203 protein-coding genes, 2 tRNA genes and 1 riboswitch (1 of these 206 running past the window's edge) are annotated in these 225155 nt (G+C 67.2%); of the genes, 105 read left to right on the forward strand and 100 right to left on the reverse strand.

The window, feature by feature from the left end:
* The first annotated feature begins 87 nt into the window (after window positions 1-87).
* From G0D83_RS07675 to G0D83_RS07705, 7 genes are all read left to right on the forward strand, one after another.
* The gene (locus G0D83_RS07675) at window positions 88-771 is read left to right on the forward strand and encodes an adenylate kinase (protein ID WP_164191558.1); all 684 of its coding nucleotides are present in this window, start codon (window positions 88-90) and stop codon (window positions 769-771) included.
* Between the two features lie 56 nt (window positions 772-827).
* Window positions 828-1115, forward strand: a complete 288-nt coding sequence (locus G0D83_RS07680) for a DUF4212 domain-containing protein (protein ID WP_108965129.1) — start codon at window positions 828-830, stop codon at window positions 1113-1115.
* A gap of 6 nt (window positions 1116-1121) precedes the next feature.
* Window positions 1122-2903: a sodium:solute symporter family protein gene (locus tag G0D83_RS07685; RefSeq protein ID WP_108965128.1), complete on the forward strand. Its 1782-nt coding sequence runs from the start codon at window positions 1122-1124 to the stop codon at window positions 2901-2903.
* A gap of 123 nt (window positions 2904-3026) precedes the next feature.
* Window positions 3027-4850 (forward strand): DUF294 nucleotidyltransferase-like domain-containing protein, encoded by a 1824-nt coding sequence (locus G0D83_RS07690; protein WP_108965127.1) that lies wholly within the window; start codon window positions 3027-3029, stop codon window positions 4848-4850.
* A 19-nt stretch (window positions 4851-4869) separates the two neighbouring features.
* Entirely contained in the window at window positions 4870-5376 is a 507-nt protein-coding gene (locus G0D83_RS07695; RefSeq protein ID WP_164191561.1) for a hypothetical protein, read from the forward strand.
* On the forward strand, window positions 5373-6779 hold the full coding sequence (locus tag G0D83_RS07700; RefSeq protein ID WP_164191566.1) for a 3'-5' exonuclease: 1407 nt from the start codon (window positions 5373-5375) through the stop codon (window positions 6777-6779). The genes G0D83_RS07695 and G0D83_RS07700 overlap by 4 nt, the downstream gene beginning before the upstream one ends.
* A 247-nt stretch (window positions 6780-7026) precedes the next feature.
* Complete coding sequence (locus G0D83_RS07705) at window positions 7027-8853, forward strand: ABC-F family ATP-binding cassette domain-containing protein (RefSeq protein ID WP_164191569.1); 1827 nt, start codon at window positions 7027-7029, stop codon at window positions 8851-8853.
* 72 nt (window positions 8854-8925) lie between these two features.
* Here the strand turns inward: G0D83_RS07705 and G0D83_RS07710 are convergent, their stop codons facing one another.
* The 5 genes from G0D83_RS07710 to G0D83_RS07730 form a co-directional block, all read right to left on the reverse strand.
* Window positions 8926-10011 (reverse strand): AbrB family transcriptional regulator, encoded by a 1086-nt coding sequence (locus G0D83_RS07710; RefSeq protein ID WP_164191574.1) that lies wholly within the window; start codon window positions 10009-10011, stop codon window positions 8926-8928.
* Between the two features lie 179 nt (window positions 10012-10190).
* Window positions 10191-10754 (reverse strand): membrane integrity-associated transporter subunit PqiC, encoded by a 564-nt coding sequence (locus G0D83_RS07715; protein WP_164191577.1) that lies wholly within the window; start codon window positions 10752-10754, stop codon window positions 10191-10193.
* 13 nt (window positions 10755-10767) lie between these two features.
* Window positions 10768-12873: an MlaD family protein gene (locus G0D83_RS07720; protein ID WP_164191581.1), complete on the reverse strand. Its 2106-nt coding sequence runs from the start codon at window positions 12871-12873 to the stop codon at window positions 10768-10770.
* On the reverse strand, window positions 12870-13508 hold the full coding sequence (locus G0D83_RS07725; RefSeq protein WP_108965120.1) for a paraquat-inducible protein A: 639 nt from the start codon (window positions 13506-13508) through the stop codon (window positions 12870-12872). The genes G0D83_RS07720 and G0D83_RS07725 overlap by 4 nt, the downstream gene beginning before the upstream one ends.
* Window positions 13505-14197: a paraquat-inducible protein A gene (locus tag G0D83_RS07730; protein WP_164191584.1), complete on the reverse strand. Its 693-nt coding sequence runs from the start codon at window positions 14195-14197 to the stop codon at window positions 13505-13507. The genes G0D83_RS07725 and G0D83_RS07730 overlap by 4 nt, the downstream gene beginning before the upstream one ends.
* A gap of 183 nt (window positions 14198-14380) precedes the next feature.
* Here G0D83_RS07730 and G0D83_RS07735 point away from each other — a divergent pair, with 183 nt between their 5' ends.
* The 3 genes from G0D83_RS07735 to G0D83_RS07745 all read left to right on the forward strand — a co-directional run bounded on the left by G0D83_RS07735 (window position 14381) and on the right by G0D83_RS07745 (window position 18102).
* Window positions 14381-15418 carry a histone deacetylase family protein gene (locus tag G0D83_RS07735; RefSeq protein ID WP_164191587.1) on the forward strand — a complete coding sequence of 346 codons (1038 nt, stop codon included), beginning with the start codon at window positions 14381-14383 and terminating at the stop codon, window positions 15416-15418.
* A 31-nt stretch (window positions 15419-15449) separates the two neighbouring features.
* Window positions 15450-16832, forward strand: a complete 1383-nt coding sequence (locus tag G0D83_RS07740) for an aspartate aminotransferase family protein (protein WP_164191592.1) — start codon at window positions 15450-15452, stop codon at window positions 16830-16832.
* 268 nt (window positions 16833-17100) lie between these two features.
* Complete coding sequence (locus G0D83_RS07745; protein WP_108965116.1) at window positions 17101-18102, forward strand: GntR family transcriptional regulator; 1002 nt, start codon at window positions 17101-17103, stop codon at window positions 18100-18102.
* Window positions 18103-18227: 125 nt separating this feature from the next.
* Here G0D83_RS07745 and G0D83_RS07750 read toward each other — a convergent pair whose 3' ends face one another.
* Together G0D83_RS07750 and G0D83_RS07755 are read right to left on the reverse strand one after the other, a co-directional pair.
* Window positions 18228-19610, reverse strand: coding sequence for a PQQ-like beta-propeller repeat protein (locus tag G0D83_RS07750; RefSeq protein WP_203595570.1), 1383 nt, complete (start codon window positions 19608-19610; stop codon window positions 18228-18230).
* Window positions 19600-20256, reverse strand: a complete 657-nt coding sequence (locus tag G0D83_RS07755; protein ID WP_164191595.1) for a hypothetical protein — start codon at window positions 20254-20256, stop codon at window positions 19600-19602. The genes G0D83_RS07750 and G0D83_RS07755 overlap by 11 nt, the downstream gene beginning before the upstream one ends.
* Before the next feature lie 306 nt (window positions 20257-20562).
* Here G0D83_RS07755 and G0D83_RS07760 point away from each other — a divergent pair, with 306 nt between their 5' ends.
* From G0D83_RS07760 to G0D83_RS07770, 3 genes are all read left to right on the forward strand, one after another.
* Entirely contained in the window at window positions 20563-21870 is a 1308-nt protein-coding gene (locus G0D83_RS07760) for an efflux RND transporter periplasmic adaptor subunit (RefSeq protein ID WP_164191598.1), read from the forward strand.
* Window positions 21867-25562 carry an efflux RND transporter permease subunit gene (locus G0D83_RS07765; protein ID WP_164191601.1) on the forward strand — a complete coding sequence of 1232 codons (3696 nt, stop codon included), beginning with the start codon at window positions 21867-21869 and terminating at the stop codon, window positions 25560-25562. Before G0D83_RS07760 ends, G0D83_RS07765 begins: the two co-directional genes overlap by 4 nt.
* A gap of 100 nt (window positions 25563-25662) precedes the next feature.
* Complete coding sequence (locus G0D83_RS07770) at window positions 25663-26019, forward strand: hypothetical protein (protein ID WP_164191605.1); 357 nt, start codon at window positions 25663-25665, stop codon at window positions 26017-26019.
* 14 nt (window positions 26020-26033) lie between these two features.
* On the opposite strand, the gene G0D83_RS07775 is transcribed toward G0D83_RS07770, so the two are convergent.
* Window positions 26034-26237 (reverse strand): hypothetical protein, encoded by a 204-nt coding sequence (locus tag G0D83_RS07775; RefSeq protein WP_164191552.1) that lies wholly within the window; start codon window positions 26235-26237, stop codon window positions 26034-26036.
* 196 nt (window positions 26238-26433) lie between these two features.
* On the opposite strand from G0D83_RS07775, the gene pepN reads away from it, so the two are divergent.
* Window positions 26434-28983: an aminopeptidase N gene (gene pepN, locus G0D83_RS07780; protein WP_164191608.1), complete on the forward strand. Its 2550-nt coding sequence runs from the start codon at window positions 26434-26436 to the stop codon at window positions 28981-28983.
* On the forward strand, window positions 28980-29720 hold the full coding sequence (locus G0D83_RS07785; RefSeq protein ID WP_164191612.1) for an SDR family oxidoreductase: 741 nt from the start codon (window positions 28980-28982) through the stop codon (window positions 29718-29720). Before pepN ends, G0D83_RS07785 begins: the two co-directional genes overlap by 4 nt.
* Window positions 29721-29801: 81 nt before the next feature.
* Here G0D83_RS07785 and G0D83_RS07790 read toward each other — a convergent pair whose 3' ends face one another.
* Complete coding sequence (locus G0D83_RS07790; protein WP_235940267.1) at window positions 29802-30629, reverse strand: transglycosylase SLT domain-containing protein; 828 nt, start codon at window positions 30627-30629, stop codon at window positions 29802-29804.
* A 459-nt stretch (window positions 30630-31088) separates the two neighbouring features.
* On the opposite strand from G0D83_RS07790, the gene G0D83_RS07795 reads away from it, so the two are divergent.
* Together G0D83_RS07795 and gatB are read left to right on the forward strand one after the other, a co-directional pair.
* Window positions 31089-32291 (forward strand): hypothetical protein, encoded by a 1203-nt coding sequence (locus tag G0D83_RS07795; RefSeq protein WP_164191616.1) that lies wholly within the window; start codon window positions 31089-31091, stop codon window positions 32289-32291.
* Window positions 32279-33793, forward strand: coding sequence for an Asp-tRNA(Asn)/Glu-tRNA(Gln) amidotransferase subunit GatB (gene gatB, locus G0D83_RS07800; RefSeq protein WP_164191618.1), 1515 nt, complete (start codon window positions 32279-32281; stop codon window positions 33791-33793). Before G0D83_RS07795 ends, gatB begins: the two co-directional genes overlap by 13 nt.
* A gap of 91 nt (window positions 33794-33884) precedes the next feature.
* Here gatB and G0D83_RS07805 read toward each other — a convergent pair whose 3' ends face one another.
* Entirely contained in the window at window positions 33885-35498 is a 1614-nt protein-coding gene (locus G0D83_RS07805) for a glucan biosynthesis protein (RefSeq protein WP_164191621.1), read from the reverse strand.
* Between the two features lie 140 nt (window positions 35499-35638).
* A complete protein-coding gene (locus tag G0D83_RS07810; RefSeq protein ID WP_164191624.1) occupies window positions 35639-36232 on the reverse strand; it encodes a TetR/AcrR family transcriptional regulator in 594 nt (197 codons plus the stop codon).
* 164 nt (window positions 36233-36396) lie between these two features.
* Between G0D83_RS07810 and G0D83_RS07815 the strand changes: the two genes are divergently transcribed.
* A complete protein-coding gene (locus G0D83_RS07815; RefSeq protein ID WP_164191627.1) occupies window positions 36397-36966 on the forward strand; it encodes a carboxymuconolactone decarboxylase family protein in 570 nt (189 codons plus the stop codon).
* Between the two features lie 18 nt (window positions 36967-36984).
* Here G0D83_RS07815 and G0D83_RS07820 read toward each other — a convergent pair whose 3' ends face one another.
* Together G0D83_RS07820 and G0D83_RS07825 are read right to left on the reverse strand one after the other, a co-directional pair.
* Window positions 36985-37248, reverse strand: coding sequence for a DUF6525 family protein (locus tag G0D83_RS07820; protein WP_164191630.1), 264 nt, complete (start codon window positions 37246-37248; stop codon window positions 36985-36987).
* Window positions 37245-38465 (reverse strand): GTP-binding protein, encoded by a 1221-nt coding sequence (locus G0D83_RS07825; RefSeq protein ID WP_164191633.1) that lies wholly within the window; start codon window positions 38463-38465, stop codon window positions 37245-37247. The genes G0D83_RS07820 and G0D83_RS07825 overlap by 4 nt, the downstream gene beginning before the upstream one ends.
* A 136-nt stretch (window positions 38466-38601) precedes the next feature.
* Here G0D83_RS07825 and G0D83_RS07830 point away from each other — a divergent pair, with 136 nt between their 5' ends.
* The gene (locus G0D83_RS07830) at window positions 38602-39777 is read left to right on the forward strand and encodes a benzoate/H(+) symporter BenE family transporter (RefSeq protein ID WP_164191646.1); all 1176 of its coding nucleotides are present in this window, start codon (window positions 38602-38604) and stop codon (window positions 39775-39777) included.
* 301 nt (window positions 39778-40078) lie between these two features.
* Window positions 40079-40495, forward strand: coding sequence for a DUF4177 domain-containing protein (locus G0D83_RS07835; protein ID WP_164191648.1), 417 nt, complete (start codon window positions 40079-40081; stop codon window positions 40493-40495).
* A gap of 30 nt (window positions 40496-40525) precedes the next feature.
* On the opposite strand, the gene G0D83_RS07840 is transcribed toward G0D83_RS07835, so the two are convergent.
* The gene (locus tag G0D83_RS07840) at window positions 40526-40783 is read right to left on the reverse strand and encodes a BolA family transcriptional regulator (protein ID WP_164191651.1); all 258 of its coding nucleotides are present in this window, start codon (window positions 40781-40783) and stop codon (window positions 40526-40528) included.
* Window positions 40784-40855: 72 nt separating this feature from the next.
* Between G0D83_RS07840 and G0D83_RS07845 the strand changes: the two genes are divergently transcribed.
* Window positions 40856-41482, forward strand: coding sequence for a DnaJ domain-containing protein (locus tag G0D83_RS07845; RefSeq protein WP_164191653.1), 627 nt, complete (start codon window positions 40856-40858; stop codon window positions 41480-41482).
* 385 nt (window positions 41483-41867) lie between these two features.
* Here G0D83_RS07845 and msrB read toward each other — a convergent pair whose 3' ends face one another.
* The 3 genes from msrB to G0D83_RS07860 all read right to left on the reverse strand — a co-directional run bounded on the left by msrB (window position 41868) and on the right by G0D83_RS07860 (window position 43649).
* Window positions 41868-42365 carry a peptide-methionine (R)-S-oxide reductase MsrB gene (gene msrB, locus G0D83_RS07850; RefSeq protein ID WP_164191672.1) on the reverse strand — a complete coding sequence of 166 codons (498 nt, stop codon included), beginning with the start codon at window positions 42363-42365 and terminating at the stop codon, window positions 41868-41870.
* Between the two features lie 91 nt (window positions 42366-42456).
* Window positions 42457-43149 (reverse strand): anti-sigma factor domain-containing protein, encoded by a 693-nt coding sequence (locus tag G0D83_RS07855; protein WP_164191675.1) that lies wholly within the window; start codon window positions 43147-43149, stop codon window positions 42457-42459.
* On the reverse strand, window positions 43146-43649 hold the full coding sequence (locus G0D83_RS07860) for a sigma-70 family RNA polymerase sigma factor (protein WP_235940283.1): 504 nt from the start codon (window positions 43647-43649) through the stop codon (window positions 43146-43148). The genes G0D83_RS07855 and G0D83_RS07860 overlap by 4 nt, the downstream gene beginning before the upstream one ends.
* A 267-nt stretch (window positions 43650-43916) precedes the next feature.
* Here G0D83_RS07860 and cobS point away from each other — a divergent pair, with 267 nt between their 5' ends.
* From cobS to G0D83_RS07890, 6 genes are all read left to right on the forward strand, one after another.
* Window positions 43917-44903: a cobaltochelatase subunit CobS gene (cobS, locus tag G0D83_RS07865; protein ID WP_108965094.1), complete on the forward strand. Its 987-nt coding sequence runs from the start codon at window positions 43917-43919 to the stop codon at window positions 44901-44903.
* 197 nt (window positions 44904-45100) lie between these two features.
* Window positions 45101-45796, forward strand: a complete 696-nt coding sequence (locus G0D83_RS07870) for an aspartate/glutamate racemase family protein (RefSeq protein ID WP_235940270.1) — start codon at window positions 45101-45103, stop codon at window positions 45794-45796.
* Window positions 45793-46134 carry a hypothetical protein gene (locus G0D83_RS07875; protein WP_164191683.1) on the forward strand — a complete coding sequence of 114 codons (342 nt, stop codon included), beginning with the start codon at window positions 45793-45795 and terminating at the stop codon, window positions 46132-46134. The genes G0D83_RS07870 and G0D83_RS07875 overlap by 4 nt, the downstream gene beginning before the upstream one ends.
* Before the next feature lie 93 nt (window positions 46135-46227).
* Window positions 46228-48105 carry a cobaltochelatase subunit CobT gene (gene cobT / locus G0D83_RS07880; protein WP_164191705.1) on the forward strand — a complete coding sequence of 626 codons (1878 nt, stop codon included), beginning with the start codon at window positions 46228-46230 and terminating at the stop codon, window positions 48103-48105.
* A gap of 187 nt (window positions 48106-48292) precedes the next feature.
* Entirely contained in the window at window positions 48293-50071 is a 1779-nt protein-coding gene (locus G0D83_RS07885; RefSeq protein ID WP_164191708.1) for an aminopeptidase P family protein, read from the forward strand.
* A 56-nt stretch (window positions 50072-50127) separates the two neighbouring features.
* Window positions 50128-50472, forward strand: coding sequence for a DUF427 domain-containing protein (locus G0D83_RS07890; protein WP_108965090.1), 345 nt, complete (start codon window positions 50128-50130; stop codon window positions 50470-50472).
* A 73-nt stretch (window positions 50473-50545) separates the two neighbouring features.
* On the opposite strand, the gene G0D83_RS07895 is transcribed toward G0D83_RS07890, so the two are convergent.
* Window positions 50546-51034, reverse strand: coding sequence for a MarR family winged helix-turn-helix transcriptional regulator (locus G0D83_RS07895; protein ID WP_235940273.1), 489 nt, complete (start codon window positions 51032-51034; stop codon window positions 50546-50548).
* Between the two features lie 103 nt (window positions 51035-51137).
* On the opposite strand from G0D83_RS07895, the gene G0D83_RS07900 reads away from it, so the two are divergent.
* A complete protein-coding gene (locus tag G0D83_RS07900; protein WP_164191719.1) occupies window positions 51138-51575 on the forward strand; it encodes an organic hydroperoxide resistance protein in 438 nt (145 codons plus the stop codon).
* Window positions 51576-51628: 53 nt separating this feature from the next.
* Here G0D83_RS07900 and G0D83_RS07905 read toward each other — a convergent pair whose 3' ends face one another.
* Window positions 51629-53305, reverse strand: coding sequence for a chloride channel protein (locus tag G0D83_RS07905; protein ID WP_164191723.1), 1677 nt, complete (start codon window positions 53303-53305; stop codon window positions 51629-51631).
* Window positions 53306-53378: 73 nt separating this feature from the next.
* Here G0D83_RS07905 and G0D83_RS07910 point away from each other — a divergent pair, with 73 nt between their 5' ends.
* On the forward strand, window positions 53379-54752 hold the full coding sequence (locus G0D83_RS07910) for an FAD-binding oxidoreductase (RefSeq protein WP_164191727.1): 1374 nt from the start codon (window positions 53379-53381) through the stop codon (window positions 54750-54752).
* A gap of 55 nt (window positions 54753-54807) precedes the next feature.
* Here G0D83_RS07910 and G0D83_RS07915 read toward each other — a convergent pair whose 3' ends face one another.
* The 4 genes from G0D83_RS07915 to metZ form a co-directional block, all read right to left on the reverse strand.
* Complete coding sequence (locus tag G0D83_RS07915) at window positions 54808-56256, reverse strand: TrkH family potassium uptake protein (protein WP_164191730.1); 1449 nt, start codon at window positions 56254-56256, stop codon at window positions 54808-54810.
* Window positions 56257-56312: 56 nt separating this feature from the next.
* A complete protein-coding gene (locus G0D83_RS07920; RefSeq protein ID WP_164191733.1) occupies window positions 56313-56552 on the reverse strand; it encodes a hypothetical protein in 240 nt (79 codons plus the stop codon).
* A gap of 177 nt (window positions 56553-56729) precedes the next feature.
* Window positions 56730-57830, reverse strand: coding sequence for a GTP cyclohydrolase FolE2 (gene folE2 / locus G0D83_RS07925; RefSeq protein ID WP_164191737.1), 1101 nt, complete (start codon window positions 57828-57830; stop codon window positions 56730-56732).
* 162 nt (window positions 57831-57992) lie between these two features.
* On the reverse strand, window positions 57993-59177 hold the full coding sequence (metZ, locus tag G0D83_RS07930; protein WP_164191740.1) for an O-succinylhomoserine sulfhydrylase: 1185 nt from the start codon (window positions 59175-59177) through the stop codon (window positions 57993-57995).
* A 76-nt stretch (window positions 59178-59253) separates the two neighbouring features.
* A riboswitch (SAM riboswitch) is annotated at window positions 59254-59330 on the reverse strand.
* A gap of 159 nt (window positions 59331-59489) precedes the next feature.
* Here metZ and G0D83_RS07935 point away from each other — a divergent pair.
* Together G0D83_RS07935 and G0D83_RS07940 are read left to right on the forward strand one after the other, a co-directional pair.
* A complete protein-coding gene (locus G0D83_RS07935) occupies window positions 59490-61358 on the forward strand; it encodes a monovalent cation:proton antiporter-2 (CPA2) family protein (RefSeq protein ID WP_164191743.1) in 1869 nt (622 codons plus the stop codon).
* Between the two features lie 253 nt (window positions 61359-61611).
* The gene (locus tag G0D83_RS07940) at window positions 61612-62925 is read left to right on the forward strand and encodes an NAD(P)/FAD-dependent oxidoreductase (RefSeq protein ID WP_164191747.1); all 1314 of its coding nucleotides are present in this window, start codon (window positions 61612-61614) and stop codon (window positions 62923-62925) included.
* Between the two features lie 79 nt (window positions 62926-63004).
* Here the strand turns inward: G0D83_RS07940 and G0D83_RS07945 are convergent, their stop codons facing one another.
* From G0D83_RS07945 to G0D83_RS07965, 5 genes are all read right to left on the reverse strand, one after another.
* Window positions 63005-63514 (reverse strand): CarD family transcriptional regulator, encoded by a 510-nt coding sequence (locus G0D83_RS07945; protein WP_066105780.1) that lies wholly within the window; start codon window positions 63512-63514, stop codon window positions 63005-63007.
* A 316-nt stretch (window positions 63515-63830) separates the two neighbouring features.
* Entirely contained in the window at window positions 63831-64169 is a 339-nt protein-coding gene (gene fdxA / locus G0D83_RS07950) for a ferredoxin FdxA (RefSeq protein ID WP_092430094.1), read from the reverse strand.
* Window positions 64170-64218: 49 nt separating this feature from the next.
* Entirely contained in the window at window positions 64219-64602 is a 384-nt protein-coding gene (locus G0D83_RS07955) for an RNA-binding S4 domain-containing protein (RefSeq protein ID WP_108965080.1), read from the reverse strand.
* Between the two features lie 12 nt (window positions 64603-64614).
* A complete protein-coding gene (locus tag G0D83_RS07960) occupies window positions 64615-67605 on the reverse strand; it encodes a helicase-related protein (protein ID WP_164191751.1) in 2991 nt (996 codons plus the stop codon).
* Window positions 67606-67682: 77 nt separating this feature from the next.
* The gene (locus G0D83_RS07965) at window positions 67683-68246 is read right to left on the reverse strand and encodes a hypothetical protein (protein WP_164191755.1); all 564 of its coding nucleotides are present in this window, start codon (window positions 68244-68246) and stop codon (window positions 67683-67685) included.
* A gap of 65 nt (window positions 68247-68311) precedes the next feature.
* Between G0D83_RS07965 and G0D83_RS07970 the strand changes: the two genes are divergently transcribed.
* The 7 genes from G0D83_RS07970 to G0D83_RS32105 all read left to right on the forward strand — a co-directional run bounded on the left by G0D83_RS07970 (window position 68312) and on the right by G0D83_RS32105 (window position 77073).
* Window positions 68312-68602 (forward strand): SCP2 sterol-binding domain-containing protein, encoded by a 291-nt coding sequence (locus G0D83_RS07970; protein ID WP_108965077.1) that lies wholly within the window; start codon window positions 68312-68314, stop codon window positions 68600-68602.
* The gene (locus G0D83_RS07975; protein WP_164191758.1) at window positions 68602-69570 is read left to right on the forward strand and encodes an alpha/beta fold hydrolase; all 969 of its coding nucleotides are present in this window, start codon (window positions 68602-68604) and stop codon (window positions 69568-69570) included. Before G0D83_RS07970 ends, G0D83_RS07975 begins: the two co-directional genes overlap by 1 nt.
* 38 nt (window positions 69571-69608) lie before the next feature.
* Window positions 69609-70625 (forward strand): ligase-associated DNA damage response exonuclease, encoded by a 1017-nt coding sequence (locus G0D83_RS07980; protein ID WP_164191761.1) that lies wholly within the window; start codon window positions 69609-69611, stop codon window positions 70623-70625.
* On the forward strand, window positions 70622-72214 hold the full coding sequence (locus G0D83_RS07985; protein ID WP_164191766.1) for an ATP-dependent DNA ligase: 1593 nt from the start codon (window positions 70622-70624) through the stop codon (window positions 72212-72214). Before G0D83_RS07980 ends, G0D83_RS07985 begins: the two co-directional genes overlap by 4 nt.
* Before the next feature lie 180 nt (window positions 72215-72394).
* A complete protein-coding gene (locus G0D83_RS07990) occupies window positions 72395-74689 on the forward strand; it encodes an arginine/lysine/ornithine decarboxylase (RefSeq protein ID WP_164191771.1) in 2295 nt (764 codons plus the stop codon).
* 152 nt (window positions 74690-74841) lie between these two features.
* Complete coding sequence (locus tag G0D83_RS07995) at window positions 74842-76656, forward strand: M3 family oligoendopeptidase (RefSeq protein WP_164191774.1); 1815 nt, start codon at window positions 74842-74844, stop codon at window positions 76654-76656.
* Between the two features lie 99 nt (window positions 76657-76755).
* Complete coding sequence (locus tag G0D83_RS32105; protein ID WP_164191555.1) at window positions 76756-77073, forward strand: hypothetical protein; 318 nt, start codon at window positions 76756-76758, stop codon at window positions 77071-77073.
* Here the strand turns inward: G0D83_RS32105 and G0D83_RS08005 are convergent.
* The gene (locus tag G0D83_RS08005) at window positions 77066-77335 is read right to left on the reverse strand and encodes a DksA/TraR family C4-type zinc finger protein (RefSeq protein ID WP_164191778.1); all 270 of its coding nucleotides are present in this window, start codon (window positions 77333-77335) and stop codon (window positions 77066-77068) included. The two genes, G0D83_RS32105 and G0D83_RS08005, sit on opposite strands and share 8 nt — an antisense overlap.
* Window positions 77336-77497: 162 nt before the next feature.
* On the opposite strand from G0D83_RS08005, the gene G0D83_RS08010 reads away from it, so the two are divergent.
* Entirely contained in the window at window positions 77498-78031 is a 534-nt protein-coding gene (locus G0D83_RS08010; protein WP_164191781.1) for a glutathione peroxidase, read from the forward strand.
* Here G0D83_RS08010 and G0D83_RS08015 read toward each other — a convergent pair.
* From G0D83_RS08015 to G0D83_RS08035, 5 genes are all read right to left on the reverse strand, one after another.
* Window positions 78028-78285 carry a YdcH family protein gene (locus G0D83_RS08015; RefSeq protein ID WP_108965068.1) on the reverse strand — a complete coding sequence of 86 codons (258 nt, stop codon included), beginning with the start codon at window positions 78283-78285 and terminating at the stop codon, window positions 78028-78030. The two genes, G0D83_RS08010 and G0D83_RS08015, sit on opposite strands and share 4 nt — an antisense overlap.
* Window positions 78286-78384: 99 nt before the next feature.
* Entirely contained in the window at window positions 78385-79101 is a 717-nt protein-coding gene (locus G0D83_RS08020) for a thermonuclease family protein (RefSeq protein ID WP_164191785.1), read from the reverse strand.
* Window positions 79102-79192: 91 nt separating this feature from the next.
* Window positions 79193-79390, reverse strand: coding sequence for a hypothetical protein (locus tag G0D83_RS08025; protein ID WP_164191788.1), 198 nt, complete (start codon window positions 79388-79390; stop codon window positions 79193-79195).
* 134 nt (window positions 79391-79524) lie between these two features.
* On the reverse strand, window positions 79525-80424 hold the full coding sequence (locus G0D83_RS08030) for a DMT family transporter (RefSeq protein ID WP_235940274.1): 900 nt from the start codon (window positions 80422-80424) through the stop codon (window positions 79525-79527).
* A gap of 45 nt (window positions 80425-80469) precedes the next feature.
* On the reverse strand, window positions 80470-81069 hold the full coding sequence (locus tag G0D83_RS08035) for a LysE/ArgO family amino acid transporter (protein ID WP_164191791.1): 600 nt from the start codon (window positions 81067-81069) through the stop codon (window positions 80470-80472).
* A gap of 95 nt (window positions 81070-81164) precedes the next feature.
* Between G0D83_RS08035 and G0D83_RS08040 the strand changes: the two genes are divergently transcribed.
* Entirely contained in the window at window positions 81165-82040 is an 876-nt protein-coding gene (locus G0D83_RS08040) for a LysR family transcriptional regulator ArgP (RefSeq protein ID WP_164191794.1), read from the forward strand.
* On the opposite strand, the gene G0D83_RS08045 is transcribed toward G0D83_RS08040, so the two are convergent.
* Window positions 82019-83290, reverse strand: a complete 1272-nt coding sequence (locus G0D83_RS08045) for an MFS transporter (RefSeq protein ID WP_164191797.1) — start codon at window positions 83288-83290, stop codon at window positions 82019-82021. The genes G0D83_RS08040 and G0D83_RS08045 overlap by 22 nt on opposite strands.
* A 414-nt stretch (window positions 83291-83704) precedes the next feature.
* On the opposite strand from G0D83_RS08045, the gene G0D83_RS08050 reads away from it, so the two are divergent.
* Window positions 83705-84928 (forward strand): amidohydrolase family protein, encoded by a 1224-nt coding sequence (locus G0D83_RS08050; RefSeq protein WP_164191800.1) that lies wholly within the window; start codon window positions 83705-83707, stop codon window positions 84926-84928.
* A gap of 187 nt (window positions 84929-85115) precedes the next feature.
* The gene (thrS, locus tag G0D83_RS08055) at window positions 85116-87062 is read left to right on the forward strand and encodes a threonine--tRNA ligase (protein ID WP_164191803.1); all 1947 of its coding nucleotides are present in this window, start codon (window positions 85116-85118) and stop codon (window positions 87060-87062) included.
* Between the two features lie 75 nt (window positions 87063-87137).
* On the opposite strand, the gene G0D83_RS08060 is transcribed toward thrS, so the two are convergent.
* On the reverse strand, window positions 87138-87452 hold the full coding sequence (locus G0D83_RS08060) for an arsenate reductase family protein (RefSeq protein WP_164191806.1): 315 nt from the start codon (window positions 87450-87452) through the stop codon (window positions 87138-87140).
* 242 nt (window positions 87453-87694) lie between these two features.
* On the opposite strand from G0D83_RS08060, the gene G0D83_RS08065 reads away from it, so the two are divergent.
* Window positions 87695-87901 (forward strand): cold-shock protein, encoded by a 207-nt coding sequence (locus G0D83_RS08065; RefSeq protein WP_008885598.1) that lies wholly within the window; start codon window positions 87695-87697, stop codon window positions 87899-87901.
* Between the two features lie 121 nt (window positions 87902-88022).
* Here the strand turns inward: G0D83_RS08065 and G0D83_RS08070 are convergent, their stop codons facing one another.
* Complete coding sequence (locus tag G0D83_RS08070; RefSeq protein ID WP_164191809.1) at window positions 88023-88928, reverse strand: LysR family transcriptional regulator; 906 nt, start codon at window positions 88926-88928, stop codon at window positions 88023-88025.
* Between the two features lie 98 nt (window positions 88929-89026).
* Here G0D83_RS08070 and metF point away from each other — a divergent pair, with 98 nt between their 5' ends.
* The 4 genes from metF (at window position 89027) to G0D83_RS08090 (ending at window position 93686) form a co-directional block, all read left to right on the forward strand.
* Window positions 89027-89893: a methylenetetrahydrofolate reductase [NAD(P)H] gene (gene metF, locus G0D83_RS08075; RefSeq protein ID WP_164191813.1), complete on the forward strand. Its 867-nt coding sequence runs from the start codon at window positions 89027-89029 to the stop codon at window positions 89891-89893.
* Window positions 89894-90123: 230 nt separating this feature from the next.
* Window positions 90124-90888 carry an HAD-IIB family hydrolase gene (locus G0D83_RS08080; RefSeq protein WP_370457187.1) on the forward strand — a complete coding sequence of 255 codons (765 nt, stop codon included), beginning with the start codon at window positions 90124-90126 and terminating at the stop codon, window positions 90886-90888.
* Window positions 90889-90900: 12 nt separating this feature from the next.
* Window positions 90901-92121, forward strand: a complete 1221-nt coding sequence (locus tag G0D83_RS08085) for a glycosyl transferase (RefSeq protein ID WP_164191819.1) — start codon at window positions 90901-90903, stop codon at window positions 92119-92121.
* Between the two features lie 179 nt (window positions 92122-92300).
* Window positions 92301-93686, forward strand: a complete 1386-nt coding sequence (locus G0D83_RS08090) for a GntP family permease (protein ID WP_164191822.1) — start codon at window positions 92301-92303, stop codon at window positions 93684-93686.
* 62 nt (window positions 93687-93748) lie between these two features.
* Here the strand turns inward: G0D83_RS08090 and G0D83_RS08095 are convergent, their stop codons facing one another.
* The gene (locus G0D83_RS08095; protein ID WP_164191825.1) at window positions 93749-94369 is read right to left on the reverse strand and encodes a DedA family protein; all 621 of its coding nucleotides are present in this window, start codon (window positions 94367-94369) and stop codon (window positions 93749-93751) included.
* A 170-nt stretch (window positions 94370-94539) separates the two neighbouring features.
* Window positions 94540-96273 carry a sugar phosphorylase gene (locus G0D83_RS08100; protein ID WP_164191828.1) on the reverse strand — a complete coding sequence of 578 codons (1734 nt, stop codon included), beginning with the start codon at window positions 96271-96273 and terminating at the stop codon, window positions 94540-94542.
* 337 nt (window positions 96274-96610) lie between these two features.
* On the opposite strand from G0D83_RS08100, the gene purU reads away from it, so the two are divergent.
* Together purU and G0D83_RS32715 are read left to right on the forward strand one after the other, a co-directional pair.
* On the forward strand, window positions 96611-97498 hold the full coding sequence (gene purU, locus G0D83_RS08105; RefSeq protein ID WP_164191831.1) for a formyltetrahydrofolate deformylase: 888 nt from the start codon (window positions 96611-96613) through the stop codon (window positions 97496-97498).
* A 175-nt stretch (window positions 97499-97673) separates the two neighbouring features.
* On the forward strand, window positions 97674-97949 hold the full coding sequence (locus tag G0D83_RS32715) for a helix-turn-helix domain-containing protein (RefSeq protein ID WP_370457188.1): 276 nt from the start codon (window positions 97674-97676) through the stop codon (window positions 97947-97949).
* A gap of 47 nt (window positions 97950-97996) precedes the next feature.
* Here the strand turns inward: G0D83_RS32715 and G0D83_RS08115 are convergent.
* Both G0D83_RS08115 and G0D83_RS08120 read right to left on the reverse strand, forming a co-directional pair.
* A tRNA-Thr gene (locus G0D83_RS08115) sits at window positions 97997-98072 on the reverse strand.
* Between the two features lie 49 nt (window positions 98073-98121).
* The gene (locus G0D83_RS08120; RefSeq protein WP_164191836.1) at window positions 98122-99789 is read right to left on the reverse strand and encodes an iron ABC transporter permease; all 1668 of its coding nucleotides are present in this window, start codon (window positions 99787-99789) and stop codon (window positions 98122-98124) included.
* A 95-nt stretch (window positions 99790-99884) separates the two neighbouring features.
* Between G0D83_RS08120 and G0D83_RS08125 the strand changes: the two genes are divergently transcribed.
* Window positions 99885-100766 carry a hypothetical protein gene (locus tag G0D83_RS08125; RefSeq protein ID WP_164191839.1) on the forward strand — a complete coding sequence of 294 codons (882 nt, stop codon included), beginning with the start codon at window positions 99885-99887 and terminating at the stop codon, window positions 100764-100766.
* A gap of 159 nt (window positions 100767-100925) precedes the next feature.
* Here the strand turns inward: G0D83_RS08125 and G0D83_RS08130 are convergent, their stop codons facing one another.
* Entirely contained in the window at window positions 100926-101183 is a 258-nt protein-coding gene (locus G0D83_RS08130) for a DUF2312 domain-containing protein (protein ID WP_108965049.1), read from the reverse strand.
* A 179-nt stretch (window positions 101184-101362) separates the two neighbouring features.
* Here G0D83_RS08130 and G0D83_RS08135 point away from each other — a divergent pair, with 179 nt between their 5' ends.
* Window positions 101363-101578 carry a hypothetical protein gene (locus G0D83_RS08135; RefSeq protein ID WP_164191842.1) on the forward strand — a complete coding sequence of 72 codons (216 nt, stop codon included), beginning with the start codon at window positions 101363-101365 and terminating at the stop codon, window positions 101576-101578.
* Between the two features lie 10 nt (window positions 101579-101588).
* Here G0D83_RS08135 and G0D83_RS08140 read toward each other — a convergent pair whose 3' ends face one another.
* The gene (locus G0D83_RS08140) at window positions 101589-103637 is read right to left on the reverse strand and encodes an enoyl-CoA hydratase-related protein (RefSeq protein WP_164191845.1); all 2049 of its coding nucleotides are present in this window, start codon (window positions 103635-103637) and stop codon (window positions 101589-101591) included.
* A gap of 124 nt (window positions 103638-103761) precedes the next feature.
* On the reverse strand, window positions 103762-103974 hold the full coding sequence (locus G0D83_RS08145; RefSeq protein WP_164191848.1) for a hypothetical protein: 213 nt from the start codon (window positions 103972-103974) through the stop codon (window positions 103762-103764).
* A 374-nt stretch (window positions 103975-104348) separates the two neighbouring features.
* Here G0D83_RS08145 and G0D83_RS08150 point away from each other — a divergent pair, with 374 nt between their 5' ends.
* The 6 genes from G0D83_RS08150 (at window position 104349) to G0D83_RS08175 (ending at window position 108428) form a co-directional block, all read left to right on the forward strand.
* Entirely contained in the window at window positions 104349-105212 is an 864-nt protein-coding gene (locus G0D83_RS08150) for an MBL fold metallo-hydrolase (protein WP_164192348.1), read from the forward strand.
* A 114-nt stretch (window positions 105213-105326) separates the two neighbouring features.
* The gene (locus tag G0D83_RS08155) at window positions 105327-105755 is read left to right on the forward strand and encodes a YeeE/YedE family protein (protein WP_164191851.1); all 429 of its coding nucleotides are present in this window, start codon (window positions 105327-105329) and stop codon (window positions 105753-105755) included.
* 1 nt (window position 105756) lies between these two features.
* Complete coding sequence (locus G0D83_RS08160) at window positions 105757-106209, forward strand: DUF6691 family protein (RefSeq protein ID WP_164191854.1); 453 nt, start codon at window positions 105757-105759, stop codon at window positions 106207-106209.
* A gap of 10 nt (window positions 106210-106219) precedes the next feature.
* Window positions 106220-106648, forward strand: a complete 429-nt coding sequence (locus tag G0D83_RS08165; protein WP_164191872.1) for a TIGR01244 family sulfur transferase — start codon at window positions 106220-106222, stop codon at window positions 106646-106648.
* 123 nt (window positions 106649-106771) lie between these two features.
* The gene (locus G0D83_RS08170) at window positions 106772-107110 is read left to right on the forward strand and encodes a YciI family protein (protein WP_164191875.1); all 339 of its coding nucleotides are present in this window, start codon (window positions 106772-106774) and stop codon (window positions 107108-107110) included.
* Between the two features lie 136 nt (window positions 107111-107246).
* Window positions 107247-108428, forward strand: a complete 1182-nt coding sequence (locus G0D83_RS08175; protein WP_164191878.1) for a GAK system CofD-like protein — start codon at window positions 107247-107249, stop codon at window positions 108426-108428.
* A gap of 12 nt (window positions 108429-108440) precedes the next feature.
* Here the strand turns inward: G0D83_RS08175 and G0D83_RS08180 are convergent, their stop codons facing one another.
* Complete coding sequence (locus G0D83_RS08180) at window positions 108441-109898, reverse strand: DUF2252 domain-containing protein (RefSeq protein ID WP_108965040.1); 1458 nt, start codon at window positions 109896-109898, stop codon at window positions 108441-108443.
* 513 nt (window positions 109899-110411) lie between these two features.
* On the opposite strand from G0D83_RS08180, the gene G0D83_RS08185 reads away from it, so the two are divergent.
* The 5 genes from G0D83_RS08185 to G0D83_RS08205 all read left to right on the forward strand — a co-directional run bounded on the left by G0D83_RS08185 (window position 110412) and on the right by G0D83_RS08205 (window position 115134).
* Window positions 110412-110777, forward strand: coding sequence for a GlsB/YeaQ/YmgE family stress response membrane protein (locus G0D83_RS08185; RefSeq protein ID WP_235940276.1), 366 nt, complete (start codon window positions 110412-110414; stop codon window positions 110775-110777).
* 106 nt (window positions 110778-110883) lie between these two features.
* Window positions 110884-111195, forward strand: a complete 312-nt coding sequence (locus G0D83_RS08190) for a hypothetical protein (protein ID WP_164191881.1) — start codon at window positions 110884-110886, stop codon at window positions 111193-111195.
* Between the two features lie 210 nt (window positions 111196-111405).
* On the forward strand, window positions 111406-112431 hold the full coding sequence (locus G0D83_RS08195; RefSeq protein ID WP_164191884.1) for a L,D-transpeptidase: 1026 nt from the start codon (window positions 111406-111408) through the stop codon (window positions 112429-112431).
* Window positions 112428-113048, forward strand: a complete 621-nt coding sequence (locus G0D83_RS08200; RefSeq protein WP_164191887.1) for an SH3 domain-containing protein — start codon at window positions 112428-112430, stop codon at window positions 113046-113048. The genes G0D83_RS08195 and G0D83_RS08200 overlap by 4 nt, the downstream gene beginning before the upstream one ends.
* 127 nt (window positions 113049-113175) lie before the next feature.
* Window positions 113176-115134 (forward strand): multiheme c-type cytochrome, encoded by a 1959-nt coding sequence (locus tag G0D83_RS08205; protein WP_235940277.1) that lies wholly within the window; start codon window positions 113176-113178, stop codon window positions 115132-115134.
* 162 nt (window positions 115135-115296) lie between these two features.
* On the opposite strand, the gene kduD is transcribed toward G0D83_RS08205, so the two are convergent.
* Window positions 115297-116040 carry a 2-dehydro-3-deoxy-D-gluconate 5-dehydrogenase KduD gene (kduD, locus tag G0D83_RS08210; RefSeq protein ID WP_164191889.1) on the reverse strand — a complete coding sequence of 248 codons (744 nt, stop codon included), beginning with the start codon at window positions 116038-116040 and terminating at the stop codon, window positions 115297-115299.
* Window positions 116040-116864, reverse strand: coding sequence for a 5-dehydro-4-deoxy-D-glucuronate isomerase (kduI, locus tag G0D83_RS08215; RefSeq protein ID WP_164191891.1), 825 nt, complete (start codon window positions 116862-116864; stop codon window positions 116040-116042). The genes kduD and kduI overlap by 1 nt, the downstream gene beginning before the upstream one ends.
* A 292-nt stretch (window positions 116865-117156) precedes the next feature.
* On the opposite strand from kduI, the gene G0D83_RS08220 reads away from it, so the two are divergent.
* Complete coding sequence (locus tag G0D83_RS08220; protein ID WP_108965033.1) at window positions 117157-117933, forward strand: FadR/GntR family transcriptional regulator; 777 nt, start codon at window positions 117157-117159, stop codon at window positions 117931-117933.
* Between the two features lie 18 nt (window positions 117934-117951).
* Window positions 117952-118260 carry a cupin domain-containing protein gene (locus tag G0D83_RS08225; protein WP_095880583.1) on the forward strand — a complete coding sequence of 103 codons (309 nt, stop codon included), beginning with the start codon at window positions 117952-117954 and terminating at the stop codon, window positions 118258-118260.
* Between the two features lie 9 nt (window positions 118261-118269).
* On the opposite strand, the gene G0D83_RS08230 is transcribed toward G0D83_RS08225, so the two are convergent.
* Complete coding sequence (locus G0D83_RS08230; protein ID WP_164191893.1) at window positions 118270-119178, reverse strand: AraC family transcriptional regulator; 909 nt, start codon at window positions 119176-119178, stop codon at window positions 118270-118272.
* Window positions 119179-119390: 212 nt separating this feature from the next.
* Between G0D83_RS08230 and G0D83_RS08235 the strand changes: the two genes are divergently transcribed.
* From G0D83_RS08235 to G0D83_RS08260, 6 genes are all read left to right on the forward strand, one after another.
* Window positions 119391-120272, forward strand: coding sequence for a carbohydrate ABC transporter permease (locus tag G0D83_RS08235; protein WP_164191895.1), 882 nt, complete (start codon window positions 119391-119393; stop codon window positions 120270-120272).
* A gap of 2 nt (window positions 120273-120274) precedes the next feature.
* Window positions 120275-121198, forward strand: coding sequence for a carbohydrate ABC transporter permease (locus G0D83_RS08240; protein ID WP_164191897.1), 924 nt, complete (start codon window positions 120275-120277; stop codon window positions 121196-121198).
* Between the two features lie 5 nt (window positions 121199-121203).
* Window positions 121204-122310, forward strand: coding sequence for an ABC transporter ATP-binding protein (locus G0D83_RS08245; protein WP_164191900.1), 1107 nt, complete (start codon window positions 121204-121206; stop codon window positions 122308-122310).
* Between the two features lie 29 nt (window positions 122311-122339).
* The gene (locus G0D83_RS08250) at window positions 122340-123617 is read left to right on the forward strand and encodes an ABC transporter substrate-binding protein (protein WP_164191903.1); all 1278 of its coding nucleotides are present in this window, start codon (window positions 122340-122342) and stop codon (window positions 123615-123617) included.
* Window positions 123618-123694: 77 nt separating this feature from the next.
* Window positions 123695-125251 (forward strand): glycoside hydrolase family 28 protein, encoded by a 1557-nt coding sequence (locus G0D83_RS08255; protein ID WP_164191905.1) that lies wholly within the window; start codon window positions 123695-123697, stop codon window positions 125249-125251.
* On the forward strand, window positions 125248-126327 hold the full coding sequence (locus G0D83_RS08260; RefSeq protein ID WP_164191908.1) for a glycoside hydrolase family 105 protein: 1080 nt from the start codon (window positions 125248-125250) through the stop codon (window positions 126325-126327). Before G0D83_RS08255 ends, G0D83_RS08260 begins: the two co-directional genes overlap by 4 nt.
* Window positions 126328-126331: 4 nt before the next feature.
* On the opposite strand, the gene G0D83_RS08265 is transcribed toward G0D83_RS08260, so the two are convergent.
* Genes G0D83_RS08265 through G0D83_RS08300 form a run of 8 tightly spaced genes read right to left on the reverse strand, consistent with a single transcriptional unit; the run spans window position 126332 to window position 133627 of the window.
* Window positions 126332-126964, reverse strand: coding sequence for an SGNH/GDSL hydrolase family protein (locus tag G0D83_RS08265; protein WP_164191911.1), 633 nt, complete (start codon window positions 126962-126964; stop codon window positions 126332-126334).
* A 9-nt stretch (window positions 126965-126973) separates the two neighbouring features.
* Window positions 126974-127834, reverse strand: a complete 861-nt coding sequence (locus tag G0D83_RS08270; RefSeq protein ID WP_164191914.1) for an amidohydrolase family protein — start codon at window positions 127832-127834, stop codon at window positions 126974-126976.
* 52 nt (window positions 127835-127886) lie between these two features.
* Window positions 127887-129020: a mandelate racemase/muconate lactonizing enzyme family protein gene (locus tag G0D83_RS08275; protein ID WP_164191917.1), complete on the reverse strand. Its 1134-nt coding sequence runs from the start codon at window positions 129018-129020 to the stop codon at window positions 127887-127889.
* 15 nt (window positions 129021-129035) lie between these two features.
* Window positions 129036-129938, reverse strand: a complete 903-nt coding sequence (kdgD, locus tag G0D83_RS08280; protein ID WP_164191920.1) for a 5-dehydro-4-deoxyglucarate dehydratase — start codon at window positions 129936-129938, stop codon at window positions 129036-129038.
* A 58-nt stretch (window positions 129939-129996) separates the two neighbouring features.
* Window positions 129997-130797 (reverse strand): NAD(P)-dependent oxidoreductase, encoded by an 801-nt coding sequence (locus G0D83_RS08285; RefSeq protein ID WP_235940278.1) that lies wholly within the window; start codon window positions 130795-130797, stop codon window positions 129997-129999.
* A 5-nt stretch (window positions 130798-130802) separates the two neighbouring features.
* The gene (locus tag G0D83_RS08290; RefSeq protein ID WP_164191923.1) at window positions 130803-132080 is read right to left on the reverse strand and encodes a TRAP transporter large permease; all 1278 of its coding nucleotides are present in this window, start codon (window positions 132078-132080) and stop codon (window positions 130803-130805) included.
* Window position 132081: 1 nt separating this feature from the next.
* Window positions 132082-132585, reverse strand: coding sequence for a TRAP transporter small permease (locus tag G0D83_RS08295; protein WP_164191926.1), 504 nt, complete (start codon window positions 132583-132585; stop codon window positions 132082-132084).
* Between the two features lie 55 nt (window positions 132586-132640).
* Window positions 132641-133627, reverse strand: a complete 987-nt coding sequence (locus G0D83_RS08300; protein ID WP_164191929.1) for a TRAP transporter substrate-binding protein — start codon at window positions 133625-133627, stop codon at window positions 132641-132643.
* A 262-nt stretch (window positions 133628-133889) separates the two neighbouring features.
* Between G0D83_RS08300 and G0D83_RS08305 the strand changes: the two genes are divergently transcribed.
* Window positions 133890-135041 carry an efflux RND transporter periplasmic adaptor subunit gene (locus G0D83_RS08305; protein ID WP_164191932.1) on the forward strand — a complete coding sequence of 384 codons (1152 nt, stop codon included), beginning with the start codon at window positions 133890-133892 and terminating at the stop codon, window positions 135039-135041.
* A 21-nt stretch (window positions 135042-135062) separates the two neighbouring features.
* A complete protein-coding gene (locus G0D83_RS08310; protein ID WP_164191936.1) occupies window positions 135063-138197 on the forward strand; it encodes an efflux RND transporter permease subunit in 3135 nt (1044 codons plus the stop codon).
* A gap of 105 nt (window positions 138198-138302) precedes the next feature.
* On the opposite strand, the gene arsJ is transcribed toward G0D83_RS08310, so the two are convergent.
* Genes arsJ through G0D83_RS08325 form a run of 3 tightly spaced genes read right to left on the reverse strand, consistent with a single transcriptional unit; the run spans window position 138303 to window position 141444 of the window.
* Window positions 138303-139580: an organoarsenical effux MFS transporter ArsJ gene (gene arsJ / locus G0D83_RS08315; protein ID WP_370457190.1), complete on the reverse strand. Its 1278-nt coding sequence runs from the start codon at window positions 139578-139580 to the stop codon at window positions 138303-138305.
* Window positions 139577-140575 (reverse strand): ArsJ-associated glyceraldehyde-3-phosphate dehydrogenase, encoded by a 999-nt coding sequence (locus G0D83_RS08320; RefSeq protein ID WP_164191939.1) that lies wholly within the window; start codon window positions 140573-140575, stop codon window positions 139577-139579. The genes arsJ and G0D83_RS08320 overlap by 4 nt, the downstream gene beginning before the upstream one ends.
* On the reverse strand, window positions 140572-141444 hold the full coding sequence (locus G0D83_RS08325; protein WP_164191943.1) for a helix-turn-helix domain-containing protein: 873 nt from the start codon (window positions 141442-141444) through the stop codon (window positions 140572-140574). Before G0D83_RS08325 ends, G0D83_RS08320 begins: the two co-directional genes overlap by 4 nt.
* Window positions 141445-141624: 180 nt before the next feature.
* On the opposite strand from G0D83_RS08325, the gene G0D83_RS08330 reads away from it, so the two are divergent.
* Together G0D83_RS08330 and G0D83_RS08335 are read left to right on the forward strand one after the other, a co-directional pair.
* Window positions 141625-142146: a PadR family transcriptional regulator gene (locus G0D83_RS08330; RefSeq protein WP_235940280.1), complete on the forward strand. Its 522-nt coding sequence runs from the start codon at window positions 141625-141627 to the stop codon at window positions 142144-142146.
* A 15-nt stretch (window positions 142147-142161) separates the two neighbouring features.
* On the forward strand, window positions 142162-142911 hold the full coding sequence (locus G0D83_RS08335; protein ID WP_164191949.1) for a siderophore-interacting protein: 750 nt from the start codon (window positions 142162-142164) through the stop codon (window positions 142909-142911).
* A 98-nt stretch (window positions 142912-143009) separates the two neighbouring features.
* On the opposite strand, the gene G0D83_RS08340 is transcribed toward G0D83_RS08335, so the two are convergent.
* The 4 genes from G0D83_RS08340 to G0D83_RS08355 form a co-directional block, all read right to left on the reverse strand.
* Window positions 143010-143186 (reverse strand): hypothetical protein, encoded by a 177-nt coding sequence (locus G0D83_RS08340; RefSeq protein ID WP_159099563.1) that lies wholly within the window; start codon window positions 143184-143186, stop codon window positions 143010-143012.
* Between the two features lie 202 nt (window positions 143187-143388).
* On the reverse strand, window positions 143389-144927 hold the full coding sequence (locus tag G0D83_RS08345; protein ID WP_108965013.1) for a tripartite tricarboxylate transporter permease: 1539 nt from the start codon (window positions 144925-144927) through the stop codon (window positions 143389-143391).
* A 13-nt stretch (window positions 144928-144940) separates the two neighbouring features.
* Window positions 144941-145372 carry a tripartite tricarboxylate transporter TctB family protein gene (locus G0D83_RS08350; RefSeq protein WP_164191952.1) on the reverse strand — a complete coding sequence of 144 codons (432 nt, stop codon included), beginning with the start codon at window positions 145370-145372 and terminating at the stop codon, window positions 144941-144943.
* A gap of 89 nt (window positions 145373-145461) precedes the next feature.
* The gene (locus G0D83_RS08355; protein ID WP_164191955.1) at window positions 145462-146451 is read right to left on the reverse strand and encodes a tripartite tricarboxylate transporter substrate binding protein; all 990 of its coding nucleotides are present in this window, start codon (window positions 146449-146451) and stop codon (window positions 145462-145464) included.
* Between the two features lie 205 nt (window positions 146452-146656).
* Here G0D83_RS08355 and G0D83_RS08360 point away from each other — a divergent pair, with 205 nt between their 5' ends.
* The 4 genes from G0D83_RS08360 to G0D83_RS08375 all read left to right on the forward strand — a co-directional run bounded on the left by G0D83_RS08360 (window position 146657) and on the right by G0D83_RS08375 (window position 150059).
* On the forward strand, window positions 146657-147328 hold the full coding sequence (locus tag G0D83_RS08360; protein ID WP_164191958.1) for a response regulator transcription factor: 672 nt from the start codon (window positions 146657-146659) through the stop codon (window positions 147326-147328).
* The gene (locus G0D83_RS08365; RefSeq protein WP_164191960.1) at window positions 147321-148790 is read left to right on the forward strand and encodes a sensor histidine kinase; all 1470 of its coding nucleotides are present in this window, start codon (window positions 147321-147323) and stop codon (window positions 148788-148790) included. The genes G0D83_RS08360 and G0D83_RS08365 overlap by 8 nt, the downstream gene beginning before the upstream one ends.
* Window positions 148787-149830: an ABC transporter substrate-binding protein gene (locus G0D83_RS08370; RefSeq protein ID WP_164191978.1), complete on the forward strand. Its 1044-nt coding sequence runs from the start codon at window positions 148787-148789 to the stop codon at window positions 149828-149830. The genes G0D83_RS08365 and G0D83_RS08370 overlap by 4 nt, the downstream gene beginning before the upstream one ends.
* A gap of 64 nt (window positions 149831-149894) precedes the next feature.
* The gene (locus G0D83_RS08375) at window positions 149895-150059 is read left to right on the forward strand and encodes a hypothetical protein (protein WP_159099562.1); all 165 of its coding nucleotides are present in this window, start codon (window positions 149895-149897) and stop codon (window positions 150057-150059) included.
* Between the two features lie 150 nt (window positions 150060-150209).
* Here G0D83_RS08375 and G0D83_RS08380 read toward each other — a convergent pair whose 3' ends face one another.
* The 8 genes from G0D83_RS08380 to G0D83_RS08415 all read right to left on the reverse strand — a co-directional run bounded on the left by G0D83_RS08380 (window position 150210) and on the right by G0D83_RS08415 (window position 159556).
* Window positions 150210-151373: a M20 aminoacylase family protein gene (locus G0D83_RS08380; RefSeq protein WP_164191982.1), complete on the reverse strand. Its 1164-nt coding sequence runs from the start codon at window positions 151371-151373 to the stop codon at window positions 150210-150212.
* A gap of 136 nt (window positions 151374-151509) precedes the next feature.
* Window positions 151510-152859 (reverse strand): FAD-binding oxidoreductase, encoded by a 1350-nt coding sequence (locus G0D83_RS08385; protein ID WP_164191986.1) that lies wholly within the window; start codon window positions 152857-152859, stop codon window positions 151510-151512.
* The gene (gene argE, locus G0D83_RS08390) at window positions 152856-154022 is read right to left on the reverse strand and encodes an acetylornithine deacetylase (protein ID WP_164191989.1); all 1167 of its coding nucleotides are present in this window, start codon (window positions 154020-154022) and stop codon (window positions 152856-152858) included. The genes G0D83_RS08385 and argE overlap by 4 nt, the downstream gene beginning before the upstream one ends.
* Before the next feature lie 117 nt (window positions 154023-154139).
* Window positions 154140-155414 carry an Hsp70 family protein gene (locus G0D83_RS08395; protein ID WP_164191993.1) on the reverse strand — a complete coding sequence of 425 codons (1275 nt, stop codon included), beginning with the start codon at window positions 155412-155414 and terminating at the stop codon, window positions 154140-154142.
* Window positions 155415-155619: 205 nt separating this feature from the next.
* A complete protein-coding gene (gene minE / locus G0D83_RS08400; RefSeq protein ID WP_108965003.1) occupies window positions 155620-155919 on the reverse strand; it encodes a cell division topological specificity factor MinE in 300 nt (99 codons plus the stop codon).
* Window positions 155916-156734 (reverse strand): septum site-determining protein MinD, encoded by an 819-nt coding sequence (gene minD / locus G0D83_RS08405; protein ID WP_095882785.1) that lies wholly within the window; start codon window positions 156732-156734, stop codon window positions 155916-155918. The genes minE and minD overlap by 4 nt, the downstream gene beginning before the upstream one ends.
* Window positions 156735-156759: 25 nt before the next feature.
* A complete protein-coding gene (gene minC / locus G0D83_RS08410) occupies window positions 156760-157584 on the reverse strand; it encodes a septum site-determining protein MinC (RefSeq protein WP_164191996.1) in 825 nt (274 codons plus the stop codon).
* Window positions 157585-157735: 151 nt separating this feature from the next.
* Window positions 157736-159556: an ABC transporter ATP-binding protein gene (locus tag G0D83_RS08415; protein WP_108965001.1), complete on the reverse strand. Its 1821-nt coding sequence runs from the start codon at window positions 159554-159556 to the stop codon at window positions 157736-157738.
* A 238-nt stretch (window positions 159557-159794) separates the two neighbouring features.
* On the opposite strand from G0D83_RS08415, the gene G0D83_RS08420 reads away from it, so the two are divergent.
* The 3 genes from G0D83_RS08420 to G0D83_RS08430 all read left to right on the forward strand — a co-directional run bounded on the left by G0D83_RS08420 (window position 159795) and on the right by G0D83_RS08430 (window position 163796).
* Window positions 159795-161504, forward strand: a complete 1710-nt coding sequence (locus G0D83_RS08420) for a peptide ABC transporter substrate-binding protein (protein WP_164191999.1) — start codon at window positions 159795-159797, stop codon at window positions 161502-161504.
* Window positions 161505-161785: 281 nt separating this feature from the next.
* Entirely contained in the window at window positions 161786-162823 is a 1038-nt protein-coding gene (locus G0D83_RS08425; protein ID WP_164192002.1) for an ABC transporter permease, read from the forward strand.
* The gene (locus tag G0D83_RS08430; RefSeq protein WP_108964998.1) at window positions 162816-163796 is read left to right on the forward strand and encodes an ABC transporter permease; all 981 of its coding nucleotides are present in this window, start codon (window positions 162816-162818) and stop codon (window positions 163794-163796) included. Before G0D83_RS08425 ends, G0D83_RS08430 begins: the two co-directional genes overlap by 8 nt.
* A 223-nt stretch (window positions 163797-164019) precedes the next feature.
* On the opposite strand, the gene G0D83_RS08435 is transcribed toward G0D83_RS08430, so the two are convergent.
* A complete protein-coding gene (locus tag G0D83_RS08435; protein WP_108967557.1) occupies window positions 164020-166557 on the reverse strand; it encodes a penicillin-binding protein 1A in 2538 nt (845 codons plus the stop codon).
* Between the two features lie 654 nt (window positions 166558-167211).
* Between G0D83_RS08435 and G0D83_RS08440 the strand changes: the two genes are divergently transcribed.
* The 7 genes from G0D83_RS08440 (at window position 167212) to G0D83_RS08470 (ending at window position 175529) form a co-directional block, all read left to right on the forward strand.
* A complete protein-coding gene (locus tag G0D83_RS08440; protein ID WP_159099561.1) occupies window positions 167212-167904 on the forward strand; it encodes a hypothetical protein in 693 nt (230 codons plus the stop codon).
* 373 nt (window positions 167905-168277) lie between these two features.
* Complete coding sequence (locus tag G0D83_RS08445; protein WP_164192005.1) at window positions 168278-168736, forward strand: hypothetical protein; 459 nt, start codon at window positions 168278-168280, stop codon at window positions 168734-168736.
* A 223-nt stretch (window positions 168737-168959) separates the two neighbouring features.
* Window positions 168960-169250, forward strand: coding sequence for a hypothetical protein (locus G0D83_RS08450; protein ID WP_164192008.1), 291 nt, complete (start codon window positions 168960-168962; stop codon window positions 169248-169250).
* A gap of 209 nt (window positions 169251-169459) precedes the next feature.
* On the forward strand, window positions 169460-171187 hold the full coding sequence (locus G0D83_RS08455) for a calcium-binding protein (RefSeq protein WP_164192011.1): 1728 nt from the start codon (window positions 169460-169462) through the stop codon (window positions 171185-171187).
* 21 nt (window positions 171188-171208) lie between these two features.
* The gene (locus G0D83_RS08460; RefSeq protein WP_164192014.1) at window positions 171209-172996 is read left to right on the forward strand and encodes a type I secretion system permease/ATPase; all 1788 of its coding nucleotides are present in this window, start codon (window positions 171209-171211) and stop codon (window positions 172994-172996) included.
* 3 nt (window positions 172997-172999) lie between these two features.
* Window positions 173000-174412 (forward strand): HlyD family type I secretion periplasmic adaptor subunit, encoded by a 1413-nt coding sequence (locus G0D83_RS08465; RefSeq protein ID WP_164192018.1) that lies wholly within the window; start codon window positions 173000-173002, stop codon window positions 174410-174412.
* Window positions 174413-174545: 133 nt separating this feature from the next.
* Window positions 174546-175529, forward strand: coding sequence for a response regulator transcription factor (locus G0D83_RS08470; RefSeq protein WP_164192021.1), 984 nt, complete (start codon window positions 174546-174548; stop codon window positions 175527-175529).
* Between the two features lie 154 nt (window positions 175530-175683).
* On the opposite strand, the gene G0D83_RS08475 is transcribed toward G0D83_RS08470, so the two are convergent.
* A tRNA-Ser gene (locus G0D83_RS08475) sits at window positions 175684-175773 on the reverse strand.
* A gap of 352 nt (window positions 175774-176125) precedes the next feature.
* Between G0D83_RS08475 and G0D83_RS08480 the strand changes: the two genes are divergently transcribed.
* From G0D83_RS08480 to G0D83_RS08495, 4 genes are read left to right on the forward strand one after another with little or no spacing between them, the layout of a single operon-like run.
* Entirely contained in the window at window positions 176126-177049 is a 924-nt protein-coding gene (locus G0D83_RS08480) for an SPOR domain-containing protein (protein ID WP_164192024.1), read from the forward strand.
* 25 nt (window positions 177050-177074) lie between these two features.
* A complete protein-coding gene (locus tag G0D83_RS08485) occupies window positions 177075-178274 on the forward strand; it encodes a D-alanyl-D-alanine carboxypeptidase family protein (protein WP_164192028.1) in 1200 nt (399 codons plus the stop codon).
* The gene (gene tmk / locus G0D83_RS08490) at window positions 178271-178921 is read left to right on the forward strand and encodes a dTMP kinase (RefSeq protein WP_164192031.1); all 651 of its coding nucleotides are present in this window, start codon (window positions 178271-178273) and stop codon (window positions 178919-178921) included. The genes G0D83_RS08485 and tmk overlap by 4 nt, the downstream gene beginning before the upstream one ends.
* The gene (locus G0D83_RS08495) at window positions 178918-180036 is read left to right on the forward strand and encodes a DNA polymerase III subunit delta' (protein ID WP_164192034.1); all 1119 of its coding nucleotides are present in this window, start codon (window positions 178918-178920) and stop codon (window positions 180034-180036) included. Before tmk ends, G0D83_RS08495 begins: the two co-directional genes overlap by 4 nt.
* A 132-nt stretch (window positions 180037-180168) precedes the next feature.
* Here G0D83_RS08495 and G0D83_RS08500 read toward each other — a convergent pair whose 3' ends face one another.
* Window positions 180169-181233 carry an Mrp/NBP35 family ATP-binding protein gene (locus tag G0D83_RS08500; RefSeq protein ID WP_164192038.1) on the reverse strand — a complete coding sequence of 355 codons (1065 nt, stop codon included), beginning with the start codon at window positions 181231-181233 and terminating at the stop codon, window positions 180169-180171.
* 247 nt (window positions 181234-181480) lie between these two features.
* On the opposite strand from G0D83_RS08500, the gene G0D83_RS08505 reads away from it, so the two are divergent.
* Both G0D83_RS08505 and G0D83_RS08510 read left to right on the forward strand, forming a co-directional pair.
* Window positions 181481-181684 (forward strand): DUF1127 domain-containing protein, encoded by a 204-nt coding sequence (locus G0D83_RS08505; RefSeq protein ID WP_108964985.1) that lies wholly within the window; start codon window positions 181481-181483, stop codon window positions 181682-181684.
* 788 nt (window positions 181685-182472) lie between these two features.
* Window positions 182473-185553, forward strand: a complete 3081-nt coding sequence (locus tag G0D83_RS08510; protein ID WP_164192057.1) for a valine--tRNA ligase — start codon at window positions 182473-182475, stop codon at window positions 185551-185553.
* Between the two features lie 216 nt (window positions 185554-185769).
* On the opposite strand, the gene recN is transcribed toward G0D83_RS08510, so the two are convergent.
* The 13 genes from recN to G0D83_RS08575 form a co-directional block, all read right to left on the reverse strand.
* The gene (gene recN, locus G0D83_RS08515; protein WP_164192060.1) at window positions 185770-187422 is read right to left on the reverse strand and encodes a DNA repair protein RecN; all 1653 of its coding nucleotides are present in this window, start codon (window positions 187420-187422) and stop codon (window positions 185770-185772) included.
* Between the two features lie 27 nt (window positions 187423-187449).
* Complete coding sequence (locus G0D83_RS08520; protein ID WP_164192063.1) at window positions 187450-188304, reverse strand: outer membrane protein assembly factor BamD; 855 nt, start codon at window positions 188302-188304, stop codon at window positions 187450-187452.
* A gap of 113 nt (window positions 188305-188417) precedes the next feature.
* Window positions 188418-189338 carry a UDP-3-O-acyl-N-acetylglucosamine deacetylase gene (lpxC, locus tag G0D83_RS08525; RefSeq protein WP_164192067.1) on the reverse strand — a complete coding sequence of 307 codons (921 nt, stop codon included), beginning with the start codon at window positions 189336-189338 and terminating at the stop codon, window positions 188418-188420.
* Window positions 189339-189605: 267 nt separating this feature from the next.
* Complete coding sequence (gene ftsZ / locus G0D83_RS08530) at window positions 189606-191261, reverse strand: cell division protein FtsZ (protein WP_108964980.1); 1656 nt, start codon at window positions 191259-191261, stop codon at window positions 189606-189608.
* Window positions 191262-191643: 382 nt separating this feature from the next.
* Window positions 191644-192975 (reverse strand): cell division protein FtsA, encoded by a 1332-nt coding sequence (gene ftsA / locus G0D83_RS08535; RefSeq protein WP_108964979.1) that lies wholly within the window; start codon window positions 192973-192975, stop codon window positions 191644-191646.
* On the reverse strand, window positions 192975-193895 hold the full coding sequence (locus G0D83_RS08540; RefSeq protein WP_164192070.1) for a cell division protein FtsQ/DivIB: 921 nt from the start codon (window positions 193893-193895) through the stop codon (window positions 192975-192977). Before G0D83_RS08540 ends, ftsA begins: the two co-directional genes overlap by 1 nt.
* A complete protein-coding gene (locus tag G0D83_RS08545; RefSeq protein ID WP_370457191.1) occupies window positions 193883-194797 on the reverse strand; it encodes a D-alanine--D-alanine ligase in 915 nt (304 codons plus the stop codon). Before G0D83_RS08545 ends, G0D83_RS08540 begins: the two co-directional genes overlap by 13 nt.
* Window positions 194798-195004: 207 nt before the next feature.
* Window positions 195005-195934 (reverse strand): UDP-N-acetylmuramate dehydrogenase, encoded by a 930-nt coding sequence (gene murB / locus G0D83_RS08550; protein ID WP_164192076.1) that lies wholly within the window; start codon window positions 195932-195934, stop codon window positions 195005-195007.
* 51 nt (window positions 195935-195985) lie between these two features.
* Window positions 195986-196231 (reverse strand): DUF2484 family protein, encoded by a 246-nt coding sequence (locus tag G0D83_RS08555; RefSeq protein WP_164192079.1) that lies wholly within the window; start codon window positions 196229-196231, stop codon window positions 195986-195988.
* A 58-nt stretch (window positions 196232-196289) separates the two neighbouring features.
* Complete coding sequence (locus G0D83_RS08560) at window positions 196290-196517, reverse strand: hypothetical protein (RefSeq protein WP_164192082.1); 228 nt, start codon at window positions 196515-196517, stop codon at window positions 196290-196292.
* Between the two features lie 13 nt (window positions 196518-196530).
* Window positions 196531-197928, reverse strand: coding sequence for a UDP-N-acetylmuramate--L-alanine ligase (gene murC, locus G0D83_RS08565; RefSeq protein ID WP_164192360.1), 1398 nt, complete (start codon window positions 197926-197928; stop codon window positions 196531-196533).
* Between the two features lie 32 nt (window positions 197929-197960).
* Window positions 197961-199163 (reverse strand): UDP-N-acetylglucosamine--N-acetylmuramyl-(pentapeptide) pyrophosphoryl-undecaprenol N-acetylglucosamine transferase, encoded by a 1203-nt coding sequence (locus tag G0D83_RS08570; protein ID WP_164192085.1) that lies wholly within the window; start codon window positions 199161-199163, stop codon window positions 197961-197963.
* Window positions 199164-199319: 156 nt separating this feature from the next.
* A complete protein-coding gene (locus G0D83_RS08575) occupies window positions 199320-200486 on the reverse strand; it encodes a putative peptidoglycan glycosyltransferase FtsW (protein ID WP_108964972.1) in 1167 nt (388 codons plus the stop codon).
* 165 nt (window positions 200487-200651) lie between these two features.
* On the opposite strand from G0D83_RS08575, the gene G0D83_RS08580 reads away from it, so the two are divergent.
* Both G0D83_RS08580 and G0D83_RS08585 read left to right on the forward strand, forming a co-directional pair.
* Entirely contained in the window at window positions 200652-201830 is a 1179-nt protein-coding gene (locus G0D83_RS08580; protein WP_164192364.1) for an NAD(P)/FAD-dependent oxidoreductase, read from the forward strand.
* Window positions 201831-201898: 68 nt separating this feature from the next.
* Window positions 201899-202567 (forward strand): hypothetical protein, encoded by a 669-nt coding sequence (locus G0D83_RS08585; RefSeq protein ID WP_164192088.1) that lies wholly within the window; start codon window positions 201899-201901, stop codon window positions 202565-202567.
* Between the two features lie 21 nt (window positions 202568-202588).
* Here the strand turns inward: G0D83_RS08585 and murD are convergent, their stop codons facing one another.
* The 8 genes from murD to mraZ form a co-directional block, all read right to left on the reverse strand.
* The gene (murD, locus tag G0D83_RS08590) at window positions 202589-203992 is read right to left on the reverse strand and encodes a UDP-N-acetylmuramoyl-L-alanine--D-glutamate ligase (RefSeq protein WP_164192091.1); all 1404 of its coding nucleotides are present in this window, start codon (window positions 203990-203992) and stop codon (window positions 202589-202591) included.
* A 125-nt stretch (window positions 203993-204117) separates the two neighbouring features.
* A complete protein-coding gene (gene mraY, locus G0D83_RS08595) occupies window positions 204118-205200 on the reverse strand; it encodes a phospho-N-acetylmuramoyl-pentapeptide-transferase (RefSeq protein ID WP_108964969.1) in 1083 nt (360 codons plus the stop codon).
* An 18-nt stretch (window positions 205201-205218) separates the two neighbouring features.
* Window positions 205219-206649, reverse strand: a complete 1431-nt coding sequence (gene murF, locus G0D83_RS08600; RefSeq protein WP_164192094.1) for a UDP-N-acetylmuramoyl-tripeptide--D-alanyl-D-alanine ligase — start codon at window positions 206647-206649, stop codon at window positions 205219-205221.
* Window positions 206646-208139 (reverse strand): UDP-N-acetylmuramoyl-L-alanyl-D-glutamate--2,6-diaminopimelate ligase, encoded by a 1494-nt coding sequence (locus G0D83_RS08605; protein WP_164192097.1) that lies wholly within the window; start codon window positions 208137-208139, stop codon window positions 206646-206648. The genes murF and G0D83_RS08605 overlap by 4 nt, the downstream gene beginning before the upstream one ends.
* A gap of 69 nt (window positions 208140-208208) precedes the next feature.
* Entirely contained in the window at window positions 208209-210002 is a 1794-nt protein-coding gene (locus G0D83_RS08610; RefSeq protein ID WP_164192099.1) for a penicillin-binding protein 2, read from the reverse strand.
* Window positions 209999-210355, reverse strand: coding sequence for a cell division protein FtsL (locus G0D83_RS08615; protein ID WP_164192102.1), 357 nt, complete (start codon window positions 210353-210355; stop codon window positions 209999-210001). Before G0D83_RS08615 ends, G0D83_RS08610 begins: the two co-directional genes overlap by 4 nt.
* Window positions 210355-211344, reverse strand: a complete 990-nt coding sequence (gene rsmH / locus G0D83_RS08620) for a 16S rRNA (cytosine(1402)-N(4))-methyltransferase RsmH (RefSeq protein WP_108964964.1) — start codon at window positions 211342-211344, stop codon at window positions 210355-210357. Before rsmH ends, G0D83_RS08615 begins: the two co-directional genes overlap by 1 nt.
* A gap of 3 nt (window positions 211345-211347) precedes the next feature.
* Window positions 211348-211866 (reverse strand): division/cell wall cluster transcriptional repressor MraZ, encoded by a 519-nt coding sequence (gene mraZ, locus G0D83_RS08625; RefSeq protein ID WP_095880995.1) that lies wholly within the window; start codon window positions 211864-211866, stop codon window positions 211348-211350.
* A 761-nt stretch (window positions 211867-212627) separates the two neighbouring features.
* On the opposite strand from mraZ, the gene G0D83_RS08630 reads away from it, so the two are divergent.
* Entirely contained in the window at window positions 212628-212990 is a 363-nt protein-coding gene (locus tag G0D83_RS08630; protein ID WP_108964920.1) for a teicoplanin resistance protein VanZ, read from the forward strand.
* A gap of 14 nt (window positions 212991-213004) precedes the next feature.
* Here G0D83_RS08630 and G0D83_RS08635 read toward each other — a convergent pair whose 3' ends face one another.
* Window positions 213005-213781: a hypothetical protein gene (locus G0D83_RS08635; RefSeq protein ID WP_164192105.1), complete on the reverse strand. Its 777-nt coding sequence runs from the start codon at window positions 213779-213781 to the stop codon at window positions 213005-213007.
* A gap of 192 nt (window positions 213782-213973) precedes the next feature.
* Here G0D83_RS08635 and G0D83_RS08640 point away from each other — a divergent pair, with 192 nt between their 5' ends.
* From G0D83_RS08640 to G0D83_RS08660, 5 genes are all read left to right on the forward strand, one after another.
* Window positions 213974-214789, forward strand: a complete 816-nt coding sequence (locus G0D83_RS08640) for a TatD family hydrolase (RefSeq protein WP_164192108.1) — start codon at window positions 213974-213976, stop codon at window positions 214787-214789.
* Entirely contained in the window at window positions 214786-215586 is an 801-nt protein-coding gene (locus G0D83_RS08645) for an MBL fold metallo-hydrolase (RefSeq protein ID WP_164192111.1), read from the forward strand. The genes G0D83_RS08640 and G0D83_RS08645 overlap by 4 nt, the downstream gene beginning before the upstream one ends.
* A gap of 116 nt (window positions 215587-215702) precedes the next feature.
* Window positions 215703-216632 carry an AEC family transporter gene (locus tag G0D83_RS08650; protein WP_164192114.1) on the forward strand — a complete coding sequence of 310 codons (930 nt, stop codon included), beginning with the start codon at window positions 215703-215705 and terminating at the stop codon, window positions 216630-216632.
* Window positions 216633-216816: 184 nt separating this feature from the next.
* On the forward strand, window positions 216817-218112 hold the full coding sequence (locus G0D83_RS08655; protein ID WP_108964915.1) for an adenylosuccinate synthase: 1296 nt from the start codon (window positions 216817-216819) through the stop codon (window positions 218110-218112).
* 6 nt (window positions 218113-218118) lie between these two features.
* Window positions 218119-218352, forward strand: a complete 234-nt coding sequence (locus G0D83_RS08660) for a DUF2842 domain-containing protein (protein ID WP_164192117.1) — start codon at window positions 218119-218121, stop codon at window positions 218350-218352.
* A gap of 148 nt (window positions 218353-218500) precedes the next feature.
* Here G0D83_RS08660 and G0D83_RS08665 read toward each other — a convergent pair whose 3' ends face one another.
* Together G0D83_RS08665 and G0D83_RS08670 are read right to left on the reverse strand one after the other, a co-directional pair.
* The gene (locus G0D83_RS08665) at window positions 218501-219802 is read right to left on the reverse strand and encodes an MFS transporter (protein WP_164192120.1); all 1302 of its coding nucleotides are present in this window, start codon (window positions 219800-219802) and stop codon (window positions 218501-218503) included.
* 197 nt (window positions 219803-219999) lie between these two features.
* Window positions 220000-220602 (reverse strand): inner membrane-spanning protein YciB, encoded by a 603-nt coding sequence (locus G0D83_RS08670; protein WP_164192124.1) that lies wholly within the window; start codon window positions 220600-220602, stop codon window positions 220000-220002.
* Window positions 220603-220710: 108 nt separating this feature from the next.
* Between G0D83_RS08670 and G0D83_RS08675 the strand changes: the two genes are divergently transcribed.
* Complete coding sequence (locus G0D83_RS08675; RefSeq protein ID WP_164192127.1) at window positions 220711-221199, forward strand: MgtC/SapB family protein; 489 nt, start codon at window positions 220711-220713, stop codon at window positions 221197-221199.
* A gap of 27 nt (window positions 221200-221226) precedes the next feature.
* Here G0D83_RS08675 and ftsY read toward each other — a convergent pair whose 3' ends face one another.
* The gene (gene ftsY, locus G0D83_RS08680) at window positions 221227-222621 is read right to left on the reverse strand and encodes a signal recognition particle-docking protein FtsY (protein ID WP_164192130.1); all 1395 of its coding nucleotides are present in this window, start codon (window positions 222619-222621) and stop codon (window positions 221227-221229) included.
* Between the two features lie 110 nt (window positions 222622-222731).
* On the opposite strand from ftsY, the gene G0D83_RS08685 reads away from it, so the two are divergent.
* Both G0D83_RS08685 and G0D83_RS08690 read left to right on the forward strand, forming a co-directional pair.
* Window positions 222732-223634: a lytic transglycosylase domain-containing protein gene (locus tag G0D83_RS08685; protein ID WP_370457194.1), complete on the forward strand. Its 903-nt coding sequence runs from the start codon at window positions 222732-222734 to the stop codon at window positions 223632-223634.
* Between the two features lie 65 nt (window positions 223635-223699).
* Window positions 223700-224092, forward strand: a complete 393-nt coding sequence (locus G0D83_RS08690; protein WP_164192136.1) for a hypothetical protein — start codon at window positions 223700-223702, stop codon at window positions 224090-224092.
* A 97-nt stretch (window positions 224093-224189) separates the two neighbouring features.
* Here the strand turns inward: G0D83_RS08690 and xseA are convergent, their stop codons facing one another.
* A protein-coding gene (gene xseA, locus G0D83_RS08695) for an exodeoxyribonuclease VII large subunit (protein ID WP_164192139.1) crosses the window boundary here: on the reverse strand, window positions 224190-225155 show its 3' portion. Its footprint extends 525 nt past the window's final position; 966 of the gene's 1491 nt are visible here — the last part of the coding sequence; the start codon falls outside the window, past its right edge — the gene reads right to left on this strand; its stop codon occupies window positions 224190-224192.

Here is a 225155-nt window from a genome sequence, read left to right on the forward strand (position 1 = left end):
CGGCGCCCTCGGCGACACCTCCACCCTCGCCGACCCCTCGGTCGTCGACGACCTCATCGAGAACCGCGCGAACAAGGGGTGACACAGATGGATGCGACAACCGTGACCCGCGCCCCCGTGCTCATCCTTCTCGGCCCTCCGGGGGCCGGGAAAGGCACCCAGGCGCGCAAGCTCGAGGACAAATACGGGCTGGTACAACTCTCGACCGGCGATCTGCTGCGCGCTGCCGTGGCGCAGGGCACCGAGGCCGGCAAGCAGGCCAAGGCGGTGATGGAAGCGGGCGAATTGGTGAGCGACGACATCGTCATCGCCATCCTGCGCGACCGCATCAAGGAGTCCGATTGCGCCGCTGGCGTGATCCTCGACGGCTTCCCGCGCACCACGGTGCAGGCCGAGGCGCTCGACGCGCTGCTGGCCGAGAGCGGGCAGAAGATCAATGCGGCGATCAGCCTCGAGGTGGATGATGCCGCCATGGTGGACCGGATCTCGGGCCGCTACACCTGCGCCGCCTGCGGCGAGGGCTATCACGACACGTTCAAGACGCCGAAGGAGAGCGGCGTCTGCGACACTTGCGGCGGGACCGAGATGAAGCGCCGTGCCGACGACAAGGCGGAGACGGTGGCCTCGCGGCTCGAGGCCTACCACGCCCAGACCGCCCCGCTCATCGGCTACTACGAAGGCAAAGGCGCCCTGAGCCGCATCGACGCGATGGGCAAGATCGAGGAGATCGCCGCCGGGCTCGGCGCGATCGTCGAAAAAGCGACGGGCTGACCCGTCGGGGGCCGCTCAAAGGAGGGGCGGCCGCATTTTCTGGAGGAGAAACCGCCATGGCGGATCAATCAACGCACCATGCGCATAGCGCCGAGGAGGCCGGCAAGGCCTACTGGTCGGCCAACCTGCGTCTCATCTTCATCAGCCTGATCATCTGGGCGCTCTGCAGCTTCGGTTTCGGCATCCTGCTGCGCCCGATGCTCTCGGGCATCTCGGTCGGCGGCTCGGACCTCGGGTTCTGGTTCGCCCAGCAAGGCAGCATCATCGTCTTCCTGGCGCTGATCTTCTTCTACGCCTGGCGGATGAACAAGCTCGACCGTGAATACGGCGTGGACGAGGAGTAAGGCGTCATGGATCAGTTCACCATCAACCTGCTGTTCGTGGGCGCGTCCTTTGCGCTCTACATCGGCATCGCGATCTGGGCCCGCGCGGGCTCCACGTCGGAATTCTATGCCGCCGGTCGCGGCGTGCACCCGGTCACCAACGGCATGGCCACGGCGGCGGACTGGATGTCCGCGGCCTCCTTCCTGTCGATGGCCGGCCTCATCGCCTTCACCGGCTATGACAATTCGGCCTACCTGATGGGCTGGACCGGCGGCTACGTGCTGCTGGCGCTGCTGCTCGCGCCCTACCTGCGCAAGTTCGGCAAGTTCACCGTGTCGGAGTTCATCGGCGACCGCTTCTACTCGCCGACCGCGCGCCTTGTCGCGGTGATCTGCCTGATCATCGCCTCGACCACCTACGTGATCGGCCAGATGACCGGCGTCGGCGTGGCCTTCGGCCGCTTCCTCGAAGTCTCGAGCACCACCGGCCTGCTGATCGGCGCTGTGATCGTCTTTGCCTACGCCGTGTTCGGCGGCATGAAGGGCGTGACCTACACGCAGGTGGCGCAGTACATCGTGCTGATCCTCGCCTACACCATCCCGGCGATCTTCATCTCGCTGCAGCTGACCGGCAACCCGATCCCGGGCCTCGGCCTCTTCGGCACCGACCAGGCCTCGGGCGAGCCGCTGCTGGCCAAGCTCGACCAGATCGTCCGCGAGCTGGGCTTTGGCGAGTACACCGCCCACAACGGCGACACGCTCAATATGGTGCTCTTCACCCTGTCGCTGATGATCGGCACCGCCGGTCTGCCGCACGTCATCATGCGGTTCTTCACCGTGCCCAAAGTCTCGGACGCACGCTGGTCCGCGGGCTGGGCGCTGGTCTTCATCGCCCTGCTCTACCTGACGGCCCCGGCCGTGGGCGCGATGGCACGTCTCAACATCACCCAGCAGTTCTGGCCCGAAGGCACTGCGGGCCAGGCCGTTTCGCTCGAGCAGATCGAGAACGATCCGGCCTATGACTGGATGGCCACCTGGCAGCAGACCGGCCTTCTGGGCTGGGAAGACCTGAACGGCGACGGCCGCATCCAGTACTACAACGACAAGAACGCCGCGATGCAGGAGAAGGCAACCGCGGAAGGCTGGACCGGCAACGAGCTGACCAACTTCAACAACGACATCCTCGTGCTCGCCAACCCCGAGATCGCCAACCTTCCGGGCTGGGTGATCGGCCTCGTGGCCGCCGGCGGTCTTGCCGCCGCGCTGTCGACCGCCGCCGGCCTGCTGCTCGCCATCTCTTCGGCGGTCAGCCACGACCTGATCAAGGGACAGATCAACCCCGCGATCAGCGAAAAGGGCGAGCTTCTGTCCGCCCGGATCGCCATGGCGGTGGCCATTGCCGTTGCCACCTGGCTGGGGCTCAACCCCCCGGGCTTCGCGGCGCAGACCGTGGCCCTGGCCTTCGGCCTTGCCGCAGCCTCGATCTTCCCGGCGCTGATGATGGGCATCTTCTCGAAGGTGAACAACAAGGGTGCCGTGGCGGGCATGCTGTCGGGCCTGATCGTCACGCTGATCTACATCTTCCTGCACAAGGGCTGGTTCTTCATCCCCGACACCGCGAGCTACTCGGACGCCGATCCGCTGCTCGGCACCATCAAGTCGACCTCGTTCGGCGCGGTCGGGGCTCTGGTGAACTTCGTGGTGGCCTTCACCGTCTCGGCGATGACCAAGCCGATCCCGCAGGAAATCTCGGAGCTGGTGGAAAGCGTGCGCATTCCGCGCGGCGCGGGCGCAGCCCAGGATCACTGACCGGTGATCGCGCGCGGGGGCGCCTCGGCGCCCCCGCCCTAGGCAAAACTCCCGTCCCGCGCTATGCCGGGGCGGGATTTTTTCTTCCGCGATTGCCCCTTATCGCACCACCGGAGCGCCACGATGCCGATTGAGCCAGACGACCTGCGCCGTTTCCTGACCTCGGTGCACCCCTATGACGCGCTGGAATCCGACGCGCTCGACGTGGTGGTGCCGCAGTTCCTGACCCGCAGCTACAAGCCGGGCGAAGAAATCTACGCCGTCGGCGCGCAGCTCGAGGGGCTCTATCTCGTCCACACCGGGCAGGTGGAGATTCGCGACGAGAACGGCGTCGCCGTCTCCTTGCTGGGGCCGCGCAACTCCTTTGGCGAGCGCGGGCTGATGCGCGAGGGGCTGGCCGCCACCACCGCCAGCGCGCTTGACGAAACAGTGCTGTTGCTGCTGCCCGCCTATGCCTTTCGCGAGCTGGTCGCCGAACATGCCGCCGCCCGCCGCTTCTTTGACCGCTCGCGCGCCGCGCGGCCGCGCAAATCCGACCTCGCGCACAGCCGGGTCGAGACGCTGATGGCCCGCGCCCCGCTCACCATCCCCCCCGAGACCCCGGCCCAGCAGGCCGCGCTGATGATGCGCGAAGAAGCTGTCTCCTCGCTCTGCGTCACCGAGGGGCGCGACCTCATTGGCATCGTCACCATCCGCGACATCTCGGCCAAGGTCGTCGCCGGGGGCATGGACACCAACATCCCCGTGTCCGAGATCATGACCCATGCGCCGGTGACCCTGCCGCCTTCGGCGATCGGCTCGGATGTGCTGCACACGATGGTCGAGCGCGGCATTGGCCATGTGCCGATCACCGATGCCGGGCAGCTTGTGGGGATCGTCACCCAGACAGACCTCACCCGCTTCCAGGCGATCAGCTCGGCCGAACTGGTTGCCGCCATCGCCCGCGCCCGCACCCCCGAGCAGATGGCCGAGACCACCGCCCGCATCCCGCAGCTTCTGGCGCAGCTCGTGGCCGGCGGCAACCGTCACGAGGTCACCACCCGGCTGATCACCGATGTCGCCGACACCGTCACCCGGCGCCTTCTGGCGCTGGCCGAGGAGGACCTCGGCTCGGCCCCGGTACCCTGGCTCTGGCTGGCCTGCGGCTCGCAGGGGCGGCAGGAGCAGACCGGCGTGTCGGACCAGGACAATTGCATGATCCTCGACGACAGCGCCACGGACCGGGACATGGAATACTTCACCGAGATGGCGAAGTTCGTCTGTGATGGACTTGATAAGGTTGGGTATTTCAATTGCCCCGGTGAGATGATGGCAACCAACCCGCGCTGGCTGCAGCCGCTGTCGAAGTGGCGCGGCTACTTCCGGAACTGGATCGACAAGCCGGTTCCCGAGGCGCAGATGCTGGCCTCGGTCATGTTCGACCTGCGGCCCATCGGGGGCACCAAGTCGCTCTTCGAAGAGCTGCAGCACGAAACGCTCGAAGCGGCCTCCAAGAACTCGATCTTCGTCGCCCACATGGTCTCCAATTCGCTCAAGCACACCCCGCCGCTGGGGCTTCTGCGAGGCTTTGCCACGATCCGCTCGGGCGAGCACAAGAACACCGTCGATCTCAAGCACAACGGGGTGGTGCCGGTGGTCGATCTCGCGCGGGTCTACGCCCTGCAAGGGCGCCTGCCCGAGGTCAGCACCCGCGCCCGGCTCGAGGCGGCCATCGCCGCCGGTGTCGTCTCGGGCACTGGTGGGCAGGATTTGCTCGATGCTTATGACCTGATTGCCGAAACCCGGCTTGAGCATCAGGCGGGTCTGGTCAAGCGCGGCGAAAAGCCCGACAACTATCTGGCGCCATCCGACCTGTCGGACTTCGAGCGCAGCCACCTGCGCGACGCCTTCGTGGTGATCAAGTCGATGCAATCGGCGATCGGCCACGGGCGCGGCATGCTGGGCTAAGGACAACGAGGGGGGAGAGATGTTCTACGAATTGATCGCCGTGCTGGTGGCCGGTCTTGCCGGGGCCGGCGTGGTGATGCTGCTGAGCAAGGCGACCGGCGGGCGCCTTCCGCGCTGGCTGATCCCGGTGGGCGCGGGCGCGGCAATGATCGCAACCTCGATCGCCAATGAATACGGCTGGTACGGCAGCGCCGCAGGATCCCTGCCCAACGGCGTCGAGGTGGTCGAAACCCACGCCTCCAAGGCGCTCTGGCGCCCCTGGACTTACGCCTGGCCGATGACCGACCGCTTCATCGCCGTCGATGCCGGGGGACGTCGCGAGAATGCGCAGACGCCCGGGCTCTATCTCGCCGATCTCTATTTCTTCACCCGCTGGCAGCCGACGCAGGTGGTCGAGGTCATGGTCGATTGCCCAGGCGGGCGCCGCGCCGATCCCATGGGAGGCGATGGCGGCGAGCCGCGCTGGCGCGAGGTCGGCCCCGAGGACAGCATCGTCGCCGCGGTCTGCTCGGAGGCGCGCATATGACCCAGCTGAGCCTGCGCCTGCGCGTGTTCCTCTTCTTCGTCCTGATTGCGGTCGGCGGCGCGGGGATCACGGCGCTGGCGCTTTGGCTCGGCTACGGGCGCGCGCTCGACACCACCCCGGCGAACGGCTTTTTCTTCGCCGGCGTCCTCGCTGTCTTCGGCATCGTGGCACTCAGCGCCGGGGTCTGGCTGCTCTTCGACGAGAACATCGCCAAGCCGGTGGAGCGCATCGCCGCCGAGATGCGGGTGCGCGCCCATGCGGGCGTGGCCAAGCAGGTCGATCTTCAGGGCGCACGTTACCTCGGTGATCTGGCGCATGCCGCCGAGGCGGTCTCGGCGAAGCTGTCGGACTCCGCTCTGGCCTCGGCGCAGCTTGTGGCCGAGGAAACCGCGCAACTGGCCGCCGACAAAGAGCGCCTGACCGCCCTGCTCACCGAGATCCCCGTGGCCACCATCATGGTCAGCCCCAAGGGTCGCATCGTGCTCTATGACGGTCAGGCAGCCGAGGTGCTGAGCCAGATCCACGTGCCGCGGCTCAATGCGCCGGTGACCGATTATTTCCTTGCCGCCGGGGTCGAGGCAGCGGTGCGCGAGCTGCACCGCACCGGCCGCGAGGTCACGCTCACCCTGCGCTCCGTCGACGAAGCGCAAAGCTACCACGGCCGGATGAAGCCGCTCGACGCGGGCGGCTACCTGCTGATCATCGAAGACGCCGAGACGCGGATTGCGCCGCAGGCCGAGCGCCCCATGGTCTTTGACTTTTCGCTGCTCACCGCGCCCGCGCCCGCCGCGATCGAGGAGACGCCGCTGCGCGCGCTGACCTATGTCGTCTTCGACACCGAGACGACCGGGCTTCTACCGCACAAGGACGAGGTGGTGCAGATCGGCGCGGTGCGGGTGGTGAGCGGCAAGATCGTGCCCGGCGAGCAGATGGATTTGCTGGTCGACCCCGGCATTCCGATCCCCCACTCCTCGACAAGGGTGCACCGGGTGACCGACGCCATGGTGCACGGCCAGCCGGGCATCGCCGAGGCCGGACGGCGCTTTCACCACTTCGCCCGCGGCGCGGTGATCGTGGCGCACAACGCGCCCTTCGACATGGCTTTCCTGCGGCGCCACCAGTCGCGCATGGGCGTCGAGTGGAGCAACCCGATCCTCGACACGGTGCTGCTCTCGGCGGTGCTCTTCGGGGCGAGCCAGACGCACACGCTCGACGCGCTCTGCGAAAGGCTCGGCGTGACCATCCCGCCCGCCCTGCGGCACACCGCGCTCGGCGACGCGCGGGCCACCGCCGAAGTGCTGGTCAGGATGCTGCCGATGCTCGAAGCGCAGGGGATGACCACTTTCGGCGAGGTTCTGGCGCAGACCCGGAAGCACGGGCAACTTCTGGAAGACCTGAACTGAGACTGTCGAGCGCCGCCTGAACCGCCTGAACCGCCTCCCGCGGAGCGGCGCCGACCGGTAGGCGCACCAGCAGCCGCACCCCCCGCAAGCGCAGCGGGTTGCCAAGCGGGGAGAAGCGCGCGAGGCAAAGCGGATCCATGCCCCCCCTAGCGCGGTGCCCTTGAAGACGGGGTTAACGATGCTCCGCCGCAGTCGCCCCCTACGCGCCCACTTGACCTTTCCCCGGCGCGGCCCTAGCGCTCTGCGCATGGCACAGGCACCCCTTCTCCAGCTCTCCGACATCTCGCTCACCTTCGGCGGCGAGCCGGTCTTTTCCGGCCTCTCGCTCAACGTCCAGCCCGGCGACCGCGTCGCGCTGGTCGGCCGCAACGGCTCGGGCAAATCCACCCTGATGAAGGTCATGGCGGGCCAGGTCGAGCCCGACACCGGCGACCGCATCGTGCCACCGGGCTTCTCGGTGGGCTACATGGAACAGGAGCCGGATCTGTCGGGCTTCGAGACGCTGGGCGACTATGCCGCCGAGGGGCTTGGCCCGGCGGAAATGTACAAGGTCGAGGCGGCGGGCGAAGGGCTCGGCTTCGATCCCGCCCGCCCCGTCGCCACCGCTTCGGGCGGCGAGCGCCGCCGCGCCGCGCTCGCGAAGCTGATGGCGCAGGATCCCGACGTCATGCTGCTCGACGAGCCGACCAACCACCTTGATATCAACGCCATCGGCTGGCTCGAGGACGAACTGAAGCGCACCCGCAAGGCCTTTGTCCTGATCTCCCACGACCGGCGCTTCCTCGAGAACCTCACGCGCGCGACGCTCTGGATCGACCGCGGCGCGGTGCGCCGGCAGGAACAGGGCTTTGCCGGCTTCGAGGCCTGGCGCGACAAGACCTGGGCCGAGGAGGACGAGGCGCGTCACAAGCTCGACCGCAAGATCAAGGCCGAGGCGAAATGGGCGGTCGAGGGCATCTCGGCCCGCCGCACCCGCAACCAGGGCCGGGTGCGCGCGCTTCAGGCGCTGCGCGCCGACCGCGCCTCGCAGATCCGCCGCCAGGGCACCGCGGCGATGGAGCTCTCCTCCGGCCCGACCTCGGGCAAGAAGGTGATCGAGGCCGTGGGGCTGACCAAGGGCTTCGGCGACAAGCAGATCGTCAAGGACTTCTCGCTGACCGTGATGCGCGGCGACCGCGTCGCCTTTGTCGGCCCGAACGGGGTCGGCAAGACCACCCTCATACGCATGCTGATGGGCGAGATCGCGCCCGACGCGGGCAGCGTCAAGCTTGGCACCAACCTCCTGCCCGCGATCTTCGACCAGACCCGCGCCCGGCTCGATCCCGAGATGACGCTCTGGGAAAGCCTCACCGGCGATCCCGAGATGCGCGTGTCCGGCAAGGCCGACCAGGTGCTGGTGCGTGGCCAGCCGAAACACGTGGTCGGCTACCTCAAAGAGTTCCTCTTCGACGAGCGCCAGGCGCGCGCGCCCGTGCGGTCCCTGTCGGGCGGCGAGAAGGCGCGGCTGCTGCTGGCCAAGATCATGGCCAGCGAAAGCAACATGCTGGTGCTCGACGAGCCGACCAACGATCTCGACGTGGAAACGCTCGATCTCTTGCAGGACCTGCTGGGCGAGTATGACGGCACGGTGCTGCTGATCAGCCACGACCGCGACTTCCTCGACCGGGTGGCCAGCACGACCATCGCCATGGAAGGCGACGGTCAGGCGATCGCCTATGCCGGCGGCTGGAGCGACTACCAGGCGCAGAAGGCCGAAGCCGAGGCGGAGGCAGCGCCCAAGGAAAAACCCGCCGCCAAGCCCGCCAAGGAGCCTGCCGGCGCGAAGCCCAAGGCCGCTGCCAAGGGCCTCAGCTTCAAGGACAAGCACCGTCTGGACGAGTTGCCCGGGCTGATCGACCGGCTCGGCGCAGAGATCGGCAAGCTCGAGGGGCTGCTGGCCGATCCCGCGCTCTTCACCCGCGAGCCGGTGAAGTTCAAGAAGGCGACCGAGGCACTCAGCGAGCGGCAAGAGAAGCTCGCCGCGGCCGAGGAGGAATGGCTGGAACTGGCGGAAAAGGCCGAAGCGGCGGGCTGACGTCCGTCGGTCCCGACCCGAGACCGGCTCTTTTCGAAGCGATGTTCCAGCGCCTTCCCAGGCGCTGGCGCCCTACTCCCCCGGCTGCCGCAGCGGCAGGCGTTTCTCGGCGATCACCATCACCCCAACGGTCAGCAGGATGCGCACCACGTGGTGCAGGCTGACCAGCGCCGGGTTGGCGGCGAGCGAGAGCGCGATGATCGACATCTCGGTCACGCCCCCGGGCGCGTAGGAAATCATCAGGTGCAGGAAGGGGATCTGCGTCGCCGCGGCCAGCCCCAGCGCGAAGGCCCCGCCAATCGCCAGCATCCAGCTCACCGACAGCACGCTGAGCCCCAGCGAGCGGCGCAGCATGGCGCCGGTCATCCCGGTGAAGCGCACGCCGAGCGAGCTGCCCACCACAACCTGCGCCGCGGCGATCAGCCAGAACGGCAGATGCATGTCCACAAGACCCGACAGGGTCAGCGCCGCCGACAGCAGCAGCGGCCCGGTGATCTGCCCTGCCGGCAGCTTGATCCGCGAGGCGAGAAAAAGCCCCGCGATGGCCGCCAGCACGACCAAGATCAGTTCGGCGACAGTGGCCGGCCCCGTGGGCATGACGCTCTGTCCCGCGGCGCTGCCCACCGGGTGGCCGATCCAGAGCGACAGCGCAGAGGGCAGGATCGAGATGACGAGGATGATGCGCAGGAACTGCTGCGCCGTCAGCAGCCGCAGATCCGCCCCCGCCTTCTCGCCGAGCACAAGGCTCTCCATCAGACCTCCCGGCGCGCCCGCGTAAAAGGCCGTGGCCCGGTCATAGCCGCCGATGCGGTGGAAGATCAGGAAGTTCCCGCCCTGCGCCAGCACCACGAAGACCACCAGCATCGACAGGGTCAGCGGCAGCTCGGGCAGCAGCGCAAAGATCTCGGGCGTCACCTGCGTGCCGATCATCACCCCGATGAGCCCGATGAAGAGCGTGCGGAACTTCATCGGGTAGGCATAGTCGGCGAGCGCGCGCTTCTGGAACAGGGCGACGGCGACGCCCGAGGTGAAGAGCGAGCCCAGCATGTAGGGCATTGGAAGATGGGCATGCTGCGCGAGCCATCCCCCGATCCCGCCGGCGATCAGCAGGCAGCCGGTGGTGAAGATCATGCGCAGAGAGAGCGTGGAGAGGGTCATCAGCGGACATAAATCCCATCGCGGGCGCCGGTGCAATGGCACGCGCGGGGACCCGGCGGATCAGGGGGCTCCATCCCCCACCCTGCGGGTGTCCGCCGGCGCATTTTCTAAATGAAGGAGGGTTTCGCGCTGCTTCTCCCTCCAAATACGCGACCGCGCGGCCGGCAGCGGCCGCTGGGTCAGCGCGACAGGTCTGCCGCGATGCGGTCGGCGAGCTGGGCCGTCGCGCTGCCCGCTGCGGCGGCGATGCCGCCCGGCGTGGCGGCCTGCAGCGGCACGGTGATTTCGAAACGGTTCACCCGCTCGCGGATCACCCGGTCGTAGGAGGAAAGCGCGTATTGCCCCTTGAGACGGAAATAGCCGGTCTCATTGGCCACCGCCTCGGAGATGCGCACGTGTACCGCCGCCTGCGCCGGCTCTTCCAGCGGCCAGGGCTCCGAGGCGACGGTGGCCCCGCTGATCGTGCCGAGACGCTCGGCGAGCGCTTGGGTCATGGCGCGGCGCGGGTCGTCAGCCCAGAGCGCGCCCTCGATCTGGGTCATCGCGCCGGTGTCGTCCTCGAGCAGGATTTCCGAGGCGTCGGCATAGGCCGGCAGCGAGACCTCGCGCACCTCCAGCGTGGAGACGGCAAGGCGCACCGAGGAGGCTGGGGGCATGCTGTCCATCCGGTAGCGCGGCTCGGAGCCGCAGGCGGCGGCGAAGAGCGGCAGCAGCAGGATCGGAAGGGTGGTCTTGAGGCGCATACGTGATCTCCTGTCAGCGGCCGAAGAGCAGCGAGTTGGGGTTGCGTTCGATCGAGCGGGCGAGCTTGTTCAGCGCCTCGGCGGCAGTCTGCACCTCGCGCAGCGCCGAGACGGTCTGGCGGTTGAAAGCGGAATTGCCATCATAGCCCGAGATCACGGATTCTGCCTCTGCCACCAGCCGCTGGATGCGCGTCGAAAGCTCGGGCAGCGTGGCCGCCGCCTCTTCCACAGCGGCAGCGGCATCACGCGCCGAGGCGAGCGTGGCATTGGTGTTCTCGATCACCCCGCCAGCGCGCAGCTCGGAGAGCGCACCCTGCGCCTCTTGCAGCATGGCCGACAGATCGGCGGGCAGCTGGCGGGTGCTGTCCTGGTCCACGAGCTTTCCCGCGCCATCGAGGAAGTCCCCCGCGTCGGCCAGGAAGCTCTCGAGGTCCAGCGCGGTGGCCTTCTGGGTGAGCGCGCGCAGATCGGCCAGCAGGTCTGGCACGCCGGCCATGCTCTCGTCGACCGAGCCTGCGACGTCCGTCACTTCCGCGGCCGCGGCCTCCGCCGCCTCGAGGGTCGAGACAAGCTGCTGCACCGCGCCGGCGGCGCGCATGTCCTCGATCACCCCGCGCAGCTCGGCAACGGTGCCGCGCAGCTCGCCGGGGATCGCCTTGATCTCGTCGCTGCCGATCAGCCCGCGGGCGTCCTCGAGCAGGCCGATGACCGCGTCAGGCGCGTCACGCAGCCGCGGGTTGGCGGTGAAGTTCTCGATCGAGGCGAGCGTGTCGATGGCCTGGTCGAGCAGGTCCTCGACCGGCAGGTCGTTGATCCTCTGGAAGAGGCCCTCGGCAGTGGCAGTGATGTCCGGCAGGTCCGACTCGACCGAAGGGATCAACGGCGCGTCCTGCGCGAAAATGCCGAAGGTGGCGGGCTCGGCGTCGGGGATCTCGGCCAGCTCGACCACCAGCGACTGGCTGAAGAGGTTCTGCGAGGCCAGCCGCGCGCGCAGCCCGTTCTTCACCGCGTTCGACAGGAAGGCGATGGTCTCGGACTGCGGCGCATCTTCCTCGAGACCCAGCGCGCGCGGGTCGATCGAGAGCGTGGTGCGCAGCCGGACGGTCTGGGCCTCGCCCTCGCCGTCGATGAAGGCGCCGATGGCGGTGACCCGGCCCACCCGCAGGCCGCGGTAGGTGACAGAGGAGCCGACCTCGAGCCCGCGCACGGATTCGTCGAATTCCGCGGTCAGCTCGACGGCGTTCGAGATGGTTTCGGAGAACAGGCTGTCGCGTGCCGAAGCCTCGTCGTCGTAAAGATCGAAGGCATAGCCCGCAGGCACAGCGTTGCCGCCCGAGACCACGGTGTCAAAGGCGATACCGCCGCGGATCAGCGCCGCGACCGAACCGACCGACAGGTTGACGCCCGAGGGGCCGATGTTGACCGAGAAACCCGAGGTGTCCCAGAAGCGCGTCGCCGTGGTGATGCGGCGGTCGTTGGGGGCCTCGATGAAGGCATCGACCACCACGCCGTTGCCGCGCTCGAGCAGCCGCGGCGTCTCGATCCGGCCGACCTCGATGCCCTGGTAGAAGATCGGCGCGCCCGCCGAAAGCTGCGTGCCGTCGTCGGCGCGGATGGTGATGCGGGTGCCCTTGACCCCGGGGCGCACCAACGGCGTCTGGTCCAGGCCGCGGAACTTGCGCGCCTCGGCGCCCTCTTGCGGGGCGAAGCCGGCTTCGATGTAGACGCCCGACAGCACCGTCGAGAGCCCGGTGATGCCCGAGGCGGAAACCTCGGGGCGCACCACCCAGAACTGTGCGTCAGCTGGCAGGGAGTCGGCGACATTGCGGTCGATCCGTGCGCTCACCCGCACCTCGGCCAGATCCTCCGAAAAGACCACCTCCTCGACGGTGCCGACGATCACGTCACGGTAGCGGATGGTGGTGTCATCTGCCGTGATTCCGGCGGCGTTCTCGAAGGTGATCTCGATCAGCGCGCCGCGTTCGGCAAGACTTTGCCAGGCGATGAAGACGGTGACCGCGATGGCGGCGAGTGGCACGAGCCAGACCAGTGAGAGGTTGCGCCAGACGGAGCGGCGCTTGGGCTCGATCTCCATCTTCGCGGGTTTGGGCTCACTCATTGCACGGGTTCCTCACTCGCATCCCAGATCAACCTCGGATCGAAGCTCTGTGCCGAAAGCATTGTGAATGCAACAGAAAGCGCAAAGCTGATTGCTGCAATCCCGGGATTGATTGCAGCAGCGAAATCCAATTGCACCAGAGACGCAAGAATGGCCACCACGAAGACGTCGATCATCGACCAGCGACCGACAAATTCGACCACCTCGTAGAGATGCTGGCGCTTGACCGGCGAGAGCTTCACCCGGTGCGTCACGCTCAGCGCGAGATAGGCGATGGCGATGAACTTGGCGACCGGGATCATGATCGAGGCGAAGAAGACAATCCCGGCGATGCCGTAGGATCCGTGGTGCATGAGGTCCACCACGCCGCCAAAGATCGTGCTGTTGGTGGTCTTGCCGAGCAGCGTCGTCTTCAGCATCGGGTAGACATTGGCCGGCACGTAGACGACCAGCCCCGCCCCCAGCCAGGCCCAGACCCGCTGCAGCGAAGTGTCGTCGCGGCTGGACAGGTGCGATCCGCAGCGCGTGCAGCGCTCGGGGCCGGGCACATGGACCTTGCCGCATTCGGTGCAGGCGATCATGCCTGCGCGCCGGGCCGTGAGCACCGGCTGCGCATTGTCTGTCGGGCGGCTCATTGGCGGCGCTCCTCCAGCGTCTTCCATACGGTCACCCTGCACATGAAGGTATCCTTGAGCACGTTGACGATCACCAGGGCAACGAAGGCCCAGAAGGCCGGGCCGATCGACAGATGCGCAAGGCCCGCAACCTTGACCAGCGCCACGGCGACGCCGACGATGAACACCTCGGCCATGGCCCAGGGGCGCAGGTGGTCGGCGAGGCGGAAAAAGAACTCGGCGTGGCGCGCCGGGCGGTGGCCGAAGGCCATGGGCGCCAGCACGTAGACCAGTGACAAGAAGCGGATCGACGGCAGAATGACGATCAACGAGGCCATGGCGATGGTCAACGGCGCCGTCATCCCGCTCGAGAAGGCGAGAATCGTGTCGAGCAGCGAACTGCGCTGCACCCGCCCCGCCACGGACAGCTCGAGGAACGGAAAAAACATCGCCGCCACCATCAGCACCAGCGCCGAGAGCGCGAGCATGATGATCCGGGTCATCGCCAGGCTGCGCGGGGATTCCAGCACTTCGTGGCAACGCGCGCAGCGGGCGGTGTCGCCGGTGGCGATCTCGCGTTCCTCGTGCAGGGCGTCGCAGAGCGGGCAGGCAAAGAGACCCTCGGCCTGCTCCGCGGTGAAGGCGGGCGGCGGGAGGGCCGGGGTGATCTGCGGCGGCAGCTCGGAGGCGACGATGTCGGCGAGGCTCATGCGCCCAATCTAGAGCGTGGCGGGTTCCAAGGAAAGGGCTGGCGGGCCAAAGCCTTCGCCCTGCCTTCCAAGCAGGCATCCGGCGCGCGTCCATTCCCTGTCCCGGGCCGCTCCATCGACAAGCGCGGGGCCAGCCGCTACCACTTTCGACAGAACGCCAAGGCAACATGGAGGTCGCGCCCGATGAAATGTTTCTACGCCCCCGAAAGCGAGGGGCACGACCCCCAGTTCCGCCTCACCCATGGCACCGTGGTGCGCAACGCCGAGCGGGCCGAGCGCGCGATGCTGCTGCTCGAGGGGCTCGGTCGGCTCGGTCTCGGCACCGAGAGCCCGCCCGAGGCACCCCGCACCGCGCTGGAGGCGGTGCATACGCCCGAGTTCCTGCACTTTCTCGAGACCGGCTGGGACGCGTGGCAGGAGCTGCCGAACGCCGGGCCAGAGGTGGTGGCCAACGTCTTTCCGCGCGGGCCGGTGACCACATACCCCGAGTCCATTGTCGCCCGCGCCGGTTGGCACATGTCCGACACCTCTGCCCCGATCGGTCCGAAGAGCTGGCTGGCGACCCGCCGCGCCGCCGATTGCGCCGTGGCCGCCGCCGAGGCGGTGATGGCCGGCGATCTCGCCGCCTATGCGCTCTGCCGCCCGCCGGGGCACCATACCACCGCCGATGTCGCGGGGGGGCATTGCCTGATGAATGTCACCGCCATTGCCGCGCAGCACCTGCTCGGGGCGCACAGCCACGTGGCGGTGCTCGACATCGACGTACACCATGGCAACGGCACGCAGGCAATCTTCTACGACCGTGCCGACGTGCTGATGGTCTCGGTTCATGCCGAGACCCACGACTACTACCCGTTCTATACCGGCTACGCCCATGAAACGGGCAACGGCGCTGGCCAAGGCTTCAATCTCAACCTGCCGCTGCCGCGCAGCACCACGACCCCCGGCTGGCTTGCCGCCCTCGATCACGGCATCGAGCGCATCAAAGCCTATGCACCGGGCGCGCTGGTGGTGAGCCTTGGGCTCGACGCCCATGAAAATGACCCCCTTGACGGCATGAAGGTGAGCTTCGATGGTTTCGCCGAAGCGGGCCGCCGGATTGCCGAGGCGGGGCTCCCCACAGTGATCGTGCAGGAAGGCGGCTATCTCTCGCCCGACCTCGCAACGTCGCTGGCCTCCTTCCTCGGAGGCTTTCTCGGCAAGGACCCGCGCGCAGCCTGATGGCGTGTAAGACAGGAACTCGGAGTACCAGATGAACAAGATCCCCAACTCGCTGCATGCCTCGGACATTGCACACAGTATGCACCCCTACACCAACATGCGCCTCCACGAGGAGCAGGGGCCGATGATCATCACCCGTGGCGAGGGTGTCCACGTCTACGATTCCGAGGGCAAGGAATACATCGAAGGGCTCGCGGGCCTGTGGTCGGTGGCCGTGGGCTTCTCGCAGCCGCGCCTCGTCGAGGCGGCGGCCAAGCAAATGGCCGAGCTGCCCTATTACCACAGCTTCGCGCACAAGGCGCATGAGCCGTCGATCCGCCTCGCCGAGAAGCTGGCCGAAATGACCCCCGAGGGTCTGGACCGCGTGTTCTTCACCAACTCCGGCTCCGAGGCGAACGACACCGTCATCAAGATGGTCTGGTTCTACAACAACGCGCTCGGCCGTCCGGAGAAGAAGAAGTTCCTCGCCCGCAACAAGGGCTATCACGGCATCACCATCGCGTCGGGCTCGCTCACCGGCCTGCCGGCGAACCACAAGGACTTCGACCTGCCGGCGATCCCGGTCACCCACCTGACCTGCCCGCACTACTGGAAGTGGGCGGAAGAGGGCGAGACCGAGGCCGAGTTCACCGCGCGCCTGCTGAAGGAGGCCGAGGACACCATCCTCGCCGAGGGCCCCGAGACCATCGCCGGCTTCATCGGCGAGCCGGTGATGGGTGCTGGCGGCGTGATGACCCCGCCCGAGGGCTACTGGCCGGGCATTCGCGCGCTGTGCGACAAGTACGACATCCTGCTGGTCTCGGACGAGGTCATCAACGGCTTCGGCCGCTGCGGCACCCCCTTCGGCTGCGAGAAGTACGGCTTCACCCCGGACATCATGGTGACCTCGAAGCAGCTCACTTCGTCCTACATGCCGCTCGCGGCGATCATCGTGAACGACAAGGTCTATAACACCATCGCCGACCACACCGCCAAGCTCGGCACCTTCGGCCACGGCTTCACCGGCTCGGGCCACCCCGTCGCCTGCGCCGTGGGTCTTGAAAACCTCAAGATCATCGAGGAACAGGACCTGATGGGCAACGCCGCCAGGCTCGAGGCGAAGTTCCAGGAGGGTCTGCGCAAGTTCGCCGATCATCCGCTGGTCGGCGAGGTGCGCGGCGTTGGTCTCATCGGCGGCGTCGAGCTGGCCAAGGACAAGGAAAAGCGGCTCAGCTTCGAGCCCGCGGGCAAGGTCGCGCCTCAGGTCGTGAAGTTCTGCGCCGAAGAGGGGCTGATCCTGCGCGCGGTCTACGAGACCGTTGCCCTCTGCCCGCCGCTGATCGTCACCGAGGACGACATCGACCAGATCCTTGCCCGCCTCGGCCGGGCGCTGGACCGCGGCTGGGAGTGGGTGCAGGACGAAGGTCTGGCCTGAGTCTCCCCTGTTCATGACGTACGAAGGGCGCCCCGCGGGGCGCCCTTTTTCTTGCTCGGCTGGCGGGTGCCCTGCGCCTGCCTTCCTGCCACGGCCCATCGCATCCCGGCCCCCGCTCGACCAATGCGCGGAGCCCTCGCCAAAGATCCCGCCTGCCGGTGCTGACCGCCGTGCTATGCTGTGTCAGGACAGCGTAATTTGTATTCAAATAGCCATATTCGTGTTTCAATATCTTGTAGCTCGCAGCGCTTTTCATCATTGACACGCCATGACATCCAGACAGGCACAACTCGACGAGGCACTGGCCCGCATTGCGGATGCAATCGACCCGTGCTCGAGCGTCGGCATCCCCCAGCAGCTGCGCGGCGCGCTGGAATTCGGCATCGCCTCCGGCGAGCTGCCGATCGGCGCCCGGTTGCCCTCGGTGCGGGCGCTGGCGCGGCAGCTCAACCTCTCGCCGGTCACGGTGAGCAATGTCTACGCCGCGCTGCAGTCCGCCGGACATGTCGAGGGGCGGGTCGGCTCCGGCACCTTCGTCAGCCCCAACGCCCAGGTCGCGGACCCCGAGAAGTTTCACACGCTGGAGCGGGCGATCACCAACCTCATCGCCCTCGCCCGTGACTGCGGCATCGACCGGGCCGACCTCGCCACGCGTATCGGCATGGACCGCCCCCGCAACACCCGCGCCGTGCGGGTGTTGATGCTGGGCAATTTCGCCGAGGCCACCCGCGCCTATGCCGCCGACGTGCGCCCGCATCTCGCGCCCGGCGACAGCATCGAGCCGATGCTGATCGACGAGGTCGCGGGTGCCCCGCCCCAGGATTTCGACATCGTGCTCTCGCCGCGGACGCTGCTGCCGCAGGCGCGCGCGCTGTTTCCGCAGGCCGAGGTGGTGGGGCTGACCGTCATCCCCAACGAGGCGACCCGCGTCGCCCTGGCGGCGATCCCGCCCGAAGCCTCGGTGGTCGGCTATTCCTACTTCCCTACTTACGTGTCGATGATGAAGGCCAACGTGATGCGCTATGCGCCGCATGTGAGCCGTCTGTCGATGGTGGTCCGCGGCGACGAGAGCGAGGCGGCCCGCACGCAGATCGCCGAGGCTGACGTGCTGATCTACGCCACCGGCGCGGATTACCTCGCGGCGCGGCTGGCGCCGGGTCAGAGCGCCTTCGAGTATCGCCACACACCCGACAGCCAGGAGCTTCGCAGCATCCTGCCGCAGCTGCTCGACCGCTGCCGCCGCCGCGAACGGCCCGGCGCGGAGGGGTAAACCGCGACCCCGGCGGGCCATGCGTGGCCCCCTAACGAGAAATGGGCGGACCGCTTGCGCGGTGCCGCCCGTTTCGTTGATGACTGGCTGGTTCCGGTCCGGATCGCTGCCGATCGGCGCCTGGCTCAGCGATAGGCGTGCAGCACGCCCTCCGAAGAGATCACGTAGAGCGTGCCATTGACCACGATCGGCCGGGTCGTCGCCCCGCCCGCAATCGCCGTGGTGCCGACCAGCTGGCCCGAGGCCGGGTCGAAGGCGCGGATCAGCCCGTCCGAGGAGGCAACGATCAGCCGCCCGCCCGCAAGGATCGGGCCATGGTTCACGAAGGCACTGTCGCGACGCTTCTGCGGCGTACGTACCGGCTTGTACCCCGGCAGGTCCACCGCCCAGATCTGCGCGCCGGTGCGGGCGTCGAGCCGCACCAGCTGGTTGAGGTCGGAGACGAGGAACACCGAGTCCCCCGCCGGCCAGACCGGATCCAGCGCGCCCATGCGCGCGGTCCACAGCCGCTCGCCGCCCGAGAGCGACAGCGCCACCACACGGCCCGAATGGTTGCCCGCGTAGACCACGCCGTTCGAAATCAGCGGATCGCCGGTGATGTCGGTGACCGTGGCCAGCGCCTTGCCGTTGCGGCTGCCCGCCACGTCGGCGGTCCAGCGGCGCAGACCGCCCTGCTTGAACGCCGCCTGCAGCGCACCGGAGCCAAAGGCGAAGACGACCATCTCGCCATCGGTGGCCGGGGCCGGAGCGCCGGCGACGTTGTTGTAATCCTCGGGGTAATCGATGCGCCAGCGGATGCGGCCCGTGGCGGTCTCGATTGCCCAGCCGGTGGAATCCGACGAGGTCACATAGGCCAGCCCGCCGCGCACCGTGGGCGCGCCGGTGGCGGTACCGTCGAGCTTCTGGCTCCAGACCTCGGCGCCGGTGGCGGCGTCAAGCGCGGTGAGCGTGCCGAAGCCCGAGGTGACATAGAGCCGCCCGCCCTCGACCGCGAGCCCGCCGCCCTGCGCCTGGCTCGCCTGATCGCGCGGGGCGACCATGCTCTTCCGCCAGATCACCTGGCCCGAGGTGCTGACCGCGCTCACCGTGTGCGCGGAATCCATCGTGTAGATGCGGCTGCCGTCCGAGACCGGATCGACGTTGAGCCGGTTCCGCCGCGTGTCGCCCTTGCCGATGTCGGTCGCGAAGACCGGCTGCAGCGGCAAGGAGAGCGCCGCGTGGTTGGTGCGGGCGAAGGGCGAGACCGGGCTCTGCGTGGCAGCGCCGTTCGCCGCCGCCCCGAGCGAGATCGCCTGCGCGCGGTTGGCCGGGGTGAACTCCTCTGCCCCGCCGTTCTCGAGAATTTCCCGGGCGCCGAGGCGCTCTCCGGTCAGCACCGCCTCGGGACGCTCGCAGGCGGCAAGCGCCGTCAGCCCCAGAAGCGCTGCGGAAATCGTGGTGATGCGCAAAACACTGCCCCCGTCGTTCTTGATCCTTGCCGCGGCCTCGGGCGTTTGGTCAGCCCGCATCGGGCGTGCCGCCGAGGGCCACAATCACTTGTGTCGCACGCTGGCGCAAGCCCGCGGTGATTTCTGCATCTTCAAGAATGCGTTGCAGCTTTTCCAGCGCGGCCTCGGTGTCGCCGGCCTTGATGTCGAGCAGCGCGAGTTGCTCCTCGGCGAGCAGCCGCAGCGGCTTGCCGGGCACCGCGAGGGCCTCGAGCCGGATACGCCGCTCGTCGTCCGAAAGGCCCGAGTCGGTGCGGCTCACCGCCTTGAAGGCGGCAATCTCGCGGTAGATCTCCGGCAGATCGCCGTTGGCGGCCGCATCGTCGAGCAGCTTGGTCGCGGCGGCGCCCTCCTCGGCGGAGGCCAGCTCGCTCGCCGCCAGCAGATCAGTCACCGCCCTCGCCTCGGCGCCGGGGGCATTCACGTCGGTGAGCGCCGCGGCACGGTCCGCCGGGGCATCTGCCTCGAGCGCGCCGCGCAGTGCATCGCCGAAGGCCTCGGCCTGCGCCTGACGCTGCACCGCGCTGTATTCGCGCCAGGCGGCGCCGCCGACGATGGCAAGCACCGCCACAACGCCGATCCAACCGTAGCGCTTGAGCAGTGCGAAGAGCTTGTCGCGGCGGACCTCCTCGGTCACCTCGTCGATGAAACTGTCGGTATTGCTCACGGGGCTGCCTCACCTTTCGATTGTTGCCCTCTCTTAACGCGGCAGGCGCAGGCTGCCAAGGCCAAGCCCGCGGCAGCATTGGCTGATCTCTTCTGCGCCGATCGGCCCATTTGAACGGGCATATGTCCGCTTGATCGGTTTCCCAAATCCTCTATTCTGAACTGAAGAGTTTAGTCACGTCTCCGCGCGCTCCCGGCTTTGCCCCTCTGTATCAGGACCGGCTTCGGTCTTGTCTCGGGCTGATCCGGCAGCGCGGGCTGTGCGTATTTATCGCCGGGCTTGGGCCAAGAACCTGGGAAGGCCAGCATGAAACTGATTTCGATCCTCACCGCCATCATCGTCGCGGCAGCCCTTTACGCGGTGGTGCTCGACCGCGAGCGGCTGATGGGCTGGGCCCGCGGCGGCGCGCAGGAGGAGCCGGAGGATATGGCGACCGAGACCGCCGCCGCACCCGCCGCGACCGAGGCCCCCGCCGCCGATAGCTCCCTCCCCGGGGCCGTCTCGGTCATGGCCCGCCATTCGCGGGCCCAGCAGATCGACGACGCCGTGCTGCTGCGCGGCGAGACCCAGCCCTCGCGCGAGGTCGAGGTGCTCTCGGAAGCCGCCGGCCGGGTGATCTCGGCGCCGCTGCGCAAGGGCACGCTGGTCGAGGAAGGCGAGGTGCTCTGCAAGCTCGACCCCGGCACCACCGGCGCCGCGCTGATCGAGGCCGAAGCCCGTCTGGCCGAGGCCCGGGCGCAGCGCCCGCAGGTCGAGGCCTCGCTGCCGGAAGCCGAGGCGCTGCTGGCGCAGGCCGAAGCCGATGTGGCCGAGGCCGAGATCAACCTCACCGCCGCCCGCGAGCTGTCGCAGGGCGGCTATTCCTCGCGCACCTCCGTCGCCTCTGCCGAGGCCAAGATGCGCGCCGCCGAGGCCAGCGTGCGCAGCGCCGAGGCCGGGCTGGAAGCCGCCCGCGCCGGAACCGACAGCCTCGAGGCCTCGATCCAGAGCGCCGAGGCCGCCGTCGCAAGCGCCCGCAAGGCGGTCGGGAACCTGACCATCACCGCGCCCTTCGGCGGCGTGCTGGAAAGCGACACCGCCGAGCTCGGCCTGCTGATGAACCCCTCCTCCAACGCCAGTTGCGCGCATATCCTGCAGCTCGACCCGATCCGGCTGGTGGGCTACGCGCCCGAGGCCGATGTCGCCCGCATCCACCTCGGCGCGCGTGCCGGGGCGCAGCTGACCGGCGGCGAGACACGGGTGGGCAAGGTCACCTTCGTCTCGCGGCAGGCTGACGAGACCACCCGCACCTTCCGCATCGAGGTCACGCTCGAGAACCCCGACCTGACGCTGCGCGCCGGGCAGACCGCGCGCATCCTCATCGAGGCCGACGGCGCGATGGCGCACCTGCTGCCGCAGAGCGCGCTCACGCTGAACGACGAGGGGCGCATGGGCCTGCGCACGGTGAGTGCCGAGCAGACCGCGCAATTCGTGCCGGTGAGCATCTTGCGCGACTCGCCCGAGGGGGTCTGGATCGCCGGGCTGCCGGACAGCGTCGACGTCATCACCCTTGGGCAGGAGTACGTCACCGACGGCGTGCCGGTCGCGCCGAGCTATCAGGAGATCCTCCAGTGACCGGCATCGTCGACTGGGCGGCAGAGCGCGCCCGCATGGTGCTGGCCTTCATCGTCCTGTCGATTGTCGCGGGGGCCTTCGCCTATCTCACCCTGCCCAAAGAGGGCGAGCCCGACATCGAGATCCCGGCGCTTTTCGTGTCGGTTCCCTTCCCCGGCATCTCGGCCGAGGACGCCGAGACACTGATGGTCAAGCCGATGGAGACCGAGCTTTCGGACATCGACGGGCTCGACAAGATCAGCGGCGTCGCCTCGGAAGGCTACGCCGGGGTCGCCATGGAGTTCGAATTCGGCTGGAATCGCACCGAGACCATGGCCGAGGTCCGCGACGCGATGACCAAGGCGCAGGCCAAGTTCCCCGAGGGCGCCGAGCAATACACCATCTCCGAGATCAACTTCTCGGAGTTCCCGATCATCATCGTCTCGCTCACCGGCCCCCTGCCCGAGCGCACCATGGCGCGGGTCGCCAAGGACCTGCAAGACCGTGTCGAGGCGCTGGATTCGGTGCTGGAAGCCGGGATCGCCGGCAACCGCGACGAGATGGTCGAAGTGGTGATCGACCCGCTGAAGCTGGAAAGCTACAATGTCACCGCCAGCGAGCTGATCCAGACCGTCCAGAACAACAACCAGCTCATCGCCGCGGGCGAGGTGCGCTCCGAGCGCGGCACCTTCTCGGTGAAGATCCCCTCGAGCTTCCGCGAACCGCAAGACATCTTCGACCTGCCGATCAAGGTGAATGGCGACCGGGTGGTCACGCTCGGCGATCTGGCGGACATCCGCCTCACCTTCGAGGACCGCACGGGCACCGCGCGTTTCAACGGCGACACCGCGGTGGCGCTGCAGGTGGTCAAGCGCAAGGGCTACAACCTCATCGACACCGCCAGCGCCGTGCGCGCAACCGTGGCCGAGGCCCAGCAGGGCTGGCCCGAGGAGCTGCAGGCAACGGTGGCGGTCGAGGAAAGCAACGACCAGTCGCGCATCGTCGATTCCATGGTCAGCCAGCTCGAGGGCGCGGTGCTGACCGCCATCGCGCTGGTGATGATCGTGGTGCTGGGCTCGCTCGGCACCCGCGCGGCGCTGCTGGTGGGCTTCGCCATCCCGACGTCGTTCCTTTTGTGCTTCGTGCTGCTGGCAATCATGGGCATCAGCGTCTCGAACATCGTCATGTTCGGTCTGATCCTTGCCGTCGGCATGCTGGTCGACGGCGCCATCGTGGTGGTCGAATACGCCGACAAGCGCATCTCGGACGGCGTCGGGCCGATGCACGCCTATGTCGAGGCGGCCAAGCGGATGTTCTGGCCCGTCGTCAGCTCGACCGCGACCACCCTTTGCGCCTTCCTGCCGATGCTGTTCTGGCCCGGGGTCGCGGGCGAGTTCATGGGCATGCTGCCGGTGACGCTGATCTTCGTGCTCTCGGCCTCGCTGATCGTGGCGCTGGTCTACCTGCCGGTGATGGGCGGCGTCTCGGGCCGGTTCTCGCGCGCGCTGCACAACGCCTCGCTGACGCTGCGCAAGCGCGTCGAGGGCTGGCCGGCCCGCGCGGCGCTGGTGCCGGTGGCGCTGGCCGGGATGCTGCTCGGCGCGCTGCTGGTGCTGAACCCCTCATTTCTCGGGGTCACGATGATCGAGGGGCGCGGCGCCCGGGTGCCGGGGATCGTGATCTTCCTGCTCTTTGCCGTGATGGCCTCGATCACCCTTGATGCGGCGCAGATCGAGCGCAAACGCAACAAGGTCCGCAAGACCTACCGCCGGACGTTCTTCGGGCGTTTGATCCAATTTGTCACCGGCAACCCGGTGATGCCGCTGGTGACAATCGGCGGGGTGATCTTCTTCGTGATCTCGGTCTTCGGCTACTACGGGCAGAACAACAACGGCACCGAGTTCTTCACCGAGAGTGAGCCCGAGCAGGCCATCGTCTACGTCCGCGCCCGTGGCAACCTGTCGCTGGCCGAGAAGGACTCCCTGGTCAAACGGGCGGAAACCATCGTCCTGCAGCACCCGGGCATCGAGACCGCCTTTGCCTTTGCCGGCGATGGCGGGCTTGAATCGAACACCGGCGGCGCGCAGCCGCCCACCGACACGATCGGGCAGATCCAGCTCGAGGTGGTGCCATGGGAGGACCGCCGCGACCGGCCCGAGCTCGACGGCGACATCGTACTGGCCGAGTTGAGCGAGCAACTCGCCACCATTCCCGGCATCCAGACCGAGATCCTCAACCTCGCCATGGGTCCCGCCTCGGCCAAGCCGGTGCATCTTCGGCTGAAAGGCGACAACTGGGACGACCTGCTGGCCGCGACCGAAACGGCGCGGGCCGAGTTCGACGCCATGGAAGGCCTGCGGCTGATCGAGGACACCCGCCCCCTGCCCGGCATCGACTGGCAGATCGACGTCGACGTGGAAGAGGCCGGGCGCTACGGCGCCGATGTCGCCACCGTCGGCGCAATGGTGCAGCTCGTTACCCGCGGCGTGACGCTCGACACCATGCCGGTGGACAGTTCGGACGAAGAAATCGATATCCGCGTACGCCTGCCCGAGCAGGACCGGGTGCTTTCGACCCTCGACACCCTGCGCGTCCGGACCAGCGACGGGCTGATCCCGCTGTCGCATTTCATCACCCGCACCCCGGTGCCCAAGCTCGCCGAGATCAACCGCGAGGGCCGCAAGCGCTACTTTGACGTCAAGGCAGGTGTGGCCGATGGGCTGGTGAAATTGACCTTGGGCGGCGAGACGCTCGGCTACGGGCGCGAGACCGGTGACGGCACGCTGACGCTGCATGGCACGGCCTATGAGATCACCCGCACCGAAGACGGCACCAGCGGCGATGCCATCCGCGAGGCCGCCGCAAGCGGCGCGCTTTCGACGGTGCCGGTCACGCCAAACGAGCGCATCGCCACCCTCTCGAGCCTTCTGGAAAGCACCGAGTTCCCCCCGGGCATCAGCTGGGAATGGACCGGCGACCAGGAGGAGGAGGCGGAAAGCCAGGCCTTCCTGACCCAGGCCTTCGCCGCCGCGCTGGGGCTGATGTTCATCATCCTGCTGGCGCAGTTCAACAGCTTCTACAATTCGGTGCTGGTGCTGCTTGCGGTGGTGCTTTCGACCGCCGGGGTGTTCCTCGGGATGATCGTGCTCGACCAGACCTTCTCGATCATCATGTCCGGCACGGGGGTCGTGGCGCTCGCCGGGATCGTCGTGAACAACAACATCGTGCTGATCGACACCTTCCAGGACTATTCGCGCTACATGCCGCGGCTCGAAGCCATCGTGCGCACCGCCGAGGACCGCATCCGCCCGGTGCTTTTGACCACGATCACCACCATCGCGGGTCTCTTCCCGATGATGATCGGGCTCAGCCTCGACTTCTTCGGCGGCGGCTATTCGATCAACGCGCCGACCTCGCTGTGGTGGAAGCCGCTGGCCTCGGCGGTGGTCTTCGGCCTGTCGGTGGCCACGGTGCTGACGCTGGTCTTCACCCCCGCCATGCTGGCGCTGCGGGTGTGGCTCTCGACCTATGCCCATTGGATCGCGCGGCTGCTGGCCATCGCCTCCTTCGGGCGCGGCAGCCGCGCGGCGCGGGATTGGGCCCTGCAGCGCGAAGCCCGCAAGGTGAAGGCACCGCTGATCCTCTGGGACGATCCCGACGCCGAGGGCAGTGGCAGGCCGGGCGCAAACACGACAATGCGCGCGGCCGAATAACGCGGCACGGTGCGGCGCCGGGAATTGGCGCTATAGTCATCGCTTCCTATATCAAGGGAGAGCACCCACGCCCGGTGCTTTCCCCAACGGGAGACCTGCCATGAAGTCCTCGCTCGCCGCCCTGGCCCTTGCCACCGCAACCGCCGCCCTGCCCGGCCCGCTCGCCGCGCAGCTCAAGGGCTGCGTGCCGGACCCGAACGGGATCACCCGCTGCCCCGGCCCTTCGACCTTTTCGACCGATCATCTGGGGATCACCCGCGAGCGTCGAAGCACGCCGCAGACCACTGACAGGAACGGCATCGTGCGTGACACCACCGATGGCGGCAGCTTCATCGCGCCGGGCGATCCGACGGCGGACCGCGGCGGCGCGCTCAGCGCGACGCGCCCGCCCGACACGACGCGGCGGGCGCAGCGCAATTGCGTGACGGACGAGGATGGCGTGGTGCGCTGCGACTGAGGCGCCGGGCCGCGTCAGTCGGCGGGCGTTGCCGCGCCCTCCTGCGCCTCTGGAGCCGGCGCGGCGGCCTGACCGGGCTCGGGCGCTTCGCCATTTGTCGCGTAGACCAGCCACCAGACCAGCAGCAGCGCCACGACGACCAGCGCGCCCCAGATCGCCATCAGGGGCCAGCGGTGTTCCTTCTTCTGCGTCTTCGTGTTGGTATCGGGTGCGGACATGTCTTTCCTCCCTTGCGCGGCATTGTTTACGAGAGGCATGCCGGAGCCTCTGCTCCCGCCGTCCTCGACGCCATGCCGCGCGCCACTGGCATTTCACCGGCGCAGCGGTTGCCGCGCGTCTCTCATGAGCATAACGTCCCGCTGGCGCGCCGGTTCCGGCAGGCGCCAGCCCTCCACTTCAGGCAAGGAGACGCCCATGAAGGACGCAAGCCCACAGACCATCTACCTCAAGGATTACACCCCCTTCGGCTGGACCGCCGAAGAGGTGCATCTGACCTTCGTGCTTGCGCCCTCGGCGACCCGCGTCCGCTCACGCATCCGCTTTGCACCCAACCCCGATGCGCCGAAGCAGGACTTCTTCCTGCACGGTGAGCAGATCAAGCCGATCTCCTTCGCCATCGACGGCGCCCCTGTCACCCCCGAGGTCACCGACACCGGCCTCACCTGCGCCGTACCCGAAGGCGCCTTCACCTGGGACTCCGAGGTCGAGATCGCGCCGGTCGAGAACTTTGCGCTGGAAGGTCTCTACATGTCGAACGGCATGTATTGCACGCAATGCGAGGCAGAGGGCTTTCGCAAGATCACCTTCTACCCCGACCGTCCCGACGTGATGTCGGTCTTCACCGTGCGCATCGAGGGCGACGAGAGGGTCAAATTGTCGAACGGCAATCCGCAGGGCTCCGGCGAGGGGTGGGCCGAGTGGCACGATCCGTGGCCGAAGCCCGCCTATCTTTTCGCGCTCGTGGCCGGCGATCTGGTCAACCACCCCGGCAGCTTCACCACCGTGTCGGGCCGCGAGGTCGAGCTGAACCTCTGGGTGCGCCCCGGCGACGAGGGCAAATGCGCCTTCGGCATGGAGGCGCTGAAAAAGTCGATGAAGTGGGATGAGGAGGTCTATGGCCGCGAGTATGACCTCGACATCTTCAACATCGTCGCCGTGGACGATTTCAACATGGGCGCGATGGAGAACAAGGGGCTGAACATCTTCAACTCCTCCGCCGTGCTCGCCTCGCCCGAGACCGCCACCGATGCCAACTTCGAGCGCATCGAGGCGATCATCGCGCATGAGTATTTCCACAACTGGACCGGCAACCGCATCACCTGCCGCGACTGGTTCCAGCTGTGTCTGAAAGAGGGTCTGACGGTGTTCCGCGACGCGCAGTTCACATCCGACATGCGCGGCGAGGAGGTCAAGCGCATCTCCGACGTGATCGACCTGCGCGGCCGCCAGTTCCCCGAGGACCAAGGGCCGCTCTCGCACCCGGTGCGCCCCGAGAGCTTCCAGGAGATCAACAACTTCTACACCGCCACCGTCTACGAGAAGGGTGCCGAGGTGATCGGCATGCTCAAGACGCTGGTCGGGGACGAGGCTTACGCCAAGGCGCTCGACCTTTACTTCGAACGCCACGACGGCGATGCCGCCACCATCGAGGACTGGCTGAAGGTCTTCGAGGATGCCACCGGGCGCGACCTGACCCAGTTCAAGCGCTGGTACTCGCAGGCGGGCACCCCGCATGTGGCGGTCTCCGAGGCCTTCGCGGACGGCACCTACACGCTGACCCTCAAGCAGCACACGCCCCCCACCCCCGGCCAACCCGACAAGGCGCCGCAGGTGATCCCGGTGGCTGTCGGCCTGCTCTCGCCCAACGGCGACGAGGTGCAGCCGACCACCGTGCTTGAGCTGACAGAGGCGGAGCAGAGCTTCACCTTCGACGGCCTCAGCGCCAAACCCGTGCCCTCGATCCTGCGCGGCTTCTCGGCCCCGGTGGTGCTGGACCGAGAGACGAGCCGCGAGGAACGCGCCTTCCTGCTCGCCCATGACACCGACAGCTTCAACCGCTGGGAAGCCAACCGCGATCTGGCGCGCGAGTGCCTCGTGGCGATGATCACCGAGGGCGCCGAACCCGACACCGCCTGGCTCGACGGGCTCGAAGCGGTGATCCGCGACAGCGCGCTCGATCCGGCCTATCGCGCGCTGATGCTGGGCACGCCGACGCAATCCGAGCTGGCGCAGGTGCTGCACCAGCGCGGCGTGACGCCGGATCCCGACGCGATCTGGACCGCCACCGAGGTGCTCAAGAAGACCCGCGCCGAGCGCTGGTCGCAGCTGCTGCCGCAGCTCGCCGAAGAAGCAAGGGTCACCGAGCCTTACCAGCCCGATGCCGAGCAATCCGGCAAGCGCGCCCTTGGCGGCGCGGTGCTGGCGCTGACCTCGCGTCTCGATGGCGGCGACGCGGCCAAGGCGCAGTTCGAGAGCGCCGACAACATGACCCTGCAGCTCTCGGCGCTGGCCTGCCTCGTGCAGGCGGGTGCGGGCGAGGACGCGCTCGCGAAGTTCCGCGCCCAGTGGAACGGCGACCGGCTGGTGATGGACAAGTGGTTCGCCCTGCAGGTCGCCGCCTCTGGCCCCTCCGAGACCGCAGACCGCGCCAAGGCTCTGACCGAGGACCCCGACTTCGACTGGAAGAACCCCAACCGCTTCCGCGCGGTGATGGGCGGTCTGGCGATGAACCACGCCGGATTCCACCGCATCGACGGCGCCGGCTACCGGCTGCTCGCCGACTGGCTCATCAGGCTGGACGAGAAGAACCCGCAGACCACCGCGCGCATGTGTTCGGCCTTCCAGACCTGGAAGCGCTACGACGAGACCCGCCGCGGCATGATGCAGGCAGAGCTCGAGAAGATCGCCGCCAAGCCCGGTCTCTCGCGCGACGTGACCGAGATGGTCACCCGTCTGCTGTCATGAGCCGGCTGCTGCTGGTCACCGGCGGCAGCGCCGGCATCGGGGCGGCAACCTGCCGCCTCGCCCCCGCCCGCGGCTGGGAGCGCGTCGTGGTCCACTACGGCCTTGACCGGGACGGCGCCGAAGCGGTGGCCGAGGAGGTCCGCGCCGAGGGCGCCGAGGCGCATGTCATCGGCGCGGATGTCTCCGATCCCGCGCAGGTGGCCGAGCTTTTTGCCGAGCTGACCGCGCTGGCGCCGGGGCCGCTCGACCTGGTCAACAACGCCGGCATCGTCGCGCCCACGGCATCGCTCGCCGATCTGACCCCCGAGCGGGTCCGGCGGGTGTTCGAGGTCAACGTCTTTGGCGCCATCGAGGTCGCCCGGCAGGCGGTGGCCTACATGCGCGCCCACGCGGGCGGCGGCGTGGTCAACGTCTCGTCGGTAGCGGCCCGGCTGGGATCGGCGCGGCAATACATGGATTACGCCGCCTCCAAGGGTGCGATCGACACCTTCACGCTGGGTCTCGCCGACGAGCTGGCCTCCGAGGGCATAAGGGTGAACGCGGTGCGACCCGGGCTGATCGAAACCGCCATCCATGCCAAGGGTGGCGAGCCCGACCGACTCGCCCGCATCGGCCACACGCCGCCGCTGGGCCGCGCTGGCACCGCCGAGGAAGTGGCCGAGAGCATCCTGTGGCTGCTGTCGGAGCGCGCGGGCTACGTGACCCGCAGCATCCTCGACGCCGGCGGCGGGCGTTGAGCCCCTAACCCTCTTGAATCGATAACGGGCGGAACCAACCTTGGTCCCGCCCGTTCATACATTGAAACGATCTTCAGCAGATCAGCCGTCGCTCTCCAGCAGTTGCCCCTTGGTGGAGATGAAGGTGTTGGCATAGCTCGCATCGAGCGCGCGCGAGCGGGCCAGCGGGCGAGTGCCCGCGCCGAGCTCGTTCGAGGCCATGATGCCGGGCAGAAGGCTCGCCGGACGCCCGACCGGGCGCAGCGAGCGGCCCATGCCAGTGCAATAGCCCTGCGCGCGGGTCCAGGCGATCATGTCCTCACGCTTCTTGCGCGAGTGGAACGGGCCCCAGTCGGCGGCCACGCCCCGCATGTTGGCGCTGACCACGCCATCGCGGGCGACGGTGCGCGCCATGATGCGCAGGCCGCAGGAGAGATTGGCCCGCGGGTCCTTGAGACCATCCACCGTGGTTGCCTGGCAGCCGTAGAGCCGCGCGGTCGAGGGCAGGATCTGCATGAGGCCGATCCACTTGCCGCCGCCGCCCACGGCGGTGGGCTTGAAGGTGCTCTCGTGCTTGACCAGCGCCGAGACGAGGCCCAGCCAGAAGGCCTCGCGCTGCTCGCGCGATCCACTCTCGTAGGCCGGGCACCATGTGTCGATGTCCGCCGGCACCACGTCTGGCAGTGCGTTGGCATGGCCACGCAGCGACGAGAGTACCGCGAGCGACCAGGTGCTGCGCCCTCCCGTGGTGCCCCAACGGGCCTTGGGGATGGACATGCGCCGGGCCAGCGGGCGGGGCGAGGCGGACACTGCCAGCAGCGACTCCGGGGTCCCCGACATCGCGTCGCGCGAGACCAGGGGCATCGTTGGGGCCGCAACCGCGAAGGCGGCCTGCGTGACGGGTGCAGGGCCGGTATTCGCTTGGGCCATCGGCGCTATCATGAGCGCCGCAAGGGCAGGAATGAAACGGTTCAGCATGGCGGGGAACTTGCCCACGAAGAACAATCCCGGCAAGCCTGACGCGGTATTATGCGCGGCGGATCGCCGACGGCAAACAGACATGACTGGAATCCTGCCGATTTTCGGTGGATTCTGATCTATAGCGTTTGAACAATTTGCCGCCGATGCGCCCATTGTGCGCCCCGGGCTGATCGTGCCTGCGCCCCGGTTCGGCCCGAATCCCCCTCCAGCCTGCGCCGCATGGCACAGCACGTTCTCCGATTTCGGCCCCGCCTGCCCGCCCTCACCCGGCGCCTTTTGGCGCGGCATGCCCCGGACTACGCTGCCGGGCAAAGGCAGGGCTGCGCACCAGAGGTCGGTGAAAACGGCTCTCGGGGCGCCGCAACCCGCGCCGAGACCCGATGTACGCCGGGGTTCGGCCCGCCAAGCGTGAAGATCCCTGTCCGCGAGACCACCGAGGCAGAGGAGGCCCGCGCCGAGATCACCCGCCGCGGGTTGCGCCTTGCCCGCCAGGAACGCTGGGGGGCGCTCGAGGAGGCGTTGGCCGAGGCGGACCATTCCGCCGCGCTCACGCCCGAGGGCACCCCCGTCACCCGGCTGCTCTGCGACGGCGCGGTGCAGGATGTGCTCCTTGGCGTCGCCGCGGCGGTGGCCCGCGGCGATGCCGAGGCGGTGCGCCGGGCGCTGCAGGGCCATTCGGAGGCGCTCGGCCCGACACCCGAAGCGCCCCTGCGCGCGCTGCTCGCCGCCTGGCCGCAGATAGGGGCCGCCCGGCTGTGGCGCGCGGGCACCGCGCCGCTCTCGGCGGCGGCGCGCGCGTCATTGGCGCGGCAACACCTAGAGACCGCGCATCTTTTGCTGCGCCCGCATGACCCACGTGCGCTTGGCTCGCCCGCGCTGCAATCGGCCTGCTGCGCCGTGCTCGAGGTGCTGCCGGCCCCTGCGGCGCATGTCGAGCGAAACCACGAGGCGCTGATCGCCATGCAGCCCGCCTGCCCCGATCATCTGCGCGCCTATGGGCGCGATCTGTCCCCGCAGAGGTTCGGCACCTGGCCCGAATTGGACCGGGCCGCGCGGCGCATGGCGATGCGCACAGCAAAGATCTGGGGCAGCGGCGGCTACTGCTGGGTCTGGCTCGACGTGCTGGCGACGCAGCCCGAGGGGCTGGACCATGTCGACGGAGAGCTTTTCACCGCCGGTCTGCACGATCTTCTGCAGCCGCATCCGCCGAAGGCCTGGCCGGATCAGCACATGGCCAACCTGCTCGCCGCCCATTGCGCCGCGCTGGCCCCCGGGCGGGACGGCGGGGCCGCACCCCGCATCTCCGGCTCTCTTAGCTGGATCGTCGAGGATCACCTCTGCGAGCTTCACCCCCTGCTATGGGCACCGCCTCTGCCGGATGGTCCTGCGCCGGACGAGGCGGCGCAGCGCGAGGCGGGGCATGCCCGCGCGCAGGAGATATTGAAGACGCTTTTCGACCATCAGCTCAGCCGCGGGCGCCAGGTGATTTTCACCGAGCAGGGACTCGCGCTGCAGCCTTCGGGCTGCGCGTCCTGCACCCTTGCCCCCTGTGCCGCTCTGGCGTATCCCCGTCACAACCTGAGAGACGAGGACCCCCCATGCTTGACCTGAGCTTCGAGCCCCCCAAACCCAAGGTCATCGCCGGCGCCAAATACGATTGGGAGCTGGTGATCGGGATGGAAATCCACGCCCAGATTTCCACCGAGGCAAAGCTGTTCTCCGGCGCCTCGACCAAGTTCGGCGCTGAGCCCAACTCGAACGTGGCCTTCGTGGACGCGGCAATGCCCGGGATGCTGCCTGTGATCAACGAGTACTGCATCGAGCAGGCCGTGCGCACCGGGCTTGGCCTGAAGGCAGAGATCAACCTGAAGTCCGCCTTCGACCGCAAGAACTACTTCTACCCCGACCTGCCGCAGGGCTACCAGATTTCCCAGCTTTACCATCCGCTTGTCGGCGAGGGTGAGGTGATCGTCGACATGGAGCCGGGCATCGCGCGCAAGGTGCGCATCGAGCGCATCCACGTCGAGCAGGACGCCGGCAAGTCGATCCACGACATGGACCCGTCGATGTCCTTCGTCGACCTCAACCGCACCGGCGTCGCGCTGATGGAGATCGTCTCGCGCCCCGACATCCGCGGCCCCGAGGAAGCGGCGGCCTATGTGGTCAAGCTTCGGCAGATCCTGCGCTATCTCGGAACCTGCGACGGAAACATGCAGAACGGCAACCTGCGGGCGGACGTGAACGTCTCGGTCTGCCGTCCCGGACAGTACGAGAAGTACCAGGAGACGCAGGACTTCAGCCACCTCGGCACGCGCTGCGAGATCAAGAACATGAACTCCATGCGCTTTATCCAGCAGGCCATCGACTACGAGGCGCGGCGCCAGATCGCCATTCTCGAGAACGGCGGCAAGGTGGATCAGGAGACGCGCCTCTACGATCCGGACAAGGGCGAGACCCGCTCGATGCGCTCGAAGGAAGAGGCGCATGACTACCGCTACTTCCCCGATCCAGACCTGCTGCCGCTCGAGATCGAGCAGGCTTGGGTGGATGACATCGCCGCCTCGCTGCCGGAGCTGCCCGACGAGAAGAAGGCGCGCTTCGTCAAGGAGTTCGGCCTGTCGGAATACGACGCCGGCGTGCTGACCGCGGAAGTGGTCAACTCGGCCTATTTCGAAGAGGTGCTGAAAGGCTGCGACGACGGCAAGCTGGCCGCAAACTGGGTGATCAACGAGCTTTTCGGTCGCCTCAAGAAGGAAGGCCATGACATCACCGAGAGCCCGGTCTCGCCGGCGCAGCTCGCGGGGATCGTCTCGCTCATCAAGAAGGGCGACATCTCGGGCAAGATCGGCAAGGACGTCTTCGAGATCGTCTACACCGAGGGTGGCGACCCGGCGAAGATCGTCGAGGAGAAGGGCCTCAAGCAGGTCACCGACACCGGTGCCATCGAGGCCGCCGTCGACGAGGTGATCGCGGCCAACCCGGCGCAGGTCGAAAAGGCCAAGCAGAACCCCAAGCTGGCGGGCTGGTTCGTCGGCCAGGTGATGAAGAGCACCGGCGGCAAGGCCAACCCCAAAGCGGTCAACGACATCGTCGCGGCCAAGCTCGGGCTCTGATCACGGTTATATTGAACATGAAAAGGCCGCCCGGTTGGGCGGCCTTTCTTGTTTGATCCGTATCCTCCCGATGCCCGGGCGGCCCTGCGCCCTACCCCCGCGCCGCGAGCAGCGCGCGCAACTGGCTCGGGAAGAGCTGCAGGATCAGCGTCTCCGACATCGCCTCGCCCTCGTAGGAAACATAGGTCCGCAGGTCGATCGGCTCATCGTCCTCTGCCGCGATGGCCGAGAAATCGAGATCGAACATCGCCCGCCAGTTCTTGGTGCTGACCACCGGGTAGGCGACCTCGCCCGAGATTTCCCCGCGCGAGGCGGTGACCACCGGGAGCGCGCCGGAGCTGCGGTCCAGCGCCTCCATGCCCAGCCCGTCGAAGTCGCAGACGATCTTGACCGTGTCCGCCGGACGCGGCTGGCCGGGGATGCCCCCCCTGCCCATGCGCACGGCGATGAAGCGCGCCGCCTGCGGCGGCACCGGGCAATCCTCGAGCCAGGTGAGCTGGTAGTTCAGGCTGTAGGAGCTGCCCGCCGCCGCCGGCTCGGCCGGTGTCCAGAAGGCGACGATATTGTCGTGGATCTCGTCATCCGTCGGCAGCTCGACAAGCGTCACGGCGCCCTCTCCCCAGCCCTCCTGCGGCTTGATCCAAGCCGAGGCACGGCGCTCGTAGAACACGCCGTCATCCTCGTATTCGCCGAAGTCGCGCTCGCGCTGCATCAGCCCGAAACCGGCCGGATCGGTGGCGCCAAAGGCGTTGGCCATAACCCGTGGCGGGTTGTTGAGCGGGCGCCAGATGCGCTCGCCGCTGCCGGTGTGGATCTCGAGCCCGTCGCTGTCATGCACCTCGGGGCGCCAGTCGGCGGCGACATGGCGGTTGTGCTTGCCGTACCAGAACATCGATGTGAGCGGCGCGATCCCCAGCCGTTCGACGTCACCCCGCAGGAAGATCTCGGCCGAGACGTCCTGGATGACCCCGTTGTCGCGCCGCGAGGCGATGCGGTAGGCGCCGGTGGCGCGCGGGCTTTCAAGCAGCGCGTAGGTGGTCATCTCGCCGCCCTCGCCCTGCTCGAGCCAGAAACGGGTGAAGCGCGGGAATTCCTCGGGGCCGTCGGGGATCGCCGTGTCCATGGCGAGCCCGCGCACCGACAGGCCGAACTGTCCCGAATACCCCGCCGTGCGCCAGTAGGACGCGCCAAGGAAGGCCATCCAGTCGAGCCTCGTCTGCGGATCCTGCACGGCAAAACCGGCGAAGCCCTCGGTCTTCTCCAGCCGGTTGGCCGGATTGCCCTGCGGGATGTCGAAGAGATCGCGCGAGAAGGGCACCTCGCGCGCGGTGCCTTCCTCGAGCGCGTAGACATGTACCGGCTCGGGGAAGTAGCGGCCCGGGAAGAAGAAGCGCACCGGCTGCGCCGTGCCCTGGTCGGCCCAGAGCGCGCGGTCTTCGCGGAAGCTGATCGCGCCGTGGGCGTCATAGTCGATCTGTTGCAGGATCTCGGCGTCGGGCACCGCCATCGGGGTGAACGCCTCCTTGGCGAGACTCGCCGCCAGCTCGCGGAGCGTGTCGAAGGAAAAGGGCTTGGGCGGGCCAAGCGGGATACCCGAGGCGATGGCGCCGCTCTGTGCACGGGCAAACTCGGGCAGCAGGCTGAAGGCGCCGCTGGCAAGGGCGGAGGCAAGGAAAGCGCGGCGGTCGAGCAGGTCAGCGGACATGCGGGTCTCCGAGAAACTGTCATTCCTGAGCAAATTTGGCACTTTTCCGCGTCGCAGCAATTGCATTTTGCCGGGATGGGCGAGGCTTTGCCGATTTGACGCCGTTACGTCAAATGCGCGTCACTCGCGGACCCTGCAGCTCACGCCAGCGCGCGCGCCTCGAGACCGCGGGCGATCTCCTCGGCAAGCTGCGCCACCCTCGCCCGCGAGTCGGTGCGCTGCGCATAGGCGCGCAGGCCAAAGATATCGACCTGCAGCCGGCTGGCGAGCTGCTGCGGGTCGGCTTCCGGCGCGATCTCGCCGCGCTCCTGCGCCTCGCCGAAGGCGCGGGCAAACATCGCCTCCATGCCCCGCATCAGCGTCTCGGTCTGGACCCGCAGCGTCGCATCGTCGTCGGGTGTCTCGAGCAGGGTCTTGACCAGCATGCAGGCGCGCGACGGGCCGGAGTCATCGGTGCAGCCAAGGCGCCGGACGTGGTTTGCGAGCCCCTGAAGGCGGCTCGGCGCGGCCGCGAGGGTCTCGAGGAACTGCGTGCGCGACAGCTCGGCATAAAGCGCCAAGGTCTCGGAAAACAACGCTTCTTTCGAGCCGAAAGCCGCATAGATGGAGCCCGGCCGCATGTCGAGCGCCACCTCGAGATCCTTGAGCGAGGTGGCGTGGTAGCCCTTGGCCCAAAAGAGCTCGAGCGCCTTGCCCAGCACGTCTTGCCTGTCGTGTCGTGCCTGTCTGGCCATGCGCGTATCCGTCTCCCGTTCCCGTCTCACCCGGCCGCTCGTCGCGGCCGGATCTCGCCGGGCTTTAACAAGCGACAAGATATAACTTGAGCAATCACTCAAGTAAAGCTACCCCTGCGCATGCAAATTGAGCATTCGCTCAAGAATCAGAGGGAGAGATCCAGATGACCGAGTTCACCCGCCACACGCTCGACACCGCCCCCGAGGCAAGCCGCCCGCTGCTGGAGCAGTCGCAGAAAGCCTTCGGCCGCCTGCCCGGCCTGCACGCGGTGATGGCCGAGGCGCCGGCACTGCTCGACGGCTACAAGCAGCTGCACCGGCTGTTTGCCGAGGAAACCAGCTTCGACAAGGACGAGATCACCGTGGTCTGGCAGACGATCAACGTCGAGCACGCATGCCATTACTGCGTGCCTGCCCACACCGGCATCGCCAAGATGATGCAGGTGGATGACGCCATCACAAACGCGCTGCGCGACGAGACCCCGCTGCCCAACGCCCGGCTCGAGGCGCTGCGCGACTTCACCCTGCAGGTGGTGCGCCAGCGCGGCGCGCTCGACGAGCCGCAGGTGCAGGCCTTCCTCGACGCGGGCTACACGCAGCGGCAAATCCTCGAGGTGATCCTCGCTGTCGCACAGAAGGTCATGTCGAATTACACAAACCACCTTGCGAACACCCCGGTCGACCAGGTGATGCAGAAGTTCGCCTGGGAGAAAAAGGGCGCCGCCGCGGCCTGAGGGCCTTGCGGGCCGGGGTCAGAGGCGCCCCGGCCCGCCTGCCAGCCGCTCGAGGTGCCGCGCCTCGATCGCGCTCAGCCGGGCCGCCGCGGCGTCCGCGCAGCCCGTCCGGGCAAGCGCCCCGCGCCAGGCGCGCAGGGCCGAGCGCGGCGACCAGGGCAGTGCCGCCTGCGCCAGCCAGGCACGCAGGTCGGGCGGCAGCCGGTCGTAGGCCGACATGACATCCCCTTCGCGGCGACGGGTCGGCGCGGCCCCAAGGTTGCGCTCTCCGCCCGCCTTCATGCCGCCTGCGCCTCGCGCCACAGCGGGAAGGGATCGGCCAGCCCTTCCCAGCGGAGGGGCTCAAAGCTCTTCTCGGGCACCAGCGCCGCATCGAGCGCCGCCGTGATCTTCTCCCGGTCCACCCCAGCGCCGATGAACACCAGCTCCTGCCGCCGGTCGCCGTAGGGCTCTTGCCAGTGCTGGCCGAGATAGTCGCGGAAGGCGGCATGCCCGGGCATCCGCTCCGGCGGGACACTGGCCCACCAGCGCCCCATCGGGCGCACCGAGCTGAGCGCGCCGGCGAGCGAGAATTCCGCCAGCCAGTCGGGCCGCGTGGCGATCCAGAAATGCCCCTTGGCCCGGATCACCCCCGGCAGCGGCCCTTTCAGCACCGCGTGGATCTTCTCGGGCACGAAGGGCCGCCGCGCCCTGTAGACGAAGGAGGACACGCCGTATTCCTCGGTCTCGGGCACGTGTTCGGCGAACCCGTAGAGTTCCTTGGCCCAGAGCGGGTGCGCATGCGCCGTCTCGAAATCGAAACGCCCGGTGCCCATGATGCGGCTGGGGTCAACGCGGCCATAGTCGGCCTCGACGATCTCGGCATCGGGGTTGAGCGCGGTGATGATGAGCCGTGCCGCAGCCCGCGCATCCTCGCCCGCGGTCGCGACCTTGTTGAGCACCACCACGTCGGCGAACTCGATCTGATCGACCAGCAGATCGACAAGCCTGCGCTCGTCCGCCTCGCCGAGGCTCTCACCGCGATCGGCAAGGAAGTCGTGGCTGGAATAATCGCGCAGCAGATTGGCGGCATCGACCACCGTCACCATCGTGTCGAGCCGGGCGATGTCCGACAGGCTTTCGCCCGCCTCGTCGCGGAACTCGAAGGTGGCGGCGACGGGCAGCGGTTCGGAAATCCCGGTGCTTTCGATCAAGAGGTAATCGAAGCGCTTCTCGGCGGCCAGTCGGCGGACCTCGGTCAGCAAGTCGTCGCGCAGGGTGCAGCAGATGCAGCCATTGGTCATCTCGACCAGCGTCTCTTCGGTCTGCGACAGGTCCGCCCCGCCCTCGCGCACGAGATCGGCGTCGATGTTCACCTCGGACATGTCGTTGACGATGACCGCGACGCGGCGGCCCTCGCGGTTGTTCAGCACCTGGTTGAGCAGCGTCGTCTTGCCCGCCCCCAGAAAGCCCGAGAGCACGGTGACGGGAAGGCGCGGATCGACGGCAGGGGTGAACATGGGCGGGCGCTCCTGATTCGTTACGTTATAACATTGCGAATACCTCACCCCCGGCGCCGGTTGCAACCCTGGCCCCGGCTTGCCAATCGGCGGCACCCTGCCTAAGGCAATAAAGACGCAACGTTAAGGACCGACCATGGCACGACCCTCCGGACGACCCGGGCCCGACCTGCAGAACGTGACGACCGGGGCCATGGTGGCGATCGTTGGTGTGTTCAGCTCATTCCCGATCGTGCTGCAGGGGCTGACGGCGGTCGGCGCGAGCCCCGAGCAGGCCGGGGCCGGGCTGGCGGCGGCGGCGATCTCGATGGCGATCGCGGGCATCGTGCTGGCCTGGTGGCGCCGCGAGCCCGTCTCCTGCGCCTGGTCGACCCCTGCCGTGGCGCTGCTCGCCGTTTCGCAGCCGCTCGCGGACGGTTTCGCCGGGGCGGTGGCAGCCTTCATCGTGGCGGGCGGGCTGATCACGCTGGCCGGGCTCTGGCCGGCGCTGGCGCGGCTGGTGACCTCGGTGCCGACGGCGCTGGCGCAGGCGATGCTCGCGGGCGTGCTGGCAGGGCTCTGCATGGCACCTTTCCGCGGGCTTGCCGAAGCGCCCGAGGTGGCGCTGCCAATCCTGCTGAGCTGGTTCGTCGTCGGGCGGGTAAAGCGCATCCTCGCAGTGCCCGCCGCGGTATTGGCGGCGTTTGGGGTGACGCTCTGGGCGCATGACTTCTCGTTGCCGATGACCGGAGGCTGGATGAGCCACCCGGTGTGGGTCGCCCCTGCCTTCTCGCTTGAGGCCGTCTTGAGCCTCGGCGTCCCGCTCTTTGTCGTTACCATGGCAACCCAGAACATCCCTGCCGTCGCGGTGCTGCGCAGCTTCGGCTACACGCCGCCCCCGGGCCCCCTGCTGGCGGGGGTCGGCGGGATCTCGCTGCTGACCGCGCCCTTCGGCAACCCGGCGACCTGCCTCGCCGCGATCACTGCCAGCATGTGCGCCAATGCCGACAGCCATCCCGATCCCTCCCGGCGCTATTGGTCGGCGGTGATGGCCGGGGTTTTCTACAGCCTTTTCGGGTTTTTCGCCGTGGCGGTGACCGCCGTCGCCGCGCTTGCCCCGCCAATGACGCTACAGGTGCTCGCGGGCGTGGCGCTGTTGCCGGTGTTTGCGAGTTCGGCAAGCGGCGCGCTGCAGGCCGAGCAGAGCCGCGAGGGCGCCGCGGTGACCTTCCTCGTAACCGCCTCGGGCATCACCCTCTGGGGGCTGGGCGCGGCGGTCTGGGGGCTGGTGCTGGGCGGTATCGTGCTTGCGGTACGGCATCGGAAAAGCTGAACATTCGCTGCGGGTTATCGCCTCGGTTGCAAAATGCGCGCCGCCCCTTTCAATGCCGCGGAAAGTGCTTAGCTCGAGTCGCTGTCGGGGCACCGTGAGGCCGCGATCCCGCCCCCAGCATTGTTCGGGGTCACGGGGAAAGTCATTTGTTTCGGGCTATTCTTCCCGATTTCATGACGCAACCGGGAGACGCGCTTCGGCGTGCTCCCGGTCTTTAACCCGGTCTTTACTTGCCGCCCCCTGCGCCTTACCCAATTGTTAACCAATGCGGTTCAGCGAAAAGGGAAAGGGGCGCGTCACGATGAAAACCCATGAGTACAAGGTGATCCCCGCCCCAACCAAGGGAGAGAAGGCCAAGGCCGCCAAGGGCCCCGAGGGCCGCTTCGCCGTGTCCATGTCGCGGCTGCTCAACGAGATGGCCGAGCAGGGTTGGGAGTACATCCGCGCCGACATCCTTCCCAGCGAAGAGCGCAGCGGGCTGACCTCGACCCAGACGGTCTGGCGCACGCTGCTGGTCTTCCGCCGCCCGGTGCCGCAGGCTGCGGCGGTCACGCCCTTCCGGCACGAGCCGGTGGTCGCCGCGGTCGCGCCGCCGCCGGCCGGGCCCCTGCCCGCCGGGCCCGAGGTGACGGCCCCCGAGCCGGTTGCGCCCGAGCCCCTCGCCGAGGAGGACGCTTCAGACAGCCCCGCGAAGAGCGACGCCGACAAGGTGAGCTGACACGACCCGGCCGGTCGCGCCGCGCGCGGCTCAGCCCTGCAGGTCCAGCGACAGCGCGTGGATCGCGCCCACGAGGTCGCTTCCCAGCGCCGCATGTACGGCGCGGTGTCTCTGGATGCGGCTCATATCGGCCAGTTCCGCCGCGCGCATGCGCACGTGAAAATGGCTCTCGCCGCCCTCCTGGTAGCCGGCGTGGCCCACATGCTTTTGACTTTCGTCGAGAACCTCCAGTTCCGATGGGTCAAAGGCCGCTCGCAGCCGGGTTTCGATCTCGTTCGCTCGCGACATTTTTGGCTCCTGCCTCTTCAAACTCGGTCAGGATTGTCTAAACTCCCTCGTCCGAGTCGAAAAGGTGAGACCATGAGCAGACCCGACCCCTTCGGTTTCGACATGTCGATTAAGTCGGCTAAGAAAAAGAATCCGCGTGGCCGGCGCGGCATGACCGGCGAACAGGAGACCTCCACCCGCGTGTGCGAGCACGACGGCTGCCAGGAGCCGGGCAAGTTCCGGGCGCCCAAGGCGCCGGACGTGCTCGATGAATTCAAGTGGTTCTGCAAGGATCACGTGCGCGAGTACAACAACCAGTGGAACTTCTTCCACGGCAAGACCGAGGCCGAGATGAACGCTCAGGCCACGTCGGACAAGGTGTGGGAGCGCAAGACCAAGGACTACCGCGACCCCGAGCAGCGGGCCTGGGCCCGCCTCGGCATCGAGGACGCGCATCAGGTGCTGGGCGACAATGCCACGCGCAACCCGGGCCGCAAGGCGCCGGGCGGCGGCCGGCGACTGCCGCCGACCGAGAAGCGCGCGCTCGAGATCCTCGAGGTCGAGAGCGCCGAGACCAAGGCCGACGTGCGCAAGGCGTACAAGAAGCTGATCAAGGTGCTGCACCCGGACATGAACGGCGGCGACCGCTCTCAGGAAGAGCAGTTGCAGGAAGTGGTCTGGGCCTGGGACCAGATCAAGGACAGCCGGAACTTCAAGTGATGTACGGGCCCCGCGGGGCCCGTTTTCGCGAGGGCTGCCCTGCAAGGTCGCGGACCCTGCGCTGCGCCGCTGATGGCGCTCCGGAGGAGCCCTCAAAGGCCGCCCCCAGATGCACAACCCAAAGGCACAACCTATTGGTGTGAATTTCTCGACACATGACCCAAGGTTGTGCTAGCCTCCTCGTGTCGGACGCTTTTTCGCGGCCGATTGAAGGCGACGCGAGCTCCCTGTCGTGTCCACTCACGGACCAAGTCGGCCTGCACACCGCTCCCCCTGGTTGTGCAGGCCCCTTGGGACGCGAGTCCCCGCAGCCTCCGCACCCGACCCGACCGGCGCACCCGGCCGGGTCGGGATCCTTCACGGAAACGCCGCCTGTTCGCCGTGTCTAGCCCTGCCCTTCCGCTGGCTTGCCTGGGGCTGTCTTGCCCGGCACGAAATGCAGCGCGATGCCGTTGATGCAGTGCCGCTTGCCCGTGGGCGGCGGACCATCGTCGAAGACATGCCCCATGTGCGAGCCGCAGCGGCGGCAATGGCACTCGGTACGGGTCATGAAGAACGAGCGGTCGGCCCTCAGCCCCACCGCGTCCGGCAGCGCCTCGTAGAAAGAGGGCCAGCCGGTGCCGCTGTCGAATTTCGCCTCCGAGCTGTAGAGCGGCAGATCGCAGCCCTTGCAGTGAAACAGCCCGGCGCGCTTTTCCTTGTCGAGCGGCGAGCTGAAAGCGCGCTCGGTGCCCGCCTCGCGCAGCACCTTGTACTCGGCGCGTGTCAGGCGGCTGCGCCATTCCTCGGGGCTACGGGTGATCTCGAAACGCGCTTCGGCGCGGGCCCGCCCGCGCCATGCCAACGTCGCCGCGAGACCCGCGAGGACTCCTCTGCGTCTCATGGTCTCCTCTCCTCTTCCTCCATCTCCAGAGATGCGCCTCCGACCCGACCGCGGTCAAGCCGCGGGCTGTCACACCGCCGTGACACCGCGCTCACCGGGGCGAGAGCTGCCCCAGCGCGATGACCGGCCCGGTGGGACGCCCCGTGGCAGACCCCCCCGGGGGCTCCTCGGAGAGCGCAATCGTGGCCCCGGGGAGCTGACTCCGAAGCGTCGGCGCCACCGAAAGCGACGTCACCGCCTCGGCCCCGAGCACCCCCAGAGAGACCGGCGCGCCTGCGCTGTCCGACAGAAGCCACAGTTCCAACGCCCGGTCCAATGGAGCCTCGCCGGTCTCGCGTGTCACCCTCAGGCTCTGGTCCCGAGGCGCGTAGTCGGCCCGCAACGCAATCCCCTGCGCCTCCGCGACCAGCCGGGCCTGCAGCTCGGGCCCGGCGCTGCCCGGCGTCAATACGCCCGAAACCAGCGCTGCCCAGGCGATCCCCGCCGCCGCCACGGCCCCGAGAAGGTAGGGCAGCACCTGCCGCCAGGGCGCCACCCGGGGCGGACCATGGGTCCGCGCTTCGATCTGCGGCCAGAGGTGTTCAGGCGGCGTGACCTCGGCGATATCGGCGGTGAGCGCGGCGAAGCAGGCCTGCCAACTGGCGACCTCCCGGCGGAGCCCGGCGTCGCGCGCCAGCAGTGCCTCGAAATCCCGAAGCTCGGGCTCGGGCAGCAGACCCAGCACGTATTCCGCCGCACTCGCCTCCACGCCCTCGGGCGGGTCCGGCTGCGGCGGGCCGCTCATCGGCTCAGGCAATCCCGCAGGGCCATCAGACTGCGCCGCAGCCAGGTCCTGACGGTGTTGAGCTTGACCCCGGAGGCCTCGGACAGCTCGGCATAGGTGGCCCCCTCGAGATAAGCGCGGCGGACCATCTCGGCGCGATCGGGCGGCAGCTCCTCCATGCAGAGCGCCAGCGCCGCCGCCTCGGCCCGCGCCTCGGCCTGCTCGGCGGGGCCCGGCTCCGGATTGGCAAGCCGCTCGTCAAGCTCGATCGGCTGCACCGCCCGCCCAACGTCGCTGCGGCGGCGGCGGTCGACGGCGGCGTTGCGCGCCATCGTGATCAGCCAGGTCATCGGCGAATAGCCGTTCACCCGGTAGCTGCCGGCATTATTCCAGAGCTTCACGTAGGTGTCCTGCAGCGCCTCCTCGGCCTGGGGCCGATCCTGCAGCACCCGCAGGCAGACGCCGAAGAGCTTCGCCGAGGTGCGCTCGTAGAGCCGCGCAAAGGCGGCACGGTCGGCCATGGCGACGCGCGCGATCAGATCCTCGAGATCGGAATGGGGGGAACTCGCCACGTACCGCGCCTGCCTTTTTTCCGTACTGTTCATAGAGTAGTGCCCGAGGTGGCGGCGGCGCAAACACAAACCGTGGCAATTTCACCTTCGCCCGCGCGGCGCCCGCGACGCCCTGCGGGGCCCGCGACAAAGCCCGCCGCCGCCCCCTTGCCCTTGCCCGCGATATGGGGCACGACGGTCCACGAGAATTTCTAACGACCGGACAGGGGCACGACCATGGCGGATGGCACGATCGACATCAATGCGAAACCCACCGAGGAAATCTCGGTCCGCGAGGTGTTCGGCATCGACACGGACATGGTGGTGCACGGCTTCCCCGACCGCACCGACCGCGTGCCGGATCTCGACAGCACCTACAAGTTCGACCCCGACACCACGCTGGCGATCCTCGCGGGCTTCCGCAACAACCGCCGGGTGATGATCCAGGGCTACCACGGCACCGGCAAGTCGACCCACATCGAGCAGGTCGCCTCGCGCCTCAACTGGCCCTGCGTGCGCGTCAACCTCGACAGCCACATCTCCCGGATCGACCTGATCGGCAAGGACGCCATCAAGCTGGTGGACGGCAAGCAAGTCACCCAGTTCCAGGAAGGCATCCTGCCCTGGGCGCTGCGCAACCCCACCGCCATCGTCTTCGACGAGTACGACGCGGGCCGCGCCGACGTGATGTTCGTGATCCAGCGCGTTCTGGAGACCGACGGCAAGCTGACCCTGCTCGACCAGAACCAGGTGATCACGCCGCACAAGTACTTCCGCATCTTCGCCACGGCGAACACCGTCGGCCTCGGCGACACCACGGGTCTCTATCATGGCACCCAGCAGATCAACCAAGGCCAGATGGACCGCTGGAGCCTGGTCGCGACGCTGAACTACCTCAGCATCGATGCCGAGGTGAACATCGTCCTGTCGAAGGCGCCGCATTACAACAACGAGAAGGGCCGCAAGACCATCCGCCAGATGGTCACCGTCGCGGACTTCACCCGCCGCGCCTTCATGAACGGTGAGCTCTCGACCGTGATGTCGCCCCGGACGGTGATCGCCTGGGCCGCCAACGCCGAGATCTTCCGCAATGTGGGCTATGCCTTCCGCCTGTCGTTCCTCAACAAGTGCGACGAGCTCGAGCGGCAGACCGTGGCCGAGTTCTACCAGCGTTGCTTCGACGAGGAACTGCCGGAAAGCGCCGCCTCGCTGTCGCTGGCCTGATCAAGCGCAGGAAGATCGACCGGGATGGGCCGCAGCCTGGCGCGGCACCATCGGCACGCCAGAGGGGCTCCGCGCCCGTCGACAGCGCCGCCGCCCCCGGGGTATCTACGAATAAATGACCAAGGGGGCGCGGTCCGCTACGGGCCGCGCCCCCTTGGGGTAGAGGGGTGGGGTAATAGGTTTCGGGAGGACCAAGTATGGCTAAGTCCCTGCATATCGGGCTGATCGGCGGCATCGGGGTCGCGGCGACGCTGGTCTACTACCAGCGGCTCTGCGCCGCCGTGAGCGCATTTGGCGCGCCGCTCGAGCTGACGATCGTACAGGCGGACGTGCAGGAGCTGATCCGCAACAACCTCGCCGACAATCGCGAGGCGCAGGCCGAGGTCTACGCCCGGCTGATCGACCGGCTGGCGGCGGCGGGCTGCGACTGCGCCGCGATTACCTCGCTCGGCGGGCATTTCTGTTTCGACGAGACCGAGGCGCGCGCCGCACTGCCGCTGGTCTCCGCAGTGGCCCCCCTCGATGGGTTTTTCGCCGCGGAGCGGCTGCGCCGCGTCGGCCTGCTCGGCACCCGCGTGGTGATGCGCACGCGTCTCTACGGCCAGCTCGCGCGCACCGAAGCGGTGGCGCTCGATGCCGAGACCGAGGCCCTGGGCCAGCGTTACCAGGAGATGGCGGTGGCCGGAACCTGCTCGGAGGCGGACCGCGCGGCCTTCTTCGATGCGGGGCGGAGAATGGTCGAGGATATGGGCGCCGAGGCCATCGTGCTTGCTGGCACCGATCTCAACCTCGCCTTCGACGGCGCCCATGATCCCGGCTACCGGGTGATCGACGCGCTCGACGTGCATGTCGATCTGCTGGCGCGGCTTGCCACCGGGAGGGCCTCGCTGTGACCCCGCTGATCACTGCCCTGATCCTCGCCACCGGCAGCGCGGCAGCCGACGGCGAAGCCGCCGCCGATTGCGCCGCACTCTGGCAGGGCGTCGCGCTCGAGGCCGCGGACAACCCCAGCCTCGGGGGCTCGCCGGACAGCGCCAGCCTGCTCGCCAGGCAGTTCAGCCTGGGCGCCGCCGCCGCGGGCCTCACCGGCCAGCCGCTGCGCAGCGCGATCCTGGAGGCCCTGCCCGATTACCGGCTGCTCTATCGTGGCGTCATCGCCGAGGATGAGCAGAGCCGCGCACTCTTCGAGCGCCGCGCCGCGGAATGCGCGAGCCTGCTGCGCGGAAGCTGACCCCGGCTGCCGCGGCGGCGGCGCGCAAGACTCTCGGTCCGGCACGCGCATCCCCTCTTGCCAATTCCCCGCCACGGCGCGAAACCTGTGGCCATGGCACGCGACACCGACAACCCCGCAGATCCGTTCAAGAAGGCTTTGGCCGAGGCCACCAAGGTCATGGCCGACGACTCCGAGCTCACGGTCAACTATTCCGTCGACCCCTCCGGCGTCTCCGGTGACATCATGCGCCTGCCGCAAGTGTCGCGCCGCATGACCCGCGACGAGGTGCTGCTGGCCCGCGGCACCGCCGACGCGCTGGCGCTCTACCGCCGCTACCACGACGGCGCCACCCACGCCCGCTATGCGCCGCAAGGCGAGATGGCGCGCGAACTCTACGAAGCCATGGAAACCGCCCGCTGCGAGGCGATGGGCGCGCGCGACATGCCCGGCACCGCCGGCAACATCGACGCCAAGATCGGCCACGAGGCGGCGCGCCGTGGTTATGGCCAGATCACCCAGGCCTCCGAGGCGCCGCTGCCGGTGGCCGCGGGCTACATGATCCGCCACCTCGCCACCGGGCGCGACCTGCCCAAGGACGCCGCCCACGTGATGGAACTCTGGCGCGGCTTCATCGAGGAGCAGGCCGGCGGCACGCTTGAGGATCTGCAGACGAAGCTGGCGGACCAGTCGGCCTTTGCCCGTTTCGCGCGGCAGATCATCACCGACCTCGGCTATGGCGACCAGCTGGGCGAGGATCCCGACCAGCTCGATGACGAGGCGCAGGACGAGGCAGAGCCCGGCACCGAGGACGAGCAGGAGCCCGATTCGACCGGCCAGGACGACCAGGACCAGGACGAGGCCGAAGCCTCGCCCGAACAGTCGCAGGAGCAGACCCAGGACCAGAGCCAGGCGCAGGTCTCGGCCGACGACATGGCCGACCAGGAGATGGGCGAGGAGGCCGAGCTGCCCGAGGGCGACGCGCCGATGGACCCGCCGCCCCCCGCCCCCGTCTCCGAGGCCGACCCAGGCTACAAGGTCTACGATTCCACCCACGACGAGGAAATCCTCGCCGAGGAGCTGGCCGAGCCGCAGGAGCTGGAGCGCCTGCGCGCCTATCTCGACCAGCAGCTCGAGCCGCTGAAGGGCGCGGTCTCGCGGCTTGCCAACAAGCTGCAGCGCCGCCTGCAGGCGCAGCAGAACCGCAGCTGGGAGTTCGACAAGGAAGAGGGCGTGCTGGATGCCGGCCGCCTCGCCCGGGTCGTCGCCAACCCCACCACGCCGCTCTCGTTCAAGGTCGAGAAGGACACCGAGTTCCGCGACACTGTGGTGACGCTGCTGATCGACAATTCGGGCTCGATGCGCGGCCGGCCGATCTCGATCGCGGCGATCTGCGCCGACGTGCTGGCCCGCACGTTGGAACGCTGCTCGGTGAAGGTCGAGATCCTCGGCTTCACCACCCGCGCCTGGAAGGGCGGGCTTGCGCGCGAGAAGTGGCTGGCCGAGGGCCGCGAGCAGCAGCCGGGGCGCCTCAACGATCTGCGCCACATCATCTACAAGAGCGCCGACTCGCCTTGGCGCCGGGTGCGCGACAACCTCGGCTTGATGATGAAAGAGGGCCTGCTGAAAGAGAACATCGACGGCGAGGCGCTGGAGTGGACGCACCGCCGCATGGCGCACCGCCCCGAGGCCCGCAAGATCCTCATGGTGATCTCCGACGGCGCGCCGGTGGACGATTCCACGCTCTCGGTGAACCCGGCCAACTACCTCGAGAAGCACCTGCGCGACGTCATCGCCATGGTCGAGCGCAAGAAGCAGGTCGAGCTGCTGGCGATCGGCATCGGCCACGACGTGACCCGCTACTACGAGCGCGCGGTGACGATCACCGACGTCGAGCAGCTGGCGGGCGCAATGACCGAGCAACTCGCAGCGCTTTTCGACTCCGACCCGCGGGCACGCGCCCGGGTCATGGGTATCCGCCGCAGCGGTTAAGACCACGGGGCCGAGGGCCAGCCCCTCGGGCTCCCCGGGTTGCTCCGGCCTGGAAGGAAGGCGCAGGTTGGCCTCGCTTCTTCCACGGGCAAACTTCCAGGGGCAAACACCCCGGGGCGCAGTGCCGCGACGCGGCAAGCGGGGCAACGCCCCTGCCCCCTTCGACACGATTTCAGGAGACCTCCGCATGTTCCAGACATTCGAGCAGAGCGCTTCCCCCGAACAGGGCCCGCCGCGGCTCGCGGCGCTGCGCGCCGAGCTTGCCGCCGAGGGGCTCGACGGCTTTGTCGTGCCGCGCGCCGACGCGCACCAGGGCGAATACGTCGCGCCGCATGACGACCGGCTGGCCTGGCTCACCGGCTTCACCGGCTCGGCGGGCTATTGCGTGGCGCTGATGGACAAGGCCGGGGTTTTCGTCGACGGGCGCTACCGCGTGCAGGTCAAGTCGCAGGTGGCCAAGGAGTTCACACCGGTGGACTGGCCCGAAGTCGGGCTTGCCGAGTGGATCGCCGAGGCGCTGCCCGACGGCGGCACCGTGGGGCTCGACCCCTGGCTCTTCTCGGTCGAGCAGATGCGCGGCCTCGAGCGCGGGCTCGGCGCGGTGGCGCTGCGGCTCTGCGATAACCTCGTGGACCGCGTTTGGGACGATCAGCCCGCCCCGCCGATGGGCGCGGTCTTTGCCCAGCCGGTGGAGCTCGCCGGCGAGGCGCATGGCGACAAGATCGCCCGGCTCGCGAAGGGGCTCGGCGCGGCGGATGCCTGCGTGATCACCCTGCCCGACAGCCTTGCCTGGCTGCTCAACATCCGCGGCTCGGACGTGGCGCGCAACCCGGTGCCGCACGGCTTTGCAATCCTGCACGGGACGGGCCGGGTATCGCTTTTCATGGCGGCGCAGAAGCTCGAAGGGCTGGGCGATCATCTCGGCCCGCAGGTTGAGGTGAAGACACCCGAGGACTTCGTGCCCGCGCTGGAAGCCCTGGGTGGCACGGTGCAGATTGATCCCGCGACCTGCCCGGTCGCGGTGCAGACCGCGCTCAGGGGCTGCGAGATCGTCGAGGCGACCGATCCCTGCCTGCTGCCCAAGGCCCGCAAGAATGCCGCCGAGCTTGCCGGCGCACGCGAGGCGCATCTGCGCGACGGCGCCGCCATGGTCCGTTTCCTGCATTGGCTCGACAGCCAGACGCCGGGCACCTTTACCGAGATCGACGCCGTGGTCGCCCTCGAAGAGGAGCGCCGCGCCACCAACGCGCTGCGCGACATTTCCTTCGAGACCATCTCGGGCGCCGGGCCGAACGGCGCCATCGTGCACTACCGGGTGACCGAGGCGACAAACCGCACAACCCAGCCGAACGAGCTGCTGCTGATCGACAGCGGCGGGCAATATGTCGACGGCACCACCGACATCACCCGCACCATGGTGCTGGGCGAGGCCGGCTCCGAGGAGAAGGACGCCTTTACCCGCGTGCTGAAGGGGATGATCGCGCTGTCGCGGCTGCGTTTTCCGGCGGGGCTTGCCGGACGCGACATCGACGTGCTCGCGCGTGCCGCGCTCTGGGAGGCGGGGCTCGACTATGGGCACGGCACCGGCCACGGCGTCGGCGCCTACCTGTCGGTGCACGAGGGGCCGCAGCGCATCGCCCGTACCGGCACCGTCCCGCTCGAGGCCGGGATGATCCTGTCGAACGAGCCGGGCTTCTATCGCGAGGGGTCTTATGGTATCCGCATCGAGAACCTCATCGCGGTGGAACCCGCGCCCCCCCTTCCCGGCCAGACCGTAGCCAAGATGCTGCGTTTCGAAACACTGACCTGGGTGCCGATCGACCGGCGCCTGATCGAGACGGGGCTGCTGACCGCTGCGGAACGTGACTGGCTGAACGCCTACCACGAAGGGGTTTTCGAACGCATCGCTCCGCTTGTCACGGGCGCCGTGCGGGACTGGCTCGAGACGGCCTGCGCGCCGCTTTGACACAGGACTGTCGCAAAGGCGTTGATATATGATGGGCGGATAAGGGGAGAGACATGATGTTGAAACAGATTGCCGTCCGCCCGGCTTCGGGCACTTGGGTCATCCGCGCCGGTGGCGCCGTGCTTGGCGAAAGCAGCCGCGCCCTCGAGTTGACCGAAGGCGACAAGCCTCTGACCATCTTCTTCCCGCGCGAGGACGTGGCCATGGCCTTCCTTGAGCCGAGCGCCTACCGCAGCACCAGCGCGGCGCTTGGCGACGCCGAGCATTACCATATCGCCTCGAAGAGCCGCACCTACGCCAACGCGGTGTTTTCGTACCTCGACCCCAAGCCGGACGCCGCAGGGATCAAGGGCTACCTGGCCTTCGACATGCAAGATGGCGTGGCTGTCGAACAGGTCTGAGCCGGAAACCCGCGCAGACACAAAGGCCGGCCCGAGAGGCCGGCCTTTTGCTTTCCAGATACGGGACCGCGCTTCAGCCCTTGCGCAGGTTGTCTCGCAGACGGCTGACCTGATCGCGCAGGGCCAGCAGGTCGTCGACGCTCATGCCGCTCTGCTCGGCGATGCAGCTCGCGATATGCGCGGTGCGGCCCCGGAGCGCCTGCCCTGCCTCGGTGAGCGCGATGCGCACCTGCCGCTCGTCCTCGGCATCGCGTCGGCGGGTCAGCAGGCCCGTGGTCTCGAGACGCTTCAACAGCGGCGTCAGCGTGCTCGACTCGAGCTGCAGCTGGCGCGAGAGCGTGCCCACGGTCGGCGCATCGGTGGCGGACCAGAGCGCGCTCATCACGAGGTATTGGGGATAGGTCAGCCCAAGAGCCTCGAGATGCGGGCGATAGGCTTGCGTCATCGCGTGCACTGCCGAGTAGAGCGAAAAGCAGACCATGTCCTGCGGCGAGAGCGCGGAGGTCTGCGGATCGCGCTGGCTTTCGGACTGCGGTTCGATGGGTTGGGCTGCGTCGGTCATCTGCCCCATATAAATCGCGCACGATCCATTCTCAAGCGATTGACTTCTCCTAGGTGCCGCATATCTATCGTGCACGATATAATCGACAACAAAGGAGTCACCCATGCCCCAGACCGATCTCGACGTGAAATACTGGACCGAAGCGCAGGCTTCCGGAAGCGGTCGCGATGGTGTGACCAAGCTCGCCTCGGGCATGCTCACGGTCACGATGAACAGCCCCAAGGAACTGGGCGGCTCGGGCAAGGGACACAACCCAGAAGAGCTCTTCGCCATGGGCTATGCCGCCTGCTTCCTCAGCGCCATGCGCTTCGTCGCGCAGGCCGAGAAACTGGGCAACGTCCCCGCCGATACCACGGTCGATGCGCATGTGGGGATCGGCGCCCTGCCCGCGGGCGGCTTTGGTCTCACCGTGAAGCTGGTCGCGAAGATGCCGGGGCTGGAAAGGGATGTGGCCGAGAGCATCCTCAAGCGCGCGCATGAGGTCTGCCCCTATTCGAACGCCACGCGCGGCAACATCGAGGTTGACCTCGAGCTGGCCTAGAGAAGCGGCTCCCCGGACAGCCGGCCCGAAGCGCATTGCTCCGGGCCGGCCTTTCAGCTGTGCTCTTCCTCCGCCGTCGCCGCCAGGGCGCGATTGTAGGCCTTGAGCGCATCGACGTGGAACAGCGCGCCCTGCAGCACCGGCGCCTCGTCGGGACCGCTGCGGGTCACCACCGGCAGGTAGGCCACGCCCGACTTGTCAAAGAGCGGTAGCGCTGCCTCCAGCGTCGCCTGCGCGGTCACGTAGAGTCCCTGCTCGATCATCCGCAGGCAGGCTTCCTCGTCCGCAGCCCCCTCGTCCGTGGGCTTGCGCATGACCCCCTGCACCCGGAACATCGCCAAGAGGTAGGCTTGCGGCCCGGCCGCAAGCTGGACGTTGCGCCGCGCCAGCTGCGACAGGAAGAAGCTGCGGTCGACGAGCCGAGAGGCCACCGCGGTGGACATCGAGACCGAGACCATCACCGCGAGCCCGGTCTGCCAGTCGCCGGTGAGTTCGAAGACGATGAGCGTGGTCGAGATCGGCGCGCCGAGCACCGCCGCCGCCACCGCGCCCATGCCCGCCAGCGCGTAGAGAGTGAACACCGAGCTCTGCTCGGGAAAGAGCCCGGTGGCGATATGGCCAAAGGTGAGCCCGGTCAGCGCGCCCACCATCAACGAAGGTGAAAACACCCCGCCGCCCATGCGCCCGGCCATGGTGATCGACACCGCCGCCACCTTCACCGCCGCGAAGACGAAGGCCTGACTTAGCGTCAGCTGCCCCGACAGCGCACGCGACGTCGTTTCATAGCCGACGCCGATGATATGCGGGAAGGCGATGGCGATGGCCCCGAGCAGCAGGCCCGCGACTGCCGGACGCAGCCAATGCGGCAGGCCGAGACGCTTCTGGATCGCCGTGCCCAGCCCGTCGGACCAGAACAGCGCCTTGATCATCAGCACCGCCACCAGCCCGCAGACCAGCCCCATGAGGAAAAACGCCGGCAGCTCGAGGTAGAACTCCACCGTGGTCGTGCCGGGCAGAACGAACTCGGTCACATCGCCGAAGTAGAGCCGGTTGATCACCGTGCCCGCGGCGCTGGCGACGACGATCGGGGCAAAGGCGTGAAGGGCGAAGTGGCGAAGGATCACCTCGAGTCCGAAGAGCGCCCCTGCGATAGGCGCGTTGAAGCTCGCCGAGACCGCCGCCGCCACGGCGCAGCCCAGCAGGTCGCGCCCGGTGATGCCGTCGACGCGCAAGAGGTTCGACACCGACGAGGCGATCATCGCCGCGATATGAACGACCGGACCCTCTCGGCCGGTGGAGCCGCCGGTCGAGAGCGTGATCCACGAGCAGAGCGCCGAGGCAATGCCCGCCTTCTTCTCGACTCGCCCATCGTTCAGCGCCGCGCCCTCGATCACGTCCGACACGCTGCGCACCCGCCCGTCGGGGGTGAACTTCTGCAAGATGAGTCCGACCGTCGCGCCGCCCGCCACCGGGATCAGCAGCACGTAGACCCAAGGCAGCGTCTCGGCGAAGCTGGCCAGCAGGTTCACGTCCTCGGTGCCGTAGACGAAGGCCTGCAGCCTTTGGATGGCCAGCCGGAAGAGCAGCGCGGCAAGGCCCGCGGCGGCCCCCACCAGAAGCGCGATCACCCAGAAGGTGACCTGCCCCGGCCCCTTGTGGCGCAGCGTGTCCCAGCCCCGGCTGCAAAGCGCGCGTGTCTCGCGCCACTGATCGGCAATCTGCTGCGGCATTCCTCGGTCCCATGGCTTTCGCAGGGCGCGCGCGGCGGCTAAGGTCGCCCCGATTTTCCACGGAGGTTTCTCAATGCCCGTCGCCGAAGCCCTGGAGGCTCTTGATGCCTTCCTAGGCGAACGATTCACCCGCTCCAAGTCCGAACTGGAGCAGCATGGCCGTTCCGAGTCCTATTTCCCCCTCACCCCGCCCGATGGTGTCGCCTACCCCGAAACCCCCGAGGAGGTGCAGCGCATCGTGCAGATCTGCGCCGAGCACGCCTGCCCGGTGATCGGCTGGGGTGCCGGCAGCTCGCTCGAGGGCCACGGCCAGGCGGTGAAAGGCGGCGTGGTTGTCGATTTCACCCGCATGAACAAGGTGCTGGAAATTCGCCCCGCCGACATGGACGTGACCATCCAGCCCGGCGTCACCCGCGAGGCGCTGAACGAGGAGCTGCGCGCCACGGGCCTCTTCTTCCCGGTCGATCCCGGCGCCAATGCGACGCTCGGCGGCATGGCGATGACCCGCGCCTCGGGCACCACCACGGTGCGCTACGGCTCCATGCGCGACAACGTTCTGGGTCTGAAGGCGGTGCTCGCCGACGGGCGCACCATCGAGACCGGCACCCGCGCCCGCAAGTCGGCGGCGGGCTATGACCTCACCGCGCTCTTCGTCGGCTCCGAGGGCACGCTCGGCCTCGTCACCGAGCTGACGCTGCGGCTGCACGGCATCCCCGAGGCGGTCTCGGCGGGCATCTGCGCCTTCCCCGACATGGGCAGCGCGGTCACCGCGGTGATGGAGACGATCCAGATGGGCATCCCCATGGCGCGGATAGAATTTGTCGACGCCGCCACCGCCTGTGCCTTTTCCAGCTATTCGGGCATGGCCATGGCCGAGAGCCCGCACCTGCTTGTGGAGTTCAACGGCTCGCCCGAGAGCGTCAAGCAGGACGCCGAGCGCTTCGCCGAGATCGTCGCCGACAACGGCGGCAGCCCCTTCGAGTGGTCCGCCCGCGAAGAGGAGCGGCGCGCGCTCTGGGCGCTGCGCCACAACGGCTATTACGCCATCCTCGCCTCGCGCAAGGGCGCGCGGGCCGTGGTCACCGACATCTGCGTGCCGATCTCGCGCCTCGCCGAGGCGGTGGAGGAGACGCAGGCCGACATCGCGCAAAGCGGCATCCCCGGCCCGATCCTCGGCCACGTCGGCGACGGCAACTTCCACGCCATCCTTCTGGTCGACCCCGACACGCCCGAGGAGCTCACCGAGGCCAAGCGCCTGTCGCACCGCATGGCAGAGCGTGCCCTGCGCATGGGCGGCACCTGCACCGGCGAGCACGGTGTGGGCCACGGCAAGCTGGCCTACATGCAAGAGGAGCACGGGGACGGCTGGCACGTGATGGGCGAGATCAAGCGCGCGCTCGATCCGCAGAACATCATGAACCCCGGAAAGCTGGTGCCTCAGAACTGAAATGCGAAAGGCCGGCTCCCCATGGACCCGGCCTTTTCGCTGCAGATGGGAGCGTTCAGCCGCGCCAGAACCGCACGGTGAACAGCACGAAGACCGCCATGATCTCGAGCCGACCGACCAGCATGGCGAAGGACAGCAGCCATTTCGCGGTGTCGTTGAGCGTCGCGAAGTTGCCCGCCGGGCCGATGATCTCGCCCAGCCCCGGCCCGACATTGGCCAGCGCCGTCGCCGCGCCCGAGACCGAGGTGACGAAGTCGAGCCCGGTGAAACCGAGCGCCACCGACAGCACCCCGAGCGAGACCACGAAGAAGACGAAATAGGCCATCACCGAGCTCAGCACGTCATCGGCCACCGGGCGGCCGTCGAAGCGGGGGGTGAAGACGCCATGCGGCGCGCGGATGCGTTTGAGCTGCACCCGGATCGAGGCAAAGAGCAGCTGGTAGCGGAAGATCTTCACCGAGCAGGCGGTCGATCCGGCGCAGCCGCCGATAAGGCCGATGAAGAAGAACAGGGTGATCAGGAATGGCCCCCAGCCCATGTAGTCCACCGAGGCATAGCCCGTGCCCGAGATGATCGAGCTGATGTTGAACAGCGACTCGCGGATCGCCTGCTCTGGGTGGTGCGGGAAGAGCGCGACAAGCGTGACGCTCATCACCGCCACCAGCGCGAGGATGGTTCCGAAGAAGGCGCGCACCTGGCTGTCGCGCCACAGCGCCGTGTGGTGACCGTTCAGCATCTGCACGTAGCGCACGAAGGGCAGCGCGGCGGCGAGCATGAAGAAGGCGGCGACATATTCCGCCGGCCCCTGGAAACCGCCGAAAGAGGAATCGTAGTTGGCGAACCCCCCGGTCGAGAGCGTGGTCAGCGCATGCACCGTGGCGTCGAAGGCATCCATCCCGCAGAACATGTAGGCGGCGGCACAGGCCAGCGTCATTCCAACGTAGATGGTGGAGATGGACGAGGCGATCTCGGTGGCGCGGGGCAGAATCTTGCCCATGGTCTCAAAGGCCTCGGACCGGAAGATCTGCATGCCGCCCACCCGCAGCTCCGGCAGGAAGACCATGGCGACAACGATGATCCCGATGCCCCCCAGCCATTGCAGGATTCCGCGCCACAGCAGGATTCCCTTGGGCAGCGCGTCGAGCCCGGTGAAGACCGTCGATCCAGTGGTGGTGATCCCCGACATGGCCTCGAAGAAGGCATCGACGATGCGCGCCTCGGTCGCCCCCAGCATGAAGGGAATGCCCCCGAAGAGCGGCAGCACCACCCAGGCCCCGACGGTCAGCAGGAAGGTCTGCTGCAGGGTCAGCCCCTGCCGCCCGGCATTAGCGCAGGCAAGGCTCACCAGCCCGCCGCAAAGCATGGTAATCAGCGCGCTTTCGAGAAAGACGGGCCAATGTTCGCGCCCCTCGACAACATCGACGAGGAACGGAACCAGCATGCAGCCGCCGAGCGTCGTGACGAGCAGACCGAGAACGTAGGCAACGGGGCGGACATCGAACATGCGCGAGCCTTCGCCCGGCCATGCGTGCCTGTCAAGCGCCGCGCTACGGCAGCCGGTCAGTCACCGAAAAGGTCGCGAAAGACGTGCGGCAGGATTTGCTCGCGCGTCAGCCCCATCTCGGCAAGGCGCTCATCGCTCTGGCTTTCCAGCACTAGGATCTCATGCATCCTTGCCCGGCGCAGCCCATAGGCGTTGATGCCCTGTCCGAGACCCGCGAAATAGGCATCTATCCTGGCACGCAGCGAACCGCGTCCCAGTCCGATGGTGACATTGTCTGCGCCGCTGCTCGTCGCCATGCCGAGACCTCCGGTGGGTTGCCTGCCCTCCCGCCAAGAGCTTGCCCCTTTTCGCCTTGGAAATTCATGACCGGTCGCGGGAAAATTGCCGCAACGCAGAAAAATGCCGCCGGAGTGACCGGCGGCATTGCGCGAGTGCCGAAACATGTGGCAGCGCGGCAAGCGCCGCGGGAAAGATCACCCCCGGTGGATGAGGCTCGGGAAGAGCGTCGGATCGAGGCTGGTCTGGGCAAAGGTCGGCCCCTGCGTCAGCAGCGCCACCGCGTCATGCGAGTGCAGGCTCTCCTGGTGACTGCACATAACGCGGAAATCGCCGATCCGGGCATCCCCGGCCATCGCCTCGGCGAAGAGCCGCGCCGCGTCCTCGACGAAGATCGGGTTGGCGGCGTTGAGCTCGGCGAAAGCCTGTTCGTCTTCGCGCTTGACCATGACCTGGGTCTCGGTCGGCACCGCGCCGCGGCACAGGCCCACGAGGTCCTCGAACCACAGGCAGTCGTCGCTGTCGTCCTCGAGCACCACCGACACGCGCGCCACCGAGCGCTGCGAGTGCGGCGTGGCCAGCTGGCCGCGGAACTGGCGGGCGTGCTCCGAGAGCTCCAGCGAGCAGGGGCAGGTCGAGCTGTAGACGTAATCGAGATGGGCGATGCGCTGGCGCACGCCGTTCTGCTCCACCAGTTCCAATGCAAGGTCGTAGTACTGGTAGCCCGACAGGCCCGAGCGCAGGCTCGTCACCGTCATCGGGAAGGAGAAGCGCATCTGGATGCGCGCGTCGAAACTCTCGAGATCCGACATGTAGTCATTCAGCGCCGCCTCGATCACGCCGAAGCTGAAGCTCTTTTCGGCATGGATGTAGAAGCTGCGCATGATGCGCGACATGTTGATGCCCTTCTTGTCGGCCTCGAGGCTGACCGTGCCGGTGACCGAGGTCTCGAGCATGAGCGACGAGCCATTCTTCAACCGGTAACTGATGGGCAGGCGGAAATTGGAAATGCCGACGTGCTGAATGCGCACATTTTCGCCACGAATGAGCGAGGCCGGACCGTTTTGCAGGTCAGGCAAGGACGTTTTGTATGCGTCGTCGACCGAGAACCCCTCGGGATACTGGCGCGAGAAGATCGGATAATCCTGCGCGGCACCGAGGAGTTTCAGAAGCGCGGGGTCGAGATCGGTAATTTCACTGTCGTCGGCTACTTGGGTCCACTGACGGAGAAGGGCCAGTGCGGCTTCTGCGTCGTCACGGCTTGGGTTGCGGTCTACTACCGGCGAATACACATTCATGTCCTGCCCTCCGAGGCGGGGGTTCGTTCCAACGTACTTAGGATGTTTTACCGAAATTTCCACTATTTACGACCCTTATACGGGCGCACCTATTCTTATGGATCATCTATTGCGGGCAAAAATGTGGCCGAGCAAATGTTAATTTCCTCGGCCGCACAATTCTTACGCAACATCCAGAGCTTGTTGAATATCTGCAACAAGATCGCCGGTATCCTCGATGCCGACCGAGAGCCGGATCAGCCCGTCAGCGATCCCAAGTCCTTGACGCTGCTCGGGGGACAGGCGCTGGTGGGTCGTCGTTGCGGGGTGCGTGGCGATGGACTTCGCGTCCCCCAGGTTGTTCGAAATCAGGATCACCTTGAGCGCATTGCAGAAGCGGAAGGCTGCCTCTTTTCCGCCTTTAATCTCAAAGGCGACCATCGTGCCCCCCGCCCCAAGCTGGCGCAGCGCCAGGGCGTTCTGCGGGTGGCTCTCCAGCCCAGGGTAGCTCACACGGGCCACCTTGGGGTGGGTGATGACCGCTCTGGCGATCGCATCGGCAGACGCCGTCTGGGAACGCACCCGCAGGTCGATCGTCTCGAGACCCTTGAGCATGATCCAGGCGGTGAAGGGGCTCATCGAACCGCCGGTGTGCTTCATGTAGGGCTCGATCACGCCACGGATGATCTCGCGCGAGCCGAGGATCACCCCGCCAAGCGCCCGGCCCTGGCCGTCGATATGCTTGGTGGCGGAATAGACCACCACATCGGCGCCCTGCTCGATGGCGCGGCTGTAGACCGGGGTCGAGAAGACGTTGTCGACCACCACCTTGGCGCCGGCCGCATGGGCCAGCTTGGCCACGGCCTCAATATCGACCAGTTCCAGCGTCGGGTTGGACATGCTTTCGAAGAAGACAAGATCGGCGCCCGGCTTCAGCGCCTTTTCCCATTGTTCCAGATCGGCCCCGTCGACAAAGACCACCTCGACGCCGAAACGGGTCAGGATCGTTTCGAGCACGTAAAGGCACGAGCCGAAGAGCGCGCGCGCCGCGACAACGCGGTCTCCGGCCTTCAACATCGCCGTCAGCGCGCCAGATACGGCAGCCATGCCCGAGGCGGTGGCAAAGGCATCCTCGGCGCCTTCCAAGAGCGCGATGCGCTCTTCGAACATGGCGACGGTGGGGTTGCCGTAGCGGGCGTAGATAAATTCGTCCGGCTCGGTCTTGATGAAGCGCGCCTCGGCCTGCTCGGCGCTGTCATAGGCAAAGCCCTGGGTGAGGAAGATGGCCTCGCTCAACTCTCCCCACTGGCTGCGCTTGGTGCCGCCATGGACCAGCTCGGTCCGCGATGCCTTCTTGAATTCTGCCATGATCTTCCACCTTTCTGTGCCCGGACGATCCCTTTGCGCCGGAAATGAAAAAGCCCCACTCGCGGTCAAGCGAAAGGGGCTCTCTCGTCCGACCTTTTAGCGGCATGTTTTACGTGGCCCGCAATCCGTCAACAAATCGCCACGGCGCCGAAATACGCCGCCGATGTCTTTCGGTCAAGCGCGACGAAGGCAAGCCGCGCTGCGATTGAATGTCACGGCCCGCGCGTCGCCGCGCAGGGGTGCTTGTCATTCCCCGTGCTCGCCCCGCATCATGCGGATGTCAGGGCAGTCACGAAGCAGGCACGGACAGACATGGAAAGCGCGCTCTTTCAGGCCTCCATCTATCTCGCGGCAGCGGTGATCGCCGTGCCGATCGCAACGCGGCTGGGGCTCGGCTCGGTGCTGGGCTACCTGCTGGCGGGGATCATCATCGGACCGGGCCTGCACCTCGTCTCGCATACCGACGACCTGCGCCATTTCGCAGAGTTCGGCGTGGTGATGATGCTTTTCATCATAGGGCTCGAGCTCGAGCCGCGCGCGCTCTGGGACATGCGGCACCGTCTGATCGGGCTCGGCGGGCTGCAGATCCTGCTGACCATGGCGGCGATCACGGCGGTGGTCATGGGGCTTGGCACGGCCTGGACCACCGCGCTCGCGGCGGGCATGGTCTTTGCCCTGTCGTCCACCGCCATCGTGCTGCAGACGCTCTCGGAAAAAGGGCTGATGCAGACCGCCGGCGGGCGCTCTGCCTTCTCGGTGCTGCTGACACAGGACATCGCGGTGATCCCGATGCTGATCCTGTTGCCGCTGCTTGGCGCGCCCATGGCGGCCTCGCTCGGCGCCGACGGCGCGATCCAGCTGCCCGAGGGCGATCATGGCGCGCATGGCATGTCGTTGGTCGCCGGCCTGCCCGGCTGGGCCGTGGCGCTTGTGACCCTCGGCGCGGTGGCGCTGATCATCCTCGCGGGCATCTACGGCGCGCGGCCGCTCTTCCGGCACATCAATGCGTCGCACCTGCCCGAGATGTTCACCGCCGTGGCACTGCTGATCGTGGTCGGCATCGCCTTCCTCATGGGGCTGGTCGGCCTCTCGCCGGCGCTCGGCACCTTCCTTGCCGGCGTGGTGCTGGCGAACTCGGAATTCCGCCACCAGCTGGAAAGCGATATCGAGCCCTTCAAGGGGCTGCTGCTGGGGCTCTTCTTCATCACCGTGGGCGCGGGGCTGAGCTTCGCCGACTTCCTGCGCGAGCCCTTCGTGCTGCTGGGCATCACGTTGGGGCTGATCCTCGTCAAGGGTGCAATCCTCTACGTGCTGGGCGGGCTCTTCCACCTGCGCGGGCGCGACCGCATGCTCTTCACCCTGTCGCTCGCGCAGGCGGGCGAGTTCGGTTTCGTGCTGATCTCCTTTGCGCTGCAACAGAGCGTGATGACCGAGGCCTTCGGCCAGCGCCTGCTGATGGTGGTGGCGCTGTCGATGCTGATCACCCCGGCGCTCTTCATCCTCTACGACAAGCTCTCGGCCAAGCTCGAGGACAAGTCAGACAGCCGCCCGGATGACAGGATCGACCGCGAAGGGCCGATCATCCTCGCCGGGATCGGGCGCTTCGGGCAGATCGTCAACCGGCTGGTGCAAAGCTCGGGCTACAAGACGGTGGTCATCGATCACGACATGCAGACCATCGAGCTGATGCGGCAATTCGGGGTCAAGGGTTTCTTCGGCGACCCCACCCGCCCCGAGCTGCTGCACGCGGCGGGCATCTCAAAGGCCAAGGTTCTGGTGGCCGCGCTCGACGATCCCAAGGCCACCACCAAGCTCGTGCGCTTCGCCAAGCGCATCCGGCCCGAGATCTTCATCATCGCCCGCGCCCGCGACCGCACCCATGTCTACGAGCTCTACCAGGCTGGGGCGGACAAGATCGTGCGCGAGATGTTCGACAGCTCGCTGCGCGCCGGGCGCTACGTGCTCGAGCAGGTGGGGCTGACCGAATACGAGGCCGCCATCGCCGAGGAAACCTTCTATCACCACGACCGCGAGACCATGCGCGAGCTGGCCACCCTCTGGGAGCCGGGCACGCCGCCATCGCAGAACCCGGCCTATGTGCGGCGCGCGCGCGAGTTGGAGAAGGATCTCGAAACGGCGCTGTTCAGCGCGCTCGAGGCCGAGCGGCACGACGCGGCCTGACTTGGCCAGAAGGTATTCCACGGCATACAGAGATCGGAAATTCCCCTTCCCTCACAAATGATTAGCTGAAATTTGAGGCAAATCGCCGCGTGCGACACGGTGCTCTCGGGATTGTCATTGCCTCCGGGCATTTCGGGGATGCTGCACCTGCAGCATTGGGCTATTCGGGCCGCGCCGGAGGTGGACCAAGACCCGCGCACGCGGCGCCGGCCACGTCCCGCCCTTCGGTATCTCAGATGCGAATAGCCTCGACATGCCCCAAGCCTCCAAGCCTCCCCAGATCGTCATCGTCGGTGCCGGCACCGCCGGCCTGAACCTCGCCACCCGCCTCAGCCGACGCCTCGGCCAGGCCGGCAAGGCCGAGATCACCCTCGTCGACGAGAACCTCTCGCACATGTGGAAGCCGTCTCTGCACGAGTTCGCCGCAGGGACCAAGGGGTTCGACGAGGAGATCAGCCTGCTCGAGCATTCCCACCGAAACGAGTACAACTTCCGCCTCGGCCGGTTCACCGGTATCGACCGCGAGAAGCGGCTGGTGGAGCTGCAGGCGGTGAACGACCCCAGCAACCGCCCGCTCGCCCCGAAGCGCGCCCTGCCCTATGACATCCTCGTGCTCGCCATCGGCAGCCGCTCAAACGACTTCGGCACGCCGGGCGTCGCCGAGAACTGCATGATGCTTGACACTCCGGCGCAAGCCAAGCGCCTGCAGGCCGAGCTGCTGAACCTCTTCCTGCGCTTCCAGACCGGCGCGCTCGGCACCGCCGAGAAGCTCGAGCTGACCATCATCGGCGCGGGGGCAACCGGCGTCGAGCTGGCCGCCGAACTGCGCGAGGCCGCCGGGCAGTTTGCCCGCAACGGCATCCACAAGGTGCGTCGCCCCGACGCGGTGACCATCCGCCTGATCGAGGCGGCACCGCGCGTGCTGAGCGCCCTGCCCGAGACCATCTCGGCCAAGGTCGCCCGCCACCTGCGCGAGTTGCACATCGACGTGCTGACCGGCGCCCGGGTGGCCCGGATCGAGCCCGGCTCGGTGGCGCTCGCCGACGGCACCACGCTCAGCTCCAACCTGACCGTCTGGGCAGCGGGGGTGCGCGCGCCCGAGGTGATCGGACAACTCGACGGTTTCGAGACCGGCAGCCTTGGCCGTCTCAAGGTGCGCCCCACCCTGCAGACCTTCGCTGACGAGCGCATTTACGCGCTCGGCGATTGCGCCGATTGCGCCTGGCCCGCCAAGGAGACCTCGCTGCCGCCACGTGCCCAGGTTGCCACCCAGCAGGCCGAGTTCATGGAGCGCCAGATCGTCGCGCAGGTCGCCGGCAAGCCGCTCAGGGACTTCTCTTACGCCGACCACGGCTCGCTGGTGGCGATCAGCAACGAGGGCGCGGTGGGCTCTCTGATGGGCAAGGCGATCGGCACGATCACCATCGAGGGGTGGCTGGCGCGGCGCGCCTACCGTTCGCTGCATTTCCTGCACCGCAAGTCGGTGCTGGGCCCCTGGCGCGCCACCATGGGCGCCCTGCTCGGCGGCGCCTCGAGCCGCATTCGCCCCAAGCTGAAGCTGCACTGAGCCGGCCCGGACAGCGCCAATGAAAAAGGGCTGTCCCCGCGGGGACAGCCCTTTCCTATTCGTCGGGAGGGAAGCGCGCTCAGGCGGCACGCAGACCGAGAACCTCGTCCACCTGGCGGGCTGCAGCCACTTCGTCGCCGCCCGAGACGGCGGCCACTTCGCGGGTCAGGCGCTCAAGCGCGGCTTCGTAAAGCTGACGCTCGGAGTAGCTCTGCTCGCGCTGGTCATCGGCACGGTGCAGGTCGCGCACCACTTCGGCAATCGCGATCAGGTCGCCCGAGTTGATCTTCTGTTCGTATTCCTGCGCACGGCGGGACCACATGGCGCGCTTGACCTTGGCCTTGCCCTTGAGCGTCTTCATCGCCTGGCTCACGACATCCGGCGAGGACAGCGAGCGCATGCCGATCTCGGTCGCCTTGTGGGTCGGGACCCGCAGCGTCATCTTGTCCTTCTCGAAGGAGATCACGAAAAGCTCCAGCTTGAGGCCGGCGATTTCCTGCTCCTCGATCGACATGATCTGACCCACGCCATGGGCCGGGTAGACCACGTAGTCATTCGGGCGGAATTCGTTCTTCTTGGTCTTGGTCATCCAACAGCGTCCTTAGCAGCGAAACTTGCGCACACGCGACACGAAGACGGACGGGATGCTAGGAGGTGCATTCCGTTCGTCTGGTTTTACGCGAAAAGCTTAACCCCCGGGGTGCAGATCGGCCCGGTCAAGTGTGCATGGTTTCAACATGAGTGGCGCAGAACATAGCACAAAATGAACGTCTTTCCTAGGAGCGCCCACCCTGGAAAGAAGTTGTTTTATCACAATGTGTTACGGGCGCGAACACGCCCCTGTGAGCGGCTCTCGGCGCGGCAGGCACGAATCGCGCCCCGCGCCGAGCGGAATTTGTCCCCTCTCAGTCGCCCTCGCCGGGTGCTTCCGAGAAGTACTTGGTCATCTTGTCGGCCTCGCCGTCGCGCTCTTCGGCTTCCGGCAGCGGGTCTTTCTTGGTGATGATCACCGGCCAGAGTTCCGCGTACTTGCGGTTGAACTCGACCCATTTCTCCATGTCCGGCTCGGTGTCCGGGCGGATCGCGTCAGCCGGGCACTCCGGCTCGCAGACGCCGCAGTCGATGCATTCGTCGGGATGGATCACCAGCGTGTTCTCGCCCTCGTAGAAACAGTCCACCGGGCAGACTTCCACGCAATCGGTGTATTTGCAGGCGATACAATTTTCGGTGACGACGTAGGTCATTGCTGTCTCTCAAAGGCTGATAGGCGCTTAGCTAGACCAGCAAACGCGATCATTCAAGCGCCCGGCCGCGATCAAGATCGAGTTTCCTGCGGTCGCGCTTGGTGGGACGAGAATTGCCTTCGAGGCGCTGGACCGGCGGAACGTCATCCTCGGATCTGGGCTGCGGAGGATCAAGATCCTCATAGAGCTGCTGCGCCTCGGGCGCCGGGCCGCGGCGCTCGCCGAGCGCCACGACCTTGATCACACGCACCTGACGCGCCTGGCTGAAGGTCAGAACGTCCCCCGGCCCCACGTTGAACGCCGGTTTCGACACGTTGAGCCCGTTGACCCGGACCCCAGCGGAGACCGCCTTGGCCGACAGGCCCCGCGTCTTGAAGAAGCGGGCCTGCCAGAGCCATTTGTCGATGCGGAGCTTCAGAGCCGGATCAGCCACGCGCGGTGCGCCTCAGGACTTGCCCTTGTTGAAGCCCATGAGCGCCGCCGCGAAGGGGTTGTCCGGATCGATCCGGTCCTTCTTCTCGGGGCGCGACTCGAAGGTCTTGGGCCCCTTCGGAGCGCCCTTCGGTCCACCTTTGGGGCCGCCCTTGCCGCGGGGCTTGCCGCCGCCCTTGGGGCCGCCCTTGCCGCGCGCCTGGCGACCGCCTTCGCGGCCTCCGTCACGACCACCCTCGCGAGTGCCCTCACGGGCATCGTCGCGGCCACCCTGACGGCCGACGCGTGCGCCGCGGTTGCCACCCCAGGTGAAGGTGTAGAACACCTCGGTCTCGGGACCGGCCAGCGCCGCGTCCGGGGCATCGCCCGGCAGCAGCTCGGTTTCAGAGGCCTCGGGAATGTGGTCGTCGACGTCCACCGGCTCCGGCGTCTCGGCGATCGGGGCCACGCCCTCGTCGTCGATCGACTCGCTACCGGCAACAAGATCGGCGGCCTCGGGCGCTTCGGCCGGATCGGCCATCGCGGCGGGTGTCGCCTCTTCTTCCTGCGCGGCGTCGAAGACCGGCGTGTCCTCGCCCGGGACGCCCGAAGGATCGGAGGTCTCGGTCACCACCTTGTCGGCCGCGCGCACCTTGGTGCGCTCGCCTTTTTCGGCGCGGTAGCCGAGACCTTGCATCAGGTCCGAGAACTGTTCGAGCGTCATGCCGGTGATCGACAGCATGTCGGCCTTGGCCTCGAAGCCACCGCGGCTGTCCTCGCTGCGCAGCATGTCGGCGAGACGCTCGAGCATGTCGATGCGGATCGCGCGCTCACCGGCGGGGCGGTAGCCCGACAGGGTGTAATGCGCCATCGGCACTTCGCGCATGTTGGGCACGGTCACCAGACCCGGCGGCGGCGCCTCGGGGAAGCTGTCGAGATCGTTGGCCAGCGACCACAGCACCAGACGCAGGCGCGTCGGTGCGGGCTTGAGCAGCAGCGGCATGAAGATCGTATACTGACCGAAGCGCACGCCGTGCTTGCGCAGGGCGCCGCGGGCGTCCTGATCGAGCTGCTTCACCTCGTCGGCCACCTGGCCGCGCGGGATGACGCCCATCGATTCGACCAGACGGAAGGCGAAGCCGCGGGCGAGCCCGGTCAGCGCCTCGTCGTTCTGCATGTTCACCAGCGGCTCGAAGAGCGCGGCGATCTTGCGATCAATGAAATGCTGCAGGCGGCGCTCGACCTTCTGCGCCACATCCGCACCGGCCTCGTCATCGACGAAGACCGCGACGCGCGGCTTCAGAGCGTCGTCACCCTTGACCAGCTTGCCCACGGCCTGGTCGCCCCACATGAGGCCACCCTGCTCGGTGAAGTCGATCTCGGTATCGGGCGCGTTATAGAAGCGATCCGCCCGCAGGTGGAAATGCGGCGCGAGCGCCTGCAGCGACGCCGTTTTCAGCGTCTTCGCCTCCTGTCCCGTCGCGCCGGCATCCTGCCGGAAGCGGAACCCTTCGAGCCGACCGACGAATTCGCCTTCGACGGTCACTTCTCCGTTCTCGTTCACCTCGGCCAAGAGGGCCTCCTTCTGCTTCAACCGCCGCATCAGCACTGACGTGCGCCGGTCAACAAATCTTTGCGTAAGACGCGCGTGGAGCGCGTCGGACAGGGCATCTTCTACCGCGCGGGTTGCCTCGCGCCAATGGCTTTCGTCATCGACCCAACCTTTGCGTTGCGCCACGTAAGTCCAAGTGCGGATAAATGCCAGACGTTTCGACAACGCATCAATGTCCCCATCGGTTCGATCTATGCGTTTCACCTGCCGCGCCATGAAGTCTCGCGGGATTTCTCCGCGCTCGTGCAGGTGCTGGTAAATCACCTGCAAAAGCGCCGCGTGTTCATTATGGCTGATCCCGCGGAAATCGGGAATACGGCAGACGTCCCAGAGCAACTTGACCGAAGCGGGATCGGACGCGCGCGCGCGGACCTCCGCCTGCGAGTTGAGCGACTTGAGCGACATCAGGTCGTCGGCTTCGCGCGCCTTGACCAGGCTGGGGTCGTCCGGCGCCTTCTCCAGCGAGGCGATCAGCGCCTCGGGCGAACCGAAATTCAGCTGGGGATTCCGCCAGTTGAGCTTCCTGAGCGGCGTGAAGCTGTGGCTGGTGATCGCCTCGACCCAGTCCTCGGGGATCTGCCCGGCTTCGCCGGTGGTGCCGAAGGTGCCGTCGCGCATGCCCCGCCCTGCGCGGCCGGCGATCTGCGCCAGCTCGTTCGGCTGAAGCTCGCGCATCCGCCGCCCGTCGAACTTCCACAGCGCGGAAAACGCCACGTGATCGACATCGAGGTTGAGCCCCATGCCGATGGCATCGGTGGCCACGAGGTAATCGACATCGCCGTTCTGGTAGAGATCGACCTGCGCGTTGCGGGTGCGCGGGCTGAGCGCGCCCATCACCACCGCCGCCCCGCCCTTGGTGCGTCGCAAGAGCTCGGCGATGGCATAGACGTTGTCCACCGAGAAGCCGACGATGGCGCTGCGCGGCTGCATGCGGCTGATCTTCTTCGAGCCCGAGTACATCAGCTGGCTCATCCGGTCGCGGCGCATGAACTCGACACCCTTGACCAGCTGCGAGATCGGCCCGCGCATAGTGTCCGCGCCGAGGAACAGCGTCTCGTGAAGGCCGCGCATGCGCAGCAGCCGGTCGGTGAAAACATGGCCGCGCTCGGGGTCGGCGCAGAGCTGGATCTCGTCGATGGCCACGAAGTCGCAGCCCATGCCCTCGGGCATCGCCTCGACGGTGCAGATCCAGTATTGCGCGCGCGGCGGCACGATCCGCTCTTCGCCGGTCACCAGCGCCGCCACCGAGGGGCCGCGGGCGGCCACGACCTTGTCGTAGACCTCGCGCGCCAGAAGCCGCAGCGGCAGGCCGATCATTCCGGTCCTGTGCGCGAGCATCCGTTCGATGGCGTAATGGGTCTTGCCTGTGTTGGTCGGGCCGAGGACGGCCGCGATCCGAGCGCGTTGGGCCATGGGAGGGGGGCCTTGTCTTTCCTCTTCCGTCGTCTGGTCTGTGGCGGATCACCCCGCCGGAGACCAGTTCCGGTACCTCAGAGAGAAACGCCGTTCACCCGCGTTTCGAGCCGTTCGATGGCCTCGGTAACATCGCTATCGAAGGGCCGAAGTTCAACTACCCGGGAATAGGCGCGATAGGCAAGGTCAAGATCGCCCAGCTCCTCGTGGATCGCCCCCACCCCCTGCAACGCACCGAAATGGTTGGGGTTGAGCGCCAGCGTATGCTCCAGCGCATCCATCGCCGGGCCGAGCGAGTCGGTGGCGTAATAGGCCAGCGCCAGCGTGCTCCAGCCCTCGGCGAAGTCCGGCGCATGGTCGGTGAGCGCGGTGAGATGCTCGATGGCGGTCTCGAAGTCGCTCACCTCCAGCGCATCGCGGCCGCGCGTGAGGAGCAGGTCCATCGCCGGCGAGCCGGATTTCGACCACTCGTTGAAGAGATCGCGCTCGGCACGGTCGGCGATCTCGGGGCTCGAGGCCGTCGCGAGCTCGGTCAGCAGTTCCTCCGCCCGGTCCGCCACAGCCGCGCCGGGTAGGCAAAACGTGATCAGGGCCAGTGCCAGAGCCGTTCTAGATTTGAATTCGCGGATCAGGATGCTCATAGAGGGAAGTGTAGCGCAGAGCTGGCGCTTTGCCAGCACAGGAATTCGCAAGGAGTGCCCGCAACATGAGCGAAACGGTCAAGGCGGCGGTGGCCGCGCTGAACAGCAAGCTGGACGGACGGGGATTCGCCGGCGTCGCCAAGTTCGTCATCGAGGGCAAAGGCAGCCTTGTCGTCGACGAGAACGGCGCGCGGGTCGGCGATGACGCCGCGGACGTGACGCTGACCGCCGACACCGAGACCTTCCGCGCCATCATCGACGGCGAGAAGAACCCCACCACCGCCTTCATGACAGGCAAGCTCAAGGTCGATGGCGACATGGGCGCGGCGATGCGCCTGGCGGGGGTGCTGAGCTGATGCTCGAGCCGGCCCCTTTCCATACCGCGCTCGCGGATGGTCCCGAGGGGGCACGCGCCTTCTGGCTTCGCGCCGAGGACGGGCTGCGCCTGCGCATCGCCCATTACCCCGGCCCCGAGGCGGCAGGCGGCACGGTGCTGCTCTTCCCCGGGCGCACCGAATACGTCGAGAAATACGGCCGCGTGGCCCGTGACTTCGCGGCGCAAGGGTTTCACGTGCTGACCATCGACTGGCGCGGGCAGGGGCTGGCGGATCGGATGCTTGAGGACGTGCAGACCGGCCATGTGCACCTCTTCGCCGACTACCAGAAGGACGTGGCCGCTCTGCTCGATGCGGTGGATGTGCTTGGCCTGCCCCGCCCGCTGCACCTGCTGGCCCATTCCATGGGCGGCGCCATCGGCCTGCGCGCCCTGAGCCGGGGCCTGCCGGTCGCCGGCGCCGGCTTCACCGCGCCGATGTGGGGCATCCGCATGTTCGGCCCCGTGCGCACGGCCGCCTGGGCGCTGAGCTGGTCCGGCGCGCGCATGGGCATGGGGCATGTCTACGCGCCCTCGACCGGGCCGGACAGCTACCTCGCGCGCACCGCCTTCGAAGGCAACCTGCTCACCACCGACCGCGACAGCTGGGATTACATGCTGCGGCAGGTCACCGAGGTGCCCGATCTGGCGCTTGGCGGCCCGTCGCTGCGCTGGCTGCACGAGGCACTGGCGGAATGCCGGTCGCTCTCACGCCTTCCGGCGCCCGGGGTGCCTTGCCTTACCTATCTCGGCAGCAACGAGCGCGTGGTCGATCCTGCCCGTGTCCGCGTCCGCATGGCCGACTGGCCCGGCGGTCGACTCGAGGTGATCCGCGGCGGCGAGCACGAGGTGCTCATGGAGAATGCGGCGACCCGCGCGCGCATCGTAGCGCAACTGGCGGCGCACTACCGGCAGGGCGCCGAGGCCGCCCGGGCGCAGGCCAGCGCCTGAACTGGCCGCGGCCACGCCGCGCCCTATCCTTCCGCTCCATGGCGGACCCGGTTCTCAGCTTCACCGAGCGCGGCATCTACTGCCCTGCGGCGGACATCTACATCGACCCGTGGCGCCCCGTGCCGCGGGCGCTGATCACCCATGCCCATTCCGACCACGCCCGCCCCGGCCATGGCAGCTACCTCGCCACCCCGCTCACCGCCGCGATGATCCGCCACCGGCTCGGGGTCGAGGTGCAGGAGCTGTCCTTTGGCGAGCCGCTGCGCATCGGCGGCGCCACGATCAGCTTCCATCCCGCCGGCCACGTGCCCGGCTCGGCGCAGGTGCGGGTCGAGGTCGGCGGCGAGGTTTGGGTGGTTTCGGGCGATTACAAGCTGGAAGCGGACGGGCTGAGCGAGCCCTTCGAGCCGGTGCGATGTCATGCGTTCATCACCGAATGCACCTTTGGCCTTCCGGTCTTCCGCTGGCAGGCGCAGGCCGAGATCGCCGCCGAGATCAACGCTTGGTGGCGCGCCAACCGCGACGCCGGTCGCGCCTCGCTTCTGGGTGCCTACAGTCTCGGCAAGGCCCAGCGGCTGATCTCCATGCTCGACCCCGGCATCGGTGAGATCCACACCCACGGTGCGGTGGAGGGCAGCAACGCCGTGCTGCGCGCCGTCGGGGCGTTTGATCGCGAGACGATCCCCGTGACCCCGGACTTCGACCGCAAGGCGCATCCCGCGCCGATGGTCATCGCACCACCCTCGGCCTTCGGCACCTCCTGGGCCCGCAAATTCGGCCCGGCGCAGACCGGTTTCGCCTCGGGCTGGATGCGGCTGCGCGGCGTGCGGCGGCGGCGCGGGGTACAGCGCGGCTTCGTCATCTCGGATCACGCCGACTGGCCCGCGCTGCTGCGGGCGATCAAGGAAACCGGCGCTGAAAAAATATATCCAACACATGGTTACGTGGATATCTTCGCGCAATACCTACGCAGCGAAGGCTACGACGCCACCCCGGTGCCCACAGAGTTCGGCGGAGACGAGGACGCCGCGACGGAAAGTGGAGACGCCGCATGAAAGACTTCGCGCGCCTCTTCACAAGGCTCGACCAAACAACGAGAACTTCAGAGAAAGTTGCCGCTCTGACCGAGTTTTTCCGCGAGGCGCCCGAGGCTGATCGTCTCTGGGCGGTGGCGCTCTTTTCGGGGCGCCGTCCGAAGCGGGCGGTGACCGCGACGCTGCTGCGAGAATGGGCGGCGGAACGGGCCGAGATTCCGCTCTGGCTGTTCGAGGAGAGCTATCCGATCGTCGGCGACCTCGCAGAGACCATCGCGCTGATCCTGCCCCCCGCCGCGGCGCCCGAAGACCGCGATCTGAACGATTGGATCGGCGTCGTCAAAGGGCTGGCCGGGATGGAGACCGAGGCGCGCAAGGCAGCGGTGCTCGACGCCTGGGATCGTCTGGATGCGACCGAGCGTTTCCTTTTCAATAAACTGATCACCGGCGGCTTCCGCATTGGCATCAGCCGCAAGCTGATGACCCGCGCGCTGGCCGAGGCGACCGGCGTCGACGAGCCCGCCATGGCGCTGCGCCTGATGGGGAACTGGCAACCCGAGGACAGCAGCTGGGACCAGCTCACCGCCGAGGAAGACGCGACCGAGGACGAGAGCCGCCCCTACCCGTTCTGCCTTGCCTCGCCGCTCGAGGCCGAGGCCGCGAGTCTGGGTGATCCCGGCGACTGGCTGGCCGAATGGAAGTGGGATGGCATCCGCGGCCAACTCATCCTGCGCGGCGGGGTGCACCACCTCTGGTCGCGCGGCGAAGAGCTGATCACCGACCGCTTCCCCGAATTCGCCCGCACGCCGGACTTCCTTCCGCCGGGCACGGTGCTCGACGGCGAGATCCTCGCGTGGAAGGACGGCGCGCCGCTGCCCTTCGCCCAGCTGCAACCGCGCATCGGGCGCAAGACCGTGCCGAAGAAACTGCTGACCGAGGCGCCGGTGCGGATGCTCGCCTACGATCTGCTCGAGCACGAGGGCACCGACATCCGCGCCCTGCCCCTGTCCGAGCGCCGCGCGCGGCTCGACGCGATGCTCTCGGGCCTGCCGGAGGATGCCGCCGTGATGCCCTCGCCGCTTCTGACAGAGGCGGACTGGCCGGCCCTTGCCTCCCGCCGCGAAAACGCCCGTGAACACCGCTCCGAGGGGCTGATGCTGAAGCACCGGGACTCGGCCTATCAGGGCGGGCGCAGGCGCGGTGACTGGTGGAAGTGGAAGCTTGATCCGCTGAGCGTCGATGCGGTGATGATTTACGCCCAGCAGGGCCATGGACGGCGGGCCAACCTGTTCACCGACTTCACCTTCGCGGTACGCGACGGCAATGGGCTCGTGCCTTTCACCAAGGCCTACTCGGGCCTGACCGATGCCGAGTTCGACGAGATCACCCGCTGGGTCAAACGCAACACCCAGCAGCGCTTCGGACCAGTGCGGCAAGTGACGCCCGAACTGGTTTTCGAGATCGCCTTCGAGGGCATACAGCAGAGCGCGCGTCACAAGTCGGGCATCGCGCTGCGCTTTCCGCGCATGGCGCGCTGGCGACGCGACAAGCCGGTGGATGAGATCGACACGCTGGAGGGGCTCAAGGCGCTGCTCGGCGCCTATGGTTGAGGCCCGCGATCCGCCGCCCGGTTCCGCATGCAGCCCCTTGACGGGGACGGGTTCAAAAGAAAGAAACATCCATTCATTATAGGGCTGATTTGCAGCCCCCCTCGACCCGCCCGGAACAGGGGCCAATGGCCTCGGCGACCGAACACCCACCCAACGAAAGACCCCCGGTTGGAGACAAGAATGAAGTTCCGCTTCCCCATCGTGATCATCGACGAAGACTTCCGCTCCGAGAACAGCTCGGGCCTCGGCATCCGCGCGCTCGCGGAAGCGATCGAAGCCGAGGGGTTCGAAGTGCTGGGCGCCACCAGTTACGGCGACCTGTCGCAATTCGCCCAGCAGCAATCGCGCGCCAGCGCCTTCGTGCTGTCGATCGACGACGAGGAATTCTCTCCCGGCCCCGAGCTCGACCCGGCGGTGCTCAACCTGCGCAACTTCATCGAGGAAGTCCGCTGGAAGAACGACGATGTGCCGATCTACATCTACGGCGAGACCAAGACCTCGCGGCACCTGCCGAACGACATCCTGCGCGAGCTGCACGGCTTCATCCACATGTTCGAGGACACGCCGGAGTTCGTCGCCAAGCACATCATCCGCGAGGCCAAGAGCTACCTCGAGGGCATCCAGCCGCCCTTCTTCAAGGCGCTGCTCGACTATGCCGAGGACGGGTCCTACTCGTGGCACTGCCCCGGGCATTCGGGCGGGGTCGCCTTCCTGAAATCGCCCATCGGCCAGATGTACCACCAGTTCTACGGCGAGAACATGCTGCGCGCCGACGTGTGCAACGCGGTCGAGGAACTGGGCCAGCTGCTGGACCACAACGGCGCCATCGGCGAATCCGAACGCAATGCCGCGCGCATCTTCAACGCCGATCACTGCTTCTTCGTGACCAACGGCACCTCGACGTCGAACAAGATGGTCTGGCACCACAGCGTGGCGCCCGGCGACGTGGTCGTGGTGGACCGCAACTGTCACAAGTCGATCCTGCACTCGATCATCATGACCGGGGCGATCCCGGTGTTCCTCAAGCCGACGCGCAACCATTGGGGCATCATCGGCCCGATCCAGCGCAGCGAGTTCGAGATCGAGAGCATCAAGGCGAAGATCCGCAACAACCCGCTGCTCAAGGACGTGGATGCCGAGACAGTGCAGCCGCGCATCATGACGCTGACACAGTCGACCTATGACGGGGTTCTCTACAATACCGAAGAGATCAAGGGACTGCTCGACGGCTACGTCGAGAACCTGCACTTCGACGAAGCCTGGCTGCCCCATGCCGCCTTCCACCCGTTCTACGGCGCCTATCACGCAATGGGCCGCAAACGCGGGCGCACCCGCAAGTCGCTGACCTATGCAACCCAATCGGTGCACAAGCTGCTGGCGGGCATTTCGCAGGCGAGCCACGTGCTTGTGCAGGACAGCGAAGAAACCAAGCTCGACCGGCATCTCTTCAACGAAGCTTACCTGATGCACACCTCCACCAGCCCGCAGTACAGCATCATCGCCAGCTGCGACGTGGCGGCGGCGATGATGGAGCCGCCGGGCGGCACCGCGCTGGTCGAGGAGAGCATCGTCGAGGCGCTGGAATTCCGCCGCGCCATGCGCAAGGTCGACGAGGAATACGGCGCCGACGACTGGTGGTTCCAGGTCTGGGGCCCCGAGGATTTCGACCACAACAGCGACGGCATGGGCCGGACCCGCGACTGGGTGCTGAAGAAGACCGACGCCGAGGGCGTCGAGAGCAGCGGCACCGACAGCTGGCACGGCTTTGGCGACATGGCGCCGGGCTTCAACATGCTCGACCCGATCAAAGCCACGATCATCACCCCGGGCCTCGACCTCGACGGGCGTTTCGACGACTGGGGCATCCCCGCGTCGATCGTGACCAAGTATCTCGCCGAGCACGGTGTGGTGGTGGAAAAGACCGGGCTCTACAGCTTCTTCATCATGTTCACCATCGGCATCACCAAGGGCCGCTGGAACACGCTGCTGACCGCGCTGCAGCAGTTCAAGGATGATTACGCCAAGAACCAGCCGATGTGGCGCTCGATGCCGGAGTTTTGCCAAAAGCACCGCCGGTACGAGCGCATGGGGCTGAAGGACCTGTGCCAGCACGTCCACTCGCAATACGCCAAGTACGACGTGGCGCGGCTGTCGACCGAGATTTACCTCAGCGATCTCACCCCCGCGATGAACCCCGGCGAGGCCTTCTCGCACATCGCGCGCCGCACCACGCAGCGCGTGCCGATCGACGAGCTCGAAGGGCGGATCACCACCTCGCTGGTCACCCCCTACCCGCCGGGCATCCCGCTGCTCATCCCCGGCGAGGTGTTCAACAAGCGCATCGTCGACTACCTGCGCTTCAACCGCGAGTTCGCGCGGCAGTGCCCCGGCTTCGAGACCGACATCCACGGGCTCGTGCAGAAGGAGATGCCGGACGGCTCGGTGGAGTATTTCGCCGACTGCGTGGCGGAGTGAGCAAGGGTGCGCTTTGCCGAGGGGTGCCGCCCCAAGGCACCGCGCGCCTGACCCCGGGATAGTTGGACCCAGAAGAAAGGGCTTTCGCCCTTGAACCTGCGGGGGCGGCGTTCTTAGCTGTCCCCCAAGAAGAAAGAACATGGAGACACGCGATGACCCTTCGGCCCGTTTTTGATGCACATGCCGCCGCCGGCGGCAAGAACCTGGGCGACCTGCCGGAATGGGATCTGAGCGATCTCTACCCGGCGCCCGACGCGCCCGAGGTCAAGCGCGACCTCGACTGGCTCGAGGATGCCTGCGCGCGTTTCGCCGCCGACTACGAGGGCAAGCTGGGCACGCTCGACGCCGCCGGTTTTCTCGAGATGATCCGCCGCCACGAGAAGATCGAGGCCGTGGGCGGGCGCATCATGTCCTACGCCGGGCTGCGTTACTACCAGCTGACGGTGGATGCCGAGCGCGCCAAGTTCCTGTCGGACTGCCAGGAGAAGATCACCAATTACACCACGCCGCTGGTGTTCTTCACGCTCGAGCTGAACCGGCTCGACGATGATCTGCTGGATGGTCTCTTTGCCGCCGATCCCGAGCTCGGCCGCTACAAGCCCGCCTTCGACCGCATCCGCGCGATGAAGCCGCACCAGCTCTCCGACGAGATGGAGCATTTCCTGCACGATCTGGGCGTCGTCGGCGACGCCTGGGAGCGGCTGTTTGACGAGACCATCGCCGGGCTGACCTTCGAGGTCGGCGGCGAGGAGATGAGCATCGAGAGCACGCTCAACCTGCTGACCGAGCAGGACCGGTCCAAGCGCGAAGCCGCCGCCCACGAACTGGCGCGCGTGTTCGGCGAGAACATCAAGACCTTTGCCCGGGTGCACAACACCCAGGCAAAGGAAAAGGAAGTGATGGATCGCTGGCGCAAAATGCCCTCGGCACAGCACGCACGGCACCTCGCCAACGACGTCGAGCCCGAGGTGGTGGAGGCGCTGCGCAACGCCGTGGTCAATGCCTACCCGCGCCTGTCGCACCGCTACTACGAACTCAAGCGCAAGTGGCTGGGGCTCGAGCGCATGCAGGTCTGGGACCGCAACGCGCCGCTGCCGATGGAGAGCGACCGCATTGTCGGCTGGGACGAGGCCGAGAAGACCGTGATGGAGGCCTATGCCGGTTTCGATCCGCGCATGGCCGAGATTGCCGAGCCCTTCTTCAACAAGGGCTGGATCGACGCCGCCGCCAAGCCCGGAAAGGCCCCCGGCGCCTTTGCCCATCCCACGGTCACCGACGCCCACCCCTACGTGCTGCTCAACTACCTCGGCAAGCCACGCGACGTGATGACCTTGGCGCATGAGCTGGGCCACGGCGTGCACCAGGTGCTGGCGGCCGGCCAAGGCGAGATGCTCGCCTCGACGCCGCTGACGCTGGCCGAGACCGCCTCGGTCTTCGGCGAGATGCTGACCTTCCGCGCCATGCTGGCCAAGGCGAAGGATCAGAAGGAACGCAAGGTCATGCTCGCCGGCAAGGTCGAGGACATGATCAACACCGTGGTGCGGCAGATCGCCTTCTACGACTTCGAGTGCAAGCTGCACGAGGCGCGGCGCGGCGGCGAGCTCACCCCCGAGGACATCAACGTGCTGTGGATGTCGGTGCAGGCGCAGAGCCTTGGCGAGGCCTTCGACTTCATGCCGGGCTACGAGACCTTCTGGGCCTATATCCCGCATTTCGTGCACTCGCCCTTCTATGTCTATGCCTACGCCTTCGGCGACGGGCTGGTGAACGCGCTTTACGCAGAATACGAGCAGAACCCCGAAGGCTTCCAGGACAAGTACTTCGACATGCTCAAAGCCGGCGGCTCGAAGCACCACAAGGCGCTGCTCGAGCCCTTCGGGCTCGATGCCACCGACCCGAAGTTCTGGGACAAGGGTCTGTCGATGATCGAGGGCTTCATCGACGAGCTCGAGGCGATGGAAGACTGACACCAAGACTGCGCTCTGGGGCGGGCCTCGCGGGGCCCGCCCCCTGTTCCAACGGCATTTTCAACATATCATTCCCGAGGCCCGAGAAGGATCCGCCTCATGCTCCCGCCCGACAAACAGCCCCCACAGCCGCGCGTAAAGCGCACGATCAAGGCGCGGATGCAGCGCTTCCTCGTGCACGTGCGTCGGCGCGTGCCGCCAGGCCTGCGCCTTGTGCTGGGGCTGCTGCTGATCTGCGGCGGGATCCTCGGCTTTCTGCCGATCCTGGGTTTCTGGATGATCCCGCTCGGCTTCGCCGTGGCGATGCTGGATGTGATGCCGCTTTACCGGCGCGGGCTCGAGCGCGGCAAGAGCCTGCGGCGGCGCGAGACCCCGGACCGCACCCCTGCAGAGCGCGACGACGACGATCTCACTTGAGTTGGCTGTCCTTGGAGCCGCGCCGGTTGATGCCTCCGCGCGCCTGAACGGCCCCGTCGCGCTCCTGCTGGCAGTCGATACAGAGCTTCACGCCCGGGATGGCCATGCGGCGCTTCTCGGGGATCGGCTCGTCGCATTCGGCGCAATGTGTCAGGCTCTCGCCCATGGGGCGCCTACGCGCCTGCATGCGCGCCAGCTCGTCCTTGATGCTGTCCTCGATCTGATCCTGCACCGCTCCGTCGCGGCTCCAGCCTCCGGCCATGGCGTCACCTCCTGCTGAGCCTTGAAGATAGGGTCGACAGACCCGCCCGCCAAGCGCATTTCGCGCCCTGCAATTTTGCACAGGCGGGTGAACGTCCAAGGGCGCCCCGCGACATTGACTTCACGGTAGCGAGACTATCTGTGAACGCAAAGGAGACCTTCCATGCGCATCCTCCCCCTTCTTGCGGTTCTCGCCACCGCTGCCCTGCCCGCCCTCGCCCTGCCCGGAAAGGCCTCGGAGGCTACGGTTTTCGACTCCATCGACGGCGGCACGCTCGATCTGGAAAGCTGGCGCGGCGGCCCGGTTCTTGTGGTCAACACCGCCTCGCGCTGCGGCTTCGCACCGCAGTTCGACGGGCTGCAGACGCTTTACGAACGTTACCGCGACCGCGGATTGGTGGTGCTGGCGGTGCCGTCGAACGATTTCAGGCAGGAGCTGGGGAGCGAAGCCGAGGTGAAGGACTATTGCGAGATCAACTTCGATCTCGACATGCCGATGACCACGATCACCCATGTGACCGGGGACGGCGCGCATCCGTTCTACCGGGAACTGGCCGAGGCGAAGAACTTCGCCCCGTCCTGGAATTTCAACAAGGTGCTGATCGGCCCGAACGGCGAATTCGTCGCCGGCTGGGGCAGCACAACGCTGCCCCTCTCCGATCCGATCGTCTCGGAAATCGAGCCGCTGCTCAATTAACCTTCGATGCCCTCGGCATCGGCGGTGAGCAGCGCATAGATCTCATCCTTCAGCGCGGCGCGCTTCTTGCGCAGGTCGGCCTCGGCGAGCCCCTCCATCGGGGTCAGCCCGCTCTCGGCCCCGTGCACCTCGCGGTTCACCTCATAGTAACGCTCTGCGAGCGTGGCAAAATGGCCGCCCTGCTGCTTGAGCTCGGAGATGCGCGCGGCAAATTGCGGGAATTCCTCGGCGAGGGAATGCGGAACATGGGACATGGGCTGAGCCTCCTTCACGTGTCTTGGCCCTGTCTTCGCACGCGCCGCGCGGCCGCTCCTTGATGCGGATCAACATGCCCCGAGGTCATGCCGCGGTGCTCACTGCCGCGCCTTGCGCCACCCGGCCTTGCGCGCCTCTGCCTCGGAGCAGAACCAGCGTTCGCCCTTGGTCACATCGATGCGCGTGGCCGCGTAGTATTTCTGGCCAGGCACGTGGAAGATGCGCTCGCCCTTTGATGAGACGTTGCCTTTGATCACGCAGCCGCGCGGTGCCGCGGCCACGGCAGCGGAATTCGCGGCGTTGCGGGTCTCGGCGCGGTACTCGGCGGGGCGCCGCACCTCGGAGCCATGCACTCCGACGCCGCGCACCACGGCGCGTTTCTCGTCGAGGTCGTAGTCCAGAGAATACGCGCGATAGGCAAAGGCCAGCCCCTCGGAAACCAGCTCGCGGCCCACGTCCTCGCCCTCGACCGAGCAGCGCGCCACGGCGCGCCCGTAGCGGTCCGTGTCGAGCCGGGCGCAACTGGCGCGGCGACCCTCGTAGCGGGCGCGGACCTCGGACGTCACCCAGGCGCCGCAGGCCCAAGTCGGCTTGGCTCCGCCGCCGCAGGTCTGCCCCTGTTCCGGGGCATCGACGCCGAAGAGTCGCACGCGCACGTCGCCGATGTCGAAGGTGTCGCCGTCAATCACGCGGATGCGACCGGTGATCTCCGGCTGTGCCGCCGCCACCGGGGCGGCGACGAGGCTCACCCAGGATGACGCAAGGGAAACAATTATGAATAAAACGCTCACGAAGCGTGAACAAAGCCTGATCATCAGGCCAATTTCTACGCATCACGGGAGGAGGGCAAGGCTGCGCGCTTAATCTTCCTTAAGGCGTGCGCCGCCTGCCACGGTCCCTCTCGGCTCAGGCGTCGAGCGTGCCCAGCAGGTGGTGCTGCGGCAGGCGAGAGACCTCCATGCCCCGCTCGGTGCGGCGCAGCTGGTAGCCGTAGCCCTTCATGCGAAAGCGCCATTCGGCGTCGGAGAGCGCCTTGCCGCGCTCCGCCAGAAGGAAGGCCCGGACGTCGTCGAGGTTTTCGGTCAATTGGTTGTTGGCAAACATGGTCACATACTCGGCTGAACTGTTTCACTTGGGGAAACCTTCACGCGGGAATAAGGCCGAAATGCGATGGCCCTGGGGATTTTTCATGTTTTGGAAACGGACTGTTTCAGCGGATTGGGCGCCACCCCACCCGCTCAGAACTTCGTATCGGGACCCGAGGGCGTCACCCGACGCTTCAGCATCGCCTCGCGCAGGGTGATGAAGAGCACCGAGCCGATGATCACCAGCCCGCCGCCGACCACGAAGGGATCGACGGGCTCGGCGAAGAACAGCGCCCCGATGGCCACCGACCAGACCAGCTGCAGGAAGGTGATTGGCTGGGTCACCGTCACCGGCGCGCTGGCGAAGGCGAGCACCATGGCGTAATGCCCCGCCGTGGCAAAGGTGGCGGTGGCCATGAGGATGACGAGATCGCCCCAGCTTGGCCAGACCCAGACCGCAAGCGCGAAGGGGAAAAGCCCCAGCGTCACCGAGATCGACAAGAGCGCCAGTGCGATGGCCGGCGAGAGTTCGTCGGTGATGATCTTGGCGATGAGATAGGAAACGGCGAACATGAGCGACGTCCCGAGCATGGCGAAATGCCCCGGATCAAGCTCGCGGAACCCCGGCCGAAGGATCAGCAGCGCCCCTCCGAGGGCCGCGACGATGGCGAGGATGCGGCGCATTGCCAGCCGCTCGCCCAGCACGAAGACCGCCAGAACTGTCACGTAGATCGGCGTGAGATAGTTCATCGCCGTGACCTCGGCGAGCGGGATGCGAGCCATGGCGAAGAACCAGCAGATCACCCCAAGCGTCTGCGCGCCACCGCGCAGCGCCGAGAGCCGCCACTGGCGCGGGGTCATCCGCAGTTCGCGCAGCGCCTTCCACATGGGGATCAGGAAGACCAGTCCGAGGAGGTAGCGCAGAAAGGCCGACTCCGCTGCCGGCACCCGGCCGTGCAGCAGCTTGACCGTGACCGTGACGCCGACGAAGCAAAGCCCCGTGACGACCATGAAAAGGATGCCCCGGACCGGGTTCGCTTGCGTGGTGTTCATAGGGGCTTTGGTAGCGCGCCCTGCGCCGGGCGCAAGGGTCCGCGCTCAGCCGATCAGCAGTTTCGCCGCGATGAGCCACATGGTCAGCCCGATCCCCAGGTCGAGCACGCGCCAGGCTACAGGCCGTGCAAAGACCGGCGCCAGCAGTCGCGCGCCGAAGCCGAGCGCAAAGAAAAAGCACAGGGACGCGCTCACGGCGCCGAGCCCGAAGTGCAGCCGGCTCTCATACTGGGACGACACCGCCCCCAGCAGCATCACCGTGTCGAGATAGACATGGGGATTGAGCCAGGTCAGCGCGAGGCAGGTGAGCAGTGCGCGCCGAAGGCTGCCATTGCCCGGGTCGCGCTCGGCCCGCAGCGCCGCGCCACCGCGCCAGGCGGCAAGCAGGGTGCGCGCGCCGTACCACATCAGGAAGGCGGCGCCGAGCCAGCGCATCACGGTCTCGAGCCCCGGCAGCTGGCTTGCCAGCAGTCCGAAGCCCGCGACGCCCGCGGCGATCAGCACCGCATCCGACAGCGCGCAGACCAGCACCACCGCCAGCACATGCTCGCGCCGCAGCCCCTGCCGCAGCACGAACGCATTCTGCGCCCCGATCGCCACGATCAGCGAAAGTCCCAAGGCAAAGCCAGCGGCGGCTGCCTGCATGGTGCGGTCTCCATCTTCGTTGTCCGGAGGCCGGGCTATCACGCAGGGCCGATCAAAGGCTAGTTAAAGAAATTGACCCTGATTAAGATACGCTAATGCAATATGACCCCTCTCAACTGGCCGCTCTGGAAGCGGTGCTGCGGCTCGGCAGCTTCGATGCCGCCGCGCGCGCGCTTTCGGTGACGCCCTCGGCGATCTCGCAGCGCATCAAGGCGCTCGAGGATCGCGCCGGGGCGGCGCTGGTGATCCGCGCCACCCCCTGCACCGCCACCCCCGCCGGAGCGCGGCTGGCGCGCCATGCTTCGGAGGTGGCGTTGCTCGAGGCTGCGCTGGCACGCGATCTCGGCCAGCACGCAGCGCAGGCGCGGCTGCGGCTGGCGGTCAACGCCGACAGCCTAGGCACCTGGTTCCTGCCCGCGCTGGTCGGGCGCGACATGCTCTTCGACATCGTGGTGGATGATCAGGCCTTCTCGGCCGACTGGCTGCGGCGGGGCGAGGTCTCGGCGGCGATTTGCGACCATGCCCGCCCGGTGCAGGGCTGCGACGCGGTTCCACTGGGGCGGATGCGCTATGTTGCGACCTGCGCGCCCGATTTCCGGGACCGGTATTTTTCCAAAGGGGTCACGGCCGAGACCCTTTCGCGTGCGCCGCTGCTGCAGTTCGACGGCAAGGACGCGCTGCAGCATCACTGGCTCCGCCGGGTCACCGGGCAGGCGCTGCTGCCGCCCACGCACCGCCTGCCCTCGACCCAGGGCTTCGTCGAGGCGGCGCGGCTGGGGATCGGCTGGGGGCTGAACCCGGAGTTCCTTGCGGCACCGCTGCTCGCCTCGGGCGCGCTGGTTGCCATGCGCCCGGACGCGCCCGAGGACATCTTCCTGACCTGGCAGGTCAACCGGCTGGTGGCCGCGGCGCTGGCGCCGTTGACACGCGCCGTTCGGGCGCAGGCGCGTCAGTCCCTGTTGGCGCCCTGACCGTTCTCGACCTCGCGCAGGCCAGCGGCGATGACCCCGCCAACCAGGCTCAGCGCAGCGAAACCCGCCAGCGCCGCCACCGGGCCGACAATGGCCAGCGCCCCGCCAAGCGCGCCGGTCACCAGCAGCAGCCCGCCGATGAGCGTATTGGCGAGCGCAGCATAGCTCGCTCGCCCCTCCTCGGGAGCCATGTCGACAAGGTATGTCGAGCGGCCCTGCCTGACCCCCTGCCAGGAGATCAGCAGCGCGAAGAGCAGCAGCGGTGTGACCCAGATCGGCCCCGTCCAGCCGAGCAGTGCCGCCACCACCGCCAGCGCCATGGCGCCAGCCCCGGCGAAGCCCGAGAGCATCAGAACGCGGCGCGACGAGCGGTCCGCCATCCGGCCCCACACCCAGCTCGACACGAAGCCGGCCAGCGCCGAGGCCAGGACCATGGCGCCAAGCTTCTGCAATGCGCCGCCGCCGTCGTCGAGCAGCACGAGATAGGGCGGTGCCAGCGAGGTCACGGTCAGCGCCCCCCGGCAGGCGATGAAGCGGCGGAACTGCGGGTCTTCGCGCAGCGGTGAGAGGTCGATGGCAGCGGCCGTCTCATCGGGGTCGCTGTCCTTTTCCTCCAGAGTCGCGAAGAGCGCCGCAGCTCCGAGCCAGAGCGCCGCAGCAAGGCCGATCGCCGCGGCGACGGGCGGCACGTCCTGGACCGCGCCCGACAGGAGCAGCAGCGCAAAGACCAGAACCCCCGCCGAGGCGACCGAGCCCGCCGTGCCGGTGATCGAGCCGCGGCGAGTCTTCGAGACGGTCTTGCCAAGCACGTCCTTGTAGCTGACCGAAGCGGCGGCGCGGGACAGCGCAAGCACCGCCAGCAGTGCGCAGAGCGCGAGCCCCGCCGCCATGCCCTGCAACGTCAGCGCAACGACGACCATGCCCGCTGCCGCGAGCCCCTGCCCGATCGAGCCCGCCACCCAGATCCACTTGCGCTGGCGGCTACGCCGGACCACGCCCGCCAGCAGGAGCTGCGGCAGAAGCGCCCCCGCCTCGCGGATCGGGACGAGCAGGCCGGAGACGGCGGCAGGCGCGCCGAGCGCCTGCGCCAGCCAGGTGAGCACCAGTTTCGGATTCAGAAGGCCGTCGGCGAGCTTGGTCATCGACAGCGATCCGACGTGGCGCAGCCCGTTGCGGGCCTCGGACCTTGGCGCGCCGTCGGTGCCTTCGGTCAATGTGTCGTAGATCTGCGTCTCGTCGATATGGGTCATGCGCCTGCCGCTGCTCTTCCGCCGGGGGGTCCGGCAGGGAAACGCCGCGGCGTGGCAGCAGGTTCCCGCGCCGGTCTCGGAACGCGCGCAAGCTCGGCGGAAGAAGCCAAAACACCGGTCCTTTCGAGGGGTCTCCGGGGCTCTTTCGGTGATTTCGATCAACCGGCGCGTCGGTTCGGGCACGTTGCGGAGCGGAAGGAATGAGGGCACGCATAGTCCTCACAGACATGGCATTCACTTTGCCCAAAGATTGGGCAGAGCGCCCTTCAAGAGCGGCACCTTAGCGACTATTCGATGCGCGGCTTTGACAGGCTTCCGCGCCGAGGGTGCCTTACCTGGGCGCCGAGGTTGGCAAACCGCCGCGAGTCTTTCGCGGCAGCTGAAGACCCACGAAGAAAGGGCAAGAGCCGTACAATGACACTTGATCTCATCATCCGCGACGCGCGGCTTTCGGACGGTGCAGCGCCGGTCGATATCGGCCTCGCGCAGGGGCGGATCGCGACCATCGGGGCGGGCCTCGCCAGCGACGCGCCCACGCTCGATGCACAAGGTGGCCTGGTCTTCCGCGGCTTTGCCGACAGCCACCTGCACCTCGACAAGGCCTGCATTCTCGAGCGCGCGGTGAACCGGACCGGCGATCTCAAGGGGGCGCTGGCGGCAGTGACGGCAGCCAAAAGGGACTTCACCACCGAGGACGTCTACGCGCGCGGGGCGCGGGTTCTGGAGCAGGCGATCGGCCAAGGCACCACGCTGATCCGCACGCAGGTCGAGATCGATCCGGTGATCGGGCTCGCGGGCTTCGAGGCGGTCAGGCAGTTGAAGAGGGACTATTCCTGGGCGCTCGACCTGCAGATCTGCGTCTTCCCGCAAGAGGGCCTGCTGAATTATCCCGGCACCGAAGAGCTGCTGCGGGCGGCCTTGGCGGAGGGGGCAGACCTGCTCGGCGGCTGTCCCTATACCGACACCGACCCGGAGGGGCAGATTGCGCTGCTCTTCGAGATGGCGCGCGCGTTCGGTGTCGACCTTGATTTCCACCTCGATTTCGACCTCGACGCCAGCTGGCGGCATCTCGACGAGGTGGCCCGGCAGACCATCGCTTTTTGCATGCAGGGGCGCGTGGCAATCGGCCATGCGACCAAGCTGTCGATGCTTTCCCCCGCCGCGCTGGCGCAGAGCGTGGCGCTGCTGCAGGACGCGGGGATCGCGCTCACCGTCTTGCCGGCGACCGACCTTTTCATCACCGGACGCGGGCATGACCACGCGGTGCCGCGGGGCGTGGCGCCGGCGCATCGGTTCCACGCTGCTGGGGTGTGCTGCACCGTGGCGACCAACAACGTGCTCAACCCCTTTACCCCTTACGGCGATTGCTCGCTGCCGCGGATGGCCAACCTCTTTGCCAACGTCGCGCAGCTTGGCAGCGCCGAGGAGCTGACCGCCTGTTTCGAGATGGTCAGCAGCGATCCCTTCCGGCTTCTTGGCGTGTCCGACCGGATCGAGGTTGGCGGCCCGGCCGATCTGGTGCTGCTGCCCTGCGAGAGCCGCGCCTCTGCCGTGGCCGAGATCCGGCGGCCGGTCTGGGGATTGCGTGGGGGGCGGATGACGTTCGAAGCGCCCGCGCCGAGGATTTTGCGGCCCTGACAGCCGTTCGCTGGCCGCGCACGCCCCGGAGGCGTCGGCTCGGCTCCAAGCACGCTGGCCGCGCCCTCTCGTCATGCCTGCCTCCCCGCCGCTTGACACCCCCTGCCCCGAGGGTCACAAGGCGGCACGAGATATAACCCGCAACCGGGCGTTCCGTGGGCGCCAGACCGACGAGGAGACTAGGCCTATGAGCCAGATTTCCCTGACATTCCCCGATGGCAATGCGCGCGAATTCGACAAGGGCGTGACCCCTGCCGACGTGGCCACAGCCATTTCCAAGAGCCTTTCGAAAAAGGCGATCTCCGCCACCGTGAACGGCGCGCATTGGGACCTTCAGTGGCCCATCGAGGCCGACAGCACGATCGCGATCCACACGCTGCAGGACGAGGACCAGGCGCTCGAGCTGATCCGCCACGACCTTGCCCACGTGATGGCGCGCGCGGTGCAGGAGATCTGGCCCGACACCAAGGTCACCATCGGCCCGGTCACCGACCAAGGCTGGTTCTACGACTTCGACCGCGCCGAGCCCTTCACCCCAGAAGACCTCGGCCAGATCGAGGCGAAGATGAAAGAGATCATCAACGCCCGCGACGAGGTGAAGACCGAGATTTGGGACCGCGACCGCGCCCGCAAGTTCTATGAAGACAGCGGCGAGGGCTACAAGGTCGAGCTGGTGGACCGCATCCCGGCAGATGCGCCGATCCGCATGTACTGGCACGGCGACTGGCAGGATCTCTGCCGTGGCCCGCACCTTCAGAACACCGGCCAGCTGCCGTCGGATGCCTTCAAGCTGATGGGCGTCTCGGGCGCCTATTGGTTCGGCGACGTCTCGCGCCCGATGCTGCAGCGGATCACCGGCGTGGCCTTCCGCAACCGCGACGAGCTGAAGAAGTACCTCAACTTCCTCGAGGAAGCGGCCAAGCGCGACCACCGCAAGCTGGGCCGCGAGATGGATCTCTTCCACCTCCAGCCGGAAGCGCCGGGGCAGATCTTCTGGCATCCCAACGGCTGGAAAATCTACACCACGCTGCAGGACTACATGCGCCGCCGGCAGGAGCATGACGGCTACGTCGAAGTCAACACGCCGCAGGTCGTCGACCGCAAGCTCTGGGAGAAATCCGGGCACTGGGACAACTACCAAGAGAACATGTTCATCGTTGAAGTCGACGAAGAGCATGCCCGCGAGAAGGCGATCAACGCGCTCAAGCCGATGAACTGCCCCTGCCACGTGCAGGTGTTCAACCAGGGCCTGAAGTCCTACCGCGACCTGCCGCTGCGCATGGCCGAGTTCGGGTCGTGCAACCGCTACGAGCCCTCGGGCGCGCTGCACGGCATCATGCGGGTGCGCGGCTTCACCCAGGACGACGCGCATATCTTCTGCACCGACGATCAGATCGAGGCGGAAACCAAGAAGTTCATCGAGTTCCTCGCCTCGATCTACGCCGATCTGGGCTTCGAGAACTGGACGATCAAGCTCTCCACCCGCCCCGAGAAGCGCATCGGCTCGGACGAGAGCTGGGACCGCGTCGAAGCGGCGCTTGGCGATGCCTGCCGTGCCGCGGGCTACGAGTATGAGATCCAGGAGGGCGAAGGCGCCTTCTACGGTCCCAAGCTCGAGTTCACCCTGACCGATGCGATCGGCCGGGACTGGCAGTGCGGCACGCTGCAGGTCGATCCCAACCTGCCCGAGCGTCTTGACGCGAGCTTCATCGGCCAGGACGGCGAGAAGCACCGCCCGGTCATGCTGCACCGCGCCGTGCTGGGCTCCTTCGAGCGTTTCATCGGTATCCTGATCGAGGAACACGCCGGCAAGCTGCCCTTCTGGCTGGCGCCGCGGCAGGTCGTCGTCGCCTCGATCACCTCGGAGGCGGATGACTACGTGCTCGAGGTCGTCGCAGCGCTCAAGGCCGCCGGCGTGCGCGCCGAGGCCGACACGCGCAACGAGAAGATCAACTACAAGGTCCGCGACCACTCGGTGGGCAAAGTGCCGGTGATCCTCGCCGTGGGCCACCGCGAGGTCGAAGAGCGCACCGTCACCGTGCGCCGTCTCGGCGAGAAGCAGACCGCGGTACAGAGCCTCGACGAGATCGTCGCTTCGCTGTCGCTGGACGCCACCGCGCCCGACCTGCGCTGAGCCGGGTTTCTTGCGAACAACAAAGCCCCGGGGGATCGCCCGGGGCTTTTTCTTTTTGACCGGGGTTTGGCAACGTCAGCCCGCCAGAGCCGCCTCGACGTCCTTGGTCCAGCCAAGATACATCGCCTCGCCCGCCACGATCAGCGGCCGCTTCATCAATGTCGGGTGGTTGGCAAGCAGATCTTTCGCCGGGCGCGCGCGCTGCGCCTCATCAAGCTCGCGCCATGTGGTCGAGCGGGTGTTCACCAGCTTGTCGCCGAATTCCGCAAGCGCGCTGTCGATCACCTCGCCGGGCACACCGTCGGCCCGGACGTCGCGAAACTCGGCCTCGGGCAGGGCTTTCAGCGCCTTTCGGCAGGTATCACACGTTTTCAGCCCGTATATCAGCATCCGCCATCTCCTTGAACTCTTGGGGCACTATTTATTGCCTAATGCCGCGACTGCGAAGCGTTTCTCTTGATTTTTGCAGGCACCGTGCAACTCTTGGCCCGTGACCTTCGATGATCAGAGCCGGAAAGCCTCGATTTTACCGCGTTTTCGACCGGGACAGGCATTCCTCCCGCTGAGAGGCGAATGTGACGCGGCGCCCGCATTACGGGTAGAAACAGGAAAGTTGGAAGGAGCACGGACACATGCCGAGCGGCACCGTGAAATGGTTCAATACCACCAAAGGCTACGGCTTCATCGCGCCCGAAGAGGGGGGCAAGGATGTCTTCGTTCATATCTCGGCCGTCGAACGTTCGGGGCTTACCGGCCTCGCGGACAATCAGAAAGTGAGCTACGAGCTCAAGGAAGGCCGCGATGGACGCATGATGGCGTCCGATCTGAAAACACTTTAATAACAAAATCTTACATCGCATGACCCCACCCCACCTGGGGTTGGGTCCCCGCGGGGGTGTACCCGCACACGTCAGCCCGTAGCGGGACTGGCGATAGCCGGCGTTGCAGTCCGGCGTGCAGTCATTGCGATTGCAAGCGCCGCGCCTCCTGCCCCGCCAGGCGGATCAGATCCGTCATGAAGGGTTTATCCAGATCCTCGGTGCGGGTCGCGGCGTAGAGGTGCCGGGTGATCCCCGCCTCGGTCAATGGCCGGGTGATGTAATCGGAATTGTATTTCACTTCGCGCACAACCCAATCGGGCAAAACCGCGACACCACGATTCGAGGCAACCAAAAGCAGAATCACTGCAGTCAGCTCGACTTGGCGAATCGCCGCCGGTTCGACCTTCGCCGGGGACAGCAATTGCGAGAATATATCGAGCCGCGCCCGATCCACCGGATAGGTGATCAGCGTCTCGCCGCGGAAGTCCTGCGCCTCGATCCAGGGCTTTCCGGCCAGCGGGTGCGAGGCCGCCGCGACGAAAACCGGGTGATACTCAAAGAGCGGCGTGAACGTGACGCCGGGCAGATCCTCGGGATCGGACGAGATCACCACGTCGACCTCTTCCTTCATCAGCGCCGGCAGCGCGTCGAAGGCGAGCCCCGGGCGGATGTCCACGTCGACATCGCCCCAGCTCTTGCGGAAGCTCTCGAGCACCGGGAACAGCCATTCGAAACAGGCATGACATTCGATGGCGATATGCAGCCGCCCGGCCGAGCCCGCGCGCAACCCGTCGAACTCGGCCATCGCTGCCTCGACCTGCGGCAGCACCTGGTCGGCGAGGCGCAGCAGGCGCAGACCCGCCGCCGAGAGCTTCATCGGCTTGGACCGGCGCACGAAGAGCTCGACCCCCGCCTGATCCTCGAGCCCCTTGATCTGGTGAGAGAGGGCCGATTGCGTTATGTTGAGCTGATCGGCCGCACGCGCGAGACCCCCGGCCTCGTGGATGGCCTTGATCGTGCGCAGGTGACGAAACTCGATATGCATCCCAGTGTTCGCCTCATGTTGTTCTTGAGAAGTATGAGTTTGTCTCACAAAGGTTCATGTGTCACAAGGACCGAAATCCAAACTCGGAGTCCCGGCCAATGACGCGCCCCGACATCTCTTTCGAATTCTTCCCGCCCCGCAACATCGAGGCGACCTTCCGGCTGTGGGACACGGTGCAGGCGCTCTCGCCGCTCGGTCCGCGCTTCGTGTCGGTCACCTATGGCGCCGGCGGTACCACCCGCGAGCTGACCCGTGACGTCGTCGCCACCCTGCACAAGAACTCCGGCCTCAAGGTCGCGGCGCATCTGACCTGCGTCGACGCGACCCGCGAGGAAACGCTGGCGATTGCGCGCCAGTTCAAGGAGGCCGGCGTGAACGACATCGTCGCGCTCCGCGGCGATCCGCCCAAGGGCGCCAGCGGCTTCACTCCCCACCCCGAGGGCTTCAACTCGTCCGTAGAGCTGATCGAGGCGCTGCGCGAGGCGGGCGACTTCACCATCCGCGTCGGGGCCTATCCCGACAAGCACCCCGAAGCGCCTTCGGCCACCGCCGATGTCGAGTACCTCAAGCGCAAGTTCGACGCCGGCGCGTCCGAGGCGCTGACCCAGTTCTTCTTCGAGGCCGAGAGCTTCTTCCGCTTCCGCGACGCCTGCGAGAAGGCCGGCATCGACAAGCCCATCGTGCCAGGCATCCTGCCGATCGAGAACTGGAAGGGCGCGCGCCGCTTCGCCGAAGCCACCAGCACCAAGATCCCCGCCTGGGTGATCGAGGCCTTCGAGAAGGCCGAGCGCGACGACCGGCAGGACCTGCTGGCGACAGCCATGTGCACCGAGCTCTGCAACGAGCTGCTGGAGGGCGGCGTCGAGAAGCTGCACTTCTACACGCTCAACCGCCCCGAGCTGACCCGCGACGTATGCCACGCGCTCGGCGTGGTGCCGGACAGCAAGCTCGAGAACGTGGCCTGAGCGCCCCCGGCGCACGATAAGGCCAAGATCACGCGATGTGCGCCGGTCCGTCGTTGCGGGCCGGCGTTGCTTTTTCTGCCCCCCGAAACCGTCGCACGCCGAGACGCGCGATGGCGTTGCCCACTTTCCGTCCAATCTCGGCATCTTAGATGTTTGTTGACGCCGCGCCTGTTCCCTTGCCGGGCGCCATCCGCTTAACTGGACCCGGGGCAGAGACGAAGGAACAAGACGTGCGGCTAGCGGTATTCACCGATCTCGATGGGACCCTGCTCGACCACGGCACCTATTCCTACGCCCCCGCGCGGCCCGCGCTCGATGCGCTCAAGAAGCGCGGCATCCCGCTCATCCTCGCCTCCTCCAAGACCGCCGCCGAGATCGGCCCCCTGCATCGCGAATTGGGCCTCGGTGACTGGCCCGCCATTGTCGAGAACGGCGCCGACCGGATCAGCCCCGGCGCCCTTTCGGAAGACGCAGCCGACTATCAGAAGCTCCGCGCCGCATTGGCCGAAGTGCCCGAGCACGCCCGCCTTTTCAGAGGCTTCGGCGACATGGATGCCGAGGAGGTGGCGCGGGTCACCGGCCTGTCTCTGGATTGCGCCGAACTGGCCCGCAAGCGGCGCTTCACCGAGCCCGGCCTCTGGTCTGGCAGCGAGGCCGAACAGGACGCCTTCCTTGCCGCGCTTGCGCAAACAGGCATCCACGCGCGCAAGGGCGGGCGCTTTCTCACCCTTTCCTTCGGCGGCACCAAGGCGCAGCAGATGGCGGGGATCCTGACCGACCTCGGCTGCGATACGTCCATCGCGCTCGGCGATGCGCCCAATGACATCGAGATGATCGAGGCCGCCACCCACGGCGTGATCATCCGCAACGACCATGGCAACGGCATCCCGCCCCTGCCCGGCGAGCAGACGGGACGTATCCGCCGCACCGCCCTGCCCGGCCCCGAGGGCTGGAACGCCGCCATCCTCCACCTACTTGCAGACCTCGGGCTTTAGGAGACCTCCGCCATGGCCGACTTCCACCAGAACGGCAATATCGCCCAGTTCCACAACCTGCGCTCGCGCCCGATCGAGGAGATGGTCTACGAGCTTGAAACCTACGCGCAGAGCCGAAAGATCTCGCTGATCCTGCCCTCGCTCTATTCCGAGCTAGAGGGCGACGCGCTTCCGGACATCCTCAAGGAACTGAGCAAGGTCACCTATCTGCACCGCATCGTCATCGGGCTCGACCGCGCGAACGAGGCGCAATACCGCCACGCCCGCCAGTTCTTTTCCATGCTGCCGCAGCAGACCACGGTGATCTGGAACGACAGCCCGCGGATGCAGCAGATCATGGGCAGGCTCGAGGAGCTCGGCCTCGCCCCGCAGGAGCCCGGCAAGGGCAAGAACGTCTGGGGCTGCATGGGCTATCTCATCTCCTGCGCCGACAGCGCCGTGATGGCGATCCACGACTGCGACATCGTCACCTACACGCGCGAGATGCTCGACCGGCTGGTCTACCCGGTGGCCAATCCGAGCTTCAGCTACCAGCTCTCCAAGGGCTACTACCCCCGCGTCGGCGGCGGCAAGCTGAACGGCCGGGTCACCCGCCTCTTGGTTTCTCCGCTGCTCATCGCGCTCAAGCGCACCATCGGGGATCGCGACTACATCGATTACCTGCGCGCCTTCCGTTACCCGCTTTCGGGCGAGATGGCGCTGCGCACCGGACTGCTGCCCGACCTGCGCATTCCCTCGGACTGGGGGCTGGAGATCGGCGTGCTGTCCGAAGCCTGGCGCAACCTTGGCCCGCGGCAGGTCTGCCAGGTCGAGATCGCCGACATCTACGACCACAAGCACCAGGACCTCTCGCCCGAGGACGCCAGCCAGGGGCTCTCGCGCATGTCGGTCGATATCTGCAAGGCGATTTTCCGCAAGCTCGCTGCCGACGGGACCGTGTTTACCCCGCATGTCTTCCGCACGCTCAAGGCCACCTACTACCGCTCGGCGCTCGACCTGCTCGAGGCCTATTCGGCGGATGCCAAGATGAACGGGCTGACCATCGACCGCCACGCCGAGGAACGCAGCATCGAAATGTTCGGCGAAAACATCGTCCGCGCCGGTCAGCTCTTCATCGAGAACCCGCAGGAGACACCCTTCATCCCGACGTGGAACCGGGTGCACTCGGCCGACCCCAGCCTGCTGGCAGACTTCCGCGCCGCCGTGGCCGCCGACGATGCCGAGTTCGGCTGACCGCCACAAGAACCTCACGTCACCGTGAACTCAAAAGCCCGCGACGTCGCGTCTCTCGCCGCGCCCTCACATTGACCTGACCCAACTCTCGTCCGAGTAACTGTTTTTTAGCCCTGCCCGCGCCGGTCCTCCCAGTTCCGGCCTCCCCGCGGGGCGCTTCTGATCAAAGGAGGAGAAGAATGGGTCTCATCGGGATCATTCTGTCGCTGGGCTTGCTGATGTACCTGGCATACCGCGGCATCAACGTGCTGATCCTAGCACCGCTTCTGGCCATGCTCGCCGTGCTGTTTTCGGGCGGTCTGCCGGTCATGGCCACCTATACGCAGGTCTTCATGCAGTCGCTCGGCGGCTACGTGATCACCTACTTCCCGCTGTTCCTGCTCGGCGCGATCTTCGGCAAGGTCATGGCCGACGGCGGTGCCGCGCGCACCATCGCCGAGAAAATCGTCGAATGGGTCGGCGGTGACCGCGCGATCCTCGCGGTCGTGCTCGCCTGCGGCGTGCTGACCTTTGGTGGCGTGTCGCTCTTCGTGGTGGCCTTCGCCATCTACCCGATCGCCAACGCGCTGTTCCGCCGCGCCGACGTGCCCAAGCGCCTGCTGCCCGCAGCCATCGCGCTCGGCTCGTTCACCTTCACCATGACCGCCTTCCCCGGCACCCCGGCGATCCAGAACGCGATCCCGATCCCGTTCTTCGGCACCAACGTCTTTGCCGCGCCTCTGCTTGGCACGCTGGCCGGCCTCATCATGCTCGGCGGCGGCACGCTCTGGCTGAGCCGCCGCGCCAAGGCCGCTCAGGCCCGGGGCGAAGGCTACGGCGTGCACGAGCGCACCGCCGCCGACAGCTCGCTGCCCGAGGATGCCAACATGCCCGGCATCGGCGCGGCGATCCTGCCGGTGATCACAGTGATCGCGCTCAACGCGCTGCTCACCTACGTCGTCTTCCCGAACATGAACGCCGACTACCTCGCCGAAGCGCAATACGGCGAGACCTCGCTGTCGCGCGTGGCGGGCATCTGGGCGATCATCATCTCGCTGGTCGTGTCGATCGTGCTGGCGCTGGCGCTGAACTGGCGCCGCTTCGCCGACGTCAAGGAGACGGTGAACAAGGGCACGATGGGTTCGCTGCTGCCGATCTTCAACACCGCCTCCGAGGTCGGCTATGGCGCGGTGATCGCCTCGCTGCCCGCCTTCGGGCTGATCCGCGACGCGGTTCTGGGGCTCTTCCCGAACAACCCGCTGGCCTCGCTGGCGGTGGCGGTGAACGTGCTTGCGGGGATCACCGGTTCGGCCTCGGGCGGCATGTCGATCGCGTTGAAGGCGCTCGGCGAGCAATTCGCCGCCATGGGTGCCGAACAGGGCATCAGCATGGAGCTGATGCACCGGGTCACGGCGCTGTCGTCGGGCGGCTTCGACGCGCTGCCGCACAACGGCGCGGTGATCACCCTCCTGGCGATCACCGGCATGACCCACAAGAAGAGCTACGCGGACATCTTCGTGGTGGCCGTGGCGATCCCGGTGGTGGCGACGATCACGGTGATCGTGCTCGGCTCGCTGGGTCTCTGACCCTCGCGGCACGGGAAACGCGAAACGGGGCGCCTCTGGGCGCCCCGTTTTCATACCGGCGCTTAGACCTCGCCCGCCTTGCGCCGCTTGCGCCGACCGTAGGTTGCGACCCGCCAGAGGTAGAGCCCGACGATCCCCACCACGACGGCCGTCGACACCGGGTCAAGCCAGCCTGCCACCAGCCCGTATTGCGCCTGTAGCAGGTAGCCCGCCATCGCGAGCACCGTCGTCCAGCTCACCGTGCCAACGGTGGTGAAGGCCAGGAAGCTCGCCATCGGCATCCGCGCCACACCGGCGGGGACCGAAATGAAGGTGCGCACGGTCGGGATGAGCCGCCCGATCAGCACCGCGCTGCCGCCATGACGGTCGAACCACGCCTTGGAGCGATCAAGATCTTCGGGCAGGATGGTCAGCCAACGTCCGTGCCGCGCCGCCAGCCGCTTCAGCCGCTGCGTGCCGAGCCGCCGTCCAATCCAGTACCAGAAGAGCGCGCCGGCAAGCGAGCCGAGCGAGCCCGCCACGATCACCGCAAGCAGGTGCTCGCGCCCCGCGGCCGCGTTGAACCCGCCGAGCGGCATGATGAGTTCGGAGGGGATGGGTGGGAAGACGTTCTCGAGGAACATCAGCACGGCGATGCCGATCGCCCCCACCGCGTCGACAAACCCCGAGATCCAGTCGAACATATCGCCCTCCGCTTGACGTCTGACAGCGCAACGCGCCCGCCCGCCGCCGGGTTCACGCGATCTGCGAGATAGGTCTCTCTAGCAGAGAAAGATATCACGAAAGACCCGCGCGCAGCGCCGCAGGGGCAGAGCCGCCTCTCGGCCTTCCATCGCCTGCCGCCCGCCAGTCCCTAGCCGCGGTTCGAGATCCATCGGCACTGGTAGGGTGCCAGCGAAACCGCCCCGGCCTCGATGGTCTCGCCCGACAAGAGGTCGATCCAATGTTCGTCAGCGATGAGGTTCAGCCCCTCGTGCGGGATCACCACCTCCTCGTCCGAGCAGTTGTGCAGCGCGAAGATCGACTGTGCCCGGTCCAAAGATTGCCGCCATAGCCCGAAGACCCGTTCGTCGAGATTGAGGGTGAACTGCGTGGCATTGGGATGGAAGCCCGCCTGCGCCGAGCGCAGGGCCAGCCGCTCCGAGAGCATCTCGAGCACCTGCGCGTGCACCGTCTCGGGATCGTCCAACAGGGCGTTGAGCTCCGCGTAATTCCAACGGTGGCGGTTGATCGCCCGGTTCATGCCGCGCCGCTGCACCGCCTCGATGTCATTCGGCGTTCCGAGCATCGAGTGGATGTAGAATGCCGGAATGCCTTCGAGCGACATGACGATGGTCTGCGAGCAGAGGAAGCGTGCGAGGTGGTTGTCGTCCTCGCCCTTGTAGGTCCTCGCCATGGCCGCGAAGAACGCGCAGTTGAGCTCGTAGACGCTCTCGCCGCCGCCGGGCAGCGAGCGCATCGAGGCAAGCCCGCCAAGCGCGCGCGCCGTGTCGATCACCCGGGCCACCTCTTCCGGCGGCAGCAGCCCCTCGGCGGGACGCATGCCGATGCCGTCGTGGCTGGCGGTGAAGTTGAGATAGGCGCAGCCAAGCGGCGCCGGCGGCATCGCCCGCTGCCAGTCGTTGAGGTATTTCGCCGTCCCCGCCATCATCGCGTGCAGCACAAGCGGCGGCAGCGGGAAGTTGTAGACCATATGCGCCTCGTTGCGGTTGCCGAAGTACGACAGGTTCTCGGCCTTGGGCACATTGGTCTCGGTCAGCAGGATGATGCTTTCGGTGGCGTAGTCGGCAAGCAGCCGCAACAGCCGGATCACCGCATGGGTCTGCGGCAAGTGGATGCAGTTGGTGCCGATCTCCTTCCACAGGAAGGCGACGGCATCGAGCCGGATGATCCGCACGCCCCTGTCGACGTGCAGGCGGATGATCCGCAGGATCTCCAAAAGCACCTCGGGGTTGCGGAAATCGAGGTCGATCTGGTCGTGGCTGAAGGTGCACCAGACGTGGCGCGTGCCCATCGCCGTCTCGACCTCCTGCAGCAGCGGCGTGGTGCGCGGCCGGACCACCATCGACAGGTCGTCCGAGGGCTCGGCCTCGAAGAAGAACCCGTCATAGGGTTTCTGCCCCTGACGGTAGGCGTTGAACCAGACCCCCTGCGAGGACACGTGGTTGAGCACCAGATCGGACATCAGGTGGAATTCGTCGCCGATGCGGGTGATGTCGACCCAGTCGCCAAGCTGCGGGTTCACCTTGCGATAGTCGGTAACCGCGAAGCCGTCATCCGAGGTGAAGGGGAAGAATGGCAGGATGTGCACCCCGTTCACCACCCCCTTCATACGCCGCAGCAGGAAGTCGTTCATCAGGTCGAGCGGCTTGTGGTTGCCGTCGATCAGGCTGTCGCCGTAGGTGATCAGCACCGCGTCTTTCTGCGACCAGAGGTTGTTGCCGGGTTTGCGCGGCTGTCGGCGGCGGCCCTTGGCTTCAGGCCAGAAGGCATCGATGACCTGGCTGGAAAGGATGTCGGCGTTGAGGTCGGGGTAGATGAAGTGGAGCAGTTCCGAAAGGCGGGCGCTGAAGGAGGTCTCGGTCATGAAAACGGGTCTCGACGGGTCCGGGTTGAGAGGACCGGAAGGCCAGGGACGGCACGGAATTCCGGGCACTTACCCTTGGGGTAAGCAATGAGCCCCGCTTTCACAAGAGTTTACTCCCCGCGCCTGGCCTCTTCGCTCTGCCCCGCTCCCCCGGCGGCCGGAGATTGGGCAGAGTTTCCGAAAGCGGCCCTGTCGCATCCTCGTGGAAACATGTCGCGCCAGCGCGACGCTTCGGCCCGATCTTGCCGCAGGATCGGGCTGCAATCCGCTTGACCTCGCCCGGCGCAGGCGGCAGCGATCTGTCCAGGCCTCAAATCCAGAAAAGAAACGCCCTCCCATGAGTTCCTCCTACGCCCTCACCGTGCACTGTCCCTCCACCCGCGGCATCGTCGCCGCCGTCGCCGGCTTCCTCGCCGAGCAGGGCTGCAACATCACCGACAGCGCCCAGTTCGACGACCTCGGCACCGGCAGCTTCTTCATGCGGGTGAGCTTCCGCAGTGAGACCGGCGCGGAGCTGGCCGAGCTCGAGGCCGCCTTTGCCGCGGTGGCCGAGGAGTTCGGCATGGAGTTCGCCTTCCACGATGAGGCCACCAAGATGAAGGTCGTGGTGATGGTTTCGCGCTTCGGGCATTGCCTGAACGACCTGCTCTACCGCTGCCGCATCGGCGCGCTGCCGATCGAGATCGTCGCGGTGATCTCCAACCACATGGACTACCAGAAGGTGGTGGTGAACGCCGATATCCCCTTCCACTGCATCAAGGTGACCCGCGAGAACAAGCCGCAGGCCGAGGCGGCGATCATGCAGGTGGTCGAGGAGTCGGGCGCCGAGCTGATCGTGCTCGCCCGCTACATGCAGATCCTCAGCGACGAGATGTGCCGCAAGATGTCGGGGCGGATCATCAACATCCACCACAGTTTCCTGCCGTCGTTCAAGGGCGCAAACCCCTACAAGCAGGCGTTCCAGCGCGGCGTGAAGCTGATCGGGGCGACCTCGCATTACGTCACTGCGGACCTCGACGAAGGCCCGATCATCGAGCAGGACACCGTGCGCGTCACCCACGCGCAATCGCCCGAGGACTACGTCTCGCTCGGCCGCGATGTCGAGGCACAGGTGCTGGCCCGCGCCATCCACGCCCATGCCCACCGCCGGGTGTTCCTCAACGGCGACAAGACCGTCGTCTTCCCCGCCTCGCCGGGCTCCTACAGCTCCGAGCGGATGGGCTGAGGGCTGTTGACCCCGGGGCCAGCCTTCGGCGCGCCCCCGGGGAACACCTGCCCGGAAATTCATTCGGCCTGCAGGTGCCAGGCGGGCGTTTTCGTAGCCGGCGCTGGGGGCGGCCAGCCTCGGGCTTTTGGAATACTGTCGTCACCATCCTGCCACCCCTACCCACCGTTTCAGGGTGTTGCATGTCATCGCAACAAGGCGTTTCCGGAATGACCGCAGCGATCGAACCTCTGTCCGTCTGGCGCAGGCTCAGGAGGTCTTTGGCATCCGCCGGGTGACCTTCTACCGGTGGGCAGCCGCCGGACAGATTCGCATCTATAAGAAGGGTGAGATTTCGCTGCTCAAAGTCTCGGAGATCGAGACATTCCTCGAAAGCCGTACCGAAGTGTTGCAAGACGTTGCGTCGCAATGCGCGAGCGCTTGGGGGGCTACTTCGGGGGGAATGCCGTAGAGGCAGACTTTCACTTTCCTGCCTTTTCAGCAACTTGGGCGGGAATATGGTGCCCCCACACGGACTCGAACCGCGGACCTACTGATTACAAATCAGTTGCTCTACCAGCTGAGCTATAGGGGCACCGTGCGCAGAGGCATATGCCAGCTTCGCCCCCTTGTGCAAGAGCGATTCAGCGATTTGCGCGTGCCAGAAGACCGACCGCAGAAAGCCCCACGCCAATCACCAGAACCGCCGCCGGGGCGGCGCCTCCGAGGTTTTCCAGCGAGGCCTGGTCGTGCACCCGCGTGGCGAGGGTCTCATAGTTGAACGGGCGCAGCAGCAGCGTCGCCGGCAGTTCCTTGACGCAATCCACGAAGACCAGCAACAAGGCCGAGGCGACGGAGCCGCGCATCAGCGGCACGTAGACCTCGCGCAGGGTCTGGCCCTGGGTGCGGCCGAGCGAGCGCGCGGCACGGGCGAGATTGGGCGAGATCCGCGCCATCGCCGCATCTGCCGCGCCCTGCGCGATGGCGAAGAAGCGCACGAAATAGGAGAGCACCAGCGCAAAGGCCGAGCCTGTGAGCACGAGGCCGATATCGATGCCGGTGACCGCCTCGACCGTATCCGCCAGCGCGTGGTCCACCGCCGCGAGCGGGATCAGGATACCAACGCCCAGCACCGCGCCGGGCGCGGCGTAGCCGATGGTCGAGACCGGCAGCAGCAGCCGCGGGAGTTGCCGCCCCGAAAGCCGCACGCCGTACACCAGGAAGACCCCGCCGAGCACGGTCAGCACCGCCGCGATACTGCCGACGGTGAGCGTGTGGACCCCGGCCTGCCAGAGCCGCGGGTCGGCCCATGCCTGGGCGTTGTCGATCGCGTGGCCGAGGATCACCCAGGCGGGCAGCACGAACCCCATGCCGAAGGGGATGACGCAGGCCAGGCTCGCCCCCCAGCCGGTGGCACCGCGCAGCGCGGTACGCGCCACCGGCCGGTGGCGCGAGGAGAGGTTGAAAAAGCGCATGCGGCGGCGCGATCCCTTCTCGAGCAGCACCAGCACGATGACCAGCGCCAGCACCGTCCCGGCAATCTGGGCCGCGCCGCCGGCGTTGTTGCTTTGCAGCCAGACGCTGAAGATGCCGGTGGTCAGCGTCTGCACAGAAAAGTAATCCACGGTGCCGAAATCGTTCACCGCCTCCATCATGGCGATTGCCATGCCCGCCGCGATCGCCGGGCGGGCGAGTGGCAGGCCGACCCGCCAGAACCGGGCAAAAGCGCCCTGCCCCAGCGAGCGCGCGACCTCGTCGGCGCTGCCCGGCTGCTCGCGGAAGGCGTTGCGGGCCAGCAGGTAGACGTAAGGGTAAAGCGCCGCCGAGAGCACGATGATCGCCGCCCCCATCGAGCGGATCTCGGGGAACCAGTAGTCGCGCGAGGTTTTCCAGCCGAAAATCTCGCGCAGCCCGGTCTGCACCGGCCCGGCATATTCGAGGAAATCGACCAGCGCGTAGGCCCCCACATAGGCCGGGATCGCCAGCGGAAGCAGCAGCAGCCATTCGAGCCAGCGCCGCCCCGGGAACTCGTAGCGCGCCACTAGCCAGGCGGCGCCCGAGCCTGCCGCCCCCGCCAGAAGCCCGACGCCCGCCATCAGCTTCAGCGTATTGCCGAAATAGCGCGGCAGGGTCGTCGAGATTAGATGCGGCCAGATGTTTTCCGAGGGAAACAGCGCGATCCAGAGCACCGCAAGGATCGGCGCGATAACCACGGCGGCGATCAGGGCGGCGCCGAGCGACCAGGGGTTCGGCAAGGCGCGCGCCAGCGACAGGCGGGCACGGCGCGGGGCGCTGTTGTCGGCAAGGCTCATGAGGGCTCCTTCGTGATCCGCCCCGGGCGGCGCGCGGTTTTCCTTGGCTCTGATCCGGGTATAGTCCCTGCCGTTGGTAACCGAAAGTGCAGGTCATGCAGGTCATTCTCCATATCGGCGCGCAATGCACGGACGAGGATCGCCTGCTCAGGGGACTGCTGCGCAACGCAGGCGAGCTTCACCGCGAGGGCATCGCCGTTCCCGGCCCGTCGCGCTACCGCATGCTCCTGTCGGAAGCCATCAGCGCCCTCGGCGCCGAGAAGCCAACCCCCGAGGCGCGCGAGGTGCTGCTGGACGCCATCCTCAGCGAGGATCCCGGACAGGTCTCCCGGCTCATCCTCAGCCACGAGACGCTCTTTTCGGTGCCCAAGCTCGCGCTGGAGGGTGGCACGCTCTACCGCAAGGCCGAGCGGCGGCTGCAGGCGATCGCCCGGCTGTTCGAGGGGGATGAGCTGCAGATCTTCTTCGGGCTGCGCGATTTCGCCACATGGCTGCCGGCCATGCTGCGCGCCACGCCGCACGAGACGCTCGAGAGTTTCCTGTCGGGCGCCGACCCGATGAAGCTGCGCTGGTCCGATCTCGTGATGCGGCTGCGGCGCGCTCTGCCCGGTGTGCCGATCACGCTCTGGTGCAACGAGGACACGCCGCTGCTCTGGGGGCAAATCCTGCGCGAGGCGGCGGGGATCGCAGCCGAGCGGAAGATCACCGGCAGCTTCGACATCTTCTCCGAACTCGTCAGCCCCGAGGCGATGCAGCGCTTCCGCGGCTTCCTGCGCGAGAACCCCATGGTCAGCGAAGCGCAGAAACGCCGGGTCATGACCGCCTTCCTTGAGAAATACGCCCTGCCCGGGGTGATGGAGGAAGAGCTCGACATGCCGGGATGGGACGCCGCCTATGTGGACATGCTGACCGGGCTCTACGACGAGGACGTTTGGCAGATGGCACAGATGGACGGGGTGCGGGTGCTGACGCCCTGAACGCGTGGCCGCATCCGGAGGATCCGGGGGCTCCGCCCCTGCCGCCGCGCGGCTCCGCCGGGATAGTTATGTCAGGAAAAAGACGGGGAGGTCTTCCCTCCGGGAGGGACCGGGGCCCGCGCCCCGGTCCGGGATGTTCGAGGGGGCTGGCGCGGCGGCTCAGTCCATGCCGAGCGCGGCCTTGTACATCTCGAGCACGGCCTCTTCCTCGGCGATGTCGTCCTTGTCGCGCTTGCGCAGCGCGATGACCTTGCGCATCACCTTGGTGTCGTAGCCGCGGCCCTTTGCCTCGGCCATGACCTCTTTCTGCTGGTCGGCGATTTCCTTCTTTTCGAGCTCGAGCCGCTCGAAGCGCTCGATGAACTGCTTCAGCTCGCCTGCGGCGACGCCATAGGCGTCGGACCCATTGTCCTGCATCTCGTCAACTCCTGCCTGGTTTTCTGCCGGTATCGCCGGTTTGACTACCCCCCGGCGCCGCCCTCATCAAGCCCGATCCGGCGCGCCGGGCAGATGCCGCCGAGGGTTGCGAGGCGGGCGGCGATGCAGTACCCGCCCCGAAAGCGCCGACGGGCGGCGCGAACAGAGGATAGTGCGCCATGGAATGGCTGATCTGGCTGGGTGCGGCGGTCTCGCTCGCGGGGCTTCTGGGGCTTTTCGGATGCATCATCAAGGTCTGGAGCGCCAAGCGCGCCGGGCTCGATGACGACGGGCTGCGCGAGGTGATGCGCAAGATCGTGCCGCTGAACATGGCAACGCTGCTGCTGTCGGTCTTCGGCCTTGCGATGGTGATGGTCGGCATCCTGCTCGGCTGAGCCCACAGGTCTACCGCTGGGGCCAGTCCGCACCGCCGGTGGTGACCAGATCGTCCCAAAGCGGGTGCGGCGCCCAGAAGGCGCGGTCGGGATGCGCCACCGCCGCCAGCGCCTCGCGCACCGCCCGCGCGCCCATGCGCAGCGCCGCCAACATCGGCCCGCCACGCCAGCGCGGCATCTCGAGCACCTCCAGCGCCACCAGATCGAGATCGGAAGCGCGGCGCAGCATGCCCGCGGCCAACATCCGCGCGCCTTCGTTGGCCATGGCGCCGATCAGCAGCAGGCGCAGCATATCTGCCGGCAGTGCCGGGGCAGCCGGACGGCGGGCGACGACAAGGGCGTCGACCTCGGCGCTGGCCAGAGGCACACCCGCTTCGGTCCAGTCGTAGAAGCCCGCGCCATTCTCGCGGCCCATGCGCCCGCTCTCGGCAAGCGCGCTGGCCCAGTTCACCGCGCCCTCGGCCCGGGTCTGCGCGCCGAGACGCGACAGCCCCATCTGGTCGCGGCGCAGGAAAGGCCCGCGGCGCCAGCCCCAGTCACGGCAGGCGGCATCGATCGCCTCGGGACTCTGGCCCATGTCCACCAGCGCATCCGCGGCGCGGCACCACGCGTCGAAGAGGCGCCCGCCAAGGCTCTCGCCCCCCGAGCGGACGCGGATCGCGAGGCAGCCCATCTGCTGCGCCAGCGCCTCTGCCTCGGCGATCTGCTCGACCTGCGCTTCTGGCCCGGCGATCACCTCGACCAGCCTCGCGCCAAGCGGCGCCGGAGCGAAGCGCAGCCCGACCTCGCGCACCCGTCCCGGGTAAGCGACGAGTCGGCTGACCCCCGCGGGCGCCGCCACCTCGCGCTGACCCGGCCCCGCCAGCAGGATACACCCGGCACTGCGCGCCATGTCGGCCGGGGCGCCGACGCGCAAGCGCGACAGGCGTTCCTCGACTTCCTCCTCGGCGATGCTCCCGCCCTGCCGCGCCGCCTCGAGCCGCCGGTGCAGGGCGATCACCCCGTCGTGCAGCACGCCCGGCGCGTCGCAGCCCCAATCGACCCCCGCCGCGACCGGCAGAAGCGCCTGCACCAGCGGCAGGGCCAGTGGCCCCTCTCCCAGCACAGCAACGCGGTGCGGCGCGCGGCGCGCCGGTGTCATGGCAGATGCGGCAGCGCGCTCGGCGGCGGCAACCGCGCGCAGCGCGGCGCTGGCCTCGGTCTCGCGGCAGGTCTCATAGGCGTCGGCCTCGAACTCCAGCCCGCCCGCAAAGGGCAGCAGCTGCGCCGCTTCGACCGCCGCGACGATCTCGGGCGGGGCGGGATTGCCGCCGCCGGCGACCTTGGCGCGGCGGGCGGCGACCGCCTGCTGATAGGCCAGCGGCACGGCAAACCCCTCGCGGCGCTGCGCGGCGGGGCGCGGCCCCAGCCCCTCGGCGCGCAGCTCGGCACAGAAGGCGCGGGTCTCTTCCTCGATCGGGCCCCTGGCGAGATGGTCAATGAGCCCCGCGGGCGCCGCCTCGAGCGTTATGGCCTGCCCCGAAAGCATGAGGTCCAGCGCCTGCCCGGCGCCGACCAGCCGCGGCAGCCGCTGGCTGGCCCCGGCGGCGGGCGTCAGCCCCAGCGCGACGTTGGGCAGTCCAAAGCGCGTGCCCGGCGCGGCGATCCGGTAGTGCGCGGCCAGCGCCAGCTCGGCGCCGGTGCCAAGTGCCGCCCCGTGCATCGCAGCGATCACCGGCTTGGCGCAGGCCTCGACCCGGCGGCAGAGCGTGGCGGGATCGGGGGTGGCATGGGGGCCTTCGAGCTCGGTTGGATCATCACCTTCGGAGAAACAGGCCCCCGCCCCCTGCAACACGATGCAGGCGACGGCGGGGTCGGCCTCGGCCCGGGCAAGTTCGGTGAGAAGCGCGCCGCGCAGTTCGGGCGTCAACCGGTTGGCCGCCTCTCCGGTCATGACCAGCCAGGCGATCCCCTCGCCGATCCGCACCTCAACCGCGCCTGCCGCCTGCGCCATCTGCCCGCCTTTCCGCTTGCCCGCGGGCGCGAGCGCAAACGCCCCGCAGCCCGTCCCTTTCGTCATGCCCTGAGGCATCCCCGCGAGCTAGTGGGTTCCGAAAGGCGCGGCAAGACGAGAATCCGCCGCGCCGCCCTTTCCGGCCGCGCGGCGGTGGTGCCTGCGACTGTCGCAGGCAGGGACCTGCCGATCAGATCGGCATGTTGTCGAAGCGCGCCTCGAGCTCGGCGTCGACTTCGGAGCGTAGCCGATCCCGGACGTGGGACGGCAGCGGCATTCCGCGCGCCCGCGCCTCGCCCGCGAGCCGCTCGAGTTCCGCCAGGAGCGCGGCATGTTCGGCGCCCTGCGCCTCGGCCAGCGCGCGTTCAACCGTTTCGAGGCGGGCTTTCAGTCTGTCATCCATCACACGTCTCCTCCGTGTCGGGGCGCTCAGCCAGAGAGGCTCTTTGGCCGGGCCATGCCTGTGGCGGAGCCGCGGACCGGCTCCGGCAGCTGTTTTCCGGTCCTGCCGAATCGCCGCCCGAAGGCGGCGCCAAGCACGACCGCGGCTCTGCAGGGAGCGACGGGCGCCCCGTGCAAGCCTTGAATTCGCTTGCAATCCTCCCGGGTCGATGCGTCCGGGAGACCGGGTTCGAGGGGCACGGCAGACCCCGTCTGAACGCAGACCATCCTGCACCAACACGCCGATGATGACCATGATATGGGTCAATCGCAACGAATCCTTGAACACACATTCAGTTTTATCTATATGAACGTCAAACGGAGGATCATTCCATGATGACACCTGAGGTCACCGCCTTCTTCGACGAGGCCACCAACACCATCTCCTACGTCGTGCGCGACCCGGCTGGCAGCGCCTGCGCGATCGTCGACAGCGTGCTCGACTTTGATTACGCCTCGGGCCGCACCGACACCCGTTCGGCCGATGCCATCATCTCCTTCGTCAAGGAGAAGGGCTACAAGGTCGACTGGCTGCTCGAGAGCCACGTGCACGCCGACCACCTTTCGGCCGCGCCCTACATCCAGCGCGAGCTGGGCGGCAAGATCGGCATCGGCGAGCGCATCACCGTGGTGCAGGACACCTTCGGCAAGGTGTTCAACGAGGGCACCGAATTCCAGCGGGACGGCTCGCAGTTCGACCGGCTCTTCGAGGAGGGCGACAGCTTCCACATCGGCCAGCTGCGCGGCGACGTGCTGCACACGCCGGGCCATACGCCGGCCTGCCTGACCTACGTGATCGGCGATGCCGCCTTCGTCGGCGACACGCTCTTCATGCCCGACTTCGGCACCGCCCGCTGCGACTTCCCCGGCGGCTCGTCGGAAACGCTCTTTGCGTCGATCCAGAAGATCCTGGCGCTGCCGGACGAGACCCGCATCTTCGTCGGCCATGACTACAAAGCGCCGGGCCGCGACGCCTACGCCTGGGAGACCACCGTGGGCGAACAGAAGGCGCTCAACATCCACGTCGGCAGCGGCAAGTCCGCCGAGGAGTTCGTCAAGATGCGCGACGCGCGCGACGCGACCCTTGCGATGCCCAAGCTGATCATCCCGTCGTTGCAGGTGAACATGCGCGCCGGCCGGATGCCGCCGCCCGACGAAAAGGGAGACGTCTTCCTCAAGGTCCCGGTCAACAAACTCTGACGTCGCAAGACCACCACATGGATACCCGCGCGCTCCGCCTCCAGACGGGGCGCGTCCCCCTCATAAAGAACAGCGGTCACCTCCCGGGGCCGCCGCGTGACAAAGGAACTGCGAATGCCACTCGACTGGATTTGGGGCCTGATCGGCGGCTTGCTGATCGGCATCGGCGGGGCGGTCTACCTGCTCATCAACGGACGGATCATGGGCGCCTCGGGCATCATCGGCGCCTTGGTCGACGGCTCGGCTGGCGACAGCAAGTGGGAGCGTCTGAGCTTCCTTGCGGGGGTGATCCTTCTGCCGATCCTGCTGCTGCCGTTCTATGGCGGCGCGGTCGACACCCACATCACTGACAACATTCCCGTGCTTGTCGCCGCCGGCCTGCTGGTCGGCGTCGGCACGCGGCTGGCCAATGGCTGCACCTCGGGCCACGGTGTCTGCGGCATGTCCCGCCTGTCGTTGCGCGGCTTCGTCGCAACCTGCTGCTACATCCTCGCCGGCGGTGTCGGCGTGGTTATCTTCCGTCACCTGCTGGGAGTGATCTGACATGGGCAATTCCTCTCCGGCCCGCCTGTTTTTCGCCCTCGTCGCCGGCGGTCTCTTCGGCGCTGGCCTTTTCCTGTCGGGCATGACCGACACCGCCAAGGTGCAGGGCTGGCTCGATGTCTTCGGCGCCTGGGATCCGACGCTGGCCTTCGTCATGGGCGGCGCGATGATCCCCATGGCAATCGCCTGGCTCGTCGCCCGTGGCCGGACGCGCGCCGCGCTTGGCACGCCGCTGCCGCCGCAGCCCGGCACGCGGATCGACCGCAAGCTGGTGATCGGCTCGGTGCTTTTCGGCATCGGCTGGGGTCTCGCCGGGCTCTGCCCCGGCCCGTCCATCGCCTCGCTGAGCTACGGCGGCACCGGGCTCTATATCTTTGTCGCGGCGATGCTCACCGGCATGGCCGTGGCCCCTGCCCTGCGCAGGAGACTCGACAACCCCGTGGCGGCGGAATAACCGTTTGGCCATGGATCTGAACCACATCACCCCCCGCTACACCGTCTCGCCGCAGATTGCGGTGGAGGATGTTCCCGCGCTCGCCGAGGCCGGCTTCACCCTGGTCATCTGCAACCGGCCCGACGGCGAAGTCCCGCCCGAACTGCAGGCAGAGACCATCGGCGCCGCCGTGCGCGCCGCCGGCATGGAGTTCGCCGTGCTGCCGGTGACCCACGACGGGCTGACGCTCGACCTCGTGGCCGAGCAGGCCGCGCTGATCGAGAACGCCCCCGGCCCGGTCTTCGCCTACTGCCGATCGGGCACCCGCTGCGCCACGGTCTGGGCCATGGGCCAGGCCGGCAAGATGCCGACCGACGACATCCTGCTGTCCACCGCCAAGGCGGGCTACGCGCTCGACGGGATGCGCCCGACGCTGGACGCCATCGCCGAGCGCGGCTGACCTCGAGCCGATATGACCCGAAGGGCCGCCCCATGGGCGGCCTTTTGCGTATGGAAGGTTTTTCGCCCGCCCGGGCAGCCTCTGACCACTTGTTTCAATCCAGGCGGCAAGGCACCCTGCCTCATGACCAAATTTCTCATCTCGTTCCCGGCCGAAGCCATGCAAATCACCGACGAGGAATTCCCCGAGGTGGTCGCGGCCTCGCATGCGGTGATCGAGGAGGCCAAGGCCGCCGGCGTCTACGTCTTCGGCGGTGGGCTCGATGAGAGCGTAGCCCCGGTGCTGGTCTCGGGCGATGGCAGCGTGTCAGCCGAGATCTATCAGGGCAGCTTCCTGAACGGCGGCTTTACCGTGCTCGAGGTGCCGACGCGGCTGGAGGCGCTGGACTGGGCGCGCCGGATCGCGCAGGCCTGCCGCTGCCCGCAGGAGCTGCGCGAATTCATGTACGACCCAGAAAGCTGACAATACCCACCCCGCAAACGGCCCAACGGACAGGAAAAAATCCGCTGCAGCCCGCAGGAGGCCTTCGCAGCGGCCTCCGCCTCTGGCAAGGTTCGCGGCGACCCGCGACAGGGCGGAGACCAGAGCGAGTGGCCGGATGACCAAGATCACCCTCCAGCGCAGCGCCGAGCTGCCCGACGACCTGCGCGTCGCGCGCTCGCTCAGCGCACCGCACCTCGGCCCGCGGCTGCTGTTCTTCAGCGGCGGCAGCGCACTCAACAAAATCTCGCGTGCGTTGAAGCGCTACACCTACAATTCGGCCCATCTGATCACCCCCTTCGACAGCGGCGGCAGCAGTCAGGTCCTGCGTGAGGCCTTCGACATGCCCGCAGTGGGCGATCTGCGCAGCCGCCTCATGGCGCTGGCCGACGAGAGCGAGCTTGGCCAGCCGGACATCTACGCGCTTTTCAGCCACAGGATGCCCAAGGCGGTGCCGAACGCCCCGCTGCGCGCCGAGGTCGAGGCGATGGTCGCCGGCAGCCACCCGCTGGTCAAGGCGGTCTCCAGCCCCATCGGCCTGCTGATCCGCGACTTCCTGCGCGCCTTCCTCGTCGCGGCGCCGATGGATTTCGACTTCCGCAATGCCAGCATCGGCAACCTCATCCTCGCCGGAGGCTATCTCGCGCATGGACGGCTGCTGGAGCCGGTGCTGTTTCTGATGTCGAAGATGGTCGATGTGCGCGGCACCGTGCGCGGCGTGGTCGATTGCAACCTGCAGCTCGGCGTCGAACTGGCCGACGGGCGGCAAATCCACGGCCAGCGCCAGATCAGCGGCAAGGAGGCACCGCCGATCGACAGCCCCATCGTGCGGCTGTTTCTCAGCGCGCACGACAAGGAGGTTCTGTCGGGCTCGGTGCCGCTGCCCAAGCGCAATCGCAAGCTGATCCGGCAGGCAGATCTCATCTGCTACCCGCCCGGGAGCCTTTTCTCCTCGGTGATCGCCAACCTGCTGCCCGCAGGCGTGGGGCGGACCATCGCGCGCTGCGAGGTGCCCAAGGTCTATGTCCCGAGCCTCGGTACCGACCCCGAGGCGCTGGGGCTGGGTCTGGCGGAGCGGGTGGCCGCGATCCTCGCCCCGCTGCGCGCCGATGCTGGCATGGATGTGCCGAGCACGCGCCTTATGACCCATGTGCTCTGCGACGCCTCCGAGGACCCCGCGGCCTGCGCCGAGGTCACCGCACGCCATGGCATCCCCTGCCACCGTCTGCCGCTGGTCACCGACGAGCCCGAGCGCTACGATCGCGAATTGATGTGCGCCGCGCTGGTATCGATGGTCTGAGGGCAAGCGGCCTCAGCGGTAGCGCTTTTCGGTCACCTCAAAGGCCCCAAGCGCCAAATCCCGCCGGAACATCTCGTGGTCGCGGCGCAGCCGTTCCACGGCTTCCTCGGCAAAGCACAGGATATCGTCGATGAAGAGTTTCGCCGGTTCCATCGCCTGCAGGATCGCCGGCTCGATGTCGTAGTCGAGCTGGCCAAGATCGTCAGACCGCGCGTGGGCCTGCGCCAGTGCCCGCCCGCAGGCATAGGCGTAGCGCTTCCAAGCCTTCTTCGACAGATCATCCAGATCGGCATCGTTGCGGAAGGGCGCGCGCTCACGCGACATGAAACTCTCGCCCTCGATCTCGACATTGCCGTAGAAGACGTCGCCCTGCGCGAGATGCACCGACTGGCCGTGGGCGATCCGGTCGCCCTGGTCCCCGGCGTCGAAATCATGCGCTGGCACCAGCCCCTCGAGCGCCGAGCGTCGTGCCTTCTTGAACTCGATGATGATGTCGTCTCGGGCATCCCCGGAGGGCCCTTCGAGCAGCACGTAATAGCGTGGCAACCCCAGAGAGGCCGTGCCCTGCCCATGCCGCATCGCCACGTCCTTGACCTTGAGCGGGCCATGCCTCCCGCCCGCCTCAATGCCGTTCTGGCCGGCGAGGGCCTTGACCAGCTTCTGGAACTCATTGATGCGGCTGCTCACCGGGGTCAGTTCCGCGTTGGCTCGGAAGCCGCGGCCGGTCTCTTCAAGGTAGCGCTTGCCGAGCCAATGTTCGCGCGAACGCGCGGCCTTGCCGAAGAGCGGGCGGATGATCTCGGGGCAATTGTCCTCGCGCATCTCGACATGGAGCTCGGTGTTGTGCTCGGCAAAGAAGGCCATCCCTGAGCGGTATCCCTTGAGGAAGTGGCGAGCGATCTTGCGCTGCTTCTTGCGGCTGAGCCCACCCTCGACCTCGGCGGCGATCATGAACCCTGCGGCACCGCGCTTGAGATCCCAGACGAAGGGACCGTAGATCACGTCGTCGAAATCATTCACCCCGAAGATCGGCACATTGTCCGCATTGGGCATGATGCCAAAGTTGCCAGGGTGTACATCGCCGAGACAGAGCACGGTCGGCATGCGCGCATCCTCCCCCGCCATGTCGCGGTGAAAGAGCAGCGAGGTGCCTCGGAAGAACGAGAAAAAGGACGTCGACAATACGCGGAACTTCTCGTCAGCCCCCGCCGCCTTCTGGTCGATCCGCACCATGTGGTCCTCGATGATCGTGCTGCGCACGTGCAGCCGCCGTGCCTGGCCGGTCAGATCGCGAGGGCGGAACACCGCGGCCTCGGCATCGGCCCGGCGCGCGAGCCGGGCGTAGGCCTCGGTGCGATGGCGCATCTCGCCGACCGGCTCCGCCGCGCCCGACGTTGCGGCCTCCTCCGACGAGGTCTTCTTGCGCGCCTTCGCGGGCTCCTGCGGCTTGGTTTTCGGCGTCGTGCTCATCGTGTGCTCCGTGCGGCCTGGCTGACCTTCCAACCTGAAGCACGCCGCCCGGGTTCCGAGCCAATCGTCCGGCAGAGTTCCGCCGGAAAAAGATATTTCTCGAATGTATGATATCATTCCGGGTATTTCCGGTAACCTGATGCCGTTATCCCGTGCGAATTTCTTTCGAATCAAACGTTTTACCCAGTTGCCCGTTGCCGCAGCGCCCCTCGTCCGTCTCCGATCCAGCCGTATCAGCGCGCCGCTCCGGGACCGCTTCAAGGGTGCAAGATTTCAAGGGTGGACTATGTTGACTGCAGCCCGATCCGACCTTTCCTGCGCCGCCTGGGCGACCCGTTCCGCGCCGGCAGGAGTGTCGCCCGCCCCGGCAGACGCCCCACCCGGCGCGCAGCCGGGCCTCCGTCCTTTCGCTCCTCTCCAAGACTTTCGCCCCGCCGGGGTTCGCCGCGCTGCGACCGGCCCCCAAGGCAGACCCCGCGCAGCCCGCGCGCTTTCACGCAAGGAGACGACATCATGAGAAAATTCCACTTCCTCGCCGCCGCCGCGCTGGCCGCGCCGCCTGCCTGGGCGCAGGAGACCACCGGGACCACGACCGGAGACGCCATGGCCAGCGGCGGCAACGCGCTGGTGGGGCTGATCATCACCCTGATCATCGGCGCCATCGTCGGCTGGCTCGCCAGCGTCATCATGAAGGGCGGCGGATCGGGCCTGGTGATGGACATCATCCTCGGCATTGGCGGCGCGCTCCTTGCCGGCTGGCTGTTCCCGATGATCGGTGTCTCCTTCGGCGCCGGGCTTATCCCCTCGATCATCGCCGCGGTGATCGGCGCAATCATCCTCATTCTCATCGTCCGCCTCATCCGCGGCGCGGCGCGGTGAGACCAGAGGTCTCCCGCCCGCCGTGCGCGGGCGGGAGGGCAGCACGCCCAAGCCTCGGCCTTGGCGGCAGAGGCGGGTTCTTCGACACAATGGGAGACTGACCGACATGATCAACCTCGACAGATTTGCCAGGGCCACCTTCGGTCTTGCCGTTCTCGCGGCGCTCGGCGCCTGCGGCGGCTCGGAAGAGCCTACGGCCGGCATGCGCCCCGCGACCGAGGCCGAGTCGGCCTGCCTGCGCGACATTGCCAAGGCTGCCGGAACCACGGACATCGCGCTGATCAGCTCGGAGACCTCCGATGTCGGCACCATGGTGAAAGCCCGCGTCGGCGACGACCGCACGCATTGGGACTGCATCGCCTACCCCGATGGCAGCACCGGCGAGATCATGGCCGAACCACATATGACCGAGGGCTGACAGGGCCCCGCCGCGGCAGGGGTCGCCCCGCAGTCCGCGCCACGCGGGCCGCGCGGGCGCCCTGAGCCGGGCACTGCCCCGGCGCGTGGCGCTCGGGCTCTGCCGATCCGACCGACTCCTCCTTCGCGTGCGACGAGACCCCAACCTATTGATGCCCAACCGCCCGCCGCCCTTCCCGCGCTTGCCGCCCCCGCGCCGACGAGTTCCCACATGCTGACCCGCCGCAGCCTGCTGCGCGCCGGGGGTGCCGCGCTTGCGCTCGCCCCTGTAGCCCGGGCGCAGGAGCTGCCGCTGGCGATCGACCGCATGCTTCCCGGCGAGTTCACCTGGCACCCCGAACGCGCCCCGCGAGGCCCGGTGGCGGTGATCGTCTCGCTGCACGAGCAGCGGGTACACGTCTATCGCAACGGGCTGCGCATCGCCGTGTCGACCTGCACCTCGGGCATGCAGGGGCACGAAACCCCGACCGGCGTCTTCACCATCCTGCAAAAGGATGTCGACCACCGCTCCTCGCTCTACAATGACGCGCCCATGCCCAACATGCAGCGGCTCACCTGGGACGGTATCGCGCTGCATGCAGGCAACCTGCCGGGCTACCCGGCCTCGCATGGCTGCGTGCGCCTGCCGGAAGACTTCTCGAGGCGGCTTTTCGAGATCACCCATCTCGGCACGCCGGTCATCGTTTCGGGCCACAGCAGCGATCCGTGGGAGTTGATCCACCCCGGCTTCGTGCTGGCGCGACTGAGCGAGGCCGAGCTCGACAGCGCGGTGCGCGAGCTCGAGGTGCGCCGCCGCCCTGCGGACTGGCCAGAGGAGTGGGACCCGTCTGATCCGTTCCCGATCACCACCGCACTGGTCACCTCGCCCGACCGGCGCATCACCCTTCTGCGCGATGGACGCGAGGTGCTGACCGAGAGCTTCCTGCTCGAGGACGAGCGACCGCTTGGCGAGCACGTGCTGGTGTTGAGCGCCGCCGAGCAGGGCCGGCTGCGTTGGCTCGGCGTCACCCACCAGCCGGACCCGGAGCGCCCACTGCAGCCGGAAACGAGCATTCTTGATCGGCTCGTGCTGACCCCGGTCACCCGCGAGCGATTGCTGAGCTACGCCCACCCCGGGCTGACGCTGGTGATCTCCGACATCGCCGCCACCCCCGACCGCCGCTCTGAGCGCGGCTTCGTCATCATGCAGAGCGGGCTGCTGCGCTCGCCGGACCCAGAGGAAGCCTCACGGCCATGAGCCTCCCCCGCGCTTTGCTTGTCGCCCTGCCACTGGCCGCGCCGCTGCAGGCACAACCCACCCCGCCGCCGCAGAGTGCCTTCGTCTATGTCACCAGCGACGGCAGCCTGCGGATGCGCGGCGCCCCCTCGACCGAGGCGCCGGTGATCACCGAGCTCGACCCCGGCGCGCTCCTGCGCAACCTCGGGTGCGTCGAGGACCCGCAACCCTGGTGCCAGCTGCAGAGCCTCGACGGCGCCCGCGCCGGCTGGGTCGCGGCGGGTTATCTCGCGCCTTTCGCCGGGGCGGACCCGGCGGCGCTGAGCAGCCCCGCCGTGCCCGCGACCGAAACCGCGCAGCTCGAGCTGCGCGGCGGTCTCACCTACGGCACTTTGGCCGTGGGCGGCATTCTCGATCTGATCACCAGCGCGCCGTCGGACCAGGCGGTGACGCTCTCGCTCGAAGCGCCCGGCAACATCGGCTTTGCCGCCTTCGTGCGTCCCGCCACGCTGCTCGCCCGCGGCGACGCCGCAGCCCCGATCACCTTGGTCCTGCCCGAGGGCGGGGACCTTCTGATCCGCCTCGCCGACCGCAGCGGCGCAGGCGGCGACTGGCAGCTCCTGATCAGCCTCGACTGACCCACGCCGCCGTGAGGCCCTCGCCGAGGGTTGACGCAGCGACCTCCCTCGGAAAGGATCGGGCCTGACGTGCCCGCGCGCGCCAAGTCGTTTTTCCGCCTTAAATTTTTACTCCGGATCCAATTGCATGCTGCACCGACTCGCCCGCCTTCTGATGCCTCTCGCGCTGGCCCTGGGCGCGTCGTCCGCTCTCGCCCAGGACTACCTCGGCTCCGAGCGCTGCATCACCTGCCACGAGGCCGCCGGGGCAGCCTGGGAGGGCTCGCACCATGCGCTCGCCTGGACCGAACCAACCGCGGACACCATCCGCGCGAATTTCGACGGCACCCAGTTCACGCTCGGCGACATGCAGGCGCGCTTCAGTCTCAAGGAGGACGGCACGCCCCATGTCAGCGTCACCGAGCGAGACGGGGTGACCACCGAATACGACGTGCATTCGGTGATCGGCGTCGAGCCGCTGCAGCAATACATCCTCGAGACCGAGCCGGGCCGCCTGCAAAGTTTCGACGTGGTCTGGGACACCGAAAAGGGCGGTTGGTTCCACCTCTACCCGCAGCAGAACTACGTCCCGGGCGACGGACTGCACTGGACCGGCCCCTACAAGACCTGGAACAGCCGATGTGCCGCCTGCCATGCGACGGGCTTCGAGGCCAATTACGACCCGCAGGCCCGCAGCTTCGCCTCGACGCAGGTCGAGATCGGCGTCGGTTGCGAGGCCTGCCACGGCCCCGGTTCGGCTCATGTAGACTGGGCGGAAACCTACGAGACCACGCAGGAGGCGCCGCCCCCCGCACATGGGTTCACTGTCGACATGTCGCAGCCCGCGCAGATGATCGAACAGTGCGCCTCGTGTCATTCCCGGCGCGAACCCTATCTCGACGGCAACCCGGTGCCCGGCACGCCCTACCACGACACCTACAATCTTTCGCTGCTCCGCGAGGGCGCCTATGAGGCCGACGGGCAGATCCTCGACGAGGTCTATGTCTACGGCTCCTTCCTGCAATCGAAGATGTATGCCAAGGGCGTCAGCTGCTCGAACTGCCACCTGCCGCATGAGGCCGAGCTGATCGCCGAGGGCAATGCCGTCTGCGCCCAGTGCCACAGCCCGGCGGGCAACCCCGAGTTCCCCTCGCTGCCGCTCAAGGTCTTCGACGGGCCCGAGCACACGCACCACCCCGAGGGCTCGGCGGGCGCGGAGTGCAAGAACTGCCACATGGTCGAGCGCGTCTACATGGGCAACGACTGGCGGGCGGACCATTCCTTCCGCATCCCGCGCCCCGATCTGAACGCCGAGACCGGCGCCCCCGATGCCTGCACCACCTGCCACGAGGACCAGAGCCCCGAATGGGCCGCCGCCAAGCTCGAGGAGTGGTTCCCCGAAAGCACCCACCGCGGCCCGCATTTCGGCGAGGTGCTCGCCCATGGCCGCCGCGACCCCGCCCGCGCCGCGCCCGAGCTGCGCAGCCTCTCGCAGGACAGCGACATGGCCGGCATCGTGCGCGCCACGGCGATCTACCTGCTCGAGCAGGCGGGCGACCCCGCCGAGGCCGCGGCGCTGGAGTCGCTGCTCAGGGACCCTGACCCGCTGGTGCGCAGCGCCGCCGTCCGGCTGCAGCGCTCCGCCCCGGCCATGGAGCGCGCGCCGCGGATCATGCAATCGCTCTCGGACCCCTCGCGCTCGGTGCGCATGGCCGCGGCGCAATCGATGCTCGACGCGCAGATTGCCCATATGCCCGGCCGCTACGAACAGGCGCTGCGCGGCGCCTTTGACGAATGGCAGGCCTCGATGGCCAGCCGTCTCGATTTCCCGGAAACCCACTTGCAGATGGGCGGCATGGCCCTGGTGATGCGCAACTTGCCCGCCGCCGCCAATGCCTTTGCCGAGGCGACCCGGCTCGACCCGCAGCTCACCGACGCCTGGATCATGCAGGTCCGCATCGCCTTTGCCTCGGGCGACGAGACCCGCGGCCGTGCGCTGCTGAACGAGGCGCTGGAGAAGACCCCCGACAATATGACCCTGCAGATGATGCGCCGCGAGTTGACCGGCGAGGAGATGGACCTGATGCCCCCGCCCTCGGCCGACTAGGCGGACTAGGCGTCCCGTCGGGCAAAAGGGGGCTCCGCCCATGCCACTTTGCGGCTCTCCCCCGGGATATTTGGACCCAAGAGACAGGGCGGGCGCAAAGGCCGAAGGGGAGAGCGATGCCCGCCCCCTTCTCTTTCCAAATATGCCCGCCGGAGCCCGGCCTCAGCGCGCGAGCCAGCCGCCGTCGACGTTCAGCACCGCGCCCGTCACGTAGCGCGCCGCGCGGGAGCAGAGGTAAGCGGCGGTGCCGCCGATGTCCTCGGGATCGCCCCAGCGCCCGGCGGGGATGCGCTCGAGAATGGCCTTGGAGCGTTCCGCATCCGCGCGCAGCGCCTCGGTGTTGTTGGTGGCGATATAGCCCGGGGCGATGGCGTTGACGGTGATGCCATGCGGGGCCCATTCATTGGCAAGGATCTTGGTGATCCCCGCCACGCCATGTTTAGACGCGGTGTAGGCTGGCACCCGGATGCCGCCTTGGAAGGACAGCAGCGAGGCGATGTTAACCACTGCGCCCTCCTGTCCTGTCGCGATCAGCTCGCGGCCGAACGCCTGGCAGGTGAAGAAGAGCGCCTTCATGTTGACGTCGATCACCGCGTCCCAGTCTTCCTCGGAATACTTGATGCTGTCGGCGCGCCGGATGATCCCCGCATTGTTGACCAGCAGCGAATAGCCCGCGCCCTTGAACACCTCCTTGGCCGCCATCGGGTCGGCGAAATCGAGCAGCAGGCTCTCCGCCTTGCCGCCCGCCGCCTCGATGATCCCCACCGTCTCGTCGCAGGCGCGGCGCCCGGCGCAGGTGACCGAGGCCCCCTGCCCGGCAAGCGCCACGGCGATGGCCTGGCCGATGCCGGTGTTGGCACCTGTGACAAGCGCGCGCTTTCCCTCGAGCGAGAAGAGCCCGGACATCAGCGCAGATCCTTGGGCTGGATGAAGTCCATGTCGGTGTAATCGACGTTGTCGCCAGCCATCGCCCAGATGAAGGTGTACTTGCCGATGCCCGCGCCGGAGTGGATCGACCAGCTCGGGCTGACGACGCCTTCCTCGTTCGCGACGAAGAGATGCCGGGTCTCGTCGGGCTCGCCCATCAGATGCAGCACGCGGCTCTCCTCGTCCATGCCCCAGTAGAGATATGCCTCCATACGGCGGTCATGGATGTGGCTGGGGATGGTGTTCCAGACCGAGCCTTCCTCCAGCGAGGTATACCCGAGGATCAGCTGGCAGCTCTCCATCACCTGCGGGTGGATGAACTGCTTGATGGTGCGCTTGTTCGAGGTCTCTGGCGCGCCCATGGTCACCTCGACGCAATCGGCCAGGGTGATCAGCTTCGACGGGTAGCTCTTATGCGCCGGGCAGGACGTGATGTAGAAGCGCCCCGCGCCGGAGAAGGACACCGCGCCCGTGCCCATCCCGAGGTAAAGCACATCGCCTCGGCCCATCTCGTAGGTCTCGCCCCCGGCCTCCACAGTGCCCGCCTCGCCGATGTTGACGATACCCATCTCGCGGCGATCGAGAAAGCTCGGAGTCCGGGTCTCGTCCACCACGTCGAGCGTCAGCGTGCCGGCGCCGGGCACCGCGCCGCCCATGACGAAACGGTCGTAATGGGTGTAGACGAGCCGGATCTCGCCCTCGCGGAACATGCCCTGGGTAAGGAAGTGCTCGCGCAGCTCCTCGGTCCACATGTCGCGGGCCTGGGTCGGGTGGATGGCGTGGCGGGTTTCGACGGTCAGCATGTGCTCTCTCCCAGAATCTCTGCCTACGCGGCCGGGGCCGGTCAGGCTGTCGCGGCCAAGGAACCACGGATGGCCCTCGCCTTCAAGATGTTATCATACAACATTGCGAAGCGGTCAGATGTCCGGGCGCCGCCTTGCTCCCGGATCGCCAGCCTAGGCACTGCCGGCCATCTTCTTGAGATAATTGCGGGAAAACTCCCGCCTGTCGCCTCGCCAATGGGGTGGAAGACCGAGAGCGCGCGGCGATCTCCCCGCCACCGGACATGGACAGCCCCGAGGAAACCTGTATTATATGTATGACCAAGCCAGGAACAAGAAGACCAAGAACGTGACCGAGCAGAAAGTCAGGACGGCCCGCCCCTCGCGCGGCAGCGGCAAGACCCTCGTCGAGCAGGTGCGTGACCGCCTGCGCGCGCAGATCGAGAGCGGGCAATACGCCCCCGGCAGCCGCCTGCCGAGCGAGGCCAAGATGACCGAGGAGTTCGAGGTCAGCCGCACCGTGGTGCGCGAGGCGGTGGCGTCATTGCGCTACGACGGGCTGGTGGAGCCGCGGCAGGGCGCCGGGGTCTTCGTGCTCGACCAGCGCCCCGAGCTGGACCTGCCGTTCCAGAACATCGATTTCGTACGCATTTCCTCGATGATCGAGATGCTCGAACTGCGCACCGCCGTCGAGGTCGAGGCGGCGGGGCTCGCCGCCCTGCGCCGCTCGCCCGCGCAGGAAGAGCTGATCCTGCAGGCGCTGGCGGCGCTGCGTGCCAAGGCCGCATCAGGAGAGCCGACGGCGCCGGCGGATTTCGAGCTGCATCTCGCCATCGCCGATGCCACCAACAACCCGCGCTTTCGCGACTTCCTGTCGATGATCGGGGCAAGCCTGATCCCGCGCCACGCGCTGAGCGACGGCACCGATGCCGCCACCGCGACCTACCTGCAGGCCATCGACGCCGAGCACGAGGCCATCGTCAGCGCGATCATCGACGGCGACGAGGACGACGCACGGCGGGCCATGCGCCTGCATCTCAAGGGCGCGCAGTCACGCTACCGCAACCTGCTGCGCAAGTCCGGTCAATAGGCCCAACAGGAGGCTCTCATGAGCAATTTCCCCGTCGTCTTTCCCGACACCGGCGTCGCCCGGCAAGTGCTGGCCGACAGCCCCGAGCTGATGGTCGTCTCATTCCGCTTCGAGACCGGAGCCAAAGGCGCGATGCATCACCACCCGCATGTGCAGTCGACCTATTGCGAGAGCGGGCGCTTTACCTTCTTCCTCGGCGACGAGAGCTTCGAGGTGAAGCCGGGCGACAGCTTCGTCATCCCCTCCAATGCCAAGCACGGCTGCGAGTGCCATGACGCCGGGCGGCTGATCGACTGCTTCACCCCGCGCCGCGACGATTTCCTCTGAAACAGGCGCTCACGCCTGCCCCAGGGCCCGTGCCTGATCGGCCTCGTCCATGCCCATGACCTGCCCGTCCTGCGCGCGCTTCACCCTTTGCTGGTGGCCGCGCGGGCTGATGCCCATCTGCCGCTTGAAGGCCCGGCTGAAGTAATAAGGGTCGGCATAGCCGATCTCCTCGGCCACCTGCGACGGGCTCATGCCGCGCTCGAGCAACGACATGGCCCGCTCCATCCGGCAATACTCCTGGTACTGGCGCGGCGTACGCCCCAGCCGGTCGCGGAAGGCGCGATGGAAATAGTCGTCGTTGTAGGGGGCTGCCTCGACCGCCTGCGCCGCAACCTCGGGATCGAGCGGTGCGGTCGAGATTTGTGCCGCCGCCTTCATCACCGCCAGATCGATCGCCGCCGCCCCGTCAATCGGCACCGCCCCGCCCTGCCGCCAGCCCAGGAAGGCATCATCGATGAAGGCGATCAGAAAGACCATGAAGAGGTGGTGCTGCATCAGCGTCACCGAATTCGGCGGCGCGCTCTGTCGGTAGCTGCGAATGAGCGGCGCCAGCTCGTCCCAGCGTGACAGCCGCACCTTCCGCCGCAGGTCCATCTGCGCGATGAGGTCGGTGTCGCCGTAGATGCCGAGCGTGAAATGCTGCGCCAGCCCGGTGTAGAGATCCGCGCCCTCGTTCCAGCCGCAGAAGGCTTCGCCCCGCCGCAACAGCATCGCCTCGCCCGGCGCCAGCGGGAAGCGCTCCTTGCCCACGATGTACTCGCCGCGCCCCTCGAGCGCGATCACCAGGTCCTCGACCGGGTTTTCCTTCTCGATCCGCCAGAGCCTCGAGTGCTGCATGCGGATCGCCGAACGGGTCAGCGTCAAAGTCAGCGCGGAGGCGGGCACCCGGTCGAGAATTGAACCTCCGATTTCGTCCATCTTTTTCGCCATCTTGGTGAATTCAATCCACGCTCGCCATCTGTCATGAATTCATCATACAACTGTACAGGACCGCCTGTCACCCGCCAGCCCCGAGGAGGGGGCAAGCTGACGTCACGGGACGGGCGATTTCCGCACAGTTCGGGAGGACATATGCTTATTTCGCCGAAGTTGGCCGCCGTTTCGGCAGGTCGGGGCACGGGAGGCAGGCCATGACGCGCAAGCGCGCCCTGGGACTTGGCTACCTCGCGCCCTATATCATCGGACTTCTGGTCTTCACGATGATCCCCTTCGGGGCTTCGCTCTATCTCAGCTTCACCGACTACAACCTCATGTCGGCACCAAGATGGACGGGACTGGAGAACTACATCGATCTCTTCACCAAGGACCGGACGTTCAGACGGTCGCTGACGGTGACGCTCATCTATGTGTTCACCACGGTGCCGCTGAAGCTCGCCTTCGCGCTCTTCATCGCCTACATCCTCAACTACAAACTGAAGTTCATCAACTTCTTCCGCACCGCCTTTTACGTGCCGTCGATCCTTGGCGGGTCGATCGCCATCGCGGTGCTGTGGCGTTACATCTTCGCCTCCGAGGGGCTGGTGAACATGATGCTCACCGGGCTCGGCTTCGAGGCGGTGAACTGGTTCGGCGATCCGCAAAACGCGCTCTTCACCATCACGCTGCTGCGCTGCTGGCAATTCGGCTCGGCGATGGTGATCTTCCTCGCGGCGCTGCAGTCGATCGACAAGTCGCTCTACGAGGCCGCCGAGATCGACGGCGCGAGCAAGGCGCATTGCTTCCTGTTCATCACCATCCCGCTGATCACCCCGGTGATTTTCTTCAACCTGATCATGCAGATGGTCCAGGCATTCCAGGAGTTCAACGGCCCCTACATCATCACCCAGGGCGGCCCGCTGAAGTCCACTTACCTCCTGCCGATGTACATCTACGACGAGGCCTTCCGCCGCTTCGACATGGGCTATGCCTCGGCCATCGCCTGGGTGCTCTTCGTGATCATCATGGTGCTCACCCTCGCGGCCTTCTGGTCCTCGAAGAAGTGGGTCTACTACGCCGGCGACAAGCGGAGCTGAACATGACCGATATCTCTCACGCCTCCGATGTCCTTTCCGCCGGTGCCGACGGCCTCGCCGAAGCCCGCGCGGCCAACGCCCGGCAGATCCGCAACGCGAAAATCTCGGCCGCGGTGCGCTATGTCATCCTCTTCGGGGTTGGGCTCTTGATGCTCTACCCGCTGATCTGGCTGGTCGGCGCGTCGTTCAAGACCAACGCCGAGATCTTCGCCAACCCCGGCTTCATCCCGCAGGAGCCCACCGCCGAGGGCTATGTGAAGGGCTGGGAGACCTCGACCCCCTACACCTTCGGGCGGTTCTTCCTGAATTCCTTCCTGATCATCATCCCCAAGGTGATCGGCACGGCGATCAGCTGCACCATGGTGGCCTACGGCTTCGCCCGTTTCGACTTCCCGCTGAAGAAGCTGCTCTTCGGCTCGGTGATCGCCATCCTGCTACTGCCCAACGTGGTCACCCGCATCCCGCAGTACCTGCTGTTCCGCGATCTGGGCTGGCTCGATAGCTTCCTGCCGCTCTGGGTGCCCTCGGCCTTTGCCGGCGACGCCTTCTTCGTCTTCATGCTGGTGCAGTTCCTGCGCGCGATCCCCGGCGACATGGAAGAGGCGGCGCGGGTCGATGGCGCGAACAGCTGGCAGACGCTGGTGTTCATCGTGGTGCCGATGCTGGCCCCCGCGCTGATCTCGGTGTGCCTGTTCCAGTTCATGTGGACGATGAACGACTTCCTCGGCCCGCTCATCTACATCAGCTCGGTCGACAAGTATCCGGTCAGCCTGGCGCTGAAACTCTCGATCGACACGACCGAGGCGTTCGAATGGAACCGCATCCTGGCGATGTCGGTGCTCACCATCACGCCCGCGCTCATCGTGTTCTTCATGGCTCAGAAATACTTCATCGAAGGCCTCTCGGCCGGTGGGGTGAAAGGATAATCGCAATGGCACGTCTGCAACTCAGCAAGCTCGAAAAGGTCTATGGCGGCGCGTTCAAGGCGGTGCACGGGATCGACCTCGACGTGGAGGAAGGCGAATTCATGGTGCTGGTCGGCCCCTCGGGCTGCGCCAAGTCCACCACGCTGCGGATGATCGCCGGACTCGAGGAGGTGACCTCTGGCGAGATCCGCATCGGCGACCGCATCGTCAACGCCCTGCCCCCCGGCAAGCGCCGCATCGCCATGGTGTTCCAGAATTACGCGCTCTATCCGCACATGAAGGTACGCTCCAACCTCGCCTTCGGCCTGCGCCTCGCGCATGTGCCAAAAGCCGAGCGCGAAGCCGCGGTGCAGGAGGTCGCGCGCATCCTCGAGATTGAGCCGCTGCTCGACCGGCTGCCAAAGCAGCTCTCGGGCGGCCAAGCGCAGCGCGTGGCTTTGGGCCGCGCGCTTATCAAGAAGCCCGAGGTGTTCCTCTTCGACGAGCCGCTGTCGAACCTCGACGCCAAGCTGCGCGCCTCGATGCGGGTGCGGATCACCGACCTGCACAAGCGGCTGAAGGCCGAGGGGCGCCCGTCGACCGTGGTCTACGTCACCCACGACCAGACCGAGGCGATGACCATGGGCGACCGCATCTGCGTGATGAAAGACGGCCACATCATGCAGGTCGCCACCCCGAAAGAGCTGTACGACCGCCCCGCCAACCTCTTTGTCGCGGGCTTCATCGGCTCGCCCGAGATGAACGTGATCGACGGCGAGATCGAGGGCACCGACTTTCGCCTCGGCGGGCAGGTGATCGCGCTCGACGAGGCGGTGCTGAACCGGATGCAGTCGAAGCCGCAGGAGGCGGCGCTCGGAATCCGCCCGCAGCACATGAAGCTCTCGGCGGGCAACGGGCTGACCGCCCGCCTGCGCTCGGCCGAGTTCATGGGGCACGAGGTCTACCTGCATGCCGTGCTCGAGGGAAAGCAGATCACCACCGTCGCCGGTGCCGCGGAATATGACGCGCTCGACCGTTCCGACGAGCGCATCCGCCTGACGCCCGATCTTGCCCATGCGCATATCTTCGACCGCCAGAGCGGCGCGAACGTATCCCTGCCCCTCGCGGGCTGATCCGAAAACTTGGAGGAGGAGTTTTCAAAATGAAGTCAACGATCAAAAAGGCGCTGCTTGCAAGCGCACTGGTGCCCTGTTCGCTGTCATCTGCCACCAGTATGGCAAACGCCGCCGAGCTGCGGATGAGCTGGTGGGGGGGCGACTCGCGCCACGTCGCCACGCAAGCAGCGCTCAAGGCCTGCGGCGAAAAACACGGCCACAGCATCGCGCCCGAGTTCACTGGCTTCTCGGGCTACCTCGAGAAGCTCACCACCCAGATGGCCGGCGGCACCGAGGCCGACCTGATCCAGGTGAACTGGCCCTGGTTGCCGCTCTTCTCGCGCGATGGTACCGGCTTTGCGGACCTGAACGAGCTCGGCGCGGTGGATCTGTCGCAATATCCGCAGACCGACCTCGACGGCGTCACTGTCAAGGGCCACGTGCAGGGCATCCCGGTGTCGACCACCGGCCGTGTCTTCTTCTTCAACACCACCACGCTTGAAGAGGCCGGGCTGAGCGCGCCGACGACCTGGGAAGAATTCTTCGGCACCGCCGAGGCGCTGCGCGACAAGGAGGGCGAGGAGTACCGCCTGTTCAACGCCGTCTCGGAAAGCGCCCAGCTGCTGGTCTCGCTCGCGGTCACCCAAAAGACGGGCAAGGACCTCGTGGACCCGGAAACCAACCGCGTCGCATGGACCCCCGAAGAGCTGACCGAAGGGATCAACTTCTACCAGCGCATGGTCGACACCGGTGCCATCCAGTCGCGCCAGGACGAGGCCGCCGAGGGCAACGTGAAGCTCTACGAAAAGACCGCCTGGGCCGAGGGCAAGATCGCCGGCTCCTACGAGTGGGACAGCACCTACTTCAAGTTCTCCGATCCGCTGCAGGACGGAGAAGTGCTGGCCGCCGTGCCGATGGTGACCTTCGAGGACGCGGTGACCCAAGGCGTCTACCGCAAGCCGTCGATGCTCTTTGCCGTGTCGAAGAACTCCAAGAACCCCGAGGCCGCAGCCGAAATCCTCAACTGCCTGGTCAACGAGCCCGAGGGCATCGACGCGCTTGGCGACACCCGAGGCCTGCCGGCCTCGAAGGTAGCGCTGGAGCGGCTGCAAGCCGCCGGCCAGATCAAGCCCGAGCTGCTCGAGGCACATGAGATCATGATGGCCTCCGAAGGCCCTGCCGTGTCGCCGTTCAACGAGCACCCCGAGCTGCGCGCCACCTTCGTCGATACGCTCGAGGAATTCGCCTACGGCATGGTCAGCGCCGAGGAAGCCGCCGCGTACATCATCGAAGGCGCCAACGACGTGCTGAGCCAGTTCGACTGACCTCGGACCTGAGGTCTTCCAAGGGGGCGGCCCGCCACTCCGGGCCGCCCCGCATCCCCAAGACGAAAGTCCGCCCCATGACCCTCCGTTGCGCCGCGGTGACCCCGCGCATGGCCGTGCTTTGCCTCGCGCCGCCGCCCGCCCGCTTCACGCTCGACCCGGCCCGCCCCTGGCGCCTCAGCCGCAACGGCGAGACCGTCGCCGAGGGCATGGCGTCGCGCGTGGTGCTGCCGCTGGGCCCACTGGAGCCGGACAGCGATTATGCCTTCCACTGCGGCGGCGAGACCCTGAGCTTCACCACGGCCCCCTGCCCCGGCGCGCTGGATTTGACCGACTTCGGTGCCCGCGCGGGCCTGCCCGACACCGCCGAGGACGCCGCCGCGAACGCCGCCGCCTTCGCCCGCGCCATTGTCGCGCTGCCGAAGGGCGGTACGCTGATCGTCCCGCCCGGCCACTGGGTCTGCGCCCCGGTCGAGCTGCGCTCGGACATGATCCTGCACCTTTCCGAAGGCGCCACCCTTGTCGCCCCTTCCGACCGCAGCGGCTGGCCGATCCTGCCCGCCCGCAACCCCGACGGCACCATGCTCGGCTCCTGGGAAGGGCTGCCCGAACCCTGCTTCCGCGCACCGCTGCACGCCATACGCACGCGCAACCTGACCATCGAGGGTCTCGGCACGCTCGACGGCGGCGGCGACCGCGGCGACTGGTGGACCTGGGCCAAGGAAACGCGCGAGGGCGCCCGCCGCCCGCGCGGGCTGCATCTCATCGACGCCGAGGCCACCCGCCTCATCGGCTTCACCATCCGCAACGCGCCAAGCTGGACCATCCACCCGCAGGGCTGCCACGATCTCTTTGCCGCCTGCCTGACCATTCAGGCGCCGCACGACAGCCCCAACACCGACGGCTTCGATCCCGACATGTGCGAGGACGTTACCATCCTCGGCACGCATTTCTCGGTCGGCGACGACTGCATCGCGATCAAGGCGGGCAAGCGCGGCGACAAGGGCGAGGCGGACCACCTGCGCCCCACCCGCCGCATCACCGTTCAGCATTGCCTGATGGAGCGGGGCCACGGCGGCTGCGTCATCGGCTCGGAGATGTCGGGCAGCGTCACCGACGTGACCGTGTGCGATTGCGAGATGGTCGGCACCGATCGCGGGCTGCGGCTGAAGACCCGGCGTGGCCGTGGCGGCGAGATTGCCCGCATCTTCATGCGCAACGTGACCATGGACGGGGTGCTCACCGCCTTTTCAGCCAACGCCCATTACTTCTGCGACCACGACGGCCATGCGGACTGGGTGCAGTCCCGCGCGCCCGCCGCGGTCAGCCAACTGACGCCGCGCATCGGCCAGATCACCGTCGAGGATGTCGAGGTGCGCAGCCTGGCCCATGCGCTCGGCGCCTTCCTCGGCCTGCCAGAGGCCCCGATCGGCCCGATCCGGCTCTCGAAGGTCACCTTGGTCTCGCTTGATCCCGGCGCGCGCCCCGAGCCGCCGCTCATGGCCGATGGCGTGCGCGCCCTGCGCCACGCGGGCGTGCGCGCCGAACACGCCACGGTCGTTGGAGATCTGTCTGCCGACGCCGCCCCGCTCAGCACCGACGACGTCCTCAACCGGAGCCTCGCCCAGCCATGACCCTTCCCGATGTCCTGGAGTATTTCGACGCCTTCGCGGCCCGCTACAGCCATTACAAGGCCGGCAGCTGGTGCTACGAGGACGGCTGCGTCTACCGTGGCCTCGCCTTGCTGCACGAGGCCACCGGCGAGGCGCGCTGGTGGGATCACCTCAGACGCCTGACAGATGCGCAGATCGCCCCCGACGGCACGCTGGCGGGCTACCGGATCGACGAGTTCAACATCGACCACATCCTTGCCGGGCGCTGTCTCTTCCACCTCGCCGACGAGACCGGGGATCCGCGCTACATGGCAGCCGCCGGGCATCTCGCCGAGCAGCTCTCACGCCACCCGCGCACCGCAGCAGGCAACTACTGGCACAAGCAGCGCTACCCGCAGCAGGTCTGGCTCGACGGGCTCTACATGGGCCTGCCCTTCCAGATCGAATACGGGATACGCCAGGCGCAACCCGCGCTGGTCGAGGATGCGCTGGCGCAGCTTGCGCGCGCGCTCGAGCTGACCCGCGGCCCGGCGGGGCTTTACGTGCATGGCTACGACGCGGCAAGGGCGCAGGACTGGGCCGATCCCGAGACCGGCAAGTCGGCGGCGGTCTGGGCGCGCGCGGTGGGCTGGCTTGCCATGGCCTTGGTCGACATCTCGGCGCTGGTTCCCGAGCGCGCGCCGAAGCGCCAGACCCTCGATTTGCTGAACTCCGTCGTGCGCCAGCAAGCCGCGTCCGGTCTCTGGCCGCAGGTGCTCGACGCGCCGGACCTGCCGGGCAACTACGAGGAAAGCTCGGCCTCGGCCATGTTCGCCTACGCGCTGATGCGCGGCACCGAGCTCGGTCTGGGCGAATGGTTCGACGCCGGGCAACGCGCCCATGATGCGTTGATCGACTCCCGGCTGGAGACGGAAGGCGGCGTGACTCGGCTCACCGGTATCTGCCACGTGGCGGGGCTCGGCGGCTTCGATGGCAAGATGCGCGATGGCTCGCGCGAGTATTACCTCAGCGAGGAGATTGTCGAGGATGATGCCAAGGGCGTCGGCCCGCTGATGATGGCGGCGGCGCAGCGGCTCACCGCCCGCGCGCCCGCCTGACGGGTCAGATAGCCAGCAGCGCGCGCACCGGTTCTGCCAATGCCGCGCCGATCGCGCGGGTGTTCGCCGCGTCGAGGTGGATGCCATCCACCGGCGAGGCCTGCGCGACGGTTCCTGCATCGAAGACGGCCACGCCCATCTCTTCTGCCAGCGCCGCGTAGAGCGGGGCGAAGAGCGCCGATTGCTCGGCACGGATGGGGCTGTCGGAGGCGCCCTGCGCAGGCGCGGTGCAAAGCGGCGGCGCGACGATCAGCACCTTCGGCACCGCGCTGGCGGGCGTGTAGGGAAAGCCCCGCACCAGCTGGATCAGTCGGCGCATCCCCTGCTGTGCGCTGATCGCCATCCCGCCGAACTTCGGCTTGAGATCGTTTGTACCCAGCAAGATTATCACTGCATCGAGCGGCATATGCGCCGCCAGCGCCACCGGCAGCGTGCGCGTGGCGTTGCGGTCACAGGGCGCGGCGTGATCGTCGAAGGAGGTGGTGCGCCCGCCGACCCCGTCGGCCAGCACCGTGACACCAGGAAGCGCCTCGGCCAGCACCGAGGGCCAGAGATCGGCAATCGCGTGGCGCTGCGCGCCATTGGCGGCGTCGTGCCCCCAGGTGAGGCTGTCGCCATAGCAAAGTATCCGGGCCATGCTGTCTCCCTAGCTTATCTGAGGAAAACCATAGAGCTGCTGCGGGTTCTCCACCAGTGCGCGGTGCTGCGCGTCATCCGGCAGCCAGCTCATGGCGAGATCCAGCAGATGAGCGTCGTCGGGATAGTCCTCGGTGCGGCTGGCCGCGTTGTGCGGCCAATTGGTGCCCCAGACGATGCGCTCGGGGGCGTGAGCCCCAATCTCGCGGCTGAGCGCGGCGATGTCGGGATAGTCGGGGCCCGACGTCGTGGTCGCCTCGTAGCAGCCGGCGAACTTGAACCAGCACCGGCCCCCGTCGATGAGCCGCTTGATGGTGGCGACATGCTCGGGGGTGATGCCGCCGAAGATCTTGCCGTGGTGGTCGAGCACCCAGTTGGATCTCAGCTTCGCCAGCCTCAGCTCCAGCTCCGGGAGCGCGGTGCCATCGAATTGCACCGCCATCATCCATCCCGCCGCATGGGCGCGCGCATCCACCGCCTCGAGGTGATCGAGACCCACCGCCCCGCCGGGCAGGTCCATGATCCGCGCGCCGACGATCCCGCTCTCGGACAGCCGCGTCATCTCCGCCTCCGAGGTCTCGCCGGTGATCACCGCCACGCCGCGCGCGCACTCGCCCATCTCGGCAATGCAGGCGAGCAGGCTGGCGTTGTCCATCTGGTGCCCGTTGCCCTGGGTGATCACCACCCGGTCGATGCCGAGCCAGCCCATGGTCTTGCGGTACATCTCGGGGGTGGGCAGAGGCTCGGCGGGCACGCCTTTGCCATCCGCCCGCCAGCCGTAGCCCGGCAGGTACATGTGCATCTGCGTGTCGCAGGCGCCCTTGGGCATCCGGGTCCTGGGCTTTGCGCCGGTGAGCTTGCGGTCGATCATCGTCGGTCCTTCGAGGCGATATGAGGTGAGAGGCGGAACGCCGTCAGGACGTTCAGCCCTTCGGCGCGAAATCCTTGAGGGCAGCGCGGTCGATCTCGATCCCCAGTCCCGGCGCGTCGGGGATGCTGACCCAGCCGTTCTCATGCTCGATGGGTCGCGTCACCACTGCCTGCCGGAACGGGTTGTGGGTGCGGTCAAACTCCATGATCGGCTCGATCGGACCGCGTCGCACCGGGTCGGGCACCATCGCCGCCATGAACTGCAGAGCGGCGGCGATCTGCACCGCGGTGCCCCAGACGTGCGGCACCACGCGCACCCCGTGCAGCGTGGCAAGATCGGCCACGCGCTTGGCCTCGGTGAAGCCGCCGACGCCGCAGAGGTCGGGCTGGGCGATGTCGATCACCCGCCGCCGCAATGGCTCGGCGAATCCCCAGCGGGTGTGCCATGTCTCGCCCCCCGCCACCGGGATTGGCTGGCGCGCGCGCACCTCGGCATAGGCACCCAGCTGCTCTGGGATCACCGGTTCTTCGAACCAGTCGATGTCATACTCGGCAGCGGCATTGCCGACCCTCACCGCCTCGATCACGTCATAGCCGTGATTGCCGTCGATCATCAGCCGGGTCTCCGGGCCGATGGCCTCACGCACCGCCTTGATCACCTGCAGGTCCTCTGCAGGATCGAAGCCGATCTTGATCTTCACCGCGTGGAACCCGTCCGCCGCGTGGCGGCCGGTCTCCTCGGCATTGTCCGAGACCCGATCCACCCCGTCGCGCTTGAACGAGCCGGTGGCATAGGCCCGCACCTTCTCGCGGAAGCGCCCGCCGAGCAGGGTCGAGACCGGCACGCCGAAGTGCTTGCCCTTGATGTCCCAGAGCGCGATGTCGATGCCGGAAAGCGCGCAGACCGAGATCCCCCGCTGCCCCTGATCGCGCAGCGCGTTGTAGAGCACGGCCCAGTGCTTCTCCGTCTCCAGAGGGTCCTTGCCGATGAGCCAGGGCGTATAGGCCTCGACCATGGCGCGGTTCGGTCCCGCCGGGCCGAGGCATTCGCCCCAGCCCGTGGTGCCGTCGTCGCAGACCACCTCGACCAGCAGATGCACCCGCCGATCGAAGCGCATGGAGGCACTTTCAAACGCCGTCTCCAGCCTGTGTTCCAGAAGATGGGTGCGGATCTCGGTGATCTTCATGGGTCTGTCCTTGCCTTACTGGTGCGCGTCGATCAGGGCCTTGAGGATCTCTTCCTCCTCGCCGGTAAGATCCGAGAGCGGCGCGCGGACTTTCCCGGCGTCGAAGCCGACCAGCCGCACGCCCGCCTTGATGGCCGACACCGCGTAGCCCTTGCGGCGCGAGCGCAGGTCCATGAAGGGGTAGAAGAAGCTCTTGAGGATGTCTTCGCAAGTGGCGCGATCGCCTGCCCGCAGCGCGGCGTAGAACTTGTTGGCCAGCGCCGGCACGAAGTTGAACACCGCCGAGCTGTAGGTGGTGAAGCCCGCACCCAGATAGGCCTCGGCGAACAGCTCCGCCGTGGGCATGCCGCCGAGGTAGGTCAGCCGGTCGCCCATCTTGGCGGTGATCTGCCGCACGAGGCCAATGTCGCCGGTGCCGTCCTTGAAACCGACGAGGTTCGGGCAGGCGTCGCAGAGCCGCGCCAGCGTGTCGGCCTGCAGAACGGCGTTGTCGCGGTTGTAGACCATGACGCCCATGCCGGTGGCATCGCAGACCGCCTTCACGTGCTCGTAGAGACCTTCCTGAGGCGCATCGATCAGGTAGTGCGGCAGCAGCAGGATGCCGTCACCGCCCGCCGCCTCGACCGAGCGCGCGATGCCCTTGGCAATCTCGGTACCGTAACCGCAGCCCGACACGATTGCGGTCTTGCCGGCGCTTTCCTTGGCGGCCCTGACGATGACCGGGATCTCGTCCGGGGTCAGCGAAAAGAACTCGCCGGTGCCGCCCGCGGCAAAAAGCACCGGGGCGTCGAAGCCCGAGAGCCACTCGACGTGTTTCTGGTAGGGATCGGCGGCAAACCTGTTGTCGGCGTTGAACGGGGTGACCGGGAAGGAAAGCAGGCCGGAGCCGAGCGCCTGTTTGATCTGTTGCGGGTCCATGCGAGGGTCCTCTTTCTGGGGCGCGCGCGTGCGGGCCTGTGGGGTGTTCGGGGATGTGTCAGCTTTGGTGAATGGGCTCGTCGGTAAAGACGCCGCCCTGGTATTTCGCCACCGAGTCCTCGGGGCCGGGCCGCGGCACCGTGCGGCGGATTTCCTCGGCATAGTCCTGGGAATTGTCCTGCGGCACCCAGCCGAGGAAGGCGGCGTGGGAATTGTCCCACCAGCCCATGTCGTTCGCCGATTGCCCCCAGACCACGGTGCAGCCGAGCCGCGGCGCGGTGAAGGCGGCCATGATCAACGAGGTGAAATCGCGCGGGCTGAGCCAGGTCGACAGCATCCGCCAGTTCTCGGGCTTCGGGGTGCAGGAGCCGATGCGCACCAATGCGCTCTCCTGCCCGAACTTGTCGTGGTAGAGGCTGGCCACCGCCTCGCCGAAGATCTTCGACACGCCGTAGAGCCCGTCGGGCTTGAAGGGGTCGGTGTGCTTCAGCCGCTCTTCCTGCCGGTAGTAGCCGATGGTGTGGTTGGAGCTGGCAAAGATGATCCGGGGCATGCCGTGCAGCCGCGCCGCCTCGTAGAGATTGTAGACGCCGCGCAGGTTGGCCGCCTCGATCAGGTCGAAGTTCTTTTCCACCGATATGCCGCCAAGGTGCACCACCCCGTCGCAGCCCTCGACCAGCGCCTTGACCGCGCCGCCGTCGGCGATGTCGCAGGGCACGAAGCTCTCGTTGGCGCCAAGGTCGGTGATCTCGGTGATGTCCGACAGGCGCAGTTCCTCGGCGTGGGGCTTCAGCGTCTCGCGCAGGATGGTGCCAAGCTGGCCCGCCGCGCCGGTGATCAGGATACGTTTCATCATCATGTCTCTCACTCCATCAGGCTTGGCAGGAACATGGAGAAGGCGGGCACATATGTCACCAGCATCAGCGCCACGAGGATCGCCGCGTAGAACGGCAGGATCGTCTTCACCGCCTGTTCGATCCGCACGCCGCCGACGACACAGCCAACAAAGAGGCAGGCGCCCACCGGCGGGGTGCAGAGGCCAAGGCCGAGGTTCATCATCATCACCACGCCGAATTGCACCGGGTCCATCCCGAGCCCCACCGCGACGGGCAGGAAGATCGGCGTGCAGATCAGGATCAGCGCCGCCATGTCCATGATCATCCCGAGCACCAGCAAGATCAGGTTCAGCAGCAGCAGGATCACCAAGGGGTTGTCGGAAATGCCGGTGACCGCGCCCGCCAGCAGCTCGGGCACCCGGTAGAGCGTCAGCAGGTAGGAAAAGGCCGAGGCCGTCGCCACCAGCAGCATCACCAGCGCCGTCGTGCGCACCGAGCTGACGACGGCGGTCTTGAAGCCCGCCCAGCTCAGCTCGCGGTAGACGAGGGTGGTCACGAGGATGGCCCAGATCGCGCCGAAAGCGCCGGACTCGGTGACAGTCATCACGCCAGAGAGCACGCCGCCCACCACGATGATCGCGGTCATCAGCCCCGGCAGGGCGACAACGAAGGACAGGCCGAGCGCCTTCCATCCCGGAAAGGTTTCAGCCGGGTAACCGCGGCGCACGGCCACCGCATAGGCCACGATGCCGAGGCAGAGGCACATCAGGATGCCGGGGATGACACCCGCGATGAACAGCTTCGAGACCGACACGCCGCCCGCCGCCACGGCAAAGAGGATCATGTTGTGCGACGGCGGGATCACAACGCCCGCCACCGAGGAGGTCACCGTGACGTTCACCGCGTAGTCGGGGTCATAGCCCTTTTCCTTCATCACCGGGATGAGGATCGATCCCAGCGCCGAGGTGTCGGCCACCGCCGAGCCCGAAATGCCGCCGAAGAGCATGGATGAGGCGACGTTGACCACCCCCAGCCCGCCGCGCATCGCACCCACCGCAGAAGAGGCCAGCCGCACCAGCCGCCCGGCGATGCCGCCATGCATCATCAGCTCGCCGGCGAAGATGAAGAAGGGGATGGCCAGCAGCGAGAAGACAGAGATGCCCGAGAGCACCCGCTGGAAGGCTATGAAGAGCGGCAAACCCTCGTAGACGAAGCCGCCGACCGCAGCGAGACCCAGCGCGAAGGCCACCGGCATGCCGCAGATGAGACCAAAGCCGAAAGTCCCGAAAAGAATGATCAAACCCATGTCAGTACCCGCGGCCCTTTGCCAGCTCGGCCATTTGATAGAGGGTGAAAAGCGCGCTCAGAGCGCCGCAGATGGCCATGGGCACGGCGCGCAGGCCCTCGGAGATACCGAGCATCGGCACGGTGCGGGCCCAGGTGTTCTCGGCCAGGATGTAGCCCTGCCAGCCGAGGCAGAGCGCGAAGATCAGCACGCCGACGAGCGCGAGCCATTTCATCGCCATGGCGATCGGGCCGGGAAAGGCGTCGCGCAGGAAATCCACCGAGAGGTGCGTGCGGCCCCAGACGCCCGCCGCAGCCCCGAGAAAGGTGATCCAGACCACGAGGAGCAGCGCCAGCTGCTCGACCCAGGTGGGGGTGTCGTTCAGGATGTAGCGCCCCCAGACCAGCCAGCCGAAGATGGCGATCAGGACGACGAGGCCGGTTCCGGCCACCGTCACGCAGACCCGCGCTAGCAGGTCGAGCAGGCGATAGACGGCCCCTGCCCCGGCCTCTTGGCTCTGTGCCATTGTGCCTCCCGGAAAGGGCGTGTCCCCGCGGGGACACGCCTGAGCCTGCTTCAGATCACTCGATCGCCTGGATGTCGCGGATCAGGCCTTCCAGATCCGGGTTGCTCTCGATGAACTTGGCGTAGACCGGCTCCATCGCCGACTGGAACGCCGCGGGGTCGGAGACCTCGTTGACCGCCACACCGCTGTCTTCCACCTTCTGCTTCGAGGCCATCTCGCGCTCGGCCCAGAGCTCGCGCTGGGTTTCCGCCGCCGAAACCGCCGCCTCGGTGACGATCGCCTTGTCCTCGTCCGAGACCTTGTCCCAAACCTTGGTCGAGACGCAGATACACTCGGGGATGATCAGGTGGTTGGTGATCGAGTAGTACTTGGCCACCTCGTAGTGGTTCGAGCTCTCGAACGACGGGTAGTTGTTCTCGGCGCCGTCGATCACGCCGGTCTTCAGCGACTGGTAGACCTCGCCATAAGCCATGGGCGTGGCGTTGCCGCCCAGCTGGTCGACCATCTGCACGTAAAGATCGTTGCTCATCACCCGGAACTTCATGCCGTCCATGTCGGCGGGTGTCTCGATCGGGTGCTTGGTGTTGTAGAACGAGCGCGAGCCGCTATCCATCCACGACAGGGCAACCAGCCCCTCTTCCGAGAGCGCGTCCGAAAAGCGCTGGCCGATCTCGCCGTCCATCGCCTTGTGCATGTGGTCCACGTCACGGAAGATGAAGGGCAGCGACAGCACGTTGGTCGCCGGAACGATCTCGCCCATAGGGCCCATGTTGAAGTTCCCCACCGCGATGGCGCCGGCACGGACCTGTTCAATCGCATCGGGTTGCGCGCCCAGCACGCCGTTGGCGTAGACGGTCGGCTCGATCCGTCCCTCGGTCTTCTCGGTCACCTCGTCGGCGAATTGCTGCATGGCGACCACGTTCGGATAATCCTCGGGGTGGATCGCCCAGGCACGCCAGGTTTCTGCCTGTGCCGCCCCTGCCAGCAGCCCGCACAGCGCGGTCGCCGCGACCAGGGCCGTTTTGGTCTTGGTGAAGTACATCATCCTCTCCTCCCATAGATGCGTATGACGTTACGCGGCGGTTATGGATGAGTTGTATGATGACTGTCAATAATTTCGTATGACAAGAGTGCGTCGGATGCGCCGAGACACAAACCGACCTCCAGAAAGCACCTTGTATAAATTCAATCCCGAATACTTGGAAATGCGCGGAAGCTCGCGCCTTGGGTGCAGAGGTTGTCGCTATTTCGTTCATATCGTGTAAGCTCAGGGGCATAGATCCGTCCTTGGAAGGACCATTGATATGTTCTTTAGACTGATTGAATCGTTTTCGGCTGTCGCTCTGTGCGCGTTTATTCTTGCCTCCACGACTGCCACCCCTTCGCTCGCGCAGGACACCGCCGAGGCCCCCGGCCCCACGGTCCTCGTCCAGACGGTCGAGACGCAAAGCATTCGCCCCTCGTTCACCCATCCGGCGCGCATCGAGGCGCTCAACACCGCGTCGATCCGCCCGACGGTGCAAGCGCAGATCACCGCGATGCACATCACCGCCGGCGATTTTGTCGAAGAGGGTGATCTGCTGGTGGAGATGGACGAGACCCATTACCGTATCGCCCTTGCGCAGGCGCACGCCGCGCTGAAACAGGCCGAAGCGGCGGCGATCAAGGCGGATCTCGACCTCGACCGAGCCACCCAGCTCTCGCAGAGCAACACCGTCTCGCAGCGCGAGGTCGAATATGCGCAGGCGCAGGCAGACGTGGCGCAGGCCCAGGTCGACGTGGCCAGCGCGCAGATCGCGCAGGCAGAGGAAGACCTTGCGGACACCAAGGTCTATGCGCCCTTCAGCGGCCGTATCTCGGCGCCGAACTATTCCGTCGGCGATCTCTTCACGGTGGGTGATCCAACCCAACCCCCCTACATCGCGACCATCGTCTCGCTCGATCCGATCTACGCGGTCGGGCTGGTCGACCAGTCGAACTACTTCGGCTTCCTCGCCAAGCGGCTCGAGATCCAGGAGGCTGGCGGATCGATCCCGCCGCTCGAACTCGAGGCCATCCTGCCCGGCGGCGAGGTCTATCCCGAGAAGGGCACCTTCGAGAACTGGGACAACACCGGTGCGGCCAGCACCGGCACGATCGCGGCCCGCGTGCTCTTTCCCAACCCCCATGGGGTGCTTCTGCCGGGTCAGAACGTGACCATCCGCGGTCAGGTGATCGAGCCGATCCAGGCCCCGCTGATCCCGCAGCGGGCAGTGAGCCTCGACCAGCAGGGCCACTTCGTCTGGGTTGTCGGCGAAGACAACACCGTCGAGCGCCGCACCATCAGCGTCGGCGTCCGCAGCGGCGCCAACTGGACCATCACCGAAGGTCTCGCGGATGGCGAGCAGGTGGTCGTGGAAGGCCTGCAAAGCATGCGTCCCGGCCTCACCGTCTCGCCGCAACCCTACGACAGCTGAGCCCCGGCAGCGGAGAATTTCATGGGACCTCTATTTTTCATCAGGCGGCCCAAGTTCGCCTTTGTCCTTTCCATGCTCATCACGCTGTTCGGTCTTCTGACCCTGACCGTGATGCCCATCGACCAGTATCCAGACATCACCTCGCCCAAGGTCGTGGTCCGCGCGAACTACCCCGGTGCCGACGCGGCAACCCTGCTGCAGGCTGTCGCCGCGCCCATCGAGGACGAGGTGAACGGCGCCGAGGGCATGGCCTACATGGAATCCAAGGCCGCCTCGGACGGCTCCTACACGCTGACCGTGACCTTCGAGACCGGCGTCGACGCCGATCTGGCGCAGGTCGACGTGCAGAACCGGGTGGCGCTGGCCGAACCCTCTCTGCCTGCAGAGGTCCGCCAGCGCGGCATCCGGGTGCGCAAGCGCAATCCCGACATCCTGATGGTGGTCGACATCATCTCGCCCGACGGGCGCTTCGACGGTCTTTTCCTGTCGAACTACGCCTCGATCAACGTCGAGGGCGAGTTGGCGCGCATCGCCGGTGTCGGCGCCGCCGAGAACATCGGCGCGCTGGACTACGGCATGCGGGCCTGGCTCGACCCGGTGCAGATGGCCAACCACAATCTCACGGTCAACGAGATCGTCGCGGCGGTGAAGGAGCAGAACGTGCAGGCCGCCGTCGGCTCGCTCGGCGCCGCCCCGGCCGCGGAGGACACCCAGTTCCAATACGTGCTGACCACCAAGGGCCGGCTCGAAACCGAAGAGGAATTCGGTGATATCATCCTGTCCGCCAATGACGCGGGCTCGGTGGTGCGCCTGCGCGACGTGTCGCGGATCGAGCTCGGTGCCTTTGCGTACAAGGGCTACGGCGAGTTCAACAACCAGCCCGGCGTGCTGCTGGCGGTCTACAAGCTGAGCGAGGCGAACTCGCTGGAGGTGGCCGAGGCGGTGCGCGAGAAGATGGAGGAGCTGAAGCAGTACTTCCCCGAGGGCGTCGATTACGTCATCGGCCACGACACCACGCTGTTCATCGAGGCCTCGCTCGAAGAGACGGTGATCACCATGATCTTCACCATCCTGCTGGTGGTGGCGGTGACCTACATCTTCCTCGGTTCGGTGCGCGCGACGCTGATCCCGACCATCGCCGTGCCGGTGTCGATCATCGGCACATTGGCGGTGCTCTACGCCTTCGGCATGACGATCAACACGGTGACGCTCTTTGCCCTCATCCTCGCCATCGCGCTGGTGGTGGACGATGCCATCATCGTCGTCGAGAACGTCGAGCGCATCCTGCACGAGCATCCCGAGATCGGCTCGGTCGAGGCGACCAAACGCGCCATGGCAGAGGTGACGGGGCCGATCGTCGCAACCTCGCTGGTGCTTGCGGCGGTCTTCGGCCCGACTTTGCTGCTGCCCGGCATCACCGGGCGCATGTTCAGCCAGTTCGGCGCGACGCTCACCGTCTCGGTGCTGATCTCCATGATCAACGCGCTGACGCTGAGCCCGGCGCTGGCCTCGGTGCTGATGAAGCCGGGGATGCACCCGAACTTCGTCATCCGCGGCTTCAACAAGGGGTTCGACTGGGTGACGCGGGTCTACAGCGCCATCGTCGATTTCCTCGCCCGCAATGCGATCATCGCGATCGCCATCGCCGCAGCGCTGTTCTTCGCCATGTACACGCTCTTCACCACCACGCCGACCAGCTTCATCCCGACCGAGGACAAGGGCTTCTTCATGGTCGACGTGCAACTGCCCTCGGGCGCGTCTTTGAACCGCACGGAGGTGATCATGGACCGGCTCACCGACGCGCTCGGAGAGGATGAGGCGGTCGAAAACGTGCTCTCGGTGAATGGCTACTCGATCCTCAACTCGGCGCTGCAGTCGAACGCGGGGATGATCATCGTCAAGCTCAAGGAGTGGAGCGAGCGCACCACCGAGGAAAGCAGCCAGCCCTTCCTGCAGCAGAAGTTCACCCGGATGTTTGCAGACATGCCCGAGGCAAAGACGATCATCTTCGGTGCGCCCGCGCTGCCGGGCATCGGCGCGGTCGAGGGTCTTTCCTTCGTGCTCGAGGACACGCAGGGACGCGGGCCCGACGAAATGACCGCGGCGCTGCAAACTTTCCTCGCCGCCGCCAATGGCGCCGACGAGATCGCGCTGGCCTATTCCACCTTCAAGGCCGACGCGCCACAGCTCTTCCTCGACATCGACCGGGTGCGGGCAAAGACGCTGGGGGTGCAGATCTCTGACATCTTCCTGACCCTTCAGGCCCAGCTTGGGGCGCTCTACATCAACGACTTCAATGTCTTTGGCCAGTCCTACAAGGTGATGATCCAGTCCGACGCCGAGTTCCGCCAGAACGAGCGCGCCTTTGACACACTCTACGTGCGCAACAGCGAGGGCGGCATGGTGCCGCTCTCGACGGTGATCACCCCGGTGCCGACCACCGGGCCGGACGTGCTCTATCGCTACAACACCTACAACTCGGCCACGGTCACCGGCATTCCCAACTCCGCCGGCGGCTTCAGCACCGGCAATGCGATGGACAGTTTCGAGACGGTCGCCGGAACCGCCCTGCCCGAGGGGTTCCGCTACGAATGGACCGGCTCGTCGCGCGAAGAGCGCGCCTCGGGCAACGCGGTGCCGATCGCGCTGGGGCTGAGCCTCGTGTTCACCTTCCTGTTCCTCGCGGCGCTCTACGAAAGCTTCCTGACGCCAGTCGCGGTGCTGCTCACCGTGCCCTTCGCGGTGCTGGGGGCTTTGGTGTCGCTGAGGATCGCGGGTGAACCGCTCAGTCTTTACGGGCAGATCGGCCTTCTGATGCTGATCGCGCTGGCGGCGAAGACGGCGATCCTGATCGTGGAGTTCGGCAAACAGCAGCGCGAAGCGGCGGAGCTGGAACTGCACGAGGCCGCGATGCAATCGGCGCGGCTGCGCTTCCGCCCGGTGATGATGACGGTGCTGGCCTTCGCGGTCGGGGTCTACCCGCTGGTCATCGCCTCGGGTGCGGGCTCAGCGAGCCGGGTGTCGCTGGGGCTGGCGGTCTTCGGCGGGGCGATCGCCTCGGCGGTGCTGGGGGCGATCTTCGGGCCGGTGTTCTTCAAGATCATCCAGGGGCTGCGCGAGAAAATCCACCGGGGACGGACGCCGCCGGTGGTGTGAGACGTCGTGGCAATCAGGAAAGGCCCGGGCACAGCGCCCGGGCCTTTGTAGATTTCGATCAGCACCTTACCCGAGCGAAACAAGTCGAAGCCGCCGGTCGCGCGCCTAGACCGCCACCTCATGCACTTCGGCGCTCAGCCGCCCCGAGACCAGCGCTGCCAGCGCCACCATTCCCGCCGCCGTGCCAAGCACCAGCGGCAGGCCTCCGAGCTGATAGGTCAGCCCCGAGAGCAGCGTGCCGATCAGCCGCCCTCCGGCATTGGCCATGTAGTAGAAGCCGACGTCCATGGTCACCCGCTCGGACTTGGTGAAGGCGAGGATCAGGTAAGAATGCAGCGAGGAGTTCACCGCGAAGATCGCGCCGAAGACCAGCAGGCCGACGACCAGCACCACAGTCAGCCACATTTGCGGCCCGGGCGATAGCAGCACCGCCACGGTCAGCGCAGCCGGCACCACGAAGAGCGCCGCCGCCCAACCCCGCGCGGCTCGGATCAGCTCGGCCTCGGGGCGAGTTTTGGCGCGCAGGATGCGCGGCGCCGCCGCCTGCACCGCGCCGTAAAGGATGATCCAAACTGCCATGAAGGTGCCGATCATGAAAAAGGCCGCGCGGTTGCCCTCTTCGCTGCCGTCCGAGAGCACCGCGTAGAAATAAATCGGGATGCCGACCACGAACCACACGTCGCGCGCGCCGAAAAGGAACACCCGCGCCGCCGACAGCCAGTTGACGTTGGCCGACTTCGAGAAGACCTCGGAGAATTTCGCTCCCTTGCGGCCCTTCGGCAAGCCGCCGGGCATGAAGACGCAGACCGCCATGAGGATCACCGCAAGCACCAACGCCATGGCCAGCACCGCCCATTTGAAGCCGAGCGACGCCAGCAGCGCCGCCCCGAGCAAAAAGCCGACCCCCTTCACCGCGTTCTTCGAGCCGGTGAGCACCGCGACCCAGCGGAAGAGTCCGCCCCGTTCCGAGGGCGCCAGCAGCTTGACCGCCGACTTCGAGGACATCTTGGCCAAGTCCTTGGCGACCCCCGAGGCGCCCTGCACGCACATGACGAAGACGACCGAGGCGCCGATGCTCCACGAAGGGTCGAGCTGGGTCAGCGCCAGCAGCGCCGCCACCTGCAACCCGAGCCCCGCGTAGAGCGTCGAGGTCAGCCCGAAGCGCGCCGCGATCCAGCCCGCCGAGAGGTTGGTAACCATCCCGGCGATCTCGTAGAGCACGAAGAGATAGGCCAGTTGCACCGGGCTGAAGCCCAAGCTGTGGAAATGCAGCAGCACCAGCATCCGCAGCGCGCCGTCGGTGAGCATGAAGGCCCAGTAGGCGGCGGTGACGGCGATATAGGCCGAGAGGCCCTCGGGTCTGCCTTCGGCCTGCACGCTCACATCCGCCCCCCGACCATCAGCGCCACGTCCACCAGCCGGTGCGCGTAGCCCATCTCGTTGTCGTACCAGGCGTAAACCTTCACCTGCGTGCCGTTCACCACCATGGTCGAGGGCGCGTCGATGATCGCGCTGCGGGTGTCGTTGGTGTAATCCGACGAGACCAGCGGGCGCTCTTCGTAGCCGAGGATGCCCTTCAGCGCGCCCTTCGACGCCGCCTCGAAAAGCGCGTTCACCTCCGCGGCGCTGGTCGCGCGCTCCACCTCGAAGACACAGTCGGTCAGCGAAGCGTTGAGCAGCGGCACCCGCACCGCGTGGCCGTTCAGCCGCCCTTTCAGCTCGGGGTAGATCAGGGTGATCGCGGTGGCCGAACCGGTGGTCGTGGGGATCAGTGAGTTCAACGCCGAGCGCGCGCGCCGCAGGTCCTTGGCGGGCCGGTCGACGATGGTCTGCGTGTTGGTCACGTCGTGGATTGTCGTGATCGAGCCGTGCCTTATACCCAGGTTCTCATGGATCACCTTGACCACCGGCGCGAGGCAGTTGGTGGTGCAGGAGGCCGCGGTGACGATGCTGTGCCGCGCCGGATCATAGGTGCCGTCGTTGACGCCGTAGACGATATTGGCGGTTGCCCCGTCCTTGACCGGAGCGGAGACCACGACCTTCTTCACCCCCGCCGCGAAATAGGGCGCGAGCGCCGCCTCGGACTTGAAGACGCCGGTGCAGTCGATGACCACGTCCACCCCGTCGAGCGGCAGCGCCGAGAGATCACGGGTGCCCATGAAGGGAAGCCGTGTGCCATCCACCGTCACGCTCTGCGCATCGTGCGAGAACTCGGCGTTCCAGCGCCCGTGCACCGTGTCGAACTCCAGCAGGTGCGCGTGCATCGCCGGATCGCCCACGGCGTCGTTGATCCAGGCGATCTTCGCCCCCTTCTCGAGCAGGGGCTTCAGGGCGAGTTTTCCGATGCGGCCGAGGCCGTTCAGGGCAAATGTGGTCATGCGTCTTCTTCCGGGGATGTCTGGGTCGGGGCGAACTGTGCGATCTTGTCGACAGCAGCCTGCAGCGAGATGCGGTCGAGCTGGTCAATGGGCAGCGCGGTGAAGGCCTCGATCCGGTGCTTGAGCGCACCATAGGCCTGTTGGAAGGCGAGCATCTTCTCGGCCTCGGTGCCGGTCGCCTTCACCGGGTCAGGCATACCCCAATGGCCCGAGATCGGCTGGCCGTCCCAGGCCGGGCAGTCCTCGTTGGCCGCCTGGTTGCAGACGGTGAAGACAAAATCGAGGTCCGGCGCGCCCTCGCCCGAGAATTCCGAGACATTCTTGGCGCGCAGTGCCGCAATGTCATGGCCCTTCTGGCGCAGCAGTTCGACGGCAACGGGGTTCAGCTCGGAGCTGGGTTTCGTCCCCGCCGAATAGGCGTTGAACCGGTCACCGGCGATTTCGCGCAGCAGCGTTTCGGCAAAGATCGACCGCGCGGAATTTCCGGTGCAGATGAACAGGACGTTGTATTTGCGGTCAGGACCTTGGGTGGTCATCGGGGCGGTTCCTTCTGGTGCGAAAAGCGGGCTCGGGGAGCAGATCTCGGGGCGCCCGCGACAGCAGTCGCGCAGCAGGTAGTCGAAGGTGTCCTGCACCTGTTTCATGTCGACCGCGTAAAGCAGCGAGGTGCCCGCGCGTTCCTGGGTCACCAGCCCGGCACGCATCAGCGCGGCGAGATAGGTCGAAAGCGTGCTGGCCTTCACCTCCAGCACCTCGGCGATCTCGCCGGCCGGCAGGCGGTCGGGGTAGCGGCGCATGAGCAGCCGGAACAGCGCCAGCCGCTGCGGGTGGCCGAGGGTCATGAGGCGGTCGGGAATCTCTTTTTCCATATTTCATGAATATATGAATTATAGGGACTGCGGAAGTGACAGTTTCATGACACGCGCGCGCAACGCGCATCTCCAGGGCCTCTCGACAGCGAGCCCTCGCGGCATCTTGCACTTTTCCAGATATATCTTATCTTCCGATATATCGAAATTTACCCCAAATGTATGGGCGCGAGACAGGGCATGCGACGGGACACGGACGGACATCGCGGCGGCAGGCGGACCAGGCGCCTCTTCGAATACGGCGAGTTGCGCCTGCTCATCCTGTCGATGATCGCCGAACAGCCGCGCCATGGCTACGAGCTGATCAAGGCCATCGACGCGCGCTTCGACGGCGCCTACACCCCCAGTCCCGGCGTCATCTACCCCACCCTGTCGTGGCTGGAAGACATGGGCTATGCGCAAGTCGAGCCCGACGAGAGCGGTCGAAAGCGCGCCCGGCTGACCGCCGAGGGCGCGGCCTTTCTCGCAGCCAACCGCGCAGCGGCGGACGACCTGTTGGCCCGCAAGCCCCCGGCCTTCCACCGGGGCAACGCGCCGAAGGAGATCGTTGCCGCCATGGACGAGATCAAGATTGCCCTGCGCCGCCGGATGGCGGCGGAGGGTGCCGACGACACGCTCATCGCCACGCTTGCCGCGCAGCTACGAGACACCGCCCGGGCCATCGCAGGCGACACGCCGGATGCGCCCGCAGACGAAAGCTGACAGCAGGGACTGCCCATGGAAAATGTCATCACACGCCACAAGCACGAGCTGAAGCGCCGCACCCTGAGGGTGCGCGAGACCGAACGACTCACCCCTCACATGATCCGCATCACGCTGGACGGGCCCGAGCTCGACGGCTTCACCAGCCTCGGCGCGGACGACCACATCAAGCTTTTCTTCCCCGGCCCCGAGGCCGACAAGCCGCAGATGCGCGACTATACCCCGCGCCGCTACGACGCCGAGGCGGGCACGCTGGTGCTCGACTTCGCCATCCACGATGCCGGCCCGGCAACGGACTGGGCCGAGAGTGCCGCCCCCGGAGACACGCTGCGCATCGGCGGGCCGCGCGGCTCGGCGGTGATCGCACCGGTCTTCGACTGGTACCTGCTGATCGGGGACGAGACCGCCCTGCCCGCCATCGGCCGCCGCATCGAGGAGTTGCCCGAGGGTGTCACCGCGATCACCCTCGCGGCGGTGCCCGGGCCGGAAGACGAGCAGCGCTTCGAGAGCGCCGCGACCCAAAAGCCCCACTGGCTGCATCGTCCGGTTGCTCAGGCGCATGAGCCGGAGATCCTGCTCGAGGCGGCCCGCGCGCTGACCCTCCCGGAAGGCCGCGGCTTCGTCTGGATCGCCGCCGAAGCACAGGTCGCCCGCGCGCTCAAGCTGCACTTCCTCGACGAGCGGCAGCATCCCCCGCACTGGCTCAAGGCCGCGGGCTACTGGGTGAAGGGCGGCGCCGGCACAAGCGACAAGGCGCTCGACTGACACCGGGCCTGCCAGGGGCTACCGTGCAAAAATCAGAGGCCGGGCGCCACGCCGCGCCCGGCCTCTTGCTGTGTAATGCTCGTCGCCCGTGACCGGGATCAGGGTTTGGCGTAGCGGGCCGCGAATCCCTGCAGGCCGACCCGCGCCCGCGAGCCGCCCGACGGCGGTGTCCGGCGCTCTTGCTTGCGCGTGACAATCCCGGCGAACAGGATCAGCGCGATCACCGGAGATATGATGAGAAGGCCAATGGCCAAGCCGATCAGATAAAGTTCCATGATAGTTCCTCCCTTGGAATCAACGCTATCACGGATCCGTGGCGACACAATGCCGCATTTTCATTTTCGACATCGCCTTTGCAGCGGCAGCATTTGACGCTGCGCTGCGGCACGCAGCCTCGCCCGCCTTGGAAACGGAAAGCGCCGGCCCGTGGAAGCGGGCCGGCGCAGAGCTGGCAAACAAGGGTTCGGGTGCGGCGGCTCAGTCGGCGATCGAACCTTCGTCGTCGCCACGCTCGTGCATCTTGGCGCGCACCAGCCGGCCAACGATCAGCGGCATGACGAAGCCGATGATGGCGATCGCCCAGAGCGTCAGCGACAGCGGGCTGTCGAAAAGCGTGAACCAGTTGCCGTTGTCGATGGTGATGGCGCGGCGCAGGTTGTTCTCCATGGTGTTGCCGAGCAGCGTGCCGAGGATGATCGGCACCAGCGGCACGTCGAACTTGCGCAGCAGCCAGCCCATCACCCCGAAGCCGATCATCACCAGCAGATCGAAGCTCGAGCCCGAGATGCCGTAGATGCCGACGAAGCTGACCATCGCCACCACCGGCATCAGGATGCGCGGAGGCACCATCAGCACGCGGGTGAAGATGCCCACCATCGGGATGTTCAGCGCAAGCAGCATGAAGTTCGCGATGAAGAGCGCTGCGATCAGGCCCCAGACCACATCGGGGTTGTTGGCAAAGAGCAACGGGCCGGGGGTGATGTTCAGCGACAGCAGCACCGCGAGCAGCACCGCCGTGGTGCCCGACCCGGGCACGCCAAGCGCCAGCATCGGCACCAGCGCACCGCCGGCGGCGGCGTTGTTGCCCGCCTCGGGGGCCGCGACGCCGCGCGGATCGCCCTTGCCGAAGGTGCCCTCCTTGTCGACCAGGCGCTTCTCCATCGAGTAGGAGATGAACGAGCCCAGCGAGGCGCCCGCGCCCGGCAGCACGCCGGCGATGAAGCCGAGGATCGAGGTGCGCAGCATGGTCGGGGTGCACTGCTTGATCATCGACATGGGCGGGGTCAGACGGCCGACCTTCAGCTGACCCGAAGTGGCATCGGCATCGCCGTGACGGTGCTCGAGGAAGATGAACACTTCCGACAGCGCGAAGAGACCGACGATGGCGACGAGGAAGTCGAGACCGTCATAGAGGTGCACCTCGCCGAAGGTGAAGCGCGGCACGCCGGTCTGGGTGTCGACACCGATCATCGCGAGGCCAAGGCCGAGCATGGCGGCAAAGGCCGACTTCGCCTGGTTCGTCGAGGAGACCCCGCCCAGCGTCGCGAAGGCGAGCGCGAAGAGCGCGAAATACTCCGCCGGCCCGAAGAGCAGCGCGATCTTCACCAGCTGCGGCGCCAGCAGGATCAGGCCCCAGGTGGCGATAAAGGCCCCGACGAAGGAGGCGATGCCGGAAAGCGAGAGCGCCTCGCCGGCCATACCTTTCTTGGCCATCGGGTGACCGTCGAGCACGGTCATCATGGCAGGCTCGTCGCCGGGAATGCCCAGCAGGATCGAGCTGATCCGCCCGCCGTACATGGCGCCGTAATAGACCGAGGTCAGCAAGATCAGCGAAGGCGTGGGCCCAAGGCCCAACGTGAAGGCCAGCGGGATCAGAATCGCGACGCCGTTCGACGGGCCTAGCCCCGGCAGCGCCCCCATGATGGTGCCAAGAAAGCAGCCCAGCAGCGCGAGGCCGAGGTTCTGCAGGGTGAGGGCGACGGCAAAACCGTCTCCGAGATTGGCAAGAACGTCCATTGCGGCCTCCTCCTCAGAAACCCAGCGGGCCGCGGGCAAGCGACAGGCCCAGCAGCAGATGGAAGACCACGTAGATGCCGACCGAGGTCAGCACGCCGATCAGCAGCGACGACAGCACCGGGCTGCCGAGGCGCCAGGTGAGATAAGCCGATGCCACGGCGGTGGCGGTGACGAAGCCCGCGATGGGCAGGAATTCGGCATAGAGGATCATCACGACGACCGCCGCGAGGATCTCGACGAGCCGTCCCAGGGAGGGCCACTCGGGATCAGCGTCGGGCCGGAGCGCGATGACGATCGACGACAAGCCGAGGATGGCGGCGATGATCAGCGGGAAGGCCTTGGGTCCGACCTCGTCAGAGAGGAAGCTCTCCTCGATCTGCAGCGCGGCCCAGGCGAAGAAGATGGCGAGCGCCAGGCCGAAAAGGCCGAAGATGCGGTCACTCATGGTGTCCCCCGAAATTTGCGTGGAAGGGTAGATATGTCCGGCAGGCCCCCGGAGTGACAGGGGCCCGCCGGTGCGCGCGTGGGATCAGATCACTTGATGATGCCGATCTCGCGCGAGATGTCCTGGATCTCGCTCACGCTGTTCTGGACGAACTGCTCGAAGTCCGCGCCCTGAAGGTCGAGCGGCGCAAGACCGTTGTTGGCCATGATTTCCTTCCACTCGTCCGACGCGTAGAGCTTGCCGATCTTCTTGACCCAGGCGTCATAGGCCGCGTCGCTCATGCCGCCCGGCGCGTAGAAACCGCGCCAGTTCGCACCGATAGCGTCGACGCCCTGCTCCTTGGCAGTCGGGAAGTCGGCGAAATCGCCTTCGAGACGCTCGGGTGCGAGCACTGCGATGACCCGGATGTCCCCCGAGTCGACAAAGCCCTTGGCTTCCGAGGCGTCGCCGGTGAAGGCCTGCACCGAGCCCGCGAGCAGCTGGGTCACCGCCTCGCCGCCGCCGTCGAAGGCGACGTATTTGACCGTGCGCACGTCCTCGATGCCATAGGCCGAGGCCGCGATCAGCACTTTCAGGTGGTCCCAGCCGCCCACGGCCGAGCCGCCGGCCACGGAGATCGAGCGCGGGTCCGTCTTGATCTTGTCGAGCAGCTGCGGCAGCGTCTCGATCTCGCTGTCCGCCGAGACCGCGATCACGCCGTAGTCGGCGCCGATCGAGGCCAGCCAGCGCACCTGGTCGGTGGTGTTGCCCGGGTAGGCGCCCTGCGCCAGGCGGGTTGCGGTGGCCGAGCTGGCCGCGACGATCAGGTCATTGTCGTCCGCGCGCTTGTTGACCACCTCGGCAAAGGCCACGCCGCCGCCGCCACCGGCGAGGTTGACGACCTGCATGGTCTTGCCGATCAGCCCGAGATCCTGAAGCTCCTTGCCGACCTGGCGGCAGGTGAAGTCCCAGCCGCCGCCGGGGTTGGCGGGCGCGATGCACTCGGGGTTCTCGGGGGTGAAGTCCTGAGCCTGGGCGGCAAGAGCCGAGACGCCGAGAACGGTCGCGGCAATCAGGCCGCGGGTTGCATTGATAAACATGGTATCCTCCTCATTGTCGGCCGCCGAACCGATACGCGCCGGCGCCGTCTTCTCCCCGCGGAACCTGACTGCGCTTTGCAGCCTCCCCGGTTGCGGGTTAAGACGTGTATCTAAGCCACGAAGCTGTCACGAACCTGTCAGATGCCCTCCCGCGCATGTGGACGCGTCGTCAACCAGCCCGGGGCCGAGGGGAGGGACGAGTCTCATGCGTGTGCTGATGGTCGAGGACGCGAGCGATCTGGCGGAAGGCGTCGCCGCGCGACTGGCGCAGTCGGGCATCGTCTGCGACGTCGCAGACTGTCTCGAGGCGGCGCGCGATTTCCTCGCGGTGCAGGCCTATGACGCGCTCGTGCTCGACATCAACCTGCCCGACGGCTCTGGCCTGCGCTTCCTGCGCGAGCTGCGCGCCTCGGGGGCCCGCACGCCGGTGCTGATGCTGACCGCGCTGGTGTCGGTGGACGACCGGGTGAGCGCCCTCGACCTCGGCGCCGACGACTATCTTGGCAAGCCCTTCGACCAGCGCGAGCTCGAGGCACGGCTGCGGGCGCTGATCCGCCGCGAGGCCGACCAGAAGGGCGCCGAGATCGTGCTCGGCCCGCTCTCCTTCTCGCCCGCCGGGCAGAGCGCCACCCTCGACGGCAAGCGACTCGAGCTGACCGCCCGCGAGGCGGCGCTGCTTGGCGTCTTCCTGCGCCACCAGGGCCAATACCTGGGCAAGGCGCGGCTCTATGATTCCCTCTACGGTTTTGGCGACGCGGACGTCGGGGTGAACGCCATCGAGCTTTACATTGCGCGGCTGCGCAAAAAACTTGCGGGCAGCCCTGTCGGCATCGCCACCCAGCGCGGCATCGGCTACCGGATCGACCTTGATGGCTGAACCTGCGCCCCCCTCCGCCAGCGGCCCGCCCAGGGTGCCGCCCAAGGTGCCAGCCAGTCAGACACCCAGCCTTCCGCCCAGCCTGGCCTCGCGGGTGCTCAAGGCGGTGTTGCTGATCCTTCTGGCCGGCGGGTTGCTGGTGGCGGGCGCGACGCTCTACAACGGCCGGCTGGCGGCACGGCAATCCTACGACCGCATCCTGCTGGGCGCGGCGCGGGACATCGCCGGCTCGATCCACATCCAGTCCGGGCGGCCCATCGTCGACCTGCCGGTCTCGGCCTTCGAGCTCTTGGCGCAGGCGCCGGAGGACCGCATCCACTACGCCGTACGCGGCCCCGGCAACACGCTGATCACCGGGCTCGACGAGACCGACATCGCGCCCCCCGCCCGCCGCGGCGGCGCCAGCTCCGGCCCCGAGTTCTTCGACGCCCGGCTCAACGGCGAACCCGCCCGTTTCGTCCGGGTCACCCGCCGCTTCGCCGAGCGCGACTTCTCGGGCAGCATCTCGGTCACCGTTGGGCAGACCCTGCGCGCGCGGCAGGCGATGGCCCTCGGGCTGACGCTCGACACCGTGCTGCCGATGCTGCTGGCGGGGCTCGCGCTCTTGGTCATGTCCTGGCTGGTCACCCGCTCGGCGCTGCGCCCGCTCGAGGCGATGTCCGAGGATCTTGCGGCGCGCGACCCCTACGACCTGACCCCCGTGCCCACCGATGGTCTGCCGCGCGAGCTGACGGTGATGCTCGAGGCGATGAACCGCTTCATGGGCCGTCTCGACCGGCAGATGGAAGGCATGCGCCACCTGATCTCGGACGCCGCCCACCAGCTGCGCACCCCTGTCGCGGCGATCCGGGTGCAGGCCGAGGCGATGCAGGACCAGCCCGACGACGCGCTGCGCGCCCGCGCGCTGAGCCGGCTGCTGACCCGCACCCGCTCGCTGGGATCGCTGCTCGACCAGCTGCTGTCGCGCGCCCTCGTCAGCCATCGCAGCGAAAGCGTCCCGCGCGCGCCGCTCGACCTGCGCGAGGTGGCGCTGGAGGTGGTCGAGCGCGGCGATCACGAGCTGCTGGCGCCCGAAGCCGAGCTGCGGCTCGAGATCGGCGAGGAGCCGGTGATGGTCCGGGCCGATGCCTTCTCGGTCGGAGAGGCCGCCAAGAACCTGCTGGTCAACGCGCTGAAGCACGGCGCCTCGCCCATCGCAATCGGCGCCGAGCTCCGCGGCACCGAGGCGGCGCTCTGGGTCAGGGACGCAGGCGCCGGTCCCGCGCCCGAAATTGCCGCCCGCCTCGGCCAGCGCTTCGAGCGCAGCACCGCCTCTCACGAAGACAGCGCCGGGCTGGGCCTTGCCATCGTCGCCTCGGTGGCGGCGGCCTTCGGCGGACGGATCGCGCTTGAATACCCCGGCGGCGGCTTTCGCATCGCGCTGCTGCTGCCCGCCGCCCCGCAAGAGGACGCGCCCGAATGAAGACCCGCCTGCTGCCATTGCTGGTGCTCGCCCTCGGGCTTGCCCTGCCCTGCATCGGCTCCGCGCAGGAGCGGGTGGAGAGTTTCGGCAAAGGCGCCACCGAGCTCACCCTGCGCTCGACCACCGACATCGACATCATCGAGCCGGTGATCGCACGTTTCGCCGAGCTGAACCCGGACCTGTCGCTGCGGTACGAGCAATGGGGCTCGAACAACCTCTACGCCGGCAGCCGCGCCGCCTGCGCCGGGCGCGCCGCCCCCGCCGACGCGCTGCTCTCGTCGGGCGCGCACCACATGCTCGCGCTGGTCAACGCCGCCTGCGCCCATCCCTACCGCTCACCGGCCACCACCGCCCTGCCCGCCGAGCGGCGCTGGCGCGACGAGCTCTGGGGGATCACCGAGGAACCGGCGGTGATCATCTACAACACCGAGGCGCTCTCGGCCGAAGACGTTCCGCGCACCCGCTTCGCCCTGCTCGATTTGATGCGCAAGAAGCCCGAGCTGCTGCGCAGCCGCATCGCCACCTACGACATCGAGGATTCCGGCCTTGGCTATCTCTTCGCCCATGCCGACAGCCTCGAGGCCACCACATTCGGCGCCATGCTCGAGGGTTTCTCGCGGATCGGGGCGATCGCCACCTGCTGCTCGCTGTCGATCATCGACGGGGTCTCGGAGGGGCGCTACTACATCGCCTACAACGTGCTCGGCTCCTACGCCGAGGCCCGCGCCGCACCCAACGTCGGCATCATCCTGCCCGAGGATTACACGCTGATGATGTCCCGCGCCTACATGATTCCCAAGGGCGCCCCCCACCCCGAGGCAGCGCAGCGGCTGCTCGATTTCCTGCTGTCACCTGAGGCGCAGGGAATGCTGGCCGATCTCGGGCTGGTCGCCGCCACCGATCCCTCCGAGACCAGCCTGCTGCCAAGCGCCCGGCGCTTGATCGCGCTTTCGCCGCCGCTGCTTCTGGCGCTCGACCGCAGCACGCGCGAGCGGCTGTTCCGGCTGTGGGACGAGGCCTTTTCGGCGGATGCGGGATGAGGTACCACAGGCGCTTGCAATGCAGCCCGCAGTCGGGCTTGATGGATCAAACAAGGACAGGGCCATGATGCGACATGCCATCTTCGGCGCCGCGCTGCTGGCGCTGGCGGCCTGCGCCGCGAGACAACCAACCGAGGCAGAGGTGCTCTCGGTGGCCTGCTCGGCGGGCATCAACGAGGCCTGCGGCTATCTCTCCCGCGGCATGTCGGTGACCGGCAAGCCACTCTGAGCCGCGCCCCGACAGGCGGCGCGCCGAGGCCTCCAATTCTTCTAAGCCAAGGTATCCCGGGGCAGTCCGTGCCGTGCACGGGGTCGGAGTTCGCCCTTTTTCGCGCTTGGGTACAAGCGCGGGGCGGCCGAAACCGCCCCTGCAGTGCGATCAGGCCGCCGGCATCCGCCGTTCGATGATTTCCGCCCACCACGAGCAGCCAGCCGGGATGGCCTCGTCGTTGAAGTTGTACTTGGGATGGTGCACCGCCGCCGTGTCGCCGTTGCCGACGAGGATATAGGCGCCCGGCCGCTCTTCGAGCATGAAGGCGAAATCCTCGCCGCCCATGACCAGCGGCGCATCCGCGCAATCGCCCGAGACCGCGCGCGCCACATCGGCGGCGAATTCGGTCTGCTCCTCGGAGTTGACCATGACCGGGTAATTGCGGGTGTAATCCACCGTGGCCACGCAGCCGAGCGCCGCGGCCATGCCGGTGCAGATCTCGGTGATGCGGGTTTCGGCAAGATCGCGGTTCTCGGGCGCCAGCGTCCGCACCGTGCCGCGCAGCGTGACCTTCTGCGGGATCACGTTGAAGGCCTTCGAGGAGGTCTCGAAGCTGGTCACCGACACGACGATCTCGGTCACCGGGTTGGCATTCCGCGCAGCAATGGTCTGCAGGGCGGTGACGATCTGCGCCGAGGCGACTGTGGGATCGATCGTCTCATGCGGTTTGGCGGCGTGACCGCCCTTGCCCTCGATGGTGACCTCGAAGACGTCGGTCGCGGCAAAGAAAGCGCCGGGGCGGATGGCGAACTGTCCCACGGGCACGCCGGGCCAGTTGTGCATGCCGTAGACCTCCTGGATGTTCCAGCGGTCCATCATGCCGTCGTCGCACATCTCCTTGCCGCCGCCGCCACCCTCTTCGGCGGGCTGGAAGATCACCACGGCGGTGCCGTCGAAATTGCGTGTCTCGGCAAGGTACTTGGCGGCGCCGAGCAGCATCGCGGTGTGGCCGTCGTGGCCGCAGGCGTGCATCGCGCCCGGGGTCTTCGAGGCATAGTCGAGCCCCGTGTCCTCGAGGATCGGCAGCGCGTCCATGTCGGCGCGCAGACCGATGACCTTGCCCGAGGCGTCGCTCTTGCCCTTGATCACCCCCACCACGCCGGTGCGGCCGATCCCCTCGACCACCTCGTCGCAGCCGAAGGCGCGCAGCTTCTCGGCAACCAGCGCCGAGGTGCGGTGGGTCTCGAAGAGGATCTCGGGGTTCTCGTGGAGGTCGCGGCGCCAGTCGGTGATCTCGGACTGAAGCTCGGCGAAACGGTTCTTGACGGGCATCGAAGTGCGTCCCTGTTGTTTGATCATATTTCGCGCGGAGCCTGCCACCGGCGTCGCGGCGTGGCAAGCGGAGCCGGGCGTGACCCTAGGGAAAACAGCGCGCGCCGCCGTCTTGTTCAGCGCCCCGCCCCGCCGGTCAGAGGTTCGGCCCGGGCACCAGCTTGCTGCCGTCCGAGAAGCGCGACAGGCGGAAGCGCGTCAGGTCATGGCCCGGGTCCCTGCCCTGCGCCATGTCCGCGACAACCCGCCCGAAGCCCGGCCCGATGCCGAAGCCGTGGCCGCACATGCCCGTGGCCACGATCAGCCCGGGGATCTGCGCCACGTTATCGACGACCGGCACCACGTCCGGCATGACGTCGATCATCCCCGCCCAGCTCGCCTGCAGCGGCACCTCGCCCATCTCTGGGAAGTGCTGCGCAAACTGCGCGCGGGTCGCGGCAACCTTGCCCGCGTTGGGTTCAGGCGAGAGGATGCGCATCCGCTCGAAGGGGCTTTGCTCGTCGTCGCGCCAGCTGCGCGGCGTGCCCCAGGCGTCCGGATAGCCCGCCGGCGCCTTGGCCCGGAAGTGCACGTCGAAGCTGCCCTGCCGGGCCAGCGCAAGGTAGGGGCGCGCGTGGCGCAGCGCGTCGGGACCGACGAAGAGCTCGGAAAAGGCCGAGGGCGCCAGCGTGTAGCCGCCATCGGCGCGCGGCCGGAAGGCCAGCACGTCATCCACCGCCGCCTTGTTGACCACCTGCGGCAGCGGCGCGGTGGCCATGGCCGTCGAGCGCACCGAGAGTTGCGGGATCGACATGCCGTGACGCTTGAGAAACAGCCCCGACCAGGCCCCGCCCGCAAGCACCGCCTGCTCGCAGCGCACCGTCCCCGCCTCGGTGACCACGCCGGTGATCTGTCCGCCGCTCCGCTCGAGCCCGCGCACCGCGCAGCGCTCGCGCACGATGACCCCTTCCGAGGCCGCCAGCCGCGCCAGCTCGGGCACCGCCTGCCAAGGCTCGCCCTTCATGTCGGTGGGCGTGTGCAACATACCGACCCAAGGGCTGTCCGTGGCCCCGATTTGCGCCTTGGTCTGCTCAGCATCCAGCAACTCGGAGCTGACGCCGAGCGGCTTGGCCTGCTCAAGCCAGCCGGCAAAATTCTCCATCTCGGCGCGGCTCTTGGCGAGGTAGCCGACGCCCACAGTGCGGATGCCGAGCCGTCCCTCGCAGAGCGCATCCAGCTCCTGCCAGAGGTCCTGCGCCTCGAGCGCAATCGGGATCTCGGCCATGTCTCGGCCCTGCACCCGGATCCAGCCCCAGTTGCGCGAGCTCTGCTCGGCGGCGATGCGGCCCTTTTCCAACAGCACCACCTTCAGCCCGGCACGGTTGGCAAAAAGCGCCGTACAGGTGCCGATGACACCGCCGCCGATGACCACCAGATCGGCGGCCTCGGGCAGCGCGCCCTCGTGGGCGACGGGGCCTTCGTCGCGAAACGGGAAGACCACGCTCATGCCAACCGCTCCAGCAGGCGCTCCATGAAGGCCTGCCCGGCCTCCAGCTGAGAGACCTCGATATATTCGTCCGGCTGGTGCGCGATGCCGATGTCGCCCGGTCCGCAAACCACCACGTCGTAGCCGCCGTTCTGGAAATGGCTGGCCTCGGTGCCGTAGCTGACGTGGCGCTTGGCATTGTCGCCGGTGATCTGTCGCACCATCTCCTCGGCGCGGTTGTCCGCGGTCGGGGCGAAGGGCGGCAGGTGGAAGGCATCGCGGACCTCGATCCAGGCCTCGGGGCGCACCTTCTGCATTTCCGCGTTCAGTTCGGCGACCTTGTCCAGCAGCCGCCCTTTCCAATAGGCCGGGTCCTCCCCCGGCACCACGCGGAAGCCAAGCGGGAACCAGCAGTCCTTGGCGGTGATGTTCTGCGCCGTGCCGCCGCGGATCTGCCCGACGTGCACGTTGGTGTAGGGCGGGGTGAAGAGCGCCGCCACTGGCCCCGGCTCGCCAGCCGCGTTCTCCGCGTTGACCGCGTTGCACCAGTCGATGAGCTTGGCACCCCACATGATGGCCGAGACGCCGGTCTCGAGAATCGAGCTGTGCACCTCGACGCCGTGAACATGCACCTCGAAGCTGATGCCGCCCTTGTGGCCAGTCACCGGCTTCAGCATGGTCGGCTCGCCCACGATCACGGCGCTGGCTTTCGGCACCACCCCCTGCATCGCCGCCACGAGATCGATCGCCCCCTCGCAGCCGATCTCCTCGTCATAACTGAACGCCAGCTGCAGCGGCCGCGTCACGCCCCGGTGCCGTGCCTCGACCAGCGCCCAGATCGCCAGAGCGTCGAATGCCTTCATGTCCGTCGAGCCGCGCCCGTAAAGCCGCCCCTCCCGCTCGGTGAGCGTGAACGGATCCGAGCTCCAGTCCTGCCCCTCGACCGGCACCACGTCCGTGTGCCCCGACAGCACCACGCCGCCCTCGGCCTCGGGGCCGACATGGGCAAAGAGCGCCGCCTTCAACTCGGGCTCGGAGGGCTTGGCGTGGCGGTGGCTCTCGATGCCGTGGCTGGCAAGATACGCCTGGGTCCAGTCGATGAGATCGAGGTTGGTTCCGCTGCTCACGGTGGGAAAGGAAACGAGCTTCTCGAGAAGCGCGCGCGGGGATAGCCGGGAAGTCATGGGGCGTCCTTGGTCTGTCTTTGCGGCAGACCTAAACGCGCCTTGGTTCCGATCACAAGGGGGAGCGGGGCCCAAGCCCCGGTATTCGCGCCGAGAAAGGACGCGATTGCCCGTTCCTCAGCCGCGCGCGACGCCCCGGCCCGACGCGGCCCAGGCCAGCCCGTCGACCACTGCTGTGAAAGCCTCGGAGCGGCGCAGCGCGGCGCCCGGGCACACCGCCCGCGCTTCGCCCTCGACCAGCGCCATCAGGCTCGAGCCCCCGACGAGAACCACGCTGTCCACCTGCGCGGGCGAGACCTGCGCCAGCATCAGCGTCTCGTAGATCGCTATGCGCAGCGCCTCTCGCGCCTCGGAAAGCGCCGCGTTGAGCGTGCCCGGCGTGACCCGCGCTCCGAGCCCCGGCTCGATCATTCCCATGGCGATCTGCGCGCCTGCCGTACCGGAGTTGGCCTCGATCTTGCCGCGCTCCACGGCGAAGGCCAGCTCGTGCCCGAGCTCGTCGGTGATCACCGTCTGCAGGCGTTTCATGGCTTGTGGCTCGACTGCGTGGCGCAGCATGTCGGCCACTGCCCGTTCGGTGTCGCGGTTGTAGAGGAAGGGGATCTTCGCCCAGGTCGAGAGATCAACGTAGAGCGCATTCGGCACCGGCAGAAGCCCCTCGCCGAAGTCGCGCCGCAGTTCGCCCCCGAGACCCAGCAGCGGCATGGCGTGGCGCATGGAGACCGCATGGTCAAAATCCGTGCCGCCGAGGCGGATGCCATGGCTGGCGGTGATGGCGATGCCGTCGCCCTCGCTGCGGAAGACGGTGAAGTCCGAGGTGCCGCCGCCGATGTCGACGATGAGCCCGATACCGCCGGTGCCCTCGGCGATGCGGCTCGCCAGCGCTGCCGCCTCCGGCTCGAACATCATGTCGACGCTCTCGAAGCCCGCCGCGAGATAACATCCGCGCAGGTCTTGCTCGGCCCGCGCGTCACGCTCTGCATCGCTGGTGTGGAAATGCACCGGCCGCCCCGAGAGCGCGCGGGTGAAGCGGCGCCCGGACTGCGCCTCGGCCCGCGTCTTCATCTCGGCAAGAAACGCCGTGACGATGTCCGCCAGCGTGCGGCGCGTCCCGCCGATCAGTCGCTTTTCGTGAAAGAGCGTGGTGCCGAGCACGCTTTTCAGCGCGCGCATGTAGCGCCCTTCCTCGCCGGCGATCAGCGCCTCCGAGGCCGCCGCGCCAATGCGCATGCCGCCCTCTTCGGGAAAGAACACAGCGGTGGGCAGGGTCTCGGCCCCGGTCTCGATCTCCAGCAGGCGCACCGCACCGCGCTCGACGATCCCCGCCGCCGAGTTGGAGGTTCCGAAATCGACAGCCAGGCAGTCGCCGCCCGAATAGTCCGCATCAGCCATGACATGCTCCCCGAGGATGGAAAGCCGCCCGGCTACCGAAAACGCAAACCTGGGGCAAGGCCGAAACGCCCGCCCCTTCTTCTGGGCAATTAAATCTTGGCGGAGGCCGCACAGCGGATGGTGGCGGCGTTCCCGAGGGACGTTGGGACCGCTCGGCGAGAACGACCGGACGCGCCTGCTCTCGGCGGCCTTGCGGCGAGGGGGATCAGCCCTTCGCCGCGGCCTTCTTGTCAGAGGCCTTGGCGGCCTCTTTCTGGTCCGCGGGCAGCTCGATGTTGATTTCGAGACTGGAGACGTCGCCGATGGAATCCATGCGGATTCCAACGGCATCGTCACTCACCTGCACGTAGCGCTTGATCGCCTCGACGATGTCGCGCTGCAGCAGCGGCAAGAAATCGGCGCTGGGACCCGACCCGCGCTCATGCGCGAGAAGGATCTGCAGACGCTCCTTGGCCTGGACCGAGGACTTGGGCTTGCGGTTGAAGGTGAACCCGAAAAGATTCATGCGCTCCTCCCGAAGAGACGTGACATCAGGCCCGGGACCTTCTCGCCTTCGATCTTCATCGGGATGTCCTCGCCATCGAGGCGCGCGACGGCTTCCTCGTAGGCGGTGGCGGCGCGGGACTTCTCGTTGAGGATCACCGGCACGCCGACGTTCGAGGCGCGCAGGACCGCGGGGCTTTCCGGGATCACGCCGAGCAGCGGGATCGCGAGGATTTCCAGCACGTCCTCGACCGACATCATCTCGCCGTCGCCCGAGCGTTTCGGGTCGAAGCGGGTGAGCAGCAGGTGGCTCTTGATCTGGTCTTCCTCGCCGCGCTCGGCGCGGGCGGTCTTCGAGCTCAGCAGGCCGAGCATCCGGTCGCTGTCGCGCACCGAGGAGACCTCGGGGTTGGTCACGACCACGGCCTCGTCGGCGTAGTACATGGCCAGTTGCGCGCCGCGCTCGATGCCCGCCGGGCTGTCGCAGATGATGTAGTCGAATTCCTCGCGGAGCTCGTTCAGCACCTTCTCGACGCCTTCCTGCGTGAGCGCGTCCTTGTCGCGCGTCTGCGAGGTCGGCAGCACGTAGAGGTTGTCGAGCCGGCGGTCGCGGATCAGCGCCTGGTTCAGCTTGGCGTCGCCCTGGATCACGTTGATGAAATCGAACACGACCCGGCGCTCGCAGCCCATGATCATGTCGAGGTTGCGCAGACCCACGTCGAAGTCGATCACGACGGTGCGGTGCCCGCGCGATGCGAGACCGGCGCTGATGGCAGCCGAGGACGTGGTCTTGCCCACGCCACCCTTGCCCGAGGTCACAACGATTACTTTGCTCACTGGCGGCTCCTGTTGAATGCCGAGGTTATCCGAACGGCGCGACGATCAGCCGCTCGTCCTCGAGGTAAATCTGCACCATCTTGTGGCGGACATCGGCGCCGAGGCTGTCCGAGGTCCGGTAGAGACCGGCGATCGCCAGCAACTCGGCGTCGAGCGACTGGCAGAAGATCCGGGCGTTCTCATCGCCGTCGATACCGGCGAAGGCGCGGCCGCGCATGCGCCCGTAGACGTGGATGTTGCCGGCGGCGAAGAGTTCGGCCCCCGAGCTCACCGGGCCGACCACGGTCAGATCGCCCTTGTCGGCGATCACCGTCTGCCCCGAGCGCACCGGCATGGTGACGATCTTGTTCTCCGGCGCGACGCGCTGCGGGATCGGCGCCGGTTCGGGCTGCGGTGCGGGTGCTGTCTGCGTCTCAGGCGCGGGCGCCCGCTCGGGGAACACCCGGCTCGGGCGCTTCTGCTCGGAGCTCGGCAGCGCCCCGCGCAGCGGCGCATCGCGCCCGCCGGTCACCGTGATCAGCCCCAGCCCGGCGGCGGCGGCGCGCAGCGCCTCATCCCCGCCCTGCAGGCCGAAGACCGCAAGCTCGCGGCGGCGCAGGTCGCCGACCAGCTCGGTCAGCGCCTCGGGGGTCACTTCGGCCTGGGATTGCTCGAGGTCGATGATGACCGGCGCGTCGGTGAAGAAGTTCGGGGTTTTCTCCAGCCGGTCGGCCAGCATCTCGTAGAAGCGGGCGTCCGGGGCCGTGCTGAGGCGCAGGGCGAGCGCGGTCAGGAACCGCCCCCGGAACTGGAAGGGTTTCAGTGTCGTCCCGACACCATCGATGTTGCCGCTGGCGACGTCTGTCTGCACGCTTGTTCTTAGCCTTCTGCTCTCGGGCCTGGCACAGATTCGTGTCTGTGCTTCGTTGCATCGTGCATAATCATCCCACGTCCGGGGATCCACCTCCAAGCCCTAATTTTCTCGTCATCGGCAGAGAAATGCCGTGACGAGACTACAACCCTTAGTAGCCGGACGCCGAAGTAAGCACGAAATGATCCGGCCCGACCTCTTGGTACACGTTCGGCTCCGGCTCGTATCCGACCGGGTGAATGGGCGATGGGATGGGCTTGAAATTGAGGTCCTTCTCGGACTTGCGGCGGCGCGGATCGGCGATCGGAACCGCCGACATCAGCGCCTTGGTATAGGGGTGCTGCGGGTTCTCGAAAACCGCCGCGCGCGGGCCGATCTCGACGATCCGGCCAAGGTACATGACCCCCACCTTGTGGCTGACCCGCTCGACCACCGCCATGTCGTGGCTGATGAAGAGATAGGACAGGCCCAGTTCGGCCTGCAGTTCCATCATCAGGTTGACCACCTGCGCCTGCACCGAAACGTCGAGCGCCGAGACGGCCTCGTCCGCGACGATGAGCTTGGGGTTGAGCGCAAGCGCGCGGGCAATGGCGATGCGCTGGCGCTGGCCGCCGGACAGCTCGTGCGGGAAGCGGCGCATGAAGCTGCGCGGCAGCTCGACCCGATCGAAGAGCATGGCCACGCGGTCCATCATCTCCTTGCCCTTGTGCGAGCCGAAATTGCGCATCGGCTCGGCCACTTGGTCGGCGAGGTTCATCTGGGGGTTCAGCGAGGCAAAGGGATCCTGGAAGATCATCTGCATCTCGCGCCGCGCATCCCGCAGCATGTTCGGGCCGAGCCCCATCACGTCGACGCCGTCCAGAACGACCCTGCCCTTCAACGGCTCGACAAGCCGCAGGATCGAGCGCCCGCAGGTGGACTTGCCGCAGCCTGACTCGCCGACGAGGCTGAGGGTCTGGCCCTTGTTGACGGTGAAGCTGACATCCTCGACCGCGTGGACGTTCGACACGGTCTGGCGGAAGAAGCCGCCCTTGACCGGGAAGCGCGTGGTCAGCCCCTCGACGGTCAGAAGAGGCTGCTCGGTGCCGGGGATCGGCTTGATCTCGTCCTGCTCGCGGCCCAGCAGGCGCATCGGCTCGGGCAGCGCCTTGCCGCGCATCTCCCCCAGCTTCGGCACCGCGGCGAGCAGCGCCTGGGTGTAGGGGTGCTGCGGGCGCTCGAAGATCTCCTCGACCGTGCCCTCCTCGACCTTCCTGCCACGGAACATCACCACAACGCGGTCGGCCATCTGCGCCACCACCGCCATGTCGTGGGTGATGAACATCACCGAGGTGCCGGTCTCGCGCTTGAGGCGGTCCATCAGCGCAAGGATCTCGGCCTGGATGGTCACGTCGAGTGCGGTGGTCGGCTCGTCGGCGATCAGCAGGCGCGGCTTGCAGGCCATGGCCATGGCGATCACCACGCGCTGGCGCATCCCGCCCGAGAGCTCGTGCGGATATTGCTTCAGCCGACGCTCGGGCTCGGGGATGCGCACCTGTTGCATCAACTCGAGAGCCCGGGCCTTCGCCTCGTCCTTGGTCATGCCGCGGTGCACGCGCAGACCTTCGGTGAGCTGGCGCTCGACGGTGAAGACGGGATTGAGCGCGGTCATCGGCTCTTGGAAGATCATCCCGATCTCGTTGCCGCGGATGTCGCGCATGACGTCCTGGGAGGCCTTCGCCAGATCCGTCTCGCCGCCGTCCTTGCGATCAAAAATTAGGCGGCCCTTGGCGATTTCTCCGCCGCCGAACTCGATCAGGCGCATCAAGGAGAGCGAGCTGACCGACTTGCCAGAGCCGGATTCCCCCACGACGCAGACGGTTTCGCCCGGCCCGATATCGAAGCTCACATCCTCGACACCGGCCACAGGGCCGTCTTTTGTCTCGAATTCTACGCGCAGGCTTTCGATCCGCGCGATGGGGTTGTCCAGCATGTCGGCCTCTCCGTCTGTATCAGTGCAAACGCTAAAGGCAGCTTCGACAAACTGTCAAACCCAAGCACGGAGTGACCCAAAGGCAATGCTTGCATTTTGCGCGTGTTCTGCTTCGATGACGCCCAAGCGGGATGGGAGCGATCTGAATGCCTGGCCACAAAAGGCCGCACCGACGTCATTTTCCCGCTGATACAAAGAAGAGACCAACCGGTCTTAGGTCGATAACAGGGAGTGACCTATGAAAACGAAGACCCTACTGCTCGGGGCCGCCGCCAGCTTTGTGCTGGCCCCCGCCGCCGCCATGGCGGAGCGCGGCTCGGACGGGCACGTGAACATCATCTACTGGCAGGCACCGTCGATCATGACGCCCTACCTGTCGAGCGGCACCAAGGACATCGAAGCCTCCTCGCTCGTGCTCGAACCGCTGGGCCGCTACACCGAGACCGGGGCCCTGGTTCCCTTCCTCGCCAAAGAGATCCCCACCGTCGAGAACGGCGGCGTGTCCGAAGACCTGAAGTCGATCACCTGGAAGCTGAAAGAGGGCCTGGTGTGGTCCGACGGCTCGCCGGTGACCTCGGCGGACGTGAAATTCACCGCCGACTACTGCATGAACCCCGAGGGCGGCTGCGCGCAGCTCGCCAAGTTCGACCACATCGCGTCGATCGACACCCCTGACGATCTGACCGTCGTGGTGAACTTCGACGAGGCCATGCCGAACCCCTACGGCCCCTTCATGGGCGGCCAGTCCCCGATCCTGCAAAAGGCGCAGTTCGAGAACTGCGTAGGCGCGGCGGCATCGACCTGCACCGAGGCCAACTTCAACCCGATCGGCACCGGCCCCTTCGTGGTCGACGAGTTCAAGCCGAATGACGTGATCTCGCTCTCGGCGAACCCGAACTACCGTGACCCGGCGAAGCCCGCCTTCGCGACCGCCACGCTGAAAGGCGGCGGCGATGCGGAATCCGCGGCCCGCGCGGTCCTGCAGACCGGCGAGTTCGACTACGCCTGGAACCTGCAGCTGGCGCCCGACGTCCTCGCCTCGATGGCAGAAGGCGGCCAGGGCACCCCGGTCTCGGCCTTCGGCACCCTGGTCGAGCGGCTCGAGATGAACATGACCGACCCCTCGCCGAACCTGCCCGAGGGCGAGCGTTCGACCGTGGCGCATCCGCACCCGATCCTGTCTGACTTCAAGGTCCGCAAGGCCCTGTCGATGGCGATCGACCGCGAACTGCTGACCGAGATCGGCTACGGCCAGGCCGGCCGCGCGACCTGCAACCTCGTGCCCGCGCCCGAGCTCTACGCGTCGGACAACACCGAGTGCCTTACCCAGGATCTCGAAGGCGCCAAGGCGCTGCTCGAGGAAGCCGGCTGGACCGACAGCGACGGCGACGGCATCCGCGAGAAGGACGGCATGAAGCTGAGCCTGCTCTACCAGAGCTCGACCAACGCCGTGCGTCAGGACTTCCAGGCCCTGATCAAGGATTGGTGGCGCCAGATCGGCGTCGAGACCGAACTGCGCAACGTCGACTCTTCGGTGTTCTTCGGCGGTGACCCGGGCTCGCCCGACACCTTCCAGAAGTTCTACGCCGACGTCGAGATGTACGCGAACAACTTCGACGGCACCGACCCGCAGTCCTACCTGCAGATGTACCGCTGCGGCAACGAGCCGAAGCCGTCCTCGCAGTGGCAGGGCGAGAACATCAACCGCTTCTGCAACGAAGAATATGACGCGCTCCTCGACGAGCTGGCCAAGACCGGCGAGCTGAGCAAGCGCGGCGAGATCGCCAAGAAGCTGAACGACATCATCACCAAGGAAACGATGACGATCGTTCCCCTCGTGGACCGTGGCCGCGTCTCGGCGCATTCCAACACGCTCGGCGGTGTCATCCTGAACACCTGGGACAGCGAGCTGTGGAACGCGGCCGACTGGTACCGTACCGAAGGCTGACCCTGTGACACGCACGCCCCCGCGCCCCGCGCGGGGGCGTGCCCCTTTTCGGAAGGTCTGCCCGTGACCTCACCTCTCCGGAACCCCGACCTCGGCCCGCGCGGCCGGTTCCCTTTCCCAGCCGCCTGCGCCAAACGGCGACAGCCGCTGCCGCCGCACGGGCCCCACAACAAAGACACGGAATTCATGACGCACACAGCCCGCATCCATGACCGGTGCCGGACGCTGCCGCTGCTTTCGCAGCGCCGCCGCCCCAGCGCCCCCGCCCGCGAGGTCCGCCCATGCTGACCTATGCAATCCGCCGCCTCGTCCTTTCGATCCCGACGCTGCTCTTCATCAGCTTCGTGATCTTCATGCTGCTGCAATTGGCGCCGGGCGATCCCATGGCGCAGGTGCCGCTGACCGTACCGCCCGAAGTGAAGCAGAAGATGCGCGAGGCGCTTGGCGTCGGCGAGCCCGCGCTGGTGCAATACTGGAAATGGCTGGTGCAGGTCTTCTGGATCGAGCCCAAGGTCTTCATCGACTGGCTGACCCGCGACAGCTGGCTGCTCGGCTGGCTGCCCGACACGCATCTCTACAACGGCGAGCTGCGGGTGATCTCCTGGCAGACCCGCTCGCCGGTGATGGACATCGTGCTGCAGCGCATCCCGCAGACGCTCTGGGTCGTCGGCCTGAGCTACATCGTCGGCGTGCTGATCGCCCTGCCCATCGGCATCTACTCGGCCTACCGGCAGTATTCGGTCTTCGACCAGGCCGGCACGTTCATCACCATGGTCGGCTTCTCGATCCCGCCGTTCTTCACCGGTCCGCTGCTGATCGTGATCTTCTCGGTCTACCTCGGCTGGTTCCCGTCGATCTATGACACCACCCACGTGGTGAATGACTGGGCGAGCTTCAAGGTCCAGTTGATGCAGATGATCATGCCGGTGATGGTGCTGGCGCTGCAGACCACCGCGCAGCTCTCGCGCTACATGCGCGCCTCGATGCTCGACAACCTCAATCAGGACTACGTCCGCACCGCCCGCGCCAAGGGCCTGTCCGAGGCCGTGGTCGTCATGATCCACGTGCTGCGCAACTCGATGATCCCGGTGATCACCGTGATCGCGCTCGGCGTGCCGGCGATCTTCGGCGGGGCGATCATCACCGAGAACGTGTTCAAGGTGAACGGCATCGGCCAGCTGCTGATCACCGCGCTCTTCGCGAACGATCTGCCGATGGTGATGACACTGACCTTCATCTTCGCCGTGCTGATCGTTGTCTTCAACCTGATCGCCGACATCCTCTACGGCCTTCTCGACCCGAGGATCCGCTATGACTGAACCCGTTCCCGCCTCCCCCGCCCCGATCGAGGCCCTGCGCGACAAGGGCCCCGACAAGCCGCCGCGCTCCAAGTGGAAAGACGTCTGGGCCCAGTTCCGCAAGCACAAGGGCGCGATGATCGGGGCCTTCTTCCTGATCTTCATCACCCTCGGCGTGCTGGTCGGCCCCTATCTCTGGACGCTCGATCCGCAGGCGCTGGACATCCGCGCCAAGGACATGCGGCCGATCTACACCGCGCTCTGGGACAGCACCGCCAAGGTGAGCTGGGCGCATCCGCTGGGCAGCGACCAGCTGGGCCGTGACAACCTTTCGCAGCTGATCGCCGGCGGGCGCGCCTCGATGGCGGTGGGCTGGGCGGCGATGATCCTGTCGCTGGTGATCGGGGCCGGCATCGGCGTGCTCGCGGGCTATTTCAGGAAGCTCGACGGGCCGCTCATGCGTCTGACCGATCTCTTCCTGAGCCTGCCTATCCTGCCGCTGCTGCTGGTCGCGGTGACGCTGTTCCGCCAGCCGCTGCGCGCCAACTTCGGACCCGAGGGCGGCATGTTCATCCTCATCGTCACCGTGGTCGGCATCACCTCGTGGATGCCCACGGCGCGCATCGTGCGCGGCGACGTGCTGGCACTCAAGGAACGCGAGTTCGTGCTGGCGGCGCGCTCGATCGGCACCAAGCCGTTCCAGATCATCAAGCGCCACCTGTTGCCCAACGTGCTGTCGCCGATCATGGTCTCGGCAACGCTGGGCCTTGCCACGGCGATCATCACCGAGAGCGCCCTGTCGTTCCTCGGGGTGGGCTTTCCCTCGGACTTCCCGACCTGGGGCAAGATGCTGGCCGACGCGGTCGCGCGGATGGAAGACTTCCCCGAGCGGGTGATCCTGCCGGGCATCGCCATCTCGCTCACCGTGCTCGGGGTGAACTACCTCGGCGACGGGCTGCGCGACGCTCTGGACCCACGCATCCGGGGCCGCTGAGCCAGACATCCACTGAAACCGCACAGGGCGGGAGGCGCAAGCCCCCGCCCTTTTTCATGCCGCGCGCCAGCCCTGCGCCGGGCAAGGGGCCGTGCCTTGAGTATTTGAAGAGAGAAGAATCCACAGCGCGCGCGGAAGGCCCGCCTTGTTCCCGGCACAGATATCCCGGAGCTGAAGTGCCTGCAGGCAAAGAGAGGGGGGCGGCCCCCCTCCTCTTCCCTGATCAGTAAAGACCGCCCGAACTCAGCGTGCCAAAGGAGGCCTTCGGACCCACCGTCGCCTTGCGCCCGGTCGACGTGGTGACCTCGCGCGGGCGGGTCGAGCCGTCGGGCTGGATCATGTCGAAATTGCCGGACATCGCCCATCCGCCGTCGAGCTGGATGCCGAAGAGCGGCTCCTCGCCCGAGCGGAAGCATTCGGCGACGACATTCTCGCCCGAAGCGTCCGGCCCCAGCCGCGCGCCGGTGAAGCGGTCCATCTTGAGGAAGTTGCAGGCGGGCGGCACCTTGAACTGGCCGCCGCCGTATTTCTCGACCGCTTTCAGCATGAACCGGTTGAACACCGGCCCGCACATGCCGCCGCCCGATGCGCCGCGGCCCAGCGGGCGCGGCGTGTCGTAGCCGATGTAGCAGCCGGCCACAATGTTCGAGGTGAAGCCAAGCATCCAGACATCCTTGGCGTCATTGGTGGTGCCGGTCTTGCCGGCGGTGGGCACCGGCAGGTTCACCGTGCGCGACGCGGTGCCGCGCTGTACAACGCCCTGCATCATCGAGGTCAGCTGGTAGGCGGTCACCGCGTCCATGATCCGGTCGCGGTTGTTGCGGATGTCCGGCCCGCGGCCCGGCGGCAAGTTGGGATCGGCGCAGTCGAGGCAGCTGCGCTCGTTGCCCTTCTGGTACTCGTGGTTGTAGACCGTGCGGCCATAGCGGTCCTGCACCCGGTCGACCAGCGTCGGCTCGACCCGCTCGCCGCCGTTGGCAAACATCGCATAGGCCGAAATCATCTTGTAGAGCGTGGTCTCGTCCGCGCCGAGCGCATTGGCCAGAACCCGGCCCATGTTGTCGTAGACGCCGAACTTCTCGGCGTAATCGGCGACCGTGTTCATGCCGATTTCCTGCGCGAGGCGGATGGTCATCAGGTTGCGCGACTGTTCGATCCCGGTCCGCAGCGGCGTCGGGCCATAGTAGGTGTTGGACGCGTTCTTGGGCCGCCAGACGCCCTGCGGCGTGTCGATCTCGATCGGCGCGTCGATGATGATCGTGGAGGGCGAGTAGCCAGAGTCCAACGCCGCCGCATAGACGAAGGGCTTGAAGCTCGAACCGGGCTGACGCAGCGCCTGGGTGGCGCGGTTGAACACCGAGTCCTGGTAGCTGAAGCCGCCCTGCATGGCGATCACCCGGCCGGTGTTCACGTCCATCGCCATGAAGGCCCCCTGCACGCGCGGCACCTGGCGCAGCGTCCAGCGAATGAACTCGCCGGTCTTGTCGTCGGTCATCGCACGCACATGCACCACGTCGCCTCGCTCGAAGTTGTCGGCGAAGCTGCCCTTGGCCCAGCTGATGTCATTGCGGGGCACCACGGTCGGACGCTCGGCGGTGTCCTCGACCCCTTCGATGCCGAGCCGCATCTGCTGCTCGCCCACCTCAAGCACCACGGCCGGATACCATTGGCTGTCGAGATCGATGTCGCGCGCCACGGCAACGGACGCGAGTGCCGCGCGCCAGTCCGCTTCCGAGCCGAGCTGCTCTTCGGCGATGGTCTTGCCGGTGCCGCGCCAGCGGCCCAGGCTACGGTCGTAATCTTCGAGCGCGACGCGCAGCGACTTGGCCGCCTCGACCTGCATCTCGGGATCGAGCGTCGCACGGACCGACAGGCCACCGGAGAAGAATTCGCCCTCTCCGAACTCAGAGGTCAGCTGACGGCGGATCTCGTCGGTGAAATAGTCGCGCGGCGGCAGCGAATGCTGGTAGGGCTCGAAATCGCCGTTCTGCACCGAGCGCAGCGGCTGGGCCACCTCGGTCTCGAAGGTGGCCTCGTCGATATAGCCATTCTCGCGCATCTCGCGCAGCACGTAGTTGCGGCGGTCGAGAAGGCGCTGCATGTTCCGCACCGGGTGGTAATCCGACGGCGCCTTGGGCATCGAGGCCAGCGTCGCCGCCTCGTGCGGGGCGAGCTCCGACAGGCTCTTGTTGAAATAGGTCTGCGCCGCCGCGGTCACGCCGTAGGAGTTCTGGCCGAGGAAGATCTCGTTCAGGTAGAGCTCTAGGATCTTGTCCTTGCTCAGGGTTTCCTCGAGCCGCGAGGCGAGGATAATCTCCTTGATCTTGCGCTCGATCTTTCGGTCGCCCGAGAGCAGGAAGTTCTTCATCACCTGCTGGGTGATGGTCGAGGCGCCGCGCACGTCGCGGCCGCGGGTACGTACCGCGTCGACCACGGCGGCGGCGATGCCGCGCACGTCGTAGCCATGGTGCTCGTAGAAGTTCTTGTCCTCGGCGGAAATGAAGGCCTGCTTCACCATGTCGGGGATCTGGTCCGCTGGGGTGAAGAGCCGCCGCTCCTGCGCGAACTCGTCGATGATCTTGCCCTCGGTCGAATAGATCCGGCTGATCGTGGGCGGGGTGTATTGCGCCAGGCTCTCATGGCTCGGCAGGTCGCGGCCATAGATCCAGAAGATCGCGCCGATGGACAGCGCGATCGCCATCAGCCCGAGGGTGATGACGCTGAAGATGGCCCCGAAGAAGGAGAAGATGAACCTGATCACGAGCAATGCCTCTTTGGATTGCAGACCCATTATACTGCGTTGGACTTCAGGTCAAAACACATAGGTGCCACTGGGGCGATGACGAGCGCGAGCCCGCTGCCCCTGCGTCAGAGCTTCCGGCCCATGACCGCGTTGGATGGCCTGCCTGCTCGGCAAGACCTCAGGCACTGCCGTTGCACCGCACAGATGCGCCAGACACCGGGCACGGCTGCGCGCCGCATCACCTGCGCCCACGCCCTTGGACTCGCCTCTTTCCCGCAAGGCGGCATATCGAAATTGCATGGTTGCACCGACTCCAGTGATATTGACCTTTTTGGGGAACGCGAAGGATATTCAGGCACACAGGGGGCGCAAATTTCTATCGAAAGATAGGATCAAGGGACATGCGCGAGTTGTACCCTATGTCCTTCGATACCACGGGGCATGATTCCGGACCCCGAGAGACACCAAAGGATAAAGCCGCCCGGCAACCGAAATGCATGATCAGCGCAAAGGCATTATCCGAAGGAACTTCTCTCTAATATTCATATACTTGTCGGCGCACCATCGGATCACCAACTCTCTATCAGAGGGAGTATGTGATTACTCCTGAAAAGGTGCCACTATTCCCGCATAAGCCACAGACAAATTGACACCAACGGCGGAGGTAGCCTTATGCTGTCGAGACTTATTTCCGCGCAGATTTCCAGCATCGGTAAAATGCTCAATAAAAGTGATTGGTCTGATCGAGTTATCGATCGGGCGATTGATATGCTGGATCGGCTCGCGGACCGTATAGAGCGCCTGACTGATCGCAACGATCGAATTTCAGATCGTCACCACCATCAGGATCACGACAATGATAGGCCGGTAGAAACGGCCATCGATATGGAACTCGGAGGCAGCGCGGAGGCCGTCGGCGAACATACCATCGCCTCAGCGGACCTGCGTGCCAAACTGACGGACACCGACAATGCGTCCTTCGCGGTGGCCTCGTCGACCTTCAGAGCGGCGGCAGAAGGCGGGGCGGAATTTGCGCTGACGGACGCCTATTGCGACGTGGACGGCGCGGACTTCGTCTTCAGCCGGACGGTGACGACGACCGGACGGAACTGGGAGACAACGACGACGAAGGTCATTGCCGTGGATTTCGCCTTCCTCGACAACGGCCGACCTATCATGGTCACACCTCATTCGACCTATACCGTGAACAGCTACCAAAGCGTGGCCGACGGCAACGTGGCCACGGCAGACTTCGACGTGAAGGCCAACGCAGAGGACACCCTGGCGGATGTCTACGCCGGCGTGCTGGCGATCGAGGACACCTATTCCGGTTCGTCGATCGACGCGATGCTGGCCATCGGCTGAAACGGCGCCCAAGCTGAGGGGACGCGGCGGAGTTTATCCTGCCGCGTCCCCGTGCGTCTGTGTCGCCGAGGCCTTGGGCCCGGCGTCATTCAACCTGCCCCCGGCGCCCCCCGAGAACAGCTCACGAGAGGCGGCGGCCGGGTGATGCATCTACGGTTGCGCCGGCTCCGCTGTCACCTCCGCACCGAGCCGAAGGAGTCCAAACGCGCGCTTCTGGGGCTCGAGCTCAGCCTCCCGGATGTTCCCGAATATCAGCCACATAGGCTCGCAATTTCCGGGTATCCGCCGATTTATCCAGACGAATAGGTATCGCAATTGCACCCCTTCCAGCACTTGACCGGGTGTAAACTGTGAGCGCACGAAGGAGGATACCATGCTTGATTTGACCGCCACTCCAGCCTCGAAGGGCTTGCCCGAGGCGACCACAGAAGCGCAGACACCGATCCAATGGCCGAACGATCAAAATGACGACGTCTTTGATTTCCAAGACGCGTTTGATTTCGGCTCGGGCAGGCTGACCACAAGAACCTTGCTCGACTTTACCGAATGGGACGAAGACTCTCCGGTCAGTGGAAGCTACGACGTCTCCGTCAATGAAGAGGCCGCGAGTTGGCAATCAGAATTGCTGCTCGAGACCGAAGACGACGGCGGCCCGGAGATGACCCTGAAGAGCCTGGTAGAGTTCCGCTCGGATGCGGCAGGCAAGGCCTTTGAGACCCATATCAGCTTCAAGGCGCAATCCCCGGGGTTTGCGGAACCCCCCGCTGAGGTTCCGGAGACCCCAGCCGAGCCCAGCGCCTTCGCGTTTTCATTCTTTTTCGATTTTATTTAGACCAGATCGAATATATACGCGCGCCGCTCGGTATATTCACCGGCATGCGCTGACATCACGATTGTGACGCAATTTTCCGAAAAACCCCGCGAGCAGACAATCTTCCGGCTAATACCCATTATTGCAGTTGTAAAGAATTATTTCCCGAGTGAATGTTCTCCTACATCGAGAATTCTCGGTGCAATTAGACTAATACGAATTACCAACAACGAGGAGATAAGATATGACATTCCCACACTACCCGCCGTCGTCGCCGGATGTGGATTTCGACAAGGACATTGATGTCGATATCAACATTGATCTCGATACCACTGTCGATATCTATAAGACTGTCGACATTGATGTCTGGTCGACTGTTTACGCGGACGTTTGCATCGATGGCAACACCGCTGACGTCACCTTCGATATCGAAGCCGTGGGCGAGGACACGTTCACCTCGCTGGACATCGCGGTGCTCACCATTGAAGACGATCTGTCGAGCATCTCCGGCGCCATTACCTCGGCCGTAGGCTGAAGAACGCGCAGCGGGCGGTCAATTATGGCCGCCCGCATTTCACGTTCGCGCATGCGAGCCAGGCCGAAATTCAATTCATGTCTGACGGCCACGCAACCCCTTGCGCCGATCGGCGCCTGAAGGCGTTACGCGCTCTATATTAGACAGGATTTTCCAAGGCTCAATTTTCGGAGCTGCCTCCGTAATCAAAAAAAGACAGGGAGTTGAAAATGGACAAGATCGGCACCGAGGGCAACGATACTCTGTACATAAGAGATCCGGGCGCATTCCGCATTCTTGGGCTGGGCGGAGATGATTTCCTGCGGGTCTACATTTCGCGCCGAAACGCCTCGCAGGATCTCGCGGACTACTTCGATGGCGGAGACGGCAACGACACGATCATGGCTGCGGGGACCGACGACACGGCGCTCGGCGGCTCTGGCGACGACCTGCTGAGAGGCGACGACGGCAATGACGTCCTCTACGGCGACGCAGGCCGGGAGGATTTCGGCGATGCCCGCACGGAATCCGCCAATGATGGCGACGACACGCTCGATGGCGGCGATGGCGACGACAGCATGGACGGCGGCGGCGGGGACGACCTTCTGCTGGGCGGCCGTGGCAATGATATCATGATCGGCGGCTCGGGATCGGACACCCTCTCCGGCTCGTCGGGCAACGACCTGATCTTCGGCGGAGATGGCGGCGATACGCTGATCGGAGAGACGGGCGACAACTATCTCGACGGCGGGTCAGGTGACGACCTGCTGCAATCGTCAGGCGGCAAAGACACCATCACGGCCGGGGACGGCAACGACACGATCACCTCCGGTGGCGGCAATGACTCTGTCTGGGGCGATGGTGGCCATGACGAAATGATCCTCGGGTCGGGAGTTGACGAGGCTCACGGCGGCGATGGCAATGACACGATCAATGGCGGCGAAGGCACGGACTTTCTGTTTGGCGATGCCGACAACGATATCCTGAACGGCGGGCTCGACAATGATACGATCGTGGGCGGCGCGGGTGACGACACGATCGACGGTGGCGGTGGCGGCGATCTCATGTACGGCGACTCGGGCACCGGCGATAGCGGCTACGATTTCGTCACCTATGAAAGCAGCGCTTCGGCAGTGACCGTACAACTGTCGTCCCTTGGCGCCACACAGGGCGCCGGAGGCGCGGCGGGGGACTATTATCTCGAGATCAATGGCGCCATCGGCAGCGCCTTTGCCGACGCCTTGGTCGGAGGCAGCGGCAACCAGACCTTCTACGGTCTGGACGGCAATGACACGCTCTCCTCCGGCCTGGGGAACGACAGCCTTTTCGGCGGACTGGGTGACGATATCCTCCAGGGTGGCGAGGACAACGATTACATGGTCGGTGGGGCCGGTGCAGACACGCTGAATGGACAGACCGGCATCGACACCGTCAGCTACGCAGGCTCCGGCAGCGCCGTCACCGTGACGGTCTCGGCGCTCAACGCCTATGCGGCAACAGGTGGTGACGCCCAGGGCGACGTGCTCGCAAGCGTGGAAGTCGTCGAGGGAAGCGCCTTCAACGATCGCTTCAACGGCCTGGATGGGAATCAGAAATTCGTAACCGGCGCCGGTGTGGATACGATAACTGCCGGCGCTGGTGACGACATGCTGGTCGGCAATGGCGGCACGAATTACCTCTATGGTCAGGACGGGTCGGACACGTTTGTCGGCATCTCGGGCACGAACCTCGTCCTCGACTATGACTTCTACGACACGGCCGGACACGATCAGATCGGTATAGACGCGGGCTCGAGTACGCGGTGGCGGACGCTCTCCGGTGCCTACGCCCTGGAATTTTACACCGCGGACCAGTCTACCTATGTCTGGACGGGAACCGCCGACCCGACACTCGCGAGCCAACGCGCGGCCCTCATCGACGTCTTCGCGTTCAGCGACCCCGACGCCTTTCTGGTCTGAGGCAAGCGGGAGCAGAGTGCCATGGCCGGGAAATCCGATCGCCGCCCGGAGCCGGAAACGGTTCTTGATGAAGCATTGCGCAAGTGCCGCGGGGCCTTCCTCACCGTGGGGGTCTTCAGCCTCGCCATCAACCTGCTGATGCTCTCCTCGCCGCTTTACATGCTGCAGGTCTACGACCGGGTTCTGAGCAGCGGCCGAACCGAGACCTTGGTTCTGCTGACCGGCATTCTCGGCCTGGCGCTGCTCACCATGGCCATGCTCGACACCGCCCGGAGCCGCGTGGCGCTCCGCATCGGCGTCTGGCTCAACGAGACCCTCGGGCCCGAGCTCCTGCGGGTCGGGCTGAAGGCCCGGCTCAGCGGGCGGGCCGCGGGCGGGCAGGCTTTCCGCGATCTCGGGCAGGTGCAGTCCTTCATCGGCGGTCAGGCGATGACCGCCTTCTTCGATCTGCCCTGGACCCCGTTCTTCATCGCGGTGACCTGGGTGCTGCATCCGGTGCTGGGAATGATCGCGCTCGGCGCGGCCCTGCTGCTCCTGGCGCTGAGCGTCGGGAACGAGCTTGTCACCCGGCGACTTCTGCGCTCCGCGAACAGCAGCCAGCTCAAGGGAAACAGCCTCGCCGAAGGCACGATCAGCAACGCCGAGGTGGTGCGGGCCATGGGGATGATCGGATCCATGGTGCGGCGCTGGCAGGCGCAGAACGCGGAAACCCAGGCGGATACCCTACGCGCCAGCGAGCGGAACAGCTACATCACCGGGACGGCGAAGTTCCTGCGCTACTTTGCCCAGAGCTTGATGCTCGGCGCGGGCGCCTACCTCGTCATCCATGGGCTGACCACGCCGGGATCGATGATTGCGGGATCGATCCTCCTCGGCCGGGCGCTGGCGCCGGTCGACATGGCCATGTCTGCATGGAAGAACTTTTCCGGGGCCCGGCTGGCCTACGGCCGGCTGAGCGAGCTGGTCACCGACTTCCCCAGGGAGCCGGCACGGATGGCCCTGCCGGCGCCAAGCGGGCGGTTGCAGGTCAAGGACCTGACGGTGATCGGCCCCAACGGCCCGCAGCTCGCGCGGGTGAGTTTCGAGATCGCGCCGGGCGAGGTCGTCGCGGTCATCGGCCCGTCGGCCGCGGGCAAGAGCACGCTCTGCCGCGCCATCGTCGGGCTGGTGAAGCCCAACTCCGGGACGGTCTCGATCGACGGGGTGAGGATCGATCACTGGGACCCCGATGAACTGGGCCCGCACATCGGCTTTCTCCCGCAGGAGGTCGGCCTCTTCGAGGGTACGGTCCGCATGAACATCGGACGGATGGCCGAGGCCGCACCGGAGGAGGTGGTCGAGGCCGCCACCCGGGCGCGCGTCCACGAGATGATCTCGCAGCTGCCGCAGGGCTACGAGACGCGGCTCGGCGACCGCGGCGCCGGCCTGTCGGGGGGGCAGAAGCAGCGCATCGGCCTTGCGCGTGCGGTGTTCCGCTCGCCGGCGCTCATCGTGCTGGACGAGCCGAACGCCAATCTCGACCAGGCCGGCGAGGCTGCGCTCTCGGCTGCGGTGCTGGAGCTCAAGGAGGCCGGTGCCTCGCTGCTGATCGTCGGGCACCGCCCGTCGACCCTCGCCCAGAGCGACAAGGTGTTGCTGCTGCGGGGCGGCGTGGTGCAGGCCTTTGGCCCCCGCCAGGAGGTGCTGGGACGGATGCGCGAAGCCACTGCCGCGAGTAGGGCGCAGGCGGTTCCCCCGGCCCCTTCGCAGGCCGAGCAGCCTGCGCGGCGCCCATCGGCTGCCGCGCAGGCAGAATTCGCGGGAGACTGACCCATGACCATTGCTGCCAGACACTCCCTGCACGGTGCCGAGGGTCTTTCCCCTCCCGCGGACCCGCGGCGCCTGCCGGAAAAGTTGCCCCAAAAGACCGCCTCTGGCGACGCCCCCCCGCACCACCGGCAGCGCAGCATCTCGGAAGCGATCCGCGCGCCGAGACGGGCGGGGTTTCTGATCCTGCTGGGCTTCGTCGCCTGCTTCGGCGTCTGGGGCGCGATGGCCCCACTCGCCGGCGGCGCGATCGCCGCGGGCCAGATCAGCCCCGACAGCGGCGTGCGGACAGTCGAGCACCTCGAAGGCGGCCTTGTGCAGCGCATCCATGTCCGGGACGGCGACAAGGTCCGACAGGGAGATATTCTGGTGACGATCGATGTCACCGCGCCGCGCAGCGAGGCGGAAGCGCTCGAGGACCGGCGCCTGACCCGGATGGCCGAGCAGGCCAGGATCGCCGCCGAGATCGCCGGGACACCGGCTCTGGTCGTTCCGGCGGCGTTCGACCTGTCGGATCCGGTCGTCGCGTCAGCCTTCGAGGCCGAGCAGCGCACCCTCGACGCGCGACTGGCGCTCCGCAATGCGCGCGAGCGCGTGCTCAGGCAGCGGATTGCGCAGCTTTCGGAAACCATCGCCGGCCACGGCCTGCAGGAGCGCAGCGCCTCCGAACAGCTCGAGCTCATGCACGAGGAACTGGCGGACAAGGTCGCGCTTCTGGACAAGGGCCTCGCGGCCAAGGGCGAAGTGCTCCGGCTGCGCCGGGGAATCGCCGAGGCCGAGGGGATGCGTGGCAGCCACGTCACCGCCGCCTCGGAAGCCAAGAAGGAAATCGGCGAGATCGAGTTGAACCTCAAGGCACAGGATGCCGAGGATGCCGAGAAACTGGCGGTGCGCGCCGCGCAAATACGCAGCGAGCTCGCCGAGATCGACAAGTCCCTGTCGGCGCTCACGGCCATCCTCGACCGCGAGGTCCTGCGCGCGCCGGTCGATGGCGTGGTGGCGAACCTCAAGGTGCGCAACTCCGGCGCCATTATCCAGCCGGGCGAGGCCATTCTCGACGTGGTGCCCGCGCGCGAGCGCCTGCAGATCGACGCGCAAATCTCGCCGAACGATATCGATGCCGTCGAGGTCGGCATGGAAGCAAACGTCCGCCTGTCGGCCTTCTCTGGCCGCACCATGCCCCAGATCGTGGGGGTGGTGACCATGGTCTCTGCCGACACGTCACGGTCCGAGCATTCGAACGCGACCTACTACCCGATCCGCGTCGAGGTCGATGCCTCCGAACTCTCGGACCACGACATCGAACTGCGCTCGGGAATGCTGGCGAGCGTGCTGGTGGTGACCCGCGAACGATCGATGCTGAGCTATCTCTGGGAGCCGTTCCAAGCGCTTCTGCAGAACGGGATGCGCGAAGGGTAGCGGCGCGGAGCGGAAGGCCCCACGGGGCGCACCGGACGCCCCTGCCCGCGGCGCCGGGCTCCGCCAGCGAGGACGCACCGGCGACCGGAACAAGTTTCGGCGACAACATGTCGCCCGAAGGGGGGAAAAGACGATGGCACTTCCGAAGACACGGACCCCGATCCTCTATCTCGTGGACGAAATGCCGCTGACCCGGGCGCAGCTTTCCCATTTCCTGGCTGGTTTCGCGCAGTTGCACGGCATGCGAATCGAAGAGATCGAGCCGAGCGACCCGGCGTTCATCGATCAGATCACCCGGCGGGGGATGTGCATCGTCAACACCCGGAGCACCCCTCGCGCGCACGACTGGTTCTCCATCGTCCGCAGGATCAGCCAGCTCGGGCTGGTCGAGCCGATCCTGCTGCTCTGCGAGACCGCCAGCGCCGAGTTTGTCCAATCGGCGCTGAAGGCCGGGGCGCGCGGCGTGATCCCCGCTTCCATGAATCCCAGCAACGTGCTCAATTCTCTCGAACTGGTGCTGCATGGCGGCATCGTCGTCCCACCTTCGGTCCTGGACAATGACCTCAGTCCTCCTCTGCTGGAGGATTTTGGCGCCAAGCAAGGAGAGCCAGACGGGTCTCCCGACGACACGGACACCACGCCGAAAGGCACGCCATCCAAGCGGAACGGGCACGAGCTCCAGCCCCGGCCAACGCAGGGCGATCAGGATGAAGCGGCGAAACTCGAGGGGCTGACCGAGCGCCAATCGGCCGTGCTCATGAACCTCACGCAGGCGCGCTCGAACAAGGAGATCGCCAAGGTCCTGTGCACTTCGGAAGCCACGGTGAAGCTGGAGGTCCGCCAAGTGATCCGAAAGCTCGGCGCGAAGAACCGCACCGAGGCCGCGCTGATCGCCTCGGCCCTCGACTGGCAGGACGTAGAGGCCGAGCAGGACGCCGAAACGGCGCGCGCCGGATCGCCTGACCGCGGCGATCCCCCCCGTGGAGGCGCGATGGACGGCGTCGAGGGTCTGGACCCCTGCGAGCTCGGTCGGGGAGGCGCGCTGCGCCGCAATCTCCTCGGTGGTGCCGATGAAAAGCTGCACACACTCGCGCAGCCACCGCGACGGTTGACCTGAGACGCCCCCTTTCGCAGCAGGTGACGGCCCTGTCGCCCTCGACGGCGCCCAGCTTCACAAAGCACTGCAGACGCACAAGGGTCAGAGGTCGCGGACCACGGGCCTCCTGACGGATAGTCCCGCGCGCATCTCGCCGGATCGCTGCGAAAAAACATGGCGGAGGCTGTGGGATTCGAACCCACGGGACCCGCAAAGGCCCAACGGTTTTCAAGACCGCCGCATTCGACCACTCTGCCAAACCTCCGGTTCGACCGACCTAGCCTGCTTCCCGCGATTCTAGAACAGGCTTTCCGGGAAAAACCGCCGATCACGGCTTTGATGGCTTTTCTTGACCTGCGCCACCCGCTACCATCCGCGAAAAACCGGGATGTTCCGCTCCGTTTCCCAGCGCCGGTGGCGCAGCCCTCCGACAGCCAAGGCCCCGCGCCGCGGCAGGTCCGGCGTGGCAGGCCCCGACCCAAGCGCGCCGCCGAAGCGCGCCGTGGCAAAGGAGCGCGCATCCCGCAAATCACGAACCGGGCCAGGCAGCCCGGGAGAGGGGACATCCGGCAAGGCGCGACAGACGCCACCGGTCAGGCGGGAATGCAGGGGGCATTATGACCAGAGCAAAGCGAACGCGGCCCATCATCGGACAGGGGGCCGCAAGAGGAACAGTCGTGGCACTGCTGACAACGCTCGCGCTCGGCGCCTGCAGCGAGTCGCAGATGCCTGGATTCCTGAAGGGCAAGGAAAGCAGCGCGGGCGGGGCAGAGGTCTCGCGCGGGGCCGCCACGGCGGAACGCGACATCGAGGCGCCCGAGGTCTTCCAGACCACCGAGGCCGGACTTTGGGACGGGCGCCCCTCGCTTGGCGGCGTCTGGGTCGCGCATCCCGACGTCAGTGAACCCGAGCGGGTGATCATTCGCAACGAAAAGACCGGGCAGTTCGTCATTGGCGCGCTGTTCCGCCGCGAGCGCATGAGCCCCGGACCGCGCCTGCAGGTCTCCTCCGACGCCGCCGCCGCCATCGGCATGCTCGCGGGCGAGCCGGTGAACCTCAACGTGGTCGCTCTGCGCCGCGAGGAGGGCCCGGCAGAACCCGAAGCTGGCACCGGCCCCGCCGGTGTCGAGGCCGCGACCCTGTCGGATGCGCCCGCGGTCGAGGCAAGTACGCTCGACCCGGTGACCGCCTCCGCAGCCGCAGCGATCGAGGCGGCCCCCACCACCTCGGCGCCCGCACCGAGCGCGACACCCGCAGCCGCGGCGCCCAAGGCACCCGCGTCCCCCGCGCCGACGCAGGCCACGTCGCTGTCGCGCCCCTACGTGCAGATCGGCATTTTCAGCGTCGAGACGAACGCCGAGAACACCGCCACCGCGATGCGACAGGCCGGCATGGTGCCGACCGTCAAGAAGCAGAGCAGCTCGGGCAAGACCTTCTGGCGAGTGCTGGTCGGTCCCGCCGCCGACAAGGCCGAGCTCGACGCGCTGCTGACCAAGATCAAGGGCACCGGCTTCTCGGATGCCTATGCCGTCAAGAACTGACCGGAGCCATAGAGAGGATCCGCCCATGCGCCGCCTGAAAAGCCCCCTTTCGAGCCTGCCCCTGCGCCGCCTTCTGGCCGGCGCGGCCGCCGCAGCGCTGCTTGCCAGCGGTGCACAGGCCTTTGATACCAGTGCCCGTGCCGCCTTTGTGCTGGATTACACCACCGGCACCGTGCTGCTGGCCAAGGATGCCGACAAGGCCGTCCCGCCCGCCTCCATGTCCAAGCTGATGACGCTCTACATGGCCTTCGAGGCGATCCGCGACGGCCGGCTCAAGCTCGACGAGGAGCTGCCCGTCTCCGAGCACGCGATGTCCTACGGCGGCTCGACCATGTTCCTCGACACCACCGACCGGGTGAAGGTCGAGGACCTGCTGCGCGGCATCATCGTGCTCTCGGGCAACGACGCCTGTGCGGTGATCGCCGAGGCGCTCTCGCCCAACGGCACCGAGGCCGGTTTCGCCGACCTCATGACCCGCCGCGCCCAGCAGCTCGGGATGACCAACTCCAGCTTCGCCAACGCTTCGGGCTGGCCGGCGCAGGGCCACGTGATGTCGATGCGCGACCTGACGCTTCTGGCGCGGCACATCATCGAGGACTTCCCCGAGTTCTACCCGATCTTCTCGGAAAAGCAGTTCGCCTTCGACGGTCGCGCGCCGCAGAACGTGCGCAACCGCAACCCGCTGCTGCGCCTCGACATCGGCGCTGATGGCCTTAAGACCGGCCACACCTCGGAAGCAGGCTACGGCCTTGTCGGCTCGGCCAAGCAGGGTGACCGCCGGGTGATCTTTGCCATCTCCGGGCTCGAGAGCGAACGCGCCCGCGCCGAGGAGAGCGAGTCCATCGTCAACTGGGCCTTCCGCCAATTCGCCGAGCGCAAGCTCGTCGAGAAGGGCAAGGAGGTGGCCCGCGCCCAGGTCTTCCTTGGCAACACCGAGACCGTCGGCCTCGTGGCGCGCGACGACATCGAGATGCTGATTCCGGTGACCCCGGGCACCGAGCTTGGCGCCGAAGTCGTCTATACGGGCCCGCTCAAGGCGCCGATCACCGCCGGGCAGCAGCTCGCCGAGCTGATCATCACCCCCGAAGGGCTGCCCGAGCACCGTGTGCCGCTGTTTGCCGCCGAAGACGTCCCCTCCAGCGGGTTCGTCAAGCGCATGATGGTGGTCAGCAGCAACCTGATCGGCCGCCTGCAGACCCCCGCCGCCTCGCCGGAGGCCATGTGACCAAGCCAGAAGGCGGGGCCCAGCCGAAGGGCCTCTTCATCAGCTTCGAAGGCATCGACGGCTCTGGCAAGTCCACCCAGGCGCGACGGCTGCACGCCGATCTGTTGGCCGAGGGGCGGCAGGCGGTGCTCACCCGCGAGCCCGGCGGCTCGCCGGGCGCGGAGGAGATCCGCGCTTTGGTGCTGCAGGGCGATCCCGACCGCTGGTCCGCCGAGACCGAGCTGCTGCTGTTCACCGCCGCCCGCCGCGATCACCTCGAGCGGCTGATCCGCCCTGCCCTCGAGATGGGGAAGATGGTGATCTGCGATCGTTTCGCCGACAGCAGCCGGATGTATCAGGGCCTTTCGCGCGGCGATCTGCGCGACAAGGTCGACGCGCTGCACGAGCTGATGATCGGCACCGAGCCTGACCTCACCTTCCTCATCGACATGGACCCGGCGGCGGGCCTTGCCCGCGCCAAGGCCCGCGCCACCGCGGAAGAGCGCTTCGAGGACTTCGGCCTGGCGCTGCAGGAGCGCATGCGCGCGGGCTACCTCGCGCTCGCTGGGGAGTTCCCCGAGCGCTTCATCGTGATCGACGGCAACCGCCCGCAGGACGAGGTGGCCGCCGACATCCGTGCCCGGCTGAATGAGCGGTGCCCGGCATGAGCGCCGAAGAGGAAATCCCCGAGGCCGATAGGATCGAAGGCGCCCCGCATCCGCGCGAGACCTTCACGATATATGGCCAGGACCGGGCGCAGGAAGATTTCCTCACCGCCTTCAGCTCGGGCCGGCTGCATCACGGCTGGCTGATCACCGGCCCGCGCGGGCTCGGCAAGGCGACGCTGGCCTGGACCATCGCGCGCTTCCTGCTGGCCACGCCAGAGGACGACGGCGGGCTCTTCGGCGCGCCGCCCCCGCCCAGCGATCTGCGCATCGACCCCGAGCACCCGGTGGCGCACCGCGTGCACGCGCTTTCCGAGCCCCGGCTGCACCTGCTGCGCCGGGGCTGGGATCCGAAGACCAAGAAGCTGCGCAGCGTCATCACCGTCGAAGAGGTGCGCGCGCTGAAACGGTTCTTCTCGCTGTCGTCGGCCGACGGCGGGCGCCGCGTGGTGATCATCGACAGCGCCGACGAGATGAACCCCAACGCGGCCAACGCCATCCTCAAGCTGCTCGAGGAGCCGCCCGCCAATACCGTGCTGCTGATGGTCAGCCACCAGCCCTCGCGCCTCCTGCCGACGATCCGCTCGCGCTGCCGCGAGCTGCGGCTCTCGCCGCTGCAGCCGGAGGCCATGGCGCGCGCGCTCGACCAGGCCGGGGCGCAGGTGGCGCCGCAGGAAGCCGCTGCGCTGGCGGAGCTCTCCGCCGGCTCGGTCGGCGAGGCGCTGCGGCTGCTCAATCTCGGCGGGCTGAAGCTCTATGCCGATCTCGTGTCGCTGGCGGACACCCTGCCCCGGCTCGACCGGCCGCGCGCCATCGCGCTTGGCGAAAGCACCGCCGGACGCGGCCAGGAAGCCCGGCTCGACTTGATGCTGACGCTGGCGGACCGGCTGATGGCCCGCCTTGCCCGTGCCGGGGTCACCGGCATGGCGCCGCGCGCCGAGGCCGCCCCGCAGGAGGCAGAGGTGTTGAAGCGCCTCGCCCCTCACCCCGCCGCCGGACGGGCCTGGGCGCAGCTCGCACAGGACGCCGGCGAGCGCGCCCGCCACGCGCGGGCGGTGAACGTCGATCCCGCGGCGCTGGTGCTCGATCTTCTGCTGCAGCTGCGCAAGGTGGACTGAGCTCCGCGGTCGGGGGCCAAGTGCCCCCGCGTTGCAAGCGCCAGGCTGCCACGAAAGCGGGAGGCGCTGCTCTCGCCGCGCCTCCCACTGGAAATGCCTTCCTGAAAGACCCGCGGGTGACGGGTTGCAGGGTCAGACCGCGCCCTTGGCGATCAACTCCTGCGCCAGCTTGGCGTAGGCCTGCGCCATAACGCCGTCACCAAGCGCGACGGGCGCACCGCCGTCCCCCGCAAGGCGGGTGTCGAGGTCGATCGGCAGCTGCGCCAGAACCGGCAGGTTCAACCGCGCCGCCTCGGCCGCGACGCCGCCATGTCCGAAGATATGGCTCTCGAGGCCGCAGCCCGGGCAGACGAAGGCAGACATGTTCTCGATCATCCCCAGCACCGGCACGTTCAGCGTCGCAAAGGCGTCGAGCGCCTTCTTGGCATCGATCAGCGCCACGTCCTGTGGCGTGGAGACGACGATGGCGCCGTCGAGCTCGGACTTCTGACCCAGCGAGAGCTGCACGTCACCGGTTCCCGGCGGCAGATCGATGAGCAGCACGTCGAGCTCGCCCCACTCTACCTGCATCAGCATCTGCTGCAGCGCCCCCATCAGCATCGGGCCGCGCCAGACCACCGCCTTGTCCTCGGGCAGCATGAAGCCGATCGACATGAGGGTAACGCCATGCGCCTCGAGCGGGATGATCGTCTTGCCGTCGGGCGAGGCCGGGCGCTTCGAGACGCCGAACATCCGCGGCTGCGACGGGCCATGGATGTCGGCATCCAGCAGACCGACCGTCTTGCCCGCGCGCGCCAGCGCCACCGCGAGGTTGGAGGAAACCGTCGATTTGCCGACCCCGCCCTTGCCCGAGCCGATGGCGATAAGCTTCTTCACCCCGGGCGGGATCATGCGACCCTGCTGCGGCTTGGCGTGGCCGCCGAGCTTCAACGAGGGCGCCTTGGGGGCCTGGGTCGGCGCAGAGAGCACGACCGAGACAGTCTCCACCCCGGGCAGTTCGGCGATGCGCGCCTCGAGCATGGCGCGGAAGCCCTCCATCTGGCGGGCGATCTCGGGGCTCGGAGCCTCGATCACGAAGGCCACCTGGCCGGACTCGACGCGCATCGCTCGAATCATGTCACGCGAGATCAGCGTGCCCCCGCCGGGCAGATCGAAGCTGCCAAGCAGCTCGGTGATGGCGTCGGACAATTGGGTCATGGTCACTTCCTTTCCTCGGGCGCATGCCACCCTTGCGTCACCTTGCGCCAGGCGCAAACCGCAGACATGGTCCGCCCAAATCTTGTGCGCGAGCCCGCATGTTTGCGCAATCCAAAGCGCTTTTTCCCATGCATTTCGCGCATAGCGGCATTGAACCCTCCCGGGATTGTGCAACCGCAGCATCTGGCCCATCTATGGGTCAACGAAAGACAGACGCAACCCTCCAGCCACACGGGTACAGACGCAAATGGCATACGCAACCGACACCACCCGCATCGCAGGCCGCTCCGAAGGACTCGTCGAGCGCTTCCGCACTGCCCTCGCTCGTCGCCGCCTGTACAAGCAGACCTTCAGCGAGCTGTCCGCGCTGAGCAACCGCGAACTGGGCGATCTTGGGCTGCACCGCTCGATGATCCGCCGAATCGCCTACCAGGCCGCCTACGAGGCATAAGAATTCGAACACGTCCCGGCTCTCTCCTCCTCCCTGAGCCGGTTCGTTACGGCGGTGACCTCTCTCCTCCTCCCTGAGGTCACCGCCACACGAACAAGGGCCGCAAGGCCTAGACATCGACAGCCCCTCTCCTCCTCCCTGGGGCATCGATACAGCGGCGATCTCTCTCCTCCTCCCTGAGATCGCCGCACCAGATACCGGGGCACCTGACAAAGGTCGCCCCAGAACTTCGGAGCCCCTCTCCTCCTCCCTGGGGCGTCGATGCAGCGGCGGTCTCTCTCCTCCTCCCTGAGACCGCCGCACCAGATACCGGGGCTTCCTGCCAAAGGTCGCCCCAGAACTTCGGAGCCCCTCTCCTCCTCCCTGGGGCGTCGATGCAGCGGCGATCTCTCTCCTCCTCCCTGAGACCGCCGCACCAGATAACGGGGCGCCTGCCAAAGGTCGCCCCAGAAGCTTCGGAGCCCCTCTCCTCCTCCCTGGGGCGTCGATGCAGCGGCGATCTCTCTCCTCCTCCCTGAGATCGCCGCACCCTACATAGGGCCTGTCTCGGGCCCGATCGGATCGAAAGCCCCTCTTCTCCTCCTCCTCGGGCTTTCGTGACACGGAACGGCGGTGCCTCTCCTCCTCCCTGGCACCGCCGTTTTCCGTTTCCCACTCCCGCCAAGTTGCCCCGCGCCGAAAAGCGCGCCCCGCCACGCCCCTCCGGGCGCAAGCGGCGCTTTCCCTTTGCCGAGCCTTTCGGTAGGAGGGTTCGGACAACAGCACAAAGCAGGCATGGGAACGCAGCCATGGCGATGGAAAAGACCTTCAACGCGGCCGAGGCCGAGGCGCGCATCTACAAGGCGTGGGAAGACAGCGGAGCCTTCAAGGCCGGGGCCAACGCCTCGCGCGATGAAAGCTTCTGCATCATGATCCCGCCCCCGAACGTGACCGGCTCGCTGCACATGGGCCACGCGTTCAACAACACGCTGCAGGACATCCTCGTGCGCTGGCACCGGATGCGCGGCTTCGACACGCTCTGGCAGCCCGGGCAGGACCACGCGGGCATCGCCACGCAGATGGTCGTCGAGCGCGAACTGGCCAAGGACAAGAACAACGCCACCCGCCGCGAGATGGGCCGCGAGGCCTTCCTCGAGAAGGTCTGGGAGTGGAAGCAGCAGTCCGGCGGCACGATCATCAACCAGCTCAAGCGCCTCGGCGCCTCCTGCGACTGGTCGCGCAACGCCTTCACCATGTCGGGGGCCGAGGGTGCGCCCGCGGGCGAGGAAGGCAACTTCCACGACGCGGTGATCAAGGTCTTCGTCGACATGTACGACAAGGGCCTGATCTACCGCGGCAAGCGTCTGGTGAACTGGGACCCGCATTTCGAGACCGCGATCTCCGACCTCGAGGTCGAGAACATCGAGGTGCCGGGCCACATGTGGCACTTCAAGTACCCGCTCGCGGGCGGAGAGACCTACACCTACGTCGAGAAGGACGAGGACGGCAACGTGCTCTTCTCCGAGGAGCGTGACTACATCTCCATCGCCACCACCCGCCCCGAGACCATGCTCGGCGACGGCGCGGTCGCGGTGCACCCCTCGGATGAGCGCTATGCGCCCATCGTCGGCAAGCTCTGCGAAATCCCGGTGGGGCCGAAAGAGCACCGCCGCCTGATCCCGATCATCGTGGACGAATACCCCGATCCCACCTTCGGCTCGGGCGCGGTGAAGATCACCGGCGCGCATGACTTCAACGACTACGGCGTGGCCAAGCGTGGCGGCATTCCCTGCTACCGGCTGATGGACACCCGCGGAGCCATGCGCGAGGACGGTCACCCCTACGCCGAGGCCGCCGAGATCGCCCAGCAGGTCGCCCGCGGCGAGCTGGACCTCGACGAGCACGAGGCGGACAAGCTGAACCTCGTGCCGGATCACCTGCGCGGCCTCGACCGTTTCGCGGCGCGCGAAGCGGTGATCGCCGAGATCACCGCCGAGGGTCTCGCGGTGATGACCGAAGCGACCGACCCGCGCCTCGGCAAGGCCGCGGGCAAGGCCCCGGTCGCGCCCGAGGAAGGCGGCGAGGCGCTGGACGAGCCCGCACAATGGGTGCCGCTGGTCGAGGCCAAGCCGATCATGCAACCCTTCGGCGACCGATCGAAGGTGGTGATCGAGCCGATGCTCACCGACCAGTGGTTCGTCGACACCGCGCAGATCGTCGGCCCGGCGCTCGATGCCGTGCGCGACGGCCGCGTGCGGATCATGCCCGAGAGCGGCGAGAAGACCTATTACCATTGGCTCGAGAACATCGAGCCCTGGTGCATCTCGCGCCAGCTGTGGTGGGGCCACCAGATTCCTGTCTGGCACACCCCGGGCATGGGCGACGAATGGCGCTCGTTCTGCGCCGCCTCGGAAGATGAGGCGATCGAGAAGATGAAGGCGGTCTTCGGCGAGGATGCCGAGTTCCTGATCGTCGAGGATGCCGCCGCCGCCGAGGATCACCTTGCCGACTTGCTGTCGCAGGGCATGGATTACACCGGCGTCGACCAGCGCCGCCGGCCGCAGGCGATCCCGGTGTTCCGCGATCCCGACGTTCTGGACACCTGGTTCTCATCGGGTCTCTGGCCGATCGGCACGCTCGGCTGGCCCGAACAGACGCCGGAGCTGAAGAAGTACTTCCCGACCGACGTTCTGGTCACTGGGCAGGACATCCTCTTCTTCTGGGTCGCCCGGATGATGATGATGCAGCTCGCCGTGGTGGACGAGGTCCCCTTCAAGGACGTCTACCTGCATGGCCTCGTGCGCGACGCCAAGGGCAAGAAGATGTCCAAATCGCTGGGCAATGTCGTCGATCCGCTGGAGATCATCGACGAGTACGGCGCCGACGCGCTGCGCTTCACCAATGCCGCCATGGCCTCGCTCGGGGGCGTGCTTAAGCTCGACATGCAGCGCATCGCCGGCTACCGCAACTTCGGCACCAAGCTGTGGAACGCCGCCTCCTACGCGCAGATGAACGGCGTCTTCGAGCTGGCCCACAGCGATGCGGTGCCCGAGACCACCCTGCCCCTCAACCGCTGGATCAAGGGCGAGGTCGCCAAGACCCGCGAGGCCGTGGACGCAGCGCTGGCCGACTACCGCTTCAACGACGCGGCGCAGGCACTCTACGCCTTTGTCTGGGGCACCTTCTGCGACTGGTACCTCGAGTTCACCAAGCCGGTGTTCCACGGCGAGGACGAGGCCGCCAAGGCCGAGACCCGCGCCACCTACGCCTGGGCCTTCGACCAGTGCCTGATCCTGCTGCACCCGATCATGCCCTTCGTCACCGAAGAGCTCTGGGCGCAGCGCGCACGGCCGAAGATGCTGATCCACGCCGACTGGCCGGAGTACACCGCGGCCGAGATGGTCGACGCGCAGGCCGATGCCGAGCTGAACTGGGTGATCCGCATGATCGAGGCGATCCGTTCGGCGCGCGCGCAGATGCACGTGCCCGCCGGCGCCTACGTGCCCTGCGTGGTCAAGGGGCTGACGCCGGAGGCCCGTGCCGCCTATGCCACCAACGAGGCCTTCGTGAAACGCTACGCGCGGATCGAGGACCTGACCGAGGTCGAGGAGATGCCCAAGGGCACCGCAGCCTTGGCTCTGAGCGGCGGCACCTTTGGTCTGCCGCTGGCGGGGATCATTGATGTCGAGGAGGAAAAGGCCCGGCTCGAGAAGGCGCTGCAGAAGCTCGCCAAGGAACTCGGAGGCCTGCGCGGCCGGCTGAAGAACCCCAAGTTCGCCGAGAGCGCGCCGGAAGAGGTCGTGCAGGAGACCCGCGACAACCTCGCCGCGCGCGAGGAGGAAGAGGCTAAGCTGAAGGAAGCGCTGGCACGGCTCGCAGAGCTCGGCTGACGCCTAGAGGCAGCGAAACGGAAAGGCCCGCCCGGAACGCTCCGGGCGGGCCTTTTTCATTGCCGGTGCCTCTCCCCCGGCGCCGCGCGCGTGGCAGGCGGCGGGTGATGCGTATTTGGAAAGTGAAGAACCGCACGGAAAACGATTGGGACGGCGCGCCGCGCCCGTCCCTTCTTCAATTTCCAGATACGCAAAATCCCGTGGGACGCCTGCGCCTCAGCCGACCAGAAGCGCCCGCGCCGCCGCCCGCGCCTCGGGGGTGACCGTGTCCCCCGCGAGCATCCGCGCGATCTCGTCCTCGCGCTCGCCTGCGCCCAGCGGGGTGACCGACGACAGGGTGACGTCGTTCTCCACCCGTTTCGCCACGCGCCAGTGATGCGCGCCGAGCGCGGCGACCTGCGGCGAGTGGGTGACGACCAGCACCTGCCCACCTTCGGCCAGCGCCGCGAGACGGCGGCCCACGGCGGCGGCGGTGGCGCCACCGACGCCCCGGTCAATCTCGTCGAAGATCATCGTGACCTCGCCGCCCTGCTCTTCCGAGAGGCTCACCTTGAGCGCCAAGAGGAACCGCGACAGCTCGCCGCCCGAGGCGATTTTGTTGAGCGGGCCGGAGGGTGCGCCCGGGTTGGTGGCGACGGTGAAGGCGACGGCATCACGCCCCTCTGGGCCCTCGGAGGTCTCGGTGACCTCGGTGCGGAAGACCGCGCGCTCCATCTTGAGCGGCGCCAGCTCGGCGGCCACGGCAGCGTCGAGCCGGCCAGCCGCCTCGCGCCGGGCCTCGGTCAGCGCAGCGGCAGCAGTGTCATAGGCTTTCTCTGTCCGGCGCAACTCGGCGCCCAGCGTGTCCAGCTCCTCGGCGGAATTGTCCAGCGCCGACAGCCGTGCCGAGAGCGTCTCTCGCAGCGGGGCCAGCTCGTCGGGCAGCACATTGTGCTTGCGGGCAAGGCCGCGGATGGCGAAGAGCCGCTCCTCGGTGTCCTCGAGCGCGCGCGGATCGAAGTCGAGCGCCTCGAGCGTGTCTTCCACCTCGCGCGCGGCCTCGTCGAGTTCGGCCATGGCACGGGTCAGCGCCGAGATTGCCGCGTCGAGTCGCCCCTCCGCGCCCTCGGAAGCCCCGTCGAGCCAGCGCAGCGCATCGGCCATGGCGCCTTCTGCCCCGTCGCTGCCGAGCGTGTGGCCGGCGCGGGCGATGTCTGCGCGGATGCGCTCGGCGGCCTGCATCATGCGACGGCGCGCGTCCAGCTCGGCCTCTTCCCCGGCCTCGGGCGCGAGCTTGTCGAGCTCGGCCACGGCATGGCGCAGAAAGTCTTCCTCGGCGCGCACCGCTTCGAGCGCCGCCTCGGCCTCCGACAGGCGCTTGCGGGCGTTGCGCTGCTCGGCCCAGGCCGCGCGGGCGGCGGCGAGCTCGGCGGTCACCGCGGCATATGTGTCAAGGATGTCGCGGTGCCCCGAAGGGTTCAGCAAGCCGCGGTCGTCGTGCTGGCCGTGCAGTTCCACCAGCGTTTCGGACAGGCGCCGCAGCACCTCGCCGCTGGCGCGTCGGTCGTTGATCCAGGCGGTCTTGCGTCCGTCGGCGCTGTTCACCCGGCGCAGGATCAGCTCGTCCGAGACCGGCAGCCCGACCTCGTTCAGCACCGCGCGGGCGGCATGGCCGGGGGACAGCTCGAAGACGGCGGTCACCTCGCCCTGCGCGGCACCGGCGCGCACCAGCTCGGCGCGGCCGCGCCAGCCGAGCACGAAGCCGAGGCTGTCGAGAAGGATGGATTTGCCCGCCCCGGTCTCGCCGGTGAGCACGTTGAGGCCCGGCTGGAAGTTCAGGTCCAGCCGGTCGATGATCAGCAGATCTCGGATTTCAAGCGCTCGGAGCATCCATTCAGGCGGTCGAGCCGCTCTCCCTCAGATCCACTGGCCCTTGATCATCTGGCGGTACACCTGTGCCAGCCAGCTGTCGCCCGCGGCCTCAAGTTCAAGCCCGCGACCTGTCAGCAGCTTGTAGCTGTCCTGGTACCATTGCGTGCCCCGGAAGTTGTATCCAAGGATCGCCCCGGCACTTTGCGCCTCTTCCACCAGACCCAGCGAAAGATAAGCCTCGACCAGCCGGTGCAGCGCCTCGGCGGTGTGGGTGGTGGTCTGGAAATCCTCGACCACGACGCGGAAGCGGCTGATCGCGGCGCCGTAATTCTCGCGCTTGAGATAGTAGCGCCCGATCTCCATCTCCTTCGCCGCGAGGTGGTCGAAGGCGAGATCGAACTTCAGGATCGAACTGCGGGCATATTCGCTGTCGGGATAACGCTCGATCACCGTGCGCAGCGCCTGCAGCGCTTGGAAGGTGAGCCCCTGGTCGCGGCCGACTTCCTCGATCTGGTCGTAATAGGACAGCGCCAGAAGGTACTGCGCGTAGGCGGCATCCTCGTCGCTGGGATAGAAGTCGATGTAGCGCTGTGCCGCCGAGCGGGAATTTTCATAATCCTTGGCCCGGTGGTAGCTGTACGCCTGCATGATCAGCGCCCGCTTGGCCCAGTCCGAATAGGGATAGAGCCGCTCGACTTCGCCGAAGTAGTACGCAGCGCGCTCGGCGTCGCTACGCTCCATCTCGAACTCGCCGCGTTCGAAGATCTGCTCGGCGGTGTAGTTCTCGATCGGAACCCCGCCAGGACCGGTTCCGGGCTGCTCTTGAGCCGAGCAGCCTACCAGGAGAATCGCGGAGAAAGCCGCCCCGATCACCGCATTTCGCGACCTGCCGCCTGCCATGCCCGACTTACCTCACATTCCTTGCCAAGCCCCCTCCGGGGCCTTGGCTCGGTCCTAGCACAGAAATTTCCGGGGCAAAACGCCTTAACGGCGATTTGAGCACGCCGCCGCTGTCAGGCAACCGCGGGGATCTCGTCGCGTTCGACACCGGCGCCTGGAAGGCGCGCGGACATCCGCGCATCGCACACTGTCAGCCGGTAGGCACCGTCTGTCGAGAAGAGCGCATGCAGCAGCTTGTTGGTGATCGCGTGGCCAGCCTTGAAGCCGGTATAATGGCCGATGATCGGCGCGCCAGCGGTGTAGAGATCGCCAAGGGCGTCGAGCATCTTGTGGCGCACGGCCTCGTCGGTGTGGCGCAGGCCGCCCGGCGAAAGGACCTTGTCGCCATCGACCACGACGGCGTTCTCGTAGGTGCCGCCGAGCGCCAGTCCATTGGCCTGCATCGCGTCGACATCGGCCTGGCGGCAGAAGGTGCGGCTGTCGCAGAGCTCACGCACGAAGCTGCCGTTGGCGAGGTTGATCGCCTTGTCCTGGGTGCCGATCGCGGCGTCGGCGAAATCGATGTGGAACTCCATCGTCGTGCCCTGCCCCGGGGACAGGCGCGCCCAGCCACCGGGGGTCTCGACCTCGACGGTCTTGAGAATCTCGATGGCGCGGACCGGAGCACGCAACTCGCGCACGCCGCGCGCGAGGATCGCGCGAACGAAGGGTGCGGCGGAGCCGTCGACGATCGGAACTTCGGGGCCGTCGATCTCGATCAGCGCGTTGTGGATGCCGCAACCGGCGAGCGCGGCCATCACGTGCTCGATGGTCGACACCGAGACGCCGGCGCGGTTTTTGATGAGGGTGCAGAGCGGCGAGATCTCGACCGCGTCAAAGCGGGCGGGGACGAGGGCGTCGCCGATTTCGATGTCCGTGCGCTTAAACCAGATGCCGTGCTCGGCGGCGGCCGGGCGAATGGTCATCCGGACAGGCGCGCCTGAATGAAGGCCCACGCCCTGGAAGCTCACTGCACTGCGGATCGTCGTTTGCACTTTGGTCACCTTTGTCTGGAGCGCCCCCTCCCCAGCGGCGCGCACCTTTGCTGGGAGGGAGATACTCACAGGGGGACAAGTTCTCAAATCAAGTATTGCAACGAAGTGAAACATGCGGGTTTCCTAATGGGCGGATGCACGCCGGACCTTCGCGAACCTCCGCCAAATACTTGGTTTACAACGAAAAACACCCTCTCTTCCGAGAGGGTGTTCCGACGCGCCTTGCGCAGATCGTGCACCCGCGCGAGCCCGCGCGGGTGAAATATGTCAGTTTGCCTGGCGGCGCAGGAAGGCCGGGATCTCGATCCGGTCCTGCTCGGGCGCCTCTTCCGGGGCCGGGGCGGGCGCCGGACGCTGGGCCTGCATCGGCGGCTGGCGGCGGGCCTGCGGCTGCGGTTGAGGCGCTGCCGGCGCAGCGGGCTGGGCCTGCTGTTCGTGGGCGTGGTGGCCAGTCATGCGGTTGATCAGCGAGTTGATCCCGAAGCGGGGCTTCTCGGCTTCCGGCGCGCGCTGCGGCTCGGCCTGCTGCGGACGCGCCCCGGCGGGCTGGCCCTGGCGGTTGTTGCGGGCCGCCGCGGCGTGCAGGCGCTTCATCGTGTCGGCCGACGGCTGACCCGGGGCGCGCGGCGCCACGAAGCTGTCAGGCGCGACATCGAGCGGCGCGTGGTCGGGCTGACGCTGGACCGGCTGCGGGCGGTAGGCGGGCGGCGGCAGACCGTCATCGGTCTCGGCCACCTCCTGCTGGGCGCCCCCCATCTCGCCGAAGAGCGACGGTTCGTCTTCTTCGTAGGTTTGCTGGGTTGCCACCGGAGCGTGCTGCGGCGCGGCCTGTGCGGCCACCGGCTGCGGGGCGACGGGCTGCTGCGGCGCCGGGGCGGCGGCAACGGGCTGTTCTTCCGGCTGGGCGAGCGGCTGCGACAGCGGACGGCGCGGCACGGGCATTTCACCCTGCGAGCCCGAAGCGTCGATGCCGGTCGCGACGACCGAAACCCGCATGCGGCCTTCCATCGTGTCGTCAAGGGTCGAGCCCACGATGATGTTGGCGTCTGCGTCCACTTCCTCGCGGATGCGGTTGGCCGCCTCGTCAAGCTCGAACAGGGTGAGGTCGTGGCCACCGGTGATGTTGATGAGCACGCCCTTGGCGCCCTTGAGGCTGATCTCGTCGAGCAGCGGGTTGGCGATGGCCTTCTCGGCGGCCTGGATGGCGCGATCTTCGCCGTCCGCCTCGCCGGTGCCCATCATCGCCTTGCCCATCTCGTCCATCACCGCGCGCACGTCGGCGAAGTCGAGGTTGATGAGGCCCGGGCGAACCATGAGGTCGGTCACACCCTTGACGCCCTGGTAGAGCACGTCGTCGGCAAGGCTGAAAGCCTCGGTGAAGGTGGTCTTCTCGTTGGCCAGACGGAACAGGTTCTGGTTCGGGATGATGATCAGCGTGTCGACCACCTTCTGCAGGTGCTCGACGCCGTCTTCCGCCTGGCGCATGCGCTTGGCGCCTTCGAACTGGAAGGGCTTGGTCACCACGCCGACAGTCAGCACACCGAGTTCACGCGCGGCCTGCGCGATGATCGGGGCCGCGCCGGTGCCGGTGCCGCCGCCCATGCCGGCGGTGATGAAGCACATATGCGCGCCGGCGAGGTGATCGACGATCTGCTCGATGCTCTCTTCAGCGGCCGCCGAGCCAACCGAAGGACGGGCGCCTGCGCCAAGACCCTCGGTCACCTTCACGCCAAGCTGGACCTTGGCGGTCGACAGGCTCTGCTGCAGCGCCTGCGCGTCGGTGTTGGCAACGACGAAGTCCACGCCTTCGAGCTGCTTGGTGATCATGTTGTTGACTGCGTTGCCACCAGCGCCGCCGACGCCGAATACGGTGATCCGGGGCTTGAGCTCTTCCTGGCCGGGCATCGAGAGATTGAGTGCCATGTGATGTTCCGCCTGTCGTTTATGACTTGTTTCGCGCCTGTCCTGCGCCTTGCGATAATTATTACCGGGATCCTAGCGCTGGGTCACGTAAAAAACACAGATCCACCACGAAATATGGCTTTAGGATTGACTATTCGCGCGAGATTTCGCCAGTCCCTACCAAGTCTTGCGTCTGACGCTTACGGTAATACAAAACACCTCAGGGACGCCCCCTGCTTGGCAGAAGGCGCAGCCGAATCTCTTTGTCTGTGTCGGAGATGCCTGCTCGCCTCTCCCTGACCGCGTCTTGCGCGCGGATCAGCCTTCATATTACGCGGTTTCTCTGCGCGGCGTCACCCCGAACTCTTCGTGAACAGAGCGTTTTCTGCGGCAAGAAATGCGCTTACCAGTTGTCGCGGAACCACTTCACCGCTTTCAGGAGCGACCGCGAGGAATAGCGCTCGATCGGGATTTCGAAGTCCCACCATTCGTCCTGCGGATGCGCCGCGAAGAGGCACATGCCCACCGCCGAAGCGAAGCCCGGTCCGGTGACGGCCTGCGGCAGCCCGTGCACGCGCATCGGACGGCCAAGGCGCACTTGGCTGCCGAGGATCCGGCTCGCCAGCCCGTCGAGACCGGGGATCTGGCTTGCGGCGCCGGTCAGCACGATCTGCTGGCTCGGCAGGTGCTCGAAGCCCGCCGCGTCGAGGCAGGCGCGCACCTCCTCGAGGATTTCCTCGACCCGCGGGCGCATGATGCCGATCAGCTCGGCACGGCTCACCTGCCGGCGGTCGTGGTGCCAGTCGCCGGTGTCGCCCGAGATCTCGATCATCTCGCGGTCGTCCATCCCGGTGGCATGCACGCCGCCGTAGAAGGTCTTGATGCGCTCGGCCATGGCCATGGGGATCTGCAGCCCCATCGAGATGTCGCCGGTGACGTGATCGCCGCCCATCGGCACCGCGTCGCCGTAGATCATGTGCTTCTTCATGAAGATCGACACGCCGGTGGCGCCGCCGCCCATGTCGATGCAGGCCGCGCCCAGCTCCTGCTCATCCTCGACGAGCGCCGCGACGCCCGACACGTAAGCCGAGCTGGCGATGCCCGCGAGCTCGAGATCGCAGCGCTTGACGCAATGGGCGAGGTTCTGGATCGCCTGGGCGTTGACCGTCAGCATATGCATATCGCAGGTCAACTCGCGGCCGATCTGGCCGCGCGGGTCACTGAGGCCCGAGCGATGGTCGAGCGCGAAGTTCACCGGCTGCGCGTGCAGCACCTCGCGGCCATGGCCCACGTCGGGCACGTCACAGGCCGAGAGCACCCGTGCCACGTCTTGCTCGGTCACCATGCTGCCGTCGATGCTCACCTTGCCGTCGAGCCCGTAGCTGCGCGGCTCGGCGCCCGAGAAGCAGGCGATCACGTGGTCGACCCGGATGCCCGCCATCTTCTGCGCCGCCTGCACCGCGGTGCGGATCGCGCGTTCCGTCTCGCTCATCGCGGCGATCTCGCCGAAGCGCACCCCGCGCGAGCGGGTGGTGGCCGCGCCGATCACCCGGAAGCCCGCCTGACCAGCCAGCGAGCCGACGCCGCTGTCGGTGCCGCGCTCGGTGCCATCGAAGCGAAGCACCAGGCAGGCGATCTTCGAGCTGCCCACATCCAGCACCGCAACGACACCGCGCTGCATCGCCGCCTTGCGCATGTTGCGCATCGCGCGCTGGGACTCGTAAAGCTCGAACATTATCGTTTTTCCCCGGTCTCGATGGACTTGATCCGCCAGTATTCCTGTGCCGCGTCCTGATGCAGCCGCAGCGTCGGGCGCTGCGCCAGCCGCAGGTCCACCGCCGCGATGTCGCGTGAAAGCATGTCGACGGCGCCATCCATCGCCATCGCCCGTTCGAGCGCCTGCACGGCGCCCTCTTCGGGCAGCAGAATCCGCTGCCCCTCGTCCAGAACCACGTCCCAGCGCCGGTTGCCGATGCGCTCCAACCCGCGCAGACGGCCCGCCAGCGGCGCCGCGGCAGCGAAGAGTTCAAGCGCCTCGGGCACGTCGGCCTCGGCCCCTGCCCCGGCGATCACCGGCAGTTCCGGATGCGCGGCACGGGTGCCTGCCGGACCGACGAAAACGCCGGTCTCGTCCCGCAACTCGAGCCCGCGCAGACCCCTCCAGAGCACCACGGGAACCCGTTCGACAACGGAGACCTCGAGCACCCCGCCCTGCTTGATCCGCAGGCTCGCCGATTTGACCGCGTCGAGCCCCGTGACGATGCGATGCATCTCTTCGAGGTCGAGGTCGAAGGAGCTGAGCGGGAAGTCCAGCGAGAGGATCTCGCGCACGTCCTCCGCGACGCTCTCACTGGCGCCGTCGATGGCCATGAGGTTGACGCGAAACTCCGGGCGACCCTCGATCTGGTCACGCACCGACTGCACGGCGCCGATAAAGGCCTCGCGGTTGCTGTCGATCGAGAAATACCAACTCGCGCCGCCGAGTCCGACCAGGAACGGCAGCCCGAAGCGCAGCGAGAAGCGGAAGAGCGGCGTCAGCATGAGCCGCTCGAGCCGGTACTTCAGCCGCGACGGCGCCGGATCGGACCGGAATACCTGTGCGCGACCGGCCTGCGCCTGTGGCGCGCGGGCGGGCGCGGCTCCTACCTGTCGCATGAGGCGTCCTCCACCATCCAGCGGCAGAGCGCACCGAAGGTCATGCCGCAGGCCTGCGCCTGCTCGGGGGCCAGCGAGGTGGGCGTCATGCCCGGCTGGGTGTTCGTCTCGAGCAGCACCAGCCCGTCCCGACCGCGACTCTCGTCCCAACGGAAATCGGTCCGGCTGAGGCCGCGGCAGCCAAGCGCCTTGTGAGCGCGCAGCGCGTAATCGAGGCAGGCGTCGAAGATCTGCTGCGGGATCTCGGCGGGCACCACGTGGCGTGAGCCGCCGGCCTTGTACTTGGCGTCGTAGTCGTACCAGCCCTCGGTGATGATGTCGGTCACCGTCAGCGCGCGGTCGCCGAGCACCGTGGTGGTCAGCTCGCGGCCCGGCGCATAGGTTTCGACCATCACCGTCTCGGGCATCTCCTCGGAGAGCTGCGGCGGCTGGTTGGCGCCATCCATCACCAGGTAGACGCCGACCGAGCTGCCCTCGTTGTAGGGCTTCACCACGTAGGGGGGCGGCAACAGGTGGCTGGCGCCAACCTCGGCCTTGGAGGCCAGCAGGCTGTCGACCACCGGCAGCCCCACGTCGCGATAGACCTGCTTGGAGCGTTCCTTGTCCATCGCCACGGCAGAGGCCAACACGCCGGAATGGGTGTACGGAATCCGCATCCACTCGAGCAGGCCCTGCACGCAGCCATCCTCGCCCCAGCGGCCATGAAGTGCGTTGAAAACGACGTCGGGAGACAGGTCCGCAAGCCGCGCGGCCAAGTCGGGCCCCGCGTCCAGGTCGATCACCTCAAATCCCTCATTCCGCAAAGCGGCGGCACATTCCCGACCGGAACTCAGCGAGACCTCGCGCTCAGCCGAAGGTCCGCCCATCAATACCGCCACTTTGGGAGCTGCCCTGCTCGACATCCCCAAAACCGCCTCGTTGCGCGGGCCATGCCCGCCATGCCTGCCGCCGGGGTTTGCCCCGGTCAGCTGCCCGCGTGCCGCTCAATTCGGCGCGCGAACCTGATTCACCACGGCGTGCGACCCTGAGTTGATTCTGGGAAGACTGCCGCCTCGTTCACCGCGCCCTGCCTGGGGGCGCTGCTTTTATAGTTGGAGCGCGTAACGCCCTCAGTTTTCAAGCGGATCGCCGACCCGCATGATTTCCCACTGTAGCTGCAAACCACTGTGTTGGAAAACCCTTTTTCGAACTTCCTCGCCCAGCCCCTCAAGATCGGCGGCACTTGCCTCGCCGGTGTTCACCAGGAAGTTGGAATGCATCGGGCTCATCTGCGCCCCGCCCTGCGTGGCACCGCGCATCCCGGCCTCGTCGATCACCTTCCATGCCTTCATCTCATGGGTGTCGTCCTCGCGCCCGGTCGAACTGAAGCCCGCCGGATTGCGGAAAGTCGACCCCGCCGTGCGGTCCTTGGTCGGCTGAGTCTCGTCGCGCTTCTTCAGCTGCGCCTCCATGCGGGCGTCGAGTTCCGCCGGATCGCCCTGCGACCCCTCGAAAACCGCCTCGACCACCACTGTGCCCTCGGGCAGCTCGGACTGGCGGTACTGCAGGTTCAGCTCGGCCGCCGGAAGGGTCACCAGCGCGCCCTGCCGGGTCACGGCGCGAATCTCGACGAGGCGGTCGGCGACATAGGTGCCGTAGCAGCCGGCGTTCATCCGCACCGCCCCGCCGATCGAGCCGGGAATGGTGCGCAGGAAGGTGAGATCCACCCCCGCCCGCGCCGCACGCTTCGCCACATGGGCATCGAGCGCCGCCGCGCCAGCTGTGACGCGGGTGCCTTCGGCTTCGATGCCGTTGAAGCCGCGCCCGAGGCGGATCACCACGCCGCGCATGCCGCCGTCGCGCACGATGAGATTCGATCCGACCCCCATCGGGAAGACCGGCACTTCGGCAGGCAGCGCCGCCAGGAAGTCCTGCAGGTCCTGAAGGTCGGCGGGCTGAAACAGCACCTCGGCGGGTCCGCCGACGCGCAGCCAGGTCAGTTCGGAAAGCGGGCGGCCCTCGGTGAGGCGGCCACGGACGGGGGGAAGCTGATCAATCATGCACAGGGTTCTGCCGCGTTCCGCAGCGCGGGTAAAGGCCCTGCGAGCAGCTCAGCCCAGCCGGGCGCGCACCCAGCGGATCAGATAGAGCATCGGCCAGCGCAGCACGCTCATCCCGGCCAGCAGAACAACCATCCCGACCCAGGGCCCGCTCTGCCACCAGACCCAACCGATCAGCGGCACCCCGAGCGCGATCAGCACATAGGCACGCGTCCAGTGATTGTCGCGCGAGGGCAGCATGCCGAGCACATTGGCCAGCACCAGCCACAGGCAGGCAAGAAAGAGCGATGGGGTCATGCTGCATCTCCGGCGGTCGGAACCAGACTGGCGCATGCCCCGCCAGCTCACAAGCCGGTCAGGACAGCATCCCGGTCAGGAAGCGCCGCACCGGCCAGGCCACCAGCAGCCCTCCCCCGGTGCTCGCTAGCAAGGCGGCGCTGCCCGAGGGATCGTGGTGGATCTGCAGCGCCAGCCCCGCGAAGAAGGCCAGCGCGAAGAAGAAGACGAGGCGGCGCAGAATCCCCAGCACCGCCACCGCCGAAAGAAGGACGATCACCCCCGCGATGGCCCAGAGCACGCTCACGAGCGCCCCCTTCTCAGCTTTCCAGCCGCGCAGGCAGGTTGTTGGCCCAAGCCGAGATCGTGCCCGCGCCAAGGCAGACCACCATGTCGCCCGGACGCGCCTGCTCGCGCACCAGCCGCTCGAGGTCGTCCTCGGACAGGATCGCGCGGGCATGGCGATGGCCGTGGCGGATCAGCCCGGCGACGAGATCGTCGCGGGTCGCGCCCTCGATCGGGTCCTCGCCCGCGCCGTAGACCTCGGCGATGGCGACCACGTCAGCCTCGTTGAAGCAGGTGCAGAAATCGTCGAAGAGCGTGTGCAGCCGCGAGTAGCGGTGGGGCTGATGCACGGCGATGACCCGGCCTTCCGATGCCTGCCGCGCCGCCTTCAGCACGGCAGCGATCTCCACCGGGTGGTGGCCGTAATCGTCGATGATGGTGACGCCGTTGACCTCGCCGACGCGGGTGAAGCGGCGGTTGACCCCGCCGAAGCCCGCCAGAGCCGCGCGGATCTCGTCTGCGGTCATGCCGAGGTGATGCGCAATGGCAATGGCCGAGAGCGCGTTCGAGACGTTGTGATCGCCGGGCATCGGCAGGGTGCACCCCTCGATCACCATGTCTTCGGCCTGGAAGGCGACGTCGAAATGGGCCACGCCCTTTTCATAGCGCAGGTTTACCGCACGCACGTCGGCCTGGGCGTTGAACCCGTAGGTGATCACCCGGCGGTCGGTCACCCGTCCGACCAGAGCCTGCACCTCGGGGTGGTCGGTGCAGCAGACGGCAACGCCGTAGAAGGGAATGTTCGAAACGAACTGGTAAAAGCCGTCGCGCAGCTTCTCGATCGAGCCCCAGTGCTCCATGTGCTCGGGGTCGATATTGGTGACGATGGCGATGGTCGCGGGCAAACGGTTGAAGGTGCCGTCGCTCTCGTCGGCCTCGACCACCATCCACTCGCCGAGGCCGACGCGAGCGTTCGAGCCGTAGGCGTGGATGATGCCGCCGTTGATCACCGTGGGATCGAGGTCCCCTGCGTCGAGCAATGTCGCGACCATGGTGGTCGTCGTGGTCTTGCCGTGGGTGCCCGCCACCGCGATGTTCGACTTCAGCCGCATCAGTTCGGCGAGCATCTCGGCCCGGCGCACCACCGGCAGGCCGCGCCGCCGTGCCTCGTCGAGCTCGGGGTTGCCCGGCTTGATCGCCGAGGAGATCACCACCACCTGCGCGTTCTCGAGGTTCTCGGCGCGCTGACCCTCGAAGACCACCGCACCCAGCGAGACCAGCCGTTCGGTGATCTTGGAGCACTTGAGGTCCGAGCCCTGCACCGCATAGCCGTGGTTGAGCAGCACCTCGGCGATGCCCGACATGCCGATGCCGCCGATGCCGACGAAATGGATCGGGCCGACATCGCCCGGAAGCTTGGTTGCCGGGCTCATGCGCGCGCCTTCCTCGGTGAAGTTCTCATGTTTCATCTCTGCCCCGTCTCCTGCTCATACGCCTGTTCTTCTTCGCCGGGCACATAGGCTTCCGGCTCCGCGTCGTATGTATCGTCGGATCCGAATCCTGCCAGTTCCTCGACCATCTGCGCCAGACCCAGCGCAGCGTCAGGATGCGAGACCGACAGCGCGGCGCGCGACATCTGCGCCGCGCCCTCGGGGTTGCAGAGCACGGCCATCATCGCCTCGGTCATCGCCTCGACCGAGAGCTTGCTCTCGGGGATACGGATCGCCGCGCCAGCATCGACAAGCCCTTGCGCGTTGACCGTCTGGTGATCCGCCAGCGCCGCCGCATAGGGGATGAGGATCGACGGACGCCCGATCACCGAGATATCGGCCACCGAGGACGCTCCCGAGCGCGAGATCACCAGCTGCGCCTCGGACATGCGTGCGGGCACGTCGTTGAAGAAGGGCTGCACCTCGGCGTCGATGCCGTGTTCGTAGTAGAACTTCGCCACCCGCTCGCCGTCCTCGTCGCGCGCCTGATGGCTGATGCGCAGATGCCGCAGCAGCTCCATCGGCAGGCGCTCGATCGCCGGGGGCACCACGTCGGACAGGATGCGAGCGCCCTGCGAGCCGCCGATCACCAGCAGCGACATCGGGTAATCGCCCGGCGGGATGTAGCCCGCCCCTGCCCGCTCGCGCACGGCGCTGCGCACCGGGTTGCCGACAGGAATGCCCTCGACACCCTCGGGCAGCCGCGTCGGCCATGTGCCGCAGGCCACGGCGTCCACCTTGTGGGCGAACTTCTCGTTCACCTTGCCCAGCACGCCGTTCTGCTCGTGGATCATCGCGGGAAGCTTCAGCAGCCGCGCCGCGCCGAGCGCCGGGATCGACGGGTAGCCACCGAAGCCCACGACCACGTTCGGCCGGTCGCGGCGGAAGCGCCGCGCCATGGACAGCACACCCTTGGCAATGCGCAGCGGCACCATGGCCTTGGCGATGAGGCCGCCGCGGGCGAAGGTGGCCGAGGAGACCTCTTCGATCTCGGTGGAATGCGGAAATCCCCCGGTGTAGCGCGCGCCGCGTGCATCGGTAGAGAGCTTCACCCGCCAGCCGCGCCGCAGCATGATCTCGGCCAGTGCCTGTGCCGGGAACATGTGCCCGCCGGTGCCGCCGGCCGCGATGACCAGAAGCGGCTGCCTGCCTTGGTCCGGCCCGCCGTGTTGCGCCATGTGCTCGACCTCGTTCCTGCGCGGGATCTTTTGCCCCGCTGGTTCAGCTCGTCACCGCGAGGGCACTCGTCTCGTGACTCGGGCGCGGTGACATGGTTTCGCGCCCGTCTATCGCAGCGGGACCGGGTGCGAAAGCGCCCCGGCCCCGCTCCGGGATCAGCGCATTCTTGCGCGCAGGATCTCGCCGATCTCGCCCTGCGGCCGGGTGCGGGTGAACGCCAGCAGCATGCCGACGGCGATGCCGCCCGCAATAAGGGACGAGCCGCCATAGCTGACGAAGGGCAGCGTCATGCCCTTGGCCGGAAGCAGGCGCACGGCGACGCCCATGTTGATCATCGCCTGCACGCCGAACATGGCGGCAAGGCCGGTGCCGGCAAGCCGAATGAAGGGATCACGCTCGCGCATCAGTCGCAGCATCGAGCGCACCACCACCGTGGCGTAGAGCGCGATGATGACCATGACCAGCACCAGCCCGTACTCCTCGGCGGCGACGGCGATGATGAAGTCCGTATGCGCGTCCGGCAGCGACCATTTCACCTGCCCCTCGCCCACGCCGACGCCGAAGAATCCGCCCTCGCGGATGGCGTTGGTGGCGTAGCCGAGCTGCGTGGTTGGGTCGACGTCGGGCGTCAGGAAGCCGTCGATGCGGCGCGCGAAGTGCTCGGAGTTGTTGTAGGCGAAGGTGCCGCTCAGCACCACGAGCCCGGCGAGGCCAAGCAGCAGGAACATAGGCGCGCCGCCGACGAACCACATCACGCCCCAGCCGAAAAGCACGAGGCAGGCCTGCCCGAAATCGGGCTGCAGCGCGAGCGTGAGGACGATGGCGCAGGTGAGCGCGAAGGACCAGCTCTTGCCCGGCGGGCCGCCGATCTCCTGACTCGCGGCCATCAGCCAGGCGGCGACAACGGCGAAGACCGGCTTGAGGAACTCCGAGGGTTGCACCGAGGCAAAGCCCAGCGAGTACCAGCGCACCGCCCCCTTGCCGAAGTCGGTGCCGAGCACCGGCAGCGCCAGCAGCGAGGCAAAGGCGCAGGCAAAGCCGATCACCGCCGCACGGCGGACCATTACAGGGGTCATCAGCGAGGTGAAGAACATCGCCGCCAGCGCCAGCCCGCCGAAGAAAGCCTGCCGCTGCACGTAATGGAAGGGGGCGAAGCCGTTGCGCTCGGCCAGAGGCGGCGAGGCCGCAAGCCCCAGCAGGATGCCCACCCCGAAGAGCATCAGCACGCAGGACAGAGACCATCTGTCCACCGTCCGCCACCACTTGGGCAGGACAGGTTCGCCATCGCGCACGGAGACCGCGCCGTAGACCATTTCCGTCATGGGAATACCGCTCAATTTGCCTGATCGCCCGGGTTTTCCCGGATCTTGCGGCGAGGCTAGCACCTGCGCTGCCCTTTGGGAAGAGCGCGGGGCTCCGCCAACCCGTGCGACGTGCTGCAGCCGCCCACCCTTGCAGCGCGCGGCGATCCGGTGTTTCAGGGCACCATGCAGATCAAGACGCTCATCCTCGGCGCCGGCGCGGCCGGTCTCATGTGCGCGGCCCACGCGGGGCCGGACACTCTGGTCATCGACCATGCCCGCGCGCCGGGCGAGAAGATCCGCATCTCGGGCGGCGGGCGATGCAATTTCACCAACCTCGGCACCGAGCCCGCGCGCTTCCTGTCTCAAAACCCGCATTTCTGCAAATCGGCGCTGGCGCGCTATACCCAGTGGGACTTCATCGAACTGGTTTCGCGCCACGGCATCGCCTGGCATGAAAAGACCCTCGGCCAGCTCTTCTGCGACGGCAAGGCAACGCAGATCGTCGCCATGCTGCTGCGCGAGATGGAGGCAGTCGGCGCCGAGCTCTGGCTGCAGACTTCGCTGCGCGAGCTGACCCATGCCGAGGGCGTCTACACCGCCCGCGTCGAGCGCGACGGCCGCGAGACCGTGATCCGGGCCACGAACCTCGTGGTTGCCACCGGCGGGCGCTCGATTCCCAAGATGGGGGCCACCGGCCTTGCCTATGAGATCGCCGGCCAGTTCGGCCACGCGCTGGTGGCGCCCCGCCCGGGCCTCGTGCCGCTGACCTTCCCCGAGGGGCGCTTTGCGGGTCTCGCCGGGGTGTCGTTGCCCGCTCGGGTCACGGCGAATGGCACCAGCTTCGACGAGGCGCTGCTGTTTACCCACCGCGGCCTTTCGGGGCCGTCGATCCTGCAGGCCTCGAGCTACTGGCACGAGGGCGAGGAGATCACCGTCAACCTCTCGCCGGCCCTCGATCCCGCCGCCCACCTGCGCGCGGCGCGCAAGGGCGCCGGAAAGCGGTCGCTGACCACCGAACTGCGGCAGATCCTGCCCGAGCGGCTGGTCGCACACCTCACCGATCAGCTCGACCTCTCGGGCAACCTCGCGGATCTCTCGGACAAGCGCTCCGAGACGCTGTCTGACTCGCTGCGCAACTGGACCCTGCGCCCCTCGGGCTCCGAGGGCTGGCGCACCGCCGAGGTCACGCTTGGCGGGGTCGACACGGACGGGCTGAACAGCAAGACCATGGCGTCGAAAACCGTGCCCGGACTGCATTTCATCGGCGAGGCGGTGGACGTGACCGGCTGGCTCGGTGGCTACAACTTCCAATGGGCCTGGGCCTCGGGTGCGGCAGCCGGGCGGAGCCTTGCTGCGGGCTGAGGCTGGGCTCTTGAATTTGTCACCCGCTCGTTACATTTTGTCATGCGATTGTCACAACAGGCAGCGTCATGGCCTTCACCGACCACCCGACTCTTTATCCCAGCAACTGGCTCCGGGACCTGCACGCGCAGGTGCCGCGCAAGGTCGCGCGGGATGTCTGGAACCGCCTGCGCTACGGCGCAGGGGCACCACTGTCGGACGAGTTGATCCGGGTCGACGCCTGCGACGTGAACTTCACCTATGCCGGCAAGCCGCGACTGCGCCGCCAGCAGAGCGGGATGATCCTCGGCGGTGACTGGGACTTGCCGCGGCAGTCGGTCGAAGAGAGCCGCAAGCTGCAGAGCTGCCGCCTGCACTTCGAAGGCGGCACCCCCTGGCGCGACACCCCGCTCTTCCAGAAGCTGCTGACCGAGATCGCCGCGGGCAAAACGCCCGACGATTGTGCCACGGAAGAGGAGCTGGTGACGCGCTACCAGCGCCTCGACGCGGTCTTCGAGCAGACGCGCCGCCTTGGCCGCCTGCTGTCGCGCGCCGAGCTGCCTGAGTATTTCCGCCGCGAGCACGGCGGCATCCTGCTGCATGTGGGGCGCGACGGCACCTTGCTGCGCGCCGGTGGCGGCGCGCACCGTTTTGCCATCGCGCGAATCCTCAACCTCAAGAAGATCCCCGCGCAACTTGGCGTGGTGCACCCGCAGGCCTATAACGGCGGGCTGCTGGCGGAGCTGCGCGCGGCCTGACGCCCCTTGCCCCGGCGGGGCTCAGAGCGCGGCGCGCACTTTTGCCGCGAAATCCTCGCCGCGCTTTTCGAAGCTGTCGTATTGGTCAAAACTCGCCGCAGCAGGCGCCAGAAGCACCACGTCGCCCGGCTGCGCCTCGGCGCGGGCTTTGGCTACAGCGGTCGCCATGTCGGTGCAGATCTCGGCCTCGACCCCAGGCAGGCCGAGCGCGAAAGTCGCGGCCTCGCGGCCGATGACATAGGCCTTGGTCACGTTGCCCAGACCCGGCGCAAGGCCCGAAAGCCCGCCCTCCTTCATCAACCCGCCGCAGATCCAGCGGATGTTGCTGAACGCCTGAAGCGCCTTCACCGCCGCGTCGACGTTGGTGGCCTTGCTGTCATTGACGTAGCTCACCCCGTCCGCCTCGGCGACGATCTGGCTGCGGTGCGGCAGCCCCTCGAAGCTGTGGAAGGCCGCCTCGATCTGCCGCGGCGCCACACCGAGCGCCCGGCAGGCCGCATAGGCGGCGCAGGCGTTCTGGTGGTTGTGCGCCCCCGGCAGCCCCTTGACGGGGCGCAGGTCGATGGACGCCACCTGCCGCCCCTTGCGCCATTCGGTGAGGAACCCCTTGCGCGCATAGACCAGCCAGCCCGGCCCGCCGAGCTTGGTGCCGGACGACACGCGGATCACCCGGTCGTCGGTCGCCGCCTCGGCAAGCTGGTTGGCGAGGTAGAGCCCCTCCTTCTCGTCCACGCCGATGACGCAGCGGTCCGGGCCGCCCTCGGCGAAGAGCCGGCGCTTGGCGGCGAAATAGCCGCCCATGCCTGCGTGCCGGTCGAGATGGTCGGGCGAGAGGTTGGTGAAGACCGCCACGTCCGGGGTCAGCGCGCGGGCGAGATCTGTCTGGTAGCTCGACAGCTCCAGCACGACGAGCCCGCCGTCCCCCGGCGGGTCGATGTCGAGCACGCCCCGACCGATGTTGCCGGCAAGCTGGCTCTCACGCCCCGAGCTCTGGAGGATATGATGGATCAGCGCCGAGGTGGTCGACTTGCCGTTTGAGCCGGTCACCGCCACGACGCGCGGCGGCATGTCGTACATGTCCCAGTCGGACCCGGCGGCAGAGAGCGCGCGGAAGAACAGGCCGATGTCGTTGTCAACCGGCACACCCGCCGCCCAGGCGGCGGCGATCACCGGGTTCGGCTCGGGGTAGAGATGCGGGATGCCCGGCGAGACCACCAGCCAGTCGACGCCGTCGAAGCCGCCCTCCCGGCCCAGCTCGCGGCTTTCGAAGCCCTCGGTCTCGGCCGTTTCGCGCGCAGAGGCATTGTCGTCCCAGACCAGAACCGAGGCGCCGCCCTCACGCAGCGCCCGCGCCGCCGAAAGCCCCGAGCGCCCGAGCCCAAGCACCGCGACGGTGCGCTCCTCAAAGCCGGATACCGGAATCATGCCACTGCCCTCATGCCTGCGATTGCCCTTGCTTCACGGCTAGCGCATCGGCGCGGCGCGCACCAGAGCGCGGCAAATCTCAAACGAGATTTGCACCCTCCTTCGAAGGAGGGTGCGCCCCCGCCTCAGCGCAGCTTCAGCGTGGCGAGGCCGATCAGCGCCAGGATCAGCGAGATGATCCAGAAGCGGATGACGATCTGCGGCTCGGCCCAGCCCTTCTTCTCGTAGTGGTGGTGGATCGGCGCCATCAGGAACACCCGCTTGCCGGTGCGCTTGAAGTAGAGCACCTGGATGATCACCGAGAGCGCCTCGACCACGAAGAGCCCACCGACAATGGCCAGCACGATCTCGTGCTTGGTGGCCACCGCGATGGCGCCGAGCGCGCCGCCCAATGCCAGCGAGCCGGTGTCGCCCATGAAGACCGCCGCGGGCGGCGCGTTGTACCATAGGAAACCGAGCCCGCCGCCGATCAGCGCGGCGGTAAAGATCAGGATCTCGCCGGTGCCGGGCACATAGTGCACGTCAAGATACTCGGTGAAGTCCGTGCGCCCCACGGCATAGGCGATGATGCCGAGCGTGCCGCCCGCGATCATCACCGGCATGATCGCGAGCCCGTCAAGCCCGTCGGTCAGGTTCACCGCGTTGGCAGCACCGACGATGACGATCATCGCGAAGGGCACGAAGACCCAGCCCAGATCCAGCAGCGCGTTCTTGAACACCGGAAACGCCAGCTGGCCGGTCAGATCCGCAGGGTGCAGCCAGGCTGCCCAGGTCGCCGCAATCGCCGCGATGCCAAAGCCGATGGCAAGGCGCACCTTGCCCGAGACGCCGTCTGTATTCTGCTTCTTCACCTTGGCATAGTCGTCGGCGAAGCCGATCGCCGCGTAGCCCATGGTGACGAAGAGCACCATCCAGACAAAGCCGTTGTCGAGCCGCGCCCAGAGCAGCGTCGAGGTCAGCAGCGCGCCGACGATGAGCAGGCCGCCCATGGTCGGGGTGCCAGCCTTGACGAAATGCCCCTCGGGGCCGTCGGTGCGGATCGGCTGGCCCTTGCCCTGCCGCTTGCGCAGCACGTCGATCAGCGGACGCCCGAAGAGAAAGCCGAAGATCAGCGCGGTCAGAAACGCTCCGCCCGCCCGGAAAGTGATGTAGCGGAAGAGATTGAAGACATCGCCGCCGTCACTCAGTCCAGTCAGCCAGTAGAGCATGAGCCCCGGTCCTTCTTGTCAGATCGTGGCGGGCGCATGACCCATTTTGTGGATCGCGTCAACCACGCGCGCCAGCGCCATCGAGAGCGAGCCCTTCACCAGCACCACGTCGCCGGCGTCGAGGTCGTGGCGCACCCGCTGGGCCATGGCGGCGCTGGTCTCGGCCCAATGGCCGCGCTTGCGCTCGGGCAGCGCCTCCCAGAGGTCGCGCATGAGCGGGCCCACGCAATGCACGATGTCGATGTTTGCCATCGCAGGGTGCTCGGCCAGCGCCGCGTGCAGCGCGTGCTCCTGTGCGCCAAGCTCCTTCATGTCGCCGAGATAGGCGATGCGCCGACCATGATCGACACGCCCGATGCCGTCCTTGGGTTTGGCCCCGGCAAGAACCTCGAGCGATGCGCCAAGCGAAGCGGGGTTGGCATTGTAGGCGTCGTCGATGAGCTCGAGCGTCAACTGCGTCTCGACCGGGTCGAGGGTGATGACCTCGCGCAGGCCCCGTCCCGCCCCGGGCTCCCATTGACCGAGCGCGGTGATCGCCATGGCCCGGTCCAGCCCCAGCGCGTGTACCACCGCCAGAACGCCCATGGCGTTGACGGCAAAGTGACGGCCCGGCACCGCGACCTTGTAGAGGACATGTGTCCGCCAGGCGCGGCCCTGCGCCACGGTGGCCGCGTCGCAGATGGTAACCTGCTCGACCCTGTGATGGTTGCCCGCCGCCTCGCCAAAGGTGATGACCTGCTCGGCCCTCGCCTCGGCCAGTTCGATCAGCAGTGGCGAAACCTCGAGATCGCCGTTGACCACCGCGATGCCGCCCGGCTCCAGCCCCTCGAAGATCGCCGCCTTCTCGCGGGCGATGACCTCGAGGCTCTCGAAGGCCGCCAGATGCGCCGGCGCGACAATGGTGATCATCGCCACATGCGGCCGCGCCATGCACGACAGCGGCGCGATCTCGCCAGGGTGGTTCATGCCGATCTCGATGACCGCGAAATCAACGTCTGCGGGCATGCGCGCCAGCGTCAGCGGCACGCCCCAATGGTTGTTGTAGCTCTTCTCGGCGGCATGCACGGTGCCCTGCGCGCTCAGAACGGTGCGCAGCATCTCCTTGGTCGAGGTCTTGCCGACCGAGCCGGTCACCGCCACCACCTGCGCCCGGGTGCGGGCACGCGCGGCGCGCCCCAGCGCCTCGAGCCCGGTCAGCACGTCGTCCACCAGCAAGAGCGGCGCGCCCTCGGGAACCCCTTCGGGAATATGGCTGACGAGCGCAGCGGCGGCGCCCTTTTCCAGCGCCTGCGCGACGAACCCATGCCCGTCCCGTGCCGCCTTCAACGCGACGAAAAGGTCACCCTTCTGAATCGTCCGCGTGTCGATCGACACACCGCTGACCGTCCAATCCCCGATGGCCCGCCCGCCTGTGGCGCGCGCTGCGTCTTCTGCCGTCCAGAGCGTCACAGGCCTCTCCCGTCCAGCGCCGCCACGGCGACACTCGCCTGCTCGACATCGTCAAAGGGGTAAATGGTGTCGCCGACGATCTGGCCGGTCTCGTGACCCTTGCCGAGGATCATCAGCGCATCGCCGGGCTGCAGCATGTCGACGCCGCGCAGGATGGCCTCGGCACGGTCGCCGACCTCGAGCGCGCCGGGCGCGCCGCCCAGCACCTGCGCGCGGATCGAGCCGGGCTCCTCGGAGCGCGGGTTGTCGTCCGACACGATCACCATGTCGGCGTGTTCGGTGGCGGCCGCGCCCATCAGCGGGCGCTTGCCCGGGTCGCGGTCACCGCCCGCGCCCACGATGGCGATCAGCCGGCCCATGACATGCGGGCGCAGCGCCTGCAGCGCGGTCGCGACCGCGTCAGGCGTATGGGCAAAGTCGACATACACCGCCGCGCCATTGTCGCGGGTCGCGGCAAGCTGCATGCGCCCGCGCACCGTCTCGAGCCGTTCCAACGCCGGGAAGACCTGCTCGGGATCGGCGCCGCAGGCCAGCGCGAGACCGGCTGCCAGCGCTGCGTTCTGCCCCTGGAAGCCACCGATGAGGCCGAGCCGAAGCTGTTGCACCGCGCCGCGCCAGTCGAGCCGCAGGTCCTGCCCCGTGGCATGGAAGCGCTGACCGAGGATGCGGAGGTCGCAGCCCGTCGCCTCGCCGACCGAGATCACCTTCTGGCCGCGGGCGCGGGCGATGGCCATCATGTCGATGCCGCGCGGGTCGTCGATGTTGATCACCGCGACGCCTTCGTCGGGCAGCACACGCGCGAAAAGCCCGGCCTTGGCGGCGAAATACTCCTCGAAATCCGCGTGGTAGTCGAGGTGATCCTGGGTGAAGTTGGTGAAGCCCGCGGCCTTCAGCTGCACGCCGTCGAGGCGGCGCTGGTCGAGCCCGTGGCTTGAGGCCTCCATGGCGCAGTGATCGACTCCGGCCTCGGCGGCACCGGCAAGCGCGCGATGCAGGGTGATCGGCTCGGGCGTGGTGTGCTTGAGCGGCGCCTGCCAGTCGCCCTCGACCCCGGTTGTGCCGAGGTTGATGGCGCGAAAGCCCATGTCCTGCCAGATGTGGCGCAGGAAGGTGGCGACCGAGGTCTTGCCGTTGGTGCCGGTCACCGCCACGGTGACCTCGGGCTGCGCGCCGAACCAGAGCGCGGCGGCATAGGCCAGCGTCTGCCGCGCATCCGCAGCGATGACCAGCGCGGCCTCGGAGCCCGCGAGCGCCTCGGCAGCCAGAGCGGCGCCTTCGGCATCGGTGAGAATGGCAGAGGCGCCCTGTTCAAGCGCCGTGGGGATGAAGGCCGCGCCGTGCACCTTGGTGCCCGGAAGCGCGGCAAAGAGGTGTCCCGAGGTCACCTCGCGACTGTCGACCGACAGTCCCGTCACCCGCGCCTCGCGACCGCCCCGTGCGGTCAAACCCAGCTCGCTGAGGCTTTTGCCCTCTCCAATGACGGCGCCCATGACGGCCCTTTCATCTTTGTATTCCGGATATACACGGCCCCGAAAAACGGGCCGGAGGCCAGCGCCGGATCAGTTGCGAACCAGCGTGACCTCCTCCTCTTCTGGCACATCGTAGTCCGGACGCAAGCCCAGAAGCGGCGCGATTCTGCCGATCATCTCGGCCCCCACCGGCACCGAGGTCCAGCCGGCGGTGCGGCGCGGACGGCTGCCAGAGGTCTCGACCGGCTCGTCGAGCGTGACGATCAGCACATAGCGCGGGGCCTCTGCCGGGAACATGGTGGCAAAGGTGGTGATCGTCTTGTCCTTGTAGTAGCCGCCGCCGCGCTCCTTGGGCTTGTCGGCGGTGCCGGTCTTGCCGGCCACGTGATAGCCGGGCACGTCGCCGAAGCTGGCGGTGCCCTCGGTCACCACCGCGCGCAGCATGTGGCGGGCGTTGGCGGCGTTCTTTTCCGACAGGACGCGAGGCCCGTAATGCGGGCCGTCCTGCTTGAGCAGCGTGGGCTGCACCTTGTGGCCGCCGTTGGCGATGGCCGCGTAGCCTGCAGCAAGGTGCAGCGGCGAGGCCGAGAGCCCGTGGCCATAGGAAATCGTCACCGTGCTCAGATCCGTCCAGCGCTGCGGCAGCAGCGGCTTGCCGGACTGCGCCTCGGAGATCTCGACCCCGGTGGGATCGAAGAAGCCGAGCGATTTCATGAACTCCTGCTGGCGCTCGGCACCGATGGCGAGCGCGATCTTGCCGGTGCCGCGGTTCGAGCTGTGGGTGATGATCCCCTCGACGGTCTGCTTGCCGTAGTTGTGTCCCTCGAACTCGCCGATGCGGAAGCCCCCGACCTTGAAGGGCGGCGATGTGTCGATGATCGTGCCGGGGTTGACCAGCCCCAATTCCATCGCCTGCGCGGCGGCAAAGATCTTGAAGGTCGAGCCCAGCTCGTAGACCCCCTGCACCGCGTGGTTGAAGAGCGGGCTGTCGGAGGGGCGACCCGAGACCGGCGGGTGCGGCCGGTCGTTCGGGTCGAAGTCGGGCAAGGAGACCATGGCGAGGATCTCGCCGGTGTGTACATCCATCAGCACCGAAGCCGCGCCCTTGGCGTTCATCAGCTTCATGCCCGAATAGAGCACGCGCTCGGTGGCGGCCTGCACGGAAAGGTCGATCGACAGCTCGAGCGGCGCGCCGCCCCGTGCCGGATCGCGCAGCTCCTCGTCGAAGAAGCGCTCGATCCCTGCGGTGCCGATCACCTCGGCAGAGGCCACGCCCTCGCGGCCGAAGCTGGCGCCGCCAAGGATGTGCGAGGCCAGCTTGCCATTGGGATAGAGCCGCATCTCGCGCGGGCCGAACAGCAAGCCCGGCTCGCCGATGTCGTGCACCGCCTGCATCTGCTCGGGGCTGATCTTCTTCTTGACCCACATGAACTTGCGCTTGGGGTTGGTGAAGTCCTTCAGCAGCCGCTCGCGGTCGAGGTCGGGGAAGATCTTCATCAGCTCGTCCGCCGCGCGCACCGGCTCGATCATCTGGTGCGGGTGGGCGTAGAGCGAATGCGTCTCCATGTTCGTCGCCAGGATCCGGCCATGGCGGTCCACGATATCGGCGCGCGACGCGAGGATCGAGGCACCCGACGCAGCGGCCTGCGGCTCCTCGGCCTGGGACTGGGCCAGCATGCCCATGCGCAGGCCGATCACCACGAAGGCGCAGAAGAAAACGAGGCCAAGCACCAGCAGTCGGCCCTCGGCGCGCGTGCGGGCCTTGTCGCGCATCTGTTCGTGGCGGATGCGCAGGTTTTCGCGTTCGATCGCATCCGGGTTCTCGCCGCGGCGCCGGGCGTCGAGAACGCGGGCCAGCGGGCGAAGCGGGATGCGGCCGTTCATTGCAGCGCCCCCGTCCGTGCTCCGGCGCTGGTCACATCCACGAGGTCGTTGAACACCAGCGCGCGGTTGTCGGGGTAGTTCACCTGGTCGATGCGGCCGAACTGCTCGGGGCGCATCGGCAGCAGGCCCAGCCGCTCGAAGTTCAATTCGGCAAGATCGCGCAGCCGGTCGGGGCGGTTGAGATAAGCCCATTCGGCGCGCAGGATCGACAGCCGCGCGCGGGCGTCACCGATGTCGCGCTGCAGCTGGCGCACGTGGTCCAGCGAGGCCTGGGTCTTGTAGTTCTCGTGGTAGGCCCAGAAGGCCAGACCGATCATCGCCATGAATGTGGTGACATAGAGAAGCGTTCGCATCAGCTCTTTCCTCTCAGTTGGGGCATGGAAAGCACCCCCGACTCGATATCTCCAGCCTCGGCTGTGGTGCGGCGCCCGACGCGCAGCCGCGCCGAGCGCGACCGCGGGTTCTGCGCCAGCTCCACGTCGTCCGGCCCCACAGCCTTGCGGGTGACCAGCTCGAAGCGCGGCTGTTCGGTTTCGACCTCGGGCTCGTAACGGCTGACCGAGGACAGCCGGCCCGAGCGCGCCTGCAGGAAGCGTTTGACCATGCGGTCCTCGACCGAATGGAAGGTCACCACGGCCAGCAGACCGCCCGGCTTCAGCGCCCGCTCGGCGGCCATGAGGCCGCGCCAGAGCGCGCCATACTCGTCGTTGACCGCAATACGCAGCGCCTGGAACGAGCGCGTCGCGGGGTGGGACTGGCCGGGTTTGGGACGCGGCAGGCAGGCCTCAACGATGGACGAGAGCCGCGCCGTGGTCTCGATCGGCTCCAGCGCGCGGGCCTTGACGATGGCCTTGGCGATCCGGCGCGAGGCGCGCTCTTCGCCGAAGGTGTAAAGCACATCCGCCAGCGTGGTCTCATCGAGCCGTTTCACCAGGTCCGCCGCGGTCTCGCCCGACTGCTCCATGCGCATGTCGAGCGGCCCGTCCTTCTGGAAGGAAAAGCCCCGCTCGGCCCGGTCGAGCTGCATCGACGACACGCCAAGATCGAGCACAACGCCGTCGACGTCCGTCGCGTGCGCGTCCATATTGGCAAAATTGTCGAGCACCAGCTCGAGCCGTCCGCCGTACTCGCCGATCCAGCTTTCCGCCATCTGGTGCGCCAGCGGATCGCGGTCGATGCCGATCACCTTGTCGGCGCCGGCCTCGAGCAATCCGCGCGAATAGCCCCCTGCCCCGAAGGTTCCGTCAATCCAGGTGCCGCGCACCGGGGCCACGGCGTCCAGCAGCGGCCGCAGCAGGACGGGGACATGCGGAGCGGCGTTGGGGTCTTTGGGCGCCGCCATGGCTCAGGCCTCCTCGGTTTCGTCGTCTTCGTCGAGCAGCTCGAGCGGATCGAAGTCCGCCGGCATCTCGTCGAGGAATTCTGCGGTGCCGCCAAGCTCGATCTCTTCGAAGGTCTCGGGCTTCCAGATCTGGAAGGTGTCGACGTTGGAGGCGAAATACGCCCAGTCCTCGAGACCGATCTTATCACGCAGCTTGGCCGGAAGCACGATGCGTCCGGTTTCATCAACGCTGGTGGTGACGGATTGAGTCGAGAAGAGACGCTCCAGAAGGCGGCGCTTCTGCGAGCCGCGCTTCATCGCCGAGATGCGGTCCTCGACGGCCTCCATCTCCTCGATCGTGTAGCATTCGAGATATTGGCGGCGGTGATCGCCGTAGACGATCACGAAATTCGGGTTGTTCCCGGCAGACCAGTCAGGGTCACCAGCTTCGAGCACACGGCGAAAAGAGGCTGGGATCGACACCCGCCCCTTGCTGTCCACCTTGTTGCGGCTCTCGCCTCTGAACCTTAGCCTGCGGCCCACTGTCCCTACTCTCGCCCCCTAGAACGAAATACGGCGGGTTGATCTGCTGCCACCGATCAACCCGCCGCCTTGACCCGTGTTACGGGCTGGTCCAGCTACGCACGCCACCTGGGGGGATGTCTGCTCGCTCACGCGCTGGATTCTTCATGTCAACGAAGGGCGGGTGCCTGTATGAACCTGCTCGTTTTATATTTCTGGGATGTTCGCCGGGGTCGTTTGCTGCCCCTTATCCCGTCCCTTCGTCGTGATTAACGGTATGTCATGGGATTTCATGGGAAGCAATAGAAATCTGCGGGAGAATCCCACTGCATGTTGTCCTGCAGACCCTGCAGAACAACATATTGAGGCAAATTTGCACCTCATTCACGAATATGTGGTAAGCGGGAACCCACCCATCACAAGATGTGGTAACGCCAGCGTGAGAAAAAAACTTCCACAAAATCCCAAATAATTTTTCAACGACGGGCGGAATCGCGGTTTCGTGAGCATGTGTCATGGCGCGGAGAGTGCTTCAACCCTTGAATCAGCGCGGATTTGCTTGCCGTTGCGACCTGCGCCCGCGGGGCCACAAACGCTCCGGTCAGCCCGGTCCCACGTTTTCCCATGCCGCCCATGAAATCCCACGCCATGCATTCCCATCGCGCCGCGCGTCCGGGCAGTGCCCGTTCGCGGCGCCATCCCTCTGGGCGCTGACAGGAACGTGTAGCCGCGGAGCAGCGTCGCCTCTGGCCTTTGTGCACGCCGCATGGTCTCTCGCAGGCATGGATCGCATCTCGCTTCTCACCCTCGCCCTCGTGCTCGGCATGGCCGCGCTGGTCACCACCCTCACCGTGGGGCCGCGGCTGCCGTTGGCCGACGCGCTGATGGACGACAAGTTGCAGCATGCGCTCGGCTTCGGCGCGATCATCGCGCCCGCCGCCTTCCTGCGGCCGCGCTGGCTCTGGGTGCTGGCACCGGCGGCGATCGCCTTCGGCGGGTTGATCGAGGTCGTGCAGGCCTATGTCGGGCGCGACGCCGAACTCACTGACTGGGCCGCCGACATCCTCGGCGTCATGGCCGCCTCGACGCTGGCCATCGCCCTGCGGGCCCAGCTGCACCGGCGCGGACTACTGCGCGGGCTCTGAGCCCCATCCCGGGTTCAGCCCGCCTCGAACTCTTCGAAAAGCCCTGCGTAATGGGCATAGGCCTCCGGGTCGAGGTGCCATAGGGCCCGGTACTGGGGAATGAACCGCTCTCCGCCCCCGGCCACCAGCGCGCGGATGTTCTCGGGCTTCGGCCCGTGGAAATGCACGATCGAGACGTCGCGCCCCAGCCCCCAGTACGGCTTCCAGTTCATCCCGTGCGGCAGTCGGGCGTGGCGCCAGCGGAAAAAGCTGTTGTAGCTCACCTGGTCATGGCCCGGCGGCGACCAGGGCTCGCGAAAGCGTCGCGCGATCGAGGCGGCAAAGGGCTCGGCCAGCGCCCGCAACTTCGGCACATTCATCAGCAACACGCCGCTGTTGAAATGCGGGTAGCGCCAGCGGTAGCGCTCCGGCGCCGCGGCGAGCGGCTTGCGCAGGCGTGGCAGCGCGGGGTGGGCAAGAAACATGACGTCGACATCGGTATAGAGGACGAGATCATCCTCCTGCTCGAGCGCGGGAATGTCGATCCGCAGCCAGTGCCCGGAAAAGGTGTCATAGGACGGACCATAGGCCCGGCGCAAAAGCGGCTCGAGCGAGCTGCGGTGCGCGATGACCTCGACCCCGAGCCCGCGCAGCTGCGCCACATGCGCCTCGGACTCGCCGTTGTAGAGGCATATCGGGCGCAGCCGCGTGCGCGCCAGACAGGAGGCGACGGCGACGCGCACCTGCCCCCAGACCTGCTCGAAGCCCTTCTGGTTCAGGCAGAAATACCACTTCCGAAGTTCCGTCGTCATTCCGCCCACGCATCCAACCTTCACGGCGCCGTTAAAATCCATGCCCGCGCGGCCATCAACCCCCTTCCCCCGGACCCGGACACATCCCTGCCCGCGCATCCGGCACCCGTGGCCCGCGACCCGGACGCAGGGCCGCCCCCTCCTTGACCCTGCCCCGCGCATGTCTGATACCTGCGCGCAAAGGACGTATTCATGACCACTCCCCTGATCACCGACAGCCACTGCCACCTCGACTTCCCCGATTTCGACGACGAGCGCCCCGAGGTCATCGCCCGCGCGCTCGAGGCCGGGGTGCACCGCATGGTCACCATCTGCACGCGGATCGCGAACGAGCCCAAGGTGCGCGCCATCGCCGAGGCGAACGACCCGGTGTTCTACACCTTCGGCGTTCACCCGATGAGCGCCGCCGAAGAGCCCGCGACCACGGTCGATGAGCTGGTCACCCTGTCGCAGCACCCGAAATTCGTCGGCATCGGCGAGACCGGGCTCGACTACCACTACACCGCCGAGAGTGCCGAGGTGCAGAAGGCGTCGCTGGGCATCCACATCGAGGCGGCGCAGGAGACCGGCCTGCCGCTGATCATCCACGCCCGCGCCGCCGATGACGACATGGCCCGGATCCTGACCGAGGCCTATCGCCGCAAGCCCTACGCCTGCGTCATGCATTGCTTCAGCTCCTCGGCCGAGTTGGCGCGCGCCGCGCTCGACTGCGGCTTCTACCTGTCGATGTCCGGCATCGCCGCCTTCCCCAAGTCGCAGGAGCTGCGCGATATTTTCGCCGCCGCCCCGCTCGAGCGCATCCTGGTGGAAACCGACAGCCCCTACCTCGCGCCGCCGCCCTACCGCGGCAAGCGCAACGAGCCGGGCTACACCGTCCACACCGCCAAGGTCGGAGCCGAGACCTTCGGCCTCAGCTTCGAGGAGTTCGCCGCCGCCACCGAGGCAAACTTCGAGCGCCTCTTTGCCAAGGCCGCGGCCTGGTCCCCTGCGACGGGCGGCGCCGCATGAAGGGCGAGCTGCGCTTCACCATCCTCGGCTGCGGCTCCTCCGGCGGCGTGCCGCGGCTCGGCGGCAAATGGGGCGATTGCGATCCCGCGAACCCCAGGAACACCCGCCGCCGCTGCTCGATGCTCGTCGAGCGCGAGACCCGCGACGGCACCACGCGGGTGCTGATCGACACCTCGCCCGACATGCGCGCGCAGCTGCTCGACGCGGGCATCGGCCATCTCGACGCCGCCGTCTGGACCCATGCCCACGCCGACCACACCAACGGGCTCGACGACCTCCGCCAGATCGTCTTCAACCGCGGCTCGCGCTTGCCGGTCTGGGCCGATGGCGACACGCAGAACGACCTGATCTCGCGCTTCGGCTATGCTTTCGTGCAGCCCGAGGGCAGCCCCTATCCGCCGATCTTCGATCTACACGCGATCCAGGGCCCCTTCACCATCGAGGGCGCCGGCGGCGCGATCGCGCTGACCCCGATCAAGGTCGATCACGGCAGCATCGACGCGCTCGGCTTCCGCGTTGCGGGGCTCGTCTACATGCCCGACGTGGTGCGGATTCCCGAGGACGCCTGGGCGCACCTGCAGGATCTCGACTGCTTCGTCGTCGATGCGTTGCGCCGCACCCCGCATCCGACCCATGCGCATCTCGACCTGGCTCTGGAATGGATCGCCCGAGCGCAGCCGCGCGAGGCGGTGCTGACCAACATGCACATCGATCTCGACTACGAGACCCTGGCGGCGGAAACCGCCGAGCACATCCACCCGGCCTATGACGGGATGGTCCTGCGTTATGCGCTCTGAGGAGAAGCGCCGCGCTGACCATCCCGCCGCCCGTCGGCACCCGGCCCCCTTCCTCTGCAAGTCCGCCCGCCGGAGGCCCCGCGCCGACCGGCGCGCAACGTGAAAGCCCTGCGTCCATGCAAGCCCTCCTCGACGTCATTCTCCCGGTCTTCATCGTCATCGGCGCGGGCTACCTTGCCAGCTGGCGCAAGCTGCTGACCGACAATGCGATCGACGGGCTGATGGGCTTTGCCCAGACCATCGCCGTGCCCTGCCTGCTGTTCCGCGCCATGTGGCAGCTCGACCTCGGCGAGTATTTCCGCTTCGACCTGCTCTTCTCCTTCTACGCCGGCGCGATCACCTGCTTCATTGTCGGCCTGTTCGGCGCGCGGCTGATCTTCGGCCGCGACTGGGAAGACAGCGTGGTCATCGGCTTCTCCGCGCTTTTCTCCAACTCCCTGCTGATCGGCCTGCCGATCACCGAGCAGGCCTATGGCGAGGACGCGCTGAATGGCAATTACGCGATCATCGCCCTGCACTCGCCGCTCTGCTATGCCATCGGCATCACCACCATGGAACTCGCCCGCGCCCGCGGCACCGAGCTGCGCCGCCTGCCACTGACCATCCTGCGCTCGCTCTTCCGCACGCCGATGGTCATCGGCATCAGCATCGGCATCGTGTTCAACCTGCTGAGCGTCGAGTTGCCCACCCCGATGACCGAGGCGCTCGGCCTGCTCACCCGCACCGCGCTGCCCTGTGCGCTCTTCGCGCTCGGCGGCGTGCTCTTCCGCTACCGCCCCGAGGGCGATCTGCGCACCATCCTCTTCGTCTGCGCGCTCTCGCTGGGGCTTCACCCGCTGGTCACCTACACGCTCGGCACCGCCTTCTCCCTGCCCACCGACGCCTTCCGCTCGGCGGTGGTCACCGCCTCGGTGGCGCCCGGGGTGAACGCCTATGTCTTCGCCAACCTCTACGGCCGCGCCAAGCGGGTTGCGGCCTCTTCGGTGCTGCTGGCCACCGGCATGTGCATCGTCACCACCTGGGCCTGGCTGCACTTGCTGCCCTGAGGGCCGCGCCGTCTTCGGGGGAATACCCCCGGGGGTGAGGCGCGCAACGCAGAGGGATAGCGCCCCCGGTCGGCGCGGTTTCTTTCGGGCCCCGCCCGACAATCCCCAATTTGATGGTTCCCACCGCCGCCGCGCGGATCTATACGGAGCCCGTTTGAACCGCCGGCAAAAGGACAGGTGAGCAATGGCTAACGTGGTCGTCGTGGGCGCCCAGTGGGGCGACGAAGGCAAGGGCAAGATCGTGGACTGGCTCTCTGAGCGGGCCGACGTGGTCGCGCGCTTCCAGGGGGGCCACAATGCAGGCCATACGCTCGTCATCGACGGCAAGGTGTTCAAGCTGAACGCCCTGCCCTCCGGTGTCGTGCGCGGCGGCAAGCTGTCGGTGATCGGCAACGGCGTGGTGCTCGATCCCTGGCACCTGGTGAAAGAGATCGAGTCGATCCGCGCCCAGGGTGTCGAGATCACCCCCGAGACGCTGATGATCGCCGAGAACACCCCGCTGATCCTGCCGATCCACGGCGAGCTCGACCGGGCCCGCGAGGAGGCCGCCAGCAAGGGCAGCAAGATCGGCACCACCGGCCGCGGCATCGGCCCGGCCTATGAGGACAAGGTTGGCCGCCGCTCGGTGCGCGTCGCCGATCTCGCCGATCCGTCGACGCTGGAGACCCGCGTCGACCGCGCCCTGCTGCACCACGACGCGCTGCGCCGCGGCCTCGGGCTGGAGCCGGTCGACCGCGAGGCGCTGCTCGCCGCGCTGAAAGAGATCGCGCCGCAAATCCTCGAATACGCCGGCCCCGTCTGGAAGGTGCTCAACGAGAAGCGCCGCGCCGGCAAGCGCATCCTCTTCGAAGGGGCGCAGGGCGCGCTGCTGGACATCGACTTCGGCACCTACCCCTTCGTGACCTCCTCGAACGTGATCGCCGGCCAGGCGGCCACCGGCACCGGCATCGGTCCGGGCGCCATCGATTTTGTGCTGGGCATCGTCAAGGCCTACACCACCCGCGTCGGCGAAGGCCCCTTCCCGACCGAGCTGGATGACGAGGACGGCAACCGTCTCGGCACCCGCGGCCGCGAGTTCGGCACGGTGACCGGCCGCAAGCGTCGCTGCGGCTGGTTCGACGCGGTGCTGGTGCGCCAGACCTGCGTGACCTCGGGCGTCAACGGCATCTCGCTGACCAAGCTCGACGTGCTGGACGGCTTCGAGACCATCAAGATCTGCACCGGCTACGAGCTCGACGGCCAGATGCTCGACCACCTGCCCATCGCCACCGAGGAGCAGCAGCGCTGCGTTCCGGTCTACGAGGAAATGGAAGGCTGGTCGGAATCGACCGAGGGCGCCCGCAGCTGGAACGATCTGCCCGGCGCGGCGGTGAAATACGTCCGCCGCATCGAAGAGCTGATCGGCTGCCCGGTGGCGCTGCTCTCGACTTCGCCCGAGCGCGACGACACCATCCTCGTCACCGACCCCTTCGCGGACTGACCCGGTATGGCCCTCAGCTACAAGTCCCGACGCCGCTGGTCGCTGGTGATCCTGCTGGTGGGCCTGCCGCTCTACATCGTCGCGGCGGTGAGCGTGGTCAACGCGCTCGACCGCCCGCCGATCTGGCTGGAATTCGCGGTCTACGTCTTCCTCGGGTTCCTGTGGATGCTGCCCTTCAAGTTCGTCTTCAAGGGCGTCGGCAAGGCCGATCCGGATGCGGAACCCCCGCGCGAGGACTGAACGGTCGGACGCACGTATCCGGCGAAAAATGAAAGGGGCGCGGCCGGTCAGGCTGCGCCCCTTTCACATGGCCCCGCGGCCGCATCTGCCCTGCGATGAAAAAGGGCGCCGCAGCGGGCGCCCTTCTCCATGCGTCAGGCAGGCCGCCTCAGACCTTGCCCTTGCCGCTCGCAAAGATGCAGAGCAGCGTGACAGCCGCCGCCGCCAGCACGTAGTAACCCACGTAGGCGAGGCCGTAATTGCTCTGCAGCCAGGTCGCGATATAGGGCGCGAGCGAGGCGCCGAAGATGCCGGCGAAGTTGAAGGTGATCGACGAGCCGGTGTAGCGCACCCGGGTCGGGAAAGGCGCCGCCAGCGCGGTGCCGATGAGGCCGTAGGTCATGCCCATCAGCGCCATGCCCAGCGTCACGAAGCCCATGATGCGCATCTCGTTCTCGACCATGAGCACCGGCACAAGGAAGCTGAACAGGCCGATGAACACGGTGGTCAGCGTCAGGATCTCGCGGCGGCCGAAACGCTCGGCCAGCTTGCCGGCCAGCGGGATGAAGGCCCCAAAGACCACCGAGCCCCAGATCTGGATCGCCAGCGCGTCGGTGAAGGGGATCTTCACGACCTTGACGTTGTAGCTCAGCAGGTAGGCGGTGCAGATGTAGAAGAGCACGAAGGTCGCCAGCGCCACGAAAGTGCCGAGTACGATCGAGACCTTGTGGTTCTTGAAGAGCTCCACGGCAGGAACCGCGACGCGCTCCTCGTTGTCGATGGCCTTCTGGAAGTCCGGCGTCTCGGTGATCGACAGGCGCACCCAGAGGCCTACGGCGATCAGCAGCAGCGACGAGACGAAGGGAATCCGCCAGCCCCAGCTCAGCAGCGCCTCTTCGCTCATGAAGTGCAGCAGGATCCAGAACAGGCCCGACGACAGGAACAGCCCCAGCGGCGCGCCGAGTTGCGGGAACATGCCGTACCAGTTCTTCTTGCCCTCGGGCGCGTTCTCGGTGGCCATGAGCACCGCCCCGCCCCATTCGCCGCCAAGCCCGAAGCCCTGGCCGAAGCGGCAGAGCGCCAGCAGCAGGGGGGCGATGACGCCGATCTGCTCGTAGCTCGGCAGGAAGCCGATGATGACGGTCGAGATGCCCATGGTCAGCAGCGCCGCGACCAGCGTCGCCTTGCGGCCGATGCGGTCGCCGAAGTGGCCGAAGACCAGCGCGCCGAAGGGACGCGCGAAAAAGGCGATGGAGAAGGTGGCGAAGCTGGCCAGCAGCGCGGTCATCGGATCGCTGCTCGGGAAGAACAGCGCCGGGAAGACCAGCACGGCGGCGGTCGCGTAGACGTAGAAGTCGAAGAATTCGATCGTGGTGCCGACGAGGCTCGCGGTCAGGACCTTGGCCGGTGAGTTGAGCGCCGGTTTGGCCCCGGCGCGCGGCGTGTCATAGGCAGCGTCTGAGAGGGACATTTTATTTCGTCTTTCCTTGCGTCTAAAACAGCTTTGTTCCGGGATGGACCCGGTTAACGCAATCAGTGGGTGGACGGAACCCGCGTGCCTGACTGTTTTCGTCAGGGCCGTCATGCAACCTACGCATGGCTGGCGCGCGCACCAAAAAGCCCGGAACCAGCGGTCCCGGGCCCCTCCCTCTCGTCAGAGGAGGCGCGTCACTCCTTGTCGGCCTCCAGCGCATAGCGCTTGAAGAGCCCGCCCTGCGTCATGAAGAAGACGAAGACTGCCGCTGTCAGACCGAAGGTCTTGAAGTAGACCCAGCTCTCGGTGCTCATGGTGCGCCAGACGATCTCGTTGAGCAGCGCCAGCCCGAAGAAGAACGCGCAGATCCGCTTGGTCAGGATCATCCAGCCCTCGTCCTGAAGCGGCATCAGCCCTTCCATGACCTTGCGCAGGTAGCTCTCGCCGCGCAGGATCCCGGCCAGCAGCGCGAACCCGAAAAGCAGGTAGATCAACGTCGGCTTCATCTTGAAGAAGCGCTCGTCGTTGAGCCAGACCGAGAGCCCCCCAAAGACCACGATCAGCACCGCGGTCACCACCTGCATGGCCGAAAGATGCCCGGTCAGCTTCCACAGGATGCCGGTGCAGAGCAGCATCAGCGGGATGAACCCGGCGGTGACCAGCACGAAACCCTGGTACTCGCGCCCGCCGACCACGTAGCTGTTGTCCTTCAGCAGCAGATAGGCGGCGAAGAAAGCCAGCACTGGCCCGAATTCGAGCGCCGATTTGAGGAACGGGTTGATCTGCTTTTGCGCCATGCGGGTCTCCTTGTGCGAGAGCAGAGATAACCTCGCGGCGACGGCTTCTCAATGGCGGAACTGCCCTGCCCGCCATCACGTTGGTCACGGGCCAGCAGAGGAAACGTGATGATCGAGGAAATCCTGAACGAATTCAAAAACACCTTCTCGGTGATCCCCCCGGCCGCCGCCTTTGCGCGGCTGCTCGCGGCCATCTTGCTGGCGGGGCTGATCGGCCTCGAACGCGAGCGCCGGGGCAAGGCGGCGGGGCTGCGCACCCATATCCTTGTCTCTGTCGCTGCCTGCCTTTTCGTGCTGCTTGGATTGGAGCTGGCCGCGATGGACTTCGGCGGCTCGAGCGAACAGCGCAACGATCCGCTGCGGATGATCGAGGCGGTGACGGCAGGCGTGGCGTTTCTGGCGGCGGGCCTGATCTTCACCTCCGGCGGCAAGGTGCGCAACATCACCACCGGCGCCTCTCTGTGGCTCGCGGGGGCCGTTGGGCTCGGCTGCGGCGCGGGGCAGATGCCGCTCGCGGCCATGACCACGGTGATCGTGCTCGTGGTCCTGACGCTGCTGCGCTATGTCGAGAACAAGATGGGCTGGAGCGAGGAGTAATCCCCGCCACTCGGATCGGGCCCTGCCTCAGCCCCGCTCAAGCCCGGTGAGCGCCGCGGCGAATTCCTCGGGGTCGAAGGGCTGCAGGTCGTCGATCTGCTCGCCCACGCCGATGGCATGGATCGGCAGACCGAACTTGTCGGCCAGCGCCACGAGAACGCCGCCGCGCGCCGTACCGTCGAGCTTGGTCATGACTAGCCCCGACACATCCGCCACCTGCTGGAAGATCTCGACCTGCCGCAGCGCGTTCTGCCCCGTGGTCGCGTCGAGCACCAAGAGCGTGTTGTGCGGGGCATCGGGGTCCTTCTTGCGGATGACGCGGACGATCTTGGCCAGTTCCTCCATCAGGTCAGCCCGGTTCTGAAGGCGGCCCGCGGTGTCGATCATCAGCAGATCAGCGCCCTCGGCCTGCGCCTTGGTCATCGCGTCAAAGGCAAGGCTGGCGGGATCCGAGCCCTCGGGCGCGGTCAGCACCGGCACCCCGGCGCGGTCGCCCCAGATCTGCAGTTGCTCGACCGCGGCGGCACGGAAGGTATCCCCCGCGGCGATCACCACCGATTTGCCCGCGGCGCGGAACTGGCTGGCGAGCTTGCCGATGGTCGTGGTCTTGCCCGAGCCGTTGACCCCCACCACCAGCACCACCTGCGGCTTCTTGGGATAGAGCGGAAGCGGCTTTGCGACGGGATCCATGATGCGGGCAACCTCCGCCGAGAGCAGCTCCTTGATTTCCTGCGTCGAGACCCGCTTGCCATAGCGGCCCTCGGCGATGTTGGAGGTGACGCGCAACGCGGTGTCCACCCCCATGTCGGAGGCGATGAGCAGCTCTTCGAGGCTCTCGATCATCTCGTCGTCGAGCGCCCGGCGCACCACCGGCGCGGCAGGCTGGGACTTGCCGAAGAGCCGCCCGATGAGACCGCCGCCGCGCTGCGTCTGCTGCGGCACCTCCGGATCCTGCAGAGGCGCCGGGATCTCCAGCGGCGCGGGCATGGGCGACGGGTCCGAGGGCGGCATCACCGGCGCTTCCAGCGGCGCGGGCCGGGGGTCGGCGGGCGGCGGCGCACGCGGCGTTTCCGGCTCGGGCTGCGGCTCCGTCTCTGGCAGAGGCGGCGCCTCGGGCTCTGGAGCGGGCGGGGTTTCCTGCGGTGGTGCGGGCGGCACTTCTTCCGGCGTCGGCGGGGTCTCGGGCGCAGGCGCGGGCGGGGTCTCGGGGACCGGCGGCGGCACGTTCGGGCCGGGGGTCTCGGGGGCCGGAGTCCCGGGGGTCGGCGTCTCGGGGGCCGGCGTCTGCGGCACCTCGGGGGTTTCGGGCGCCATTTCGGGAGCGTCTTGCGTGCCCCCCTCCTGGACGATCGCGTCCAGCCCTTCCTCGAGCTTCGAGGAAGATTTGAAGAGCTTGCTCTTGAGCTTGCCGAAGAAGGACATGGCTGGACCTCTCAATGCCTTTGCTTTCACCTAATACGTGCCGCGCGCAGATAAAAGTGTGAGTTGACCTTTCCGCCCCGCGGCGCCTTCATGGGGGCATGTTGCGGGCCGTGTTTTTCCTTGTCCTCCTGCTTGCCGCGCCGCTGCTGCGGGCCGAGCCTCCCGCCCCGTCCGACGGCGCCCGGGAGCCGGGAACGCTCTGCTCGCCCGGCGCCTTCGGGCCTGTGCATTGCATCCGGCCCTCTTATTTCGTGCATGACACCTGCGAGGCGCTCGAGGAGCTCGCCCTGCGCAACGGGCTCGACCCCGGCTTCTTCGCCCGGCTCATCTGGCAAGAAAGCCGGTTCAACCCCAACGCCCTCAGCCCCGCCAACGCCCAGGGTATCGCCCAGTTCATCCCGTCGACCGCGAAGCTGCGCGGCCTCAAGGATCCCTACAACCCCGCAGAAGCGCTGGAATATTCGGCGCAATACCTCGGCGAGCTGACCCGTCGATACGGCAACCAGGGACTGGCGGCGGTGGCCTACAACGGCGGCGAGGCACGGGCCGACGGGCTGATGTCGCGGCGCGGCGGGCTGGCGCGCGAGACGATCAACTACGTGGCGATCGTCACCGGGCTCGCCGCCGAGACCTGGCGCGACACCCCGCCCGAGACCCATGACTTCCGGCTGCAGGGCGAAAAGCCCTTCCAGCAGGCCTGCCACGAGCTGGCGCGCGAGCGCAAGCTGACCAAATATCCCGAGGCCCGCCCCCCACTGCATCCTTGGGGCGTGCAGATCGCCTTCGGCACCACCCAGGACCGGGCGCTGGCGCAATTCCGCCGCCGCGCCAAGGCCTGCTCCGGCCCGATCAGCGGCGAGCAGCCCGAGCTGGTCTGGCAAAAAAGCCGCGCCAGCCCGCGGGGTGGCTACTGGATGGCGCGGATCGGGCGCGACGGTCGCACCGCAGCGGCACATCTCTGCGCAGAGCTTCGGCAATCGGGCTGCATCTGCGCCGTCTACCGCAATTCCTGAGCGCCCCCGGCGCGCGTGGCCACTTCTCCCTTTCGCCGCCGACCCTCCTCTGGCAGGCTGCACCCATGACACGCCTCGTGCTCCTCCTCTGCCTGCTTGCCAGCCCGCTCGCCGCCGCCCAGCCGATGAGCGCCGAGGAATTCGAGTCCTATGTCACCGGCAAGACGCTCTACTTCGGCAGCGGCGGCGCGCCCTACGGGGTCGAGCAATACCTGCCGGACCGCCGGGTGCGCTGGTCCTTCCTGGACGGCGAGTGCAAGGACGGCCGCTGGTACGCCGAGGCCCAGATGATCTGCTTCGTCTACGAGGACATGAACGCCCCGCAATGCTGGAGTTTCTACCGCGAGAGCGGCAAGCTGCGGGCGGTGTTTCAGAACGACCCGCAGAACACGGTGCTCTACGAGGCGCAGCAGGGCGACACGCCGATGCTGTGCTACGGGCCAGACACCGGCGTGTGAAGACGCCGCCTCGCCGATCGCGCGCACCGTCCGGCTGCATTCTATGGGCCGAGATATCCCTCGGCGCGGCGGGGGCCGAGCCCCGGGTCCCGCCCCCTCAGAACAGGCTCCCCTGCTCCGGCGCCTTGGCCTTCCTGGGCTTGCCCGAGGCCGCGCCGCCAATCTTCATCCGCCCGTCGGCAAATTCGATCTCTAGCCCGGCGGCCTCCTTCGCGGCGGAAGCCGTGGTCAGCACCTGCCCGCCCTCGCCGCGCACCACCGCGTAGCCGCGCGCCAGCGTGCCCTTGTAGCTCAGCGTTTGCAGCAGACGGTCAAGCCCGTCGAGCTTGCCCCGGGGCTCCTCGACCCTGCGTGTGCCAGCATCGTCGAGCCGCTTGCCGAGCGCGCGCAGCCGGTCGGCCCCGAGCGCGATCTCGCGCTGGATTGGCCGGATCGACAGCCGGTCGGCGCGGCGCCCCAGCGCCTCGGCGCGGGTGGCAAGCATGCGGCTCAGCAGCCCCGGGCGCAGCGCCCCGGCGGGCTGCGAGAGCGCCAGCCGGCGCCGGTCGACCCCGCGGATCAGCGCCTGCGGCAGCCGGTCCGACAGCAGGTCGAGCCGCTGGCGCGGCTGGTCCAGAAGCGTCTCGGCCCGCGGCAATGCCCGGGCCAGATCGCGCAGCCGCTGGCCACGCACCTCGAGCCGGTGGCTGAGCGCGCGGGTCAGCCGCAGCTGCCCCTCCCCGGTCCGCGCCAGAAGCTCCATGCGCACGGGCACCGCCATCTCGGCGGCGGCGGTTGGCGTCGGCGCGCGGCGGTCCGAGACGAAGTCGATGAGCGTGGTGTCGGTCTCATGCCCCACCGCCGAGATCAGCGGGATCTTCGAGGCCGCGGCCGCCCGCGCCACGATTTCTTCGTTGAAGCCCCAGAGATCCTCCACCGAGCCGCCGCCCCGGGCGACGATCAGCAGATCGGGCCGCGGCAGCGCGCCGCCCGGGCTGAGCGCGTTGAACCCCTCGATGGCCCGGGCGACCTCGGCGGCCGAACTCTTGCCCTGCACCGCGACGGGCCAGATCAGCACCTTGCG

This window comes from Salipiger sp. PrR003 (genome assembly GCF_010500785.1).
GTDB classification, from domain to species: Bacteria; Pseudomonadota; Alphaproteobacteria; order Rhodobacterales; family Rhodobacteraceae; genus Salipiger; species Salipiger pacificus_A.

Excerpts from the sequence above, each read along its gene's own strand:
- G0D83_RS07675 (WP_164191558.1), top strand. The coding sequence starts at position 88 with ATGGATGCGACAACCGTGACCCGCGCCCCCGTGCTCATCCTTCTCGGC.
- G0D83_RS07680 (WP_108965129.1), top strand. The coding sequence starts at position 828 with ATGGCGGATCAATCAACGCACCATGCGCATAGCGCCGAGGAGGCCGGC.
- G0D83_RS07685 (WP_108965128.1), top strand. The coding sequence starts at position 1,122 with ATGGATCAGTTCACCATCAACCTGCTGTTCGTGGGCGCGTCCTTTGCG.
- G0D83_RS07690 (WP_108965127.1), top strand. The coding sequence starts at position 3,027 with ATGCCGATTGAGCCAGACGACCTGCGCCGTTTCCTGACCTCGGTGCAC.
- G0D83_RS07695 (WP_164191561.1), top strand. The coding sequence starts at position 4,870 with ATGTTCTACGAATTGATCGCCGTGCTGGTGGCCGGTCTTGCCGGGGCC.
- G0D83_RS07700 (WP_164191566.1), top strand. The coding sequence starts at position 5,373 with ATGACCCAGCTGAGCCTGCGCCTGCGCGTGTTCCTCTTCTTCGTCCTG.
- G0D83_RS07705 (WP_164191569.1), top strand. The coding sequence starts at position 7,027 with ATGGCACAGGCACCCCTTCTCCAGCTCTCCGACATCTCGCTCACCTTC.
- G0D83_RS07710 (WP_164191574.1), bottom strand. The coding sequence starts at position 10,011 with ATGACCCTCTCCACGCTCTCTCTGCGCATGATCTTCACCACCGGCTGC.
- G0D83_RS07715 (WP_164191577.1), bottom strand. The coding sequence starts at position 10,754 with ATGCGCCTCAAGACCACCCTTCCGATCCTGCTGCTGCCGCTCTTCGCC.
- G0D83_RS07720 (WP_164191581.1), bottom strand. The coding sequence starts at position 12,873 with ATGAGTGAGCCCAAACCCGCGAAGATGGAGATCGAGCCCAAGCGCCGC.
- G0D83_RS07725 (WP_108965120.1), bottom strand. The coding sequence starts at position 13,508 with ATGAGCCGCCCGACAGACAATGCGCAGCCGGTGCTCACGGCCCGGCGC.
- G0D83_RS07730 (WP_164191584.1), bottom strand. The coding sequence starts at position 14,197 with ATGAGCCTCGCCGACATCGTCGCCTCCGAGCTGCCGCCGCAGATCACC.
- G0D83_RS07735 (WP_164191587.1), top strand. The coding sequence starts at position 14,381 with ATGAAATGTTTCTACGCCCCCGAAAGCGAGGGGCACGACCCCCAGTTC.
- G0D83_RS07740 (WP_164191592.1), top strand. The coding sequence starts at position 15,450 with ATGAACAAGATCCCCAACTCGCTGCATGCCTCGGACATTGCACACAGT.
- G0D83_RS07745 (WP_108965116.1), top strand. The coding sequence starts at position 17,101 with ATGACATCCAGACAGGCACAACTCGACGAGGCACTGGCCCGCATTGCG.
- G0D83_RS07750 (WP_203595570.1), bottom strand. The coding sequence starts at position 19,610 with ATGCGGGCTGACCAAACGCCCGAGGCCGCGGCAAGGATCAAGAACGAC.
- G0D83_RS07760 (WP_164191598.1), top strand. The coding sequence starts at position 20,563 with ATGAAACTGATTTCGATCCTCACCGCCATCATCGTCGCGGCAGCCCTT.
- G0D83_RS07770 (WP_164191605.1), top strand. The coding sequence starts at position 25,663 with ATGAAGTCCTCGCTCGCCGCCCTGGCCCTTGCCACCGCAACCGCCGCC.
- G0D83_RS07775 (WP_164191552.1), bottom strand. The coding sequence starts at position 26,237 with ATGTCCGCACCCGATACCAACACGAAGACGCAGAAGAAGGAACACCGC.
- pepN (WP_164191608.1), top strand. The coding sequence starts at position 26,434 with ATGAAGGACGCAAGCCCACAGACCATCTACCTCAAGGATTACACCCCC.
- G0D83_RS07785 (WP_164191612.1), top strand. The coding sequence starts at position 28,980 with ATGAGCCGGCTGCTGCTGGTCACCGGCGGCAGCGCCGGCATCGGGGCG.
- G0D83_RS07790 (WP_235940267.1), bottom strand. The coding sequence starts at position 30,629 with ATGGCCCAAGCGAATACCGGCCCTGCACCCGTCACGCAGGCCGCCTTC.
- gatB (WP_164191618.1), top strand. The coding sequence starts at position 32,279 with ATGCTTGACCTGAGCTTCGAGCCCCCCAAACCCAAGGTCATCGCCGGC.
- G0D83_RS07805 (WP_164191621.1), bottom strand. The coding sequence starts at position 35,498 with ATGTCCGCTGACCTGCTCGACCGCCGCGCTTTCCTTGCCTCCGCCCTT.
- G0D83_RS07810 (WP_164191624.1), bottom strand. The coding sequence starts at position 36,232 with ATGGCCAGACAGGCACGACACGACAGGCAAGACGTGCTGGGCAAGGCG.
- G0D83_RS07815 (WP_164191627.1), top strand. The coding sequence starts at position 36,397 with ATGACCGAGTTCACCCGCCACACGCTCGACACCGCCCCCGAGGCAAGC.
- G0D83_RS07820 (WP_164191630.1), bottom strand. The coding sequence starts at position 37,248 with ATGAAGGCGGGCGGAGAGCGCAACCTTGGGGCCGCGCCGACCCGTCGC.
- G0D83_RS07825 (WP_164191633.1), bottom strand. The coding sequence starts at position 38,465 with ATGTTCACCCCTGCCGTCGATCCGCGCCTTCCCGTCACCGTGCTCTCG.
- G0D83_RS07830 (WP_164191646.1), top strand. The coding sequence starts at position 38,602 with ATGGCACGACCCTCCGGACGACCCGGGCCCGACCTGCAGAACGTGACG.
- G0D83_RS07835 (WP_164191648.1), top strand. The coding sequence starts at position 40,079 with ATGAAAACCCATGAGTACAAGGTGATCCCCGCCCCAACCAAGGGAGAG.
- G0D83_RS07840 (WP_164191651.1), bottom strand. The coding sequence starts at position 40,783 with ATGTCGCGAGCGAACGAGATCGAAACCCGGCTGCGAGCGGCCTTTGAC.
- G0D83_RS07845 (WP_164191653.1), top strand. The coding sequence starts at position 40,856 with ATGAGCAGACCCGACCCCTTCGGTTTCGACATGTCGATTAAGTCGGCT.
- msrB (WP_164191672.1), bottom strand. The coding sequence starts at position 42,365 with ATGAGACGCAGAGGAGTCCTCGCGGGTCTCGCGGCGACGTTGGCATGG.
- G0D83_RS07855 (WP_164191675.1), bottom strand. The coding sequence starts at position 43,149 with ATGAGCGGCCCGCCGCAGCCGGACCCGCCCGAGGGCGTGGAGGCGAGT.
- G0D83_RS07860 (WP_235940283.1), bottom strand. The coding sequence starts at position 43,649 with ATGGCCGACCGTGCCGCCTTTGCGCGGCTCTACGAGCGCACCTCGGCG.
- cobS (WP_108965094.1), top strand. The coding sequence starts at position 43,917 with ATGGCGGATGGCACGATCGACATCAATGCGAAACCCACCGAGGAAATC.
- G0D83_RS07870 (WP_235940270.1), top strand. The coding sequence starts at position 45,101 with ATGGCTAAGTCCCTGCATATCGGGCTGATCGGCGGCATCGGGGTCGCG.
- cobT (WP_164191705.1), top strand. The coding sequence starts at position 46,228 with ATGGCACGCGACACCGACAACCCCGCAGATCCGTTCAAGAAGGCTTTG.
- G0D83_RS07885 (WP_164191708.1), top strand. The coding sequence starts at position 48,293 with ATGTTCCAGACATTCGAGCAGAGCGCTTCCCCCGAACAGGGCCCGCCG.
- G0D83_RS07890 (WP_108965090.1), top strand. The coding sequence starts at position 50,128 with ATGTTGAAACAGATTGCCGTCCGCCCGGCTTCGGGCACTTGGGTCATC.
- G0D83_RS07895 (WP_235940273.1), bottom strand. The coding sequence starts at position 51,034 with ATGACCGACGCAGCCCAACCCATCGAACCGCAGTCCGAAAGCCAGCGC.
- G0D83_RS07900 (WP_164191719.1), top strand. The coding sequence starts at position 51,138 with ATGCCCCAGACCGATCTCGACGTGAAATACTGGACCGAAGCGCAGGCT.
- G0D83_RS07905 (WP_164191723.1), bottom strand. The coding sequence starts at position 53,305 with ATGCCGCAGCAGATTGCCGATCAGTGGCGCGAGACACGCGCGCTTTGC.
- G0D83_RS07910 (WP_164191727.1), top strand. The coding sequence starts at position 53,379 with ATGCCCGTCGCCGAAGCCCTGGAGGCTCTTGATGCCTTCCTAGGCGAA.
- G0D83_RS07915 (WP_164191730.1), bottom strand. The coding sequence starts at position 56,256 with ATGTTCGATGTCCGCCCCGTTGCCTACGTTCTCGGTCTGCTCGTCACG.
- G0D83_RS07920 (WP_164191733.1), bottom strand. The coding sequence starts at position 56,552 with ATGGCGACGAGCAGCGGCGCAGACAATGTCACCATCGGACTGGGACGC.
- folE2 (WP_164191737.1), bottom strand. The coding sequence starts at position 57,830 with ATGAATGTGTATTCGCCGGTAGTAGACCGCAACCCAAGCCGTGACGAC.
- metZ (WP_164191740.1), bottom strand. The coding sequence starts at position 59,177 with ATGGCAGAATTCAAGAAGGCATCGCGGACCGAGCTGGTCCATGGCGGC.
- G0D83_RS07935 (WP_164191743.1), top strand. The coding sequence starts at position 59,490 with ATGGAAAGCGCGCTCTTTCAGGCCTCCATCTATCTCGCGGCAGCGGTG.
- G0D83_RS07940 (WP_164191747.1), top strand. The coding sequence starts at position 61,612 with ATGCCCCAAGCCTCCAAGCCTCCCCAGATCGTCATCGTCGGTGCCGGC.
- G0D83_RS07945 (WP_066105780.1), bottom strand. The coding sequence starts at position 63,514 with ATGACCAAGACCAAGAAGAACGAATTCCGCCCGAATGACTACGTGGTC.
- fdxA (WP_092430094.1), bottom strand. The coding sequence starts at position 64,169 with ATGACCTACGTCGTCACCGAAAATTGTATCGCCTGCAAATACACCGAT.
- G0D83_RS07960 (WP_164191751.1), bottom strand. The coding sequence starts at position 67,605 with ATGGCCCAACGCGCTCGGATCGCGGCCGTCCTCGGCCCGACCAACACA.
- G0D83_RS07965 (WP_164191755.1), bottom strand. The coding sequence starts at position 68,246 with ATGAGCATCCTGATCCGCGAATTCAAATCTAGAACGGCTCTGGCACTG.
- G0D83_RS07970 (WP_108965077.1), top strand. The coding sequence starts at position 68,312 with ATGAGCGAAACGGTCAAGGCGGCGGTGGCCGCGCTGAACAGCAAGCTG.
- G0D83_RS07975 (WP_164191758.1), top strand. The coding sequence starts at position 68,602 with ATGCTCGAGCCGGCCCCTTTCCATACCGCGCTCGCGGATGGTCCCGAG.
- G0D83_RS07980 (WP_164191761.1), top strand. The coding sequence starts at position 69,609 with ATGGCGGACCCGGTTCTCAGCTTCACCGAGCGCGGCATCTACTGCCCT.
- G0D83_RS07985 (WP_164191766.1), top strand. The coding sequence starts at position 70,622 with ATGAAAGACTTCGCGCGCCTCTTCACAAGGCTCGACCAAACAACGAGA.
- G0D83_RS07990 (WP_164191771.1), top strand. The coding sequence starts at position 72,395 with ATGAAGTTCCGCTTCCCCATCGTGATCATCGACGAAGACTTCCGCTCC.
- G0D83_RS07995 (WP_164191774.1), top strand. The coding sequence starts at position 74,842 with ATGACCCTTCGGCCCGTTTTTGATGCACATGCCGCCGCCGGCGGCAAG.
- G0D83_RS32105 (WP_164191555.1), top strand. The coding sequence starts at position 76,756 with ATGCTCCCGCCCGACAAACAGCCCCCACAGCCGCGCGTAAAGCGCACG.
- G0D83_RS08005 (WP_164191778.1), bottom strand. The coding sequence starts at position 77,335 with ATGGCCGGAGGCTGGAGCCGCGACGGAGCGGTGCAGGATCAGATCGAG.
- G0D83_RS08010 (WP_164191781.1), top strand. The coding sequence starts at position 77,498 with ATGCGCATCCTCCCCCTTCTTGCGGTTCTCGCCACCGCTGCCCTGCCC.
- G0D83_RS08015 (WP_108965068.1), bottom strand. The coding sequence starts at position 78,285 with ATGTCCCATGTTCCGCATTCCCTCGCCGAGGAATTCCCGCAATTTGCC.
- G0D83_RS08020 (WP_164191785.1), bottom strand. The coding sequence starts at position 79,101 with ATGATCAGGCTTTGTTCACGCTTCGTGAGCGTTTTATTCATAATTGTT.
- G0D83_RS08025 (WP_164191788.1), bottom strand. The coding sequence starts at position 79,390 with ATGTTTGCCAACAACCAATTGACCGAAAACCTCGACGACGTCCGGGCC.
- G0D83_RS08030 (WP_235940274.1), bottom strand. The coding sequence starts at position 80,424 with ATGAACACCACGCAAGCGAACCCGGTCCGGGGCATCCTTTTCATGGTC.
- G0D83_RS08035 (WP_164191791.1), bottom strand. The coding sequence starts at position 81,069 with ATGCAGGCAGCCGCCGCTGGCTTTGCCTTGGGACTTTCGCTGATCGTG.
- G0D83_RS08040 (WP_164191794.1), top strand. The coding sequence starts at position 81,165 with ATGCAATATGACCCCTCTCAACTGGCCGCTCTGGAAGCGGTGCTGCGG.
- G0D83_RS08045 (WP_164191797.1), bottom strand. The coding sequence starts at position 83,290 with ATGACCCATATCGACGAGACGCAGATCTACGACACATTGACCGAAGGC.
- G0D83_RS08050 (WP_164191800.1), top strand. The coding sequence starts at position 83,705 with ATGACACTTGATCTCATCATCCGCGACGCGCGGCTTTCGGACGGTGCA.
- thrS (WP_164191803.1), top strand. The coding sequence starts at position 85,116 with ATGAGCCAGATTTCCCTGACATTCCCCGATGGCAATGCGCGCGAATTC.
- G0D83_RS08060 (WP_164191806.1), bottom strand. The coding sequence starts at position 87,452 with ATGCTGATATACGGGCTGAAAACGTGTGATACCTGCCGAAAGGCGCTG.
- G0D83_RS08065 (WP_008885598.1), top strand. The coding sequence starts at position 87,695 with ATGCCGAGCGGCACCGTGAAATGGTTCAATACCACCAAAGGCTACGGC.
- G0D83_RS08070 (WP_164191809.1), bottom strand. The coding sequence starts at position 88,928 with ATGCATATCGAGTTTCGTCACCTGCGCACGATCAAGGCCATCCACGAG.
- metF (WP_164191813.1), top strand. The coding sequence starts at position 89,027 with ATGACGCGCCCCGACATCTCTTTCGAATTCTTCCCGCCCCGCAACATC.
- G0D83_RS08085 (WP_164191819.1), top strand. The coding sequence starts at position 90,901 with ATGGCCGACTTCCACCAGAACGGCAATATCGCCCAGTTCCACAACCTG.
- G0D83_RS08090 (WP_164191822.1), top strand. The coding sequence starts at position 92,301 with ATGGGTCTCATCGGGATCATTCTGTCGCTGGGCTTGCTGATGTACCTG.
- G0D83_RS08095 (WP_164191825.1), bottom strand. The coding sequence starts at position 94,369 with ATGTTCGACTGGATCTCGGGGTTTGTCGACGCGGTGGGGGCGATCGGC.
- G0D83_RS08100 (WP_164191828.1), bottom strand. The coding sequence starts at position 96,273 with ATGACCGAGACCTCCTTCAGCGCCCGCCTTTCGGAACTGCTCCACTTC.
- purU (WP_164191831.1), top strand. The coding sequence starts at position 96,611 with ATGAGTTCCTCCTACGCCCTCACCGTGCACTGTCCCTCCACCCGCGGC.
- G0D83_RS08120 (WP_164191836.1), bottom strand. The coding sequence starts at position 99,789 with ATGAGCCTTGCCGACAACAGCGCCCCGCGCCGTGCCCGCCTGTCGCTG.
- G0D83_RS08125 (WP_164191839.1), top strand. The coding sequence starts at position 99,885 with ATGCAGGTCATTCTCCATATCGGCGCGCAATGCACGGACGAGGATCGC.
- G0D83_RS08130 (WP_108965049.1), bottom strand. The coding sequence starts at position 101,183 with ATGCAGGACAATGGGTCCGACGCCTATGGCGTCGCCGCAGGCGAGCTG.
- G0D83_RS08135 (WP_164191842.1), top strand. The coding sequence starts at position 101,363 with ATGGAATGGCTGATCTGGCTGGGTGCGGCGGTCTCGCTCGCGGGGCTT.
- G0D83_RS08140 (WP_164191845.1), bottom strand. The coding sequence starts at position 103,637 with ATGACGAAAGGGACGGGCTGCGGGGCGTTTGCGCTCGCGCCCGCGGGC.
- G0D83_RS08145 (WP_164191848.1), bottom strand. The coding sequence starts at position 103,974 with ATGGATGACAGACTGAAAGCCCGCCTCGAAACGGTTGAACGCGCGCTG.
- G0D83_RS08150 (WP_164192348.1), top strand. The coding sequence starts at position 104,349 with ATGACACCTGAGGTCACCGCCTTCTTCGACGAGGCCACCAACACCATC.
- G0D83_RS08155 (WP_164191851.1), top strand. The coding sequence starts at position 105,327 with ATGCCACTCGACTGGATTTGGGGCCTGATCGGCGGCTTGCTGATCGGC.
- G0D83_RS08160 (WP_164191854.1), top strand. The coding sequence starts at position 105,757 with ATGGGCAATTCCTCTCCGGCCCGCCTGTTTTTCGCCCTCGTCGCCGGC.
- G0D83_RS08165 (WP_164191872.1), top strand. The coding sequence starts at position 106,220 with ATGGATCTGAACCACATCACCCCCCGCTACACCGTCTCGCCGCAGATT.
- G0D83_RS08170 (WP_164191875.1), top strand. The coding sequence starts at position 106,772 with ATGACCAAATTTCTCATCTCGTTCCCGGCCGAAGCCATGCAAATCACC.
- G0D83_RS08175 (WP_164191878.1), top strand. The coding sequence starts at position 107,247 with ATGACCAAGATCACCCTCCAGCGCAGCGCCGAGCTGCCCGACGACCTG.
- G0D83_RS08180 (WP_108965040.1), bottom strand. The coding sequence starts at position 109,898 with ATGAGCACGACGCCGAAAACCAAGCCGCAGGAGCCCGCGAAGGCGCGC.
- G0D83_RS08185 (WP_235940276.1), top strand. The coding sequence starts at position 110,412 with ATGAGAAAATTCCACTTCCTCGCCGCCGCCGCGCTGGCCGCGCCGCCT.
- G0D83_RS08190 (WP_164191881.1), top strand. The coding sequence starts at position 110,884 with ATGATCAACCTCGACAGATTTGCCAGGGCCACCTTCGGTCTTGCCGTT.
- G0D83_RS08195 (WP_164191884.1), top strand. The coding sequence starts at position 111,406 with ATGCTGACCCGCCGCAGCCTGCTGCGCGCCGGGGGTGCCGCGCTTGCG.
- G0D83_RS08200 (WP_164191887.1), top strand. The coding sequence starts at position 112,428 with ATGAGCCTCCCCCGCGCTTTGCTTGTCGCCCTGCCACTGGCCGCGCCG.
- G0D83_RS08205 (WP_235940277.1), top strand. The coding sequence starts at position 113,176 with ATGCTGCACCGACTCGCCCGCCTTCTGATGCCTCTCGCGCTGGCCCTG.
- kduD (WP_164191889.1), bottom strand. The coding sequence starts at position 116,040 with ATGTCCGGGCTCTTCTCGCTCGAGGGAAAGCGCGCGCTTGTCACAGGT.
- kduI (WP_164191891.1), bottom strand. The coding sequence starts at position 116,864 with ATGCTGACCGTCGAAACCCGCCACGCCATCCACCCGACCCAGGCCCGC.
- G0D83_RS08220 (WP_108965033.1), top strand. The coding sequence starts at position 117,157 with ATGTATGACCAAGCCAGGAACAAGAAGACCAAGAACGTGACCGAGCAG.
- G0D83_RS08225 (WP_095880583.1), top strand. The coding sequence starts at position 117,952 with ATGAGCAATTTCCCCGTCGTCTTTCCCGACACCGGCGTCGCCCGGCAA.
- G0D83_RS08230 (WP_164191893.1), bottom strand. The coding sequence starts at position 119,178 with ATGGACGAAATCGGAGGTTCAATTCTCGACCGGGTGCCCGCCTCCGCG.
- G0D83_RS08235 (WP_164191895.1), top strand. The coding sequence starts at position 119,391 with ATGACGCGCAAGCGCGCCCTGGGACTTGGCTACCTCGCGCCCTATATC.
- G0D83_RS08240 (WP_164191897.1), top strand. The coding sequence starts at position 120,275 with ATGACCGATATCTCTCACGCCTCCGATGTCCTTTCCGCCGGTGCCGAC.
- G0D83_RS08245 (WP_164191900.1), top strand. The coding sequence starts at position 121,204 with ATGGCACGTCTGCAACTCAGCAAGCTCGAAAAGGTCTATGGCGGCGCG.
- G0D83_RS08250 (WP_164191903.1), top strand. The coding sequence starts at position 122,340 with ATGAAGTCAACGATCAAAAAGGCGCTGCTTGCAAGCGCACTGGTGCCC.
- G0D83_RS08255 (WP_164191905.1), top strand. The coding sequence starts at position 123,695 with ATGACCCTCCGTTGCGCCGCGGTGACCCCGCGCATGGCCGTGCTTTGC.
- G0D83_RS08260 (WP_164191908.1), top strand. The coding sequence starts at position 125,248 with ATGACCCTTCCCGATGTCCTGGAGTATTTCGACGCCTTCGCGGCCCGC.
- G0D83_RS08265 (WP_164191911.1), bottom strand. The coding sequence starts at position 126,964 with ATGGCCCGGATACTTTGCTATGGCGACAGCCTCACCTGGGGGCACGAC.
- G0D83_RS08270 (WP_164191914.1), bottom strand. The coding sequence starts at position 127,834 with ATGATCGACCGCAAGCTCACCGGCGCAAAGCCCAGGACCCGGATGCCC.
- G0D83_RS08275 (WP_164191917.1), bottom strand. The coding sequence starts at position 129,020 with ATGAAGATCACCGAGATCCGCACCCATCTTCTGGAACACAGGCTGGAG.
- kdgD (WP_164191920.1), bottom strand. The coding sequence starts at position 129,938 with ATGGACCCGCAACAGATCAAACAGGCGCTCGGCTCCGGCCTGCTTTCC.
- G0D83_RS08285 (WP_235940278.1), bottom strand. The coding sequence starts at position 130,797 with ATGATGATGAAACGTATCCTGATCACCGGCGCGGCGGGCCAGCTTGGC.
- G0D83_RS08290 (WP_164191923.1), bottom strand. The coding sequence starts at position 132,080 with ATGGGTTTGATCATTCTTTTCGGGACTTTCGGCTTTGGTCTCATCTGC.
- G0D83_RS08295 (WP_164191926.1), bottom strand. The coding sequence starts at position 132,585 with ATGGCACAGAGCCAAGAGGCCGGGGCAGGGGCCGTCTATCGCCTGCTC.
- G0D83_RS08300 (WP_164191929.1), bottom strand. The coding sequence starts at position 133,627 with ATGTACTTCACCAAGACCAAAACGGCCCTGGTCGCGGCGACCGCGCTG.
- G0D83_RS08305 (WP_164191932.1), top strand. The coding sequence starts at position 133,890 with ATGTTCTTTAGACTGATTGAATCGTTTTCGGCTGTCGCTCTGTGCGCG.
- G0D83_RS08310 (WP_164191936.1), top strand. The coding sequence starts at position 135,063 with ATGGGACCTCTATTTTTCATCAGGCGGCCCAAGTTCGCCTTTGTCCTT.
- G0D83_RS08320 (WP_164191939.1), bottom strand. The coding sequence starts at position 140,575 with ATGACCACATTTGCCCTGAACGGCCTCGGCCGCATCGGAAAACTCGCC.
- G0D83_RS08325 (WP_164191943.1), bottom strand. The coding sequence starts at position 141,444 with ATGGAAAAAGAGATTCCCGACCGCCTCATGACCCTCGGCCACCCGCAG.
- G0D83_RS08330 (WP_235940280.1), top strand. The coding sequence starts at position 141,625 with ATGCGACGGGACACGGACGGACATCGCGGCGGCAGGCGGACCAGGCGC.
- G0D83_RS08335 (WP_164191949.1), top strand. The coding sequence starts at position 142,162 with ATGGAAAATGTCATCACACGCCACAAGCACGAGCTGAAGCGCCGCACC.
- G0D83_RS08340 (WP_159099563.1), bottom strand. The coding sequence starts at position 143,186 with ATGGAACTTTATCTGATCGGCTTGGCCATTGGCCTTCTCATCATATCT.
- G0D83_RS08345 (WP_108965013.1), bottom strand. The coding sequence starts at position 144,927 with ATGGACGTTCTTGCCAATCTCGGAGACGGTTTTGCCGTCGCCCTCACC.
- G0D83_RS08350 (WP_164191952.1), bottom strand. The coding sequence starts at position 145,372 with ATGAGTGACCGCATCTTCGGCCTTTTCGGCCTGGCGCTCGCCATCTTC.
- G0D83_RS08355 (WP_164191955.1), bottom strand. The coding sequence starts at position 146,451 with ATGTTTATCAATGCAACCCGCGGCCTGATTGCCGCGACCGTTCTCGGC.
- G0D83_RS08360 (WP_164191958.1), top strand. The coding sequence starts at position 146,657 with ATGCGTGTGCTGATGGTCGAGGACGCGAGCGATCTGGCGGAAGGCGTC.
- G0D83_RS08365 (WP_164191960.1), top strand. The coding sequence starts at position 147,321 with ATGGCTGAACCTGCGCCCCCCTCCGCCAGCGGCCCGCCCAGGGTGCCG.
- G0D83_RS08370 (WP_164191978.1), top strand. The coding sequence starts at position 148,787 with ATGAAGACCCGCCTGCTGCCATTGCTGGTGCTCGCCCTCGGGCTTGCC.
- G0D83_RS08375 (WP_159099562.1), top strand. The coding sequence starts at position 149,895 with ATGATGCGACATGCCATCTTCGGCGCCGCGCTGCTGGCGCTGGCGGCC.
- G0D83_RS08380 (WP_164191982.1), bottom strand. The coding sequence starts at position 151,373 with ATGCCCGTCAAGAACCGTTTCGCCGAGCTTCAGTCCGAGATCACCGAC.
- G0D83_RS08385 (WP_164191986.1), bottom strand. The coding sequence starts at position 152,859 with ATGAGCGTGGTCTTCCCGTTTCGCGACGAAGGCCCCGTCGCCCACGAG.
- argE (WP_164191989.1), bottom strand. The coding sequence starts at position 154,022 with ATGACTTCCCGGCTATCCCCGCGCGCGCTTCTCGAGAAGCTCGTTTCC.
- G0D83_RS08395 (WP_164191993.1), bottom strand. The coding sequence starts at position 155,414 with ATGGCTGATGCGGACTATTCGGGCGGCGACTGCCTGGCTGTCGATTTC.
- minE (WP_108965003.1), bottom strand. The coding sequence starts at position 155,919 with ATGAATCTTTTCGGGTTCACCTTCAACCGCAAGCCCAAGTCCTCGGTC.
- G0D83_RS08415 (WP_108965001.1), bottom strand. The coding sequence starts at position 159,556 with ATGCTGGACAACCCCATCGCGCGGATCGAAAGCCTGCGCGTAGAATTC.
- G0D83_RS08420 (WP_164191999.1), top strand. The coding sequence starts at position 159,795 with ATGAAAACGAAGACCCTACTGCTCGGGGCCGCCGCCAGCTTTGTGCTG.
- G0D83_RS08425 (WP_164192002.1), top strand. The coding sequence starts at position 161,786 with ATGCTGACCTATGCAATCCGCCGCCTCGTCCTTTCGATCCCGACGCTG.
- G0D83_RS08430 (WP_108964998.1), top strand. The coding sequence starts at position 162,816 with ATGACTGAACCCGTTCCCGCCTCCCCCGCCCCGATCGAGGCCCTGCGC.
- G0D83_RS08440 (WP_159099561.1), top strand. The coding sequence starts at position 167,212 with ATGCTGTCGAGACTTATTTCCGCGCAGATTTCCAGCATCGGTAAAATG.
- G0D83_RS08445 (WP_164192005.1), top strand. The coding sequence starts at position 168,278 with ATGCTTGATTTGACCGCCACTCCAGCCTCGAAGGGCTTGCCCGAGGCG.
- G0D83_RS08450 (WP_164192008.1), top strand. The coding sequence starts at position 168,960 with ATGACATTCCCACACTACCCGCCGTCGTCGCCGGATGTGGATTTCGAC.
- G0D83_RS08455 (WP_164192011.1), top strand. The coding sequence starts at position 169,460 with ATGGACAAGATCGGCACCGAGGGCAACGATACTCTGTACATAAGAGAT.
- G0D83_RS08460 (WP_164192014.1), top strand. The coding sequence starts at position 171,209 with ATGGCCGGGAAATCCGATCGCCGCCCGGAGCCGGAAACGGTTCTTGAT.
- G0D83_RS08465 (WP_164192018.1), top strand. The coding sequence starts at position 173,000 with ATGACCATTGCTGCCAGACACTCCCTGCACGGTGCCGAGGGTCTTTCC.
- G0D83_RS08470 (WP_164192021.1), top strand. The coding sequence starts at position 174,546 with ATGGCACTTCCGAAGACACGGACCCCGATCCTCTATCTCGTGGACGAA.
- G0D83_RS08480 (WP_164192024.1), top strand. The coding sequence starts at position 176,126 with ATGACCAGAGCAAAGCGAACGCGGCCCATCATCGGACAGGGGGCCGCA.
- G0D83_RS08485 (WP_164192028.1), top strand. The coding sequence starts at position 177,075 with ATGCGCCGCCTGAAAAGCCCCCTTTCGAGCCTGCCCCTGCGCCGCCTT.
- G0D83_RS08495 (WP_164192034.1), top strand. The coding sequence starts at position 178,918 with ATGAGCGCCGAAGAGGAAATCCCCGAGGCCGATAGGATCGAAGGCGCC.
- G0D83_RS08500 (WP_164192038.1), bottom strand. The coding sequence starts at position 181,233 with ATGACCCAATTGTCCGACGCCATCACCGAGCTGCTTGGCAGCTTCGAT.
- G0D83_RS08505 (WP_108964985.1), top strand. The coding sequence starts at position 181,481 with ATGGCATACGCAACCGACACCACCCGCATCGCAGGCCGCTCCGAAGGA.
- G0D83_RS08510 (WP_164192057.1), top strand. The coding sequence starts at position 182,473 with ATGGCGATGGAAAAGACCTTCAACGCGGCCGAGGCCGAGGCGCGCATC.
- recN (WP_164192060.1), bottom strand. The coding sequence starts at position 187,422 with ATGCTCCGAGCGCTTGAAATCCGAGATCTGCTGATCATCGACCGGCTG.
- G0D83_RS08520 (WP_164192063.1), bottom strand. The coding sequence starts at position 188,304 with ATGGCAGGCGGCAGGTCGCGAAATGCGGTGATCGGGGCGGCTTTCTCC.
- ftsZ (WP_108964980.1), bottom strand. The coding sequence starts at position 191,261 with ATGGCACTCAATCTCTCGATGCCCGGCCAGGAAGAGCTCAAGCCCCGG.
- ftsA (WP_108964979.1), bottom strand. The coding sequence starts at position 192,975 with ATGTTCGAGCTTTACGAGTCCCAGCGCGCGATGCGCAACATGCGCAAG.
- G0D83_RS08540 (WP_164192070.1), bottom strand. The coding sequence starts at position 193,895 with ATGCGACAGGTAGGAGCCGCGCCCGCCCGCGCGCCACAGGCGCAGGCC.
- G0D83_RS08545 (WP_370457191.1), bottom strand. The coding sequence starts at position 194,797 with ATGTCGAGCAGGGCAGCTCCCAAAGTGGCGGTATTGATGGGCGGACCT.
- murB (WP_164192076.1), bottom strand. The coding sequence starts at position 195,934 with ATGATTGATCAGCTTCCCCCCGTCCGTGGCCGCCTCACCGAGGGCCGC.
- G0D83_RS08555 (WP_164192079.1), bottom strand. The coding sequence starts at position 196,231 with ATGACCCCATCGCTCTTTCTTGCCTGCCTGTGGCTGGTGCTGGCCAAT.
- murC (WP_164192360.1), bottom strand. The coding sequence starts at position 197,928 with ATGAGCCCGGCAACCAAGCTTCCGGGCGATGTCGGCCCGATCCATTTC.
- G0D83_RS08570 (WP_164192085.1), bottom strand. The coding sequence starts at position 199,163 with ATGGCGCAACACGGCGGGCCGGACCAAGGCAGGCAGCCGCTTCTGGTC.
- G0D83_RS08575 (WP_108964972.1), bottom strand. The coding sequence starts at position 200,486 with ATGACGGAAATGGTCTACGGCGCGGTCTCCGTGCGCGATGGCGAACCT.
- G0D83_RS08580 (WP_164192364.1), top strand. The coding sequence starts at position 200,652 with ATGCAGATCAAGACGCTCATCCTCGGCGCCGGCGCGGCCGGTCTCATG.
- G0D83_RS08585 (WP_164192088.1), top strand. The coding sequence starts at position 201,899 with ATGGCCTTCACCGACCACCCGACTCTTTATCCCAGCAACTGGCTCCGG.
- murD (WP_164192091.1), bottom strand. The coding sequence starts at position 203,992 with ATGATTCCGGTATCCGGCTTTGAGGAGCGCACCGTCGCGGTGCTTGGG.
- mraY (WP_108964969.1), bottom strand. The coding sequence starts at position 205,200 with ATGCTCTACTGGCTGACTGGACTGAGTGACGGCGGCGATGTCTTCAAT.
- G0D83_RS08605 (WP_164192097.1), bottom strand. The coding sequence starts at position 208,139 with ATGGGCGCCGTCATTGGAGAGGGCAAAAGCCTCAGCGAGCTGGGTTTG.
- G0D83_RS08610 (WP_164192099.1), bottom strand. The coding sequence starts at position 210,002 with ATGAACGGCCGCATCCCGCTTCGCCCGCTGGCCCGCGTTCTCGACGCC.
- G0D83_RS08615 (WP_164192102.1), bottom strand. The coding sequence starts at position 210,355 with ATGCGAACGCTTCTCTATGTCACCACATTCATGGCGATGATCGGTCTG.
- rsmH (WP_108964964.1), bottom strand. The coding sequence starts at position 211,344 with ATGGCGGCGCCCAAAGACCCCAACGCCGCTCCGCATGTCCCCGTCCTG.
- G0D83_RS08630 (WP_108964920.1), top strand. The coding sequence starts at position 212,628 with ATGGATCGCATCTCGCTTCTCACCCTCGCCCTCGTGCTCGGCATGGCC.
- G0D83_RS08635 (WP_164192105.1), bottom strand. The coding sequence starts at position 213,781 with ATGACGACGGAACTTCGGAAGTGGTATTTCTGCCTGAACCAGAAGGGC.
- G0D83_RS08640 (WP_164192108.1), top strand. The coding sequence starts at position 213,974 with ATGACCACTCCCCTGATCACCGACAGCCACTGCCACCTCGACTTCCCC.
- G0D83_RS08645 (WP_164192111.1), top strand. The coding sequence starts at position 214,786 with ATGAAGGGCGAGCTGCGCTTCACCATCCTCGGCTGCGGCTCCTCCGGC.
- G0D83_RS08650 (WP_164192114.1), top strand. The coding sequence starts at position 215,703 with ATGCAAGCCCTCCTCGACGTCATTCTCCCGGTCTTCATCGTCATCGGC.
- G0D83_RS08655 (WP_108964915.1), top strand. The coding sequence starts at position 216,817 with ATGGCTAACGTGGTCGTCGTGGGCGCCCAGTGGGGCGACGAAGGCAAG.
- G0D83_RS08660 (WP_164192117.1), top strand. The coding sequence starts at position 218,119 with ATGGCCCTCAGCTACAAGTCCCGACGCCGCTGGTCGCTGGTGATCCTG.
- G0D83_RS08665 (WP_164192120.1), bottom strand. The coding sequence starts at position 219,802 with ATGTCCCTCTCAGACGCTGCCTATGACACGCCGCGCGCCGGGGCCAAA.
- G0D83_RS08670 (WP_164192124.1), bottom strand. The coding sequence starts at position 220,602 with ATGGCGCAAAAGCAGATCAACCCGTTCCTCAAATCGGCGCTCGAATTC.
- G0D83_RS08675 (WP_164192127.1), top strand. The coding sequence starts at position 220,711 with ATGATCGAGGAAATCCTGAACGAATTCAAAAACACCTTCTCGGTGATC.
- ftsY (WP_164192130.1), bottom strand. The coding sequence starts at position 222,621 with ATGTCCTTCTTCGGCAAGCTCAAGAGCAAGCTCTTCAAATCTTCCTCG.
- G0D83_RS08690 (WP_164192136.1), top strand. The coding sequence starts at position 223,700 with ATGACACGCCTCGTGCTCCTCCTCTGCCTGCTTGCCAGCCCGCTCGCC.